This window comes from Pseudoalteromonas luteoviolacea (assembly GCF_021654285.1).
Lineage (GTDB): Bacteria > Pseudomonadota > Gammaproteobacteria > Enterobacterales > Alteromonadaceae > Pseudoalteromonas > Pseudoalteromonas luteoviolacea_J.
Genome location: NZ_JAKFZS010000001.1, coordinates 1 through 230,686 on the forward strand (window position 1 = coordinate 1; position 230,686 = coordinate 230,686).

Below are 230,686 nucleotides of genomic sequence, written 5' to 3' on the forward strand. Positions count from 1 at the left end.
GAAAATTTAATTTATTTTCAATTAAGCTTTCAGCTTGGCTTTAACCTTCACTTTGCTTCTTGCTTTTGTGCGTGTTGCTCCGTGTCAGTGGGTGCGCATTATAGGGACTTAAAATGTTTGGTCAAGCCTTTTTATAAAATTTTTTATACAAAGCAAAAGAGATAATTTGCGATTAAAAATGATTACGTCAACGTGGGTATATTATGAAGATATAAAGAGAGCTGATGTATATCAGTAGATAAACGAACGCAGGTGTCAGGCTGCGCGCACTATTCAGGAAACTTGCTATAAACAGCCATTATTATGGATTGCATTATCACTTAATGTCCAATCGCTGTGTCATAAAAGTAATGTTTACGTTTTAGTTTTAAGTCACCATTTGTGACGATCTCCATTGCTCCTTCATTATCTAAAGTAACATTGAAGTCTGTAATCCCTCTTTTAACATCTAGCTGCATTTCCAATTCAGCTGCTGACCACGACTGACCAAATCCAACTTGTAGGTCTTCTAAATGCTCAACCTCTTCAGACAGTCTATAAGCTGACCCTGGAAATATTTGCGTTAAAGTTAGCGCTAAAATTTGTTTTCCTTGGCACAAAAACGCAAACATTGGCGTTTTGGTTTTATTTATGAATGTAACTGTAACTTTTGCAGCCATAACGTTTCCCTCAAACTGAATAATCTATGTGCAACTATAGGGAGATTCAGATTAAATGCAATTACGGGGCATTACAGCTAGATAGTAATCACCTATTACGGGCTGTATTTTATCGAGTCACGAGTATTGTTTCGGTTTCAATGCAACACATCTTTCATTTCCCACGCGCCGTATTGATTTTTTATTAAATGGATATCTTCAACATCATCATCAATGATCAACTGCACAGAAGCCAGCATCCCCTCAATTGACATGACCCTTACATCCAGCATTGGCTTATTGTCTGTTTGCCCTGTGTCTCCATCTTTTTTATTCTCCTCGTTGTCGCCGCCCTCATCCTGCTCTTGCAAACTATTCGCAATTAAAGAACTAAAGTGGTTTCTTATGATTTGCTCGACTTGCAAGTGATCGTTAAATGAATTGGCTTTACTGACATTGCTGGCTAAAAGTGAACTCAGGAACATCACTCTCATTAATAACGCCATATTATTTCCTTTATTAGTCTGCCCAGCTATGCGCATAGGCGCAATTGTAATAAACTCGTCCCTGTTTACTTTGTACTCTACACTGACTTGCTTTTTGTACTTATGATTTTATGAAACTAGAACCAAGATATTCTTATAGAAAATAAAATTATAAAAATCAAAATCTTAAATTCAGTCATAATTCAATATATACACAAGTAGTGCATCACAGTGTGTTGCTTATTATGTTGCAATGAACGAGGAAATTAATGTCTACCGCGGTTTTACAAAACACTTCAAAGAATACAACGATCGTTTTAGCGCTTATCATGGCAATGCTCGTATGGGGTTCAAGTTGGATATCTGGAAAAATTATTGCAGATATGGCGCCCGCTGAAATCACAGTATTTTATCGTATCGCACTGGCTACCATTAGTATGGCACCTATTTTATTTCTAATGCATAAATCTCAGTTGCACAAACTTGCATTCTCTCGTAAAGCCCTATTATGGTCCATTCCGGCTGGTTTATTGATGGCCGCCTATAATCAATTCTTCTTTTTAGGATTGCATGACGGATTACCGGGCAAAGGAGGCATGCTTGTCACCACAACCAACCCTATATTTACCATTATTCTCAGCACATTGATTTTACGTAGCACACTGTCTAACACACAACTCACAGGTTGTATATTGGGAGTCGTTGGTGGACTCTTTATGATTGAAATTTGGCTTTTTGATGTCGCTCAAATACTGGCATCAGGAAACGCTTACTTTTTACTGGCCTCGTTAACATGGGCTTTTTTAACCCTCATCAGTAAACAAGGCACTAAATTTAGTGACTTTCTCACGTTCAGCACATTGATGTATTTTTGGGCAATGCTTTTGAGCTATCTATTCGCATATGACTTATCTCCAATCAGTAATATAGCAAACTATTCAAGTACCTACTGGTACCATATGCTGTATTTGTCAATTATTGTGGTTAGTATCGCCACCAGCATTTTCTTTTTTGCCACTCAGCAATTAGGACCGAGTCGTTCTAGCTCATTCATTTTCATTGTGCCGGTTACTGCTATGGGCATGTCTATTTGGTACTTCGACGAGCACCTAAGTTTAACCATGTTTTGTGGCGCATTATTGGCTCTAAGCGCCGTTTATTTGCTAAATAAGCCCACAAAACTTAAATCGTAATTTTTCGGGTGATGATATCTTTGAACATCACCCAATCTGCGAAAAAGCTGTAGAGTGGATATTGAAAAGTTGCTGGCTTGTTATGTTCATAAAAAAAATGCCCAAACCACGCAAATCCATAGCCACATATTGGCAACGCCAATAAGAGTGCCCAATATTGCGTGATTAACATAGCAATCAATATCGCTATAACCAGCGAAGAACCAACAAAATGCATTCTGCGGCAATGCGTGTTTTGATGCTCTTGCAAATAAAACTGATAAAACGCTTGGAAGCTCTCAAATTTTCTAGCCATTCTCATGCCCCATTAAAATATAAAGCTCACATAGTGAGCTTTATATTTAATCATCAATTATGTCTTTTCACTATCACTCAACCACTTTTGCCGTGAAAAAGTTGGGTAAAAGATTGGAATGATAATAAGCGTTAGGAGTGTTGAGCTCACCAATCCCCCAATTACAACTGCTGCAATTGGCTTTTGTAGCTCAGCCCCCACACCATGTGATAACAGCATAGGAATAAGGCCTAATGCTGAGGTAATAGCAGTCATCAACACTGGACGTATACGCACACTTGCACCACTTAACACCGCACCATAAATATCTTTATCACGTCCTTGTTTATTAATGCTCTCTACCATCACGACCCCATTTAAAATAGCCACACCAAACAAGGTAATAAATCCCACGGAACTAGCAACTGATAGATAGAGACCAGAAAAGTAAAGCGCACACACCCCACCGACAACGGCGAGCGGGATGGTGAGCAATATCAATAAAGCCTGCCTGACTGAACGAAAGATGCAAAACAGCATTAAGCTGATTAATATCAATGATAAAGGCACTATCATAAGTAATTTCTGTTGAGCACGCTGCTGACGCTCAAACTGTCCTCCAATCACGACTGAGTAACCAGCAGGAAGTGCTACTTGCTCTGCTACTTGCTCATAAATATCAGAGACAACACTGCCCATATCTCGACCCTCTATATTCGCCTCGATAACGACACGTCTTTGCACATCGTCTCGCCTAATTTGTGGTGTGCCTGTCGTTATTGCCACATGAGCCACATCACCAAGCCGCACCCATTCTCCACTCGGTGCAACTAATATTAAATTTGATATTGCTTGGGGGTTGTTACGAAATACTTTGTTTAAACGCAGGTATATGTCGTATCGTTCATTACCATTGACAATTTGGCCCACATGCTGGCCTCCGACACCTTCATTAACCACTGACATAATATCTGACACTGTCAAATTAAATCTCGCTAGCGCCAGACGGTCTGGGGTGATTAAAAGTTGCGCCTCACCATTAACTTGTTCCATCGCGACATCTACAGCCCCCTCGATTTGTCGAATAACGGCCTCCACTTCCGTTCCCTTTTGCGCCAGAACATCTAAATCAGGCCCCATTAATTTAATTGCCAATTGCGCTTTGACACCCGATAGCAGCTCATCAACCCGCGTTGCTATTGGCTGAGAGAAGTTAAGTTGTATGCCCGGAAACACCGCTAGCTTATGCTTCATGAGTGCTTGAAGTTCAGTGCGATTGGATGCACTTTGCCACTGATTAATTGGTTTAAGCCCAATATAAATTTCGATATTATTAACCGGTTCTGGGTCCCCGCCAATTTCCGCTCGGCCAATTCGACTAAGTGCATAAGTAACTTCAGGTATCTCTAGTAAGTACGCTTCAATTTTTGGCGCAACCTCAAGCGCCGTTTCTAAACTGGCCGATGATGCAAGCGTAACACGTAAATTAATCGTGCCTTCTTCTAACTCCGGCGCAAATTCAGTACCTAATTTAGTCGCTAAAAAAGCGCTTAGACATATCAAGCTAATTACAGCGACTATGAAAGCTTTACGCTTATCCATCGCTTTAACCAAACACGCTCGATACATAGCCTCTAATCGAGCCGCAGCTTTATTAGGTCGAATGGCTATGCCACTTCGATAAGCAATACAGGCAAGCGCTGGAACAAAGATCAAGGCAACGATAACAGCAAAAGCCACCGCTAACATGATGCTAATGGCCATAGGTTCGAACATCCGAGCTTCAACGCCCTCGAAACTGAACAATGGCATAAACACCAGCAAAATAATTAATGAAGCAAAGAAAATAGAATGTGTCACTTCTTTAGCTGCAAAGGATACGATAGATAACACACTATTATGTTTATCTTTAATATCATTACCATTCGCTTGAAGCTTTCGAACAATATTTTCAACCATCACTACCGAGCCATCTACTAACATACCAATGGCAATGGCTAACCCACCCAATGACATTAAATTGGCTGAGATCCCAAGCCACGTCATTGTCATTAGCGCCATACCTATCGACAAGGGAATGGATATCAGCACTAATAGCGCCGCTCTTAAATTGAATAAAAATAACGTCAGTACAAGACTGATAAATATAAATGCAAGACCCAATGCGCTAGCAACCGTTTCCACCGCCTTATCTACTAAGTCACTCTGATCGTAAAATGGCATAATTTTTACGCCTGTCGGTAAGGCTTGCTCTAAACGCGCTAATCTTTCATAGATAGCATCAATGGTTTCTTTACTATTGGCACCTGTACGCTTGAGTACAATCCCTGACACAACCTCACCCATCACCTCTACTTCACCAAGGTTATTTCGCCGAGTCATCGTCACCGCACCTTGTCGAATTTCGGCGCCGAACTGAACATCTGCAACGTCGCCGACATGTATCACTGTGCCCTCAATGACTTTAACTGGGACTTTACTAATTTGCTTTAGCCCTTTCTCACCACTGGCAAACCAACCAGCCCCTCGGATCACTAACTGTTCCTGCCCTCTCTCCATATACCAGCCACCAGCATTCACATTATTCTTTTCCAATGCGGTTTGAATATCTGACTGCCTGAGTTCGTAGGAAAGTAATTTTTGCGGGTTAAGGTTCACTTGGTACTGCTTCACCTCACCGCCAAATGACAATACATCGGTCACGCCATCAACTGGCATCAGTATCATTTTTACCAACCAGTCATTTAAACTTCTCAGTGCCATAGTGTCGTAACCAGAGTCAGGCTCCGATACGATTAAATATTGAAATATTTGACCAAGACCTGAGGTGTTTGGGCCTATCTCTGGTATGCCGATACCAACGGGGATCTGCGCTTTAGCCTCTTGCAACCGTTCAAAAACAAGCTGTCTAGCAAAATAAATATCAACCCCTTCTTTAAAAGCAACAGTCACGCCTGACAGCCCCGTTTTTGATGTAGAACGTACTTGGGCAACATCCGGTAAAGCATACATCACAGCTTCAATCGGGTAAGTGATCAACTGTTCAACTTCATCTGCACCTAGCCCGGGCGCTTCCGTATTTATAACTACCTGAGTGTTTGTTACATCTGGAAAAGCATCGAGAGATAGCTTTTGTGTCACAGTAATGCTTGCAAGCAGCAACGCGAGTACACCAACGAGTATCAAATAGCGGTTATTCACTGACCATGAAATCATATAATTCAACATATTCGAGCTCCCATCAGTGGTTATGCGGGTCAAAGTTACTTTTGGCTAGCTCTGAGGCAATAAAAAATGCACCTCTAACCGCTAATCGACTGGGGCTGTCTAAGCCATAAATCACACGTTGTTTTCCAACTTGAGCACCTAAACGTATCTGAACAGGTTTCAATGCACCATCGCTCTGTTCCACAAACACAACCCAATTTTGTGCTTGGTCTCTGACCACCGCAGACTCTGGCACCAGCATAGCTTGAGCTGTTGAGTGCATTGTTAACTGCACCTCAACAAACATACCTGCATGTAACACATCACCTTTGTTATCTACTGATAATCGGATCACCTTGGTACGAGTAATGGGGTCGATTGTATGAGTTTGTTGGATCACCTCGGCAGCGTACTTTCTGTCTTTAAACACCACTTCAGCTTGGTCTATATTGTGTGGCTCTATATCAGCCTGAACGGGTAACTTAGCCTCCACCCACAGTGTACTTTCATCCGCTAGCATCATCAGCGCATACCCTGCTTCAACTCGTTGCCCTTGTGAAAAGTCGTCATCGAGCACCACCCCAACTTGCTGCGCAATCAAGGTGTATTCACCCAAGGTCTCATTCGCTAAACTATGTAAGCTTTTAATCGCAGTACCACTTAACCCCAGAGCAATAAGCTGACCATAGGCTGCATCAAAGCGGGTTTTTCCTGCTAGCTTTTCACTTTCACTAACAGCGGTTCCTGTCAATTTCGCCATTCTCAACCACTCACTTCTCGCCAACCGATATTCAGCTTGCGCGCTGGCCACCTCTTGACTAAACAAAGTCACCAATTTTTGACCTTGTGATACTTTATCTCCCAATGTGACATGGCGATTTACCACAACAGAATCAGTTCTAGGAGAGACTATATAGCTGGTATAGCCGTTTGCTTTCACTTCAGCTGACGCAGATTGAGTTAATTGGTAGTTTGTTTTTTTAACTTCAGCAATTTCAATACCCACGATACGACGTTGTGCTTCATTGAGTACCGCATATTCATTTGTATGTTGATGAGTATTCCCTTTGCCTTGGTTTACATCGACGTGATGAGAATGCTCATCCTCTTGATGGCCATGATCATGACCTGCAGTTAATGCGCACGCAGAAAAACTAAAAAATCCGCTAAGAATTCCCACGACCAATACATATCTTATATTTAAAAAGTTCATAATTTAAACCTCCATCTATCCTCCAATACGCTCAACTCACTCTGGTATTGGATGATAAAAGCCACGCACCAGTTCGCTGCCTACCTACCAAACGGTATACATACTGATGTGAGGCATAACGCAATATGCTGATTGCGTTAAAACTATGTTTGTCATTTGTACACATGTCACAATGCTCAGCAAACATGTGCTATGAACAAACGCCTAATTAATGGCTCACTAAACACGCCCTAAATTCAAAGCGATTGAGTGAAAAAAAGGGGATTTAAGAATAGATTGGAGGTTTGTATTTCGATTCCGCCCTTCTGCGGATACGTGTATCAGGTGTATTCACCACAACCAGTGAAGTCATGACTGTGGCATCCTCTTGCCAGTGTCGGCTAAGCCAAGAGGTATGACTGCCAGAGCAATGACCACAGTGATGGCAATCCTGAATGGCATGACCATGCTCATCGAGCTCTACTGTATTGGTCACTTGCAGATCATGTTGATGAGAATGTGTAGACTGAAGGTGCTTTACATCAACTAAATGTACATCGGATAGAGATGCCACAAAAGACACCGACTGCAATGCAATCACGGTCACGAGCACCCAATAAGCCAATATCCGACAATTCAAATCTAGCACCTTAGCATGATAAATGAGCCGTCAATATAATCATTGGTGGAATTAAAGTCAATCAAGTCAAGACTAAAAAAACAAACCTAAGCCATTGTTATGTAATAACATTGTTGATTTTAATTGTGATTAACCGGACAATAATAACTGTTAAGAGTGGTTGTTCAAAGTTCGTTGTACCACACGAGCCCTTGATATGGCTTGGCTTTTAAACTACCAAGACGACTTTGCAATGACCCCACATGCAATTCCAACTTATGTCCATCTGGGTCAAGAATATAAAGCGACTCACCTTCGCTGCGATTCTCTTGCCAAGTCTTTATATTAAGCTATGACATTTTATGACGGAAGTTCGTTAGCTCAACTTGATCTACACTCAAAGCAATATGGGTATTGTCACCTTGAGTACTTAATGGGCTATGTTTGTCACACAAAGACAAACATAGCCACAAATCACCCTGTGATAAATAGGCACCATTTTCCCAACGCACATGGGCTTTAGCGCCGAGTAAACGATAGAATTCAATCGATGAAATAAGACCTGATACTGACAAAGTAATATGATTTACACCCGTTATCATACCGGCAAACTCAGTGATTTTTTCATCACAAGCACATGATAGCCCTTTGAATGTGTCTCAAACATTGGTTCAAAGCCCAATTGACGATATAAACCGCCATCTAATCGCTCTGTTTGCAAGTAGAGCGTGTTTATCTGCGCTAATTTCGCTTGCGACACCACATAAGACATCAGCATTTTACCAATCTGCATGCCTCTCATTTGCGCGTCCACATACACTCCACCAACCCAATGTTCATATTGTGGGTAGTCATCCATTTCACGAATTTTTAGCTCCGCAGCCGCCACCAACTGGCTACCCATCATCGCGATAACAACTTTGGGTAACGCGTTTCGATTTAATGAATTGTGTAGTTTTTCGGTTATCTGCGCTAATGTGTAGCGACCACTTTGCTCACACCACTCTGAGTAATACCAACGAGCTACTGTCGAGAGGTATTCAGGTTTATCTGCTAAATAATAAAACACTAATTCCTTGTTCAAGGTTTACTCCTTCTATTTTTATGCAAGCCACTTATACATGATGTAACTATCAACAAACCCCAATTGAGGGTGACGATAAGCGTTCGGAATAGTACCGATGATCTCATACCCCAACTTTTTCCAAAGCGAAACCGCAATTTCATTACTCGAAACAACTGAGTTAAATTGCATCGCCTTAAACCCAAGCGCCAAAGCTTGTACCTGTGAGTGCTCACATAATTTTCTTGCTAACCCCTTACCACGCGCTTTCGGTGAAACCATATAACCACAATTGCAAATATGGTCACTGGGGCCCATCGCATTGGACTTAATATAATACGTCCCTAATACTTGTTCATTTTCAACATACGCAAACGCTTTTAATGGCTGCGCACACCAAATTTGGTAAGCTTCTTCTTGTGACATATTAGGATGATATGCATAGGTTTCTTGTTGTAATATAACCTCTTTAAACACAGGCCAAAATGCCACAAAGTCTTGCTGTGTCATCTCTCTTATCATATTACTCTCCTTCGATAGACTATGTGCCCTTTATTGGTTGGACATCTTACTTTACAAAAAGTGAACCGAAGATCAATACAAGTATGGGGATTAAAGAGGGTGGATGGATGGATAAGAAGAGTAAGCCTGCATCATCAGCAGGCTATAAAGCGAATTTTACTGTGTTTTGTGTTGCTGCAGCCACCGGTCTAAACAATTTGCAAATTGCTGTTTCTCACTTTGGCTCAAAGGCGGCGGCCCACCGGTTTGAACACCACTACTTCTCATCGTATCCATAAAGTCACGTATATTTAAACGCGCACGAATATTTTCAGTGGTATACATTTCACCTCGAGTGCTTAGCGCAAGCCCGCCCTTTTCTATGACTTCTGCCGCGAGAGGGATATCACTGGTGATCACCAAGTCACCTGCGTTCATACGCTTTACGATTTCATTATCTGCAACGTCAAAACCCGCACTCACCTGCAGCTTGCAAATATAAGGAGACGGTGGCGTTTTCAAATATTGATTTGCCACCAAAGTGACCGTCACCTGAGTGCGCACCGCTGCACGAAACAAAATCTCTCGAATTACGACAGGGCACGCGTCTGCATCTACCCATATGGCCATGATTTGCTCCTACAATCACTGACTATTTCAACTGAGCAAAATCATACGTGCTTTTGCTTCAGCTGAAAACATCTCACCACACTATAAAGTAAATTTAGACAGGAGTACCTCTTGCTCATGTGATTGCTCAGCCAGCTCTTGGCTCGCTTCATATTGCTGACTAGAGAAATTATCAACCTCAACGCTAATATCATTGATATTCGCAGTGTTTTTATTTATCTCTTCAATGACAACGCTTTGCTCTTCAATCGCAGTCGCAATTTGAATATTACGATCCATGATGTCTTTTACCGACTCAGAAATTTCATTCAGCATTTGCGTCGCATGCTCTGTTTGCTCAACACATAACAAAGTTTTATCTCGACTTGCCCCCATGGCATTTTGCACCTGATTTGACGATACCTGTATTTGTTCAATCATGCTTTTAATTTCGGTTGTCGACTCTTGCGTTTTGGTGGCAAGCGAGCGTACTTCGTCGGCCACAACTGCAAATCCTCTGCCCTGCTCACCGGCTCTTGCAGCTTCAATCGCCGCGTTAAGCGCAAGCAAATTTGTTTGCTCAGCAATCCCATTTATGACCGATAGAATATTTTCTATACTATGGCTGTATTCAGCAAGTTGCGTACTCATCGCATGAGACTCATTTATCTCCTCAGATAACGCTGAAATCTCTTTTTTCGTTTCTAAAAATACTTGCTGTCCATCTCGGGTTTTGTCATTCACTGTTGTAATAGAGCTGGCTGCATTTTGCGCACTGCCCGCTATCTCGCCGGAAGTTGTACTCATTTCATGCATAGCAGTTGCCAAACTTTCCACGAGCCCAACCTGCTCTTGCAAACGCGAGCTTGATTGCGTTGCCAATTCTCGGGCTGCTTGACTGCTCGACACCACCATGTCTGTTCCATGTTTTATTTGTGAAACGAGCTGATGGAGTGACCCTAAGAATATATTAAACTGCTGCGCCACCTTGCCGCACTCATCATCATTTTGAATGGTTAAACGCTGAGTCAAGTCACCACTACCCGATGCGATGTTGGTAATGGCAGCTTCTAACTCTTTTAATGGTTTTAAAAGGTGTATAGCGAGCGTTCTGATTGTTAATGACCCTAACACAACGGCAATGATTGCCAAAACAATCGTATTCAATGTCATCTTGTTGAGCACTTGATAGACTTTGTCTTTATCAAGCATCACAGCCAAATACCATGCATTACCATATTGATCATCCAGCGGGTAGTAATACATGATTTTGTCTTCACCACCGACTTCCACTTCAATCACTGTTTTTGACTGAGCCAACGACAAGTTGGGCGAGATGTCACGTAATGTCTTACCGTTTAAATCTTTTTGCTGATGCGAAATGATTTCACCTTGCTTATCCACTAAGAATGCAAATCCAGTTTCGTCAAAATCAACCGCATTGATACTATTTGCAATGGTCGTCAGGCTCAGGTCTCCACCGATCACGCCCTTAAACTGGCCTTGATAATTAATAGGGGACACGACCGAAAGTAATAGTTCACCCGTCGCGGCATCCACATAAGGGCTGGTAAATACCGTTTTGCCTTTTTGTTTTGCCAATGAATACCAAGGTCGCTGGCGAAAGTCCACGCCAGGTGGATTCTGACGATTTGGATTGTTCGACCTAAGCCCAGTTTCCGTATCCACAGTACCAAACGCCAACAAAAATGAGGTGCTAAAGTAAGGCGTGTTTAACGCTTGCTGAAAATTTTCGACACTAAAATCAACATCTAACTGTGTCTTCACTAAATGTACTTGTGAGGCTTTTTTAGACAGCCAGTTATTAATGCTGATTGCCAGCAGCTGAGTTGTGTCTCCCACATACGCAGCCGTTTTTTGCTTCATTGAATCATTGATAAACCAGTAAGTAGAGCCGCTGAATACAATAATGATGATAAACACCACCAGCGCAGAAGCGACTGAAAACTTGGTTCTAATCTTCATAGTTACTCGCCAGAAAAAAAATCAGTCAACATCGCAAAGTGTTGTCTATAATTCGCTTTATCGCAACTAATTGGTTTAAAGACTATGAAAACAGCGAGCCGTTCTTTATTTGCTCTTTTGCTATCAACGTCATTTGCATATCCGGTGATTGCAAATGATAACCGTCCCGTCACCATGGATGACATTAAGGCACTTGAAGCCCAGCTTGCGGAACTCAAACGACGATTTACAGCGCAGCACCCAGAACCTGAAAAACCAGCAGACACCAGACAATCCACCGCCACTGCCAAGGCAACAACAAAGCCTGTACCTAAAGTGGCAGAAAAACCTGTTACGCACAAAATCGATGTCTATGCGACCATGCGACCAACCTATGGACGCATCGAAGACAATGGGGAAGATACATACGATGTGCGTGACGCATTATCCCACGCAGGGATCAAGGCCACCCACAGATTTAATGATGACTGGGCCGCAGAACTGCATGGGGAGTGGAGTATCGACATTCAAAATACAGGTGAGTTTGGCCGCTCTCGTCGCGCCTACACCGCCCTAGTAACACCGGTTGGGCGCTTTGGTATTGGTAAACAACGACCAGCGCAATACTTGTTCATTGCCGAATACGTCGACATTTTTAATCATGCTAATAGCCCTTATGCCTATGATAACGAAAGCCTATTTTTCGTTGATAACTTGTTGAGTTACCGCCTTGACAGTGGTCCTATTACTTTCGTAGCTGTTGCACAGTACGATGGAGCAAATAACGAAAACTATGCAGACTTGTTCAATGCTGGTGTCAGCTATGACAAAGATGGATTGCATGCTGCAATCACCTACCAAATGAATGATGTCTACGACCAGCAAGTCAGGCAAGGAGAAAACGCCATCTGGGCAGGCTCCTTAGCCTATGATTTTACAGACCGCTTTTACGCTGCAGTTGCCTATCAAGATAAAACATATGAAAGAAACAACATCGCAGACAGAGATGGCTCAACGCTTGATCTCTCCTTTGCGTATAAACTGACAAAATTTTATAAGCTAAAAGCGGGCTTTTTCGATTTTGACGACGGCTACAGCGATAATGACCCAGCCAATCAGAGCTACGATGGTTACAACGTCACTTTAGAATGGATGCCAACGCCACCGCTGCGCGTACACCTTGAGTACCTCACCAAATCGTATACAAACGACCAAGATTTTGACTCTTTGTCAGTTGGCTTCAGATATGACTTTAGAACGTCGATAAATTACTAGAACCCAAAGAGCCTCTGTTACTCACGATACAGAGGTTCTTTTATCTATTCATAGATCAAAAAAGTCACATAAACTATTGATAATCATATTTTACGCCCCATCATAATCAAATCATCAATACCAACTTAAATCATCAGCATGTTCCAATACGACGCACCCACAACACAAGAAGACGCATTGCAAATTCAAACATCTTTAGCCAATACCGTCATTATGACTGATCAATTCAATGAGATTGATACAATCGCAGGCGTGGATGTTGCCTATGATGAAGATAATAACCAAGTGGTTGGCGCTGTGGTGCTATTAGACGCAAAAACACTGCAAGTTATCGAGTCATGTAGTGTGGTAGAGACCATCAGCTTCCCTTACATTCCGGGGTTATTTTCTTTTCGTGAAATCCCCCCGTTAATCAATGCCATAAAAAAACTTTCGATGATGCCAGATTTAATCGTCTGTGATGGGCAAGGCATCGCGCATCCTAAGCGTTTTGGTATGGCAAGCCACCTAGGTGTGCTGTTAGATATTCCCACTATAGGGTGTGGTAAAACCAAGCTGATCGGTGAGTATGAAACACCGGGTTCATGCAAGGGCAACATGTCTGATTTAATGCATGATGAGACTCTTATCGGCAAGGTGCTGCGCACGCAAAAAGATATCAAACCGGTTTTTGTCTCGGTGGGGCATAAAATAAGTATTGAAACGGCTGTGCAATGGATTGAAAAACTCACTCCCAAATACCGCTTGCCTGAAACGACACGACAAGCAGATCAACTGGTTAATCGCAGCTTAAAAGCACTGAAGGCTTAAACGCCCATAAATTAGTACACTAGCGCTTTTGACTTTTTCGCCATGCCGCGGGCGTTTGGCCAATATATTTTTTAAACTGGCGAATAAAGTGGGTGGTATCACTCCACCCAAGTGTTTCTGCTAATTGACTGATAGGCTGCGAAGTATGCAGCAGTTGAGTACACGCCTGCGATAAGCGCTTTTGTGTGATCCATTGACCAACCGTATGCCCCGTTTCTTGTTTAAACAGTTGAGCAAGATAAGGAGGCGACACATGAACCGCCTCACTTACTTCATTGAGTCCAATCGAACGCAAATAGTTGGTTTGTATGAACGCGAGCGCCCTTTCAACTTTCTCATTATACTGAGGCGAATTTGCGCCACACGAGACAGCCAGACTGAGTTCACTCAACAACAAGACAACAAAGCTGCGCTGCACTTCAAGGCTCAATTTTTGTTGCTGAGCCGCAATCAACTCATAAAATAGAGTTGTAATGAAGGCATGCCGGTCCAGGCTCGCCGCTTTCACGGGCAACACGCCTTTTTTGACCAACTCAAAAGGCGCCAGTAAATCACTGTCGGCTAAACCCAAGCAATCAGGACAAAAACTCAGCCATAAAACCTGCAGATTTTCACCTGTTAACAGCGTATGAGGAACTCCCGGCGGTACAATATTAAATGAGCCAGGCTTAACGTGAAAAGGCAGGCGATGGGCAATGGTCATTTCACCAGATACGATAAAAGTCAGTACGCATTCCGCATGTGAGCCATGCTTTTGCTCTGTTAGCGTCTCAAAAAACACCTCGCCAGCGGCCAATGCATGCATACTGTTACTCCACTTTCTGAAAGCTTAAAAAAAGCCGATTTTTACTAAATTCTATCAATTATCGTCCAATACATTTAGCTCTAGAATAGCCCACATATTAAAACACGCATATTTAGAGGTATATTATGGTTGACTCTCCAATGACAATAAACTTTTCCATTGCTTTGATGGGACTGACATTACATATTCTGATCTGGGAAAAGCTGCCTGATTGGGGAACGTGGTTTAACACGCTCGTCGATAAACTCCCTAAACCACTTGCTTACCTTTATGAAGCATGGCATTGCCCATACTGTTTTGGTTTTTGGGTCGCCTTAGCGCTGCATGCACTCACTCAGCAAGCAACCTTACCCGCGCTGCAAAATATGCCTGACTTTTTAGGGGTAACAGCACTGCCTATAGCCTGGTTTTTGGATGCATTAGTGACCGCCCTATTCATTTACATAGGCAGCCTACTATTAAAAGCCCTCGCAGGTCCTGCACTCACAGGTCACCAAAAAATGTTGGCGTTTAAGCAATCTCAACAATAAGTGCATTAGAGTCAGAAAGTAACTAACCTTTATTAATAAACCAAGCTTGCGGCACTGATACTGCCGCTTTTGGGGAGCTAAACCGATGCCCTCTTTATTCACTACACAAAGACTCTGTATATATCATTGCCAATCTTTATTATCAAAACCAAATCATGCTCAGCAAATTACGCGCATACTCACCCCTGCTGTCACTGCATTTTTACCTAAAGAGTGGCAATCACCGCCGCTAGATGAGCACGCAGTGCAATGGCTCAGCGACAAGCTAAAAGAAGCAGATATATTCATTGCGATGGGCAAAGAAACCGCACTCAAAGACCGTCCTCTGCCAATTGGATTAGCCATAATGCACCGCTCTGGTGACACAGCACACATAGGGTATTTGATCGCTAAACAGGCTTGGGGACAGGGCTTTGGCAGCGAGCTTTTGTCTGGGCTAATGACGTATTTATCAGATACCTGTGCCATCAAAACAGTGTATGCTGGAGTAGACCCGCATAATAAAGGCTCTGTTCGTGCACTTGAGAAGTGCCAATTTCATCTCGATACGACAGCGAAAGACGGGCAAAATGCCTTTTATGTCTATCACTTTTAGTCCTTCATAAAGCTTGTGACATTGACGACCATTTGGTACTTTCCCTGCGTCAGTCTGTACGCTTAGGAATACTCTTGCACTCACTTAATCGCCCGCTCACTCTCACAACAGATAGCAATGTCATCATAGAGCGACTCTATCAAGACTATTTAGCACTTGATGAAGACTACCAAACACTGGTGCAAGTGCTTGCAGTGGTTTTTAAGTCGGCGTCTACCATAAAAATAAAGCAAATATTAAAGCGTTTAACAGAGCAAAAAGTCATCGCACAAGGTAGGCCTGTTTCTGCCCTCAGCTCAGAACTGACAACCCTATTAGAAACAAAGCGGCTGGCTATTGTTGAGCACCTCAATGTACGGATAAACCCACTTATCGCTAACCTTGCGACACAGCATGCACAAAAGCTTGGGCGATTGTTACCGATATTAAAATATGCAGAAGAGTTTATCCCTGTGCTCAATGCCTACGAGTGGGAGCGAGACCCAGAAGATGAAAATCGTCTCACTCGCGACTTTTTGTTACTTGGCCAGCTACCTAAAGCAAAAGCACGATTGGCTTTTCACAAAAACCCGCAAATAGTAAACATGCAAAACAACAGTGCACTGGTACAGTTTGTTTTTTTCCCATTCCAACTGGATACGTTTGCTGAGTTACCAGAAGACATGCAATACCAAGCATTTGCAACATTACTTGCGAACCAAAAACAGTTTGGTATCAATAACCATGTTGCGCTTGAGCTGCTTATTCAAGCGCAAAAGCACTGCCCAAATAATAGAAACTTGCGCTTTTTGCTCAGTGAAACCTTGTTACTCGATAACCACGTAGACCAAGCACAACAATTAATAAAGCCCAACGATATAACCAGTTATGCACTGCAGCTTAAAGCTAGCTTTTTACTGCTTAACAACCAAAGCGAGCATGCATGTCAGCAATTTAATAGTGCGCTTCAAGCACAGCAAAAATATTCCAAGAAGAAAGCACCCTATTTAGACGGTATTTTTGGCTGGCTCCACCTCATTGCCCTTTTAGCGTCAGCGTCAAGTAACAATGATCATACTCAGCAAGCCATGTCCCTTGCCAGTAATCAGCTATCCGACAAAAAAGGGAATAAAACGAATTACTATGTTGGCCAATTATTTGAGTGCTTGAGTGAGTCTTTATTGACTGCGGCCCCCTTCATTAGCCAGTTTGTAGAGCATGAACGGGACTTGCAAAATCGTCCTTTGGATTATTACGCTTGTCAGCTCTTCTCAATGTTGGCGCTGCACTGGTGTAAGCAATCGCTCAATGAGCAACATCTCGAAAGACTGCAAGCATGCCGCGCTTTTTTTAGTAACGCGACACTGGGCTTATTTACCGACATTACCGATCAGTTATACACCTCTGTGACGAATGAAGATAAAGAGAGTGGGCTGAGTCTTAACTTCGCAACGCTGATTCAACAGCAGTCTGAATGGGATCTCGCCCTAGATAGATTGCTCGCGCTTGCGCCAAAAGAAACCTTATCAGATGACGCTGACTCAACTGCCAATGAACGTTTGATTTGGCTACTTGATATCACCAATGGTAAAGCTTCGTTTCAAGCAAAAGTGCAAAAACGCCAACCTAATGGTTGGAGCAAAGGCAAAGCCATGCCGCTTGAGACGCTATATCAAAATCAACAAGATTTGACCTATTTAACGGCATCAGATTTGGCCGTTATCGATGCCATGTCCATCGACAAATACTGGCAAGACACCACCTATCACCTCAATAGCGTTGAAGCGCTTCGTGCGGCAGCACTCGCACCCAATGTATTTACTGCCAACGATTTGAACGAACCTCTGGACATCATCGAGTCTCCAGCACAACTCGCCATTACAGCATGTGGGGAGCAACTGTTGCTTAGCTTGACTGATTTACCCGAAGATTTTGCAAAGTACTCAACGGTTTATGCCATAAAGCACATTACATCGCATCAATATGCATTCACTTACTTTGATAAGCAACACCTTAAAATTGCGCACATCATTGGTGAAAATGGCTTGCTTATTCCAAAACACGCCAAGCCAAAATTGATTGCCAGCATCGCAGCTATTGCGCCGCTACTGAATATCGCCTCTCAAGTAAGCGACATAGAGATCGGGTTAGAAACGGTTGAGCCGCAAGCTCATCTCATCATTAATGTTAGCCCTTATCAACAAGGACTTGAGTTTCACTGCCTGAGTATGCCGTTTGGTGATTTGGGACCCGCATTCCATCCAGGTGTTGGCAATGCCAGTATCAGTGCTGAAATTGAAGGTAAGCGCATCGCCACGAAACGTAACTTAGCCCAAGAGCAAGATCTGCTCGACAGCTTAGATGCTCACTGTCCTGCCTTTTTAGCCATGGCTGATAACCGCTTGTGCATTGCTGATTTACAGGATGCTCTATGTGCCCTTGAACAGTTAGAGCTGGGCTTGCAAAGCTCGCCGCCCTTACAGGTTAAAATTCGTTGGCCCAAAGGGAAAAAGGTCAATTTATCGAAACCTTTGGAGTCACAACATTTACAATTGGCCATTTCTAAGAAAAACCAGTGGTTTGACTTAAATGGCGAGCTAAAAATTAATGACCAACAAGTCATCGAACTTAAAGAGCTGCTAAAACTGGTTGAGCAAAGCCATGGCCGATTTATTGAGCTCAGTGGACAGCAGGTCGTGGCACTGTCTCACGCCCTGCATGAAAAGTTAGTACAGCTCAATCAAAGTACCGAGCAAGGTCGCTTTCACCCGCTTGCCAGCCCTATCGTCTCTGAGGCTGTTACGGGTATGCGCATGAAAACCCTGCCAGCTTGGGAAGAACAATCACAAAAAATGCACCAGGCCAATACGCTTAAAGTAACCCCACCAGCTGACTTAAACGCAACCCTTCGCGATTATCAGCATACGGGTTTTGATTGGGCCATGCGCCTAGCACATTGGGGAGCAGGTGCGTGTCTTGCCGATGATATGGGTCTAGGTAAAACACTGCAATCTCTGGCTGTGCTACTCGCAAGGGCAAAAGAAGGGCCAAGCTTAATCATAGCCCCGACTTCGGTGTGCTTTAATTGGCAGCAAGAAGCAACGAAATTTGCCCCCACACTCAGTTTAAAAATACTGTCACAATATGGTGCCGGTGACGCCCGAGTAGCATTGTTTGCGCAACTCAAAGCACAGGATGTCGTGATCATCAGTTACGGATTATTGGTGCGCGACATTGAACTGCTCAAAAGTATTAATTGGTCTTGTATCGTGGCAGATGAGGCACAAGCCATCAAAAACCCGCTGTCACAGCGCGCCAAAGCAGCTTGTGCACTCAAAGGGCAGTTTAAAATGATCACCACAGGCACGCCTATTGAGAATAACTTGGTAGAGTTATGGTCATTATTTCGCTTTGTTAACCCTGGACTATTGGGTAATCTCAAGCGCTTCTCTGAACGATTCATCCAACCCATAGAGAGCAAAGAAGACAAACCAATTGCGGCGCGCTATGCACAGCAAAACTTAAAAACCTTGTTGCAACCGTTCATTTTAAGACGCATGAAACATCAGGTACTAACGGAGCTGCCACCACGCACCGAAATCAATGTCCCGATCCAACTTAGTGATGAAGAGCACACCCTCTACGAGGCACTGCGTCAAAACGCCATTGCCAATATCGCACAGGCCAATGAGCAACAAGATTCGGGCTCTCAACACCTTGCGATGTTAGCTGAGCTCACCAAACTGCGCCAAGTCTGCTGTAACCCCAATTTAGTAGCCCCTGAATTGGGGCTAAGCAGTGCCAAATTAAATAAATTAGATGAGCTGTTACAAGAGTTGAAAGAAAATGGCCACAAGGCTTTGATCTTCAGTCAGTTTGTAGGCCATTTACAGCTGCTAGCGCAACACTTGAAGACACGCGGCGTGAATTATCAATACCTAGATGGTTCGACGCCTGCGGCGCAGCGCCAAGCACGTGTTAATGCATTTCAACGCGGTGAAGGTGAGGTATTCTTAATTAGTCTCAAAGCCGGCGGTTCAGGGCTTAATCTCACGGCCGCGGATTATGTGATCCACATGGATCCTTGGTGGAATCCAGCGGTTGAAGCACAGGCATCAGATAGAGCACATCGTATTGGACAATCTCGACCTGTAACCATTTATCGCTTGATCGCACAGCAAACTATAGAGGAGAAGATCATTGCCATGCATGAGCAAAAGCGCGACTTAGCGCAGCAGCTATTGAGTGGCCAAGATACAACTTACAAACTCTCAGTAAAAGAAGTGCTAGAACTACTGAAAGATACCCTCTAAGACCCTTTCAGTATACGCTTTGATAGAGCAGGCTGTTGCCTGCTCTTATCTGACATTTATGGATATGTCACCGTCAATGGAGTAAGTTTTAAAGTGCCATTGAATGAATCATATATCCCGGTCATCGCAATGCTGCTCGCTTTGTTTTTCACTTGATACTGTGCTTCGGAGTAGCCATTATTCAGTGCGTCTTCAAGGCTGCCAAGCGGATTTCTTTGTATTGCGAAGTTATACAAAAGGTATGTATTGTAATCACGTACGAACGTACCATGACTTAGAAATTCACCATGCTCTACTGGGATATCCCATGCAATAGTCGACTTCATTTTGCCCGTGTCTGCGTCCACGCTATGGCTTAGCGTCATAAATTGTGACAAAAAAGCTTTACTATTTGGGTGTAATGCACCTAACTGAAATAGCTCAGACACACCTGCATTCCATAAGCCAATGTCTGTTGCCATCACCTTCATATCCGAGGTTATGTCTTCCTTATAAAGGATAGATGAAACATAGCCATCTAAAGTCAATTGACCTTTAAATGGCAGCGCAATACCCATTGTATCCCATCGTGCATCATCAGCCCTTGGGTGCTCATAAATAGAATAATCACAATTGTAATAACGACTATTAAGACAATACACAATGTCGTTTTCACCATGCTGCGTTTCCAAATCACTTGGGTGTGCGATAGTTAATTGATAAGGCAAAGTAGTGTCAGACTGATGATTAACTAGCTCTAATAAAGCTTGCTTATCATACGTTATTTCACTAATACGGTCTTCCTCTACACCATTAACGTTATGAAGGCTGATCAACCATATTGCGAGTTCCCCCACCTGATTTAATATCGCCGGTACTTCTGAGAGCGGTATGTTGATAGCCCATGCAAAATTATTTTGACGCTCTGAACCATATACTTGGCCACACATTAAAGTGTGATCACCCCAATACACGTCAGCATATGCATATGTCAGTCCGTCACCACCAGCAAAGCGGGCCGTCAGGTTTTTCCCGCCCCCGCTTTCGGTGATGTCAAAGCCCAAAAATCTTACACCCGATTTCTCACTAGACTGCGTGTTAGCAGTATTGGTTAACATACTGTCATGTCGAAATTGCTTTGACTCAGGCTGCATTGCCCCCCTTGGTCCACACATATTATCTACCTGTATGACCCTTGATTGTCCAAATGCCGAAAAGCAAAGAGCAAATAATAACAAAATACCCTGTAAATATTTCATGTTCAGATCCTTGTAAATATTACGATTAAATATATCTGCGCAATTATCACTCAACTCACGCTTATATAGCCTATCTCTTTAATTAAAACAAAACACCTAAAATTTACACAAAATACACATTTAAATTAATACTATTCTACTAAAACGCACTTTACCTAATGATTAAGTGTAATATTTTTGTAATAGACTTGATTGGGAATGTATAGATAATCAGCAAAACAACATTTACAAACGGCTAAATTGTGATCATGCATACCATAGGTATCATCGGAGGTGTTGGACCCAGCGACCCCAAAACAAGAACACGGTGGCCTTTATCATTGATTTAAGCCCTACCAATTGCCCGATTTAGCTCTGATTGTAAGATCTTCATACTTTTATTGTTGAAATTTGATTCACTTATTGAAACAATAAACAACAAAATAACAATGATTTTTATTTACATGAGCTTTCTCGCTATTATCCCCATATGGGCAGCTTCTATCCTGTTGTACCTGTCTAGCCCAAAACAGCGCTTAATGGCAAAGCCGCTGAATAAACCCGTCGGCTACCTGAGTGCGATAGCACTGTATGTAGTTGCAAATGGCCTTTTTGCAAATACCTTCCCACTTGTATCAGCACTTTTAGCGAGCATTGTGGTACTCATGTTGGGGCTGGTATCCGTCACAATTTTATCAGGTAAATCCAAACGTCTGTTTATGTCTGTATCGGTTTTACTCGTTGTACTTTGTACAACAGTGGGAGGAACGATTTATGTGGCCTAAAACCATTCTTGGCTTTTTTGCCGGGTTATTTATTTCAATTTCATTGGCCCTCAACACCAACTTGATTTTACCCTTTGCTGAAGATACCCGGCTACTCATAGGACTCATTTTAGGCTTTCCTATTTGGGCTGGAATTATGGTGTGGGTCTATGCATTTGATACCACACTCAAAGCTGCAAAACATGTGTTTTTAGTTCTGCTCCCATCTGCACTCCTTAACGTTATTTTACTGGTATAACACGATGAAAAACCAAACTTTAAAGACACTCACCAATGCACACGCTTGGATTGGTCTCATCATTTCATTTGTTTTGTTTATCGTATTTATTGCCGGATCAATTAGCCTGTTTAGAGCGAATATCGACACCTGGGAAAAAGTCTCTTTGATAGGTGAGCATGCGCCGCATAGTAAAGGTGTGTCCTATGATGCCGTGCTCGCTAAACTCGATGAGCAATATCACGTAGATACGCACCATGGCTTCTATTTATACGAGCCATCAGAGCGAAACCCATTCGTTCAAGTCTACTTTGCCGTTGAGCTTGATGAACCACACCCAGAAACCGGCGAAGATCACCAAGACATGTACTTATTGCTCGACCCAATAACAGGTGATGTGATTGCCGACGCCAATGACTTTCAATACGCCAATTTTGTATACCATTTACACTATGATTTAGGCCTCGGGCGCATTGGCTTATACTTTGTCGGTATTATTACCCTATTCTTTTTTGTCGCCCTGCTCAGCGGTGTCGTGATCCATTGGCGCAAATTGTTTAAAAACTTTTATCAATACCGCTTTGGCGCAAACAAAGATAAATGGCTTGATGCACATAACTTGATTGGCACCATGGGCTTGCCATTTCATATCATGTACGCATTCACAGGCCTGGTCTTCAACCTGGTGATCATCTACCAAATCTCGTACGCACTTATTTTGTATCAAGGTAGTCAAGAAAAAGTACTCCAGGCCGCTGGGTTTAATGAGCCTCACATTGAAGAAGCTGACAAACGCATGCCGATGCAAGGCATTGATGCACTATACCCCAGAGCCATGGAAGAAATGGGGGATGTTACGCTCAGGCTGATGATGATAGAGCATTTTGGTGATGAGAATGCTGTATTAGTGTTTATGGCCAAAAGCAATGACGAGTTCTCTAACGAAGTAGATGTACGTTATACCCTTAAAGATCAGCAGCAAATATATATCACCACTGACAACTACGACAATAACTTGCGTGGTGGTCTTGCAACGATTGCCAGCTTACATTTTGGCGACTTTGCTGGTTATGGGATGCGTATTGCCTTTTTCATTCTTGGGTTAGCAACCGCGTATGTGATCATTACTGGTAATCTCATGTGGATCAGCAAACGCGCCAAACAAAAGAAACAAAGCAAACGTAGTCTTAACTTTGTTACTCGCTTAACCTCGGGGGCATTTATCGGTTGCATGGCTGCTATTGCCTTAGGCGCTGTTGCAGCAAAAGTCATCCCACTTGACCTAGCAGGCCGTATGACCAGTATTCAAGCAATCGTGTATATTAGCTTTTTCATTAGTATCATTGCGTCGCTGTTCATCAAACAACAACCTATGTTCTGTCACTACACCTTGAAATTATCAGGACTGTTGTACGCCTTGGCTGCACTACTCAATATGCCAAATTACCTGCAATTTGGTAATGTGTTATCAAACATGGTATTGGTGGATCTTGTGATAGTTGATGTGATGTTAATCACGATTGCCAGCTTATGTTGGTATGGCGCGTTGAAGTTTGCGAAGAAAACGGAGCAAGCACAACAGGATATTAGCCAGCCTGACGCTGAGTTAAGTACTGCACCATAACCATGACCTACGCAAGGTAGCCCAGTTTAACAGCTGGGCTTTTTAATTAAGTGGGTCACTTTGATTACTCACATTTTTGATTCATGTTATCTGCGTTTAATTCTGCCAATAACTTCCATGAACTGGTGGTCACTAAGGCTAGTGTCCATATGACCAACCCCACAACCAAATATAACGCCTTCTCAATACCAAGAAATAACAGCACTGCAACAACGCCGAACATCAAGTAAGTTAACATCGAAAGTAAGTAGATTTTACTCGCACCAGAGACCTGTACGGCATAGTCACACTTGTCTTTCAGTTCGATCTGTAGGCCTCTTGTAGTAATAACAAATGCGTAGAGTGCAACTAAAAATAACGGTATGGTGGTGCCCAATAGACCCGCTTTAGGGATAATAAAAATGAGTGCAAATATCACCAGAAACAAAAAGGCTTTAAAGGTGTGCTGTGCCAGTCTTTTTACTCGAACAAACTCAGGATGATTTAGCAACTCATGACGCAAAGATAAACTCACGAAAAGCAAGCCTGCAAACGTTGCACTGACTTGTGACAAGACGGAGTAAAAGTCATGCCAAGTCTCTATAACGGAATTAAAATCTACCACACTACTTTCCTTAATAATTCAGGCTATTAATTGCTTATTTTTACACAATCCTAAAACAAAAAAGAGCAATAAAAAGCCAGTAGACGAAGTAATTCAGTGATTTATATAAATAGCAGGTGTACTCACACACCTGCTACAAGTTGTTTTTACAGTGCGTCTCCAGCACGATTTATGGCATCAAATTGATGGCCATCAGGTCCGCCATCTCGAAGCGGAATAAGCGCATTAATTTCATTACTACCAGACAAGGCATCCGGGTCAGTTAACGCGTGCAAAAATGCTGTAAGGTAACTGATTTGCGTCTCAGTAAAACCACGAATAATGGCATCGTCCCCCCGATCTGAGGCCGCACGATTTTGCGCATTCAATGCCAGAACATAATCTCCTGCCTCACCAACAACCTGTTCACATTGCTCAGCACTCAAGTGCTTAAACTGCGGTAAACCACAGGTTTCGTGCTCACCATAAAAACGCTCTAACGACCCTGTCACATCTGAGTAATGCTCAATAACACGCTCTAATGTGGCAAATACCCCTTTGTCTCCATACGGCGCGGTGATGCCCACATTTAATAAGCTTGGCATTCTAAATTGGTTTTTAAAGTTTCCATCTGCGACACCATGTACACCTATTTGCGGATACAACGGACCGCGAGTACGTTCAGGTGTAAACATCACACCATCATGACAATTTGCACAACCTGCTGCGGTATAAAAAAACAAGGCCCCTCGCTTTTGCCCTTCACTCAGTTTTTGCTTCTCGCCCTCGATATAGTCAAAAAATGGGTTATCTATGAACATAAATGACGCTTGGTAAGCGGCCATAGCACGCGCTATACGCAAGAAATTTATCTGTTCATCACCAAACGCCGCTACAAAGTGAGGCTTCCAATTATCGGATAGACGCTGTGCGATAAACTCCCGGTAAGCTTGTGGCGATTCAAAACCGCTGGGGTCACCCATTTCTGCTGCTGCGGTTATCGGAAAATGAGCCTGTGCCATCAACAAACGTAATGGATCTGAACTCTCTACCTCTTCATTCATCAAGCGTGTTACATCAAGTTCAGGTGTTTGTATATCTGCCGTTGAGACAGTACCCACCTCACTATCGCGGTTCGCTTCTCGTAACCGTACCCGTTGATCCCAAAACATACTGTCAACCCAAAGTGCAGAATTACATATTGGTGGTGAATTTCTGCCAACAGCAGGAACCGTCAGCCCATCACTGCGGCCCAGCCCCATGACATCAGCATCTTCAGCATTCACACCAATAGATAGCGATAAGCCATCACTGCCGCAACCTTGCGCAGGGTGATGACAGGAAGCACAGGAGGTATCAAAGTTCTGACTTAAGGCTTTACTAAAAAATAGGCGTTTACCAAGCTCTATCATTTGACTGTCTTCTTGTTGACGATAGCGCGCCACATATGCCTGCATATCTTCTAAGCCCGCTTTGAGCGTATAGTGCTCGATCAGCTTATCCATACAAGCATCCAGCTCCTGCGCTGGTATAGCATCCAGATCATTAGTGCCGCAGTGATCCACCAGCCTAGCAATCCCTACTCTGATCACCGAACCATTACGCATACCATCATTGGCAACATCGGTAAGTGTTTTTACACTATCGGTATTGGAACGTTGACTGATTTGTCTGCCCTGTGCTCTTGCCACAGCCACAACATGGTAAGTGTGCTCAAAATTAGGGTTCGCTGATGTATCAACATAAAAGGGCATTTTAGTACGACCAATGCGTTTACCATCACGAAATACGCGATAACCCGTAATGCCTTCAACACCAATAGGTGCCTGCCAACTCAGCCCAACTTCAGTTGTTGAGTGCACTTTAGCAATCAACTGAGTGGGCGCGGAAGACTCTATGGGTATGCTGGCATGAAGTGATGACGCCCATATTGTCAAAGGGATGAGTAAAAGTAGATTTATCGATTGACGGTAGCTTTTTCCAAACATTGCAGTTCCTCCATAATGACTACCTGGATTTGTTGGGGTTATGTCGGTAACCTACTTGGTTTTCCATATATCTATCCCGATAATAAAAACAAATGCATTAAAATCAGGTAATTAACAGGAACTAGGCCACCAGCACTGACTATGGAGATAAAATAAGGAAAAAATATGGATAATTTAAAAAACGACAACCATAAAGCATTAAATTTGACTTCAAAATATTAAATAGAGTCACTGAAAAGTATCAGTGATTTTGCTAGTGGTTATACCTTTAAGCTAGCCTGCAACTCCGAAATATGAAATAATTACCTCACTTGGAAACTAATATTTTATAGATTGTTAAATGGATTTAAACTATCCCATAGAGTCTACTTTCTTAGTCTTATCACTGTTATTTGCCATTACCCTAATACCCGCCAAAGTCACAATCCAGTTTATTGGTGCTGACTATGGCAATATTTTGCGCTGTGCACTCGCAGTATTCATTGCCACAATCACGACCTTATATGCAATAAGTGCCATTGATCATCTAATCGGAGTCATATTGTTATTCGCTTGGCTAGTCTTTATTTTTAATCGAATTTTAGGTATGTCTAAATCTTGGAGTAGTCTATTTACAATTTGGCTGGTACTCATGCAACTTGCTGTATTGCATGGACTTGGTGAATATGGTCTGAAATAAATCGTACACTAACCTAGCTCAACCTAGCTTACTTTTGGCACTTAGAAATGCAGCTTGGCTTCAGCCAAGCTACAATCCAAATTTTTAATTATTGATTTTGATATTTCTCAAAGAAATACACCGCCTGTACAAAAGATTTATACTCTTCACGGTCAAAATCAACAAATCGAGAAGATTGTCTAAACTCTCTATAATCTTTGAAGCCCTGTGGCGCATGAGGGTGGCCAAATATCGCAATTTCAAAACTTTGCATAGCAGAAAATTCTGCACTGTTAATGTCTAACAATTCACCAAATTGAAAGGCTGGTATAGTGCCCGATGTATCGCTCACTACATTCCAATTAACTGATTCGCCAGCAGAATCCGTAGGGTTTAAATACCACGACACTGCATGAAACCTATCATCCAAGTTGCTAAAGTCGTAATCAAAGCTAAAGCTGTTATTCATATTCCCAGATAAAAATCCAGCTTCAATACCTTTTGTATAATGGGTTGGCGGTTCAAATTCTAGTTGCCCTGTTTCTGTGATACTCGAACGAGAAGCATAATACCTGTCAACTGTATACTCGCCTACCGTTACCTCTTCATCCCAACGAGCTCGATACTGGTGCGCATCAGCTAAATCTGGAAAAATGAATTGCATAGCTGTTGTTGAAACAGAGAAAGTAACATCATATGGCTGATCGCTCTCTTGCGTTTTTTTATAAGATACGATGGATGCATTCCCAGCAAAGTCATCTTCTTCATTGTCAACAGGCACACCATCATAGATAAAGTCTTCTGCAACCAATTCAATTGTTAATGGCGTAATATAGTGTGAAGGTTCAACTTGTGCAGCTTTTGCAATCGAGCCATCTGGTGATACCAAGGCAAACCGGAAGACATCATCTCCAGTGCAATTTTCAATTTCTGATAGTCCCGGACCAGCAACCAAATGATCTGATATCGGTAAACCAAGGATATGGCCCCTTTGGGTAATGACTGAGTAGTTTGGGTACGTAGACTCAATTTCAGTATAGTCCACTCGCAGTGTGCGACAAGACGATACAGTTGGAGCAGTACAATTTTGATAAGCTTGAGGCGCTGAAACACTAATTGTTCCTAAATTTAGTCCATCTTCTATGTCCATATGGGTCACAACTTTGCTTCCATAAACCAAACGGTCTTTTACATCAAGATCGACAATAGAAATGTGTTTAGCATTGGTTGGAATACTTTCTTTAAATATACCATCTTCATTTGATGTGGCTTCCGCAACAACGGCTCCCTCTGCATCATGAAAAACAATGTTGACGTTTGGCTTTGGCTCTTCTCCAGCACAGCCATTAAACACGGTTTTTAATTCTATGCTTTTTAGGGCAGGCGGTGTCACAGGGTTTGGCTTTTCTGTTACTACAGGGTCAGTTCTATCTTTTGATGAAGAACCGCATCCAGCAAGACCCAATGCAGCAACGACAGGGAGAAGTACAAATAAACCACTTTTCATTTTTTTTCCTTTTTATTTTTATAAAAATCACTTTTTCTCATATATTTTAAAGCATTATAAAGGGGGACTACAACCTACTCAGGTCACTTTTCTTAAGATCAGCATATGTAAATAAATGACTGAAGATCAAATTAGATATATGCCCCTTGGTCATTTTTTGTCACGGCTACATAACTGACTTGCTGTCAATGTTTGTATTGAAGTACTGATTACAAGATCTATTGATGGTTTGTTTCACTTCAACACAACTTGTGATTCAGCAGGGGGTGAGATTAATAGGCCTTTGAGTGATATCAAACCTCATGCAGACGGCATTAATACCACTTTAATCAATAATTCAGCACATACAGTACTTAATCAATACGACCACTTTTATTTATGAATTTATAGTCAAATTGTATATAAGATTGGTTTTCAGCTTTTGAAAAATCGTCTTTGTCCTGGGTCGCTAAAAAGGTGCGGTAATCATTCAATGCCGCAGGGCCTTTTGGATATGCCGACAAACTGATTTGAAATGATGACAGCCCATTAAACTCAATATTGTCTACAGTGAACGCGTTACCAAATTGAAACTCTGGTATGTTACCCGCTGTACCACCGGCAATATGCCATTGATAGCTTTCGTCTTCGCTAGACGAAAACGAAAATTGCCAGTCAACTAGCTTTAATCTCTCATCCAATGCGCTAAAGTCATAGCTAAAACTGAAATTACTGCTGTCATGACTAGATAAAAATGCCTGCCCTAGACCATTATCTAATTCAACAAGCTCGGTAAAGTTCACTTCCCCCTCAGAGGAAATTGCAGATTCTGAGTAGCTTGTGCGTATCAGCTGGAAAATATCTAAATCGGTATCATCACTCACTTTTACGGTGTACTGCGAATAGTCAGCTAAATCAGGAAAAATGGCATTTGCTGTTATAACAGGCATATTAAACAATAATTTATAACTATCACCCTCTTGCTTTCCCTTTATATAGGAAGCAATAACTATGTCAGCGCCCTCATCCAGCTCAGGCTCCGTAACGGCTACGCCATCATAACTAAAGTCTTCAGCTAACAACTGAAACACGCCAGTATTAGCATCGGCATTCGGTTCAACATGAGCAAGTTTGACTATCTCTTTATCATCCGACACAGCCACAAATGGAATGAACTTTTCGCCTCTGCAAAGATGCGCATCTTTCAATAAATCGCCTAACGGTTTCTTGTACACGTAACTCAAAAAGGTTGAGTCGAAGCCTTTAGTCAATATCTTATAGTCGGGGTATGTTAGTGCAGCGTCTCCTACATCAACAAAGTAGGTATGACAAGGTATCGCCGTGATGACACTACACTCTTGCGGTGAATCAAATACCATGGTGCCCAGATTGACATCTCCTGATATATCCATGTGTGTGTATATTTTTCGAAGCGTACGACTATCTTCTCGGGCAATCGTATCTACAACAGAGATATGTTTAGCGTTTTCAGGAATATTTCCTTGATAAGCGCCATTTTCATCTGGGTTCCCCGTGGCAACAACCCCCCCGTTTTCATCATGAAAAATGATTTCAATATCAGTGCTGCTATCTGCCGTAGTACATCCACCGAACACCGCATTGAGTGTCACAGAGCCAAGTTCTGGGGCTGGCACTATTGGAGCAACTACAACTTTATCGTCGTCTGAAGAACCACAGCCTGATAACACCACAAGTACTGCACTGGTAACAAACGCATTTTTAAGGTTTAATTTCTTCATTTTATTTCCTTTTAAAACAACTGGGTAATTCCAATCAAAATCGGAACAAACCTTAGCACGAGGACTCCCCAATAAAAGTTAATAAATGTTACTCTATGCTATTGTTTGCAACTCAAACGCCTGTGACGCAATATCCATTGTCCTCCCGCCTCCTACTGAAAAATGAAAAATGAAAAATGAAAAAACAATAAATACAAAACTTTAAAAATTAGTACAGCTTGATATAGGAAAGATACAACATAGCTTCAAGGAGTCGAACATCATGCTCCCTAACACCTCTCAACACACGAAAAATCAACCAACAAAAAATGGCTGCTCTCATGCCATAGAGGCATTGAGCTCACTTGCACAGCAGCGCTCCCATCTAAAAGATTTTCTCTATGGTTACCAGCAGAAAGGCTGATATCCAACAAATAGCTCAAGGTGAAACGGTGACATCCATATTGGTAAGGGTAAAAATAGGTTTATCGATTAACACTTGTTTTACCAAACATTGTAGCTTCTTCATAACGCTTACCAAGACTTGTTGGGTTATGTCAGTTGCCTAATATGTTTTCAACAAATTCACCCCAATCATATAAAACATTATAAAATCATATTATTAAACAAATACAAGCCACCAGCCTGAATCGGCCCATGAACTAATAATCTAGTTTAGTAACTTATATTTTATAGAGCGTTCAATGGATTTAAACTATCCTACAGAGTCTGCTTTCTTAGTCTTGCCCTTTTATGAATACTCGGTAAAATCATGGGTCAATTTAAGGGTTAAAGGTAGTTTGGTATATCACCCAAACCACCTTTAAGACAATCACTTCCCTCAAAGCTTTCTGAAAGAATATATTGCTTGTACAAAAGACTTATACTCAGCTTTGTCAAAATCAGCATATTTGTGTTGTCGTATAAACTCTCTATACGCTTTAAAACCTTCAGGTCCATAAGGGTGAGACCAAAGCATAATTTCAAAATTTCCCATTGCAGCAAAATCAGCACTATGAATATCTAATAGTGTTCCAAATTGAAATTCAGGGATCGTGCCAGAGGTATCGCTCAAAATTCTCCACTGAAGTGATTCACCCGCAGCATTAGTGGGAAAGAAATTCCAACTCACCACTCGAAGTCGGTCATCTAGATTGCTAAAGTCATAATCAAAACTGAAACTATTGTTCACATTACCAAGTAAAAAATCAGCTTCAATACTATTTGTTAAGGAAATGGGAGCCTCAAAGTCAAACTGTCCAGATTCTGTAATAGTCGAACGTGAGGAGTGACGTCTACTAATCGCATATTCGCCAATTTCTATGTCTTCATCCAAATAGGCGCGGTACTGGTGATATTCAGCTAAATCTGGAAAGATAAATTGCATCGCCGTAGTCGATGCAGAAAAAATAGTTTTATATGGGTAAGCCCCTTCTAAATCTACCTCTTCTTTCAGATATGACGTAATGGATGATTCACCTTCAAATTCTGAATTAGCCGTGTCAACAGCCACACCTTCGTATATAAAATCTTCAGCAACTAATTTCACAGTCAATGGTGTAAGGTATTGCGAAGGTTTAACACTCGCAGCTTTTGCAACCGTACCATCTGGTGACACTAACGCAAACTGAAAGACATCATGTTCACCACAGCTCTGAATTTCCGTGAGGCCAGGCACAGTATCTAAATGGTCAGGGTTATGCAAACCAAGGATATTGCCCCTTTGGCTAACCACTGTGTGGTGAGGATATGCACTTTGTATCTCTGTGTAATCCACTCGCAATTCAATGCATGGTGATACTGCCGGTACGTCACACCCTTGATAGCTGTTAGGCACATTAAAACTCACTGTGCCTAAATTTAACCCATCTTCTATGTCCATGTGGGTCACGACTTCGCCATTAATTTGCAACCCATCTTTGATATCAGTATCGACAATAGAAATATGTTTGGCGTCTGCAGGGATATCCCCTTTAAATATCCCTTCTGAGTTTGATGCACCTTGTCCAACAATCGCGCCTAATGCGTCGTGAAACACAATATTGACATTCGATTTTGGTTCTTCGCCAGCACATCCCTCAAACACCGTTTTTAACTCTATGCTTTTTAGAGCTGGTGGTATAGCGGGCGTGGGAGTTTCAGTCACCACCGGGCTGGGTTCATCTTTTGATGAGGAACCACATCCCGTAAGACTCAATGCAGCAGCTACAGGCAGCAACACAAATATATTTTTTTTCATTCTTGTCCTTTTTTTCTAAGAAATGATTTTTTATTCACGAACTAGCATATGGATAAAGAATACCCAGCCACCTAATCAGCCCTATTACTATGAGAATAATGTTTGTAAATATACGATTGAGCTTCTACGTGAGTGTGATCCACATCCCCTTCTTTTGTCATATCGGCCACTCTGCTTCTGTACGTATTGAGGTCTGTGGAAATATCTGGGAACCCAGACAAAACAAGACTTATGTGCGAGAACTTTGACAGTTCTAGACTGTTCTGGTTTAACAACTGACCAAATTCAAAAGACGGTACACTCCCTGCCAAGTCCCCTGAGATCCGCCAGTTATATAGATCAGACGCTACATCAGTAAATTTGATTGTCCAAATCACCTCATTGACCCGCTCATCCATGTGTGTAAAGTCATAACTGTATTGTAAGCTATTGAAAGACATCAACATGTCCAAAGGGGTAGAATCAATTTCTATCGGCGCTTCAAGTTGGATCTGCCCAGTTTCGTCAATGCGAGACACAGAGCCACTGTAAATAAAATATCTTTCATTATTTACGGTAACATTACTTCTTCTCCCAGCATTATAAAATCTAAATGCTTCAAGCTCTGGAAAGATAAACGATATTTCGCTAGAGACGGGCTGCTCGACCCCTGAAGCCGCAAAAGCACGAATATCAAAGACGGGCTGCTCGAACCCTGGAGCCGCAAAAGTACTAATATCACTGTGGTGTAAGTTTTCCAACCCAGGATCACTCACCGCAACGCCAGAATAGACAAAATCGTCCGCTTGTAAATATACCTGTTCGTCAAGAGCCAGGTTTGACAGCTTAGCAGCCTGTGCAGAAGTACTGTCTGGAGAGATAAGCGCAACATGATAGTTATCCTGATCATCACAAACACTGAGTGTAATTGGGTAGGTACTTGAATCCGCTTGACCCAAAATACGAGTATCCCCTTCACCCGTGATCAGTGTATAACCTTCATAAGCAACATCCAGTTTAGATGTATCTAATGAAACTGAGCTACATCTGGGTACTACAAGTGAACATGAAGGTGCATTATCTGGACGGATAAACAAGATTGAACCTAAATTAACGTCTCCACCTATATCCATGAAAGTTCGAATCACTCTATTTTGCGGTTGCTCACTCCTTGGCTCTACCACAGACAAATGCACGGCCTGATCTGGAATTGCGCTCTTAAATTCACCATTCGCATCAGAAGTATGCGTTGACACAACGCCGCCACTTGCGTCATGAAAAACAATATCCACATTTGGATAACGTTCATCACCGTTACAGCCGTCATAAACGGTTTTTAATGCAACTTGATTTACCTCAGGTAAGGGAGGGGCAGGCGGCATAACTATATCTTGGTTATCTTTATCTGAAGAACCACACCCTGAAAGAGCAAGTAAAACTGCTGCACTGACTAGTGCGTATTTATTATTTATATTTATCATGTAAATTCCTTTAGAGCTCACTTAGATTTAAATCTAAACCGGTACAAATGTTAACATAAATAGACCTGCCAAACGTTAAGAAATATTAATCTCAATACTTATTTGGTCCTTGACTTTACATGTCATATTGCGTCCGTTGTCCGCCTTAATTTACTGTCCGCGTACTGTCCGGTGTCCGTCCGACTCCCAATTCACCCCATAACGAAAAACAAAAAACAACAATAAATACAATAAGTTAAAAGTTGGCACATAGCTTGATATAGGAATGAAAACGACATAGCTTCAAGGAGTCGGACATCATGATCCGCAATACATCTCAGCAGGACAAAGTAATTACAAAGAGATCGAATAACAAAAAATGGATGCTTTCAAGCATTGGGGCCATTGGACTTATTAGCGCAGTGGCGTTCTCGTATGAAAGCTTCTCTACACTCCTATCCGCAGAACAGGTGGTATCAACACAACAGCTAAAAACAGCTCAGGTGGTACGTGGCGATATGATCCAAGATATACGTGTTGAAGGTCGCACCCTTGCCGCCGTCAGCCCGTCACTGTATGCCATTGCTTCAGGTACTGTGACACTCCATGTCAAAGCTGGTGATACCATTACCAAAGGGCAAGTATTAGCGAGCTTAGATAGCCCAGAATTGCATAATCAGCTGCTTCAAGAAGAGGCCACGTTAAGACGCATTGAAATGGAAGTAAAGCGTCAACAGATCGCTATCAAACAACAGCAATTAGATAATACACAAGACATGGAACTCGCAAAAGTCGAACTAGAAGCCGCACAAAGTGAAATGGCCCGGGCCAATGCCAGTATTGAGAAGCAAATTATCTCCAAGTTAGAGCTAGAACAAACCATGGTCGAGCTCAAACGCGCGGAGCTCAATGAGCGTCACGCAATCGACAGCTTAAAACTTTCTCAAGAGCAGCTTAACTTTGAATTACAAAGCACCCAACTTGATTTAGATAGACAACGCCACCTGGTAGCTAACTTGCAAAGACAAGTTGATGCGCTCACGCTAATTTCGCCGCTTAGCGGTATTGTGGGCAATTTAAACGTCCAGCAAAAACAGCATGTACAAAGAGACAGCGAGTTGATGTCTTTAGTCGATTTAAGTGAACTTGAAGTGGAAGCTTATATTCCAGAAAACTTAGCGGATGAATTGGGCATTGGGTTAACTGCAAAAGTACAGATCAACAATCAATACTTCCCTGCAACACTGATGGCCATCTCTCCAGAGGTAGAAAATGGGCGTGTATCAGGTCGCATACGCTTTGATGAACAACCAAAAAGTTTAAGACAAAATCAACGTGTTAATGCACAAATCATTATCTCCCATAAGAAAAACATACTCAAAGTTGACCGTGGCGCATTTATTGAAACTGGGTCTGCCTCAACAGCCTATAAAATAAGCAACGGCAGTGCCCACCGAACTGATATTCAGCTAGGCGTAAAAAGCATCAGAGAAGTTGAAATCAAAAGCGGCTTGCAGGTCGGTGATACCATAGTAATATCTAGCCTCGCACCATTTCAACAAGCGCAACAAGTCATACTAAGTGAATAAAAATAAAAGGATAAACCCATGCTAAAAATGAATAACATCAGCAAAATTTACCGCACAGACTTAGTCGAGACACATGCACTGAGTGGTGTTAACCTCACCGTAGATGAAGGCGAGTTTATCGCTGTCACCGGTCCGTCAGGATCTGGTAAAACAACCTTTTTAAATATCACAGGTTTACTAGAGACGTTTGAGGAAGGTGAATATATCTTGGATGGTGAAGATGTCAGTCAGCTCTCAGACAAGCACCTATCAAGACTTAGAAATGAAAAAATTGGCTTTATTTTTCAGGGCTTCAATCTAATTGCTGACCTTAACCTCTACGATAATATTGAAGTCCCATTAATCTTCCGTGGTATCAATCAAAAAGAGCGAAAGCAACGCATTGAAGAAAGCCTTGAGTTGGTAGGTCTAGGTAGCCGTGCCAACCACTACCCCGCCCAGTTAAGTGGTGGCCAGCAGCAACGTGTCGCCATTGCAAGAGCACTTGCTGGTAAACCACGATTTTTACTCGCCGATGAACCAACAGGTAACTTGGATACCATGATGGCACGTCAAGTCATGGAGCTGTTGCAAGATATCAACCGTCAAGGCACCACACTTATCATGGTGACACATGACAATGAACTAGCACAGCGCGCGCACCGTAATATCCAGATCTTAGACGGTCAAGTCAGTGACATTGCTAAGAGCCAACTTACAGATTTAGCGGTATAGGTGAATATATGAAAGACGCTCTTCACCTTGCATGGCAAGGGTTTAAACAAAAATCCAAATTAACAACCTTGATGATAGTCAACCTCGTCATCGGCATTACCTTGTTGCTTACAATGAGTACCATCATAGATCAAAGTGGCCGCTCTGCGATGTCACATAAGCTAAACGAGCTTAATCATATCAGTCTTAACTATATGGACAGCGAATTCGACAGACGCCATGCATTAAGGACACCGCCGATGACTTACCGTGATGCGCAAGCACTATCGATGGCGTTTGAGAAAAAAGAAGTCTCATTAGCAAACCTGAGCTTTAATTACACCACGTCATTTATTTTGGATCTCAATGATAATAGTGCAAGACCTCTTAATGCCACGGGCTCCGCAGTAGATGAACACTTCTTTGCAATCATGGACGCACCATTTTTATTTGGCAACCCTTGGCCTAAAAATATGAATGACTCAGCAATTATAGTGCTCGAGAAAAAAGCCAATGACCATTTATTCGCAGGTCAAAACTCTGTCGGTAAATTCGTCGTGATCAATAATCAACAGCTAGAAGTTGTCGGTGTTATAGATTTATCGCATCACACTTTTCGTTTTCAAAATAATAGCTTTAGTAATAGAGAAAATGATCTTGCCTTCATTCCCTTAAACTATGCAATGGCAAATAACTTACCTCGAGTTGGCTATATGCCATGTATGACGAAAGAAGAGCCGCTACGCACCGAGTTCCGTCAGTCAAACATGACGGGGTTAAAAAGTGCGGAATGTGGTTTTCTGCATACTTGGGCACAAGTCAGCACTGATAACGCACAGCAACAAGTAGACGAATTAACACTATGGCTTAGGAATTATACCCAACAGCAAATGAGTCAAGGACGCTTCCCACACAATGAGCCTTATTATGTCCAATCTTTAAAACTATTACATGACACTATTTATAGCTTTATGGACTGGGAACGTGTCTATCTGAATTTTGCTTATCTGCTTTTTGCCATCACCTTGGTCAACACCGTTGGGATTTTACTGGCTAAAAACCAACATCGTGCAAAGTTAGTGTCTTTATACAGGGCGCTCGGTGCCAATCGAATGTACATCATCAAGCTGCAAGTCATTGAGCTATTAATCGGCGCAACCATTGCCATTACTTTAGGCTTAGTAGGCGCACAGTTAGGCTTATATGTCATGTACCTTTTGGCTATGTATTCGATGGATTACGTCGGTGTTGCAGAGCAAGTACAAAGGCTTTACAACATGGATATTTGGTTTGCTTTCAAAGCAGCTCTTAGCATTTATGCCACCATTTTGATTGCCGGCTTGTTCCCTATCATCACTGCCAGCCGCATTGCGCCTGCATCTCAATTAAGAGGATAAATTTATGGCGATTAAACATATTTTAAAACTCATTTTAAAGCATAAAAGTATCTCTTTGCTGATCACCTTGCAAATTGCCATCGCAGTGACCATTATCGGTAATACCAGCTTTATTAGTTACCGTACCTTGCAAAATTGGCTGATCCCCTCTCATATTGCAGAGCAGCAGATAGTCAATGTCTATACCCGCGTTTTCGATAAAAACCTTGATAAAGGCGCTCTCATTGAGCGAGATTTACAAACCCTACAGTCCATCGCTGGTGTTGAGAGCGTTAGCTATGCCGCAAACGAATTAGTGCTAGCAACAGTGAACGGGCGTAACTTTGCTCACGCGACACTGGATGAAGATAAGCAGGGTGAAAACGTTGCGCTTTTTGCACAAACACCAGGAGGGCTTGAAACGCTTGGTATTCAGGTGACTCGAGGTCGTAGTTTTTACGATACAGAGTATATATTCGGTCACGCTAGTGAAGGTCAAAGAGCAAGTGTTGTGATGATAAGTAATGCGCTTGCTACCGCTTTATTTCCTGAGCAAAGTGCACTTGGGCAAACCGTCTATCTTCATAACGACCGTCTTCCTTATCAAGTTATTGCGACTTATCAAGACATGATGTTAGGTGAAGCAGCGGCTTACACCAACAGTTGGTATCACTCAGCGATTATTCCAGAAGCTCACTTTAGCACTAACAGCCAAGTAAACTATTTGGTCAAGGTAGCGGAAAATACTGACGATGCAATCTTTGAAACCATTGAGAACACACTATTTGAAGAAGAAGGCCGCTTAGTTCAGCAAGTAGAATTTGCAGCGCGTGCCAAAAAACGACTATGGGATGGCCGTAGTACCTTTGCATTTATTATGATGGGGATCAGTGCCATCGCTATCCTCGTGACAGGTGTTGGGATCATCGCACTGGTTTCATTTTCCATCTCTGTTCGGAAAAAAGAAATTGGCGTACTTCGAGCTCTGGGCGCCTCTCAAGCCAGAGTAATGAGAACATTATTATTAGAAAATTCAATCTTAGCCATAGTGGGCATTGCCTTTGGTTTATTTGCAGCCATGTGGCTTAACCAATACTTTGTAACCAACCTGCGTATTCAAGGCTTAATAGTCCCATGGCTGGCTGCAGCAGTTGCCCTTTGTATTTGGGGACTAAGTGCCTCAGCTGTCTATATCCCAGCGCGAAAAGCAGCTAAAATATCTCCAGCACAGGTTACAAAAACCAGTTAAATAACAAGCCGGTACATGGTACCGGCAACAATAATGATAAGAATATGCAAAATAAAATACTTGTGATTGACGACAATCAGGACGTTATAAAAGCGCTTAAGCTATTATTTTTACTCAATGACATTGACTGTGACGGCGCAACAAGCCCAGAGCAAGGCCTCGATATGCTCAACAGCCAAGCTTATGACTTAGTCATCCAAGATATGAACTTTAGCCAAGACACCACTTCTGGCGCAGAAGGCCAGACGCTATATCAAGCGATCCGTTCATTGAACCCTGACTTACCCATTATCCTACTTACCGCCTGGGCAAATTTAGAAACCGCTGTCGCCCTAATTAAAGATGGAGCAGCAGATTATTTAGAAAAACCATGGCGAGAAGAAAAGCTACTCAAGTCAGTCAATCAATTACTCGAAATATACCGCCTAGAAAAAGCACAATTCCAACAGCAAACGCAAGCCAGAAATCGGGCAAATAAGCTGGCAGAACAATTTGATTTAGTCGGTCTTATCTATGCAGATCCGGCCATGCTTAACTTATTGGAAATCGCAACCCAAGTCGCGCACTCAGACGCACCAGTACTCATAACTGGACCCAATGGCGCCGGCAAAGAAAAAATCGCCGAGGTGATCGTCGCTAATAGCGCCTACCGCAGCAATGCTTTTATCAAAGTCAACGCGGGTGCGCTTCCCGCTGATTTAATCGAAGCAGAATTATTTGGTGTTGTCGGTGGCGCGTATACAGGGGCCACTAAAAGTCGGATCGGAAGATTTGAAGCAGCCGATGGTGGCACCCTATTTTTAGACGAAATTGGTAATCTGCCACTGTCTGGGCAACAAAAGCTATTGCGCGTGTTACAAACTGGCGAATTTGAACCTGTAGGCAGTAGCCAAACAAAAAAAGTAAATGTACGTGTACTGAGTGCGACCAACGCCAATTTATCAAACGCAATTGCGCAGGGCACATTCAGAGAGGATCTTTACTATCGATTAAACATGATCGAGTTAAAGTTACCCGCACTGATGGAGCGACCAGACGACATTATCCCACTCGCAAATCATTTTATCGAGGATAATAAACAGCTAAGTTCAGGTGCTGTCAATGCGCTAAAACGTCATACTTGGCCGGGTAATGTCAGAGAGCTACAAAATGTGATTGGCCGTGCACAGTTACTTGCAAAAAGTGACCTCATTGAAGCCTCTGATTTAGGACTGAAAACTAAGCCTGCTAATTCAGCAACCAATACAGAATTGTCAGCACAGGATATACAAAACGCATTGAGTAGCCATCAAGGCAATGTCACGCATGCAGCAAAAAGTTTAGGCCTCAGTCGCCAAGCTATGTATCGACGCATGGATAAATTTGGAATAGCACGCTGATGGACACAACTTTCACGTCTTTGGCTGGAAAAATGGCCGCATTTTGCACAGCCTTTATTGTACTTGCAGTGTCAATTCAAACTGCTTTTGTTTTCATAGGCGCACCTATCTTAGTTGCACTCCCTCTCTCATTATTGATCACGTTGCCTTTCCTATTTTTTTGTTGTGAGTATATATTTCAACAACACAAAATGATTATTGATACACTCACAAATGGCCTAAAAAGCCTTTATGACAATGATTTTTCTATCCGTATAGCCGAGCAAACACACTCGGAGTTAGGCACAGCTATTCACATGTATAATAAGCTCACCAAACAGTTAAAAAAGCAAAGGCAGACCCTCAATCAGCGAGAAATATTACTTGATAGTATTGTACAAGCTTCCCCCATGGGTATTGTATTGGTAGACCCCTACAAACACATTGTGTATTTTAATAACGAATCTACCCTATTATTACAATCCTCGAAACTTGACGGTATGACTTTGCATCAATGCTGTGAAAACCTCCCTCCACAACTGCAAAAGTCAATTATGCAGGCACAATCTGGATTGATAAGCTTTGAGCACAATGATGTAAAGCAAAGTTATTACCTAAGTTTTAAAACAGTCACCTTTAACCATCAACCACATCAATTAATGATCATCAAAAATGTCTCTGTAGAGTTAGGGCAAGAAGAGCTACATATGTGGAAAAATGCCATTAGATTGATTAGCCATGAGCTGAATAACTCATTGGCCCCCATTAGCTCGCTGACATCATCAGCTCAAAATATGCTCAACAACAATAAACATCTCGATTTACTCCCTGATATATTGCATACGGTAGACCAACGAGCACAAAATTTAAGTGAATTTATTGCGCAATATGCGCGTTTTGCGCGCTTACCTAAGCCAAATCAAGATTACCATGCAATTCAGCCGCTATTTGACCAAGTCAGTGCGCTGTATTCGTTTGAGCTGCTCGAACCATTACCCGTCGAACAAGCTTACTTTGATAGTACACAAATTGAGCAGGTATTGATTAACATCTTAAAAAATGCCCATCAGTCTGGCAGCGACCCCGAACAAATCGCCGTTAAAGTAGTAAAAGATTACAATCGCCTTCGCGTCGCCGTCGTCGATCGCGGCAAAGGGATCAATAACGGTAACCTGCATCAAGCACTCTTACCTTTTTATTCGACTAAACCTGACGGCAGTGGGATCGGTCTTAGCTTGTGCAACGACATCATTCATGCACATCAAGGACAACTCAAGCTAAAAAACCGAGTACAAGGCGGCTTGATGGTTGAATTTGATATCCCTTTAAGAGACACTCAGTATCTGTAAGGACAAAGCTAAACAATTAAAAAAAGTTAGCCTATACAAAGGACTTAATCATGTTATGTTATTCTCGGTTTTGGATCAGTATTGGTGCCTTGACTCTAGCAGCGTGCCAAACCACAAAAACCAGCGCCCCTCCTTCTCCTACCAAAGTTCCTTGCTGGTTACATAACCCGGTGTCATCACAACAAATCGGTTTTATTGGTACAGCCGCGCCATTCAGCGCTATCAAAGACGGCTCCATTATCGCTAGCAGACAAAGAGCGGTCTCACAGTACACTCAATACTATGGACTGCCTAGTGCTCATGAAGCGGTTAAAACACTACCTGCTACACAAAACAGCTTCACACTAAAAAATGGTCAAGTACTGTACTTTTCAGAGCCATATACAACCTCAGATACCTTATACACATATGTGAGCACCAGGCCAGCCCTCAACAGTAATCAATGTGAAGCGATCACATGCAACTTCAATTTATGTGAACCGAAATGGCTATGTAGTGGGGAGAATAATCACGTCATCGGCGCAAGTTATTATACAGCCTCTGCATATCAGCAACTCCCAATGACTGCAACTAATGCAAAAGCACTCGCTGGTTACCTTGCGCAAGCAAGCGTTAATATGCAAGAACGCTATGTTGAATCTTTTTCAGAACAGCAACATGCCTCTCAATTTTCCCGACAAGGCGAGGTAATAAGTAGCGATTATCAGCACCCCTTACTATTGACACAAAGTTGCCATTATGGTTCAACATTATTTTCGGCCTATCAAACCAATCTACCGTTAAATAAACAAATAACGCAGCAAACTTGGCGAGATATACAGCAATATCAAGGTAGAAGTGTTGTTATGGGTAACTTTGGTGAAGATGGCACCATCGCACCGGATAACTTAATCAGTAGCGCTATCAAATACGCCATTCGTGATGCATTGGTTGAGATTGCAAAAAGCAAAGGCGTTACTGTCTCAGCATCCAGCACTTTACTCAATCAAAATGGCAGCTACTATTTAAGTGATGCTCAATTTGATATTCAACAAACAGTCAGCGGTCAATTATTGGATTTACAGATCAACTACAAAGAAGGGTTTCCCGTCGTCTACGTATGGCTACTTGAGGTGAATTAATAACAGACAACCTCATGTAAGTAGGGGCGTCAAAACGCCCCAAAATATGTCTTAACCACCACAAGTTAAGCTGAGCCCTTTACAGCTATAAGTGGAGTTTTCATCTTCTAATCCAGAGAAATCCAAAATGCTGTATCCGCCATCGGTTGAGGTTGAGTTCGTTTGATTACTTGAATCACACTCCCCTTGTACTTGCCACATTTTTGTTGTCTGACTTGGCATTACACCTTTATTCCAATAATACGCACTATAAATCTTACCCTCATGAGTAACCTGCTCTCCACCATCGTAAGGTTTATTGTGATACCAACTCTGTGGGCACTCAGGCGTCTTTCCAGATTGCAGATAAGTCAGTGCCTGTGCAAAGTTTGGCAAGCCATGACCATATACACTATCTTTACCTGAATGACCTAAATCATGACTGGTAGCTTTAAGCGCATCAAGAATCTGCGTTCTGCTCCAATCAGGGTTTTGAGACCATAATCTCGCAATACCACCAGAGATAATTGCTGTTGCTTGAGAGGTACCCGCACCCACTACGTAGTCACTGTGATAGCTGCTAATTGAAACCGACATATTTGACTCATCGCTCATCGCTGGCCACTGATGTACTAATAAAGTTGGGAACTCCGTATAATAATCAACCCCTTTCAGACGTCCCTCTGGATGCTGTGGATAATTTATCATCAATACTTTACCACCAGCCGAGACACAGCTAGACTGTGCATTGCTCAACTGCTGACGAGTCTCATAAGACAAGGTGCGCTCTGTCATTTGCTGCTGCACATCATCAGCAGATAAAGTATGTACGCACTGCTCAGGTAGGGTTGTTTGCATTGACTGGCTGCTAACACCGACATCAATTTGTGTGTATTTCAGAACATCAGAAACAGATCCACTGTGCTGAATTACAACTTCTTGAACCGCATAGTGACTTCGATTGGCCGTGGAAATAATTTTACTCCCCGGTGCAACAAAATCTATATTCTGATTAGTTGGCGAAAAAGAGGCGATTGTTCCATCTGTTTCTAATGCGCCTATGGATAAAACATTATGATATGAGGCTGGATAATGTAAAACATCATCATGTCGACCTTGCTGTTTTTTCTCTGATGTCCCATGGTTACCAGCTGCTGCAACAAAAATCAGTCCTCGGTCATAAGCTAACCTGTCAATAACAGACATCGTCATTGGAGAAAACTGCTCCCCACTCAAAGACATATTTATTACTTTAGCACCTGAGTTAGCGCAAACTTCAATTGCTTCGATTAAATTACCACCCCATATCGCTGAGTTTTGACCATTGGCTGTTTTAATTAATTTGTGAACTTGAAGGCGAGCAACCCCATCACTTAAGGCGCCCTTTACACCAAAGCCATTGCTTTGAGCCGCAATGATACCGGCCATATGCGTACCGTGACTAAGCGCATCTTGATCCCAAAAGCCAGCATAAACGCTGTGATAGCCATGAATATTAATAGGTAAGTCAGGGTGATTGCTGTCTACGCCTGAATCGATAACACACACTGAAATATCATTCGTTGCAGATGGAAGCTTACTGATTGATGTTGCACGTAACCAATAGGGCTCAAGCTCACTATTTGCTAACACGTCTAGGCTATTAGTAGTAGCGTTATAGTAATCAAGTGAATTACTACTTAAGGAAAGACCATAATCAGCTTCAAAGGTAACGCCTTCAATATGACTTAACTCTTTGACTTGCAATGATGATAATACCCCTTGAGCAATCACTTTATCGCCACTTTGTCCTATCACCTTTAAAGAGCTCAGTATACTGTGAGATAGCTGTCCGTTCTTAAATTGTACTAGATAAGCACCGTCGTGACTTTGCTCCTGTGCAATTGCACTCATGCTCAAACTACCTAATACACTTAAAAAAACTGCATTTCTTTTAAAAAAACCCATACTAACTCCTAGCAAAGCTATGTTTATATTTTTATTTTATTTATCCTTAAACCCCTGTTTTCATGCATTTAACTATTAAACCTTCTCTGGATATCTACTTCCTTCAATACGATATTTATACCTATTTACAAAAAGTTTAGATTGATAACCTTACCTTCAAGAAGGTGACCACTCAAGATAATTGTTAAATTCAAGATAGACCTATTCAAGACTTTTTATAAAAACGGATAAGTTACGCGCAAAACATAGTCAAAATTAATCAATTGACGCACCTCTCCTTCACAATTCGAGACTCAAATCCTGAATAGAAAACAGGCTTTCAATAATTTAAAACGCCAACTTGATTAAAAAATAACAAGTTAAACTGTAAAAATTAAAAAAAAGTAGATTTATTAAAAAATTCATAGTAGGCAAGTTAGAGTAACAGATAGGATATTAACTTTTTCGAATAAGTCGAGAATGATATGCTAAAAAGTTTCATAAAAGTGAATAATATTCACTGGACCAGTACCTTTTTCTGGTGTATTAGTTTTTTTATCGTATTTGTTATTTTTTACACCAATTACACGTTTTAATAGACAGCAAGACTCACAATGCATGACATTTATGTACTTGCCTTGCGCAATGGGTTAAAAATAATATTTAAAAGCAGTGATGATCGTGAGACAGACGATTTACCAATAAGAGCAAAAAAAATGCACATTCTTTTATCTGATAAGCGCTACACATATAGTCCCAAATTCAGATTTATAAAACCTAAAGATCGCCAAAAGGTAAAAGTAAAATTTGCCAATGACTTAATACTTGCACTCGGCTACAAATTCAAAGAGCAACGCAACTATTTTGAAATGGCAGCTGAAGCTGCTTTTATGTCTCTCAACCCATTGGATAGGCAACAAAACCAGTTCTTTATTGAATTAGATTTGGTCACTAGCAACCAGCAAACAGTAAACTTGCAAGAAGATAGTACCAGTGTTGGATTAGGATATGCACTCAGTTGCGCACTTGCATATCGCGCTCATATACAAAAAACAGCCGAATTTACTAGCACCTGTTTCTCAACTGGAGAAGTCTCACCTAGCGGAAACGTCCATGCGATTGGCCATATAAACAACAAAATTGAAGGTGCGCTATATGCAATGACATACCGCCATAGTGGGCCGTTCATTATTTTCTATCCCCGTGCCAATCATGATGAGATCGATGAGAAACTCATCCATGACGTCGAGTTACTAGGTGGGCAATTATCGCCTGTGGAGCACATAAATGAGGCGCTGCAACTATTACTTGGTGAAGAGTATGATGGCACACAACAATCAGGCTCATTAACATTTAAAGGCTTAAGAAGCTTCGACCCCCATGATGCCTATTACTTTTTTGGTCGCGATAAGCTCACGTCGGATCTGTTGGCACTATTCAACGACAAGCCGTCACTTATCAAAGTACATGGTGTTTCTGGAAGCGGAAAATCAAGCTTAATTAAAGCAGGGCTATTGCCTGCGATCGCCCAACAAGGCGAAAATGTAAAGTGGCATATCGGGTTACCTAAAGATTTTGATAGCAGCGCATCGTTATTAAAACACTTTATTTGCTCCAATGAAGCTGGGTTTGAAGCAGTGCTAAAGGCCATGTCGGTCAGCTTAGAGCAGTTTGTTGAAGAGTTACTAAAGTTAAATACAACATTCCTAGATGAGCTAGCGCTTCATCTTACAGCTCATAAAACAACCTATTTTTGGTACATTGACCAATTCGAAGAGATTTTTGAGATTGAGCCAGATAATCGACTGCTACAAAGTTTGGCAAAACTGTCTGAATATACTCCCATATCTGTAATAGTCAGCATACGAAGTGAATACTTACATAACACAGATATGATAGGAAGAGACTTCTATGTGCCCCATAGTCTAACGGCCGAAGACTGGCTTAAAATTATAAATAATCAAGCTATCGCTCTGGGGATTACACTAGAAGAAGGGCTTGCTCAAACAATTCAAACAGAGGCATTAAAGCTGTCTCATGCTCTGCCTGCTGTAGAGTACTTGCTTGCACAGATGCATGCACTCGCAATTGACAGCGACCAACCAAAAACACTCACGTTCAGCCAATATAATCAACTTAATAAATTGACAGGCGTCATCTACAGGCAAGCTGAATATATTTTAGGCCAATTTGAGCCACTCACTGAACAGTTTTTTGAGCTGTTTATTGGCGTGAATATCAATGGTACTTGCTATTCAAAACATGTTGACTTTATTGCCCTTGAACAAGAAAACCCGCAGTTACTGGAACTTGTCAATGCGCTTATCGAGAAACAACTCGTTATCCGCCACCAAGCTCATAAACTGCCCCCTTATGTAAAATTGACTCACGATTGCCTAATTTCGATCGCTGAGGAACGTACACTTGATCAACAAATTTGGCCACGTTTTTTCATCTGGTTAAGTGCCAGAAAAGAGTACCTTCAGTGGTTTCATGGGATTGAAGCTAAATATAAGCAGTGGAAAAACTTTTCAACACAACCTGAAGAACAAAATAACTTCACTTTAGGTAAGCATGAGCTACAAGATGGCATAAAGTACCTTAGTCAGCCAGGCACTATCAGCCTACAATCGACAAAGAACTATATTCTTTCATCTCAAAGCTTTTATCAAACAGCGTTAGAACAGCAGAATAAGACGCAAAAAAGGCGTCTTCTGACAACCAGTGTGCTATTTTTATGTGCGTTAGGCACTGCTACTTTTGCATATCACCAAAAACAACTTGTGATTTCAGAACAAGAAAAAACAGCACAAGCGCTATCTCACCTTAAAGACAATGTACTGCTTAATGTAGATGCAATTGAACCAATATTGGCACAATACTTACCCACATTCCAACGCAAATACCTCAATAACCACATTACAAAGCTCGTTTCTAGTGTCGACAGCATACCGCTAGATGACACCGATAAGTTGAGGCTTTTGCTAATAAAGGTAAGGGTTTTAAGGCAAGATGACTCAACTCATATTGATGAAATACAAGACATACTTACAGCATTAGAAAGTAAGATTACGAAAGTTGGAAATGTTGATCCAAAAGGCTTGCAGCTGGCCATTTCGTTCAACTATGAGTTTGGTAGTTTATTGATAAAACAAGGGAGAAATGAAGAAGCTAAAACCTATTTAGCACGTGCATTAGCGCAGGTGAAAAATTTACCTTCAGATCCAACATCAGCGCTGATAGAAGCGAAACTTGTTTCCCAAATTGCTTTTATGGCACTTTGGGAAGGAGATCTAAATCTAGCTGCCACTAAATACAATGAAGCACTGCAATTACTCGACACTCAAGTGCCTTCAGACAGTCTTGAATCAGCCTATAATGTAGTAAGAGTAAATACGTATAGAAACCTAGCGAAAACAGCGCCTTCTGAACAGCAGGCCAGTGACTTTTTACTGCGAGCTAAGACGGCCCTAGAAAAGCAATTGATCACAGATCCAAACCATTTAATCTCCCAATACAATTTACTTAGAATCTATATTAACTTAGCTGAAAACAGTAGCAACAAAGTGGAAGCCGATAGGTTCTATAATCACGCTGATGAATTAGTGAAGCTCTATTCAATTAAAGATCCCGATAATATCCATATACAGGTCGCTCAATTGCTCTTGGCAAGTAGACTGGGTAGTAGCAAATTAACACAAGGCTACTTAGTCGAAGCCCAAACACACTTTTTAGAAGGTTTGGATATAACAAGAAAACTACGTATATTGAATGACAGCAACATAGATTGGCAAGGGCATAGTATAGAGTTATACATGGCCTATGCAGACTACCTTACCCAAACTAATCAAACTGAACAAAGTGCACAGTATTATGAAAAAGCACTCGAATCAGCTAAACAACTACATGATCAAGATACGCAGAACCTTGACTTCATAAGTCTTTTACAAGGTGCTTACTCAAAGATGGCGATCCACTTATATAACCAAGGCGAGAAGAAGTCTGCGCAATCACACCTTGAACAGGCCAAAGCATACGCATTGCACCTAACTGAAACGACACCAGACAACCAAGGCTATCAAGTTAGCTACCGTAAAAAACTATTTAATCTTGGTTATATTGCATCAGAAATCGGTGAAATTGACAGCGCCTGCGATTATTTTTTATCTGGGAAGACTCTTTCGGACAAATTCCTGCAGTCTCATACCAGTATTCAATGGCAAAAAGCAAAAAATAAATTTGAACACTATATAGAATTACTTAAGTGTAACTAAAATGGCAACAATCCTTGATAACATCCATTAGGAATAAAAACAATATGCTGAAACTTATAGAGAAGTTGTTATATCGCAAGCAGTTTTCAGGCTATTCCTATTAATGTAAAAGAAACGAATGATATAAGGGATACAGCAACAATCAAAGGGGGTATGGATGTGGTTTGATAACAAACAAGCCGTACAAGAAGCATATAAGTTTATAAAGTTTTTGCTTCGAAAAAAAGCGATTACTGATCATAGGATCGACACTGAAGCACTTATTCAAGAGACATTGTTAAAAGTGATAAAAGCGACTAAGCAAGAGGATAACGATAGCTCTTGTAGTAACAACGATAAACAAAAACTCAATACTCAAAAAGATTTTAACCATGTTTTAAAAGCTTATACATATCGCGCATTTGAAAGCGTCTATTTAGATATGGGCAGTAATGTCACATACCGTAGAAAGTCCGCTTCAGAGCAAGCTAAAGCGCCTGAGGAAGGACGTTCAGTGCAAATTGTTCACCTCTACGAAAGCAATAATAACGCAGATGGTTCAAGCAGTAATATTTATGAATTGATGCCAAGTGATCAGCCTTCCCCTGATCAAGTCGCTAAAATGGATAAAAATGCACGGTTATTTATCAATCTTTTATTGGAAACGATCGCACAGGAAGAAGACAAGAAAAAGCAAGCACTGTTTTATGACTTTTTTTCACTGTCTTTTAGACAAAATGCACTTACTCAAAAGCAACTGGGTGAGCGTCATGGCTTCAAAGGCAATGCCGCCATCACCTATATTTCAAGGTTTGTTAGTAAACTATCAAAACGAGTCGAAGAGTCTGGTTTAAGCCTAGAAATAGGCAACAGTCCGCAAGTGGACTTCGACATATACTTTCTCACTCACAGCAATAAAATAAATGAGACGATATCGGTATGAATAAGGTTAAGATCACAGACAAGGTATTAGAGTCGCTTGAAGATCACCTCATTGCAAAATCAATTACGGAGTATGAGCATGAAGAAGACCATGCCCTCACCCCTCAAGAGATCGCAATTATTGAGCGGATCTATAGTCAACAAAAGTCAACAGAGCAAACTTTTAAAGCATTGAACTTTGAAGTACCGTTACTGGCTGCAAGCTCTGAATTAAAGGCCTCAGATAAGCCATGGTGGGATTTTGACACCATCATCAACGATACCTTCCAACTGGCTGTCTTTAGTTCATATGAGCAGGAGCTAAGTGAAAATGTCGACTTTGAATTAAACCCTTTAAAAGGCAAAGAACGTGAATTTAATGACTACTTTGATACCTTTAGAGGAACCAAACAAGGCATTCGAATTTATTGGGCTAAGAACAGTAGGCAAGTCGTCATGGAGGGAGAACTTGTGCACTCATACGAAGGGGATTGTGTCAGTGGTCATGGAAAAATCATATCGAGCGAATACTTCGGTTCCGGACATTTCAAGCTGATGCTAGAGTTTTTCTCATTACCTAACTAAAAGGGACTGTTGGGTAACAATTTTAAATTATGCTGACTCAATTATAATTTAACAAATGATTTCTATTGGCTGTGAATTAACAAATCAACGGGTTATACCCGTTGATTATTCACGTATTTATACCGCACAATTTAGCCGCACAAAACCTAACTGTTAAACAGCAACACTGGGAATACTGATACTTAAGTTGCGTTAGATAAGTCACGTCTAGAAAATAAAACAGAAAAATATGCTTGAATAATAAATGGTGCCCGGGGCCGGACTTGAACCGGCACGCTGTTACCAGCGAGGGATTTTAAATCCCTTGTGTCTACCAATTCCACCACCCGGGCATCGGATGTCTACGCATGTAGAATTTGTGGAAGTAAATGGAGGCGGAACCCGGAGTCGAACCGAGGTAGACGGATTTGCAATCCGCTGCATGGCCACTCTGCCATTCCGCCAAACTCTTTAAGAGTTGGAGCGAGTAACGAGGTTCGAACTCGTGACCTCGACCTTGGCAAGGTCGCGCTCTACCAGCTGAGCTATACTCGCATATTCACTTATAAAAAGTGGTGCCCGGGGCCGGACTTGAACCGGCACGCTGTTACCAGCGAGGGATTTTAAATCCCTTGTGTCTACCAATTCCACCACCCGGGCATCGGGTTTTGCAAAAGCCAACCTTAAAATAAAGTTGGAGCGAGTAACGAGGTTCGAACTCGTGACCTCGACCTTGGCAAGGTCGCGCTCTACCAGCTGAGCTATACTCGCACAATAAATGGTGCCCGGGGCCGGACTTGAACCGGCACGCTGTTACCAGCGAGGGATTTTAAATCCCTTGTGTCTACCAATTCCACCACCCGGGCATCGGGCTGCTTTCGCATGTGGATTACATTGAGAAGATGGAGGCGGAACCCGGAGTCGAACCGAGGTAGACGGATTTGCAATCCGCTGCATGGCCACTCTGCCATTCCGCCGTCAATTCAGCATCAAAAATTGGAGCGAGTAACGAGGTTCGAACTCGTGACCTCGACCTTGGCAAGGTCGCGCTCTACCAGCTGAGCTATACTCGCAACATAAACACAAAGCAACATAAACTGCCTTGGTTACATTTCGTTTTGATGACTGTTGTCTCTCAACACGGACGCATTCTACAGAACTTCCTGATTGCGTCAATATAAAAAATGAATGTTTTTAACTGTTTGCTTATTTTTTATCTAAACCGACCTATAATTGCTCAATATCAATTAAGATTTGAGCAATTCACCTTTAGCAGCAATCAAATATTGCATCATAGAGACTATCGTTAATATGGTTGCTGTTGCCAACAACATATAACTGAGCATCAACATCCAAGATGAAAACTGCCAAATTAAGCCAATAATCGCTAGCATCTGGGCTGCCGTTTTAAACTTACCTAGCGAAGACACAGCCACACTAGCTCTTTTCCCAATACCAGCCATCCACTCACGAAGCGCGGATATAACGATTTCACGACTAATGATCACAACTGCGGCAAATGTGATCCATACATTTTGATAATGAGCGGCAATCATAACTAGTGCAACACTGACCATCACTTTATCAGCAACTGGATCTAAAAATGCCCCAAATGGTGTGGACTGATTTAATTTACGTGCCAGGTAACCATCTAAGATATCCGTGACAGACGCAAGCCAAAAAATAAATGCAGCTGCAAAGAATGCCCATGAATACGGCAAGTAAAAAACCACAGCGAACACTGGGATGAGAAACAACCTAAATGTTGTTAACGCGTTTGGAATATTCCACATAACTACTTAAAGAAATCTTTTTCTATATGTTCGCATGAAGTATCAAGCTTTGTCATGCAAATGGTTAAATATCTTTTCAGCCAACTGCGGACTGATCCCAGGCACTTGCCCTAATTGTTGTATATTTGCAGATTTTACGCCCTGTAACCCTCCTAAATACTTCAATAATGCCTGACGGCGCTTATTACCCACTCCACCTATTTCTTCTAACACAGACTGCGTACGCTGTTTTTGCCTTTTATTACGATGTCCGGCAATGGCAAAGCGATGCGACTCATCTCTAATATGCTGTATTAAGTGCAGAGCGGGAGAGTCACTGTCTAAATTAATTGTCTTACGGCCAGCATCAAACAATAATGTTTCCAGTCCAGGTTTGCGACTAGTGCCTTTAGCAACACCAATCAGCATCGGCATCTTTTCCAAGTGCCAGCACTCAAAAAATGCCTCGGCCCTAGCCAATTGACCTTTACCTCCATCAATAAAGATAATATCAGGTACTTTGGATTCATCTGTGACTTTCGAATAACGCTTATTCAATGCAAAGTCCATTGCAGCATAGTCATCTCCAGGCGTAATACCTGTGACATTATAGCGGCGATACTCTCTTGTATTGGGGCCTTGTGCATCAAATACAACACAAGAGGCAACGGTATTTTCTCCCATCGTATGGCTGATATCAAAACACTCCATGCGATTAATATCAGCTAACCCCACCGCTTCTTTCAATAACGCGTATCGTTTGCTAACGGCATCTTGAGTGCTTTGTTTAACCATAATGCTATTCATGGCATTTTTGGTGGCTAATGCCAAGTAATTTGCCCGTTCGGCCCTTACATTGGTTCGTACATGCACTTTACGCTGTGCAAGTTCCGTCAGCGCCTCTGTGATCGCTTTTTGCTCAGGTAACTCAAATGGCAACACAATGTCATTTGCAATTCGTGCATTAGAACCGTTAGACACGTAATACTGTCCAACAAATGAAGTTATGATTTCTTCCTCAGTAGAATCCTTTGGTACCTTCGGAAAATACGTTTTACTGCCTAATATTTTATGGTCACGGATCATCAACATATGGACTGCAGATAACCCATTTCGCTGCGCAAAGCCGACCACATCCATTTCAGCAAAATTACCAGCAACAGACTGCTGCTCCTGCATTTGTCTTAGCAGCGCTATTTGGTCTCGATACTTAGCAGCCGCCTCAAAATTGAGGGTCGTGCTCGCACTTTCCATTTTGCTCACCAAAGATTCTATAACTAGATGAGACTTACCACTTAAAAACTGCCTGACTAACTCAACTTGCTCGGCGTATTCGCCCTGCGACACTTTATCAACGCACGGCGCTGAGCAACGCTTTAATTGATACTGCAAGCACGGCCTGCTTCTTGCGCGATAGTAAGCGTCTTCACATTGACGAACAGGAAATATTTTCTGCATTAAACGCAAGCTTTCTGATACAGCAGCGCTACTTGGGAAAGGACCGAAATACTCACCTTTCTGTTTTCGTGCCCCCCGATGAAACGCAATACGTGGATGCTTATGATCGGTTAGCAGAATATAGGGATACGACTTATCGTCGCGAAGTAAAATATTATACCTAGGCTGGTATTTCTTTATTAAATTGTTTTCGAGTAGTAACGCTTCAGTTTCAGTATTCGTCAGCGTCACTTCAATATCAGCAATGTTACTCACTAATACACGTGTTTTACTATCTGGGATATTTACACGAAAGTAACTGCTTACTCGCTTTTTTAAATTTTTAGCCTTACCAACATAAATCACCTGGTGTTCTTTATCATACATACGATAAACACCAGGTTCAGTAGACAATGTTTTTAAGAATGATTTGTGGTCAAAATCTGCCATTCAAATGAATTTGATTATCGAGAACTATCAATATCAATCATTTTATGACGAATTGCTAAATGAGTCAGCTCTACATCACCACTGACGTCCAATTTTTCAAACATTCTATAACGGTAACTATTCACAGTTTTGGAGCTTAAGTTTAATCGCTCGGCAATATCTTGTGCTTTCTCACCTTTTGTGATCATTAACATGATTTGCAGTTCTCGATCAGACAACGACTGAAACGGGTTTTCATCTACTTTCCCACTGAACTGCGCCAATGCGATTTGCTGTGCTATCTCTGGGGCGATGTAACGCTGACCTGAGTTGACGGAGCGGATCGCATTGATCATTTCATCTGGGCCTGCACTTTTTGTTAAATAACCATGTGCGCCGATTTGCATTACTTTGCTTGGGAATGGATCTTCACAGTGCACAGTGAGCACTATTACCTTCACATCAGGGCAATAACGACAGATTTTTTTAGTCGCTTCTAAACCACCAATCCCCGGCATATTCATGTCCATTAATACGATATCAGGTTCATTCTGGCGGCAAAAAGTAACCGCTTCTTCCCCAGTTTTAGCCTCTCCGACCACCTTGAAACCGCGCACATCATCTAAGATACGCTTAATTCCAGTCCTTACAAGTTCATGATCATCAACTAAAAGTACGTTAATCAATGGAACATCCTCACGCTAGCCCTTGGTAAAAAATCTATTCGATATGCTTTGCGAGATTAACATATAATTTCACAAAGCATAATCTGTTACATTAAGCCAACCTATTAATATACGACTATATTACTAGATTTAATCTTGGCTACTCTGATTTTTCAGAGAATCGGTTCACCCACAATGCAATCACGCCATCACCCGTTACGTTACAGGCGGTACCGAAACTATCTTGCGCAAGATAAAGTGCAATCATTAATGCTATCGCACTTTCATCAAAACCAAGCATCGACGTTAACAAACCCAGTGCAGACATGACGGCTCCACCTGGTGCGCCAGGTGCCGCAATCATAACAACCCCAAGCATAAATATGAACGGTAGCATTTCCAGTAGTGATGGAATAGCCATCGTTGGTGATAAAAACATCACTGCCATAGCACATGTCACAATTGTTATCGTTGAACCGGATAAATGAATTGTAGCACATAAAGGAACGGAAAAGTTTGCAACTTCTTCCGAAACACCATTTGCCTTACTTGCTCTCAACGAAACCGGGATCGTTGCAGCACTGGACATAGTACCAATCGCTGTGAAATAAGCTGGCAACATATTTTTGACCAATTCCAACGGACTTCGCTTTAGCATGAGCCCAGTAACAATGAATAATATTGTAAGCCATAACCAGTGCATACCGACCGCTGCCACTAATACCACACCGAATGTACTGAGTGTATCAACAACCGTGCCAGCAACTGCCATTTCAGCAAATACACCCGCAATATAGAACGGTAGTGCCGGAATAATCACTTTAGCCAATAAAGCATCAATCACATCACGGCCTTGGTCGACCACACTTTTCAATTGATTTAAGTTCAACTGGCTAATGCCAATACCAAAAATAAACGCAGCTGCCAATGCAGTCATTACACTCATAAGTGGTGGAATTTCTAGCTGAATATATCCTTTGAGCTCAGCGCCTTTAGTCGCTTCATAGACGATGCTACCCTCAAAGAAACCAGTGGCAAATAATACAAGTAACACAGCAAGCGTGCCGGCTATTACCGTAGAACTATATGCAAATCCAACCGTCTTACCTAAAAGATGTCCAGATGTTTTAGGTAAACCGGCAATACCAGAAGCGATAAAAAATAGGATAATCAGAGGGATTGTAAAGCTAATTAGCTGGCCTATTATTACTTTTGCTGTATATAGCAGCTCAGTCAGACCCAAAGGCAAGTACAAACCTGCCAAGATACCGCCTAGGATACCGGCGATGAGTTTTATTATTAGAGACATAGTTTGCCCGATCTACATTTAAACCAAACCCCTTTTTACCAGCTTTTACCTCATAGGTATACAAATTCGATACTTTAAGTTCAGTGTGTTCACTTGATTTCACCTGATATTAACGCTGTTCAACGAGAATGAATTGTTGCTTTTATACTATTATTATTAAATTAACACCCTAAAGTTTCTGCGAAAAAATCACCTATCATGTTCAGAAGTACCACCCTAACATGCGCTTTACTGTTGTCATTTAATATTGCAGCAGCACCACAAGCCATTGAAATCCCGTTTATTGCGCAAGCAGCTTCTATTGATGGCAAAATCGATGAATCTGTTTGGCAATCAGCAAAAGAAATTACAATAAACAATGTCACTTGGCCTCATGACAACACACCAAGCCCAGTATCAACAACAGCATATGTATATGAAAATGGCGAAGCACTCTATATCGCCTTTATTGCCAAAGATGCAAAGCCGGAAGAAATTAGAGCCCATTACAGAGATAGAGATAAAATTTGGAACGACGATTTAGTTGGTATAAAAATAGACTCTTTAAATACTAGCCAAAATGCTTATCAGTTTTTTATTAATCCACTTGGCGTGCAGATGGACTCAATTGAAAATGAGCTAACCAAAAACGATAACGCGTCATGGCATGGTATCTGGTCAAGTAAAGGGGAAATTACAGAAGATGGTTATCGCGTAGAGGTCAAGATCCCGCTTAGAGTGCTCAACTTCAATGATTCACCGGGCAGTAAAAAAATGGCGATGGAGTTTTTACGCTTTTTACCGAGGAGTGAGCGCCTGAGAATTTCCAATATGCAGCTAGATCACAATAATAGCTGTTGGATATGCCAAATGCCTACGGTAAGCGGGTTTGCGTCTGCCAAGCAAAGTAGCAACCTCACTATTACACCTGCGCTCGCTGTCACACACGCTCAAACTCGCGATATTGATGGTGCAAGTGTCCCAGACTTTGAAAGTGAAACAAGTTACGACCCAGGTTTAGATGTAAAATGGGCAGTCACCCCCGACACCACGTTAAATTTAACGCTCAACCCAGACTTTTCCCAGGTCGAAGCAGATACAGGGCAACTGAGCGTTAATAATAGTTTTAGTTTATTCTTCCCAGAAAAACGTGCGTTTTTCTTAGAAAACAGTGACTATTTCTCGTCTCATCTCAACTTAGTCCATACACGTAACGTATCTGCACCAGACTATGGTGTAAAGGCGACTAGTAGCCAAAGCGGACATACGTTTGCTGGGTTTATTGCTAATGATGATGCGACACATGTGTTAATCCCAGGCAACCTTGGCTCAAGCATCGTGTCTCTTGAGCAAAAGAGTGAAAACGCTGCTTTTAGATATCGCTATGATAAGGGAGATGGACTCTCTGTCGGTGCCACCAGCACATTAAGACAAAGTGAAGACTACCATAATCACCTTATAAGTATTGACGCAAAATACCGCCCTACCAAACACGATACAATTAAACTGCAGGCCATCGGCACTGACACGCAATATGACCAACACTTTATAAATGAGTTATGTGATGGCGACCCAATCGAGTCATGTGATATTGACGAAAGTATTTTGCGTGTCCAAAACCAAGATGAGCAAAGAGGTACTGGTTATTACGCCAGCTATGAACACAATCGTAAACACTGGCGAGCATTTGGCTCCTACCGCAACTACGACAGCGCAATGCGCGCTGACTTAGGCTTTGTTTCTCAAGTCGACTTTAATAAATTCGTGACTGGATTTGAATATCGCTGGTATGGAGACGAGGGTAATTGGTGGAACCGAGCAAATTGGTATAGTGATTGGGATATCACGCATAATGTAGATGGCGAACTGTTAGAAAAAGAAGTGCAGTCTAATTTCAAAGTGCAAGGTCCACTGCAAAGTACCATTCAATTTGGTTTTGACCACAGGAAACGTACTGGCCAGCGCCATGACGAATCACTGCTCAATATCGATGGTAATACCGATATGTTTACTGAAAACTTTCAGTGGATGTATTTGGAAATGAAGCCCAAAGCGGGTGTATTTGCAGGCCTGACACTTAACACAGGCAATAAGTTAGATATTGCGAATAATCGGTTAGGTCAGCGATATATTGTCAAACCTACACTCGATTTCAATTTAGGCCGTCATTTTGAAGTTAAGCTGCGCCACACTTACGAGCGATTAGAGCATGAAGGCGACGATGTCTACACAGCGAATTTATCAGATGCAAGATTTACTTATCAATTTGGCATCAATAGTTATGTGAGATTAGCCTTGATCAATCTAGATATAGAGCGCAATCAACAAAAGTATATCGACGATGTTGATAGCCAATACAAAAAGCTAAGCACGCAATTATTGTATGCCTACAAGCTCAATCCAGAAACCGTACTCTTTGTTGGCTACTCTGATAGCAGCTACAAAGATGATGACCTGAGTAATATCACCAAAGACAGTAAAACCTTCTTTGCCAAATTCAGCTATGCGTGGCTACGTTAAATTGCCAAACTCTTAATTCCTCATGGTAATTAAGAGTTTGTTTTTTATTCATTATAGCTATAAGCTTTTTTAATATATCTTATAGCCATTCTTTACTTCTTGTTTTGTTATATGACCAGTAAAGTGTGGCTATATTAAATATTACGAATAGTCCTAAGCTCATTTCAAGGGAACATTATGTCAAAAGTATTTTCAGATAACAGCCTAGCAATAGGCCAAACACCAATCGTTAAACTTAACCGTGTTACTGGTGGTAACGTGTACGCAAAAGTTGAGTCACGCAACCCAAGCTTCAGCGTTAAGTGCCGTATCGGCGCTTCTATGATTTGGGAAGCTGAAAAACAAGGTTTACTTGGTGAAGGTAAAGAACTAATTGAGCCGACTTCTGGCAACACAGGTATTGCGCTGGCTTTTGTTGCTGCATCTCGCGGTTACAAACTTACATTAACTATGCCAAATACGATGAGCCTTGAGCGTCGTAAGCTATTAAAAGCATTAGGCGCAAATTTAGTACTGACTGAAGGTGCTAAAGGCATGAAAGGCGCAATCGAAAAAGCGAACGAAATTTTAGCAAGCGATCCTGAGAAGTACGTACTTTTACAACAGTTTGAAAACCCAGCTAACCCGAAAATCCACTTCGAAACAACAGGTCCTGAAATCTTCGATGCACTAGAAGGCAATATCGATTATTTCGTAGCAGGTGTTGGTACTGGTGGTACTATTTCAGGTGTGAGCCGTTATCTAAAAACTGAAAAAGGTCTTGATGTTAAATCAATCGCTGTTGAGCCAAGTGACTCTCCAGTAATTTCTCAAACACTTGCTGGCGAAGAAGTAAAACCAGGTCCTCACAAGATCCAAGGTATCGGTGCAGGCTTTATCCCAGGTAACCTAGATTTAGAGTTAATTGATGGCGCAGAGCTAGTATCTAATGAAGATGCAATCGCGATGGCACACCAATTAATGAAAGACGAAGGTATTCTAGTAGGTATTTCTTCTGGTGCCGCTGTGGTTGCTGCAAAACGTATTGCAGAAAGACCTGAAAATGCTGACAAAAACATCGTCGTCATTCTACCAAGTGCGACTGAACGTTATTTATCTAGCCCAATGTTTGCTGACGAATTCAGCGAGCAAGAGCTTGTTCAGTAAGTCACTGATAAATCTCAAGGCCAGCAACTCGCTGGCCTTTTAATCTGATTACATTCTCTTTCACCTTTCTCAAGATCCTGACTAGACTAAGTAAATAAACAATACACCTGTCATCACAGCTAATCGTTGTCTATGTTTTTACTGTGAAAATTAAAACACTTATATCAATGGCGTCATGAAATCTGTTTATATTATGCAGTTGTCGACTTATCGCCTAATCGGCACTGATATGTAGAACAGAAAAAGTAGTATTTAAATAGGATTTAGTCACATGAAGTTTGTAATGAGCCTAATTTTTGGCTTTTCTATTCTGTTTTCAGCACTTGTGAATGCAAATTTACAAGTCGGCTTTTTCAAATCTGGGCAATATCAAATGATTGCTGGTGAGTCATATAAAAATGGCTATTTATTTAGTAAAACCCCAAGCAAAGAGCAGCTTCATCTCGTTACCCTAGACTGGCCGCCCTATATCGGCGATCAATTATGCAATAAAGGCTGGGTGTTTCAGTTTACTATCGCGTTGCTGGTTGATCAAGGTTACCCAGTTTATGTCGAGTTTTTACCATGGGCCAGAGCGGTCAAGGCTGTAGAGTCTGGCCAAGCTGATATTTTGTTCCCCGAATATTTCATCGAAGATGCTTCCCCCTCTGATAATTTTCCAAATAAGACCAGAAGAGAGCTACTGGCATTATCGAATGCATACCCAGGTGGAGAAATTGGTTTTATTAAGCGCCGTGGCGAGCGCGACAAGTTTAAAGGAAATCTCAATGATCTAAAAGGCACTACCATAGGTGTGGTACGAGGTTATCAAAATACACCTGAGTTTGACGCTATGATGGACAATGGTGAATTTGTGATAGTCAAAGCCGTGGATGACTTGCAACTGGTTAAGCTATTGGTAGGCAAGCGGGTTGATCTGATCATTGGGGACCCAAAAGTGTTGCGCTTTACTGTAAGTTACTCAAACCTTTCTAAATCAGAAAAGGTCACCCTGCTACGTGCACTTGAAGATGTTGAGCCTGCACTGCGCTATAACAACCTATTCTTTGCCCTGAGCAAAAAGAAAGACGATTGGCGCAAAGTGCTCAACGATATTAATAAAGGCTTATATATTTTTAATAACAGCGGAGAAACGGAACGAATAATCGAGATGGGAAGCTCTGAATGCTATTAAGCAAAAAAGCGGTATATCACCGCTTTTAAATACACTCTGAGCACCAGCTTTGTCCGATGTATGGTCGTTAGTTGATCCCGATATACTTGTGCACTTGAATTGATAAGCGCCAGTTTTTCTTAACACACGTGTCTATGGCCAATTTAGTTGCTTTGGCCTTTTGACTTATCGGCTGCAAGTAAATCAGTTTAGGCCTTACCCCTGTTTGCTCAAACAAAGTTTCTAGCTCATCAATGTGCTTTTGCATCGCGACTGGGTGCTTTATCTCATCTGCTCTTTGCATCGCGGAAGTCAGTACGTCATATCCGCCACGCATATTAATCTTTGGCGACACGGTTACCCAAGTTTCTTTCGGTACCAAAACCTCAAACGTACCACTGGTCTCAACCTGTGTGGTGTATCCTGCGTCATGCAGTGAATTACACAGTTCATGCAAGTCGTACATGCAAGGCTCTCCGCCGGTGATCACGATATGCTTTGCAGTATAGCCACGCGCTTCAAATTGAGTAATTATCTCCTGTGGTGTGGCATTCGCCCACCACTCTGAGTCTGCTTTTTTCTCAACCGTTTTCTCCAAGCTCACCAGATACGTTGGATTCACATCCCAGGTTTGCTTTGTGTCACACCAAGCACATCCTACAGGACAACCTTGTAAGCGAACAAAAATAGAAGGGGTGCCCGTAAAGCTTGCTTCACCTTGGATGGTTTCAAAAACTTCATTAATCTTGTACAAAACAGCTCCAAACTACTCAATATATTTTGCGAAAATAACCTGCTAAAATTGTCATTTTTTCAGCGGCCGTGTAGTATATCGCGCCCTGAAGCAAACCTCTATTAAAATCGAGGCAAAACCTGAGGCATTTATCCGAGGTATCTCTTATGAGCGAAAAAGTCGTTGTTATCTATTCTGGTGGCATGGATTCTTACACCGTGCTAAACAAAGCCCTCCAAGAGGGTCATGAAGTCTATGCGCTGTCTTTCAATTACGGACAACGACATGTCAAAGAGTTAGAAGTCGCTAAAAATGTCTGTGACAGTTTAAACGTAGCACATAAAATTGTTGATATATCTGCAATCAACCAGCTTCTTGCAGGATCATCGCTAACCGATGACATCGAAGTGCCTGAGGGCCACTACGAAGAAGAAAGTATGAAGAGCACAATAGTGCCAAATCGTAATATGATCTTACTGTCTCTGGCTGTGGGCTATGCGGTGTCTTTAAAGGCCAATAAAGTTTTTTATGGTGCTCACTCTGGTGATCACGCTATCTATCCAGATTGTAGACCTGAATTTGTCAAAAAGATGGATGATGTATGCCGTATTGCTAACTACGATGAAGTAGAAATCGTCTGCCCATATTTAAACAATACTAAAATCGATATCTTAACCGATGGCTTAAACATGGGATTAGACTACAGCCATACATGGACCTGTTATAATGGTCGTGAAAAGGCGTGTGGTAAATGTGGCGCATGCCAAGAACGCTTAGAAGCATTTGAACTCAATAACGCCACAGATCCACTCTCTTACGAGTAAAGCATACTGACTTTGCTATACCCTAAATACGCGGGGTATAGCAAAGCTCACCCATTCCCCTTAATTCAATCTTTCACTTTCTCTTACATTTAATCTGACACTTGTCACTATACTCAACACAAATATCGGCTATGATTAAGACAATTCAAGTTAAGGAGATTGGGCTTATGTCTGGTACAACTATGGTGTTTTTAATCGTACTTGTCAGTGTCGGCTTTGGCGTGATAAGCGATCTATATGGCAAGTACTTACAAGCTAAAAAACAAAGCGGGATTAATAAACAAGAAAGCGATCAGCTCAAAACTGAGCTCGCACATTTAAAAGACCGTGTTGCAGTCCTTGAGAGGATCGTAACGGACGAGGGCTACCAAGTAGATAAAAAAATCAAAAGCCTGTGAATTTACATATCGCCAGCAATGTCGCTGGCGATATGTAAATCTAATTGGATAGGCTCGGCAAACCAAAAAGTATTTTAACTGGACCGGAGCGCTTTATTATTTCATATCCCACATAGCACCCCATCACAGTGAATAAAACAATCAATATTCCTTCCCCAATGATTGATATACCATAGGGCTTAAGCCAAGCAGCAGCAATCATAATCAGCGTTTGATGTAGTATATACCAAGGCAAAATAGCCCCAGTTGCATACGCCAGCTTATTACTAGGCTTATCCAAATACCTTGCACCATAGCCAATCAACATCAATATCCATGCCCAGTGATTGATACTGAGTATCACCCCATACAAGCTTTTTACCCATATGCTCGTATCGAAGAGCTGCGCGAGTCCATATAAAACCCCGTGTTTATCCATAATAATAAAGCTATACCCCAATAAGGCGAGTATCAATAAGATGTGACGATGCGCAATCACGCTCGCTTTAAACCGTGGCAATAACGCAAAGCAATATCCAGAAAAGAAGACGAAAAAATACTTGCCATGATTATACCAGTCATCAATCAATGCATGTGTAGAAGGGTACTTAGCTCGCAAACAGAACCAGACACAAAAAATAAAGCTGACCACAAGCACAAATGCAAATGCTGGCGATAATCGCGTCAGACATGAATGAAAGAAATGGTGAACGGGAAGCAGTTTAAAGATCAGCAACAAACAGACGCAATATGTCCACAAATAAGCTAAAAACCAAAGGTGATTCCAAGTTAATAACCCGATGATAGATTGATATTCAGGTAACAGCACCGTATTAGGGTTGATATAAGAGAACCAAAATTCAATGAATGTCATATCTATCAGCCCCTTGCCAGACGCTTCTAGATACAATTGCGGCGCAACCACGATATACATGGAAAATATCAGCGGTATAAACAAGCGGATAAATTTCGCCTTAAACAAAGTCCATGTCGACATCTTCCGTTCGCAGTAAGCAAAGACAATGCCCGAAATAAAAAACAGTAAAGACATACGCCAAGGGTTAGTTAACAACATCAAATCTTGTAATAGCACAGAAGTGTTCGCACTTTTAATATGAAACGCCCACCCTTCTACATAGTACATCCCGACATGATATAAAATAAGTATTGCAAACGCCCACACTCTTACCCAGTCTAGATACCACTGCCGAGAAAAGTTCGACTCAATCATATTTCCTCCGATTACATTAAGCTGTTTATATGTTTAAATAACGACCCAAGTAAATCACCTAGCTTATTGAAATGCATAGATATAGTGATGAGCGGTGGAAATTAGGGATAAGTTGAGATGTGGATAACAAAAATCATAAAGCAACATACAACTTGGTGTGGCTACGCTGCCATTGTGCTCTACGTTTTGATGAATAACACCATCAATGCGTTTTCAAATTGGACAGAGCACAATAGGAGTGGAACAGCAACAATCCAGCTCTGGGAACCCTTTGTATGGCACTATTCGAGCGCCCTATCATTATTCTTGTTACTGCCAGCATTATTTATTTTTTTTAAGCGACTTCCGCCTCGTGCAAATGGGCTGTTGAAGCAGCTCATTGCTCACATCAGTATCTCTTTTTTATTTTCGCTGTGTCATGTGCTGCTTATGGTCTTATGCCGACATGGCGTATACATATTGCTTGGAAGAGACTATGACTTTGGAAATTACTTCAATGAATTTATTTACGAGTACCGTAAGGATGTACTTACTTACATCAGTATTTTTGTCTGCTACCACTGTGCAAAGTGGATAATTAGCACGCAACTCAACGCGCTTGAACAGCGAGAAGTCACCGCGCCAATCACGCAATTTGTCGTTAAAAAACAAGGTAGCGAATACCAAGTCAAAGTAGCCGATATTCAGTGGTATGAAGCATGTGGTAACTACGTTAATTTACATAGCCGAGGCCGAGTTTACCCATTGAGACACACACTAAACCGCCTATGCGCTGAATTAGAACATAGTCATGTGACGCGTGTTCATCGCAGTTTTGCTATCAATGACCAAGCCATAAAGTCAGTGCGCTATACATCTAGTGGCGATGGCGTGATCACCTTAATTTCAGGGGATGAAATTAATTTATCAAGGCGATATAAAGAAGACTTTAGAAAAATATACAAAGCATCTCTGTAGAGAAAATAATACGGTATTCCAAATATCAACAACATTACAAATGTTAAAATTAACCAAGCAACACACAAAATCATTTAATTTTATTAATTATTTGAAACCAAGTGGTAGCACTATCTTTCTAATTAAATAGCCAAAAGTTAGAAGTTATAAAGTATAACAAAAATGAATTTAACGACGCATAAATTACTCTTTAGTATCCCCTCCTCTATAAAAAATTAGTCTCATTCATTGAGCTTCTAAGAATACCGAAATCAACTCGCTAGGATATACAATGTTAAAACCAAGCTTCTTGGCAGCGTCAGTCAGCCTGATATTAGCTTCTGCACCTGCTTTCACATTTAAGGCACACGCATCATCAAGCCAGTCTCCTGAGCTAAAGCCAGAAGTCATCGAAGTCACGGGTACCAGACGAAGCTTACGCAGCATAGCTGAAAGCACGGTACCTGTAGATATCATCAGCTTAGATGAAATTAACAGCTCTGGTCAGCTTGAGTTAAGCCAAGTATTGACCACCCTAATTCCTAGTTTTAACTTCCCTAATTCACAACTAGCTGATGGTACAGATCATGCCCGCCCAGCTGTTTTAAGAGGGTTAGCACCAGATCATACCCTCGTACTGGTTAATGGTAAACGTCGTCACTCAAGTGCCCTTTTGAATCTAAATGGTACCGTCGGCCGTGGCTCCTCTGCTGTCGATTTAAATATGATCCCAACTGCGGCGATTAAAAGAATTGAAGTACTGAGAGATGGCGCAGCAGCACAATATGGCTCAGATGCCATTGCTGGTGTCATTAATATAGTCTTAAAAGATGCTGACGAAGGCGGTTCACTCAACTTTACCTATGGTAAATATGACACTCAAATGGCTGGGGCAAAACAGTTAGAGCGCGTATATCAAGGTGATGATGGCGACCTAGCATTTGATCTTGGTGAAGATCGCCGCATCAGCGACGGTAATACAGGCACCTTAAGTGGCAATATCGGCCTACCTCTTGGTGAGAATGGATTTGTCCATTTAAGTGCTGAGATGCGTAACAAAGCGCCTTCTAATCGCTCTGGATTTGACCCACGAGCACAATATGCCAAAGACGATGCGGGTAGCTTTGACCCAAGAGAATTTGATGCCGAGCGATATAACCACAGGTTTGGTAAGGCGGATATAGAAGATGTCGCTTTCTTTTACAACGCAGGATATGACCTAAGCGATACATTATCCCTATACTCTTTTGGTAGCTACTCGGAGCGTGAAGGTAATTCTGGTGGCTTCTTCCGTCGCCCACAAGATGGCAGAAACGTCGTTGAAATATACCCTAATGGATTTTTACCACAGATCACCACGCAAGTAGACGACTTTGCAGTTGCAGCGGGTATCACATCCCATACCGCAGGTTGGGACTTGGATAGCAGTATTAACTACGGCCGTAACCAATTTAGCTTTGGTGTCACCAATAGCTTAAATACATCAATGGGTGCGCAAAGCCCAACAGACTTTGACAATGGTGACTTAGTCTATGATCAATTGACGCTGAACTTTGATGCTAAAAACAGTATTGATTTAGGTTTATATGAGGAAGTATTTATCACTGTCGGTGCTGAATATCGTAATGAATCATATCAAATTAAAGCCGGTGAAGAGGCCTCTTACCTCACTGTTTTAGATGCGCAAGGTATCCCTGTTGCCGCAGGTGGCGCACAAGTTATGGCGGGCTTTTCACCAGCCAGTGCGGTCGATGAATCTCGTCACAACATTGCTTTATTCACAGAGCTGGATACCTATTTAACGGCTAAATGGAACCTTGTTGTTGCAGCACGCTTTGAAGATTATAGCGATTTTGGCTCTACATTGACTGGTAAACTTGCCACGCGTTATGAGTTTAATGACGCCTTATCATTTAGAGGTGCGATTAGCACAGGGTTTAGAGCCCCATCACTTGCGCAATCAACATATAAGTCAGTCAGTACTGTGTTCGAAAATGGCATACCTAATGAAGTGGGCCTATTTCCAGTAGACACACCAGCGGCACAAGCACTGGGTGCAAAAACACTCGATGCAGAAGAGTCAATCAATATAACTGCTGGTTTTATTTATACTCATGATGCTTTCAGCTTTACTGTCGATGCATATCGAATTGATATTGACGACCGCATCGTATTATCAGAGAACTTAAGTGGTGATGCTGTTGAGGACATTTTGAAAAGTGCGGGTGAGCATAATGTGCAGCGTGTAAGATACTTCACCAATGCCATTGACTCTCGCACACAAGGTGTTGATATTGTAGCAACTTATAGCTTTGACTTAAGCGCTTTAGGTGAGCTGAGCTTAAGTGCGGCTTTGAATCTTAATGATACAGAAGTGACGCATGTCAAAGACAACCCTGCTGAGCTTGCTGCACTGGGCGATGAGTACCAGTATTTCGCTCGCAGAGAAATTGCACGCTTCGAAGATGGTACGCCAAAAGATAAGCTCAATCTCGTAGCCACGTGGCAATACCAAGATTGGACAGCTATATTAAAAGCAACACGTTATGGTGAAACCACAGATTCATCAAGCACGATAGAAAAAGATGAAGTGCTAGATGCAAAATGGATAACTGATTTAGAAGTCGCTTATCAAATGACCCAGCAATGGCGTGTTGCTATTGGCGCGAATAACTTATTTGACCAATACCCGCAAGATACTGTTGGCAACATTGGTTTTAGTAACTTCAACCAAATCTTCCCATATTCAGCGTTTTCTGCGTACAACACAGATGGTCGATTTGTATACGCAAAAGCATCATTTAATTTTTAATGTGTTTTTGTCGCCAGTATCACCTGCTGGCGACAACCCCTATTACTCCCGTCTACTGTTCCAAACCTTCCCGCGCGTGTTTTGTCTAAAAATCATACTTGATTTCGTTGTAACAAATATGCTATCAAAATATTGGGGTAAGTATTTACCAATGGGAGTTCGCATTATATCCCGCGATAAACCCTAAAATAATTTAAATGAATAGAAGGAAGCTAGTATGAACTTAAAATTAAATAAAAAACGTATTAAAAAACTCAGCTCAGACATTAATACACTGCCAAATGCTGCAACACCTCAAATAGGTGGAGGTACTATCCAACCAACTGACATCTGTAATTCAAATGGTGTTTGCTGGACCCAAAGAGGTCCAGGCAGACCCTGTGAAATCTTTCCTGAATAAAAGCGCACTTTAGCTGTATACTGAATAAGTGCGCAGTGCAAAATCAAAAAACCGCGATTATCGCGGTTTTATCAATTACCAGTAATGAATCATTTGATGCCTGTAGTTCATAAATTTATTTCGATATTTACATGAGCCGATGGCTTTATATTCAACACCATAAAACCCTGGCGCGCTGTGCGTTCTAGTTACCTGCCAACTACAATTATCAGTAAAGCTTGGGTCATTGGAAGTCCAAGCCAGCGCTTGACCTGAAGCGACTAATAATCCTGCCAATACAGTGCTTTTTAATACCTTATACATGTTTTCTCCTTAAGATGAATGTTGGTTATAAGTAATATGGTTATATCTATAGCTGATAAATTTACTTGAATATAAATACCAGCTCATTGGCTCTTACCTATCATTTTCTAATGTCGTTATTTCGAACTAGACAAGTTAAATCCCTTCATAGTTCTTGCTATATAAACAGTAAAATGATCTGAATCGGGGTCTCGTTCAATCATCACAGGCAACGCGCCGCGCCCTTGAGACTGCATATCCAAGACTGAATTTAAATCTTCAGATAATGCATGTATCTCATCATCGCTTTGCAAAAATACTTTTGTTGCACACTGATTACTGCGACATTCGGTATTCTCAAATGGGTAAATACTTAACGTATCCTCATTGAACAACTCACCATATTCTTGCTCTTGTAATTGAGCCCATTGATGGTCTACCGGCTCATCAGAAAAACGCTCAGCTGCACTGGCTAGCTTGCCATTTTGATTTTGTAAGGCTTGCATATATAGCTCAAAGTCCTTTATTGCTAGTTCTGCCTCCAACTGCGTTATTGTCACCTGCTCTGGCGCATCCGAACTTAGGGTCATCTGCTGATAAGGATGTTGATTTTCTACATCTATTAAATTGGTTGGCGTGAAAACATCTACGGTGTCCACAACGGCTGTAAACTCTTCCGAGGCTTTTTTATCAGTGTCTAAAATATGCTCGTCGATAGAGTTATTGAGAACATGACCATAAGGAAGCTCATTTGGAGGTACGGGGCTAACCCTGTCGCTTTTAATCGAAAAGTCGGCAAGGTATAAACCTAATAATAGAGCTAACACATATTTGATAGAAATTTTTGCCTCTAATAAAGCTGCGACTGTCTTCATTGTTATGTAATTAAATGTATTATCTAGTTCACTTTTACCGTCTGCGAGTTCAAAAAACAACCAACTAGCTTGCGTTTGTTAGAATAATATTGAAATTAGCTTGATATCGCATTGTTCAACTATGCTAAAGCTGTCTGTTACAGCTTAATGATTGCATTTCGCTTTAATTTTAATCACACAAGTATTTAAATTGAATTCAGTGAAATAACTTGTCTCGACCGAGAGATTATTTGAAGCGTGTTTTACCTCAGTAAGCTCAGAAGTAAAGGGCCTGACTTCTGAAGTTAAACTTGATATAGGCTAACCTAGACCCTATAAATTTAGCCATTTTATATTTTAAATGAAGAGATAAGATTAGGGTTCCAACTCTTTAATAAAAGTGCTCGGTTCACTAGGGGACATGATATAAGCTTGGCGTTTTGCACGGGTTAAAGCCACATAAAACAAGCGACGCTCTTCAGCATTTGGGTAGGCCTCAAGGGGGGGAAGAAATGCATCAATAATTCGGTCGTTTTGGCGCAATGCTGGCACAGAGTTTTTATCTAATCCTGTTAGAATTGTAAAGTCAGCTTCTTTGCCCTTTGCCGCATGAAATGTCATGGCAGTAATATCCAGTTGCATATACTGATCATTTAACAGCATTAACTCTTCTTTAGAAGGAAGCTGCTTATGGTAACGCGCAAGGATCATCACTGATGTATGCCCTGAATTGCGCGTTGCTATTTGCTTGATCACAGAGGTGTAAGCATTCACCGACATTTCTGGCGTGATCACAATAGAAGGCGCATCGGGCACGCTCTGCGCGCGGACTTGTTTGACAATTTGCTGCGGATTTTGGCACACAAAATGACTGGCCAAATCGAGCAAATCTTGACCATACCGGAACGTTTTATCCAGTTGCATGACTGTAGAGGCACCAAAATGATGCGTAAAATTTGTCGTAAGCCCAAGATCTGCACCATTGAAACGATAAATCGACTGCCAATCGTCTCCCACGGCAAATAAATAGCTGCGTGTATGCTGTGCTAACAATTCCTTGACCAATTCAGCCCTGACTAAAGATATATCCTGAAATTCATCGACCAATATATGCAACCAAGGACTCTTGAAACGTCCCTCTTTGACATATTTGGTTGCACGATTAATCATGTCATCATAATCAATCGTCTGTTCATTATTAAGATACAGTTGATATTCCGTGATAACAGGGCGAAATACACTGAGCAGATCTTCAAATTCTGTTTCTAAATTTTGTAAACTGCCAAGGCTAGAAGCCTGTTTATACAAACTTATAAGATCACTAAACTGCTTAACCAATCGCGCCACAGCACTTGCAGAAAAATCCAGTTCTCTCTCCTGTGGGTTATATCCAAAATGCACCATCAATAATTGCAGTAATCGTTGCTTGTAAGCGCCGTCTTGGCAAAGAGACACCAATGCATCGTGGATAAATTGCTGCTTCTTTTTATCGTGATGACACAACGAAGACAGAGTCGGCGGCTTCCCTTCCACTTGACCTAAAATATACGTCCCTAGACTGTGAAAAGTGCGGCAAGTGGCATCAAAATTAGCATTTTTAAGCCTATGTTGCATTTCATCTGCAGCCTCTTTGCCATAAGCAAGCATTAAAATTTGCTCGCTGTTTGCCAGTTTTGCGTTCAGTAAATAACCCACTTTTGCGATCATCACACTGGTTTTTCCCGTGCCAGCGCCCGCGAGCAACAATTGCCTCTCATCAACAACCACACACGCTCTGCGCTGTGCTATGGTCAATGGCTTGGAAGCAACTGAATCAAAGTAGGCTTCATAATCATGCAGCTGCTTTTTAATATAGGCTTCTCTAAACTCATCGATATCTTGCTGCTGCCATGTGTGTACTTCTTCTAAAGTGAAGCGAGTTTGAGCGAGATGCCTTTCAAAACGTTTGTCTAGCGACCAATTCAACCAATAACCCGCCAACTCTGAGGTCATTTTTTGCGCTGTAAGCAATAAGCTGTGAGACAGATAACGTTTTTCCAATAACGACTCAAGTTTAGCGATACTTTGCGTCAACTTATTAACGTGAGAGCTTAACCAGAGTTTTTGCAATTCAAATTGTGCTGCCTCTAAATCACATCCTTGGATCCGTACTTTAAAACTAGACTCTGGCGTAAAAACCTGAATTTTAGGTGTAATTTTACCGTTTAAAATAACTGGAGGCTGAGATTGAATTTGCCAAGTGTACAGTTTTTTTACCGATTTAGTCTCAATCACGATGCCTTTAGTCGAAATTGACATGGCACTGATCCCATCCATGAGTCGCGATAATGTATGAACTGTAAACTGCATTAAATCTACTGAAGAAACTGAATATAAGTCAGAGTTTAGGGGAATCTAAGAGGACTGTCATTGATTATTCAATGCCATTGAACAAATAAAGAGTAACACGGCACTTTTGCCCAAACAGCAAAAGGCCAGCAGAAGCTGGCCTTTTATGAGTTGCTTAATCTAGCCAAAAGTCTTTTCTAAATTTAAGGCCAAACTCACTGCGGTCATTGCTGCGCATGACGCCAACAAAACCAGCTTGTTGTAAACGACCAACATCATATACTTCGTTGAATACGTTTTCACCGTATAAGGTAACTTCTGTATCGCCTTCGCTATTGGTATATGAGATATTAAAACCAAACAGCTCGCGAGACTCAATGAATTCATTTGGATTATTCACTGATTGACCTTGCATGTCTGAGCGATAAGAGTAACTAGCGTTAACAGCCACGGTTGCACCTGAATCTAAGTCCATAAAATAAGACGGTGCAACCATAACAGTCCAACGCGGTGTCAATGCAGGTGCGTTACCCACTGTGATACCTTGAACACCATCATCAACATGCGTAATTTCTGAGTCAAGATAACCAACTGAGCTGCGGATACTGAAATCATCTGTTACTGCAACAGTTGTCTCTAGCTCAATACCTTGCGCGCGTGACTCCCCGGCATTTTCAATATAGGTATTGAACCCATTTGACGGATCATTAAATGGCAATGCCAAGTCTGTGTAATCAGTAACAAACAGAGCAACCATCATAGACACACGGTCGTGCACTTGGCCTTTAAAACCAACCTCGTAGTTAAGTGCCTTAGTCTCATCAAATGACACAAAGGCTTCAGCACCACCAAATGGACGCGGCGGGAAGCCACCGCTTTGGTAACCTTTTTGAATTTGTGCGTAGACATTCATATCACGATTTAATTGATACGCCGCATTCACGTCCCAAGTTACTTCATCAAATTCTGCTTCTGCATTTTTTGCAAAGTACGTAAAGTCAGCCTTTGCCTCTTTAGAATCCTCTGAATATCTTAAACCACCACCTAAGCTTAATCGCTCAGTAATATCAAAGCTTGCATTAAAATAAGCGGCATAAGAATCCGTTTCTTGCTCGATACGGAAAGCACCTGGTGCTGAAGGTGTATTGAACGGGCTATATACATAAGGTGCCGATGCTGTGAAGCCATCTTCGTTAAAGTAGTACAAACCCGATACAAAGTCCCAAGAGTCGAATGTGCCATTTAACTGAAACTCAACTGAGAACTGATCAGCACCGCCTTCTTCTGGGAATTCAGATAAATGCAGTGGAGTGCCGTCATCGTCAAGCCCACCTGTGTAATCTGAGCTGCGCTTGCTGGTGATAAATTTAACCGCATATTCGTCATCGACTTGCCAATCAGCAATAACTGAAGCGCCCCAACCTGAGTAATCTGTGCTTTCAATACCTGCTACCGTTGAACCTAAGTCATCTGGATTTTCAGGTAACATGCTTTCCTTTAGCAAAGGAAAATCACCATTATTCGGGTCATTAGGATCAAGGCCACCTGTTACTTCAATCGTATAAGGTGATTGGCCAGACTCATTGTCTACCGCATCAAGCGCAACATTCAGACTAAAGTCACTGCTTGGCTGCCACTTAACCGCTAAACGGCCACTCACTTCTTGCTCTTCACCGATTTCTTTTTCTGGATTCGCTAGATTAACGGCATGGCCAACGCCATCACGCTCTTTGTAAGATGCATTAGCTGCAAAGCTCCACTCATCATTAATCGTTTGGTTGGTATAAATATCACCACCAAGTCTGCCACGAGAGCCCACTTTTGACTCAACGCGCACAATGTCTTCACTACCGGGCTTTTTCGTAATGATATTAACCGCGCCGCCCAGCGTATTACGACCATACAAAGTACCTTGAGGTCCACGTAATACTTCAACACGTTCAATATTAGGTAAAGATAAGTTCGACCCCATTTGACGGCCCAAGTAAACACCGTCAACATATACACCCACACCTGGATCTGTCGTAATTACATGATCTTGAAGACCTATACCGCGGATAAATACTGATGCATGAGCAGCGTTACCCACACCGTAACGGGTAATATTTAAGTTAGGAACAAATTTACCAATATCATCTAGATTGCTCATATTGCCTTTTTCAATGGCATCCGAGCCGATCGATGTGATCGCTGTTGGTGTTTCAAACAGACTTTCAGTACGCTTACGTGCTGTTACCTCAATTTTTTCAAAGGTTGTGTTTTTAGCCTGAGTTTCTTCAGCTGCAAAGGAAGGTAAGCTCACTGCTGTTAAAATTGCAGCGCTTAGCGCAGATAAACCAACGCGTGGTAAAACTGTTGTCATAAAATCTCCAAAGGAATCGCCGTGTGTGTTCAGCCTGAGGCTGGCTGTTAGCTTATGCTGTGTGAAAAACAGACATAAAAAAAGATGCGTAAAACGCACCTCTTTCCTCTGGAAGGTTATTATACCCATTTATCGAATGATAAAAAATAAAAATTTTCACTTTTTTATTTTTGTAGCATAAATGAAGCGGCATATAACGAATTTAAACGCCATTGACCAGCGCTCAAAAAACATTCATTTATTACGCACTGCCAATTAATAAGTTATTTGCTATCAAATAATTAGACTGTCAATTTAGACCGATTACTTTCCTCATATACAAGCGTTTCTGTCGCACCATTAGAAGTATTTATGACTCCATTAGTTTGGCTGCATGATGTTTTCACTAGCCTAACCCATACACCCGAATAAGTATGACTAAAACTGAATGCTCCCCATACAGGATAACTCGCAATTAGACTCGTACTTGCTTTAGAGAAAACCTTATCAGGCTGACAGTAGGCTTGAATAAAATATCCTTCAGACCGACAAGCAAGCGCTACTGTATTTTGCCATTTTGCTTTTTCGGTGTACTTACCGACAGTCACATCCTTGCCTTGGGCACCAACACCCGGCTTAATAACGAATTGGTTTTTATGATTATTTAATAGACTTTTCAACTCGACAATCTCCCCCCCCCATTCAACTTCAGTACTCGTCGCACAAGCTCCCCAAGTAATAAAGTTATGAATTTGCGCCTGCTCCTCTTTATTGAACAAATGACTATCACGCATATTCCAAAGTAGGCCTAAATTGCGCTTATCATTGATCAAGAGACTAAATGGATTCTCAGGTAAGGCAACATTACCAGCATAAAAGCTCTCCATAATTTGAGACTCAGCCTCCAATCTACCTAGCTCCCAACTGCCAAACGGATTGATAAAACAGTGTACTTTTTCTTTACCTAACCACACCTCATTATTGTTAAAAGTCAAACGCTCTATTGAATCAATAAAGTGCGGCACTACTTGTACATTTGACGTTCGACAGACTTTGATAAATTCAAATTGTAAAAAGCCCAACATTTGTCTAGAAACAATATTCATGTCGCACAAAAATACAATATTACAATCGCCATCTGGCGATATGCGTTTACTTTCTACCATGCTACATGTGATGTTTTTAATCATTTCTGAGAGGGGATCTCGACAAAAAACATTCCCCCGCTCCTGTACAAAATCACTGAAAGTGCCAGCACCTCTATAAAGAGAATCAAAAAAGCGTACTTCCCACCCACCTAGATTTGAGCCGACATTTAATTCAAGTACTTTAAAAGTACCATTTGAGTATGTTAAATCTGCTCGACACAATAATACTTCTAACGGATTTGCGTGTATTGCCTTGCGAATTATCTCTTCATTTACCTGATAAAATTTTGCAAATTCATTTGGCTCTCTTTCAAACCAGTCGATAAGCATTTTAGCAACCAGTTTCGGAATAGACTCAACACAATCCGAGAGTTGTCCCTTAATATTTTGATTAATAATTAGCGGTAAAGCATTTATTTCATATGGCATCAATTCTTTTAATATTGAGCCTTCTTTGCTCCCGAGATTTAATCTGTCAAAACGTGCTTTACTGGCATTAACATAAGCACATAGCTCTCTATTTTTTTTCGATAACTTGTCCAGAGTATCCAACACATCTGTGTGGCTTTCTAAATCAATAAGACTTGTCATTTTAAAGCTCCTACTTTATTTTCTCGCTTAAAAATACAGTTTGTTGTCGCTGATAAAGCTCTTTAAAGTCGCAATAAAGACAAGACTTCATCATTTTTAAGCCAGATCCCGACTTCACAAAATGTATTCCTTTTCAGCTTCGCCATATTGGTGGGTAAAAGTTGCAAAGCAACTTTTATAATCTTTTCCTCAACAGCTTAAACAGCGCATATATAAGGGTAGGCAGGTGTCGTTAAATGCAGCCTTAGCTCATTAATTTCATATTGAGATAACGAGAGATTTAACTCAGCCAGTATCTGTGCAATTGTTTTATCGCCTTTACATTTCATAAAGACCTTAGCCGCGACTTTATCTTGAGGGAACTTCGGATGAGGTTTACTTTTTGGGGTCTCCTCAGCAATGAATTCATTGTCATCCTGAATAACAAAATGCTGGTACTCACACGACATTTTAGTGAATCGCGTACTTAAAAATTCCTCACATATTTTTTTAATCGGCTTGGCGGCATAAGATGAGTCTTTGCGTTGAACATAAAACCATATATGAGGGGACTGCTCCAATTTGAGTAGGTTTCCAATTTTCCAACGCTCTACGTCTGGTAACGTATGGTATTGCTGCTGTACTTTTTCATCTCCAAATTTAACATCCCAAGATAATCTTCCCTCGGCTTTGTCCCATGAGTTTAAACACGGAGCGACAATCTCTAAATTACACTGCTGAACAAGATCATCAAAGCTTTCAACCGTATAACTATATTCCACAGGTTGGAGAATGGCGTCGGCCATCGCGCTTTCATTCCAATTTCTCATCGTATTTATGAACGCACTCATAAAATCACTGTAGTTTGCACTGTCATCATTGATCATACGTTCAGATATCGAATGCTCTAATTCAGTATTTGGATTGTCCGTTGTTGAACACAGCATTCTAATCGCTTTTTGAAGAGACGTTGTTGTAATTCTGTGGTAGTAGTTATATACGAATAACTCAAGGATCCCATCTTGCTTTAATGCTTTAGTTAGGGCCCTCAGAGGCATGGAAGGGTCATAATTATGATGTATCACACCTGTACAAATAATAAGGTCAAATTCTTCTTCATAGCATACCTCATTTAAACTTCTCTCTTCTAATCTCAAGTTTGTAACATTTAGCTGCTCTGCTAAGGAGCGTGCCGCAGCCAGTGATTCTTTAGATAAATCTGTACCTAAGACTTCAGATTCAGGATACTTAAGTGCTGTGATCACTGCTTGGTTAGTACCACAACCTGCAACCCAAATTTTAGGCTGATTGACAACCCTACTATTATCAAAATAACCCAATTCCTGATTTAAAGCTGTAAGCCAAAGCGCTTGCGAGCTGTACTTCTCTAAAAATGAAGGGTACCAAGGAAAATTATATCGGCCGTAAAACTTTTTATTTATTCTATCGACATCTTCTGTCGATATGGCCACTGAAGTATTAAATTGATGTTGATTATTTAGCATTATTTTTATCCTTATTTGCTATTAAATTAAACAGCAGATGTTCCATGCACAAAGAGGCTGAAAGCCCGAGTGAACGCGTGTTTGATACTAAAGAAAAAGCGCGAGCACTTTCATGCTCGCGGCATAGACATGATGAATTTCTCAGACCTGATAGAGTTGAACGCTTTTCTTCAAGCCTTCAAGCAAAGCATCATAGTTTTCTTCATCTAGGAAGTTTTCATGGTTCCCATCTACGTTAAATTCGATCAAGCTTTTTTTATTTAACGCCTGCCATGCTCGTGAAAGCTCTGCTTTATGTGGGTTATCATTCGCCGAAAAGTGAATGATGTCGCCACACCATGACATTGGCAAAGCCCGCTTTTCAGACAGTAAGTAATTGACCATAAAATCGATGAAATATACAGGGTCAATATCCTTAAACAGCTGGCTAACACTTGAATCGCGTAAATGAGTTAAAAGCCGTTGTTTTTGCATATCCAGTGAAAGCGTGTCCACGTCATTACATAGTTGTTCATATCCGTGTTGGTCTAGTACCAACTCAGCCACTCTTGGCACAACCTCTGCCTGAGACACTTCTAGAGCGCTATTGAACCCTAAAGGCCAACTATCAAATGACATTAAAACCGCCTGCTCATTTGACTGATTTGCGAGTTCGCATAGATGCATTGCAATCGCACCACCCGAGGAAACACCACCAAAATAATAGGGGCCTTTTGGTTTATAACGTCGAATTTCTTGCCAATAATACGCTGCTAATTGACCGAGAGAATCAAACTCAACTTGTTGATTAGTTAAGAAGGGCGCCTGAATGCCAGTGACTCGACAGACCTTCTTCATGGCTCTAGCCACTGCTTGAACAGTGTTTAATGTGCCTAATAAAGGGTGTACAACGAATAGCTCCACCGGCTCTATCGGACCATCGTTTAATTTGAGGATCACAGGAGAACCTTGCTGCTTGTCTCCTTCGTCAATTAAGCAAGCGATTTCCTCAATGGTTTGATACTCCATTAATTGATTGATTGAGATTGCATATCCAGCCTCTTGCAGCTTAGTCGTCAGCGTTACAAGCCTTAATGAATCCCCACCCGCTTCAAAGAAATTTTCATCAATTGAGCATTGTACTCGCTGTAAAACACCTTCCCATATCCTTGCTATATCTTGCTCTAATCGCGACTGTGGTCGCTTAACCTCTCTCTTATCTCCTATTTGGAAATCAACCTTGAGAAGCTGCTTTTTATCAACTTTACCATTACTATTTAGGGGAAATTGAGCAACTTCAATGAACCGTGCAGGAACCATATAATCTGGTAACTTTCGCCTCAGCGAATGTCTCAGCTTACTCTCTGATTTTTGCGTATCCTCATTTGCATCAGCCGCATATACGATAAAGGCAATCAGCTGATTGCTGATCTCACCTTCAATCACGACAGCCGCAACATCGTTGATACATGACTCTTTTCGAATATTATACTCGACATCAGCAAGCTCGATTCGATGTCCGCTTACTTTCACTTGGTCATCAAACCTACCGATAAATTCAAGGCTGAGATCATGATGCCACCTTACACGGTCACCAGTTAGATATACCCGCTGTTCATTCGAGCCTAGCAAGCTAAGGTTTACAAACTTATCGTCAGTTAATGATGACTTGCCCCAATAACCCGCAGCTAAACTCGCTCCAGCAATTGCCAATTGCCCTTCTTGACCAGGACTAACGCAAGCCATATTGTCATCGAGTACAAAATGGCTATACCCTCCAAGCGACTGAGATAACCGTACCTTATCTGCTTGTGTATCACCCTGTACAATCTTAGTGACATTGGACCATACAGTCGCTTCTGTCGGCCCGTAACAGTTCCACACATTTTCTGTCGCACAAAAAAGTGTTTTTTGCAGCTCTGCCGTAAGTGGCTCTCCGCCACATAATAACGTGCAATACGGGGGGATTTTCCACCCTGCCGCTATTAACTGCTTATAGCGTGAAGGGGTTGCTTGGATCAAGTCCGGCTCTAATTCCGACAATAAGTTCGCCAACGCAAACACATCCTTGCTTTCCTGAGACTCTATAATGCGACATGCATTGCCAGTCAGGATACTGCCAAACCATTCAAATAATGCAATATCAAAGGAAATAGGCGTTAAGAGTACCCATTGCTTATCTGCACTCGGCGTAAGCCGATCCAACATGGCCGACATAAAATTCATAACCGCATTATGCGCAACAGCGACCCCTTTAGGCTTGCCTGTTGTACCTGACGTATAAATCACATAAGCAATTGAATCGGGTTGCGTCTCAGGCAGTGGCAATTGAGCTTGGCTCAATGGCGTTTCCAACAATGCTTTTAAATCCCATAGACTCAACTGTAGCTCTTGTAAACGCTCATCGTGCTTTTGCTCAACAAGAATACCTGCCATCTCCGCATCACTTACAATATCAATGATGCGAGCTTGAGGTAATGTATTACTCAAAGGTACATAAGCCGCGCCAGATTTAAGTACGCCCAGCATAGCCACAATCATAAAAACTGAAGGCTGGACAGCAATGCCCACACGATCTCCCTCTGTCACGCCCAGCGCCCGAAGGTGGTGGGCAAGATGTGTGGACTGCTCATCTAATTCGGCATAGGTCAATCTTGCACTTGAAGTGGTAAGTGCAACTTCTTGACCTAGCTTAGTGCATTGTTCAGCCAATGCAGCCGTTATGGTATTAGGTGCTATCCATGTGCCTTTTTGTTTAGATAAGTGCTGATAACATACCTGCAATTGCGAATAGGGCATAAGCGTTAATTGAGATAGTTTTGTCTCAGCCTGAGTCGTCATTTGCTCAATCAAATAGCCAAACGATTGTTCTAACTGAACTATATGATCCGCAGCAAACAACGCAGTGCAATACTCTAAAGAACATACTATCTGGTTGGGTGACTCGCTGATATTTAACGTCAGATCATGTTTGGTTGCAATGGGGCTATGCAGCTCTTGAATAAGCTCTATATCCTGGGTAGATCTTCGTGCAACATTCACCATAATCTGAAAAATCGGTGAATATGCTCTAGAACGCTCGGGGTTCAATTTTTCCACAATCAGTTCAAATGGAATATCCTGATGTTTTAATGCCTCTAAATTAACTTGTCTTATATACGACCAAAACGCATCAATAGTAGTATCTTCGATATGAAAACCCAATAAACCAGTATTCAAAAAAGGCCCTACTACTCCCCGTAATTGCGCGTTATTTCGGGTATCTACGGGAAAACCAAACACCACTTGAGGCGAATTACTCACCTTCGACACCAACAGTGCAAAGATACCGTTAAGTAGCATAAACGTCGTTAGACCTTTGTCTCGACAAAGTCTTCTCACGGCTTCTAGCCGTTTTCCCCTCAATTCAAAGCTATGTATCGCGCCTGCAAAACTCTGCTGTTCTGGACGCGTTTTTTGCAACGGTAACTGATGCAAAGTCGGGAAGCTTGACAGTGTTTCAACCCAACTATCACAGCGGCGAATAAACTCTTGATTTTGCAAAAGTGTACTTTGCTGCTGAGCATATTGACCGTAGCCTAAAGTAGGCGCAGGTAAATTGATTTGCTTGCCAGAGATACAACCAACATATAGTTGCATAAACTCATCCACAAGAATACCGAGTGTTGATTGGTCTGCAATAATATGATGCAGTGTCACTATCAAGTATGGCTGTCCTGCTTTAGGCTCAATGTAAAGCAATCGAAGTAACGGGCCAGTGCTCAAATCAAATGGGCTTTCTTTGTGCATAAGAAGTCGCTGCTCTAATGCCTGCTCCTCCCCTTCAGAGTGTATAAAACACTCGAATGGGATCTCAGTTGTGGGCATGACACGCTGAACAACCTGCCCATTTTGTTGTTCAAAGCAAGTGCGCAAAGCACCATGCCTAGCCACTAGCATGTTAAGTGCCTGCTTCGCAGGCCCCATACTTAACTTTTGAGGTAATGGATAGTCTGTAGATACGTAATACTGAGACCCTGAATCTACCAGTTTATCCATCAGCCAAAATCTTTTCTGACTGAAAGAAACTGGAAATACAGCGCCATCCTCATGAGCAATAGAAGATGTGGCTGACTCCTCCACTACCTTGCTTATCAAAGATGTCTTATGCACCCTGAGCTGCTGGATCAGCTCAGGTGTCAGGGCAGACTTGTTTCCATTGACTTTGAGCTGTCCATGCTCGCTAACCTCCAGCTGAATTGATTTTCGTTCCAATTCAGCTAACAGTGTCATCAAGGTCATAGTAACAATTCCACCTGCTCGTCTTCTACACACTCAGTACACGACGTGTCCACTGCAGATTTTGTTTTGCTCATAGTTAACCCAAAGAATGCGACAAAACTGCTGTATTCAAATATGTCGGCTGGCTGGATATGACAACCAAATGCGTCATTGACGCGCGCTATCAACTGGTTAGCTATCAAGGAATGTCCACCAAGCTCGAAGAAATCTCCCCATGCACCAGGCTCATGTGGAGACAGGTCGAGCACATCGCACCATGCATTAGCTACCAACCTCAATTTTTGCTTGTCCGATCCTGTTAGCTGCTCTCGCACAAAACAACAGAGCTCGCCAAGTTGCGCATTATCAAACACATCCACAGGCTTAATTTGCGTCATGAGTGTGTTATTCAAATTTGTCACGAGTTCATTAGCAAGTAAAGAATGACCACCTAAAGCGAAAAAGTCAGCTTCTTGGTCAATTTCAGTGCTATCCAAATCTAATAGTGTCTGCCAATACTGACCTATCACTTGATTTAAAAATTGACTTTCTACGGCGCTGATACGCTGTAATAAATCTAATTGCTTTCCAAACTCTGCATTGTCAAAGATATCTACAGGTTGTAATTCTACACCCGTTTGTTCACTGATCTGTTGGACCAGCTGATTTGCTAGCAATGAGTGCCCACCCAGCTCAAAAAAGTCTGCACTTGGCGTAATTTCGTCACTATCAAGCTCGAGTAAATCCATCCACAGCGCTGTTAAAACTTGCGAGTACGGTGACACAGTTACCATCGACTCTACTTTTTCGCATAATGCGCTCAAGGTTGGATGTTCAAAAATATCAACCGGCTCAAGTTTCACATCGAATGAAGATTGGATCTCTGCCACCAGCTGATTGGCTAATAAGGAATGCCCTCCGAGTTCAAAAAAGTCTGACTCTGTATTTAATTCAACAGCGTCCACCTCAAGAATTGTACTCCAAAGCTTAATTAATTCTGACGCGACATCTTGTTGTTCAGGGAGTTGCTTATTTACCAAATCGATTAATGCCTGCAAAGTTGGGTGCTCGAAAATCTCTACAGGGGTCACTTCTACAGAAAATACTTTTTCAATACTGTTAACTAAATCATTGGCTAGCAATGAGTGGCCACCCACTTCAAAAAAGTCTGAATCCAAGCTCAAGCTATCAATTTCAATATCTAGCAGCTGGCTCCAGAGCGTTTTTAATTCTGTTTCTAGGGTCTTTTTCGTGTCTTTAATTTCTTGTTGGCCACTGGCCTCCGAAATAGACTTAAGAAGCTGACCCCTATCAAGTTTTCCATTCACAGTGAGCGGCATTTGTTCCACCATAAACAGCCCCGAAGGCACTAGATAAGGCGGCAACTTCGCTTGAAGCGCCAGTTTAATCGCATCGGTCGCAGCTTCTCCACGAGCTAAAGTCTCAGTATCACACTTGATATACGCATATAGTCTGCTATCACCAGAAGCGGTCTCATGCAAGATAACAGCGGCTTCATGTACCTCAGGCAGGCTCTGTAATGTTGATTCAATATGAGCAGGCTCAATTCGATAACCACGCATTTTAACCTGTTCGTCAATTCTACCAACAAACTCCAGCGCGCCATTTTCAAGGAACCTGACCAGATCGCCTGTACGATAAAGCCTTTCACCGTCTTGCGAGAACGGATCTGCGATAAACTTCTGGCTATTTAAGTCATCTCGATTTATATAGCCCTTGGCTAATCCCTGACCACCTGTACATAATTCACCAACAGCCCCAAAAGGAACCAATTTTTGATGCCTGTCCAAAATATAGAAATAAGTGCCTGGAATGCCATATCCAATTGGAATCGAATGGCTTCTATCAAAATCGCGAGGTATTGGATAACAACAAGTGAAAGTCGTATTTTCAGTTGGGCCATAGCCATTAATGACTTCAATGTTTTCAAAGTTATCGTATACGCGAGCAACCGCGTCAGGGCTAACAACATCGCCACCCGCAATCACTTTTTCCAAGTGTTCTCCAGATACCTCCGATAGTCTTTCAGACCATTGGCTAAATAGGGCCGCAGTCAGCCACATTCCATTGACTTGCTGTTCATTGAGTAATCGGTTTAAAGCCTGAATATCCAGTACTGCTGGCTCAAATATCACCAAGCGATTACCTTTGGCCAAAGTACCCCATATTTCTAATGTAGCAGCATCAAAAGAGATAGATGATGCATGTAAAAATGCCGCTTGCTTATCACCAAATTCTAACTGTGGTAGCTCACATAATCTTAAAACCCCTTGGTGAGTTACCTCAACACCTTTGGGTCTACCAGTTGTACCAGATGTATAATTCACATAAGCTGTACTCGATAGATCTACATGTATATCAGATAACCTTTCATGTGCATTACAAACGGCTGGCTTCCATTGTTCTGAATCTAATGAGATACAATTAGCCACACCAGCAGCCATCAACAACGTTCTGCTAGGCCCTTTTGCAATGCCGGTCGTAACACCAGCGTCCTCGAGCATAAACTGCATATATTCTTGAGGATACGCGGGGTTTACTGGGACGTATGCGCCGCCAATTTTTAGGATCGCTAGCATCGACAAAACAGACTCGTAGCTTCGCTCCATGCAAATGGCCACTCGCTCACCGGTGCCAACACCTTGATCCAACAATGCTTGCGCTAACAAGTTTGCTTCGCTGTTTAATTCAGCGAACGTTACCTCTTTGCCAGAGAGTGAAATGGCGGTACGTTCAGGCGTCTCTCTCGCCCACTTCTCAATCACTTCAGCAAGATTACTATCTTTCAGTGCAACTTTTTTAGGAGACTGTTTGTGCATTAACAAATCTCTATCCATTGCAGGTAACAGCGAATCGTGGTCAACATAGTTATCGGTATTTCGCACAATATCGGAAAGAATATTGAACATCAGACGATTAATGTGTTCGATATGCTTATCTGAGATTAAATCAGTGTGTAAACGAAGCTCATAAACCAATGCGTTATATTCTTTAGCATGTCTGAAATTAGAGATAAACTGATAATTTACATCAGCATCATGCTCTAAGCTTAAATAAGGTTGTTCCTGTTCGCCATCTCGATGTTCCTGACTCACCATGCCATTAAACATGTGAAAGTGAAGGTAGTTAAATAAAGCACCTGAGAAATCGGTTCTCGTATTTCGTTGGATTTCAGCGACTGGATAATACTGGTGTACTTTTTGTTGGTGAAGTTGTTGATCAACCTCCTCAACCATTTGTCGCCAAGTTTTTTCTTCTACGCCCAATACAACTGGCGCTGTATTCAGAAATAGGCCCAACGTGTTCTCTCCACCTTCTTGAGTACTGCGGCCATGAGAAACCACTGAACTTAAAATGCTGTCACTGCCGTTGAGCATAGAAAGTAACTTTAAATGTGCAGTAAGAAAAACAGAAGTGACAGGCACACCCATACTGGCCGCCACTTGAACCAAACGGCCCTCAAGCTCAGACAAACTATACCTACTTAGGCGCAATTTATTTAGCTTAGTGCCTGTCCACCAAGGAAGCGGAGCATCTTGCACTATGTCTTTCCAATACTGCTCGGTCTCTGCATTGTTGAGCGCTTTCAGCTCATTCGCAACATACAGGTTATACTTTACTTTTGGTCCAAAATCCGCTTCTGTTACCACTGATTGTGCTAAGGCTTTTTCATAACTTTTTGCCAAATTCACAAGTAATGTTGCGATGCTCCAACCGTCCAATATTGCGTGGTGGCATGTAAACGTGATTTCAGTAATATTGTCCTCTAAACGGTAAGCATTAAGTCGCCAGAGAACCTCACCATTAACAAAACGGCATCGCCTATCGTCCAGGCGCTGTTTTTCCAGTTCACGTTGCTGTTCATCACCTTGCAAATGACGCAAATCAATCGCGGCAACAGGCACATTCAACTCTCGCCTTACCAATTGAACAGGATCACCCTGAATACTGTTAAACTCCGTCCTTAACATTTCGTGATGATCTGCTAACTGCTGTACCACTTGAGTAAATAATTCAATATTCCAACTCTGGCGCATCCGAACTTTGACCTGATCTTGATATCGAATCGCAGCTTCATCGTTATCGTTGAGGAATAGCATGCCCTGCTGCAACTTGGTCAAAGGGTAAGCATCTTCATAGACATCTTGGTTTATGGCATCCAAAGTTTGCTGAGAAAGTAGCTCAAAAGGTTCAACATTGATAACAATAGAGCTATCACCTGTCGTTTCAGACTCAATCGCGCTGGAGAGCTTCTCTACTGTCGGGAAGTTGAATAAATCTTTCAACGACAACGTATAACCAGCTTTATTAACTTGTGCCACAACTTTAATAGCTTGAATTGAGTCACCGCCAATTGAGAAATAATTGTCTTTTATCCCCGCTTTTTCGACGCTACTAAACTGAGCGAAACAGTCACAAAGTAGGCGTTGCAAATCCGTTTGTGGCTCAACGAACTCACTTGTCGCATTGAATGTAAAATCAGGTAGCGCCTTGCGGTCAACCTTGCCATTATCTGATAGTGGCAATTGGTCCAAAAACGCAAATTGGTCAGGTACCATGTAATCAGGTAAGCTTTTCAACAACTTTTCCTGAATTGTGTTGACCAATTGAGTTTGCTCCTGGTCGCCGGATTTAACAACATACGCAACCAAGTGTTGGCTCTGGTTTTTGTCACTCTTCACAATCACGGCTGATGCATCAACTTCAGCTAATTTAGCCAATTGATGCTCTATCTCACCAAGCTCAATTCGAAAACCCCTGATTTTCACCTGTTGGTCGGTTCTGCCTTGATAAAGTAAATTATCTTTATGATCATAACGTACTAAGTCACCTGTTTTATAAAGCTTCTCCCCCGACACAAAAGGATGAGGAATAAACTTCTCTTGCGTTAACTCAGGCTTATTCAGATAACCTTCGGCCAAGCCAACCCCTCCGATATAAAGCTCTCCAGAAGTGCCCTTTGGTACAGGGTTTAACGATTCATCAAGCACAAATAGTTGAAGGTTATTAATTGGCTTACCAATTGGCACAACATCTAGCTTTTGGTCAGCGGTGCACACAAAGTAACTGACATCAATCGCCGCTTCTGTTGGCCCATATAGATTGTAAATATCAACTTCAAGGCGTTCGAAGTGCTCTGCTACAATATCCGTCGTCAACGCCTCACCACTACAAATCACCCTTTGTACAGAACGACAAGTATGCCATTTATCACTGTCGATCATCGCTCTTAGCATAGAAGGAACAAAGTGCAGTGTTGTGACTTTTTTCTCTCTGATCACGGTAGCTAAGTAATGAGGGTCTTTATGTCCTTCAGGGCGAGCTAATACCAAAACAGCACCCGACATCAATGGCAACATAAATTCCCAAACGGATACATCGAAAGTAAACGGTGTTTTTTGTAAGACCTTATCATCATGTCCAAGGTTAATGGTTTTTTGCATCCAGTCTATGCGGTTGACCAAAGCTCGATGAGAAACAGCAACCCCTTTAGGTTGACCAGTTGTACCTGATGTATAAATAACATATGCAACATGCTCTGGCGTGACTTTATTTGTTGGTAAAGCCCCCTCATGCGTATTCCGTAGTTGGTTTTCAAGTTCTGTATCCACCACCATTACATCCAATGACGTATTGTCCTGTAATCGATGCTGATATCCTAACTGACACAACACAAGCTCAGCCTTACTGTCAGCAAGCATATATTTCAAACGCTCAGGTGGACTTTGCGGGTCAATGGGTAAGTATGCACAACCAGATTTAAGAATAGCCAACATGCTCACAACCATTTCAACAGAACGCTCAAAGAGCAACCCGATCACCTTATGTTCAGTGGCTCCTTGCTCCTGAATGTGCACGCTCAACTGATTAACTCTGGCATTAAGTTCAGCATAACTGATAGCCTGATCTTCAAACTCTAATGCAATATCATGCGGGTTTGCAGCAGAGTTTCTCTCTATCAAATCCACCATAGTTAAAGTTGCAGGGTAATCCGCTTCTGTTTGGTTTAGCTCGAATAACAGATGATTACGACTTGCGGTATTTAAGACACTAAGATCAGATAACTTTTGCTCAAGGCCTTGCAGTAACTGCTCAATCAAGAGAGAGAACCCTTGCGCCATTGACTCGATAGTACACTCAGAAAACAACGACTTATTGTATTCAAAATTACATGATAACCCTTCATCGTGATGCTGAATGCTAAGCTGCAATTCATATTTTGCAGAGACATTGTCTGTCTCTAAACTCGTTAACTGTAGTGCACCAGTTTGCGCTGTTTGCACTTTGTCTTTTGAGTAATTAAACATTAGCTGAAACAAAGGGCTATGGCTTAAGCTTCGCTCTGGTGAAAGCAACTCAATCAAATCCGCAAAAGAGACTGTGTCATTTGCCATAGCATCTAAATTAACTTGCTTGACCACTGATAAATATTCATCAAGATTAAGGTTCGATTGACAATTCACACGAAGCAAACGCGTATCGATGAACATCCCGACCAACCTCTCTAGTTGAGGTAAGTGTCGATTAGCGATTGGCGTACCGACCACCACATCTTTATTGTTTGAGAATTTAGAAACCAGTAGTGAAAACATACCCTGCAATAACATAAACAATGTCATCTGCTTTGCGTTAGCCACTGCTGTCAATTCATTGAGCCGAGCAGATTCAATCTCGAATTTATAATTAGCCCCCTCATGAGATAAGGTTGCAGGCCTTGATTGGCTGAGGGGCAAATCATGTACACTTGGCAAAGTGTTCAATTGCTGTTTCCAATACTCTATTTGCTGCTGCTTTTGTGAGGCCGAGCTACCATTTTCACGCCATGCGAGATAATCAGTATACTGAATATCTAAGCTAGGAAGTGAAGGCGTTGTGCCTTGACTCAGAGATTGATAGATATGTCCAAATTCCTCCATCAACACCTTCATTGACCAGCCATCGGTTGCGATGTGATGAATATTCAAAACTAAAATACCCAGCTGCTCATTCAATCTCAAAAAGCTACCCCGGATCATCAAGTCTTGAGATAAATCAAAAGTACGAATGCTATCTTGATTAATAAAATGCTGGACATGCTTTCTCTGAGATGCAAGGTCTTGTTCAAAGTCAAGGTCAATCACATTTAGCGTAAAGTCAAACGATGTCAAAATGCGTTGATAAAGCTCACCGTTTTTATTTTCAAACAGTTGCGTACGCAATGTTTCATGCCTGTTAATTAATAAACGGAGTGCTTCTTCAGCTATCTGAGCATTAAATTCTCCATTCAGCTCGTAGGCAAATGGCATATTATATTGAGCACTGCCCCCTTCCAATTGGTCAATGAACCAGAGGCGCTTTTGTGATGATGATGCCAATAAGGGTTGGGATTTATCGCAGCGAGGGATCCGCTCAGCGTCGGCTGAATCAACATGCACCTGCTGCTGAAACCATTCAATAATATCTTGTTTGTGGGCTTTTATTGCTGCTACTTCATCTGCAGTCAAAGTGTCTATATCACCAAGTAGTGTGACTTCATCACCTTTAACATCAATTTTGACTTTTTTATTGATTAAAGTGTCAAGTAAAGAAGTAATTTCAGTGTGTTCTGTTAACATTTTTATATTCCTAGATATTATTTTTTTAAATCGCAAAAGTTGTAGTTGTGTTTTTGCTTTTGCGATTTCACTATCCAATATGTGTTATAAGGTCATTTTCTTTGCGTTTTCGGATGCATCAGAAGCAACCAATTGACTGTAGCGTTGACTGTTTCCTTGATCTGACATTGCCTGCTCAATACTCAGCGCCATTAGCTCAATGGTGGCGTTATCAAATAACTCCCGTTCATTCAACACCACGTTAAACGTTCGGTTCACATCCATAGCGAGCTTAATCACCAGCAGCGAATGGCCGCCAAGTACAAAAAAGTTATCCGCGCGACCTATTTGATCTGGCTCTACTTCCAGCAATCTTGCCCAAGTTGCCACCAAGACAGTTTCAACTTCACCTTTTGGTGGTTCATAGTCATTTGACGAAGAGAAAGTATCTGGTTTTGGTAATGACAATTTGTCTACTTTCCCATTTGGCGTCAAAGGAAAAGCCTCAAGCACAATAATATTTGTGGGCACCATATAATCCGGTACATATGCCTTTAAAAACATCTGTAATTCACGTTGCAACGTTTCTGGGCGAAGCGGTTTCTCCCCGTCCGTTGTCACATAAGCGACCAACTGCTTATTTGAAGAGCTATTGCCAACAATAGTCACAATGCACTTTTTCACTTTCGCATGTGAAGATAGATGAGATTCAATTTCCCCTAACTCAATACGGTAGCCTCGCAATTTAATTTGCTCATCACTGCGACCAATAAAGTCTAAACTGCCATCGCGACGCCAGCGCACAAAATCTCCGGTGCGATACAGTGCAGGTAAATGAGATGTTCCCGACAAAAATTTATGATTTGTCAGCTCTTCTCGATTCAAATACCCCTGTGCCAACCCATGACCACCAATATAAAGTTCACCCGCGACACCTTCAGGACATAAACGTTGTTGACTATCGAGCACATAACAACAAGTATTTGCCAAAGGTACGCCTATCTCAGGCGTTCTTCTAATTGGCGAAGTAAACTCAGCCCAAGTTGAATAAGTGGTTGCTTCAGTCGGGCCATACAAATTAACCACTTTGCTGTCAATACAGGTTTCCAACATCCCATTCACTAATGACGCACTCAAAGGCTCCCCAGCCACATTAAAGACCCGTGTCGATGAAGGTATACGATTTAATTCAAGTAAAGTTTCAATACCTGAGGGGACCGTATTAATTAGCGTAGGCCGTATTTGATCGTCTTTTGCCAGAGATAAAATATCATCTACCAGTAAAATCGTCGTCCCACTGGTTAAAGGAAGAAAGAGTTCGAAAATCGACAAATCAAAGTTGATTGACGTACTCGCCAGTACCCGAGATAACTCCTCTGATGAATAAAAGTCTCTTGCCCAATCCAACATAGACGATGCGTTAGCATGGGTTAGAGGAACGCCTTTAGGCTGTCCAGTAGATCCGGATGTATAAATTAAATACCCTGTATGTTCTGGCTTCACTCTGTCTTGCGCGACATTGTGAATAGGCTGTTTATCAAACCATGATGGCGTATTCAGCTCGAATACCTGCAATGTTGCATCAAGTGTCAAACCTGCTGATTTTTCTCTCACAATCAAGGCCGATGCATTGGCATCTTGCATCATAAAGTGTAGTCTTTGCGGAGGATAGGCAGGGTCCAGAGGCAAATACGCAGCCCCAACTTTCAATACTGCCAATATGGACGCAACCATATCAATATTTCTGGGCAGTGAAATCCCGACAATATCGCCAGGTCCAACACCTTGTGCGACTAATCCATGGGCCAATTGATTAGCGCGATTATTTAAAGCTTCATAACTTGCCAAATTATCGCCGTGTATAACCGCAACTTGCTTCGGTTCAATAAGTGCAAATCGCTCAAATGCTGTATGCAGACATTCTGGCTGAGCAGACGCAATTTTGCTGTGATTTCCCCAGCTTAACAGTGACTTTTCTGCAGCCTCTGATAGCAAAGAAATATCATCGATTTTAACATGATTGTTTACCAAAACTGCTTGTAAAAGCTGCTGGAAGTAATGATCATAGCGCTCAATCGTCGAACCACTGAAAAGATCTTTTGCGTACTCCCAATTAAGTGTTATGTCACTTCCCGAGCAGCCCACGGTAAGTGTCAGGTCATACTTAGCAATAACCTCTTGCGTACTTATGCCCGAGGCATCGAGTGCTGTTATTGCGGAGGTCTCACCGCTAGTAACTTCAGCATTCATTAATACTTGAAACAACGGCGTATGGCTGGCGGAACGAGGCGGGTTAAGCTTATCCACTAGTAACTCAAAAGGCACTTGCTGATGCTTGTAAGCATCGAGCAAATAATCTTTGCACTGGGTTAGATGCGACAGGAATGATACGTCGCCATTTACCTGCGCTCTGATCACCAGGTTATTGATAAAGCACCCAACCATGTTTTTAAGCTGTTCATTATCGCGGTTGGCGACAGGGCAACCTATAACTACATCAGACTCTCCAGACATACGATAAAGCAGCGCCGAAAACGCAGCTTGCAAAAACATAAACTCTGTCATGCCTTGGGCAGTTGCAAATGCTTTAATCTTTTTAGACGTATCCGCGCTAAGCGTTGACGTAACCACACCGCCTCGGTAACTCGGTTGCGCAGGTCTACTTGTGTCAAGCGGCAAATTATGGGTCACGGGGATACCTGCTAGCCTCGCTTGCCAAAAAGACACACTGTCAGCCAAACTACTTTGTGTGATCTCTTGCCTTTGCCAAAAAGAAAAATCTCGATAAGTAACTTCAGATGCGGTGGAATCGAGCTCACACTCACTATCTAAATACAGTTGTACCAGCTCTTTTGATAGTATGTTCATTGACCAACCATCTGCAGCTATATGATGCAAGGTCATAATCACAACTGTTTGATCATTATCGCAACTTGCCACAAGGACGCGAATAGGCAAGTCTTCTGTCAGGTTAAATGGTGTATGCAGTTCTTGCTGATATAACGCATCTATCTGTGCTTGAGGATCATGTCCTCCGATTTGAATATAGGAAATCGGTACTTGTGCCTGCTTCAGTATATGCTGAGTTACATCTCCTTTATCATCTTTTTTATAGATGGTTCTTAAAATGCTATGGCGCTGTGAAATCATCTGTACAGCACTTTCCAGCCTTACTGTATCCACTCTATTAGATAAACACATCGCATACGGCATATTGTACTGGGTATTCTGCGGATCAAGATGATTGATAAGCCATAACCTTTGCTGACTGTATGACAAAGGAGCGGCGATCTGCTCATCTACCGTGGTTATCAATGTGCTCTTGTCGTTGTCCAGTTCATCAATCCGTACAGCGATTTTTCGGATCGTCTGATATTCAAAAAGATCACTCACCGATAACTGAACAGAAAAAGCCTGATTCATTTTCATGATTAAGCTAATGGCTTTTAGTGAATGCCCACCGTTTTCGAAGAAGCTATCATCAATACCAAAATGCTTTTGGCCCAATGCTTCAGCCCATAATTCAAATAACAACTCTTCTTGTGCATTTCTAGGTTGCTCAATTACAACCTGTTCCTGTGAACTACGATGCTCAATAGATAATAATGCGCGGCGATTCACCTTACCACTGTAGGTCAATGGTATATCGTCGATCAGGTTCAGCATATCTGGTCGCATATAGTCGGGTAAATGTTGGCTCAGTGTCTTGCGCAACTCTGACAAGAGCTCAGGCTGAGCTGCAGCAACAACAAATGCGCTGATTGATTGCTGTTGCTCATCAGCAACCACAACGGCTTTATCAACCGAAGGGTGTGACATTAAAACATTTTCAATCGCCCCCAGTTCTATGCGTAACCCCCGAACTTTAACCTGATGATCAATTCGACCTAAAAACTCAATTTCACCATTTTTACGGCGGCGAACAAGATCTCCAGTCTTATAAAGACGCTCACTACTGCTTTCGCTGATCGGGTTTTTAATAAATCGCTCTGCAGTTAGTTCAGGCTGATTACAATAACCATGGGCGAGCCCCACACCGCCAATATATAGCTCGCCGGCGACCCCCAAAGGCACCAGTTCTAAGTTTGAATTTAGAATGTGTAGTTCCGTATTATCAATTGGATACCCAATAGGCACCGAGGACAAATCGGTTTCATTCTCACAATACCAGTAGCTCACATCTATGCTTGCTTCGGTTGGGCCGTACAAATTGTGCAGTTTTGCACGAGTGCCTGTACCTTGGAATCTATGCATTGTACTTAGCGACAACGCTTCACCACTGCAAATGACATGCTTTACACTGTCACAACTTTGCCAATTTTGACTTTGCAACAAATGCTCTAGCATCGAGGGCACAAAATGCAACACTGTCACTTTGTGACTCTTTATTGCACCAACAACGTAAGCGGGATCTTTATGCCCATTTGGTTTTGCCATGACCAGCTTGGCACCAGTGACCAAAGGCCAGAAGAACTCCCATACTGACACATCAAAATTAAAAGGGGTCTTTTGTAAAATGACATCACTGTGTGTCAAATTGAAGGTCTCTTGCATCCAGTGAACGCGATTGACTAGCCCCTGATGACCACATACAACGCCCTTAGGTTTCCCTGTGGAACCTGACGTGTAAATTACGTATGCAGGGCTGAGGTGAGATGTACCGCGAGACGCATTGTTGTCTTGGCTCTTCTGTAAGATGTCGTGCGAACATACATCAACAAAATGCTGTGGCGCGTGCTTATTTGATTCTACAATCGCAGTCGTTGACAGGATAAGCTCCAGCTGCGTGTCACTCACTATGTAAGTCATTTGCGCTTCGGGCAACTGCGGGTCAAGCGGTACATATGCTGCCCCAGCTTTCATACAAGCTAAAATGCTCACAACCATCTCAACACAGCGATCCATCATGATCCCAATACACCTGCCATCATGACTACCCAAAGATTGAATATGTGTCGCCAGCCCATTTGCTCTGGCGTTCAACTGCTGGTATGTCAGAGCTGACTCTTCAGACACCACGGCCATCGCTTCAGGAGTCAGCGCAACTTGCTTTTCAAACCAATCAATGATGGTGATATTGTCTGGATAGGGCTGCGTCGTATCATTACATTCTTTAAGTAGATACTGACGTTCCTGCTCAGATAAAAATGAAATATCTGAGACCAATTGCTGTGGATTGCGAGCAAATGCGCTCAGTACTGTTTCGAAGTGCTCAGAGAATCGCTCAATTGTTGCTGTTTCAAATAAATCTTCTGCGAAACACCAAGTAAGCACAGCCCCTTCAGCCTGCTCTGCAAAAATCAAGTTTAGGTCAAACAAAGCTGCTGGTGCATCTTGCTCTACAGGCAATATTTGCATGTCACCCAAAGATAAATCTCCGGCTGCATAATTTTGCATCACTAACATAACTTGAAACAGCGGACTATGACTTAAACTCCGCTGCGGTTGAAGTTCATCAACTAAACGCTCAAATGGCAGTTGCTGGTGCTCATATGCCCCCAAAAGTCTTCGTTTGCTTTGTTGTACAAGCTCAGCACATGTTGGATTGTCAGACAAATCTGAACGCAGCACTAAGGTATTGACAAAACACCCGATCAATTGCTCGAGTTCAGACTGCTCTCGATTCGACACCGGCGTGCCAATCACAATGTCTTTATCACCTGAATAAATACTAATGAAAGCCGAAAAAGCAGCGTGCAGTGCCATAAATAGAGTCGCGTCTTCTCGATTGGCAAGTTGCTTCAATTGGCCAAGTAACTCAGAGTCGATAGAGGTCATTACTCTGCCGCCATTGTAAGTAGGCTGAGTCGGCCTTGGAAAATCGGTAGGCAAATTATGAAGTTGAGGCATACCAGCTAACTCAGCTTTCCAATAATTCAGCAGATGTTCCAATGAGCTCCCTGATAATATCTTTCTTTGCCAACATGCAAAGTCACCATACTGCACAGGTAAAGCTTCCAATTGTCCTTGTTCGCCTCGCGCAAGTGCACCGTATAATGCGGTCAATTCGTTGGTAAGGATGCCCATAGACCAACCGTCAGAAGCAATATGATGCATGGTCACAATCAACACATGCATTTGCTCATGAAGCTTAATCAACTCTGCACGTAACATCAGGTCATTTGCGAGCGAAAAAGGTTTTTGTGACTGATACGCAATGCGTTCAGCCACGCGTGTACTCTGCTCTGACTCTGTTAAATTAACTAGATCCGTCAATGATAAAGTTAACTCAACGTCCTGCTTAACACACTGAAGCGGCTCACCATTATTACCAAGCGTATAATGAGTACGAATGATCTCGTGACGCTCAACAATCATACTCAAAGCTTTGTGTAATATCTCCTGATCCAGCTCACCGACAAGTTTTAGCGCATTTGGAATGTTGTACTTATATGTGCCTGGCTCTATTTGATCTATTAGCCACATTCGCTGTTGAGCAAACGAGCAAGGCAGCTCATCACGCGCACCTGATAGGGCAACCAACGCCTCACCTTCATCATTATTAAGCAGTAGAGAGATGATTTCAGGCTTAAATCGCACTATCTCATTTCTTAAATCGCTATCAAGCGCTGTTTTAGTCGCTTTGAATGCCAGCTGGCCATCCTTTAAATAAAGATGGACCCCCGACTCTTTAGCTCTTAGCAATGTCGCAACTGCACTCACAGTAACCCCTCCTCAACAACTTCGCCTTCAACTTCTTCTCTGCTCTCACGCAACTCAACTAAGTGGTGAATAGTGGCTGCAATGCCTGCAACAGTGGCGTTGTCATAAGCGGTTTTAATCGGGATCTTGATCTGCCAATATTGATTGATCTCACTTAATAATTTCACCAATAACAACGAGTCCCCACCCATTTCGAAAAAGTTATCATGGATACCAATATCATTCAGGCCAATAAGTCGCTGACAGATCCCCACCACCTGTGCCTGTACATCACCCATAACCTCTACAGGGGCAATGCTCGGCGCAGCCGATTCTAATTCACTTTCAATATTCGACTCTGTATACACAACCTGCTCCGGTTGCAAACGCTCTAAACTAACCACCGTTTGTATAGCTGGTCGATTGAGTAAGCGATTGAAAATATCTATCCCTTCAGCATTACTCAGCGACGAGCGCAATTGTTGTGCAGCAATTTCTTCTCCATGCTCTTGCGAAAATGCTCGCCACGCCATCCCTTGTTCCGCCCATGCATACCAATCGATAGACATAACTCGCATTGAAGACTGCTCGACACAAGCAAATGCAAGCGCATCTTGATAGGCATTTGCTGCACAGTAATCATATTGTCCCGCTGTCGTTTTAATCGCAGATAAGGAAGAACAGAATAACAAGAATGCTGGCACACTAGGTTGCTGATTCAGCATCTTAACCAGTAATTGAGAGCCCTGTACTTTTGCACGTATTACCGTATCAAGATCCTCTTTGTTCTTTAATGCCAACATCCCACCGCCAGCTACTCCCGCAGCATGCACAACACCATTCATGGTGACACCTTGCGCCTCTAACTTTGCAAACAAGGATGACATCTGGGCCTCGCAAGCCACATCAGTCTGAAACACTTTTACCGTTGCGCCCGCTTGTTCCATCTTAAGGATGGCCTGTACTTGCTGGCTGGTCTCATCATCCGCACCAAATTGCATGATCCATCTGTGCCAATGCGGTCTAGCAATGAGCTCTTTTCGTGACAATAATATAATTGTTCCTTGAGTTTGCTCCGCTAAAGATTGTGCAATCTGTAATCCAACCCCACCTAATCCACCAGTAACTAAATACGTACCACCTTGGACCAATATTGACGGCGTATCTTGCGGTGACGGCATATCTACATTTTGGTAGCTTCTCGTCCAGACACAACTGTCAGACAAGATGCAAGGGCCTGAAAGCTCTGGCACACTGATCTGCTCAATCAGTTGACTCATTTCAGCCTTGCTGTAACTGAATCGCTGACCTAAATCCAGATGACGACATGTGATAAAATCAAACTCCTGCTCAACAACCTCGCCCAAAGCCGTGAGCATTGTTCTTTCAGGGTAAACGCTATCACCCGCTCTTAGATAATGTGCTTGTTGTGAGACCAATATTAATTTTAGCGGTTGATTTAAGTGCACTTCATCCAAAGCTTGCGCTAAATACATCAAGCTATATAAATTATCATTAAGTCTTGTAGGATCATCCTCTGATTCTCCTGTGCTACTGAGGTTCAGCGCATGAATGATATAAGCAGGCATCACCCCTTTTGCAATTAATTCTTCAAGTGCAGCCTGATAAGAATGTTTGTCTTCAGAAGAGAAGGTTAATGTATCTGCACAAGACTCCCCACCTTCTTTCATCACTATGATATCGGTGCGATCTGCTAAACAATTGGCAAATCGATTACCTTCCTCATCATTTTTAACAATAACAAGGCAACACTCATTCCCCTGCAACTCGAGTGTGGCTTTTTCAACCTCAAATGCAGCCTGAGCCATTTCACTTTGTGCGTGCCAAACTGGTTGATACAACCAGCTATCTACAATCCTTCTGGCATTTGTCACACCTGACGCATCTGCGGCCGCTACCACTTGATTCACTTGTCCCAACCAATGGCGATTGCGCTCAAAAGGCTGTGCAGGGACGCTGTGTTTTTGCAGTTTGCGATGCGCCTGTAATGACTGCCAGTCTATTGCCACGCCGTGTTGCCATAGAGACGCAAGCGCATTAAGCCAAACCTTAGAACTCTTAGGCTCATTCCTTCCGCCTAAGCAACTAATAACTCGATGACGGTCAATACCGCTTTGCACTAACATGTTACTTAAAGTGCGCCCAGGACCTACTTCGATAAATAACCTTTGCGGTATCTCAGACAGGGCTTGAATACCATTGGCGAATTCAACCGTATCACGAAGATGATTTACCCAGTAATCTGCGGTTGTCACTCTTTCATCTGCCAGTTTACCATCTAAATTAGAATAAAACGCACGCGTGGGTACACGCAGATCTACCTTAGAAACTACCGCTTTAAATGCGTCGAGCGCAGGGGTCATCATTGATGAGTGAAATGCATGTGATGTCCGCAATATAACCGTGCTTATTGATTGCGTTTCCAATATCGAATTTAGCTTAGCAATATGCTGTGACGATCCTGACGCCACACATTGTTGCGGCGAATTCACCGCGGCAAGATCACAGTGGTTTTGTGCAATCAAATCACGGACCTCTTCCACTGGTGCACTGATAGATAACATGCCACCAGACGCCATAGATTGCATTAGTCGCCCTCGCTCACTCACTAAGTGCAGCGCTTCTTCCAGTGTAAATACACCTGACAAGCATGCACAAACGTACTCGCCTATACTATGTCCAATCATTGCATCAGGTTCAACGCCTAGTTCTATCAATGATTTAGCCAATGCATATTCAAAAGAGAATAATAACGGTTGAGTCAATGAGGTCTCTGATAATGAAGCTGCATCTTCTCCCTCTGCAAGGGCTGTTAGAATATTGATAGATTTCTTTTCTTCTAGCCAGTCAGCACATTGCTGGAAATGCATTTTAAAACTGGGGACTGTTTCATAAAGCGCAGCACCCATACCTTGATATTGGCTACCTTGGCCTGGGAACATAAATACCAATGGCGGCAGTGATACCCCATCATCGACTTCATGAACACCACTAGAGAGAAGCTGTGGATCCAGAGCATCCCAGTCTGACGCCACCAAACTACTGCGATAACGGCCATGTTTTCTGCCAGTTTGCAGTACATTAGCAAGCTCCGCTAATGACACATCAGGTTTTTCTGCGGCCATGTTTGCTATCAACTGTTTATAGCCTTTTAATGACTCAGCTGAATTGGCTGAAACTAATAGCAACTCATTGTCATGCTTATCTTTACTGCTTTCATTTAAGGGAGCTTCCTCTAGTACAACATGAACATTTGTTCCACCGATACCGAATGAGCTAACACCGGCACGACGTTTTTCTTGTTCATCTGACCAAGGTTTTCTATCTTGATTCACATAAAATGGCCCATCTGCAAAATTTACATTCGGATTAGGCGCATTGAAGTGCAGCATGGGTAATAATGTCTTATGGCGCAGCATCAACGTAGTTTTGATCAGTCCAGCAACGCCTGCGGCAGCATCCAAGTGACCAATATTAGGTTTTAATGCGCCTACTGCACAACTGTCTCCCTTATCGACATCAGAAAATGCGCGATTTAAAGCAGAAATTTCAACTGAATCACCTAGGCTGGTTCCCGTGCCATGCGTTTCGATGTAACCAATGCTGTCTGCTGACACCTGTGCATCCGCAAGCGCCGCTCGGATCACTTTTGCCTGCCCTTTAACACTTGGTGCTGTGAATCCAACTTTATCATTGCCATCGTTGTTTATTGCAGAGCCTTTAATAACGGCATAAATTTGATCACAGTCTGCCTTTGCATCCTCCAATCGTTTAAGCACAACAATACCTGCACCACTGCCGGCTCTTGTGCCATTGGCTGACTCATCAAAAGTACGGCACCGACCATCCAAGGAGCGTATTCCGCCTTCCTCATGCATTAAACCTTCCGGACCATACAAAGCAATAGAAGAGCCACCTGCTAATGCTATTTGGCTATCCCCCTCACGTAGGCTGCGACATGCCATATGAACAGAAGTAAGCGATGAAGAGCATGCCGTATTGATACTCAATGCCGGGCCTTGCAGATTGAGCTTATGGGCAATTCGAGTCGCGGCATAGTCTTTACTGTTTGCTAACTGTAAAGCCATTTCACCAACCTCTTCTAATAAATGAGGGTTGCTGATAAGTCGTTCTATTAAATAACGGCTCTCACTCACACTCGCAAATAAACCAATTTTGTTAGCCTGCGCAGGCTGACCATAACCGGCATCATCAAGCGCTCGCTGAACACACTCAAACAGCAATCGTTGCTGTGGATCGAGCAACTGTGCTTCTTTGGGTGTAAATCCAAAGAAGGCAGCGTCAAACATATCGACATCATCTAATAATACGCCTGACTTTACATAATTCGGATCTTTTAATACCTGCTCACTGATACCCGCAGCTTTAAGCTGCTCATCTGTAAAATCTATTATCGATTCATGACCTTTTAACAAATTGGTCCAAAACTCTTCGGGACTATTCGCATCTGGAAAACGACATGCCATGCCAATAATAGCGATATCATGTGCTGCACTGTCTTTAGCGACCAACACTTCATCCTCAACTGGCACCTGCTGTTTCGACAAATAACTTGCCAAATCTCTAATCGTTGGATAACCAAACAAATCTGCAATATTTATTTCTATCTCAAGCTCTGTGGCTAATTGGGATTGTATCCTCATCATATCGATTGAAGTACCGCCGATATCGAAGAAATGTTCATTAATACCAATATCGGCAACTCCAATGACATCTCGCCAAATCTGACATATCTTTGCTTCCAACTCAAAGCGAGGAGGCATTTTTTGTGTATGACCGCCAGTGCTATTATTAAATAACGCCAGCAGCGCACTTCTGTCTCTCTTACCATTATTTGAGATTGGCAACGAGTCTACTTCAACAAACTGGCTCGGGCACATGTAATCAGGCAGTTGCTGCTTTACAAAATGACGCAGAGCACTCAATTCCAACGATGATTTTGTTTTCAGCAAACAAAATAGCCTTTGTTGTTCAACAAACACGGCAACATCATCAACATCGGGGTATTCCCTAATCACCCCTTCCACCTCAAGTAAATTAACTCGGTTTCCTCGAACTTTAACTTGGTCGTCAACCCTGCCAGTATAAATTAGCTGACCATCACTAGACCAATACGCTAAATCTCCAGATTTGTACATCACCTGACATGAAGATAATCTTTCAGGCGTACTAACAAAAGCAGCTCCTGTCAGCGCCTCATTATTCAAATATCCTCTGGCTAAGTAATCTGATGCAATGTAAAGCTCCCCTGGCACACCAATGGCTGTAGGGTTCATGTTTTGATCTAAAACCAATAAATGTGCAAAGCCAGGTGATCGCCCGATAGGCGTATAGGCGTGATCAGAAGGGGCCGTTATCTCATAAACACTTGACCAAACCGTTGCTTCAGTTGGGCCGTATTCATTATAAAGTCGACTCTGTTGCCCCTGCAATGAGAAATGCAAGTTAACAACATCATTAGCCACCGCCTCTCCCGCTAGAATAACCGTTTGCAAAGACGATGTACGCTGTTTGCTCCAGTTACGCGCTGATAGCATCTCTTTATACAATGTGGGTACACATAATATCGCTTGCGTTTGGCTCTGAGAGAGAATATCTAAGAGTTTGACTGGATCCTGAACTTGTTCGACAGTCGGCAAAACCAAGCAGCCGCCTGTTGTTAATGTTCCCCAAATGCCTGCCATAGAGCTATCAAACGAGAATGGGCTAACCATCATGAATCGACGTGGTTTATCTCCATAATATTGCTCACGAGCATAGGTAGACATCGCCAACGCTCTATGTTCGACCATAACACCTTTAGGTTTGCCTGATGAGCCTGATGTATAAATGACATAGGCGAGCTGAGTAGCTGTTGCGCAATCAGCCACTTGACCAATAGTACTGTCAAAATCAATTTCTCTTAAATCAATCCTTGGCGTATCTTTGGATAAGCCATCAACATTAATATTTTGGTTAGTTACAATCACATTCGGCTGACAGTCAGTTAGCAACTGTGCGATCCGAGTGCTGGGTAATGTTGGTTCAATGACCACAAAGGCTGCACCGGCTTTGAGCACACCGAGCATGGCGGGTAACATGTTCGCTGTTCTATCCATGAGCAGAGCCACAATATCATCATTTCTGAGAGCGTGCTGCTGTAAATTTGATGCAATCGTGTTTGCGGAGCGTGCAAGTTCACCATACGTCAACGTTTGCTCTTCAAATACAACTGCTGGGGCATCAGGTTTCGCCTGTGCTAAACGTTCAAACTTATGATGTACCAACTCTATTTCATCAGCATCTAACATAGGTGTTTGCCAATCTTGGAGTATTTGCTTTGCTTCTCTGTCAGCAATAAAAGAAGTATTTGCCAGTGGCGACTCAGTATCCTCGATTACATTGTCTATCAGGGCTAATAGAGATGAGTGCGCTTGCTTAATAAAGTCATTATGAAGCGGTAAAAAGCTGACATTGAGATAAAAACAAAGTTGCTTCGTTTTAGGCTGACGAGAAAAAGTTAAGCTAACTTGATAGTTAGTTCGCTCAAAACCTGATTCACTTTCAATATCAGGGTTAATTTCGTCATAAACATGAAAATCAACATAGTTGAAAATAGAGGCTGAATAATCACTCCCTGTTAAACGCTGAATTTCACTAAGTGGATAATATCGATGCGATGATAAGGTCACCAACGCGTCATCTACCCGTTTGATGATAGAACCCCAACTTTCTCCTAATTTATCCACTCTCAATGGCTGAGAGTTCAGGAAAAGCCCTAGGGTTTGCTCACTGCCTTCGGCTTCAGGTCGACCATTGGACACCACTGAGGTTACCACGTCATTCTGGCCACTCAGCAAACCTAATAGCACGATGTGCATACTAAGTAACACACTCTTCTCTTGAACGCCTAATTGCTTGGCAACGCGAGCTAAGCCAGCTGTTTGCGACGCACTGAGCGTTGCGCCGACTTGCTCAGTATCCCGACGTGGCTGAGATAGCCACCAAGGCTGAGGGGCATCTTGAAGCTGTGAAAGCCAATAATCTTTCGCCGTGGATGACGTCAACGCCGCTTGCTCCAAAGCAATAAACTGCTCATAACCCAAAGGCGCTGGCAACTTCGGCAAAGCTTCTGATGCCAAAGCGTGTCGGTAAAGCTTAAACAATTCCGTATTTAACGTCGCCACACTCCATCCATCCCATAGCGCATGATGGAAGCTTAAATGAAAATAAAACTGCTCATCTGTCAGGCGTTGAATGTGGATCAACCACGCTGGCTCTGTAAGATCAAACGCCCGCTCTCGCTCTGTTTCTTCCCACTCTGTGACTCTCGCTGTACGCGCTGCTTCATCTTGTGCGCGTAAATCTTCCACACTCAGCGGTAAACTCGATAGCTGCGCAAACTCCAGTTGTAATGGGCGCGCACCCTCCATTTGCAAAATGCTCCGCATTGTTCCATGACGCGCAACCAAGGCTTCAAGCGCTTCGCTAAATGCGTCCTCATCCCAAGGCATCGCCAATTGAAAGCTAAATACATCGTGATAAGTCCCCGCTTGCTCTTCCAACATATTATGGAACAGCATACCTTGTTGTAGATGTGACTGTGGGTATGCATTCACCAGCCCTGGCATGTCTGCCAAAGCTGCCCGTTCAGATGTCGTCAACAGTGAAAATGGCGCCACCTCTGTAATATCTTGGCTGCTCGTCTGCTGCTGCGAAATCGCATTGGCCAATGCACTTATACGCTGATATTGGAATAAGTCTTTGACACTATACTCTGCCCCTTTTGCACGACTGCGAGATACCGCTGTTATCGCCTTCATTGAATCGCCACCTAGGTTGAAGAAATTATCTTCACGCCCTACACGCTCAATGTCTAACACCGATGACCATACCTCAGCCAGTAACGACTCAAGTTCTGTTTGTGGTGCAACATAACGCGCTTGGTGCGCTGTCATGTCTACCTCTGGTAACGCTTTGCGATCAACCTTACCATGAGCCGTCAAAGGCAACGCCGCCAGCAATACAAATGCCGACGGGATCATGTGCTCCGGCAATAAATCACGTAATGCCCCTTGCAGCACCCCAATATCCGTATTATCCGACTCGGGCACCACATAAGCTACAAGGGATTTAGGCTCCCCTAGCGCCTGTACAAACGCCTGTTTTACACCCGCCACTTGTAAAAGCGCCGCACTCACTTCGCCCGGCTCAATACGGAAACCCCGTATCTTCACCTGCTCATCACAGCGACCTAAATATTCCAACTCACCCGACCCCAGATAACGTGCCACATCACCCGTACGATATAAACGCTCTCCAGCGACCAAAGGATTGTCAATAAATCGAGTTGCTGTCAGCTCTGGCTTGTTCAAATAGCCCTTCGCCAGACCTTCTCCCCCAATATACAACTCGCCTGCAACCCCTATCGGTGCTAAGCGTTGTGATGGGGTCAATACATACGCGGTCAAATCCGACAGTGGACGACCAATCAAACTTTGCTGGCCTGATTGTGCAATGTCTGATTGCAAAATACGTCGGTGTGTGACATGCACGGTCGTTTCAGTGATACCATACATATTCACTAATTCAGGGCTGCTGTCACCACGTCGAGCAACCCAAGGTGCCAACGCCGCTAAGTTCAGCGCCTCACCACCGAAGACCACATAACGTAAAGCCAATGCGCTTTGTTCGCGGCTGTCGACCTCCATCAAGCGATAAAATGCTCCAGGGGTTTGAGACAATACTGTGACCTGATGCTGTTGCAACAACTGGTAGAAATCTTCCGGTGAGCGCGCTACCCAAGATGGCACCACTACCGCACTGCCACCATGCAGTAAAGCACCCCATAGCTCCCACACCGAGAAGTCAAAAGAAAATGAATGGAACAAGGTCCATACATCACGGCTTGTAATATCAAATTCTGTTGCCGCAGAGAATAAACGGCACACATTATGATGGCTTATCTCTACCCCTTTAGGCTGTCCTGTTGATCCTGATGTATAAATCACATAAGCCAGCGCCTCTGAGCTTAATTCCACCTCAGGATCTGTCGTAGGGAAGTGTGCCAAGGCATCAAAACATAGTGGTATATTGGGTACTGATACCGCCTCAAGTGATGCTTTACCTTCCTCTGAGTATACTAAGCCATCCAGCTGCGCGTCCGTTAAAATATAGTTTAAACGAGATGCAGGATAATCTGGGTCAAGTGGCACATATGCCGCTCCGCTTTTTAAGATACCCAATAAGCCGATGACTTGCTCAACACCTCGTCCACAGCTCAAACCAACACGCATGCCTTGTGAAATACCTTGCGATAAGAGCCCGTGAGCAACTTGGTTCGCTTTTTCGTTTAATGCCGTATAACTCCATGCTTGCTCATCATATATCGCAATAGCATCTGGCGCCTTGTGGACATGCTGCTCAAAACGATGATGTAAAGGAGCCGTCTCACTTTTCTTACGTTGCTTTTTATTCCAGACTTTGGTCAGAAGCGCTTCATCTTTTTTACTCACTGAAGAAATATCAGCCAAGGTTTTTGCTGTGAGCAAACTCTTAATAATTGTGTTTAAAGAAGCTGATAACCTTTCAATATCTTCATGGGCGTACTGGTTCGCATTATAATTAATTTCAAACTCTAATGATTCACCAGTAACGACCACTAGAGCCAGACCAAAGTGAGTCGCTTCGTCTGTTTCAATATTGCTAATGGTCAAATCCGAAATGCGTTCAGCACTTTTTTGCACTTCAGACATGGGGTAATTTTCAAACACCAATAGGTGATCAAACAACGGAGTGTTAACCGGTAAACGACTTTTAGATTTGATACTTGATAGAGGAACATGCCCAAATTCTTGCCTATCAAAGCTATCTAAATGCAACTCTTTCAACCAATCCTTTACCAACTTGTCAGGTTGGATGCTCAATACCACAGGTAGGCTGTTAATAAACAGCCCAATGATTTCATCTGCTTGTGGCATCGATTCTGGTCGACCAGAAATAGTTTCCCCAAAAACAATGTCATCGCTTCCACTGTAGGCACTCAGTAAAAGTGCCCAACCAGCCTGAACCAGTGTATTTAAAGTGACTAAGTTTGCTTTTGCAAATGAGCGAAGCTTCGAGCTTTGTACAGGTGGCAAAGTAAAGCTAACTGATTGCTCTTTACGCTGTATTAGCCCTGGCTTTGCACCTGTCAGCTGCAGTGTCGTACTTTGCTCTAAGTCTTTAACCTTGTCGTGCCAAAAATCATCCGCTACCTGTTGATCTTGTGCTTGTAACCATGACATGTAGCTATCAAAGTCTGGCCCTGATTGCGCAGCGGGCTCTCGTCCACTTAAAAAGTCTTGGTAAGCTTGCACAACTTGCTTAATAACCAGTTGTGTTGACCATCCATCTATAATTGCGTGATGGATAGTCCACAGTAAACTAAAGCGAGTCTCACTCAGCTTAATCACTGTCAATCGCATCAAGGACGTTTCTTCAATATTTATAGTTTGTTCTTTATCCTGAGCAACTAATTGTTTAAGCGCGTCTTCGGGAGCTTTTACATTTACTAAATCTACCTCAACCCAATTGACTCTGGCTTCACGATTAACCACTTGAACTAAGTCTTCGCCAATAAATGACGTTCTTAAAATACAGTTACAGTCAATCACATGCTGCCAAGCCGATTTAAAGTGAGTTAAATCCAACTCACCCTCTAAGTCGATCCGCAGCTGAGTTAAGTAGGCTGATTCTTCTAACTGATTGTGAAAAATCAACCCTTTTTGCATTGCTGACGAAGGGTAAATACCAACTATATTATCCGAGCGACTATTAACCATTGCCTGATCTTCAGCGGAGAAGTTAAAAGTACCTAAAATATCTAACGACATTTAAAAATCCTGTTTGATTACACAGTTAAGGATCGATTCCAAAGAATCATGTGTCCTTTTTACTAATTCAGTTATCGCCAACGGTTGAATTACATCCGGGTTAAAGTCGAGCTGTATACGTAAACACCCATCCACGACACTGCCAACAAAACCCAGCGCATATTCTCGTTGCCTTTGCAGTGATACATCACTCCCAGTATCGATAGCAAGAGGCTCAAACTGACTAATTTGATTTGTAGTTTGATCAAACTGGCCAAGGTAATTGAACAATACTGACTGCTTTTGTAACTCATCAGCATGTTTAAAATCAGCTGTTTCACTGAGATGCTGCAAGACACCAAAACCTATTCCATTTTGTGGAACCCGCTGTAATTGAGACTGAATGTGTGACAGCACATTTTGGTAGTCTTTAGACATACCCGCTGATAAGTCAACTGGATAAAGTGACGTAAACCAACCGACTGTTTCGCTGAAATCATAACCATCAACGAGCGGTTCTCGCCCATGCCCTTCCAGGAAAACTCTCACACTCTTTTTATCTGCCCATTCACTCAACGCGAACACAATTGCGCCTAATAAGAGCTCATTAATTTGCACACCGTAATATTGTAAGCACTCTTGCAGTAGTACCTTTGTTTGTTCTTTTGTTAGTACTACTTCATCCAGTGCAGTATTGCCCTGTGTATTATTAATCTCGTCAGGAATACTTTCTATAATACTCGACGCGTTGTCATTGAGTTGTGTTAACCAATAACTCTTTTGACTCAATACCTCTTCTTGTTTAGACCAATCATGTAAGAACCTACCCCAAGCTTGGTAACTTGTGGTTTCAGGAATAGCTTCGATCGTATCGCTCACATCAAGTTGACTAAGCCAATCTGACATATCTTTAAGGATAACCCGCCAAGATACGCCATCAACTATCATATGATGCGCAAGTAGCAATACAACTTGGCCATATTTCTCGTGTCGAAATAAAACAACTTTAAATAAGCCATCGTCTTCGAGACGATAAGCAGATTTTACCTTAGCACTGGCTTGCTTTATGTCACAATACCATGCTTCTTTTGAGTTTGCATCACTTTGTAAAAATTCGAGTTTATCATACGCATTGACTTTATCAACTGGAAGGTAACTGCTTTCCCACACTCCAGAAGCTAAACGTGTAAATGATAATCTAAGTGCACTGTGTCGTTCATACAGTGCTCCAATGAGTTGTACGATACCATCTTTAGTCAATTCACTGGTCACGGTAAAGCATAAAGATTGTAAGAAATGGTCTTTATGATCGCTGTTTAAAAGCCCTTGTTGGATAGGCAGTAAGTGATGTGACCCACTGACCTCCAGCTTGCCACCCTTTGCAATACGTTCAACTTTTGGCGTTAAAGAGGCGATAGTAGGATTTGCTATCATCGTTTTAATTGCAATACTTAGCCCTTCCTTCCGTGCTGCCGACATTACCTGAAGCATCAGTATCGAATCACCACCTAAAGCAAAAAAGTTATCGTGGATCCCAACCTTTTCGATTCTCAGCAGTTTTTGCCAAATACTGCACAACGTCTTTTGCACTGCCGTCTCAGGTCCCTGATAAGAAACCTCTGACTGAGTAGATAGTGCCTGTGATAATAGCGTTTGTTTATCCAGCTTACCGTTAATAGTCAACGGGATCTCTGTGACTTCAGTGAGACTAGCGGGCATCATATAGTCAGGCAATGTAACCGAGAGCGTTGATTTGATGAGGTCAATTGAGCATTCACCATCCGCAATGATAAAGGCGCGAACTTTTTGGCTTTGAGCATCAAATAACACCTCAGCACGGCTGACATGCTCCATAGCTTCTAACTCAAATTGAATCTCACCTAATTCAATTCGATATCCGTTTAATTTTTGTTGTTCATCCTGTCGACCAATGAAGGTCATTACACCATTTTCTGATAGTTGAACCAGATCGCCCGTTTCATACATGCGGCTATCTGGGCTGTCTGAAAACGGGTTAGCTATAAATTTGGTTGCTGTAAGTTCCGTGTTATTTAGATAACCGCTCGCCAAACCGTGCCCCGAGATATACAACTGCCCCACCGCACCTTTAGGTGAAAGACGCAGTTGTGAGTCCAGCACATAAAGTTGTGTGCCTAGAATTGGTTTTCCGATAGGTAGTGCTTCTCCCAGCATAGATAAATCTGATGCTCGGTCAAATACAGCGGTAGTACAACCAACCGTTGCCTCTGTAGGACCGTATTCATTGATATAAATGCCGTTAGGTAAAACCTGCTCAAGACACTGCTTTAAAAGTGCCACTTCAAACTGCTCACCGCCAACGACAATCCGGTGCTGAAGTTCAGATAGAGGCATATCCGCGACTGCAACTAACCCCTTTAAATGCGATGGTGTAACTTTAAAGACTAAGGGCTCATCAGCACTTTGCATCACTAGCTGTAACTGTTCAATCAAATCAGACTCAGTACTTAGTAACTGACAAGGTTTCCCACAATATAACGGTGCTATCAAACTCGTTACCGTTGCATCAAACGCAAATGCCGTGCTTACCACACCCCCTTCGGTATGCTCAAAGTAGTCTGATTGAGCATGATATAGATAGTTATTCAAACTACTATGCGGCACTGCCACACCTTTTGGCTTTCCTGTCGTGCCTGATGTATAAATAACATAAGCATCTGAGAACTCCTCTAGAGGCATATTCAGATTCTCCTCACTGTACTCTGGTAAGCCTGCATCCTCTTCCCAAAGATCATCTGCAAGGAATATATCAATCTGCTCCATAGGTAAAGTATCAAGGCTTTCAGATGTCACAATCACCAATGAAATTTCAGCATCATCAATAAAGTATTGCAGCCTAGCTTCTGGGTGCTTTGGCTCCATAGGTACGTAGGTTGCCCCCACTTTTAGAGCTGCAACCATAGCAACGACTAATGAAGCACAAGGTTCCATGCAGATCCCAACAGCATCACCAATACCCACTTCAGCATCCTGCAAATAACGTGCTAATCGGTTTGCGTTTTCATTTAGTGCAGAAAACGACAGTTCAGCTTCATCGGTGATCACAGCAATGGCATCAGGTGACGTCACAGCCCAATGCTCTACTTGCTTATGTACATGCTGGTATAATTGTGTATCTCCAATTTCATTGTAATCAATTGAAAGTAACTCTCCGACTTCGCTTTGAGAGAGGATATTTTCCACTTTTACCGGTTGGTCATACTCAGCACAAACCAAATCTATGAGCTTTATAAAGTAGCGTTCAATACGCCCAAGAAACTCTGAGCTAATTCCATGACTGCTTGATTTTAATGTAAGTGATAAAAGGCCACTTTGAGGCTCTTTTGCAAAAAAGGTCTCAAATAGATAGTTAATTTTTTCGAATCCAATTCCACCTTCTACATTGGTCTCATCTTTAATTTCGTCATAAACATGAAAATCAACATAGTTAAAAATAGAGGCTGAATAATCGCTCCCTGTTAAGCGTTGGATCTCGTTCAGCGGATAATATCGATGCGATGATAAGGTCACCAACGCGTCATCTACCCGTTTGATGATAGAACCCCAACTTTCTCCTAATTTATCCACTCTCAATGGCTGAGAGTTTAGGAATAGCCCTAGAGTCTGCTCACTGCCTTCGGCCTCAGGTCGACCATTGGACACCACTGAGGTTACCACGTCATCCTGCCCACTGATCAAGCTCAACAGCACGGCATGCATACTAAGTAAAACACTTTTCTCTTGCACGGCAAGGCGTTGTGCAACGGACTGAATACCTGCCGTCTGTGCTTCTGTGAGCGCCGTCACTTTTTTCTCAGTATCCCGACGTGGCTGAGATAGCCACCAAGGCTGAGGGGCATCTTGAAGCTGTGAAAGCCAGTAATCTTTCGCCGTGGATGACGTCAACGCCGCTTGCTCCAAAGCAATAAACTGCTCATAACCCAAAGGCGCTGGCAACTTCGGCAAAGCTTCTGATGCCAAAGCGTGTCGGTAAAGCTTAAACAATTCCGTATTTAACGTCGCCACACTCCATCCATCCCATAGCGCATGATGGAAGCTTAAATGAAAATAAAACTGCTCATCTGTCAGGCGTTGAATGTGGATCAACCACGCTGGCTCTGTAAGATCAAACGCCCGCTCTCGCTCTGTTTCTTCCCACTCTGTGACTCTCGCTGTACGCGCTGCTTCATCTTGTGCGCGTAAATCTTCCACACTCAGCGGTAAACTCGATAGCTGCGCAAACTCCAGTTGTAATGGGCGCGCACCCTCCATTTGCAAAATGCTCCGCATTGTTCCATGACGCGCAACCAAGGCTTCAAGCGCTTCGCTAAATGCGTCCTCATCCCAAGGCATCGCCAATTGAAAGCTAAATACATCGTGATAAGTCCCCGCTTGCTCTTCCAACATATTATGGAACAGCATACCTTGTTGTAGATGTGACTGTGGGTATGCATTCACCAGCCCTGGCATGTCTGCCAAAGCTGCCCGTTCAGATGTCGTCAACAGTGAAAATGGCGCCACCTCTGTAATATCTTGGCTGCTCGTCTGCTGCTGCGAAATCGCATTGGCCAATGCACTTATACGCTGATATTGGAATAAGTCTTTGACACTATACTCTGCCCCTTTTGCACGACTGCGAGATACCGCTGTTATCGCCTTCATTGAATCGCCACCTAGGTTGAAGAAATTATCTTCACGCCCTACACGCTCAATGTCTAACACCGATGACCATACCTCAGCCAGTAACGACTCAAGTTCTGTTTGTGGTGCAACATAACGCGCTTGGTGCGCTGTCATGTCTACCTCTGGTAACGCTTTGCGATCAACCTTACCATGAGCCGTCAAAGGCAACGCCGCCAGCAATACAAATGCCGACGGGATCATGTGCTCCGGCAATAAATCACGTAATGCCCCTTGCAGCACCCCAATATCCGTATTATCCGACTCGGGCACCACATAAGCTACAAGGGATTTAGGCTCCCCTAGCGCCTGTACAAACGCCTGTTTTACACCCGCCACTTGTAAAAGCGCCGCACTCACTTCGCCCGGCTCAATACGGAAACCCCGTATCTTCACCTGCTCATCACAGCGACCTAAATATTCCAACTCACCCGACCCCAGATAACGTGCCACATCACCCGTACGATATAAACGCTCTCCAGCGACCAAAGGATTGTCAATAAATCGAGTTGCTGTCAGCTCTGGCTTGTTCAAATAGCCCTTCGCCAGACCTTCTCCCCCAATATACAACTCGCCTGCAACCCCTATCGGTGCTAAGCGTTGTGATGGGGTCAATACATACGCGGTCAAATCCGACAGTGGACGACCAATCAAACTTTGCTGGCCTGATTGTGCAATGTCTGATTGCAAAATACGTCGGTGTGTGACATGCACGGTCGTTTCAGTGATACCATACATATTCACTAATTCAGGGCTGCTGTCACCACGTCGAGCAACCCAAGGTGCCAACGCCGCTAAGTTCAGCGCCTCACCACCGAAGACCACATAACGTAAAGCCAATGCGCTTTGTTCGCGGCTGTCGACCTCCATCAAGCGATAAAATGCTCCAGGGGTTTGAGACAATACTGTGACCTGATGCTGTTGCAACAACTGGTAGAAATCTTCCGGTGAGCGCGCTACCCAAGATGGCACCACTACCGCACTGCCACCATGCAGTAAAGCACCCCATAGCTCCCACACCGAGAAGTCAAAAGAAAATGAATGGAACAAGGTCCATACATCACGGCTTGTAATATCAAATTCTGTTGCCGCAGAGAATAAACGGCACACATTATGATGGCTTATCTCTACCCCTTTAGGCTGTCCTGTTGATCCTGATGTATAAATCACATAAGCCAGCGCCTCTGAGCTTAATTCCACCTCAGGATCTGTCGTAGGGAAGTGCGCCAAGGCATCAAAACATAGTGGTATATTGGGTACTGATACCGCCTCAAGTGATGCTTTACCTTCCTCTGAGTATACTAAGCCATCCAGCTGCGCGTCCGTTAAAATATAGTTTAAACGAGATGCAGGGTAATCTGGGTCAAGTGGCACATACGCCGCTCCGCTTTTTAAGATACCCAATAAGCCGATGACTTGCTCAACACCTCGTCCACAGCTCAAACCAACACGCATGCCTTGTGAAATACCTTGCGATAAGAGCCCGTGAGCAACTTGGTTCGCTTTTTCGTTTAATGCCGTATAACTCCATGCTTGCTCATCATATATCGCAATGGCATCTGGCGCCTTGTGGACATGCTGCTCAAAACGATGATGTAAAGGAGCCGTCTCACCACAAGATTTAACTTGTCCACGCAGCAACTCTAGCCGCTTCAAGTCAGCACCTGGATCACTAATTTCAACATCGCAAAGCCGCTTTTGCGGGCTATTACTAAATTCATTTAAAATGCATTGCAAGCTATCTGCAAAGCGTTCTATTGTCTCAGGTTTAAATAGCCCTCTATCGTATTCAAAACAAAGGGCTATATGACTATCCATTTCATCAGCTTGCAAGGTCAAATCAAACTTGGTAAATAACTCTTCACTGACCCAAGGCTCAAGAGACAGCTCTGCGATATCACCCTGATTAGCGATTGTCGAATTCAACGATAGAGCAATTTGAAATAATGGTGAAATGGCGGCACTTCGGATCGGGTTTATTACCTCAACCAAGTGTTCAAAAGGAACGGCCTGATTGTCTTGTGCGTCCAAGTTTATTTTTCGAATATACTCAAAAAACTCTAGCACTGTTTGTTCATCGTCCTCAACCGTAGAGCGTAACACTAAGGTATTGGCAAAAAAGCCAACGATTGATTCTGTCTCACGTGTGAGACGATTTGCTACGGGTGTCCCTATTAATACTTCATTGTCTCCGGAATAACGCGCAACTAAGAGGCTTAATGCACCATGAAGCAGCATAAACAAGGTTACGCCTTGATCCACTGATACTCGTTTTAATTGCTGCGTTACTTGCTGTGACAGGTTAAAAGAGTGACGAGCTCCCTCTCGGCGTGGTTCAGCGGGTCTGATATAGTCTAATGGTAGATTATGTAATGAAGGCGCGCCTTGCAAATGATCCGTCCAATAGCTCAATTGTGCTTTTGCATCCTCGCTTTGCATCCACTCTCTTTGCCAATGGATGTAATCAAAGTAATCATGCTCTAAAGCCGGCAATGGCTGCGAAGTAGCGTCGCATAAAGACATATAAATTGAGCAAAAATCACTGATCAGTAATTGCATCGACCAAGCATCAGAAATAATATGATGTAACGTAAACGACAGAACATGCCAATGCTTATCCATCACGATTACATTCGCTCTGAAGAGCCCTCCACGTTCTAAATTAAAGGGCTGTGTTGCCCAACGACCAATCAAAGCATGAGCTTGTTCAAATTTACTTTCTTCTTCTGCAGATGAAAGATCCGTCAGCCCTAATTGAACTGGCTTGGCAGCACCGACTTTTTGCCACGCTACATCAGCCTCTTGCTCAAAGTGCACACGCAATTGAGTATGTCTATTCACCAATTCTGTTAAAGCTTGTTCAGCAAGCTGAGGACTAAACTCGCCTTTTATGCTCACAGCACCTGGAATGTTGTACTGTGCATTTTCACCTACTAATTGCTCTGTGATCCACAGGCGATTTTGAGAGTATGACAGCAAGCTTTTGCTGCGCTCTTCAGCAGCATTTAACATCGCATAACGAGGCGCTTCATTTTTACTTTGCTCAATATGCTTAGCCAAACTCGCTAAACCAGTATGTGTAAAAATGCCTTTTACGCCGACATTGATACCAACAGCATCATAAATTTTACTAGTCATTCTCACAGCTAATAACGAATGACCACCAAGCTCAAAAAAGTTCGACGATTTACCTATGACTGACTCAGGTATATCAAGCAGTTCAGCCCAAATATTGACAAGTAATAATTCAGTGACGGTCTCAGCAATTTCATAAGAGTCAGACTTTTCAATTTCAAAACTATGTTGTAATTGCGCCTTGTCAACTTTACCACTCACCGTTAAAGGAAGCTGATCTACCACCACAAACTGACTGGGAAGCATATACTGTGGCAGTATCTCTTCAAATTCACTTCTTATGAATGTGCCTGTTAAGGTTTCTGCATTAGACACGCCCTCAGCAGGTGTTAAATAAGCCACTAAAATCTGATTTTCGCCGCTTTGCTTTAAAATAACTGCAGCTTGATTGACTGACTCATGCGCACTAAGCTGGTGCTCGATTTCTCCTAGTTCGATACGATGACCGCGTAATTTAATTTGCTCGTCTTTCCTACCTAAACATGCGATATTGCCCTTTTCATCGAGCCTTGCTAAATCTCCTGATAGATAAAGTGTCCCTAGCTGATCAGCCCAACCGCTCCCTTTGATAAACTTTTCTGCCATCAGCTCAGGTCGATTGTGATAACCCAGTGAGACGCCAGCGCCACCAATACACAACTCACCAACAGCCCCCGGCGGCAAGAGCTCTAAATTGGGACCAACAATATAATGTTGATAGCCTCCAAGGCTCTTACCGATTGTATATTGCGATACCTCTTGGGCATCTGCGGATAACTTTTGAACTGCTGACCAAACCGTGGCCTCTGTTGGCCCATAACAGTTATAGACTGACACATTAGGTACCGACGCCAAAGCAATTACTTGATCTGAAATACGTTCACCACCACTACAAATGACCATCTGTCTCGATGGGGTCCATCCTGAATCCAATAATTGTGACCAGCGACTTGGTGTACTTTGCATCAAGTCAATTTCGTGATTATCAATCAAATTCGCCAATGCAAATGCATCATGCTGCACGCTACTTTCAGCAATAATACAACTGCCTCCAGTGGCTAGTGCCCCCATCCATTCGAATAAAGCAATATCAAAGCTAATACTGGTCAATAGCAACCAAGTCTTTGGTTGCTCTTCAATGGCTGCCAACATGGCGTGAATAAAGTGACTTGCATTGCCATGAGACACAACAACGCCTTTAGGCATACCTGTTGAGCCTGATGTATAAATAACATAAGCAGGCCAATGAGGCTCTACTTTTGGCCATTGCACATCGCCGATGTTCATTTCTGTATCAAGCGATATTAAGTTTTTAATATTTAATGCTTTAACTTCTAATTCTTTAACTGGAAACTCTGTTTCTTGTGTCGTTAATACAAGCTTTAACCCGCAATCAGTAACGATATGCTGCAACCTTTTATTTGGTGTACTACGGTCTAGCGGAACGTAAACTAGACCGGCTTTCAAAATTGCTAACAACGAAATGACTAATTGGCAAGAAGGTTCGATATACACACCTACCTTTGCCTGAGCACTGAGTTCCATTTCAAGCAGTGACTTAGCGAGACGATTCACAGCACTATCTAGCTGCTGATATGAGTAATGTTCATCACCACAGATTAACGCGTTACCATGTGCATTTTGGGCTGCAACTTTTCCAACAAGCTCATGAATTATATCACTATTATACACTTCATCCTTAGCAGGGTTTGGCGCTTCGACAAGCCAAGTTGACTCTGCCTCAGAAAGCATGTTTAAGCGGCTTATGCTGATATTCGGTTGCTTACTGCACAGCTCAACGAGTCGATTAAAATGCGAAGACATTTGCTTAATTTGCGCTTCACTAAATAGCTCGGTCGCATAGATCCACTCAATGAGCAGCATGCCATTATATTCAGTGAAATTAAGCGTTAAGTCATATTGTGCAACCGGTTGAGCAGGCGTACCAGAAGTTAATTTTAAATCTGGGAGCTCAAGTGCAGCGTCTTCATTATTATGCATAACCAGCATAATCTGAAATATAGGGCTGCGGTCAGAGCGCCTTTCAGGCTTGAGCTCTTTTACGATAATTTCAAACGGCACTTGTTGACGTTCATATGCTTCGAGCATGGTGGCCTTGGTATTGATCACAAGCGCCTCAAAGTCTTGCTGAGCATCAAGCTGATTTCTCACCACCATATTGTTGACAAAAAAGCCCAATAAATTAGCTAACTCTGCTTGCTCCCGGTTCGCAACAGGAGTGCCTATAACAGTATCAACTGCGCCTGAATAACGATAATTCCAAGCCGTATAAATGGCATTAAGTAACATAAACAGAGTAGCATCATGTTTAGCTGCAAGCGTGTTAAGGCGATCGACCACTGTAGGTGCGATCTCATCAACATAACTCGCTCCTTCAAAGCTGCGGGTTTGAGGTCGGGTGAAGCTAAGTGGTAAACTATGGCAGGCAGGTAAATCTGATAACTTATTTTTCCAATAATCTAGCTGTGATTGCATAGCATCACTGTTCATCCACTCCCTTTGCCATACCGCATAATCAGCATACTGTATTGGCAATTCAGGTAAGTTTGCTGGCTGTCCAGCTTTTAGTTCATGGTACAAAGCAGATATTTCTTTTACCAGAATACCAAATGACCATCCATCAGAAACTAAATGATGTTGAGCTAGTACCAAAACATGCTCTTTATCAGAAAGTTTGACCAACGTTGATCTCAACATCAAATCAGTTTCAAGGGCAAAAGGTTGATTTGCTTGTTCGGATAAAAGTAATTCTAAGGCGTGTGATTGTTCATGTTTACTTAAGTGCGAAAACTCACGTCGAGATAATGTAAAAGTAATATCTCCGCATACTTTTTGGACGGGTTGCCCCTCTACTAACACCATGTTACTGCGTAATACTTCATGGCGTTCAATAACCCCTTGAATTGCCTGCTCTAAAAACTGTGCGTTCAAAGCTCCCTGCAGATTCAAAGTGTATATGATATTGAAGTTGCCTGTTTCTTGCTCTAATTGCTCTGTCAACCATATTCCCTGTTGGGCGTAGGATAAAGGTAGCTGTTGCTCTCTTGATACCGGTTCTATTTCAACAAGTTGATGCTCTTCTTTGGTTTTTTCAATATCAGACAATAATTGAATAATTTGACTTTTTGATGCTCTGATCTCTGCAAGCAACTCTTTGGTCAGAGATTCTCGCTGTCCCTTTACTTTAAGCTCGCCGTTTTCAAGATATATATGGATGCCAAGTGCATTGGCTTTTTTAATTATATTTATACCCATTTTTTAAATTCCTTAAGGACTTAAGCACTTTCTCCGAAAGTGCTTTTTTACCTATATAGTTTCTACCACCAAGTCTGTATCTTCTGAAAATTCTGCGTCTTTCAGTAAGTAACCATCTATTAACTCTGCTTGTTGGCGAATTGTGTTCCGCTCAAAAACAACACGAATAGGCAGTGATAAATCATATTTTTCGTTTAAGCATGTTTGAAGCTTCGCCAGCAATAACGAATGTCCTCCTTGCTCAAAGAAGCTGGTCGTTACACCGACTTGCTCTACTTTCAGTAGCTCACACCATATGGTTGCAATTGCCTGCTCCGTGTCTGACTCAGGAAGTACCAATTGTTGAGTAAAGCTTATTGAAAAGTTTAAAGTCAGTGCTTTGCGATCTTTCTTACCACTGGTCGTCATTGGTATAGCATCTACTCTGACATATGCGGTAGGCAACATATAATCAGGTAGCTTTGATTGTAAACAGCGCTTTATTTCCTCTTCTAGGTCTTGTGATTCAGCTGTCGAGGTATAAAAAGCAACCAGTCTATGTTCATCTGCTTTTTCGCCAACAAGCGCTGTGGCGCACTGTTCAACGTGTCGGACAGACTCAATCTGACTATCTATTTCCGCTAACTCAATACGGAACCCTCGAAGCTTTATTTGATCATCCAAACGACCTAAGAAACAAAGCTCGCCATTTTGATCTAACTTCACCAAATCACCGGTTAAGTATGCTTTGCCAGAGGTGGAATAAGGATCATCAATAAAGCGACTTTGCTGCAGGGCAAGATTACCCTCATACCCATCTGATACACATGGACCAGCAATCATCAACTCCCCTTTTGCTCCCCAAGGGACAAGCTTCCTTTGAGCATCAACAATATAGCTTTTGGCATGCGTAAGCACTTTTCCGATGGTGATATTTGTTTCCTCTTTCACTTCACCATGTGTCACCCATACGGTAGTTTCAGTTGGGCCATACATATTAAACAGCTGAGCATCGCTGAGCGAATGCAATTGCGCAGCCAGCTCTTGAGTAAGTACTTCACCACCGACAAATATTTGCTCCAATGTGCTCAATTTCGATTTGATTTTTGGATCTGCAAGCAACAATGTCGCCATACTTGGTGTGCACTGTACATGCGAAACCTGCCTGTCTTCAAGTAGCTCAGCCAAAGAGCTCTCAGCTTGCTGTTCAAATTTCGCCTTGAGTTTCGTCAGCTGCTTTAACCCTTCAAGGGCGTCAGGTGTCTCAACACCAAAATCAATTAAGCAGCCGAATTCATCCACACCAGCCTGAATAAGCTTTTGCACCATTGGCGCACAACTTTCTACGGTACCAAACAAGGCGGCTGTGCTCGCATAACGTTCAAACGCCATGTCTAACAATGCATCATCATCAATATCCTCTACAGCCTGAGCCTCAAACACTTCATTTTTTACCTGTTCGATCAGTGCCAAAGAACTGGATAAATAAGCTTTAAATGGTTCTTTCACCGTCTGCATGACCCGCTCATACTCTTGACCAATAAAAGTGTGTACCATGACTGTGACTTTACCTTTACCCGCATGACCAGCCTGCTGCCAAGCCTGATGGTAAATCGCAATTTTCTCTTCAAGTTCACTGATTGTTTGTCCAAGCAGGTGAGTAAGTACATTCGTACCCAAGCGGCCTGCATCTTCGAATGTCTTTGGACTGCCAGCTGCTGTTAACCATATTGGTAATTGCTTTTGGACAGGCTTAGGATACACCTGCACATCGATCATAGTGCCAGCAGGATCTCGTCTTTGTATGCTTTGACCTTGCCAGAGCTGCTTGAATGTATCAATTGATTCATACATGACTTGGTGTCGGTTTTCAAAATGAGTTGGATTTAAAACAAAATCAGCAGGGTGCCAACCAGATGCGAATGAAACACCAGCTCGTCCATTAGATAGATTATCTATAACAGCCCAATCTTCTGCTATTCTCAATGTATCATTGAGCGGTAAAACACAGCTGCCAGCTCTCACTTCAATGTGCTTGGTTCTTGCAGCAATAGCTGCACAAGTTACTGAAGGGTTAGGGAATAACCCACCAAACTCTCCAAAGTGTCTTTCTGGTGTCCAAATCGCTTTATAGCCATTTTTATCTGCGTAATCTGCAGAAGATAACATCAAGTCATAGATATTTTCTTGACGTTGCTGTGCAGCGCAGCCAAAGAAAAATAAACTAAACTCAGCTGTTTCAGTATAACTTTCCTCACTTAACCTTTGATCTGGAGCAATCATCAATGGGATCCCAAATGATAAAGCCCCAAACATTTCTAACACAGAGATATCAAAAGCTAAAGGCGTTGTAGATAGCCACAGTCCATCATGCGTTACTGATTTAGATATCACAGGTTCCATTGCCTGTAAGAAACTACACACATTCTTATGTGTGACACGCGTTCCTTTTGGTTTCCCAGTTGTACCGGAAGTATAAATGATATAGGCCAAGTCCTGAGCATTAACTTGCGGCCAACTGATATCATTAAGGTCAATCTCAGTTATTGCAGGACCCACCGTTAATTTAGTTGCTCCTTCAATATCATCAAATGAACCATCTTCTAAAATAAAGTCGACCTTTGCATCTTCAATGATGTAACTAATACGCTCAACGGGCATACTTTTATCAAGAGGCACATAGCACCCTCCGACTTTTAAAACCGCTATCACCCAACACAGCATATCAGTGGAACGCTCCAGCGCAATAGCGACTCGACTCCCTGCAGATACCCCGTGCTCGGCCAAATAATATGCATTTTGCTCGACTTTGTGGATCAACTGCTGGGCGCTTAACGTAGAGTGCGCCCCAATTAAGACCGGCTTTTCAGGATGAGATCTTAGTGCACTGAACAACAACTCGGGTACCGTCACATTATCTGACTCTTGCACATCATGAACGCCAGAGCAAGATGTTAGAAATGCTAACTCTTGTTCACTCATAACTGAATGCTGTGCGATGGGGGCCGTCGGTGCACAAAGCGCTTGGCGTAAAAACTCAACGTAATTATTTGCAAAACGTTCGATCGTTGTACTAGCAAATAAATCTTTGCTGAATTCAAAGTTTAAAGTGATACCGGAAGCTGACTCTGTAGCTGCTAACGTCAAATCGTATCGTATAGGCTTATCCTGAATGTCTACAGGCTTAAAGCTTAACCCCTCAATACCAGCATCGATCTCTTCTACCGTATTCATTGTGAAGAAAATTTGAAACAGCGGGCTAAATGCGGTACTGCGCTGTGGATTGAGGTTTTCAACCAATATTTCAAATGGCACATCGCTATGCTCCTCAGCATCAACCACCATTTTCTTTACTTCTTCAAGTAAATTAACGAGTGATTGCTCAGGCTGTAGATTGCATCGCAAAACCATATTATTAACAAAAAGCCCAATCAGAGGCTCTAATTCTGGCCGGATCCGATTGGCAAAAGGTGTCCCTATCACCACGTCGGTTTGATTGGCATATTTCCCTTGTAACACGGCATATGCTGAAAACAAAACCATGAACGTACTGAGTTTATACTCTCTACATATGCGTTGTATTTGAGTAACAGTTTCTTTCGGCAGCTCAATATTGACTACCCCGCCTTCAAAGCTTGGGCGAGGAGGTCTTTCGAAATCAGTGGGTATACTATGAATAACAGGCAAATTATCTAGGGTTTGTTCCCAATATGCCATTTGTTGTCCAAATAGCCCGCTCTCGAACCCTTCTCTTTGCCAGATAGCATAATCAGCATACTGTACAACTGGCAAATCAGCTATTTGCTCTTTGTTATCGACACTGTTGCGATATTGTTCTACAAACTCACTTAATAAAATATTTAAAGAGATCCCATCCGCTGCGATGTGGTGCACCACAAACATTAGTAGACCTGATTGTGGCCCTGTTTTGATAATTCGGGTACGTAAAGGGTGTGACAAAGAAATATCTGTTTCTTCGTAGATAAACTGATTAATGCTTTTGGCAATATCAGCGCTTTCTTTGACTTCTTCAATTTCCAAAGTTACATCAACTTCCGCCATGATATGCTGAACAGGCTCACCAAACGCGTCTTTTTTATATATTGTTCTAAGTATTTCATGACGCTGTGTGATTGCTTGTAAGGTTAGCTTAACCAGTTTTTCATCGATCTCACCTTCAAACTCAAAAATAGCTGGCATAGCAAATTGCGCACTCTTTTGTTCAAGCTCTTCAACAAACCAAATCCTTCTTTGTGAAAATGAAAGCGGATGTGAATCTGTACTTTCGGAGCGAGGAACAACTGGCATCATTTTCATGCTCTGCTGTAACCGAGACTGTTTTTGCGTTAAGAATTCAATGAGTGCAGGCTTATTATCTCTTATCAGTTGAACCAACTCATCTGAAGGATACTCATCAAAAAAAAGCTCCAATTCACCGTCATTTACTTCAAGCGCAATTTCCTGATGTGCGCACATCGTCAAAATATTGTTTAAATCCATGGCGTGTATCCTTAAATTTTTATTAGTTTTCTTTTAGGTTTTTCATCGAATACGATGAACTCAACGGCGCCACAAGCAGAGTTAATTACACCATCAGTATTGGCACTCACTTCCTTTCCTCTAACAAATGCGCCACCATAGGCATTTCCAAAATCAAAAACACCCCATATCATTTGAAAAGGTTTTACGGTGCCATACTGATCTGTCGCAGATGTCACACTGGGCTCGCAATATTCTTGTACTAGCCACCCTTCATGGTTTTTCACTCTATCGATTTGCAATTGCCAGTCGCTTTGTGACATTTGTCGCCCGATAAATACATCTCTTCCCATGAAAGATTTTGCTTTTTTGATGACTAAATTATCTTTTTCAGCCAATAAGATCTGCTCTAATGGTTGCACTTCAGTGTGTCTTATCACCGTAGGGCTAGCTAATCTCGCCGTCCAAGGAATATATTGAGTAATAAATGCTTGAAACTCTTTGCCTAAGGCTTCCCAAGCTTTAGGTTCATATAACACAGCAAATAGCATTTTGTTCCCGAGTAAACTTAATACAGGGTTATCTGGTAAGACAAGCTTTCCCTCCATCGCACAAGTACATAACTGCATCATTAAATGGCTAGGTACAGTGACCCCTTCAGGCAGAGCCAAGTGCAGCGCATCAATTCTATGATTATCATAAAATACCTGCTTCGTATTTTGATCAACACGCAACCGCGAAAAGTCATTGAAGAACAGAACTCGTCCAGCCGTTTGAGGATTGGCCTTTTTATGACAAGTTTTAATAAAATCCATCGCAGAGCGTGTTTCTTGCGAGTCAAGATCCCCCATTATATAAAATAGAATATCTCCTTTACCGCTCGATAACGTCTTTCTAGAAATGGCTTTTTGCATAGCAAGCATTTGCTGTTCAAAAACAGGTTTCCTGACTACCTGTCCACTTACATGAGGTGCAACGTCTTGAAAAGATGACTCGTACAAAGAAGCAAAGCTGTCATGTTGCCACCCCCCCAAACTGCAGCCTGAATTCACCTCTATTACTTTAACTTCGTGTTGATTGACCACAACATCATAACGACACAGCCTCTCAAACTCAGGGATTGCATTGCGGTGAAGCATAGACAATAGCCATTCTGGCTCTTCTAGATACTGTGCAAATAGTGCTTCATCATGGCCAAAAAATGATTTTATACTTTGACACATAATTGGCACTAGCCCTTTGGCTAGCTGAGTAAACTCATGGACATTTTGCCCAGATATTACCAATGGACATGCTGCCATTGGGTAAGAGTAAGACTGCAGAAAAAAGTCAACCTCAGGGACTTGCAAGTCCAACTGAGGCCATTTAATTGAAGTTGTTTCAAGTTGAGATGCTATCAACTCTTTATATATATTCGACATACCTACTGGTATGTCGAGATTAGTGTTGCATGTTGATTCGGACATATTAAATAACTAATTTTTTTGTTGTTTTTCTTTGTTCACATACCAAAAAGCATAAAGCGTCATTTGCGCCATTTATTGCTCCGTCCGACATTTCTGCCTCGACGGCTCGAATTATATTTCCTCGGTAGCGGCCCCCAAAATCAAATGATCCCCAAACCGGTTTATAATCTAATACCTCACTGTCATTGTTTACAGCTGTGATAGGATCAGCACTCACAAACTGCTGAGCAATCCAATCATTACTGCCCAATAAGCCATCAATCAGTGTCTCCCACTCTGCTGGGCTACTACTTGAGCCAACATGGACATGCTCTCCTTGAAAAGAGTTAGATTTCTTAACGACCAATTCAGTTCTTTTTTGCATCAGCAACTTTCTAAGTTGCCAAGATTCTTGATTAAACATGACCTCTTCACGATTCAGCTTAACCGTCCAAGGTACATGTTCAATAACAAACTGCCTTTGCTTTTCATTCAACTGTGATAATACCTTTTCTTCATGAAGCAATGCCAACATCACTTTATGACCCAATAAGGTACATACAGGTGAATCAAAAAAGATAATATTCCCAGCCAATTGGCTTTTTAATATTTGCAGCACAAAGTCACTGCGTTTTTGCATTTCAGGCCAAAAAATTACATCAATTTTATTCTTTCCAGAATAGATAAAGCCATCTTGCTCACGCAATTGTGCTGGCGAATCACAGAACAATAACTTAAAAGTACCATTTAACCCGCAGCTATGCACTTGCTGATTAAGCCACATTTGTTGTAGCCGATTATCTGTAAACTCTGGGGCGATGAAAAGAATATTTGCACAGCCACTCAGCCCATTCTTTTCTTCCAGCACACGTTCAGTATGTCTGAAAAGGGACTGAATGACATAAGGGTAACTGAGACGAATTGATTTGTCGAATGAATGTGCATTGGCTATCACCTCATCCGCCACGATATCAAACTCCCAACCACCTAAGTTAGTACCAGCGTTGACTTCAAGAATTTTGCCCTTACCATCTTGCATGATAATGTCATATCTAGCGATGACTTGTGATGTATCAAACTGATTATCCTGCAGAAATTCATAAGTAATCGCCGGCACCTCAAAATAGTCAGCAAAAGCTTGTGCATCTGACTCAAAATACAAACTCAATGCGTTATAAAACACATCGTGTACACCTTCAATAATGTCAGAAAAGCCCCGTTGCAATGACGGTGAAACAACAAATGGCCAGCAAGAATATCGATAATCAATAATGTTCGAAAATTCACTTTCTAGACTGCTACCCAACGGTGGTTTAACTGCCTGCCCTGCTAAATGACACGCTAGCAATTTTTGATGTGCAGGTGCATGTTGGTAGTTTATATGTTCATTCATAAAGTTTTATCTTAAATTGTCATAGATTTCTTCTTTGCAGGTGACTTTTTCAACTGTTTCATCAGCAATAAATTGTCGATCAATTCACCTAAGGTTCGAATAGTTTCAGCACCAACTAAGTCTTGATACTGCAACTCAATACCGTAGGTATCTCGAATTCTTCCCAGCATTTTAATTAACAATAGGGAGTGACCCCCAAGCTCGAAGAAGCCATCGGATATACCTATATTTTTTCGCCCAAAAATTTCCTGCCATATCGTGAGCAGAGCATATTCAGTTTGGGAAGTGGGCTTCTCCTCACGTCCTTTAAATGTCCAATCAAGCGTTTTTAGCTGGGCGCGGTCTATCTTGTCAGAGTGTGTTCTTGGCAACCTCTCAACAAAACGAATTTGCGCTGGCACCATATAGTCAGGTAGCACACGTTTTAATGACGACAGTGTTTTCTGCTCTTCAGGTATCATACCCGAATATTCAGCTGCAACGCATATTTGACGAATGTTACCTTGCTCAACGACAACTACAGCGGCATCTTTAACGTCAGGTAAAGATCGGACTTCCCCCTCAATTTCAGCGACTTCTATACGAATGCCATTGAACTTGATTTGACCATCACGACGACCAAGAAAACGGATATTACCATCAGGCATCCGTATCCCATAATCCCCTGTTCGCAGACCTCTTCGCCCACCTTTTTCAAAAAACGTCTCATTCGTGAGACAAGTTTGATTTTTATAACCTCGTGCAATAGCATCTAGCCAAAGTACTATCTCCCCTGGTTCAAAAATACTACACGGGGCACCTTGCGCATTACTCAATGAAACTGCATCACTCTCAATTTCACGTCCAAGGCACGGTAAGGTTCGTTCATCTAGAGCATGCGCATCTGGACGCCACTGAAGAGCCATAGTCGATTCAGTTAAGCCATAGCCCACAACAAACTCACATTGCGCTATAAAACTCGCTTTAAACAAAGCAATATCATTCGTATCAACTGGTTCACCGCCCAATACTACCAGTCTTATCTGTTCAAATCGAGTTGGATATTGAGAACAAAGTAACCTAAATACGGTCGGAGTACAATGTAAAACTGTGGTTTGTAGATGATCTAATGTCTTGGCCAGTGCTGTTTCCTTCTCCACATCCACCAACTGTAACTGCGCACCACTTAACAGAGCACCAAACATATCCATCACAGCGGAGTCGAAAGTAAATGAGGATAATTGGACTACTTTATCACCGATATTAAGATGACTTTTATCGATATACATATCCGCATAGTAAGCCAAGCCCTTCCTAGACTGCATCACGCCTTTCGGCTGACCCGTAGAACCAGATGTATATAGTATGTAAGCAAGTTCATTTTCATCTATCGTCGGTGTTGGGAGCTGATTAGAGGTATCATTAAGTTCTACTTCACGTTTGTGGTCCAGCACAATGACAGGCACCGTGAGATCATCCATAGTTAGCCCTGACATGCTTTCATCATTAGTCAAAAGCACATCTATCTCAGCATCTTGCAATAAAAAGTTGATGCGACTATTAGGGTAAGACGCGGAGATTGGCACGTAAGTAATGCCTAATTTCAAAGCAGCCAATATCATAGCCACCATATCTGGGTTATGTCCCAACATTAAGCCTACACATTTAGCCTTTTGTGACGATAATAAAAGCGCTAACTGCTCTGCATAATTTAAGAGGCCTGCATAAGACCAACTTTCACTGGTCGTAACCACCGCACTCTTACTAGGTTGGTTAAGCGCAATTTGAGTAAATCGTTCATACACGCTGGCTTTGTTCGACATAGCCCTTGTTGCGCTCTGCAATATACCATCTAACTGGCCCTCCAATGGTAGACTTTCTGATAAAAATAAAGGCAGTTTAGATATCTGATTGCCTTTATTTTCAACCAACTGTTCCAGAAATTGGTTAAACTGACCTGCAACATAGTCAATCGTTTGAGCCTCGAATAGATTCGATGCATAACACCATTGGATATTCAGTCCATCATTGGTTTGTGTAATATAGACACTAATTTCATACTTAACCGGATTGGGCTGACTAATGATATTCGTTTCTAGCTCAGGAAAACACACCTCTCTTTGTTCATTGTTTTGCATCACAAACCAAATTTGAAATAATGGAGTGTGATCATTGTTCCTTTTTGGATTCAGTTTTTCCACCAGCAACTCAAATGGACAAGACTGATGTTCAAAAGCTTCTGATACTACTCTCTTACTACTTCCCAGAACATCAAGAAAGGTGTCTTTATCGCTCACTTGATTGCGCAACACAACGGTGTTTATGAAAAAACCGAGTAACTTCTCCAGCTCCGCACTATTGCGACCGGCTACCGGTGTGCCAACTACCACATCCTCATTATTACTCCACTTTGCTACCAGGCAATTAAACGCTGCGTACAGTAACATAAATAATGATACTTGTTGGGCCTGAGCAAAGTCAGCCAATACTTTACTGGTATCTTTACTCAATGTGGTATCACACACCTCATAACGAGTCTCTCGAAGGCTCTGCCTGCGTAAATCAGTTGGGATCGAATGCAATGTAGGCAAATCTTTAAGCTGCTGCAACCAATAGTCTAGCTCACGTTGAGAAGCTTTAGAGTCAAACATTTTACGCTGCCAGATTGCAAAGTCTGTATATTGAATAGGAAGCGGAGCAAGATTAAAATCTCGCTCCATGACATAGTCAGAATAAAACTTCACGATTTCATCGACCAGTAATGATTGGGACCACCCATCAAAAGCAATATGATGGATCACCAAACTCATAATATGCTCTTGCCCCGAGCATTTTATTACTAATAGTCTTATCGGCTCAGCTTCTTCCAAGTCAAACACACGTTCGGCATGCTCTGCTAAAGTACGATCTATTTGACTAGCCACATCTGATTCGATGTCTTCATAAGTGATATATTCAATTGCAAGAGGACTCGGTTCTGCTACCGTTTGAAAAAATTGGTCATCCTTACAGCTGTAACGGGTCCTCAAAATTTCATGTCGCTGTATTACTTGATTAAAACTATATTCAAGTGCACTTAAATTCAAATCACCCGTCAACTTCATTGCGATAGGCATATGATATATGGCACTTTTAGCTTCAATGGTGCTACTTAGATAAATCCGCTGCTGATTAAATGAAAGCGGTACATTCGACTTCACATTCTGTGGTACTAGTTCAACGACATTTGACGCCTGTAAAATCTCAATTAGCGCGGCTTTGTTATTCTTTAATTGCAATAGTAAATCAGCATGGCGCTCACGATCTGCGCCATTTACACGTAACTTTCCTTGACCGGCAGAAAGCCTAATGCCTGCTTGGTGGCAGGCTTCTAACAGTGATGATAATTTCATATTTCAATTGTATCTTCATTTAATTCAACGTTACTCAGTACGGCATCCCGCAATCGCTGTATTTGTCTTTGTTCATCTATCTGTATCGCTATTTGCGCGATAGTGCACTGCTCGACAACAGATTTAACCGATAAATCAACTGACAAGGCTTTATTAACCTGATTGACCATTCTCGTCAGCAATAAAGAATTCCCGCCCAGCCTAAAAAACTCAGCATTGGCATCCAAAGATGATTCTGCAAGGTTTAATAAACTAGCCCACTCTTTCGCAACCTGACGCTCTGATTCAGATTTGACAGGCCTAGTTATTTGGTCAGCTGATAAAACGATTTCAGGCAACTTACTTTGATCTATTTTACCATTTTGCGTTAGCGGCCATTGAGTAACTGGCACGACTACACTAGGTACCATATAGATTGGCAACTGATTTGCTAGCTTTTTAATCACTTGCACCTGCCAAGTATTATCAGCCTTCACATTAGGTGCAGCCTGAATATAAGCGGCTAGCAAAGGTTCATCATTACATATTTTTAGGCAGACGTAGCAACTTGTTATATCCGCATTTTTACGCAAAGCAGACTCAACGTCTCCCGCCTCTATTCGATAACCACGCAATTTAAACTGATTATCTTGTCGACCCAAGTAATGCAAATTGCCATCGCCACGCAGCTGCACTAAGTCACCAGTACAATAAAATCGCTCTTGCACAGATTCCTCATTTTGAATATAAACAAACTTCTCTTCGGTCAATTCTGGTCTATTTAAATACCCCTGGGCCAAACAGGGGCCACCTATGTGCAAGATCCCTCGCCCACCAAAAGGCACTTGTTGCTTGTGCTCATCCAATATGACCGCTTTAATATTACCAAGCACCTTGCCTATGGGTGGAAATTCTTGCCATTCGCTTACATTATCCGGCATTGCATAAGCGGTAACCACATGCGTTTCGGAAGGCCCGTAATGGTTAATCAGTGCAGCCTGAGTATTGCTAAAAAATGATTTCACTGCACTTGTAATTTTTAATTGCTCAGCTGAGCTCAACACACACTCTAAGCTATTTAGCGCAATCTGATTGTCAACTGCATATTCACACAATGTGTGCATAACTGAGTAAGGTAAATTCACTACTGAAATATGGTATTTTTGAATGAGATGGCATATTTGAGGAATATCATACTTCTGAGTTTCTTCCAACAAAACAAGTGTGCCTCCACACTGTAATGATAAGAAAATATCCGAGAAGCTCATATCAAAGCCAATGGACGAGTATTGCAACACAGTTTGCTCACGTCCTAAGCATGGCGCATCCAATACCGTTGCATTAATCAAATTAACCAAGGCACTGTGAGGCATACCAATTGACTTTGGCTTACCCGTCGACCCTGAGGTATACAAGGTGTAAGCCAATAATTGATCTGCTGCCATAGTTAAATGTACATGCGTATCTGGCCCAGCAGCAATGTCTTGCTTTATCGCCTCTGTTAATACAATAACAGAACCTGAGTGGTTAGCCACTTTATCAACACAGTGCTCATTCGTAACCATGAGCGCGTTATTCAAATCTGAACAAATCGAGTCTATACGTTCTGCTGGAAGAGAGGCATCAATGGGGACATAGGTTGCTCCCGCTTTTAATATCCCAATTAACACCGTTACCATATCTAAAGATCTGGGGAGCAACATAGCAACAGAGTCACCCTCTGTTACCCCATTGCGACGGAGATAATGAGCAAAGTGGTTAGTCTTTTTCTCCAATTGGGCATAACTAACTGTTTGACCATCCCACATTAATGCAGCTTTGTCAGGGAACGTTTTGGCGCTTTCACTTAAAAAATCTTGTACTAATGATACCGATGAATCATGGTTGGCTGGACCAATCATCCATGGACTATGATCACCCTCAGCTTTGCCGTGTGCAACAACAGGTAATCGAGACACCGCCAACTCTGGGGTGTCGACAATATGCGTCAACAAACCCACATACGCCTGCATAAAAGAAGTAATCGTTGAAGCACTATATAGCTCGGTTGAATAATACATAGACAGCGCCAAGCCTGATGCTTCTGGCGTGATATGTAGCTCTAAGTCAAACCGCGTCGTGCCACCGTCAAATTTTTTATCCGTGACATTGATATGCGGCATTTCAAGCTCTGCCACCTGATTATTTTGAAATGCGAATAAAATTTGAAATACAGGGTTATGACTCGCAAGCCTCTCCAACTTTAATCCATCAACGATAGCATCAAATGGCACCTCACCTAACTCAAATGCTTGGTTTAGGGCCTCGTTGTTATTTTTAAGAAAGGCTGTGAAAGAGTCTGACCAGTCAACTTCGCTACGCACAGGTAATGTATTGACGAAAAAGCCGATTAGCTCTTCAAGTTCGATATTATCTCTCGATGCCGTGGGCACGCCAATCACCACATCTCTTTCACCACTTAATTTCGCTACCAGTAACGCAAAAGCTGATTGCAGTACTCCAAATAGCGTCACTTTATTATGCCGCGCTAATGCTTGAAGTCGATCTGTTAAATGTGCGCTAATAAAGCCATCAGATCTTTTCCCTCTAAAACTAGACAGTGCTGGCCTTGAATAATCCGTTGGCAAACTATGCTCTCTCGGCGCTCCTGATAAATTTTCTAACCAAGTTGAAAGCTTAGACTGGTACTTTCCATCTTCCCAACGCTTATTTTGCCATAATGCAAAATCCGCATATTGGATTGGCAATGGTGTGTTATGTGATTCAATTTTCTCAATTGCTAGCGTGTAGCTATCGCTTATCTCTTTAGCCACAAGTGCTAATGACCAACCATCTGAAGCAATGTGGTGTGTCACAAATAACATTAAATGTAAATCACGCTCAAGAGGGACTAAAAGTACTCTCAGCATATAATCACGAGTCAAGTCAAAAGGCTTACGTATCTCTTCTTGTAGCATGCTATCCAAAGATTCTACGGATAATAACGGCGATGCTATTCGGACAATATCTGAGCCCCTCACTTGTTCCTCTGGCCTAATAAATTGCAGTGGCCCAGACTCCCCGTCTAAAAATACTGTACGAAGAGATTCATGACGTTTCACCACATCAGCAAATGCGCTAGTCAGTGCATCCACTTGCAAGTCACCTTCAAGTTGCAATACTGCGTACGTATTATAATGACTGCTATTGCCCGTAAACTTATCAAGTAACCAGAGTCTTTGCTGTGCAAATGAAAGCGGATTACCTTTTGTCAACGATCGACTTGATGCTATTGTCTCTTGCGCTGCACCCAGTTCGGTAATCTGGCTTATATACGCTTTGACTTCTTCCTTACGGCTGATCAGCTCTTTTTTCAATTCATTTGGTATCGCGTCTTTGGGCATTTCACAGATAAACTTACCTTTTTCACTCCTAAAGCGCACATTAAATTTACGTAATGTCGCAACAAACTGCCCAACGCTCATCATAGCTCAAATTCCTCAACTTCAGCCTGTGCATCATCGCCCTGCTGTGTCGTCAACCAACGTTGATTCTCAATAAGCTCAGATAATGCTTCGATGGTAGGGCTATTTAATAACTCTTTCATCGGGATACTCAACGCAAACGTTTTTCTAAGTCGAACAGCAAGAGACGCGGCCATAAGCGAGTTACCACCCATTTCAAAAAAGTCATCTCGGATCCCCACAGGTTGATATCCAAGTACATCTTCCCACTGGGAGACGAGAGATTTCTGCACATCAGTGTTCGGTGCAACATACTCTGTCGACGTATAAGGACGTGAGTTCGCATTGCTGATGCGCTTTGAACTAGGCACATCATCTTGTTCACTGTGACTTACATCTTCACTAAATCTAACAGCAACCCCATGGCTCTCAACATCATATTCACTGCCAAACAATGCATCTATTTCAGCGCGCGCTTTTTGCTGTATGTTTAACAACGCGCTTAGCTTTTCGGCTGACAGTGTTTGCCCATCAACTGCGTTGACTGTGATTGACAGCTGCGATGCAGCAACCCCACCTTCCACTTTTTCAACTTGTTCTGTCGAAGAAATAAGTGCGTCAAGTTCAAAGCCTGCATGCTTTGCTTTAGCAGCTGGGATCCAATATCTTTGCCTTTCAAACGGGTAAGTCGGCAGTTCAATACGCTGCGGTAAGTATGGATGGTGAACTTTTTTCCAGTCCACAGATACACCATGAGCCCAAAGCTTACCAAGTGCCATTGCCAGTGTCAGGTCAGCATCTTGAGCCTGTTTAGGATGAGGCAGTGTCTGTATTTGTAATTTTGAAGCTGTGCTTTGCGCTTGTGCAAAATGGCATAAACTATGTCCGGGACCGACTTCAAGGAGCACAAGTTCCGGATTTTCCTGTAACAGCGTAGCAAGACCATCGCCAAATCGAACCGTACTCAATAGATGCTCTACCCAATACTGCTTATTGTTCGCTCGCTCACCAGACCATTTCCCATCGACATTTGAAATAAATGGAATTGTCCCCCTAGATAAGGTCACCGTCTCTAAAACTTGTTCGAACTGCTCAGCAGCCTTGTTCATCATACCTGAATGAAAAGCGTGAGACGTATGTAACTTAACGCAACTGACACCTTGCTGCTCTAACTGTATTTGCAATTCATCGATATCCTGGCATTCTCCACCAATGATATTGGCTTGCTCGCCATTTTGAACACAATGCCATAATTTTTCATTTAATAACGGCTTAATTTCTGCATCTGTCATATTCACTGAAAGCATGCTGCCGCGCGGCATCATCTGCATTAACTTACCACGATGAACAACAAGTTTAATGGCATCATTGAGACTAAAGACCCCGGATAAACAAGCAGCTACATATTCACCGATACTGTGGCCAATAAAACTTGAGGGGGTAACTCCCACTGCCATTAATGTTTTAGCCAAAGCATACTCAATGCAAAAAAGGGTTGGTTGAGCAATGTCTGTTTGCATTAAATGCTGACTTGCAGTTTCACTATCTTGTTCAGCTGAATACAGCATTGACACAATATCGAGCTCACAGAGCTCTGAAAGTATGCTCTGGCATTGTGTGATATATTCTCTAAAGACAGCATTGTTTTGATATAACGCTTTACCCATACCAAGATGCTGGCTACCCTGTCCAGGAAACATAAAGCAAGCGTCTCTTTTTGCTTGGATCGCCCTCACATCTTCAATCATAGGATAATTTGATTGCAAAGCAGCCTGTAGTTGAGCTACATCACGACAACTTATCACTGTCTTATGCTCAAACTCTTTGCGGCCGACTTGCAGTGTATAGCTCAGATCTGAAAGAGAGATATCACCTTCATTATCCGTTAAAAATGTTAAAAGCTGATCTTTTTGCTTTGCTAAAGCTGAAGGTGTCCTTGCTGACAGAACGACTGTACTCGCTTGCCCAACTGGCGATTCTTTTTTAGGAATAGCAGGCGCTTCTTCGAGGACCACATGCGCATTCGTTCCGCCGATCCCAAATGAGCTCACACCCGCTCTCAACACATCACCACCTGTCGGTTTCCACTCTTGGCTCTGATCTACAACATAAAATGGAGAGCTGGCAAAGTCGATATTTGGATTGGGCGCATTAAAGTTCAGGTTAGCTGGGATTTTCCTATTGCGCATTGCCAGCACAGTTTTAATCATACTTGCAACGCCACCAGCAGCAACCAGATGCCCAATATTCGTCTTCACAGAGCCAATTCCACAATATTGTGTTTTACTCGTTTTCATACGATATGCTCTGGTTAACCCTGCAACTTCAATTGGATCTCCGAGGTTAGTGCCTGTGCCATGTGCTTCAACGTAGCTGATAGTTTCAGGATCAACATCACCGACATCCATAGCCTCAACGATTGCTCGGGCTTGTCCATTCGGACTTGGGGCAGTATAACTTGCCTTATCAGAACCGTCGTTATTAATAGCTGAGCCTTTGATAATAGCCAAAATTTGATCGTTATCACGAATAGCATCTTCGCACCGTTTCAACGCCACCATGGCAATACCATTCCCAGCCACTGTCCCTGCTGCACTCTCATCAAAGGCCCTGCAATGTCCATCAAATGCACCGATCCCTCCCTCTTGATAAAATAGCGCATCTTCACGTGAACAAGATATTGTTACCCCGCCAGCAATAGCCATATCACATTGATAAGCTAAGAGTGCCTCTCTGGCATAGTGAACGGCAACTAATGACGATGAACACAAAGTATTGACGTTGATACTTGGCCCCGTAAAGCCCATTTTATAACTCGCCCGTGTCGCCACAAAGTCTTGACCCGTAGCTAATGATGTTTTAAAGGTACCTACGTCTGCAATAAACTCTGGGTGCGTCATCAAATTTCTTGACAAGTATGAGCTTGCACCAGCACCACAGTAAACACCAACAGGCCCAGCTTCTTTCTCACTGCGATAGCCCGCTTTTTCCATAAGTTCCCAAGCGACCTCCAAAAATAAGCGATGTTGGGGGTCTAGCAGTTCCGCTTCACGCGGCGAAATATTAAAAAATTCTGCATCAAAATTTTCAACATTATCCAGCATGCCTTCTGCAGCAACAAACTTCTCATTTTCCAGTAGCGCTGGATTTACACCTTGTTTTAGTAGTGCGTCCGTATCAAAGTAGGTGATGGACTCAACACCATTCTCTAAATTTTCCCAAAACTTTTCTATTGTATTTGCGCCAGGAAACCGACCATTCATAGCGATGATCGCAATATCATCCTGGTAATCTTCTAAGTTTATATTGTTGTTATTTTCCATGGGATTCTTCCTCTAATAAACGAAGTGCTGCACTGCGCTTTGTTCTGCGTCTTCGTTGTACTTCTTTTTGTTTTGTGGAGCGCTCTTCAACGTCATTTAGGAGCTCAGAGGCAACATCTGTATGATTTTGGTCAATACGATCTGCAAGTAAGGCGATAGTGGGGTAGTCATATAGCTCAACTACACTGATCTCTTTTGAATAGTTTGCTTGTACATGCTTATGGATTTGCATGAGTACCAGTGAATTTCCACCTAATTCAAAAAAGTCGTCATTGACACCAACAGACTCTAAACCGAGCATCTGAGCCCAAATCTCGGAGATTTGTTTTTGAGTTTCAGTAATTGCAGGCATGAATTCAGTCGCAATATTCGGTCTGGGCTGCAATTTGCCTGTATTTACAGAAAGCTGGCTTTGATCCATCCAATCTGCATAGTCATTTTTGACAAACCGTTCTGAAAATGAAGGTAAGGCCACAATCACGTGCTGTGTTCCTGCTGCCAAAACTTCTTTAACTGCCTCTATTGCAGCCTCTGGCTCTAAGCCATGAGCTATCTCTTCATACTTACTGACATAAGATGGGGCTTGCTTACTTTGATGCTCAGAATGCTTATCTGCAAGACTATGTATTCTTTGCATAACAAAGTTCTTAACGTAAGCTAGTAATTTACCGCTGTCGTCATATAGCCCAATATTAAAACTAATCACATCTGATTGTTGCCCTGTCATAGGGATCAGTTCAGCATGAGAATAAAGGACATTTGGAAGCGCGTCATACACATCAAGTTCACCGACACTCACAGGAATAAATAAGCCTGATTCCACAAATGGCCTGAAAAATGACAAGGCGCAGTCCAACATAGATGGGTGTAACTTAAAACGCGCTAAATCATCTATAAACTTGTCAGCTAGTGTCAGTTTGGCCACCGCACGATTCTCATTTAACCAGACATCATTAAATAAGTCCCAACGCTGTCCATACTTCATTAAACGCTCCCTTTCACTTTGCTCTAGGGCATCAGCCATGGCAAGCTCACCTAAATGGCTCGCACCTTGTATGTCTGTCAAATGTCGTAAATACGCGGTAGGTTCGGGAGATACTTGTGTCCTTTGCGCTTTTTCTTGACGCCCAATTTGACCTTGGGCATGAACACGCCACACCTGCTCTTGTAGGTGGTAGCTTCCCACTTCAAATGTATATGCGCCATTATCACCTGGTTTAAAAACAGTATAAACATCTGCTTGCTCACCGGCATTTAATGCCAATGGCATCAAAAAGTATACATTTTGAATTGTCGCTTGCTGTTTCCCACTGAGAATCTCATAGCCTGCGCGCGCCATATCAAGATAACTGGTACCTGGCACTGTTGGTTGCTCTATGACTTCATGTTCATGGAGCACCCATAACGACTCAGCCGCAAAGCACTTCTTAAAACACTTTATTTGGGGCTGATCTATAACCTGATCTCCCAACAGTGGATGCACATCATGTTGAATTAACTTTTGACCACCATTGTGGGCATTGTAAGCCATACCAGAGCTTTTCCAAGCATCCCAATCTATGGCAAAGACATTTGCGATACCTCGCGATTCCGCTTCTTTGGCTAATAAGCTTAAATAAGCATTCGCCGAGGTATATTCACATTGCCCCGGACCGCCGAGCACCCCAGTAACAGATGAAAAGAAGATGACAAAATCCAATTGCTGTTGTTGCGCGTATGAGACCATCTTTTGAGCTGTTGCGATTTTAACCTTGACGACATCAGATAACTCATTGCTGGGCATTCTATGAATTAACGTTTCCCCTGGTAAACCAGCGGTATGTAATACCCCATCAACATGACCAAAGCGCTCGGTTGCTTTGAGATAAACCTGATCAAAACTAGTAGAAATCGTGAAATCAGCCTCAACAGTCAGCACTTCTCCGCCTTTGTCCCTGATTTTATCAACTAACGGATCACGTGACCTGTTCCATCTTGAACATAAAACTAATTTAGCAGAAAAGTGTTCAGCCAAGAATGTAGCAAGGTGTGCACCTACCCCACCAAAGCCGCCGGTTATAATATACACGCCGTTTTGCTTTATTTGTCTCATAGGAGGTGCAAACTCCGAGATACGTTCTTCTTGGTAATCTTGCTCCCAAATATATCGACCCCGTAGTGCAGTCACAAAGGGTAATGTGGGATTCAAGCATGCCTCAACAATGGTATTAACTTGCGCAGTCAATTCCTTACTATCTATATCAATAAGATGACACTTAACACGCTCTACTTCCTGCTGCAGTACTCTTAATGGACCAAACAGTAAGCCCGAATTGGCATCCAAAACCTCAGTGCCATTGGCTTGAGCCAATCCTTGCGTTAAACAGATCAAAGACAAGGTTTTATCGAATTCAAACTCAGATATTGCTTGTCCAAATGACACTAGATTTAAGTGATCTTTGTACGCATTGCTCGCGCCAAAATATTCGGGGATATACAAAATAACATCAGGTAACTGTTTTACTTTAGAGAGCGCGCCCAGCATGTCGTTAAAATCAGATGCAATATCCTTCCCTAAAACAAAGTGCTCACTAGAATCTTGCTGATATGTTTCCCCTAATTCAGCGCAAACGCATTGACCAGTCAACTCACTGAAAAGATCAATAAATGGCGACATATCTTGAGCACGAGATGCGATTAATAGCATGTTGGGCTTACTGTCACGATCTAATGAAGTGCGTAATTCGCGTTTATCTTTTCGAGTCCAAGCTTCTGTAAAATACATTTGATCACTATCGTTTGACGTCGCTCCCTGCAACGAAGGAGATGGCAACAAATTTCGCTCAAATGGGTGAGGAGGTATCCAGATTGCCTTACCTGTAACAGGTTGCAGCATATGCCACTGAATATCCACGCCCGATACAAATAAGTTTGCTATTGCCACGGCAAACCCATGACTAACTTTCGGCCGCTTTTCTGAATTAGCAATAGATAATACTGTCGAGTTACTCCCATTCACATTTCGCTCAACGAGCTTTTGTAAAACACTTTGCGGCCCTATCTCAAGTAACGTTGCAGGCCCTTCTGCCAGAATACAATTAATGCCTTTATGAAAATTAACTGTGTTACGTAAGTGTGATACCCAATATTCAGGATCGACAACTTGTTCTGGTCGGATCCAATCACCAGTCAAATTTGAAACAATGGGAATGCGATTCGGTTGAAGGTCAAAATCCGCCAGCACTGCTTTAAACTGAGCCAGTATGGGATCCATTAAGCTTGAGTGGAAAGCACCGGATGTTGTGATAGGGAAAAATCCAATGTCGTCGTTCTCAAGTCGCTGGCACAATAAACTTATTTGTGTTTCAGAGCCCGAAATCACATAATTATCGTTGCCATTATGTGCAGCAATTGCAGCCCCTTCTGGTAGCCTACTTTTTAACGCAGCTTCTTCGAGCATAACAGCAATCATGCAACCTTTTTCTGTCGCCTGCATTAAACGACCTCGCTCGGCGATCAGCCTGATCCCTTGCTCCACCGTAAATACATCAGCTAAACAAGCTGCCACATATTCTCCGAGACTATGCCCAATCATACTGCTGGGCGTCACACCTGTGTGCATCAATAAGCGTGCTGCCGCATACTCATAAATAAATAAACACAGTTGAGCAACATCCGTGCGGTCTATATCTGCATTTTGGACTTTGTCAGGTGCAATTAATAGGTCTTTGATTGGTGCATCCGAAAACTGTGCTGCGATAACCACACACTTATCAATAATCCCCCTAAAATAAGGATATTGTTGATACAAATTCTGGGCCATACCCACATGCTGACTACCTTGACCTGTAAACATGAAATGGACTGAGCTTGTTTGCGTATTCAAAGGAGAAACGGACACCAACTCTTGCTTATCTTCATTTAAGACGAGTGCGCCTCGGACTTCATATTGGGCTCTTTTGCGCAGCAATGTATAGTAGGCATCTGCGATTGTTGCATCACTTTGCATTAGATATTCTGATAGCTCTTCGAGCTTTCTTGACACTGCGCCCGCATCCCGAGCAGAAACAGGTATCACAATAGGGTGAGCTTTATTTAACACCTGCTCGCCATTACATGCTTCATCCATATCATCCATATGCATTTGGTTGAGTATCAGGTGCGCATTGGTACCACCGATCCCAAAAGAGCTAACGGCTGCATTTAACCCATGGTCATGGTGCCATGACATCACCTCAGTAATCGGCTTTATCGTGTCGCCTAATGCCGCACATTTTGAATTAGGCGTGGTAAAGTGCAGTGTAGGAGGCAACGTTTTATGAAAAATAGATAAGGCGACTTTCAATAGACCCGCCATGCCAGCAGCGGTATCGAGATGACCAAGATTACTTTTAACTGAACCAACCAGCAATGGCTGTTTTTGGCTGGGTGAATAAGACTGCTCAAGCGCTGTAATTTCAATCGGATCACCAAGATTAGTCCCAGTGCCGTGAGCTTCAATATAGCTAACATGCGCTGGGTCAATATCAGCAATACTTAAAGCCGCTTCGATAACTTCCTGCTGCCCCTGCACACTCGGTGCTGTGTAACCGACTTTATCATCTCCATCATTATTGATTGCCGATCCTTTGATGACACAATAAACTCTATCGCCGTCACGGACAGCATCCTCTAGCCTTTTCAATACCACAAACCCTGCACCATCGCTCAGTACAGTGCCTTTAGCCTTATCATCAAACGGGCGACAATGACCATCTGGTGACAAAATCATCCCCTCTTGGTAAACATAACCTTGTTTATCCGGCTCCGATTGCTCTGGGTTCGTTGACATCGACACACTGCCAGCTAATGCCATATCACAATCACCAGATAATAGCCCTTGTATCGCGTGGTGAACCGAAACCAACCCAGTCGAACATGCAGTTTGCAAAGTGACCGCAGGCCCTTTTAAACCAAGCAAATAAGCCAAACGAGAGTTAAAAAAGTCCCGATTGATCAGATTAATAGTTTCATACGCAGCAACGCCACCTTGCGTAGCATGATCCTTAAATTGAGATGCCCATAAAGTATTTAGTGAGGCTCCACCATAGATACCAGTCAATGAACCTTTAACCGAGTCTGCATATCCAGCATCCTCTAGTGCATGCCACGCACACTCATGATAAATCCTAAGTTGAGGATCCATCAAAATCGCTTCTCGTTCACTATATCCAAAAAATGCAGCATCAAAGCTTGTTGCATCATCAATAATACCTTTAGCACGCACATAGTCAGGGTTATTTATTAAGGATTCGCTCACACCTGCATCAACTAACTCTTGCTCTGAAAAGTGTCTTATCGACTCTCTTGCTGCCAGCAAATTTTGCCAATATTGGTTAATATTCTGCGCGTCAGGAAAGCGGCAAGACATACCGATAATCGCGATTTCCGAACCATTAATACTGTGCATATTACTCATTGATATTTTTCCTTCTTTGTCGACGCTTATCCAGGTCCGGCCTGCGTCTTTTTGATGCTCGAGGTGACGACTCTTGCTCGCTCGTTTGGCTAGCTAAAAATGTAGAGAGCTTGGTTACTGTTGGATACTGAAATAGGTCTACGACATCGATGTTCACTGATAACGTCTGATTTACCATCGTACGTATGGCGAGCATGTCATTGGATGAGGCTCCAACATCAAAGAAATTGTCGTCGTAGGAGAACGCAGAGTGAGCAATTGTTTGCGACACAATGGCAAATATTGATTGCTGTGTTTTATTGCCCTCAGTCTGTAAACTCCCCCCAGTCGAAGCCGCCGTATTTAACATCAGTTTTGGTAACATGCCAATGTCCGTTTTTCCACTGGGTGTCAATGGCATCTCTGTCAAGTGTTGCACATAAGCCGGTACCATATAACTCGGTAATACTGCACTTAGATGCGCTTTTACTGCGGCAACAGATAATGACTCATCTCCAGTATAATACGCGACCAATACAGCTTCTTCATGGCCAATAATGGACGTCGTCACAACTGCATCATCAACTCCTGAGAATGTTTTCAATACTGTAGATATTTCTTCCGGCTCTATGCGGTATCCGTTTACTTTTACTTGTCGATCAGAGCGACCAGCAAACTCAAGCTTACCCTCTGTTGTCCATCTAGCTATGTCACCCGTTTTATAATATTTCCCTTGGACATCAATAAAGGCCGAGTCACTTTTAGCATCATCATGCAAATACCCTTCAGATAAACCAACGCCAGATAAATATAAGTCTCCAAAGCTGCCAACGGGTAAAGTTTGAAGATGTCTGTCCAATACATGAGCCTGCATATTCGCCAATGGCTGTCCAATACAGTTATAATCGAAGGAGTGGCTCACATTGGCCATCGTAGCCCATATCGTCGCTTCGGTAGGACCGTACATGTTCCAAAGCACCGCAACCTTTTTCCCAAGATTATCAGCAAGATCTCGAGATAAGGCTTCTCCACCAACATAAGCTATTAATTCAGGGTTTCCCTGCCAACCTCCCGCTAAAAGCAATTTCCAACTACTCGGCGTTAATTGCGCTCGAGTGATTGATGAGGCATTCAATAATGTAATGACTTCACCAATGCCATCTCTCAAAGGTTTCTCAAAAATGGTAACACGCGCACCACTCGTCAAAGGCCACAATAGCTCCATAATTGATATATCGAAGCTCATGGGCGTGACGGCTAAAAAGTTGTCTTTATTGTCAAGCGGGCTCGTTTGACTCATTGCATGACAAAAATTAATCAGTGCTCTGTGACTAACTTTAACGCCTTTAGGTTTGCCTGTTGAGCCTGAGGTATATATGACATAAGCCAACCCTGTGAATGCAGAAAAGTCTTCATTGAGAGGGCGTAATCCAGCGCACTCAACTAAACTTGTTATAACTTGATGATAGTCAACAATCGTTAGAGTTTGCTGTTGACTCTGCCATGCACTTGAATTTTCAGAAATAACTACGCTAAGTCCTGAGTGTGCAACCATATACTCAAGCCTGCCAGCTGGGTAACTTGGGTCGAGAGGAACAAACGCAGCCCCTGTTAATAATATGGCTAGCTGCGAAATGACAATGCCTGTACCTCGTTCAAGGTGAATACCAATTAAATCCCCAGGTTTAACTCCTTGAATTTGTAAATGCTCAGCTAAAGCGTGCGCGCGGTTTATTAACTGGCGATATGTCACTTGCTGACCGTGACTTTCCAAAGCCACACGTTCCGGATACTTTTGAGCTTCAGCAAACACTAACTCAGCAAAATGACAATACTGGTTATCTTGCAGTTCCGTACTATTCCAGCTTTCTAAAAGAGCGCATTCATGCTGGGTCGTAATGGAATAGGCTTCAATCTTTTTCCTCGGGTTTTCACTTATTTGTTTAAGCAAATCAGTAAATCTAGATTTCAACAAATACATTTCAGCTTCACTGAAATAATCCAAATTGTAATCAAACTGCAGCTGAGTATCTTCGCCTTTGACTCTCCATACCGTCAGGTTCAATGGCAATGTTTGTGAAAAGTTCGTTTCGTACTCATATTTGGCTTCATGATCACCAAAGAGGATCCCACCATCCACCTCAAGGTAGCTAAAACCCAGAGAATAAGGTGCACTTTTTCCTTTACTCACTGCTCGTGTGACTTGTCCAACGGGAAAGAGTCGATGCTTCAACGCGGCGCTCATATGCTGTTTTACCTGAGTAAGCACTTCAAAGAATGAATCTTCAGCGTTAATGTCTATCGCAAGTAAATTCACATTAATAAACAAGGCCAATGCAGATTTTTCTTTAGCACCTCGTCTGTTATGAGTTGGCACACCCACCACGATTGACTGCTGGCCAGTAAACAAAGCAAAATACACGGCTAACGCTGCTAAAAAGTAACCGTGGGGCGCATCTTGAAAGGCATCATTTGCTTCGAGTAACGCAGCACATTCTTGGCTATTAAGCTCTACAACCAAGCGACCACTTTTAGGAGCACTTTGTTTTTTTGCAACGTCAGGAAATAAAGGACTCACCTTTTTTTCCAACTTATCTTGCCAAAACAGTTTATCCGCCGTGTAGCGTTTTGAGGAGCGATAAGATAAGTCTTTAGTTACTAAATCATTCCAATCGTCAACGTTCTCACTGGACGCTGTCTGACCATTGTAAAATTTAGCGAGACTCTTTACCCAGTTAGAGAAACCAAACCCATCGTTTACAACATGATGGGCAATCCCAACATACCAAAATTCACCATCGCCAAGTGCAAGTAAATATGCACGCCATAGCGACCCCTCCGTCAAGGAGAAAGGTTTTTGGAATTGTACATTGATCCAATGCTGTGCACTTTCTTTGGGGGAAAGCTGGTGGCTAAAGTCAACCATTGGCAATGCTTGCGAAACATCATTATCAAATGATTGCTGTAGCATGTCTCCGTTCATATGTAAGCACAGTTGAAACATAGGATGCTGACTCACCAGTAATGCATGTGCCTCTCTCACACGAGGTACATCTATATGTTTCAACCAAATTTTACCGCCGATGTTATAGAGCGCTGAATCTCCATAATGTAATTGATCATATAAAATATCTTCCTGCCCCTGAGTCAATGGCAGTTTTTCGTCATTTTTTGTTATTGTTACCATTGTTTTATCACTTCTAATCTAAACTCTGGGTTTTGCCCTTATCCAACCCATAAATGCATACTTGAAGAACGGCTTGCTAGTGCACTCGAAGCTGAATTATCACAACCAAGCACGTCTACTATGCGTAAGCAAAAATCGCATCATGAATACTAAATTCCATGAAATATCTGATGCTATCGCTATTTTTTTACCACGCTATCCCACATTCTCTAATTTATAAGTAGACTCTGATACAACCTTGCCCTTATCCATGCGAATGAGTCTATCCGCTTGATCAAAGTACTGATCATCGTGCGTTATCACGATCACCAATTTTCCTCTGCTTTTTAAGTCAGTAAGCAATTGAGTATAAAAAATTTCTCTAAATTCAGGGTCTTGGTCTGCTGCCCACTCATCAAACAAATACATATCTTTGTCCTCTAAGTAAGCATTTAATAAAGCCAGTCGCTTGCGTTGACCATCGGATAATTTCAACGTAGAAAAACGCCCATTAGAAAACGTTACCTTGTCAGCCAAATCCAACTTGACTAAATAGTCATTCACAAGAAGTTGCAACTCTTCACCTTGTGCGTAAGAGTCCAGTACCGTTTCAAACAGATGAAAATCCGAATAGATAGCAGATATCATTTGTCGATAGCTATTAGCATTACCAACATCCACAGGCACTGAGTCAAAAAGAACTTGTCCTCCGGCAGGTTGATAATGCAAAGTAATCAACTTACTTAAAGTAGATTTACCAGAGCCATTTCCACCGACGATATAAGTCACTTCACCTTTTTTAAAAGTCAGATCCACTGGCCCGACAGAAAATTGTCTATCATTGTCACCAGAGTCATAATTATATAAGACACCTGTAAGTGAAAAAGTTGACCATGCAGGCACCTCTGAAACTTTATCGTGGTAACCTTCGTCCTCTAACTCCACTAACAAAGTTTGCATTTTCTGATAAGAGATATTCGCCATCATCAAGCTAGGTAGGCCATTCAGAATACTGCCAATTGGACCAGTCACATAGAGTAATACCATGAATACTGCTATCAGCGTTTGTTGGTCAATCTGGTGGTAGTTAACAAATACGAAAGCCACAATACCCAACACAAAAAGCGCTATCATATTTCCAAAATTGAGCGCAGCTGTAATGATGGTTAAACCTAACTTTTGGTTTTCAATTATTAAGTCTTCATTCTCAAGTAGCTCTGTCTCAACAAAGTTGTCTTTCTTATTTTTATTTAGTTTTAACTCTTTTATACCTGAACTCAGTGAGCGAATACCGTCATGTAAATTATCTACATGTTTTCGAGATTTAAAAAATGCTTTATTTCCAAAAAACATAGGTACTTGATAAAGGATCACTCCTAAAAATATACATTGAATAACAAAAACAAATACTTCTACTTGTAAATATAATAAAAATATCAACATACCTAAGAGCGTAAACAAGCTAACAATAATATCAGGGACCGCTTTTGCCCCACCCACAATCGTTTGTACATCAGACGTCAATGACGCCATCAAGCGACTGGAGCCAACCTGCTCTGTCGATGACATCTTTGCTCGTAACACTTTTTTATATATTTCAATGCGCAAATTACGCGTTACGTCACTTGATATTAATGCCAACATCACCTGTGACACGGTTTGGCAAATTAAAATACAGACAATGGCTAGGAAAAAGAGCAATGCCATATTTTCATTATCCACCTGTACTCCCCAAAACTGTGCTTTGCTCCCCTCTTCTTGATAAGACAAGTTGTGAGGTTGCTGCAAGCTATTGGTAACTATGGGGATCAACATCGCATAGCTGATACCTGCTATCACGCCTAACACCATAGATACAAACAGCCTATTTGGGGAAAAATGGCTTAGTTCATCAAAGAATTTCAAAAACTTCTCTCCTGTAAAGAAACATCTCTGTGCATGTATACGTTAGTGGGATAACAACTCACCGCGCAGATAAACTTGGTACAAATCGTCATAATGTTTGTCCATAGGATTGGCAGTTTGCCCTCCAGCAATCGTATAGTGCCAACCTAGTTTTGGAGTTAACTCATACACTTGCCTGAACGAAGCGCCAAAAGCACTTTCATAACCACCAAACTTGTCAAACCTATACCCCGCTACATTTATCGTGTCGTAGCTACCTATCTTATCTCCCTTCAAATTGTATAGGTCTTCAAAAAAAGGAACTCGATTGAACATCAAATGAGGTATGAGACGGTTGCTTATATTCACCCAGCGCCAGTCTTCACTATTTTCCCCTGTTAAATCTGACAACTCTGCGCTGGCAGAGTCAAAGCTGCTCATCAATATATCAAGACAAGTTTCCGTTTTTGGCGTATTGATGTTGTTGCAGTAAGGGTCATTTGCGATCAGCAGTTGATAAATATTTGCCGATGTCTGGCGATTAATGTAACCAGCTAACAGCCCTGAAGAATTAGAAAAACGTAGCATTTCGTCAGAGAATATTGCCAGCTTGAGATTACGCATCCAGCTAATATAAAGTGCAGGGATAGGAGAGTCAGCCATCATATCACCATCCCAGGACTCAAAATCAACCGCCAGATGTTGTGGTATTTTCGATAACGCCCCTAGCTGACGGAGAACTTCTGTAAACTGTTTACCATTTAAATCAACTGTATCCAGCTGCATAATCCTAGCATCATTTACATCCATTTTTTTACCGGTAGAAATATAAAACTCCAGTAACTCTTTAATACGCATTGCCCTTGATGGATCGGCCCACTCGTTTGACAAATAATGACCTTGAGGGCTAACGACCTCGTCATTCGCGCTCACGATATACCCAGATGGTGGATTATAACTGCTTGGTAGCTCTGTAAAAGGAATATAGCCCTGCCACTCACTACCACTTTGCCAGCCAGCTAGTGGCAAACCTTCAACAGGGCTGTCACGTAAAGGGATGGCGCCTGCAGCTTGATAACCAATATTTCCTAATTTATCAGCGTAAAGAAAGTTTAGTGCTGGGGCTTTATAAGTGCTTAATGCTTCACGAAACGCTTCCCAGTTGGATGCATAATTGAGCTTATATAAAGATTGATACGACAAGTCTGCCCCCTGTAAACTTGTCCAACGCATCGCTACTGGCGCATCAAAGACAGCAATTGAATCACTGATAATAGGGCCGTTATGCGTTTTTCGAATTTTTAGTTTAATAGGCTCAAAAGGCTTATTCAACCCTGCTGGAAAGTCCGCATTGACTCTAATTTCAGCTTCAATAGAATCAAAATATGCCCAGCCATCTGCTGTCTGGTATTGCTTTGGAGAAGCTGGATGAACTTGCTCAACCACCAAGTCCTGTGTATCAGCCAACATATTTGTACCACCCCATGCCACATACTCGTTGGCACCAAAGACAACAATAGGCAAGCCGATTATAGACATCCCCTTAATATGACTCTTGGCATGTTGCTGCTCAATTGCAAACCACATTGAAGGTACTGTCATAGCTAAGTGTGGATCGTTAGCAAGTAAAGGCGCTCCGCTGGCAGTATGCTTCCCAGATACAACCCAAGCGTTGCTTCCTACCCCAAACTCTCCTAACCCAGTCGACTCTGTAAAATTTTGCTGCATCTCTAATAATTGGCTAAATGCAAGCTTAGTTTCAACGCTATTATTATGGAGGTGATTTGACGAACTCACTCGCTCATCAGAGCGCGTACTCTCCAATATCAAGTTCTCCATTTCAGAGACGTAATTGACACTTAGGTTTAATGCAAATAATTTTTGCGTGAGTAATGAATCCTCTATTTGCCAAGGTTGAAACTCCTTGGCCACCAATAACAACTCTTGAGATACACCATTGAGTTCAACCCAAGCATTAATGCCATCAGCATAAGCCTGAAGTGAACGTTTTGCCTCAGCGTCCATGCTTTGCGCATCTAAAGAGGCACTATCGACTAATCTCAGCCGTCGCATCCAGATATCGCTCTGTAGATGCCCTCGACCGAGTATTTCAGATAAGTTTCCCCTTGCAAGTGCTCTTTGCATTACAAGCTGCCCTAATCGCTCCTTAGCATGTAAAAAGCCTGTCGTAAAATATACGTCATGCTCAGAGTCTGCGGAGATTGTAGGTACACCGGCACTATTTTCACTCAGACTGACATGAACACCGAGTTCGGCAAGCTGCTTTGAGTCTTGATCTATGGATGTTCGGTAACCAAACTGAATTAATAACACAGCTAATCCAATAAGGATCAGCAAAAATAATATCAAAAACCGACTAATTACTGGGTATTTTTTTAACACGTTCACTCGCTCTACCACTTTTTGCTCACTGTATATTTGCGGCCTAACTAAAGGCCGCAATACCTTTACTCACTGCGTAAAGCTGCAGTCGGTTTAACACTACATGCTCGGTAGGAGAGTATCGCCACAGTCAACCAAATAATGACACATGTCACGAAGGTTGCCGCCACAAAAATACCCACACTTAAATCTATTTGGCGCGTGAATACTTCCAACCATGATTGAGCAAGATAGTAGGCAATAGGCCATGCAATTACACTGGCTATCGCCCCCAGTACTAAGAACTCGTTGCACAGCATATTAACGAGGTTAAATCGACGTGCGCCTATCACTTTACGAATCGCTAACTCTTTTTGTCTTCTCTCAGTCGAGAAAGCAGACAAACCGATTAAGCCCAAACAAGTGATGAAAATGATCATTGCAGCAAATCGCATTAGTAAATCTTTTTCTCTTTCTTCTTCTTTGTAAAGCAAGCTATATTCTTGCGAGAGTAAACGCGTATCAAAATAATTGAGTCCGTAAATTTCGTTTAACTTTGACTCCACGACTTGGATCACTGCTGAAGTGTCTTCACCAGTCGTTTTTACTATGATTGTTTCAGGCAGCGCAAAATATCCCAAACCCATAAAGAAAGAAGAAGTGACATGTTTATCTGATAAAAATTGGACATCTTTTACCACGCCCACGACTCGCCCTTTAAACTGTCTCCAATTCCAAGTTTTACCAATCGCTTCATTGGCATCATTCCAACCTGCCGCTTTTGCAGCAGTCTGGTTAATGATAACCCCAATTTCATATTGATCATTACCGATGCTCTTCACCCAATCACCGGCAAACTCTTGCGTGAACCCTCTACCTGCTACTATTTCCATTCCCATTGTTTCAATCAGATCATAGTTGGCGCCAATGCCTGGCGTTCGAGCAAGTGCTTCAACCGCTCTGCCATCCGCCGTGATAGTTTCGACACTGGTAAAGTTCATTGTTGGTATATGATCCGCAGTGGATATAGACAATATTCTCGGGTCACTCTCTGGTAAATTTGCGATCGGTTCAAAATTATTACGCAATAAACCAGTAGGTAAGCCGCGGACAATTATCACATCATCTTTCTCATACCCCATGTCCAAACCAATACTGTGGTTGATTTGCATATACACCACAGTCGACAAAACTAACATAATTACGGTGATCGTGGTTTGAAATATGACTAGCACTTTACGGAATCTTGCAGATGCCTTACCCCTTGTGAGATTGCCACTGAGAACCTGTAGTGTGTTGTAAGAGGACATATAAAAAGCGGGATACATACCTGCGAGCATACCTACGGCAAGGATCAGTAAACTCAGTGCAGGAACAAAAGTCAGCCACTCTAAGCCTATCGTTTTACCGGTGAATTCATTCAGGGTCGGTAGAGCAAGTATAACCAATATAACGGCTACAATTGTCGCTAACGCCACCAATATCACTGACTCTGCCAAAAACTGAATCACAATATCTTTTCTCTTGGCACCCAAGATTTTTCTGATACCTATTTCCTTAGCACGCAAACCGGCACGCGCCGTCGACATATTAATAAAGTTAAAGCAAGCAACCAATAATAGGAATAACGCCAATGCCGCTGTCAGGTAGACCGTTTCTATGCTGCCGTTAGCTTTCAATTCCCACATGAGGTCCGAATTCAGATAAATATCAGCTAAAGGCTGTAATACCACGTTAATGGCAAATGCTTCATTACGCTCAGACCAAATTTGATTTATTTGATCACGAAAATCTTGAGGTTGCACACTATCTTTTAAATTGACATAAGTGTAAAACTCAATGTTAGTCCAGCTTTCAAATAGGTCAGGGTTGATCTGTTTATAAGTAGGCAATGAAGCCAAGACGGTTAAATCTAAATGCGTATTTCCTGGCAGATCTTCAAATACACCGCCGATTTCCATCACTCGATCTTGACCTAATTTGAGCGTTTCGCCTACTACATCTGTTTTTCCATACAGCATTTGGGCCGTTGTTCTTGAGATGATAAGCTTGTTCGGCTGCCTTAGTGACTCCTGGCCCAGCCCTTCAATCATTGGAATACTAAATACTTCAAATAAGTGTTCATCAGCCCACTGGAGCTTCAATTGCGGCAGCAGCTCTGTATCTTTGCGCAATACATACCAACCTGTAGGAAAGCCGATTTGAGTCACCGCATTCACTTGCTCTGAAAACTGGCTTTTCAATAAGCTCGGTAAGACCGGTGTGACGATCGTACCACCGGGTTTTCCCAACCCCATATCAGGGTACTCTGAAGCAATCCGGTAGGTATTCTGGTAATCAGGGTGGTAACGATCAAAAGTCAGTTCATCAGATACGAATAAGTACATCAATAAAAATGCACTAAGCCCTATCGTCATCCCGACGACATTAAGTAAAATGTGAGACTTTTGCCTTTTGAACGCACGTATTGTTGTTAGAAAGTAGTTTTGTAACATGCTTGTTCTCTTTTATTCAAAACATATCGATAATGGAAGCCGACAATGTAGTATTAAACCGGCATTCCAATGAAGAAGCCCATTAAGATGCTAACTTCGCTGCATTGTCTTCGAACTTGATAATTTCACCGTCTTTTACTGACAAAATTTTCTTCGCATAGCTGGCATGCTCTAACGAGTGAGTAACCATTACCACGGTCGTGCCTTCACTATTAAGCTCAGTCAATAACTCCATCACTTCAGCGCCATTGGTAGAGTCCAAATTACCTGTTGGCTCATCCGCAAGAATCAGTTTCGGCTTTATGATCAGTGCTCTTGCAACTGCAACTCTTTGCTGTTGACCACCAGATAACTGCTGCGGTAAATGATTTGCTCTGTGCGCAATGTTGAGCCGCTCAAGTACCTCATCACTGCGCTTTTTACGCTCACTCGCTGAGACTTTCTGATACATTAATGGCAATTCCACATTTTCACGTACCGTTAATTCATCAATCAAATTGAAACTTTGGAAAATAAATCCAATATTTTGATGCCTCACATCCGTTAATTGCGACTCAGATAAATTGGTTACATCACGGCCGTCAAATATATACTCTCCATCACTTGGACTATCAATCATTCCAACAATATTAAGCAGCGTAGACTTACCGCTTCCTGATGGCCCCATCACTGCCACAAAGTCTCCCTTCTCAACCTTAAAGTTCAGCTCATTTAATGCTGTTGTTTCAATTGTGTCGGTCGTGAAAACTTTACTTAGTTTCTTAAATTCAATCACATCTGCTCCCCTAGTATCTGTCTTAATTTATTATTAATTGGTCAATATCTTGAAGATTGTCATAATTTGAAATCACGACCTTATCATTTTCAGCTAGCCCATCTATGACTTCAAAAAACTTCGGATTTCTACGTCCAAGTTTAATTGAGCGCTTCACAGCTTGAGTACCATCTTCATTGAGTACGAAAACCCACTCACCGCCACTTGTGGCAAAAAAGCCACCTCGGCTCAACAACAAGCGTTTTTCACTCTCGCCTAAAAAGACTTTTAATTGCAAGCCTTGTCCACGCCTAATATTTTCAGGCACTTTATCTGTGAACAAAAAATCCACCTCAAATTGACCATCTGCAACTTGTGGATAGACTTTATCTATTGTTAGTGAGTAATCCCGACCATTTTGCGTGTATGTTGCAACCAACCCCATACTGATCCTAGTGACATAAAATTCATCAATTCTCGCCCTCACTTTAAATTGATTCGTAGAATCTACCTGACCTAGCCTAACACCAGGAGAAACATACTCACCGATCTCAACATTCAATGATGTCAGATAACCATCGACTGGCGCTTTAATTTCTAAGTTATCTATATTTTTTTTTGCTAAAGTCAGGTTTTTATTCAAGTGAGTAGAACTTTCCTGCAATTGCTGCAACTGCGACTCATACAAAACCGCATTTTTTTCTTGTCTTTCTAATGCTAGCGCTAATCGGCCCGTATAATATTCATGTTCATAGTAAAGAGAATCAAATTCTTCTTCCGAAACAAGCTTTTGTGTTTTGAGGCTATCAAACTTGTCTAGCTGTCGTTTAAGGTTTTTAATTCTATACCGAATATCAAGCACTTCTCTTTTTAAGTTCAGCTTATCTTGCTCAAGTGATAAACGTGTATTTCGCAAATTGTTCAACTGTTCGGACACCTGAGCTTCTCTTGAGATGATATCAAGCTCAATCGCCGCATTTCTTAACTTGAGTAGCGGCTTGCCTCTCGAAACCACTTCACCCTCTTCAGCATAAACCTGCTCTACTTGCCCACCAATAATAGTATCGAGAAAAACGGTTTGCTTTGGTTCCACAATTCCTCGAACCGGGATGTAGTCATCAAAGCTTTGGTTGACAACCGTTGCTATTTTTAAAGACTCTCTTTCAACTCTGTACTTCGCTCCCGAATCTTGAGCGCCCAAAAAATATAATCCAGCGACTACAACGAATGCTGCAATCATACCCCAAATTATGAATTGGTTTTTTTTTGATTTTTTAACTATTACCTTATCCATTTATACCTCTATTAACGAAAACTTGTTTCCAAAGGCTTGGCCATACCAACCAATACCTTGCGAACACCGTTAAAGGGTTCCCTGCCATGACTGAAACGTAAATTATCTAAAAGTAAAAGATCATTACGCTGCCAATCAAACTTAATTTGTAATCTACGATAAGTGTTTCTTATCAGCTCTAATACTTCATGATCGATTTTGCTACCGTCACCAAAAAAAGCATTTCTAGGCAATTGCTCTTCATTGTAATTAGTTAACATCGCTTCCCGGAGCTGTTCATCCAGTGCTGAATAATGGAATAGATGAGCTTGATTAAACCAGACTTTCTTACCCGTTACAGGGTGCACTTGAACAGCAGGCAGCGTCTGCGTCGTCCTCAAGCCGTTGTCATCATACCATTTATAATCGATACCATTTTCTCTACAGAACTGCTCTACATCATCTTTATTAGTGCTACCAAAGACTTCAGACCAGGGCAAATCGATGTCATTGTAGTTACGTACATAAGTGACACCTTTTGCTTCAAATTCAGCTCGGATCTCGCTAGGCAATGTCTCATAAACAAGCTGGCTATCCGTAATGGGCGTTTGTCCACCTTCTTTAGACGGGACCATGCAATAAAAACCGATAACTTGAGGAAAACGGTTACTGTAAGCATTTTCATTATGCTGCTCAATAATAGACGCTGAGTTATACTCTGTAGCAGTGTAAACATTGTGTTTTAGCTCACTACGAGGGGTAGAACGATAGCGATAAGGGAGCAATTCAGCTTGCCAAATATTCTCTAGCACACTCGCTAATAAAGTCGGACTATGCAACCTTGCCCCTCGGATCAACACCCCCCCATATTGCGCATGTAGTGTATTGATATTCTCTAAATTTCCACTTAACCAATCTGGAAACTTAACCTTGGACTCAGATGCATTCAAAACAGGTAAGATGTCTTTCACGCTACCGATTAAACTCGACTCAGACATTATCAATAGCCCCCGACTAACTATTGTAAAATGAGGACAGCAAGCAAGGTGTTTGTTCAAGAATTTTATCTTGAATCAACAAAGACAACTTGTATAACTCTTTACTGTCTTTTTTATTGTCTGCCATTACGTTTTTAATTACTTTCTCCATGAAATAATGCATAGAAGGCTGAGATAGTAAAACTCTTTCTGGTTCAAACCACCAGTTCAAGGACAAGTTAAAATCTCCCAAGCTTTCAACGGCATGAAACCAAAATACAGGAATAAATAACATATCTCCTGGATTAAGCACTATCTCATAAAGCTTCGCATTCTTTAATAGAGGAAAACGAGCATAGTCAATATCAAATATGTCTACCTCGCAGTAATATGGGTGATGCATATTGTAATAAACATTAGATGCGTCTTCAGGTGCAGCCATAATGATTCTTTTTTGACCTTGTACCTGCACATACAGATTTTCAAATTGATCTTGATGCATCCACGACTGAGTTCCTTTGGCTTGCATCCACATTAAACCAAGCTCTAATCTTGCTTTATCAATCAAATCTGGGGTCTCGAAATCGTTCTGATATTGTGCCAAATCAATGTGCTTGTTATATGGCCTGCGCGGCCCATGAGAAAATATAATTCGATTAAGTGACAAAAAAGAAGGTTCGTCCTGAGATAGGGTCGTTACTCTGTCGATGTAAGATTTAAAACTTGTCGGTTCAGGGATTGGTATTTCTCCCATACTTAGTTCACTAAAATCCGGATATTGATGAGATTTTGAAGCGAGACACAGCATTTCTTTGTCGCCGTAATTATCCGACCAAAATTGTGGCCCCCAGCTACTTACTGCTCGCCAAGAATCAGCAAAACCCTCTATAATAACAGGCTTATTTTGACTCAGGAAATCTCGTTGAAACACTTCTTTAGTGAGACTTTTCACTCTAGGTATATTTTCACTCATTCTACTCTACTCATTTAGGCTTGTGTTTTGCGCATATCCCTATGGCAAGTAAACATTATCACTCAATTCAAAATTAAAAGGCTTCCCCGTAAGGTGAAGCCTTTATTGAGTCTATAAATTACACGTAATTATTTACCAAACACAGGGAAAGCCTTACCAAGATTATTGGTGTCTCTCAAGGTATTGTGTTTATAGCGATCTTCTCCCGATACAAGTACTGCACCATAGTTGTCCAGTTCCATATTTGCACCATGAGAAAAGAACGAACTTTGCCCAGGATAAACGCGCATAAACGTTGGCACATAACGAGAAGCAATTGCCATTCGAGTATTACGTTTCGTGATATTTGGATGAGAAGCATGGCAACACTTTGCAGTAAAAATAACACATTCACCCGGTTGCATAACCATGGAAACTGTTTTTTCTTTTTCTGGATCCCATCTTTCATCGACTCTGAAGTCCTGAAAGTTGTAACCATAAAACTGTGTATCAGCTTCTACTGCAACATATTCTTCGTTTCTTCCAGACTGAGTTGTTTTTGATTCATCATACAGCTTCTTTTTATGTGAACCTGGCATGAATCTCAAACATCCATTTTCTACCGTTGCCTCTGTAAAGGTTGTCCACACTGTGATGTCCATTGGCAAATCTGGATGATTCTCAATTGGAGAGATCTGAGGTGTACCTGATGCATAACTGTAATCCGCTACCTGATGCCACTCAGTCCCAGGCGTGCCAGGAAACTTAGGGAAAAACTCCGAACGCCAGCAAAGGATGTCATGTCCCATAATGGCTCTCAACTTCTCCACGATACGCGGGTGGCCGATGTGATTTGTTAACTCCGGTATATCATAATGTCTATCGTAATTGAGGTCATTATCAAAAAGTATGTTATCTCGGTTAAAGTTTTGCTTGCGTACGCTAGCAATCATTTGTTTGGCTTCTTCTGGTTCATATACTTTAAATGGACCAATGAACCCATTGTCTTGGAATTCTTTTCTCCACTGACTTTCCATGGCAAATCCTTCACAACTTTGGTGATATTATTATTTTTATGCATGCCAGCATTCATGGTATTGGTTATGCCATACTACTGACATACGGTGATTTTTGAATCAAAGCAAAACTAACCCAATAAAGTTTTCATGTCAAGCGAACATCTCACTACTCTTGCTGCAAGAACCGACACTATTTACCCATCGGTATAAAAGCAACACAATGTATTAAAAAACAATAAGCCACTGTTTTATATGACATTTAAATTTCATATAAAATAATTATAAGATAATATAAACCAATACCCAAATAGCCCCAGCTTTGATAATGCTGCTAATTTTTAAATACTGTACACGACAAAAAAGTACTCTGTAGTAACGGTCACCTCAACTCACGCGTGAGACATCTAGAATTAACCACCATTTTTTACCCTGTTTTCTAAAAAGTCCATAACAGATTTTGTGACCTCGTTGACTGCCACTGTATCACTCCAATCTAGTTTAGACCAATCAATCCCCGTATCTAAACTGAATACATTCTCGGAAAATAAAAATTTAACTACTTTAGCGGAAGTAACCTGACCTATTTGGATTGATGACCCATTTGGAAAGTTATGACAAATATTATCCAATTTTTTCGCTATTAACTGTTCAACTTTTGACCTAAAACTAGAACTACCGATCACAATATCAAAGTGAGCACTTACAAACATCTCGTAATCAACAATTATTGTGTATACAGACTCAAGAGGCTTTTTAAGCCCTGCTTGATATGCTTCAAATATACAGGGGTATTTAAATAGTTTTATATAAAAATCATATACTTGATTTGGTATAGCCATAACTTTTAGCATGGTTTGATAAGATAAAGAAGCTCGCCCTATCTGATGCAAAACTAAAGACACAGTATCGAGTTCATCTTTGGCTGATTTAAAAGCCAGTAATTTATCTAACGCTGAGATATCATCTCTGAAGATATGATCAGATAGTTGCTTAGCATGATTTAATAATGGCTTATTCTGATATACTTTAAACTGACTTATACCTTCTAGGCCATGAACATAGACAGAAGCAAGATATCGATATTGCCCTGTAACTATTTGATACTTCCCGTCTTCTAACGGAAAAACAGAGGGTATTTGAGAAATTGCTACTAGCTTAATTTTATCTGACAGTGTAATGATTGATCTTACGCTTTGTAACGCACCTTGCCATTTTTTAGTACCATTTTGCATACAAATAATAATGCAATCTTTCCCCACTATCACTTTGTCATGTGCCGAGTATTTGGTAATCAATTGATTCTTTGAAATACGACGAGCGACAAACAAAGATGCATCTAAGTCACTAATTTTCACAACTGGAATATAATAAGGACTGTTGAGATCTGGGCAAACCTCATTTAGAAGTAACGTTTTATATGTAAAAGGTTCATCATTTATAATGTCCTCATCTTGGTTATTGCTCAATAGAGCTAACAAAGCTTGTTCGAGATTTAATTTAGACACGAGAATAGAAATAAAATAAAACAATCTATATACAATATCTCTTTATTAGAAACAAATCACCCTGTTAATTTAACATAAACAAAAAAGGTACATACTTCACAAAAAATAAACAGCCATATTTAATGAAAGCAAGCAAAATAGGCAATCATAGGAGTGATAAGTAAAACAAATACGACCATATTATTCCTGGTATCGTTTATCAGCTATTCGGCTATTAAAATGAATAAAGCCAACATTTTTAGATCTTTATCAGTAAATGGTTTGGCACATCTAATCTTGATGAATAGACTCCGCAGTTTCACCAACATCGTCAAGGTAACGAGTCTAGAGCAACGTCAACAAACGCTAAGTTCATTACTTAGTATACAAAAATAATTTTATAAGAATAAAGAGTTTCAGCTAGTATTGGATAAAGTATCAAACTCTGCCGAAATACCATATGGAAAATAATGAGGCATCATAACTTATCAATTCATAAACTAGCATCTCACAAGCATGTACAGCTGAAAAGTGTCATTTAAGTATTCTAAATTTTCAGAAATAGACGCTTGATGCATCAGTGCCAAATAAAACTTAGTATGGCACAAGTTTATTTATATAGTTGCCTGGCCAACTCTTTATGTTCGCTGGAACATTTTCTCAGAAAAATAAAAACCAGTTGTGAACTGAAATGAGTTTCAAGAGCGAAGCAATTATAATAGACACAACAATTAAGTAACTTAGGAGATGAAGGGCAACTTATCTTGCAGTGGCAAATGCGCCAAATTGGGTTTAATTGAGCTCTTTTTAAACAGGGAGATACTCACAGCCAATCGCAAAAAATAGTGCACTGCGATATAAGGAACACCAATATAACAGTTGGCCAAACGCCCTAGTGATCATAACAATAATAACGCATCTATCGAAAAAGCATCATGGGCAACAGAAACGTGGCAGGCAAAAGGGGCTGTACCAACTGCCATAAATTTTATAAAGAGCCTATTTAACCAGTAGCGCTAAATTATGTATGCTCTGTATTAGAACATCGATTTCGTTTAGTAATAAATTATTACACAACTTCAAAACTCAGTTTGCCTGATATGCCTCAATATAAGGTTATCAATTTCATTACTCACGCCGTTAATACTGCTGTTTGTCAAAATGACATATCCCAAGTTTTGTTCAGGGATCAGACGCATCAAAGATATCCATCCCCGATTAAATCCCGAAAAGCCTAAACTTTCATTCTCACTATCAATAATATAACTCATGCTCCAACGACCTTTTGTATGAGGTACTGGCGTAATCATTTGCTCTATTAATTCACTCGAGAGTAAATGTGCACCATTATACTGGCCTTTTGAATCCTTCAGCGTTGCTAAACCAAAACGAGCCAAATCGAGTGCGGTTGTTTGCAAACCTGCTGCTGCTTGCTCTGCAAAGTAAAGCATGGAAGTTTGTTTTCCCGTTTCATCATATGGGATTGCTGACTTCTTGATCACATTATTTGTAACGTCAAAAGTGGAGCTGATCATGCCAAGTGGTTTGAATACTTTTTTTTGCATATAATCTTCAAACCCCATCCCTGAAACATCTTCTATCAACAATTGAACAATTGAATACCCCCCACCAGAGTACGAAAATCGAGAACCTGGTTTATATATTAGTTTAAGCGTTCCGGCACCATTATTATGCCCTTTAAGTGATTCAACGATAGTGGGAACTTGTTTACTTGTATTCCAACCAACATACGGGCCCAATGATAAACCTGATGTGTGAGATAAAACATTTCTCAATGTCACCGCATTTGTATTGAAGTGAGATCTTGGGAGCTTCCAACGTTTGAGATATTGATTAATTGGTTTATCTAAATCCACTTGACCATTTTGAACTAGCTGCATCACACCCCATGTAGTTACAACTTTTGAGATAGATCCCACATTGAACATGGTATCTTTGGTTATAACAGCGCTAGTTTTAATGTCCGCAGCACCATACGACAAAAACCCTAGGATTTTATCGCCTTGGATAAACGCTATCGCCACTCCTGGAGCTCCATGAGCTTGCAAAACATAAGCAGCCTTTTTATCAAGCTCATGTTTTATCTTAGAAAACTGAAAACTTTCAGTCGCCTCAATCGGATTAAAATAAATAAAAATGGCAAAAAGCAAAAACCTATACATATTTTTCCTTAAAGTGCAAATTAAGCCCAATAACCAGCTGATATTATGGCGATGATAAAGCCACAATAATGTTGTAACATAGTGGTATAGTTATTACTAGACAATGGACTTGAACAAGCTTCCCTGAAACTAGTAACGCTTTTGTAATGGCCCTAATTTCAGATGAGATTGCGGCATTCATAAAAAGGTATGAATGAGGAAGCCAACACCCAAAGTTGAAACGCTTTTCCCCGCGAACGAAACAAGCAGCACTTCTATGAGTTATCAGCAGTTGAGTGAAAGGAAAAGAGTAACTAATTTCGATCCTTTCGGAATTTCTTTAAAATTGCCAAAGAGTGAAGTCCCATAACGATATATCGAGAATTAAAAAGAAACCAAACGCACGGGCAGTAATGCTCCCAGAATTCTTTGCACAGATGTAAAGCACTAGAGATATCGAATGCCAGCTAAAGGAGCTAAGTTAGTGTACTAATTGCTCAGTATCGACTAGCGTCCTGGTCAAATACCCAATGTACTAACAAGCGTAGAAGTATGTATCAATCGAGTAGATTTATCGCTATGTTGTTCCGTTTAACTGCCAATGAGGTAAGCAGTTTTATAAATTCTGCATGATAAATCACCAAAAATTAAAAAATGAAATCAACTGGTGAACGCCCAGCAATTTTGATAGTCGAGCACACTTTGAAGATTGGATAAATAGTCACTATATTAGGCCTGCATAGTGCAAGCGCTATAGACATATTATATTGCGAAAACGTCCGTTTTATTCAGTTCAAAAATACCACTACAATCAGCAGATACAGTAACAAACGCGACAATGAAAATACTAATACCATTGAAAGGCTGCGCGTACACCATCACCGCAAGAAATTCGCAAAACACAAATAGATTAGCACTGCGCTGAATGCTGAAATGTATTTCTCCATCTATGTAATGATTGCAGCAAGGTATCAATGAAAACGCCGACGATCTGTAAAGGTTAGGTGTGCAGGAAGTTACGGACTAGAAATGTAACAGACGAGGGGATTCAGTATGCAAAATGAAGGGGTCAAAACCGTCCTATAAAGTGTTTTGAGTTCAAGTAACCTGTCGTCATTGGCAAAAGCTGCTTAATATTAGGGAGCCTCGCATTTCTATGATGAATATAGGGATAAGTCCATTTAATCAGTTGATAATCGGTAGTTTTGAGAGGAGCGTTCACAGTACTACCTTAGTCGCTTTTATAGTTATTTAACCATCTGAGTCTGCGGCCCTCTACTTCCACACGTCAAAAAACAAAATTGCTTCAGCTTAGAGTGATACTCATTACCTTCCAAAGTTGAAGAGTCAAAAAGACAGGCGGGAGGAAAATACATAACTATGAAATCAGTACTTAAGGCACTTAAAAGTAGATTAGAAGCTTTAACTGGCTAAACAACATAAAGATCTATATAAGAACATTGCAAATTTAACAGAGCTATCGAACCTGACAATTAACTAATATATTTACCTTTTGAGAAAATTGGCTAACCACCTAATACTTTACATGGTTTTTAGCTCTGATACTAAGATATGGTTTTAAATGCTTTTATCATTACAATAGGTAGCTCAAATACAATATCAGAGTGATGCTTAGAGTAACTATCGTTTAGTATTTCAAAACAAAAAAACCTGATGAATAATATTCATCAGGTTTCTTGAAATAACTAAGCATAACCTAGTTATTTTATTTGGTGCGAATGGGGGGACTTGAACCCCCACGAGCATAGCTCACCACCCCCTCAAGATGGCGTGTCTACCAATTCCACCACATTCGCAAAACTTTTTTAGTTTGGTACGTCAGAGTCTTCGTTAGAAGCTGGTACGTCCGTTGCTGCTGGAGCAGTTACTGCCGCAGGAGCTTCTAGGTTTTCCCACTGATCAGTTTGCTTTATCTGACCTGCAGTAAGGTTACCTAGAGCAATACTTAACACGAAAAACACGGTTGCAAGTACTGTCGTTGTTTTTGTCATAAAGTTGCCTGCACCAGACGAACCGAAAACGGTTGCTGAAGCACCTGCTCCAAAAGAAGAGCCCATGTCGGCACCTTTACCTTGTTGAATCAAGATCATTCCAACTAACGCTAAAGCAACGACTAAGTAGACAACCAAAAGAATTTCGTACATTTACTTATCCTTTTGCACTCTCGCAGATAGATGTAAATGAATCAGGCTTAAGGCTTGCACCGCCTATTAAACCACCATCAATATCTGCTTGTGCGAACAATAATTCACTATTACTTTCATTAACACTGCCACCATACAGTATTTGCAGTGTTTGTGAAACTTCAGTGTCATATTTTGACACTAAATCTCTTATAAACTTGTGCACTGATTGAGCTTGTTCTGGGGTTGCTGTTTTACCAGTCCCTATAGCCCAAACAGGTTCGTATGCTATCACAGACTTAGCCAATGATGCTATACCTAATTTGTCTATTACAGCAATTATTTGAGCTGCAACGACTTCTTCAGTCTGCTCTTGCTCTCTTTGGCTTTCTGTTTCACCAACACACAATATTGGTGTTACACCGTGAGCCTGAGCTTGAGCAAACTTATTGGCTACATCTTCATTAGACTCACCAAAAATACTTCTTCTTTCAGAGTGACCAACTAGCGTGTACTTCGCGCCTAGTGACTTAATTAAGGAAGCTTGAACTTCACCAGTATAAGCACCTTTATCATGCTCTGAAATAGTCTGCACACCGGCAACTACGCCTGAAGCAACCACGTTACTTAATAATGCAGTAGGTGGAATGACAACAATTTCAACATCTTGGTTATTGACGTTTTTAACTGCGCTTGCAATTGACTGAACCAGTTCAATAGAACCATTCATTTTCCAATTACCTGCCACCATAGGCTTTCTTTTCAACATCCGATACTCCGCGTCAGAAAGCGGGTGAGATACTAACGCTACTCACCCAAAGTTACAAGAAAAATTTTGATTTTGCTGTTTAATTGCTTACAGATTCAACAACTTCTGCAATTTGTTGAGAGAAGTCCATCACTTGCTTCTCTTGCTCAGCCTCAACCATGACACGCACTACCGGTTCTGTACCCGACTTTCTAAGTAGTACTCTTCCCTTTCCATCAAGTTTAGCTTCAACATCTTTTACAGCAGCTTGTACTGCTTCATTACTGACAGGATCAGTTCCCTTTGCATAACGCACGTTGATCATGTTCATTGGATACTTAGTAAAACCAGCCCCCAAATCTTTGAGCGTTTTATTTTGTGCAACCATGGCCGCTAGCACTTGTAAGCTAGATATAATTCCATCACCAGTAGCGATTAAATCCAGGTTTAAAACATGCCCTGAGCTTTCGCCACCAATATTCCAACCTTCTTGAGTCAGTAATTCAAGCACATAACGGTCACCAACCTTACTACGTAAGAAAGGAATATCCTGAGCTTTGAGCGCATTTTCTAGACCCATGTTAGACATGACAGTCCCGACAACGCCGCCCTTAAGTGTGTCGTTAAATTTGGCTTGCAGTGCAGCAATGTAAACAATGTCGTCGCCATCAAAAACACGACCATTATGATCAACCATCATCACACGGTCGCCATCACCATCATATGCAATACCCACATCAGCTTTATGTTCAAGTACCTGACGTTTAAGCGCATCAACGTGTGTTGCACCACACTGCGCATTAATATTTGTACCGTCAGGTTCACACGCTGTCGCAATAACTTCCGCTCCGAGTTCTTGCATGACTGAAGGGGCTATATGATAGGTTGCACCATTAGCACAATCTAAAACAATTTTTAAGCCTTCTAGAGAGTACTCCTTAGGGAACTGACTTTTACAAAACTCAATATATCTGCCGCTTGCACTATCTAAACGGCGCGCCTTTCCAAGCTGTTCAGATGGAACACACGTCATCGGCTCATCAAGCATTGCTTCTATTTCAAGCTCTACGGCGTCATCTAACTTTTTGCCATTACCACCGAAAAATTTGATCCCGTTGTCATGATAAGGGTTATGAGATGCACTTATCACAATACCAGCCTCAGCTCTGAATGTTTGCGTTAAGTACGCAACAGCGGGGGTTGGCATCGGACCAAGTAAAACTACATCAATACCAGCAGCAATTAAGCCTGCTTCAAGAGAGGTTTCTAGTAAATAGCCAGATATTCTCGTGTCTTTACCGATGATCACTTTTTTCGTGCCTGACTTGGATAAAACTTTACCTGCTGCCCAGCCTAACTTTAAAGCAAACTCTGGTGTAATTGGGAACTCACCAACGAGCCCTCTAACACCATCAGTGCCAAAATATTTTCTTGTTGTCATTTAGTTACTCCATGCTTTGCTGCAGACCACACCCGCAGCACATCATTGGTTTCTTTTACATCGTGAACGCGAAGGATATGCGCACCTTGCTGTGCACATAATAGGGCACCAGCTAAACTCGCTGGCAAACGCTCACTTGTATCCCGATTTAGTAAATTTCCGAACATTGACTTACGCGACAATCCCGCCAATACAGGCAAATTAAAATCTGCAAATTGATGAAACTTGCCCAGTAACTCAAAGTTATGCTCTAGCGATTTTCCGAAGCCAAAACCTGGATCGAGTATTAGTCTAGAACGCTCGATCCCAACCTCTGCACACGCCTTAATACGTGCTTGGAAAAAATCGTTGATATCATTTACAAGGTGCTCATATTGTGGCGCTTGTTGCATCGTTCTCGGCTGCCCTTGCATATGCATTAAGCAAATTGGCACGTCGGGAAATTGCGCCGCAACAGATAGACATCCCTCTTCTCGTAAAGCTCGTACATCATTGATAATGTCCGCACCAGCTAACAGTGCTTGGCGCATCACTTCTGCCTTACTTGTATCTACAGAAATAACGCAGTCAGACTTTGCCCTAATACGTTCGATAACAGGGATAACGCGCTTGAGCTCTTCATCTAATGCAACATCAGATGCGCCTGGTCTGGTGGACTCTCCACCAATATCAAGAATCGTCGCACCGTCGTCAAGCATCGAAAATGAATTTATGACAGCGCTATCATTTTTATAGTTCTTGCCGCCGTCAGAAAATGAATCTGGAGTTGTATTTACGATTCCCATTATATGTGGGCTAGAAAGGTCTAAAACGCGACCTCGGGGTAATGAAAGTTGAAACATGTGTTACCTTCCTGCTACTTGTATCTAAGTATACTTTAGCTGCCCCTTCCAGATTATTGATTAGATTCACTAAAAATAAAGTTAGCCAGAGAAAAAGCAAGTGTAAAGTAAATAAAAGATACAAAAAGGCCCCGAGATAGCTCGAGGCCTGAATTCCTACAGTGCTATTTTACCTTTGATTAAGGCTTATCATCAAGCTCTGTGTTCGATTGAGGTGGAATTTCTGAGTTAGACTCTTCTGGTTGAGTCGTTGAAGCACCACCATTTAAACCACTATCTTTGTCAGATTTACGGTCATGCGCATCTCTTGGTGGACGTACTTCTTTTCGTTCCATCAAGTCATCAATTTGACCCGCATCAATCGTTTCATACTTCATCAACGCATCTTTCATTGCATGAAGTATGTCCATATTATCTTTTAAGATTTGCTCAGCTCTATCGTAGTTATTGGTAACAAACTTTTTGATTTCAGCATCGATCAACTTGGCTGTCTCATCCGACACACCTGCTAAGCGTGAGCTGCCACCGCCCATATACATTTCGCCTTGCTCTTCCATGTACATCTGCGGACCTAGTACAGGGCTCAGACCCCATTGTGTTACCATTTTGCGAGCAATATCCGTTGCACGTTCGATATCGTTACTTGCGCCGGTTGTTACTTTGTCATCACCATAGATAATCGCTTCTGCAATTCGACCACCATACAAGCTAGATAGCATCGATTCTAAATGCTCTTTAGAATGACTAACCCTATCCTGCTCAGGTAGATACATCGTCACACCTAAAGCTCGACCACGAGGGATAATAGAAACCTTATAAACTGGATCATGCTCAGGGACTAATCTACCAACAATTGCATGGCCAGCCTCATGATATGCAGTCATCTCTTTTTCTTTCTCGGACATGACCATTGACTTACGCTCTGCACCCATCATGATCTTGTCTTTAGCTGCATCAAATTCTGCCATACTGACTTTGCGCTTATTACCTCGAGCAGCAAATAACGCGGCTTCATTTACTAAGTTAGCTAAATCAGCACCTGAAAAACCTGGTGTACCACGCGCAATCAAAGACGCCTCAACATTTGAATCAAGTGGTACTTTACGCATGTGTACATTTAGGATTTGTTCACGGCCTCTCACATCAGGAAGTCCTACAACAACTTGACGGTCAAAACGTCCAGGTCTCAATAGCGCTGGGTCTAAAACGTCAGGTCTGTTTGTCGCAGCAATTACGATGATACCTTCATTGCCTTCAAAGCCATCCATCTCAACGAGCATTTGGTTAAGAGTCTGCTCACGTTCATCATGACCCCCGCCCATACCTGCGCCACGCTTACGACCGACTGCGTCGATTTCGTCGATGAAGATAATACATGGTGCTGCTTTCTTAGCCTGCTCAAACATATCTCGAACACGCGATGCACCCACACCAACAAACATCTCTACAAAATCTGAACCAGAAATTGTAAAAAACGGTACTTTTGCTTCACCAGCAACAGCTTTAGCAAGTAACGTTTTACCTGTACCAGGAGGACCTACCATCAATACCCCTTTAGGGATATTACCGCCAAGCTTTTGGAACTTTGACGGATCACGCAAGAAGTCAACAAGCTCTGTTACGTCTTCTTTTGCTTCATCACAACCTGCTACGTCGGCAAACGTCGTTTTGACTTGGTCTTCACTCATCAAACGAGCTTTACTTTTACCAAACGACATTGCGCCTTTGCCGCCACCGCCTTGCATCTGACGCATGAAGAAAATCCATACACCGATTAACAGCAACATTGGGAACCATGAGATGAACACATTCGCCAAGAACGATTGCTCTTCTGGTGCAACGCCTTTCACGTTTACATCATTTTTTAGCAAATCATTAATTAGGTCTTCATCATATAACGGCATGATCGTTTGAAAACGTTCGCCATTGCTTTTAATCCCTGAAATAGTGCCAGCTGTACGATCTATATTTGCTTCTCTAATCGCACCACTACGCACTTCTTTTACAAACTGAGTGTAACTTGTTTGACGATCAATTTGCTCGCCACCATTGAAACTCTGAAACACAGTCATAAGCACTACTGCAATGACTAGCCAGAGAATTAAGTTCTTCGCCATATCGCTCAAGGGGTTAACCTCTTGTATCCAATTTATTTAAAATCATCTTTAATGCACCACAACTGTACTACAGTTTGTATCCTGTCGCCACTATATATACTTCACGTGACCTTGGTCGAGACGCTTTTGGTTTACGGATCTTTACAACTTTAAATGCATTACGCACTTCCTGTACAAATTGATCAAATCCTTCGCCTTGGAAAACTTTGACTGCAAAAGCACCATTAGATTTAAGTACTTGGTGGCACATATCCAATGCTAACTCAACCAAATACATGCTTCCAGCTTGGTCTATCACATTGTTTCCACTCATGTTTGGTGCCATGTCTGAAAAAACAACATCAATATTTTTTCCACCAATGCGGTCTAACAACGCCTCAAGTACGCTCTCTTCACGGAAGTCACCTTGTAAGAATGCGACGCCCGGTAACGAATCCATAGGGAGAATATCACATGCAATAACTTCTCCTTTATCACCAACTTGCTCAGCCAAATACTGCGACCAACTTCCTGGTGCAGCTCCCAAATCCACAACATGCATGCCTGGACGAATTAATTTGTCTCGTTGTTGTATCTCTTCAAGCTTAAATACAGCCCGTGAGCGATAACCACGCTTTTGTGCTTCATGAACAAAAGGGTCATCTACATGCTCTTTTAACCAGCGCTTAGAGCTCGCTGAATGTTTTTTATTTGCCATATTCACTGTAACTCATTAGTAATCTTCTTTAGATGGCGTTAGAATAACGAGAATTCAAGCCTTAATTTAGTAAATTGTACCAATATGACTTTATCAAATAAACAAAAGCAGCACCTTAAAGGGTTAGCTCACCCTCTTAAACCTGTCGTTCTACTCGGTGGTAACGGCTTAACAGAGGGCGTATTGTTAGAAATTGAACAATGTTTAGAAATCCATGAATTGATCAAAGTTAAAGTCCCTACTAATGACCGTGACACCAAGCAACTTATTTTTGATGCCATTATTCGCGAAACTGGCGCGCATAAAGTGCAATCAATCGGTCACATTTTAGTACTTTATCGTCAAAGTGAAGAGAAGAAGATTATTCTTCCTCGTAACTAAACATCATTTACAGAGCCGCTAACGCGGCTCCTCTCCTCTTACGACAGCAATTGCATCGCGAATAAAGTTAGTAGTCAACTGATTAATTACCCCACTCTCTGCATTAAGTAATAAACTAAATCCAATACCTAAATACGGGATCACGACCACATCTGTTCTGTAACCTTGTACCCAGCCGCTGTGATAATATAAAGTCTCACCTTCAAAATCATAAATTCGCCACCCCAATCCGTAATATGCATGATCGACATACTTGCGCCACACCCTGCGTTTCAGTTCACGCTTGGTCCGAGTAAAGGGACGAGATTGAATCGTCAAAGCATCCAATGACAAAACACTCGGGTAAGCGCCTAGTTGTGCTTTTAACCACGTGACCATATCTTCAGCACTCGCATTAACACCAGCTGCCGGTGCAACTTTATAATAATGCTTTTTTAGTCTTGCTGTATGCCAGTTTTTGCGCCCTTTCACGTGCGGTAATGCGTAATTGTCGTTGCTCGTCATATGATCAAAGCCAAGGCCCGCGTCTTTCATACCCAACGGCTTAAACATAAATTCATTCAACCAAGTTTCGTAGCTTAACCCCGTCGCTTGTTCGATAACATTACCCACTAAGCTAAACATCACATTTTGATAGCCATAACAAATGCCTGGTCGGCAGAGGCTTTCAACTTTGAGCAATCTGGGGTATATATCTTGGTAAGACATACGTGACTCAATCAAGTTGTCATAGGCATTGGGCACTAAACCACTCGAGTGACTTAATAAATGATAAACTCGTAATGATGAATATTGGCTATCTAAGAAAATTGGAAGGTAATCAGCAACATACTTATCCAAATCTACACGATCTTCAGCAGCTAATTTAGCCGTCAATGATCCAGCAAATGTTTTTGAAACAGACGCTAATCGAAAACGCGTTTTACCGTTAACCTTCTTTCCATTCTTAACTTTAGTTCGACCGTAGCCTTTCGCTAAGTCTCCAAACTCCATGTGGGTAATACTCAAAGCAGCACCAGGTACCGATTTTTCTTTTAGTTTTCGCTGTACTTGCTTAGAATAGTCGCTGACAAAATGCTCCCACGCTTTGGCTCTGTCTATCTCATTACTTTTTACAGGCTGAGATAAAACCATCAACATCAGGCATTTTGAAAATATAAATAGTGACTTCATAATGACTCAGTTCATTAACACGCGATGTTATGGTATCACGTAAGTTGCTGTCTCACGACATACATTAATTTAAAGCGCTAATCTTTTTGTAGAATAAAGTTAAATTATATAACGAGTTACAATCTTGAACATTTTTAGACTGTATCTGACCAATGATTACAAGATAGAATTTAGCACATTGACTTTACATGATAATAAAGAAAAGTAATTTGAGGTATTTAATAATGCGAGTAATCATAGGCGCTATTGCTTTAACAGGGCTTACTGGTTGTATGCTATCACAACCACTTGCACCAAAGTTGAGTACACCTCCTAAACCACTATTACAAAAGTCTGTATTCCAAATAAGCTACAGTAGCGAACTTGAGTCTGCCCGCATTAAGTCTGTTCAATTACCCGCCCATGCCGTCAAAAAGCTTGACTCCGTGTACATCGATACAAGTAAAGTCACAATCACAGATGGCCTTCACAGCGCTTTGGTGGATATTCTGAGTGAAAAAGGCTTAATTGTTGATGACCATCAAAACACAGATTATCGATTGATCATTCAGCAAATCGACCTTGCATACGGCAAAGACAAAATCTATGTTTTCAACAAACCCACCTTTGACCATCCATATATCGCGAAAATATCGCAGACTATGCCAACAAAACAGTGCAGCAATATCACCGCTTCTTTAAGTATGCGATTAACTCATAATCAATCCTCGGATGTTGTTTGGTTTGCCAAATCTTCAGTTGATAGTGCCGGGTTTCAAGGCATACCTATGCAGTATACGTTTACCGAAACACAGCGTATCACTAATGAGCAAGAGGTCATGGAATTTATTGCAGAACAAAATACGGATGAAGCTAGGCAGCAACGATATCAATCAGCAGTTGATATCCCAAAATACATTGTGGAACCGACACAAACACCTCTTATCAAGGTTGCAGGGGCATGTGAAGAAGAAGAAGTACGCGCACTCACACCAAAAATGCTGTTAAAGTTAACAAAAGGCCTGGTTGATAAGTTAAACGTGCAATAATCAACAAACTCATACACTTCATTACATTTTTTAAGCCAACAATAAATATAATTGGCGCAATAAAAATAAAAAGTTAGTATGGTTTTATCAAAAAGATTTGCCTCATTTACATGGGCATTTATATGATTTAAAGGAGCTTGTTTATGGAGCAATACGGGACTATTTTACTGGTAGAAGATGATGAGTCACTTGCACAATGGGTTGCGGATTATTTAAATAACCAAGGCTATGATACGAAGTGCTGTCATCGTGGTGATGAAGTTGTAGCCATGGTAAAGCAACTCAACCCGGACTTAGTACTACTCGACATCATGCTACCCGGTCAAGATGGAATAAGCGTATGTAGGGAGCTGAGACAATTTTACAATAAGCCAATCATCATGCTAACAGCAAAAGATGAAGAAATGGATGAAGTCATTGGTCTAGAAGTTGGAGCGAGCGACTACGTAATTAAGCCAGTAAGACCAAGAGCGCTCCTAGCTAGAATAAAAGCCAATGCCCGAGCCGCGCAGGAATCAAGCAACAAAGAACAAAAAAATAGCGCGCTTTTGGCTGTGGGTAATCTCAAAATTGACACACAATCGCGAAAAGTATTGGTGGCGGAAAAAGAAGTGGTTATCTCCAGTGCAGAATACTTACTGCTTCATTTTTTGGCCTCTAACGCTGGGGAAGTCGTTTCAAGAGATGCAGTCTTTAAAGCGACCAAAGGTCGCGAGTATGACGGCTTGGATCGCAGCGTGGATGTCCTAATTTCAGCGTTGCGTAAAAAGTTTGATGATGACCCACAGAACCCTGAAAAAATTAAAACCATCTGGGGGAAAGGGTATTTATTGGTACCATCAGCTTGGTAGTATTACGTAGCTTAGGATCCTAACTAGGCTACAACATACCTTGATTACTTTATATCTCTGTTTTAAACAGCTCTACGTTACTCTCATTGGGGCTTAAGAATGAGAAAGCTATACCTTTCGCTACTTACCGGTGTCATCATCTCTATTATTCTTTTAGGATGGCTAATCGATACGTTCAGTGAGCAAACTGCTCCAGACGAAGACAATTTTTTTTGGCAAGCTAAATTGCTTGTTGGTATTGCGAACCAAGCTGGCAATACGCCCATTTCAGCGCGTACAGACTTTATTAAGCAGGCAGGTGAAGACTTTGATCTTAAGATCGAGTATCACTCCGGAGCCTCTCTTGCTCTGCCTTTTGAGCTCACAGAGCAAATGCACCGACCTCAAGGCCTACTGATAGATTCAGATGAAGGCTTTTTTTACTTACTTAAATCCACACCTGCAATAAAACCTGATTACATAGAACTGCAATTAGAAAAACCACCGGAAGGTAATAGCTATGATGTGCTACTCACCTTGGCTTTTTATTCCGGTGTTTGTGCGTTTATGTGGTTTGTTTTAGCGCCACTCGCAAAAAGACTGTCAGTACTCACTCACGCAGCAAAGCAGTTTGCAAGCGGAAACTTAGACACAAGAATCGAAGTCAATCATTTTACTTACATCAAAGATGTGGAACTCACGTTTAACCGTATGGCCAATCAAATTGAAAAGTTGCTTGCCGAGAACAAACTCATGGCCTCTAGCCTGTCACATGATATAAGGACACCAGTTGCCTGTTTGAGGTTTGGGTTTGATGCTGCACTTGATGAAGATGATATAGATGAGGTACATCATTTACTCGAACGTATGGAAAAAGATTTAGATCAAATGGAAGATATGCTCTCCAGCTACCTATCGTTCGCTACATTGGAACAAAAGTCCCACCTGTTAAAGTTTGAGCCCATCACACTTAAAGGTTACATATCTGATATTATCACCCAAATGCACCCTAAAATGTCAAAAAATGGACTTACTGCAAATATCTCAATACAACCAGAGCTTATCATGGAAGCTGATCTGCACTGGCTCGCTCGTGCGATTTCAAACCTGCTCAGCAATGCCTGTGATTTTGCTCAAATGCAGCTATTTATTAGTGCAAAGTTACTCGACCACGAAATCGAAATAACCGTAGAAGACGATGGTCCGGGTATCGAGCCTGAAAACTGGAGTAAAGTATTTAACCCATTTTTTCAGGAACAAGGGCACCGTAATAGAGCCGGTAAAAGCTATGGGTTAGGGCTTGCGATTGTTTCTAAAGTTGTCGACTGGCATCACGGCCAAGCCTCTGTAAGTCGATCAGAATTGTTGGGGGGCGCTAAATTTACATTGACTTTACCCTGTAAAGCAGTCTCTCAAACTGTACAGAGCGACTGACATTCGTTAATGGATAAGTAAAAATAGTTATTTTAAAACAGTGAGTTGAACAGTTTTTTAATGAAAAATTCTGGATACTGTTCTCCACGCTGTTTTTTCCATCAAAAACTTGTGCTAGATCAGTGCAGATAAACCTTTTTATTTCGCCTCAATTACAGTAGATTGTTGCGGCCGTCTTCAAAAAAAAGAGAAATATAAAAACATGAGCAGTATTCGAGGAGAGTTTAGTTCTCGGTTTGGATTTATAATGGCTGCGGCAGGCTCTGCAGTAGGTCTAGGCAATATTTGGGGGTTCCCTACACAAACAGCAAGTAATGGTGGTGCTGCGTTTGTACTAGCCTATTTAGTGTTGGCCTTTTGTCTTGCATATCCGGCTTTGATGGCTGAGCTAGTGATAGGACGCCATGGTCAAGCAAATGCAGTGACCTCTTTGCAAAAGCTTGCGAATAACTCAATACAAAAACGTTTTGCATTTATCGTGGGTTTCGGCGGTATTATTTGTTCTGGCTTAATTTTAAGTTTTTATGCGATTGTCGCAGGTTGGATGTTCAGTGCCACTTTGGAACCTATCGCAGTGATCAGTGGTAGCGAGTCGGCCACTTCTTGGCTTGGCGAGCAATCTCTATCAAGAAACCTGATATTTACAGCTGCATTTATCCTTCTTACTGTCGCCATCATCAGTAAAGGTGTTGAAAACGGTATCGAGAAGTGGTCTAAACGCCTTATGCCAGCACTGCTGTTTATACTCTTCGCTTTAATCGCCTATGTCTTAACACAAGACGGTGCAATGGAAGGCGTTAAGGCCTATTTGGTCCCTGACTTTGGTTCAATTTTAGACCCTAATTTATTGGTCAGTGCGCTTGGACAAGCATTTTTCTCATTATCACTTGGTACCAGCGTGATGATCATTTATGGCTCTTACATCAGTAAACAAGAAAATTTAGTGTCTCTTGGCGCTTACGTTACGCTTATTGATGTATTTATTGCATTTGTTGCAGGCATGCTGATCATACCTGCCATGTACGTTGCACAGGCACAAGGTGTCGAAATCTTCTCACAGACAGGTGAGTTGCTTTCTGAAGATACACTTGTTTTCCAAGTGCTTCCTGCTTTGTTTGACAGTATGGGCGGCATCGGTATTTTTATTGGCTTTGCTTTTTTCGCACTGATGAGCATTGCAGCACTTACCAGCTCTATCTCAATGTTAGAAGCACCGGTTTCCTATGCTGTTGAAAAGTTTGCTTTAGCGCGAGTTCATGCGACGAGATTAATTGGTGTGATTGTCAGTGTGGTAAGTGTCACTATTATACTGAATTTCAATAGCTTATTTGGCTTCGTAGTACAGTTGACTACACAATTTGCCCAACCGCTAATTGGCATGTTGTGCTGTGTCTTCGCTGGTTGGATTTGGCACAGAGGCAAGCTGCTTAACGCCATCAAAGAAGGCAATGAGTCTGTAGAAAACAGCTTCTTTTGGAAGATTTGGCCTTGGTATATTAAATTTGTCTGTCCGCTGGCAATCGCTTTAGTTTTCATTAATTCACTATAAAAAAAGGCGCATATGCGCCTTTTTTATTCATAATTACTAAGGTGAATTACTGAATGTATTGCATATCAATATGCTCAATCCCATCCTCTAAATAAGCTTCACCAATACTTTTAAACCCAAGTTTTTGATAAAACGTTTGTAAATAGGTCTGTGCAGAGATCTCAATCTGTTTACCAGCGTAACGAGATTGACAGGACTCAATCGCCTTCTCCATCAATGTATATGCAATACCCCCGCCCCTCGCTGCTGGTGAGATGAGTACACGCCCTATCGCAGCTGTATCATTGCTTTTCAGATAACAGCGAGCATACGCTTTCACTACTGCATCATCAGATAACACAATATGCAGCGTCGAGGAGGCGCGATCTACTTCATCGATTTCAGGATAAGGACACTGCTGCTCAACAACAAAAATATCAACGCGTAGTTTAAATACTTGAAAGAGCTCATCATGACTGAGCTCATAAAATGATTTGATTTTAAACTTTGTCATTGGCGACACAGTGCTCAACATTAAGCAAACAGTCGTTCCAACTGATCACAAATGCGCGACAAGTTGACTTGATCATGTTCAATCGTTAAATCTACATAACCATCACTTCGAAAAGCACGGTCCAGTTCAATTAGCACATGCGTTTTGTGCGCCTCAGGTACAAAAGACAGTTCAACTTCTTGTAAACCAAACACAGAGCGACTGCTTGGACGATATTCAATTTCTTGGTAGCAACCAGAAATTGACTGGAAGCTCGATGCTCGCAAATAGCCTTTTTCAACATCTGCTTTAACCAATTGAAAGCCCAGCTTATCCATGGCACTCAACACTGCTTTAACTGCTTCATTAGGGTAAATATGCAAAGCATCTTTATCTGATGGGTCAAGCGCAAGGTCTATATCTAAGCCCGTTTCAAGCCACACATGGCAATGATTGTAAGGGGCGTTAATTTGCGTTATTGGTGTTTCTGAGTGTAAACGTGCTTCAAAAGGGATCACCTTTTGTTCACCTGGAGAAATCGTAAACTCTTCAGGAATACGCCACTTTTCAATGACATGGTTTGTAAAGTACTCGCCATCATCATTCTCCACTTTTACTTTGGTCATTAAAGCGAGCTCTAAACCTGAGATTTCTTGTTCTACATCACCGCCCATCACGATAATTTGAGCTTGAAACTTCTGACCAGGGTGTAAATGTTCCGTTTCTAATACAGTATCTACTTTTGCTGCACCTACTCCGACAGATGCTAAGAGTTTTTTAAACATCATTACTCCTCTCGAGGATGTTCCGTTAAGGCATCTTAAACACATTTATTACAGCTTGTCAGTGAAAATCTGCCTATTTTTGATAAATATAGCTTTGTTTGAACACAACATGCACCATACTTTTGTCCAGAAGAGATTTATAAACTAGCTCGATTTGATAGAATCGATGCACCAAACACTACCAGCGTAACTTATGGAACTACTTTATTTTGCAATTGCTTTCGCGTGTGGTTTTTCAATTTATCAATTAAAGCTACCACCTTTGATAGGATTCTTAATGGCTGGGTTTATTCTCAACCTGATGGGACAACAAACAACACCTCTGCTCTCTCAATTAGCCGATCTAGGTGTCACAATACTGTTATTCAGTATCGGATTAAAATTGCGAGTGAAAAACTTGGTAAAGCCACAAGTTTGCGCTCCCGCAACGTTGCATATTGTTTTAAGTAGTGCTTTTTTTGCCTCTCTGTTACTGCTTTTATGTGTCTTCAATTTACCCCTATTTAACGAACTCGACTGGCAAAGTGCATTACTAGTCGGCTTTGCATTTAGTTTCTCCAGTACCGTTTTTGCTGTAAAAGTACTTGAAGAACGTGGTGAAATGGCCAGCTTACACGGAAAAATTGCCATCGGTATTTTAGTCATGCAGGACATCTTTGCCGTCGTATTTTTAGCGATCAGTACCGGGAAAATGCCAAATATTTGGGCATTAGGTTTAATCGCTGGTTTATTTATATTTAGAAAAGTAATGTTCTGGGTACTTAGTCGCTCAAAACATGGCGAGCTACTTCCTCTATTTGGCTTTTTCTTCGCGCTGGTTGTCGGCTATCATGCCTTTGAATTTGCAGGCTTAAAAGGCGATCTAGGCGCATTAATTATCGGCATGATATTCGCACCACATAAGAAAGCCAGTGAGCTTGCTAAATCCTTACTGAACCTTAAGAACGTGTTGCTTGTCGGGTTTTTCTTAAATATCGGTTTAAACGCCAGTATTTCTTTAAACGCATTCCTCATTGGCTTGCTGCTCGTATTGGTATTGCCTGTTAAAGTCATGCTCTACTACGTATTGACGAATATGTTCAGACTGCGCGCACGTACTTCACTGCTCAGCGCCTTTACACTCTCAAATTACAGTGAATTTGGCCTTATCGTCTGCGCAGTGGCTGCAAGCTCTGGGTTGATTGCACCTGATTGGCTTGCTGTCGTCGCCATCGCAGTATCAATCACGTTTATTCTGGCCTCACCGTTGAATAAACGCGCCAACGAAATATACGTTAAGTTTGAGCATTTACTACAAAAGTTTGAAAGCCCGAAGCGCTTAGAGGAAGAGCTACCCGTTAATTTGACCGACACGCGGATCGTCATTTTTGGTATGGGCAGAATTGGTACTGGTGCGTATGAAACGATCCACTGCTCTCATCCAAACTCGGTTGCAGGGATAGACATTAAACCGGAAGTCGTCGACAAACATATTAAGCGAGGCCGAAGAGTGTTGCTTGCTGACGCAACCGATCCAGACTTTTGGCAACGTGTAAATCACTCGAGCGTCGAAATGGTTATGCTGGCCATGCCAAAACACATGCAAAATATTTACGCATTAGAGCAGCTTCAAGCGTCAGGATATACGGGACAAGTAACAGCCATTGCCAACTATCCGGACCAACAAAAGGAACTGGAAGACATGGGCGTGCATTCAACTTATAACTTCTATCTTGAAGCTGGTAGTGGTTTCGCGGAGCACGTAAAAGAAAAATTATTCTAAATCCTCTAAATAGTTCTTAGAACCCCTAAAAGGTACTAAGAACTATTTTTATTTCCCTGTCATATAGTTACATCTAGACGTCCAAAATCATCATCGTTTTTTAGCGCTTTTTGTAATAGTGCGATTTACAAAACTTTACATCGAAGTTAGTAATTAGACATCGAAACAGAGTACACTGGCTGTGTCAGTTAGAGAGAACTTCTCTAATTTTTTGTACTTAAATCTGATACTTAGTATCCTCTTTTGGGAACACTTGAGGATCCGAGTAAGAATATTTATGAGGGTTTGCATGAGCAAGAATAAGTTAAATTCGCACTTTCCAGCAGCAGTTGACGACGTCAATGCAGGCCCGTTTGCCGATATACAAAAACGCTTAGATGATATCCAAGATTCCGGTATGACAGCGCTGGCAATTCGTAATATTTTATTTCAGAAAATGTTGGATTTACATGCTGTCCCTGACGACCACTATTTACGTAGTGAATCAACGCCTGAGCGTTTGGACGACCCAAGCCTAATTGCAAAGCTAAATGATCTTGGGTTTTATCGCGCTTCTTCACGTGTGATGCACTAAAAACCGATTTTTGGAGAGCCTACTCTCTCCTAAAATAGGCTGGCCATGCCCGTCGCCAGCCTACCTTCTTTCCTACTGATTATCTTGTTTTTTCCTAATAAGTACGTTAGGCATTAGTGCTTTTACTGCACCAACCACAGGCTTGTAATAAATTGCCCATAGTGAGTCATGACCCGCGTCGTATTTTCCTACCCCAATAGAAATACCTTTCGCCTCTGAAGCACGTATCAAGCTGCCAGCCATACGGTCCCATATAGCCAGTGCCGAGCCGATATTTGTATCAAAGTGCTTTGGATTGTCACTGTGGTGAATTTGATGCTGTGCTGGACTTATCACCCACCCTTCTAGTTTATCACCCCAGCTAAACCAGATATGGGAGTGACGTAGATTCGATCCACAAATGTTAAACACAAAAACAAACACATTTGCACCTAAAATATCAAACATACTCAGCGCTGAACCAAAAAAGAAATAGCCAAGCCCCACCACAATCCCCTGCGTAAGCGCCATACGACAGGCATAAAAATAGCTTTCTATCGGATGCGAACGATAAATGGTAAATGGGGTAAGTACCTTAGCCGAATGGTGCACTTTGTGAATTTCCCACAAGCAAGGGATTTTATGTAATGCCAAATGAAGTAAATAACGCGTCAAATCATCAATAAGAAATAGCATCAATGTAAACACACCAACCACAATAAACGGAGGCCACTGTAAATGGAGGGACGGGCCAAATAATGCTTCTAGCGCATCTGAAATACCAATGGCTACTGGTACCATGGTTAAGACGATAGGCGTGAAGGTCAGCGCCTTTATGATGCGATTAATAACAAACAGTCCGTAGTCTTGCTTGGCACTATCGTGAAGCCAAACAGACCGAGGAAACAAAAAGTGCCAAAACCCTTTAACAGAGCGCGATTGGTTAGTTGCATAGTAAATGAAAGACGCCATCACCACAGCCGATGCTAAGTACAACCAAAAAATACGCTTATTGGCATCAACTAAATATCCTGGCAAGGTAGATATACTTTGCCAAATCGTCTCTATCATTAAATTTACTCACTCCAATTTTATTCAAAAAAGGCCACATAATGCGGCCTTATAGTGTTAAAACTGTCTTCATAAATATCTGTTAAAACTGATATTTGTACCCTACAGTCAGCTGCCTAGGCTTTCCAGGGCGCGCACCGTATGGTCTGCGGCTAACAATTTTATCTTCATCAAGTAGGTTGTCTACTTTTAAATATACTTGGCCATAGTTATCGAAGTCATAGCTTGCTGATAAATCAACCGTAGTCGAAGACGGTACTTCCTGACCTTCTAGGTATAAAGTAAACTCTTGCGTCCCTTCAGTCCAACTTCGACCCGCAGCTTCTGGCATAGCGCCAATGTACTTAACCGCCAAAGACGTGCGCCATTTCTCCGCACTCAAACCAATGTTAAAGCTTACTTGATGCTCTGGCAAATATGGTAGTGGGTCGCCATTTCTTACTTCACCCCATTGGGCAAAGGATGTACGGCGATCATTTTTGAACTCACCTTTGGTATAGGTGTACACCAAACTGTAAGGTATATCCAATTGTAAATTCAGAGGATAACGCTGAGAGAACTGTGCTTCAAGACCATATACGTGAGCAGCGCCACCATTAAACTCTGCATCTTGTTGCGTGCTATCACCACAGTTCGACTGACCACAGCTTTCTTTTAAATTACTATAGTCGTTGAAAAAGCTCACCACTTCAAACTCAGTTACACCATCATTAAAACGGCCACCAAATTCATAGTTGGTACTTTTTTCAATTTCAATTTCTGACGATTGCGCTGGCGATGCTGGTGAAAAACCACGGTGAATACCAAACAATAAGCCAGCATCTTCACTCAGTTGATAGAAACCACTCAAACCTGGTAGCCAGATCCGAGTTGTTTTATCCTGCCAATCGTCTGGGTTGTTATTATTTTGGTAATGCATGTCCATAAGCTCACCACGCACACCCACACCTAAAGTTAAGGCGTCAAATTTCACTTTGTCTTCAATATATACAGACAAGGCTTCAGTATGCTCAGTGTTAAGTGTTGTAAAGCGCTTACTGTTTTCAACCAAGGTCGAGACACCTGATTTCATCTCATAGCTTTCTTCAAAATGCTTACGCTCGATTTCATCTTCATGCAGTCTCAAACCAAACGACAGCTCATGATCAAAATCAAGAAACTTAAAAGTAAAGTCACCATCGATTTGTAAGCCTTGAGAATAGTATTCCCTATCGTTTGTGCCCATTGTCAAAAAGTTGGCTGCACCCGGTACGACTGAGTCTTGTTCACCTTTAAGAATCTCAAACAAGCGTTGATTATCATCCGCATCTGGATTTAATAAAATCTCTTGTGGCGATTTACCCTCAATACTATTTAACTTCAACCACGCACGTTCATAGTCGTTGCGATACAAGCGTGTTGTTAAACTCAAGTTGTCACTGCTCATACTGTGAGTAAACATCACTTGCTGATGCTCAGTGTCCATTTCAGCTGGTGCAGTCGCCGCATATCGACGATAAGGATTTTCAGCAAAATCCGCTTCTGTTAGGCCAAGGTAAGTCTCATCAGATATCTCATCTGCGTAACTTAATTTCAAGCCAAAGTTATGCTCAAAGTCACCTTGCTGTAATCTGTAGTTAAACTTAGCTAAAAAGTCATTTTTATCAAAACCGGTATCGCCACCGCCATCAAGCTCTTTAAAACCATCAGCCTGCACATTTACAGCTTCAAATAAAAAGCCAACATTGTTCACTACTGAGCCAAAATAGCCATGGGCTTTAGTATACCCATCGCCGCCAGCAGCGATATCAATTGCACCCTCGGTAAATTCAGGTACAGAGCGTGTAACCAAATTAAGTGCACCCGCGATGGTTTGTGGGCCATGCTTGATAGCTGCAGGTCCTTTAAACACTTCAACCGCTGTCATACGGGTTGTTTGTGGGAAGTAATAAGCAGCTGGCGCAGAGTAAGGCGCAGGGCCTATTAGAACGCCATCTTCCATGATCGTAATTTTTTTACTACGCTCTGGCGTCACACCACGAAAACCAATATTAGGACGAAGCCCATATCCATCTTCTTCACGAATATTCACACCGGGTACAGACGAAAGTACACGATGTATATCATCATACTCATACTCGCCCAGCTGTTCTTCGGTCAGCAAAGTCGCAGAGCCAGCTTCTGTTCTTAGTTTGTCATAATGGCTAATAATTTGGATATGTTCTATATCGTCTTTCGCGGTTTCATCAGCGAAAGCACTTGGTAATGCAACAGCAACCGCTACTGCAAGCAATGATTTATTCATACGTTTGTACTTAGTCATTATCACCTGCCGATGTTTGAGGTAGTTCTAAAGCTAGCTTGTTGATGAAGTCATTTTTAAGTTCATCTGTCACATCTTTGACCTTATCATGCACATTTGTTACAGAAGCTGTATTGTTTTCAACAGCATCTTTCAAAGACCCATCAATTGCCAATAGAGCAGTTTCTGCTTCATCTAACCCTGTTAACATGCGCTGCTTCACATCAGAGCCTTGCTCTGCATCTAAAAAGTCGTCAAAGCCTAAAGTATTATCTGTATTACTGCCTTCACCAGTAAAAATCTGCCTAAATGCGCGGATATTAGCAAGTAAGTTTTCTTTTGAGAATTCGGCGATTTCAGACTCAACGTCTTGTGCACAAATATTCGAACCACAGCTGTTCGTGAATAGACCTAAAGGTTCACCCAGCTTTTTATCTTTAAGTTCTTTAGTCATGTAAAAGAGTGCTGTTGATATTTCATTCAACGCAAGGTGCGGCGTTTCAAACTGTGAACCTGACTTACCCGCATTGATAAGTTGATTCGCAAAGCCATTATCGCCCTGCCAACGCGATAAAATTACGACACTAGTATCAACAATATCGCTGGCTGCTGTATGAGCAAACTCACAACGAGCCGTCTTACGCTCATTCACTGTCCTAGCATTCCATGGCGCAAGCGCGGCATTTGCAAAACTACAGTTATGATCATAATTGGTGTTAAATAATGCGTGTTCTATGGCCATTAAACCTTTACGATCTGATGTACGCGCTTTGATATCATATGGTTTACTGGTGTCACCATTGATGAAGCCATCTTCATGATAAACAATATCTTGGTCGATGCTACACAAAGCACCACCGGCTGGCCATGAATAAATATTGTTTTTTAACTGCTTACCATTTTCTAATAGTGGACCTACTTGCATAAGCTCAACGAATTGCCAACTGGCCATCGTTGCACGCCAGCTAACCTTAGCTTGCTCGTGAAGATCTGATGCATTATCACTCTGTGCTTTCTCTGCCGCACAGTACTCAGCAATTTCTGACTGTTGTACTTTTGCAAATCTATCAAATTGCGTCAGTGCTGGTGTCAATACATTATTTACTAAATTAGCGACCAGTGTAGCCTCATCAAATGATGTTGGAGTCGTTGGAGACGTCGGCGACGTTGGTGACGTTGGTGACGTTGGTGACGTCGGCGTAGTCGGATTAGTCATGCCATTACCGCCGGCAAACTCAGAGCCTGTTGTGCTTGAACTACTCTCTCCGCAGCCAGTTAATAGCAAAGTGACAGCCACAGCAACTGCACTCAGTGGGGTTAACACTCTCATTGTGTCTCTCTTTTTTGATACCTATAAATAAAACAAAAGGTTAGCTACTTAAGTAGCTAACCTTTACGTTATAAATAATAAAACAGATTACCAGTTAACAACATTATCTGCATCAAACTTATATGCATCAGCAATGATGTCTCGTGCTTTTTCTAAGTCAGCAATATAAGCATCAACATCAGCAACATTAAGCTTAGGCGCATCACCCATTAGCCTGTGAATTTCTTTGAAGTTTTCATCAGTAATTGGTGAGTGTGGATTGAACTGTGAATTCAATGCAAAGCCTTTCATTTCAGACCAATGCTTAGCAACTGCATAGAACTGATCTGCATTGTATTTACCTTCTGCGATATCTTTCAGATCACCATCGTCGTGGCTGATTGTGTCATTGATATAATGTATAACAGTTGCAGCGATTGATTTTTCCCAGTAAAGAAGCGCTTGGTCACGGTACTTTTTAAGCTCAGCTGTGTCTTCAGGTGACCACTGGTCGATATTGGTGCCTACGTTTTTATTGATGATTGCACGACCATTAATAAATGCGATTTGCGCTGCTGCACTGAAATCAGTTGGGTTTGCATTGCTTTTTGTACCACGGTCACGCTTCGCTGCATTTCCTGAGTTACCAAAGTTGTACTCTGATTTCAGATCTATGCCATTTTGACCATCAAAGTCGTTGTAACTACCTTTAAATGCATCACGGCCACTCTTACCTGCAATCTCATCATCTGAGTACTCAAGGTAGTTGATTGCTGCGCCAAAGTAGCCATAAGCTTCATCCCACTTATGCTCCATGTCTGTGTAGTTTTTGTCAGCATCAACTTCTGCGTTCTGCGCTGGAGAGATCTCTGTGTTGCCATTTGGATTGTTGAATAACAACTCATCCATATAATCGTCCGCACCTTGAGACAGAGATACAGCACCATTTAAGTGCTTTTGAATAAGCTGTGCAAGGTCTAAACCTTCAGGCGTTACATATAGCTTTGTAATTTCAATGCTGCCGTCGTTATGAGCAGCAAAGATTTTAGTACCACCATTAGCTGTTTCTACTTGCTGTTTAATTAGATCGAAGTAGTACTCAACTAGGCCATTTGGTGTTTTTTCAAATGTGCCAAAATCAGTCCAACCAACGAATGATTCACCATCATTCCATGTTTTGTTCATTGGAGACGCATCACTACCAGCAATCTTACCGCCAGCACCCGCTACAGTTTTCTTACTGCTGATTTCGCCCAAGTTGCTTTGCGCTACACCCTTACCTTCGGTAAACGTGAAATCAGAACCATGGAAACTCTCATCTTGCGCTAAAATGAAACCTTCAGCTTTTGCAAATATAGTATTACGGTCCTCAACACTAGCATCTGTGGTTAATTTACCAAGAAGAGACTTTGACTCAGCCATCGCTGCGTGGCGAGACGTTTGACCCGAATAAGAGACACTTGAGGTACCCTCATTTACGAATGCATATAGGTTTTTACCTGCTGTAGGTTCCATATCTGTAATTGCAACTTCGATTGCCTGCTCTACTTTTTCGCCAGCAGAATCAGTTGCAGTTACCGTTAATGCTACTTTTTGATCAGCTTCTTGCTCGAAGTTTAGCGCGTTAAACGCTTTAAGCTTTAACTTACCTTCAACAACCTCAAAACGTCCATCACTCACTGTATAATTCAGCTCAGCGACTTCATCGCTATCATCTGCAAACGTGACACCTGTAATTTCAGCGCCCAAAGTGTCTTCCATTACACTTGCACTTTCAACAGTAATAGTTGGTGCTTTGTTTGAAGGAGTCGTTGGGGTAGTCGGAGTCGTTGGTGTTTCTGGAGTATTTACTGTGTTGTTATCGCTACTAGAGCCACCACAACCTGTTAAACCAACTGTAGCTGCTAAAATTGCAGTTGCAAGCAGAGACTTTCTTAATGCCATTAGACGTCTTCCTATGAAAATTATTTGTATTTGCATTCTCTTAACGGGCAAAAGTATACACCCACCTAAATAGGAATCAATATTGTTTGCGTTGCTAAGAGCATACTGATTAATAGGTGGAGGTAAGACTAACTATAGAAGAGATAATGAGAGTCACTAACATTAAAACTGAAATATTTTGTAACAACCTGTTTTGGAAGAACTTTAATATTTTAAATACAAATTATAGAATATTTTGTTATATATTTTTCACAGAGTTTAGTTGATTTATAGTTCGAAAAATTCGAACTATAAATTTATTTACCATGCTTCTTTGACAAACAGATATCCCTGACGCCACACAGTTTTTATCTTTTGCGGGCTCGTTGCATTGTCACCTAGCTTTTTACGAAGACAAGATACCCGTACATCTATGGTGCGGCTATTGATTTGGTAACCTTGCCCAATAATTTTTTCATAAATTTCTTCGCGGCTGACCACTTTTGGCGCTTGGGATGCTAACAACCAAATTAGATCAAATTCGTGCGTTGTCAAACTCACTCGTTGATTTTCATGCATCACTGTGCGCTCATCTCCTTTAATCGTTAGCGCACCAAAAGAGAGCTCTTTATTATTTGTACTATTGTTTAGAGATTTAACAGATTGGCATTTGCGAAACATCGCATCAAGGCGCGCTCGCCACAACCGGGGCTTAGCATGAGTTGCAATCACATCATCTGCACCTAACTCAAGTAGCAGGCTTTGAATGTCATCGTTATTATCTTCTACAGACACAAAAACAGGTACTTGATAGTAACTTTTTAACGTATTAATGGTATCGAATTTTGCACTGGTTGCAATTGCTTGGTCAATCACAATACTACTTACTATTCCTTTACTACTTTTTTGATTCACATGATCTAAACTTTCTAAAACCATTGTTTGCACATCAAATCCTTGATCTTTAAGTGCAGCTTGTGGCACAGCCAGACTGTTACTTTTACTCTCTGCGATCAGTACGGTACGCACTACCTACCTCTGTTCAATACACCAATTTTTTTGCGAGTCTACTCCTCTTACCTGAACACCAGCTTTACGAATTAAATATTCCCAAAGATACCGAAAACAATTTATTTATTACCGGATCTTGAAGGCGTTTTTTCTTTGTTACCAAGCCGATATCAATTTCTTCGGACTGTAAATTTAGCTGCTGAACTTGGTTTTTAAATGGGCTTTGTGACAACACAATCTCCGGAATATAGGCTACACCGAAACCTAAGCTTGCCATGGCAACCATGGCTTCATGACCGGATATGTGTGCATAGACTTGAGGCTGGATCGACATGCGTTTAAAGAAATTGTCAATTCTTTCCTTAAGTACGCCCTGCTCAGGGACTATAAAAGGCAACTCCCCCCACGGCAAATCACTTTTATTGTGCTTATCCAACAACTCAGTTAATGGGCAAGCCATTGTTGGCGCAATAAATACCAGCCTAGAACGACCAATTGACTGATACTCAATACCTTGAGGTAGTGAAGCGGGTTTGACAGCCACAGCCACATCCGCCAAATCACCTTGTATCTGGGAAAGAGAAAAAGCGGGATCGCCCGTCATCAAATTTAGTTCTACCTGAGGAAACTCTTTGCGATAGCGCGCAAACAGATCATAAATGAAGCTATATGATGCTGTTACAGAGCAGTATAAACTGAGCTCGCCAGTTAATGGCTGGGACTCATCTTGGCATTCACTTTTAAATTGACGCCAGCTTGCCAAGGTCGCTTGCGCATATTGAACAAATGCCTTGCCTTGTGGTGTCAAAGACACACTGCGATTGTCTCTGATAAAAAGTGGTGCACCTACCTCATTTTCTAATTGTTTAATTTGGCGACTTAATGTCGGTGGGCTGATATAACAGCGTTCACTTGCTCTAGTGAAATGCAAAGTATCTGCCAAAGCTAAAAAGTAGTTCAGTTGCTTATGATCCATCTAGGCACCCTATCTTTCAAAATATGAAATACAATAGTTTAAATATATCATTTTACGCAAGTACAAGATCTCACTATCTTAGTTTTAACACAAACAAATCACATTAAGACGACAAAGCAGGATCTGACATGGCGAATTATTTCAACTCTTTACCATTACGTGAGCAACTGGCTCAATTGGCACAATGTAAGTTTATGGACCCCTCAGAGTTCAATGACGGTGTAGAAGCATTAAAAGGCAAAAAGTTGGTGATTGTTGGTTGTGGCGCACAAGGGCTAAACCAAGGTCTTAACCTGAGAGATTCTGGGTTGGATGTATCATATGCACTTAGGCAATCTGCAATTGATGAAAAAAGACAATCATTCCTCAATGCCAGTGATAATGGCTTTGTTGTCGGTAACTATGAAGAGCTCATTCCAACAGCGGATTTAGTGCTCAACTTAACGCCAGACAAACAACACTCAGCCGTTGTCACAGCAGTGATGCCGATGATGAAGCAAGGCGCTACACTGGCCTATTCACACGGCTTCAATATCGTTGAAGAAGGCATGCAAGTACGTGAAGACATTACGGTCATCATGGTTGCACCAAAATGTCCAGGTACTGAAGTAAGAGAAGAGTATAAACGTGGCTTTGGTGTACCAACGCTTATTGCTATTCACCCAGAGAACGATCCTGAAGGGAAAGGCTTAGCACAAGCAAAAGCATATGCAGCAGGTACAGGTGGACACAGAGCTGGTGTCCTTCACTCATCGTTTATCGCCGAAGTGAAGTCTGATTTAATGGGCGAGCAAACTATTTTGTGCGGCATGCTACAAACCGGCTCACTACTTTGCTTTGACAAAATGATAGAGCAAGGCATCGCCCCAGACTATGCATCCAAATTAATTCAATATGGCTGGGAAGTCATCACTGAAGCACTCAAACATGGCGGTATTACCAACATGATGGATAGGCTCTCTAACCCTGCAAAAATCAAAGCATTTGAACTCAGTGAAGAGCTTAAAACGATTATGGCGCCGCTCTATAACAAACATATGGATGACATCATCAGTGGTGAATTTTCTAGTGGCATGATGGCTGACTGGGCAGAGGATGATGCAAAGCTACTTGCATGGCGTGCTGAAACCGCTGAAACCGCTTTCGAAAAACAAGCAAATACTGAACAGCATATATCAGAGCAGACGTTTTTCGATAAAGGCATCTTGATGGTTGCTATGGTCAAAGCGGGTGTTGAGCTAGCTTTTGAAACTATGACCGCTGCAGGAGTCATCGAAGAGTCAGCTTATTATGAGTCTTTACACGAAACGCCACTTATTGCTAACACAATTGCACGTAAAAAGCTTTTCGAGATGAATAGAACCATCTCAGATACTGCCGAATACGGGTGCTACTTGTACAACCATGCTTGCCTACCACTGCTGAAGCCATTTATGGAGAAAGTTAGCAGTGACGTAATAGGTGCAGGTTTAAGCAATACTGACAACTATGTTGATAATCAAAAACTTATAGCTGTAAACAGCGCAGTTAGAAACCACCCTGTTGAGGTTGTTGGAACAGAATTGCGAGGCTATATGTCTGCCATGAAACGAATTGTATAAACCAGTTCGCTTGTTAGAACCAAGGCCCAACAGTGAAAACTTTGGGCTTTTTTTCATACATTTAAATGAGGAATATAATAAACTACTCATAAATTTATACGGCATAACGAATAAATCTATATGTGTTAATTATTGACCATGTTAGAATTATCACCACGCGGTAATCAGTTTCTGTAGGTTAAATGAGTAACACCAGCTTTACAATCACTCAAAAAATCACCATCCTAGGTAGTGCAACAGCAATATTAGTTGCTAGTTTAATTGGCTTTATTTCGATTTATCAATCCAAATCTATGGTTGAATCTAGAATGCTCGGTTCTGAGCTACCAAGCAAAGTCGAAAGTATCACTAAGTCTCTTGAGCAAGAAATTGTCGTATTAAAAAATGCGGCAGAGCAACTCTCTAGTAACCGATTCATACTTGAATCAGCTAAAAATGGTCAGTTAAACGAAGATCTTTTACTTAGCGAACTAAAAAGACTACAGCAACAATATGGTTTGGCTACAGCCTCTTGGGCAAATAGACAAAACAACAAATATTGGAATCAAGACGGCTTCTTACGTGTGCTGAATATGCAACAAGATAGTTGGTTTTTTGCTTTTACCCAAAGCAGAAATACCTATTCGATTAGTATTTTTCAAGAGTCACCTGGTGATGTGAAAATGTTTGTCAATCACCAGCAAACCAATGGGATTGGCCTTGCAGGTCTTGCTAAAAGCATTGACGACATGCAGCAAAAGCTTGCCAACATGCGTATTGAGCAAACTGGGTTTGTCTTTGTAGTTAATCAAGAAGGCCAAGTACAACTACACCCTGATGCCAGCTTGGTCGCAAAATCAACGCTTGCTGACTTTTATGGCGCGCGCTCGGCAAGCGAACTTCTAAATAACTCACGATTAAATATTTTAGAGTTAACGGCTAATGAGCAAGCGGTGCTCGTTGCTGCGCACCGTATTCCAGATACAGACTTGTATGTCATTGCTCAGGTGCCTCAGCAAGAAGTATTTGCTCAAGTCACTGAGCTGCAATGGCAGATAGTAACTTTTGCACTCATTATAGCTTTCGTTGCGAGCATTTTTAGCGTATTGCTAGCACGTACTTTAAGCGCACCATTATTAAGAATGGCAGACGTATTTAAGCAATTGGGTAGTGGAGATGCCAATTTAAACTATCGCGTACCGCGCTCTGAGCAGCCTGAGTTGGCAGCACTTGGTGACGGTTTTAACCAATTTATTGGTAAAATAGACACAGCAATAAGTAAGGTAGCAACAGAAAGCAGGGACATTCGCGCAGCCAGTGAATTAGTTTTTGAGCAAACGCAACGTAACTCTCAGTCTCTTGATGAGCAAAAAAATCAAACTATTTCGGTCGCAGCTGCTATAAATGAAATGGCAGCGACAGTACAAGAAATTGCAGGCAGTGCGAATAATACTGCCAAGCTAACGCTGGCCAGTAAAGAAAGCTCACTTGAGAGCCACAGCTGCGTACAAACCAGCCAAGAAACCTTGATGGAACTGGCCACGGATATTCAAAATATGGCAACCCAAGTTGAAACCCTTGCAAGCAAAACGCAGTCCATTGCTAATATTCTAGATGTGATCAGAGGTATATCTGAACAAACAAACCTATTAGCATTGAATGCCGCCATCGAGTCTGCAAGAGCCGGTGAACATGGAAGAGGGTTTGCTGTCGTTGCAGATGAAGTACGCGCACTGGCCAGTCGTACATCTCAATCAACTGACGAGATCCAGGCGACAATAACCGAGCTCACCGCAGCATCTGATTCAATCGTTGAACAGATTGCACTGTCATCACAACAAGCTGAACACAGTGTATCTCAAATGCAAACGTCGGTTGAACTAATGGATAGCATCACAGAAACTGCAAATCAAATCAATGATATGACAACACTCATTGCAACTGCGACAGAAGAGCAAAGCAATGTAGTTGTCGATGTCGGCAGGAGCATAGAGCAGATCAGTGTAATAAGTGATGAAGTCATGAATGATCAGCTCAGTACTGAGCAAGCCATTCAGCAATTGGCTGACTCAGCAAAGGAATTAGACAAATTAGCTGCCAGCTTTTAGAATAAAAGCTCAATAATCAAGCAACGCTTTGTAACAATTTTTTCTGTATTTACTCTCAAGGTTCGCTAGTCTAGTAATAAAAGGCTGTGGGAGTAAATAACATGAAAATCAGTTTTCAAAGCGTCGCTTTAACTCTTTCTTTCGTCATATCAAGTCTTGCACTGAGTGGTTGTCAAACAACGAGAACGGTCGACCCAAATAACTTAACCCTACTGAACCAGGCACCATTCGAAATACTGAAGGTCGAATCTCAGGAAGAGATATTCGTTTTAGACAAGCAAATAATAAGTTCTCTGCAAAAATTATTTAGACAAAATGATCAACCAGAGATAAAGCAAGCACAACTCGTTATGCAGTTTTTACTAGAAAATGGAGATGAATCACTATTGTATATGAGTGATGCTAATCTTACAGCATCACAGACTTACCAAAACCTTAACGCCAACTGTTTATCTTTATCAATTTTAGCTTACAGTTTGTCAGATTTTTTAAATCTTCAAGCCGAATTTCAAAAAGTACATGTTCCAGAATATTGGGCTACCAGCCGAGGCTATAACTTTCTAAGTGGTCACATCAATCTAAAAATTCATGAAGACAGAACACGTTATTATACTAAACAAGTACTCCATACGACTCCAAGAACATTAACCATCGACTTCGATCCCAATAGTCGACAACAAGCTTTTAGAACGACTCCCATCACTAAAGACCGTGTCACAGCTATGTTCTATAACAATAAGGGCGCGATCAATATGGTCGAAGGTAACCATGACCTTGCCTTTAGTTATTTCAAATCTGCTATCGAGTTAGACCCTAACTACACCAGTGCTTGGGCTAATCTCGCAATACTGTATCGGATAGCAGGCGAGTTCGATACCGCCGAGGTTTTTTATAACCAAGCAATATCTTTAGATCCTAATAACAACACTGCAAAAGGGAATTTAGCCGTGCTATATGATCTAACTAATCGCACCAAGCAAGCGGAAGAAATTAGATCTGCCCTGCACAACTACAGAAAAAATAACCCATATTATATCTTAACGCTTGGCAATCAAGCGATGGAAGAAGGCAAGATCAATAAAGCAATTAGGCACTACAGAAGTGCGCTTAAGATTAACAGTCAATTACATGAGGGGTATTTTGCGCTTGCCAAAGCCTACTTCGCAAAAGGCGATTTAGTACAAACAAAGCACCATATAAAACGCGCACTAAATCATGCTGAGTTCGAACATAACCAAAAACAATATAGGGGTAAACTGGAGTGGCTAGATGCAGTGGCTAAAAATTAGACTGCTTATTATATTATTGTGTTGCTGCGAAGCATATGCACTTGAACGGGATATGCGGGTATTAACCAGCCCCGAATTCGAAGGAAGGCCATCTGGGGCAGATAAACCACATCGCAGCGCACATTATATTACTCGGCAATTCGAAAAGTATGGCCTTGATGTTCACTTTCAGCATTTTGAGTTTGAATATGGCTTTTTCGACTCTGCATCAGGCCATAATGTGGTTGCAACCCAAGCATGTCAGCGTGCGCAGTGCCATCACCCAATCGTAATTACTGCCCACTACGATCACTTGGGTACTCGCGGCAGTAGACATTACCCAGGTGCAAATGACAATGCCTCTGGGGTTGCCGTCATGATAGATATCGCTAGGCAATTACAAGGAGTAAATATTGCTAGAGACATCATCTATGTGGCAACGGATGCTGAAGAAAAAGGTCTGCATGGTGCAAAAGCGTTTGTAAAAGAGCTGGGTGAGCAACAAGTTTATATAAATATCAATCTTGATATGCTCGATTTACAGAAAAAAAATCGTTTATACGCACTTGCCTCGCGCACCCTAAAACCTTTTGAAGCACAAATTGAAGAAACCTTTATGGCGACCCCTGTTAAATTTAGGCTGTTTTTCTCAGCTAAAATCATGGCCCGAAGGTTAGCTGCACCTCAGGTTGACTGGCTAAGAGCTAGTGATCATTACCCCTTTCATAGAGCGGACATTCCATTTATATACTTCGGTGCAGGCATGGATAAAAACCATCATTCAGTTAATGACTCATTGGATAAAATCAATTTTGAAAAGCTCACACAGGTCTCAAATGCGATCACTAAGTTTGTGCTTACATTAGTATCTGAGCCTGATAACGCCTCCACAACCAGTTGACGCTTTTGTACTTTTGAGAGTTGCTTTATTCGCCACTCAAGCTTTGCAGCTTCCACTTTTGTCAGGCCTGATACTGCCATGATCAATGAGATAGGGCCTTTACCACGTAGACTTTTAGCGCCAGTCCCCTTGTTATGTTGATTAACCCTCCGCTCTAAATCGTTAGTTATCCCTGTATACCAATGGCCTAGTTTATTCTCCACGATATACACATACCAAGTGTTGATAGTGTGTTTATTTTCATTCAAATTTAAATTCTCAATTTTAGAAACTTTTTATAAATTCAACAGTCGAAATGCACAATCTACTTTACCTTCTTAGTGCAATCTGTATCATTCGTAATAACCTAAAATAAGGATACACATACATGCAGTACAATAAACCCCTTATGACTTGGCTAGTCGCCGCCATAATGACTATATTTTTGTCCGGTTGTTCAAGCTGGGTTTATAGGATAAACGTGCCTCAAGGCAACTTTTTGGAGCAGTCTGATGTAGACAAACTCCGAATCAATATGACCAAAGAGCAAGTTATGTTCGTTTTAGGCACACCTGTTGCTAAAGACGCATTTGACTCATCAAAGTGGCACTATAAATACGTGTTTAACATAGATAGAGAGTCTGAAATTCGCAAAAGTTTAGTGGTGCACTTTAAAAATAATAAATTAGCTAAACTCACTGGTGACTTCGAAATCCCAGCTGAGTTTAATACACCATTAGATAGTTAAGCACATCAAGCATAAATGGCAGGTAATCACCTGCCATTCAATCAACTCAATACCAAACATCCAACTAAATAGTTACTACCGCCAAACACATAACCACCGTAAAAATAGCTTGAATAAATAAGCTAACCCAGCTCAATGCCCCCAAGAAACGTAAACTTAATGGCAGTTTAGTTGTCGGAAAAAGGCGGCGATTTTTTAGTAGTCGCGCGAGTGCAAAAATAAATAACGTACAACTTGAGAGCAGTAGCACCATGGATAATTTGTTATCGCGGTCCACATCTAAAAAAAGTACTAACTGTAGAGGTAAAATCAAAACAGTAAACGCTTTCAAGATGTAAACTCTTAAAATTCTCTGGTATTTAGCTTCTTCACTTAGCTCAATAATACCGCGTTTTTCTAAATACTTTTTCGAATTTACAGATTGATGTTCTGTTGCTAGTCGATATGGCGTGCAACCAGCTGCATCCGCAAGTCTTGGATCAACTCCCATGTCTTCAACCAGCTCAAGCATAGGACGAGAATTTGATAACACGGCATAGTGCATTAGGTTTCTCCCTAAATCATCCAAAGATATTCCACCATGGAACTCTTTAAGCGCTTGCGCTGCACTAACAAACCCTTTCTCAACAATCCACATCATTGCAGATTTACCTGCGCTATCAGCGCCATGCCCTCTTGCCCCCTTTTCAATCAATGACAACATACTTGACTGCTTTGCAGCACCAGACATCACCTGTTCTAAAAGCGCATTATCAAGTATTTGCAGACGCTCTTCCTCATTGCATAATAAGGTTAACAGACCTTCACAGTCATAACCGTTATTAAGACTTTGAACTGCCTCAGCTTGGGTAAGTGCCATATTTTCTAATACTTCTTTATAACAAGCGGTCAAACAATCACGACTATGTTGGCCACCGTGAATCCATAATTCACATGTCTGTGCGGGAGAAAGTACAAACCCCTTAGGCAGTAGCCAACATAAAGTTTTAAATTGCTTATACTTTAATAACAAATCTATAAAAGAAATTTTGTTTTGAATTTTCGCCTGTGATGCAATACTAGAGTACTGAGATAAACAACCTAGTAGCTTAACCGTTAGCTCATCTCGACTTACGCCTGCTTGTTCAATATGATTGAGTAGTTGTGCCACGTAGTAGTGTTGTTCTTCGTCATAGTCGTCGATATGTTGAAAAAAGCAAGACTCAAATGGATCTAAAGGCTTTAGCCATGCCACATAAAAAATGGGCGGCAATACTTGAAAAATAACGCCTTGCTCATCTTTCACCACTTCACATTCAGGCCAAGCTTCTAACGCATCGAGAATAAACGCGCCATTATCTTCCACGAGACCTTTTAGCAAAAGCGGAAACTGAGAAGGCCAAATTAAAACTTGCTCCATGGGCGCACAAACCATTTAATTAGTAATATCAAAATAACATATCTCAAAGGCCACATTTACCACAGCCTCAGACTGCAGAATGATACCAAGTGTAAACGTAAAAAGCTGCGAATATCGCATACTATTTACAATAGTTTCTCTTACTACCAGTAGCCACGGTATAAACTCGTACAATAGCGATGATTTTAGTAGACTAGGATGTAATCAGTAAACAGATACGTGTTAGCCTATGGATATCAGATTTATCTACGCTGAACACGACAAATGGAGCCATTTTGGAAAAGCTAGAAACCTGGAAAGTCATTTTGATCATTGTTGCCGTTCTAGGCTATATCATCGGTAACATTATGTTGCTCAAATATGCCAATAAATTTGATGTGAAGGGCAAAATCGACAAGCAACTCAAATCAAATGAACAAGAAGGTAATAAAAAAGGCCAAACCGAAGATAGAGATGAATCGAAGTAAGCAGTGAGTACCCAAACGCACTCACTGCCAATAGCCTACTAACCTACAAGCCAATGTGCCATCAATGCAATGACAGGTAAAGTCACCAAAGTTCTCAAGATGAATACCGCAAAAAGCTCAAAGATGTTAACTGGGATTTTGCTGCCCAGTAGCAATGCGCCTACTTCAGACATATAAATCAATTGCGTTACGCTAAGTGCGGCAATGATAAAGCGAGTTACATCGCTTTCAATATTGCTCGCTGCTAATATTGATGGAATAAACATATCAGCAAAGCCAACCACTATGGTTTCTGCCGCTTTTGCAGCTTCAGGCACTTGCAGCAACTCTAAATATGGAATAAATGGTTGACCTAAAAACTGAAAGATTGGCGTTTCTTCAGCAATGATCAATGCAAATGTGCCTACAGCCATGACCACTGGTAACACGGCAAATAACATATCCAAGGCATTTGATATACCTTCTTTAACCGTCCCTTTTACACCCGGTGCATTATGTGCTTTTTGCAAAGCAACATCTAACGCATGTCCAAATAGAGTCTTGCCTTCTGGGACCGCCTCAGAATCTTGGTTGTGTGATGAGCCATCAACGTAGATATCTTTCTTAAAACTCAGCGGTGGAAGCCTTGGCACAATAATCGCCGCCACCACACCAGCCGCACACACTGTTAAGTAAAACGGTGCAAATAAATGCTCTAACTTAACCTGGCCAATCACGACCAAGCAAAAAGTAATAGACACTGCAGAAAACGTGGTACCGATAATAGCCGCTTCACGCTGTGTATAGTGTTTGTCTTCATACTGACGTGAAGTCATTAAAATACCGACACTGCCATCACCCAGCCATGAAGCTACACAATTAACAGCGCTGCGCCCCGGGACACCAAATAGTGGCCTCATTACCTTTGTGAGCAAAGTACCGACTAATTCTAGTAGTCCAAAGTTAAGCAATAAAGGTAATAGGAGACCAGCAAACACGAAGACAGAAAATAAGACAGGTAATAAATCGTTTAAAACCAATGCCCCTGTACCACTAGAGTGAATTAGCTCAGGTCCCACTTTAAAGAATGTCATTAAGATAAATAACATACCGAACAATCTGGTGATAACCCAAATCCAGCTCACATCGAACAGGTGTCTGATAAGGTCATTCTTTAATAAAATTGTTGGCTTAAATAACTTAACTACGACGCTGAGAACCCCAGTTATACATACGATACCAACTATCAATGCATGTATAAAAGGACTCGTTAAGCTTTGCAACTCTTTTGCTAACACAGCAATAGGAATTGTCATCGCATCGCCTATTGCGACAGGAGTCATAAACAGGAACACACCCACAAGTGACGGTACTATAAAAGCAAACCAAGTTCGCCAATTTACCGAAGATGTTTGCGTTGTATCTGACATCATTTCTAAATCCCAAAAAAAGAAAAGAGCTGTCGCTCTTTTCTGAACTACTTTGCGGTTTGTAATTATATACTTAGTCCGCGACTTCTTAGCGCTTCTACTAGCCCTTGCTGGAGCGCTTCCATTGTTGTGGCATCCAGAACATTGCCTTGCGCATCAAGCCACGTTAGTGAAGTTTGCTCATCATCCGTCACACCTACTTTGATAGTATAATCACCATCTTCGAGTGTCAGTGTTGTCTCTTCTTCGCCCCAAATAGAATCCCACACACTATTTTCAGGCGCTTGGTATCTCACTAACACTTCATTTGAATCTTCTTCGATACGAATAACAGTAAAGTTTACTCTTTCAAGGAAATTTGATAAACGCTCCATTACAGACACTCTATCAGCAAGTGTGATCAGGGCTGCGTTTCCTTCGTTATCAAAGCCTAAGTCAAGAGACAATACACCTTGCTGTTTACGTAACTCAACTTCTAATAAGCGGTATCTATAATCAAACTCAGCAACCACTGCATTTAACGCGCGCACTTCTAGTTGCTGTTGTAATAAAGGATCCAATGCGACTTTGTCACTTTGATAGTCTAATAACCTTGCCTCAAGAGATGCTGTGCGCTGATGCTCTTCTTGCGATAAAGTAAACTCAAAGCGCTGTCTTGATACTTCAGTAATGGTCTCCCAGAACCAGCCTTCTTCTGCCTTAATAATTGAATACCAACCAGTCACAACTCTATCATTGGCGCGATCATCTTCGCTTATCGTGGTTTGGTTGTTTTTAAGTACTCCCTCAACAGCCTCCCAGATAAAAGCATCTAAGGCTTCGATACCATCATTTTTATCAAAATAAATACGTGCTATATCTTCTTTATCTTCAGCCCAGCTGCCTTTGGCAAGAGTTAATACCTGCTGAGGAGGACGATAACTGAGCGGTTCAGCATCGTTTTCATAAACAGCTACATTCATTTGAAATTCTTTATCTTGAAAAGGTTGCTCGAGATCTGCTGGAACTTGCACAGCCTCGTGGACACGATAGTTTTTCTTATGATGCGTGTCACTGGTGAAAACACTACAACCTGATAAACCGAGTATAACGCCGAACGTTAGCGCTTTAGGGACCCAATACTGCACTAATAAAACTCCTTAGCAAACCCACAATATAATTATTCTTTCACTTAAGATTAAGGAATGCTGAAATGGTTCACTGCCAGCCACACTAATTTTTCTAGAGAGCAGGCAATTAAATTTCAAAAAATCTGCACTATGTTACTTGGCAAATTCAGCAAACACAAGAAACACGCGCTCGAATTGTCTGATCCTTAAAACAGTACAAACGTAGTGACAAGTAGGACTGGCTTTTAATCTATGATAGTATGCGCCGCTATATAGTTTTAATACAGCCTCTATGACTCACTTTGGCGCAAGCTAACTAGGACGTCGGTATGACTACTTTTACTTCACATCAACTTGTTTTAACTGCTATAGGGGAAGATAGATCTGGCATTGTCAGTGAACTTACTCAGCTAGTCAGCGAGTGCAACTGTAACATCATTGACAGCCGTATCGCCATTTTAGGCAATGAATTTACATTTACTATGCTGCTCTCTGGGGATATAGCTGCGATCAGTCGAGTTGAGCACACCCTGCCATCTAAAAGCATGGAGCTAGGCTTACTCACAATGATGAAGCGTACCTCTAGCCACACAGAAAACGACTTCAGTGCGGGCTATACGTTGGAATATACTGGCATTGATACGCAAGGTACATTGAGCAGAGTAACGCGCTTTTTTGCCGAGCAAAACATCAGTATCTGCTCGCTCAAATCAGATACCTTCGAGGAAGACGAAGAGCTACGCATGCGCTGCGAGCTGGAGTTTAACACCCCCTCTGAATTAAATTTTGAACAATTTAAAGTAAAGTTTGAAGAACTATCTAGTATTTCAAACGTACATTATGTTTTCAGACGCATTCGCTAAGGATCATTAATGAATACATTACAAGCAGGTGATAATGCACCTAGTTTTACATTAGAAAACCAAAATGGTGAAACAGTTGCGTTAAATACGTTACTAGAGACCACTCAAGTTTTAGTCTACTTTTACCCAAAAGCACTCACTCCAGGTTGTACGGTCCAAGCAGAACAGCTTCGAGACCACAAAGCGCAACTCGCTGAGCTTAATACTGTTGCAGTTGGTATCAGCCCAGATCCGGTTAAAAAACTTAAAAATTTTGAGACTAAAAAAGAATTAAACTTTGACCTTTTATCAGACGAAGACCACGCCATCGCAGATGCATTTGGTGTTTGGGGCCTGAAAAAGTTTATGGGTAAAGAATATGATGGTATTCACCGTATTAGTTTCTTAATTGGACAAGACGGTGTAATCAAACACGTATTTAATAAGTTCAAAACAAAAGAGCACCACCAAGTGGTTATTGATCACCTGTCTGCTCAATAATTAAAAAACCCAGCTTAGAGCTGGGTTTTTTATCGCTATCGCTTTGTGACAAGTTAAGCTTGTCTCGCCTCAAGCATAATGCGCTTCATATCTCTTACAGCTTTTTCTAAGCCATCTATGGCTGCACGCGCAATAATTGCGTGGCCAATATTTAGTTCATATATTTCAGGCATCTGAGCAATTGGTTTTACGTTATGATAGTGAAGACCATGCCCTGCATTGACGATAATGCCAATAGAGTCTGCATATTGCACACCTTCGCGAATACGCTCAAGTTCCGCACTCTGCTCATTATCTGATTCAGCATCAGCGTAAGCGCCCGTGTGAATTTCAATATAAGGTGCTTTTGTCGCTTTAGCAGCATCAATTTGTGCTTTATCAGCGTCGATGAATAAAGAAACTTTAATACCCGCTGCGCTTAGCTTTTCAACTGCATCACTGACTTTTTCGAAATTTCCAACGACATCCAAGCCACCTTCAGTGGTCAACTCTTCACGTTTTTCTGGAACAAGGCAGACATATTCAGGCTTTACTTCGCACGCAATATCGAGCATTTCATCTGTGACGGCGATTTCAAGATTCATTCGTGTTTGAATCGTCTTTGCCATAACATATACGTCACGGTCTTGAATATGGCGACGATCTTCTCTTAAATGAATGGTGATGCCATCTGCACCGGCATGCTCTGCGACAGCCGCTGCATGTGCTGGATCAGGGTAACTTGTACCACGAGCTTGTCTTAACGTCGCAATATGGTCGACATTTACACCTAATAAAATATCTTTCATTACTCTACCTTGGTTGAAAAAGTTCTCTGCTTTTAAGTGGCTTATTACCAAGCAAAGGTTTTAATAAATAACGGCTTAATGCCTTAGCCTGCCGCCGCGATACTAAGGAGCTATATTCTCCATGGGCAATAGCAAGCAGGGTTTGTCCAGAAAAGCTGCGCTGAATATCATCACTGGGGCAAAAGCCAACTTCCCTGACAAATTGATAATAGCTAGCTTCCTCAATAGGGGCACCAAACGCATCGAAATCGAATTCAATGCCAACCCCGAGTTCATGTAACAGCTGAAACTCATAACTACGCAATATTCCCTCAATTTGTTCACTATTTTCAGCTTTTTTTAGCTGCTGTTCATGCGAAACAATTGCCATAGTATTACCGATATCATAGAGCTGCTTAAGATGCTCTTGATACAAGCAAAATACATGTTCAAGGGGTTCATTTACAGGGATAATGCGATGGGATAATTCGTTAAGATAAAAAGCACAGTATAAATCTGTGCCTTTAAACATCATAGGGGGAGACTGGATCTCAAAATCATTTAAATACTTTAAATCATACTTGCCTGCGTAGCGTACCAGCAAACAAGTAAAAGGCTGCAAAGACGCATTTTGACGTAATGCACGTTTACCTTTGATCCTCGCCAACATAGACAGTTGGCCGACGCCTTCAACGAGCATATTTAGCATCACTTGCGAATCTCTATAAGGTCGCCGGTGGAGCAAATATGCCTGCCGAAAGTCACTATCCAATCAGTCTTCTCCGTAGCCTAAGCTGCGAAGCGCACGTTCGTCATCAGCCCAGCCAGATTTAACTTTTACCCAAAGTTCTAAAAATACTTTATTATCAAGCATGTCTTCTAAATCACGACGCGCTTCGCGACCGATAACTTTAAGCTTCTCGCCTTTATTACCAATCACCATGCGCTTTTGAGATTCTCGCTCAACCAAAATCAACGCATTGATCTGCCAAACACCGTTGTCTTGCCATTTGAACTGCTCAATTTCGACGGTTACTGAGTACGGAAGCTCGTCGCCCATAAAGCGCATTAACTTTTCACGGACAATTTCCGCAGCCAAAAAGCGCATAGAACGATCTGTAACATAGTCATCTGGAAAATAGAACTCACACTCAGGAAGGCGATTTCTAACCTCTTCCTTAACCATATCGATGTTTTTACCAATCTTCGCTGAAACTGGCACAATACCGATAAATTCATGCTGTTCGCTGAGCCACTGCATATGATGCAATATCTCTTCTTTTTCTTTAACTTGGTCACTTTTATTCATCACGACCAAAACAGGGCGGCCGCTGTCTTTTACCTTTTTAAGAACCATTTCATCATCTTGGTTCCAAAGGGTGCCTTCTACCACAAAGATGATTAGCTCAACGTCGCCAATCGAACTACTCGCTGCGCGGTTCATTAAACGGTTAATGGCTCGCTTTTCATCAATGTGTAGACCTGGTGTATCCACGTAGACAGCTTGATAGTTGTCTTCAGTATGAATACCCATAATTCTATGTCGTGTCGTTTGCGGTTTGCGAGACGTGATACTGACCTTTTGCTCAACAATTTTGTTGAGCAAAGTGGATTTACCTACATTTGGGCGGCCAACAATCGCAATCATGCCGCAATGGGTGTTAGGATTCATCTTTTAAAATCTTCAATGCTTGTTCTGCAGCTTTCTGTTCCGCTTTACGGCGTGAACTACCCACAGAAATAATACTATCCATACCCTGTACAGTACACTCAACCGTGAATGTCTGATTGTGTGCTTGCCCTTTTGTATCAATTACCTGATAAGCAGGTAAAGGTAGCTTTCTCGCTTGCAAATACTCTTGCAAGAGTGTTTTAGGGTCTTTCTGGTTATGGCCTGGAGAGATAGCCTCCAAACGGCTTTGATACCACTTAAGTACAAGCGTCTTACAGGTCTCGATGTCTGAATCTAGAAACACCGCGCCAATAATCGCTTCTACCGCATCAGCCAAAGTCGACTCTCTGCGATAGCCACCACTTTTAAGCTCACCTGGGCCAAGCCTTAGATAATCCCCTAAACCAAACTCAACGCCAAACTCTGCAAGTGTTTGACCACGAACTAAAGTCGAGCGCATACGGCTTAGGTCGCCTTCGCGAGCCTTTGGAAACTTATGGTATAAAGCATCTGCAATAACAAAGCTTAAAATAGAATCGCCTAGAAATTCTAGGCGTTCGTTATGCTGACCTTTGTGGCTACGATGCGTCATTGCCTGTTCAAGCAATGCTTGCTCTGCAAAATCGTAGCCAATCTTTTTATATAATTCTGTGACGTTCTTTTTCATTGTTACTGAATGTTACCTAGGCGTTCAAAACGAACCCCTGTTGGAACCCAGCCTGGCAATAAGCTATCTGGACCGTTTTCAAAATCAAAACTCATCCAGATGAATACAGCTTTTCCAACTAAGTTTTCTTTAGGAACAAAGCCCCATACGCGGCTGTCCTGACTATTGTTACGGTTATCGCCGACAGCAAAGTAGCTGTCTTCTGGAACGACCCACTCATCTCGGCGAGTACCAGGTTGCTGGTAATAACGCTCTGACAGTTCCAGTGCTTTCGGGTTAATTAAAATATCATGTTCAACATTAGGTAAAGATTCTGTCAAACGTACTAGTGGCATAGAGCCTTGCTTGAATTCATCGCGATTGACAATTTCAACGTCAATCTTATTGAACTCTCCACACGCTAGTCCATTTCGGCTTTGCTCGCCCTCTTCACACTTTGGATGAATGAAAAGCTGACGATTACGATAAACAATACGATCGCCAGGCAAACCGACAATACGCTTGATAAAGTCAATACGCTCGTCCAACGGGAATTTGAATACAGCAATATCACCACGCTCAGGGTCACCAACATCAACGAGTTGAGAACGCCAAACCGGGTCTTTAATGCCGTACGCATATTTTTGTACCAAAATAAAGTCTCCATCCAACAATGTTGGCATCATTGAACCTGACGGAATTTGAAAAGGTTCAAAAATAAATGATCGAAACACTGTAATTGCCGCAATCATTGGAAAGATAGACTTTGCACTATCAGTTATGGCAGGCACAGGTGCTATCTGGTCAATCACCTCTTGATCAAGAGGCTGCTCCGATGCGCCTTGAGCAAGCGCAATACGTTCCTTACGTTTTGGTGCATACACTAAATGATCTATCAACCAGATCAGGCCCGATCCCAAAGTTAACAGCACGAGAAAGACCGAAAAATAACCTGCCATAAATAATAATTCCTGTTACTTACCTACTTTTAATATTGCAAGGAACGCATCTTGCGGTACTTCAACATTACCTAATTGCTTCATGCGTTTCTTACCTTCTTTTTGCTTTTGTAATAGCTTCTTCTTACGACTCACGTCACCACCGTAACACTTCGCGATTACGTTTTTACGTAACTGCTTAACAGTAGTACGGGCGATAACATGGTTACCAATTGCAGCCTGAATCGCAATATCAAACATCTGCCTTGGAATAAGCTCTCTCAATGCATCAGCAAGTTGACGGCCTCGGCTTTGTGCGTTGTCGCGGTGTACAATGATCGCAAGCGCATCCACTCTATCACCATTAATCAAAATATCACAGCGAACCATGTCAGATACTTGGAAACGCTTGAAATTGTAATCTAATGATGCAAAACCACGGCTAGTCGATTTCAATTTATCAAAGAAATCCATGACTACTTCAGCCATAGGTAATTCGTAAGTTACTGCAACCTGATTACCATGGTAACTCATCTTGGTTTGTACACCACGTTTCTCAATACACAAGGTAATCACATTACCTAAGTACTCTTGTGGTACCAAGATATTGGCTTCTACAATCGGCTCTCTGATTTCTAATATGTCATTAACCGGTGGTAAATCAGACGGGTTATCGATTTGAATAACACCATCTTTGGTTTCAACTTCATAGACCACGGTAGGCGCAGTGGTGATAAGGTCCATGTCATATTCACGCTCTAGGCGCTCTTGGATGATTTCCATGTGTAGCATACCTAAGAAGCCACAGCGGAAACCGAAACCCAGTGCCGTAGAGTTTTCAGGCTCGAAGAACAAAGATGCGTCATTCAAGCTCAATTTATTCAGTGCATCACGGAAGTTTTCATAATCATCTGAAGAAATTGGGAACATACCTGCATAAACCTGCGGCTTCACTTTCTGGAAGCCCGGCAGTGTCTCTTCTGCTGGCGTTTTTGCAAGGGTTATCGTATCACCAACCGGTGCACCATGGATGTCTTTAATACCAGCGATGATAAAGCCAACTTCACCACTCGTTAGTGCACCTGTCTCAGTTTGCTTTGGCGTGAAAATACCAATTTTATCTACGATATGAACTTGATCCGTAGACATAATTTTGATTTTTTCACCTTTACGCAGTTGGCCATGCTTAATACGTACAAGTGATACAACCCCTTGGTAAGGGTCAAACCATGAGTCGATGATCAATGCTTGTAATGGCTTATTCACATCACCCTCAGGTGGTGGGATTTCCTTTACAATCTCTTCTAGAACAGCATCGATACCAATACCGGTCTTTGCACTACACTGCACAGCTTCTAGCGCATCAATACCTACGATCTCTTCGATTTCTTCTGCAACGCGCAGAGGATCGGCCTGTGGTAAGTCAATCTTATTCAGAATTGGAACGACTTCTAAGTCCATTTCAATTGCTGTGTAACAGTTGGCAAGCGTCTGTGCCTCTACACCTTGACCTGCATCGACAACTAATAACGCACCTTCACAGGCAGCCAAAGAACGTGACACCTCGTAGGTGAAGTCAACGTGTCCTGGTGTGTCGATAAAGTTTAACTGGTAGGTTTCGCCATCTTGTGCTGTATAGTTCAAGGTAACACTTTGCGCTTTAATCGTAATACCGCGCTCACGCTCGAGTTCCATTGAATCCAGTACTTGCTGCTGCATTTCGCGGTCTGACAAGCCACCGCATACCTGGATTAAGCGGTCCGAAAGTGTCGATTTTCCATGATCTATATGGGCTATAATTGAAAAGTTACGGATATGCTTCATATACTGGATTCTAAACTTCTGTTATTCACAAATAGAGATTAATCGTCGATTTTACAATTTATTTGACTTAATCACCATCTATTTGCGTGATTGGAAGGCTAATTGGATAAATTTTTATCACTTTTACCTCATGTTTTAGGGTTTGTCCCTTAATCTTCGCTATCCAAAACCCAAAAATTGCAAAACTAGCTGCAAACCCAATCTGACCGAGTTCTGAAAGTGAAAATATAAGTAGCGCACTAAACATACCAAAAAATGCCATGATCAATGGCAACAGATAAACCCAAAGCGCATGCTGGACAACTTTACTATCATCAAGTGCAAGTTTTACTTTCTGGCCAACACTTAATTTTTGCGAAATGGAAATTGGAAATGCTTTTTTGTGGGTACCAAAAAGCTTACTAAAGACTTGAGAGCCGCACTTACCATTGCAGCCCTCGCATGCGGGTTTTTGTTCCGATACGAGCCAAGCTGTATTCCCTTTAAGCTCAGACACGGTAAGTGTTTGCTCAATCATAGGGAACGCTTTACTGATTCTGCGATAGACTTGGCAGTTTCTACAGGCACTTTACCAACAACAGAGACATCAAATGCACCTGCGTTGTGAACATATACCGTTGTTGCACCTGAAGTCAGTGCCCCACTTGCACGTTGACCGGTTAGTGGTCGCTGTACAAACACAGACACTTCCACTAACCCATCAGAATACAAAAAGTAGTCCGCCAGCTCATTGTTCAAGTTTAATTTATGCCTGTCTGACTTTAGTAGCTTAAAGCCACTCGGTAACCAGCCAATTTGCCAGTTATTCTGAAGTTTAGCCTGCGCGTCATCAGCTATCACTGAGACAGGGACAGGTAAGGATTTATTTTTCAATTCTAGTAACTGACCAGCAGGTTTTTCAGTCACTGAAATATGTGTCAATTGCAACTGTTCAAGTACTTCTGCGCGTTGATTTACATAAGCTGCTTTGAGTAGCAAGGCCGATTGTAAATCAACCCATAACCAGTAATTATATTTACTCTCATCTTTTGCGACTAACCTTACAAGTTGAGCAGGCCGGCCCGCAATACGCTCTTTGCCACCGAGCACAAACTCATAACTAGAGTCAAGTGCACCGATGTCACGTAACAATGCTTCAGGGATAGGCCCATCAATCACATCTGTACTTAGAGAATAAGGTTCAGTTTGTGGTTCAAAATAAGTTACCACATCATCAACTCTGACAACCTCAAGCCCTGCGCCATTTAGCAAAGTCAAAATTTCTAAGTCGGTTTGTTCTACCTGACCATGTAACCATCTATATGGTTCCATAGCTTTGCCTTTGACAACAACAAACGATGCATCAAAGTTTCGCTCTTGTACAGCCAACGACATATCTTTAAGCAATTGCCTTGGGCTTATATTTTCATTGGCGTATACCTGAGTAGTCACAAACATACTCAGTACAACCGAGAGCCATTTAATCAAGGTTTAATTTTCCTCTTGTTTATCCTTTTCAGCTTGATTGGTATTTTTTGACAACGCATGCGCCATTCTTGATTGACGTTGATGCTCTAATACCAAAGCGCCTATGCGCTGCTTTTGAAGCTCTCTCACGCCTCGTTCAGCAGACTGCATTGCAGGCTCAGATGACAAGCTTACTGGTGCAACAGTGCCCGTTAGTGGAATAGATTGTAACACAGGCACCTGCGCATCAACGCTATTTTGTGGCATAAAATTATTCACCCCAACTACGGTACATAAAGCAACACTCGCCGCGATAGCAACTTGGGACAACGGGCGACGCCAAAACGACATCTGTATGACATTACTCTCTTTTTCTTGCTGCTGTGAAACCGTATTTTCTTCAGTCATATTGTAAACAGGTTCGTCAGCAATGGCAGCAGCAACACTTGCTGTAATATCTATGCAAGGCGCAGCTTGTTCTTTTTGTCTCATTACATCACCGATCAGTGCGTAACGAGCAAACTTTTCTGCGTCTAATTGAGCTTGGTTCCCTATATTAAGTTCACGTTCTGCATCTAATATTTCAGACGTCAATTGCTCATTGTTTACATCAAACTTTGACTGCGTCATTTAATCTTTACCTATGAGTGGGTTAATATTTTTATCAATGGCTTCACGTGCCCTAAAAATCCGAGACCTGACAGTACCAACAGGACACTCCATTACCACAGCAATCTCTTCATAACTCATTCCTTCAATTTCTCTGAGAGTAATCGCTGTTTTTAAGTCATCGGGCAACTCTTCTATTGTGTTAAAGATAACCGCTTTGATTTCATCACTTAAAAGCAAACTTTCTGGAGAAGCATTCGATCTTAGTTGATCAGCGCCATCATAAGTTTCAGCTTCCTCGGCATCTATATCACTGGCAGGAGCTTTTCTCCCCTGCGATACTAAATAATTTTTAGAGCAGTTCACTGCAATTCTGTATAACCAAGTATAAAACGCACTATCACCGCGAAAATTAGGCAGAGCCCTATACGCTTTGATAAACGCCTCTTGAGCCACGTCGGCTACATCACCTGAGTTAGATACATACCGAGATATCAACGCCGCCACCTTATTTTGATACTTGGCAACCAGAAGGTTAAAGGCGTTTTTATCTCCTTGCTGAACTTTTCTAACTAATTCTAAATCCAAATCCTGCTCGTTCATTCGAGCCGGTACTCCTCTTTGTTATTACTTATATTCGCGCAGTGTTGCCATCATTTTACAGCTAGTCTGACTCTACCATGAATAAAAAGTTCTGTTTTTTTAATATTTTTTTTAAAATACTTCGTATTACTTCGTCTCAGACGTGACACAGCTACAATTTATATTTCGCACCAGTGCCCTGTATTGATATATGATAGACGCTATCTTTGTAGTTGTAACATAACTTTAAAAGCTAAGAACCACTAACATGAAGAAAAAAATGCAGCATCAGACAGATGTGATTATTGTCGGTAGCGGCGCCGCTGGACTCAGCCTTGCCCTTTCTTTGGCAAATCATTGCCAAGTTACTGTCATTAGTAAAGGGGACTTAAAGGAAGGCTCAACATTATATGCCCAAGGCGGTATCGCAGCGGTATTCGATAAAAAGAACGACAGCATTGAGTCTCATGTAGAAGATACACTCAAAGCAGGCGGTGGCTTATGTGACAGAGAAGCTGTTCATTACACTGCATCAAATGCCAAAAAATGTCTGAAATGGCTAATAGAGCAAGGCGTGCCATTTGATATGGAGTTTGATAGTAAGGGAAAAGAGCGCTACCACCTGACTCGAGAGGGAGGGCATAGTCACAGACGTATTTTGCATGCAGCCGATGCCACAGGCAAAGCAGTACAAACCACGTTAGTCGAACGTGTACTTGAACACAACAATATAACTGTATTAGAGCAATACAACGCCATTGACCTCATCACCGATAAGACAAATGATGATAAACATGTAAACGGTCTATACGTCTATAATCGAAAGCATAACTGTGTTGAGTCTATCGCAGCCAAATATGTTGCCTTGGCAACTGGCGGTGCGAGTAAGGTCTACCTTTATACTTCAAACCCAGATGTTTCAAGTGGTGACGGTATCGCCATGGCTTGGCGTGCTGGCTGTAAAGTGGCCAATATGGAATTTAATCAATTTCACCCTACCAGTTTATACCACCCTGAATTGCAAAACTTTCTCATCACCGAGGCCATGCGTGGTGAAGGCGCACATTTAAAACGCCCTGATGGCACACGTTTTATGCCTGATTTCGATGAGCGAGAAGAGCTGGCTCCCAGAGATGTCGTCGCTCGTGCAATTGATTATGAAATGAAACGCCTAGGTGCGAATTGCGTTTACTTAGATATTTCTCATAAAAACAAAGATTTCATAATCGAGCATTTCCCAACCATTTACGCCAAATGTCTGAGCGTCGGCTTGGATATTACCAAAGAACCGATCCCTGTCGTACCCGCAGCACATTACACCTGCGGAGGCGTCATGACAGACTTCAATGGCAAAACAGATATTGGAAATTTATATGCAATTGGTGAGGTTGCTTACACCGGTTTACATGGTGCAAACCGCATGGCCAGTAACTCTTTACTTGAGTGTATTGTATTTGCTCACGCCGCAGCACAAGACATTCTTGCAAATATAGACTCGCAGCCTGAGGTTAAACCTTTGTCCCCTTGGGATGAGAGCCAAGTAAGTGATTCTGACGAAGAAGTCGTTATTACCCATAACTGGCATGAACTCAGACTGTTTATGTGGGACTATGTCGGTATCGTGCGCTCAACAAAAAGGCTGGAGCGTGCACTAAGGCGCGTAGAGCTACTACAGCAAGAAATTGACGAGTATTACGCTAATTTCCGTGTCAGCAATAACCTGCTGGAGCTGCGTAATCTCGTGCAAGTTGCAGAGCTAATTATTCGTAGCGCACTTGCTCGAACAGAAAGTCGCGGTCTTCATTATACTTTGGACTTCCCTGAACAGCATGATAAACCAGAGCCAACAATCTTAAAGCCCTAGTTTATCGCGCTTGCAATGCAATGCGACTTAAGTGACACCAACTGTCAGGGTCCATTGCATTGTCAATAAACATCAGCCTGCACTTTTCCCCGCAATCACTATAGAGCTCAAAAGTAATTATCGACGCATATTTTTGCGTGTGCCTTATTACCCCTTCAAAAATGACCTCTTTGTCTGAAAGCTGTACCCAAGCATCCTGTTCAATTAACACCAAATCACCCGAGACAGGCATGATTTTAGCGGTGTGCTTTAATGCAAATAGATACCCAGCGTAGCAAAGCGCACTGATAGACCACCATATTGAGGGAAAGATAAGAGAAAGAGTGAAAGCCAATGAAATGAAGCAGACCACAATGATCTTGTGGTCCAGAATATTGTTTTGAAAAGAGATACTAAACGCGGACTCTATCAAGGATAAATTTCACCATATTTTCTAAGTCAGGGTGAGGACACTTTTCATGGCCCATAAACCATGCAAACAAATCTGGGTCTTCGACCTCTAATAAGCGTTGAAAGACAAGTTTGTCCGCATCACTTAACTGATCATAAGCTTCGTCAACAAACGGCTCAAGCAATACATCTAACTCTAACATGCCACGGCGACAAGCCCACTTAATGCGGGGTTTCGGATACAATTGCTCCATATTGCTCAACTACCTCTTATTTTGCACATAAACATCTCGAGAGGCAGTATAACCGATACTCACCAATCAGGAAAATGAGTTCGTACTTCTATTGCGTCAGCGCAAAATCAACTGCACTGTACAACCCATAATCATTATTAAGAATTATTGTCATTTGATCTTGCTTTTGCCTATCTCAGAACCCATTTATCAGGTAACATTATCTAAACTATTTACTCAGGATCAGCTTGATGGCCACTGTATACAAACTCCCTCTTCGCTTACTCTCAGTATCCGGACAAGACAAACTTAGTTACCTACATGGACAGGTTACCCAAGATATTAACCTAGTCCAAGAAAATAATTTTTTATGGACAGGTCACTGCAGCCCGAAGGGTAAGTTATGGGCAGCACTGCGCGTCTTTCGTCTTGACGATGCTTTTTGCTTACTAGGCTCAGAACCTGAAGCCGAGGTAGCCTGCCGTGAGCTAGGTAAGTATGGTGTATTTGCCAAAGTGGATATCAAGTTAACTGAACATCTGTGCTTCGGTGTACTAGCAGATGCGTATGATGAAGTATCTCAGGCCCTTAACTTACAGTTCGAAGCAGATAACAACGCATGTCAATTTGCGTCAGGCAAAGCGCTAAAGCTAGATGATAGTAGCCTTATTTTAATTTTTGATAAAATTGAATCTGTACCGGAGTTGTTCAACATAGAGCAAGATGCAAGTACCTTTCAAATTCGTGATATTTTGGCAGGAGAGCCACAATTAGGCGAGCGTGGTATCGATGAGTTCGTTCCACAGATGGTCAACCTGCAAGCTTTAAATGGTATCAGCTTTAAGAAGGGCTGCTATACTGGTCAAGAGACAGTAGCGCGAATGCGTTATCTGGGCAAAAATAAACGTGCTATGTTCATTGTTCAAGGTCAATCTGACGCGCAACTTGACGCCACAGATCTTGAAATGCAATTAGAGGAAAATAACTGGCGTAGAGCAGGTAAAGTCATTCATCAAGCATATGACTCAAAAACTAAAACATATTATGCACTCGCAGTCTTACCAAACGATTTAGAAGATTCAGCAGTATTGAGACCTAAAGACAACGACTCAGTATCGCTAAACATCAAGGCATTGCCTTACTCTATAGAAGATAATTAACGGAAATACTATGAAAATTGCTCAAAATGCAGTGGTAAAAATGCATTATGCTGTTTTGGATGATGACCAAAACACCATTGACAATACGTTTGACGAAGAGCCTCTTGAATTTATCATTGGCACAGGCTTTTTGATTGAGGGCTTAGAAAATGCACTCATCGATAAGCAAGCTGGTGACAAAATTAGTGTGACTGTGAAACCTGAAGAAGGTTACGGTGAGCGCAACGACAATTTAACTCAAGCAGTTCCTAAAAGTATGTTTGAAGGAATTGATGTTGAAGTTGGCATGCAATTTCGTGCAACAACAGATGAAGGTGAGCAGGCGGTTATCGTCATAGGTGTTGAAGACGATGAAGTCATCGTCGATGGTAACCACCCACTTTCAGGCCTTACACTGCATTTTGACGTAGAAATACTAGATGTACGTGAAGCTACAGCCGATGAGCTAGCACATGGTCATGTGCACGGTACTGGCGGTTGTGGACACGACCATTAAAAAAAAGCGCCTATTCGGCGCTTTCTTCTTGTTTTACTTTATCTTTCATTGCAGCCAGTAAACCAGCTTGATCTGACGTCCCCAATCGGTATTTGGTGCCATCCGTCATACTCACCTCTATCGCTTTAAAGCCTGACACACTATAAACCCAGCCATCATGGGAAATACGTATTCCAATTCCATGTCTAAAAGAGTTAGTCACCGCACGCACTTCATCAATATCATCAAATGAAATTGTTTTTTTCGCGACTTTTGGCCCAAACCACCAGCTCAATTGTTGATTTTGAGCATCAACTTTAATAGTTAAGCCATAAAATGCGACAGCCACGAGCAATAGGATCACGCCAAATGCGATAACGCCAACATTTGCGCCGAGCAAAACTAACCCAATTACAACAAAAATACCTAGCCAAGCTAAAATACCCCAAATTGCCCATGCGAGCTGTGTTTTTTGATACATATTGCCTCAATCAAAACCGTATACAAAGGTCACCCCAAACTCGGTGTCCACTTTACTTTTATCTTCTTCAGGGTCTGAATTATACCGATATGTATAAGAAACCTTAAGTGACAACCCTTCAATCACTTGGCTAATTAAGGACGTTTCAGAAAAACTTCTATGGCCTAAACCAGAAACTGATCGTTCGTAACTAAAATCTTGATTAAAACGAGTTCGCTTCGAAATGTTTCTCTCCCACTGCAAAGAAGCACGTAAAAGATACCCTTTTTCAGTCCTTTTTTCGTGAGGCATTAACTCTGTTTCATCATCAACTCTATACACAAGAACCCCTGGCCCTAAGTGAAAGTCGACCGTATTTTTGCGGCCTTCAAACAAGCGATTACCATAACCTACGACGAAAGTACTGGTATATTCCCTACCATTAAATTTATCAGCTTCATAATCACCGTAAACAAAAAATGACTCATTATCTGCGCCAAATTTATAACTTGTTTTTGCTGATACAAAATAACGTGACGCAGTTTCGTCTTCAATGCCCGTCTCAGTATCTGTTTCATCAGCGTAATGCCCGTCAACTTTAAATTGATTTCGCCAATGTTTAAAATCTTGATAAAGGTTACCATTTAACTTGAATGAAGAATTTTTTGTATTACCACTGTTAGCAATAAACCCAAATTCTACATCTCCATACAAAAACTCACCTTGGTGTAGTTCATGGATCTCTTCTTCGGATAGCTCACCATATTCATGGAAGTCTTCGAACGGATCAACTGCAAATGCCTGCAAACTGTAAAGAGCAAACATCAATAAAAGTAACTTCACTTTTTTCACTAAACTACGAACTCTTTATGATTGCTTCCAGATAACATGACAAAATGGCGCATCTAGATCTCTGCTTATCAGCACTTTAGCGAACACTTCATCGCCATCCTCAAATTCTATTCCTATTGTGACTTGAACAAAGTGTGCTTTCTCTGCCTCTTGCTCAAATGCAACAACCGTTTGCCAACTATCGTCAACATCAGCCTCTTCGATAAAGCCAAACTCTTCTCTATGCTCGTTGAATACATCAATGTCTTCTTGAGATAAGTTATCCGGCGCTAATTCAAGAAAAATATCGTATGCCTGGTGTGTTACTTCTTCTATACTACTCAGTCTTGCACTCATATCCTCACCCCTAACTAAAATAAGCCAATTTATAATACCAAAGTCATCTATTTTTTTTCTACACAGATAGGGTGTAATGAATAAATTTAACGCCAAATAACAGCGTGTACGAGCACAATCTCAACTTAAAGACATTCATACCATATTGCTCTTCTTACTTGTGCCCAAAAAAAGCGCTTTTGCTGGCAATGTTAGTTCTTTTACTCTAGCCTTAACTTAAAAGAAAAATAATAAATATCGGAGCTTATATGGTGCAATTTAAAATAGCTAATGACATTGCTTGGGTCACATTACAGCGTCCACAAAAACAAAACGCGCTGTCTTTTGATATGTTTAAGCAACTCGATAAAATCATAAAAATAATTCGCTCAAACCATAGCATTAGAGCGGTTGTTCTTCAGGGTGAAGGTGAGCACTTTTGTGCTGGGCTCGATGTCAAAAGTGTGACTAAGCACCCTAGTCAAATCATAAAGCTTTTAGCCAAAATACTCCCAGGCAACCAAAACTTAGTACAGCGTGTTGTGCTTGGCTGGCGAACATTGCCTATTCCAGTATATGCAACTTTACAAGGAAATTGTTTAGGAGGAGGACTACATATCGCACTCGGCGCTGACTTTAGAATAGCTACATCAAATACCCAAGTTGCCATTATGGAATCAAGGTGGGGGCTTTGCCCAGATATGGGCACAAGTGTCATTCTCCCATCCTACATACGTCAAGATCATGCTTTGCTCCTTGCTATGAACGCTGAACGTATAAATGCACAACGTGCACAAGAACTAGGTCTGATCACAACTATCACAGATGAACCGAAAAAGTATGTTGAGCAACAAGTCGATTCTCTACGCCAACACTCTCCCGACGCGCTCGCAGCAATCAAACTGCTTTACAACCGAGCCTATCAGCAACCCTCACGTAAATTATTATGGCTAGAAACCTGGTACCAAATTAAATTATTATGTTCAAAAAACACTCGTATCGCCATGAGAAATGGTGTAGAAGAGAGTGATACTCTACCTTATCAGAAGCGCATGAGATGGAAGTAACCTCAGCATTCTCATTAACTTGTCAATAAAACGCCGTGCAACTATTTAACGCTTTTTTCTCTTTGCTCTGTATCGTAGTTTGCCTATACAGTGCCAAACTGCTCGTCGCACTCACGGCTCTGAATATTCCAGCGCCTCTAGTGGGGTTAGTAATGCTCTTTATTTTGCTGCATTGGCGTATTATCAAGCCACAGAGGCTCGCTAATACCAGCCAATTTTTAATTAAATACTTGCCACTATTTTTTATTCCCGTGGGTGTTGGATTTATCAGTGATTTAAACACAATAACGGACAACTTACTTTTAATAGGCCTACTGCTCACGCTATTACCCTGTTTAGTATTGATCCTTGTTGGTAAGCTCGCCTCAAAAGGAAGATACCGTGATTAGTATACTTGTTTGTTCATTTACAATTTTACTTTTCATGGTGGCGAGAAAAATACATCTTACTTGGCCCAGCCCACTATTAAACCCGGTATTGATCTGTATTGCATTGATTAGTGTGTTACTGCTCATTTCTGGGGTCAGCTACGACAATTACTTTCAAGCGAGTATGCCAATTGACTGGTTATTAGAACCCGCGGTCGTCGCGCTTGCCTTTCCGCTCTATCAGCAATATGCCTATATTAAACCCGTTTTCATGCTGTTACTCGTGTGTACCTTCGCGGGGATTTCGTGTTCAACGATCATCGCGTATACGCTGTGTGCTCTTTTTAATGCAAACGACGTATTGATGAGCACCATGATGGCACTGTCAGTAACCACTCCTATCACACTCCTTATTACGGAATCTTTAGGTGGGATGCCAAGTGTCGCTGCAGCCATGGTCATTTTGATCGGTGTATTTGGTGGTGTATTTGGCATGTATATCTTAACACTGCTCAAAATCTCTCAGCCACAGGCTAAAGGTATTGCATTGGGTGTAAGCTGCCACGCCATTGGGACAGCCGCCGCTATGGAACATCACCCTTTAGCTGGGGCGTTTGCATCAGCAGCCATGATTTTAAGCGCGCTTATCAGTGCGTTTTGGGTTCCTGTATTATTTACTATACTCAATCACTTAAACATTTAGTTAACTCACACTATAGATCAAGGAGCAACGCTTGATAGAGCAAGAAATCGCCCAGTTTGAAAAGTACTACGATATGATCCGCACTTACTTGCTCACCTACAGTATGCAATTACTTGCGGCTATTATGATATTAATTTTTGGTTTATGGCTTGCCAAAAAGTTGGCCGGTGCAACACATACGTTGATGGCGCGACATGATATCGACATCACCTTAACAAACTTTGTCGCTAACGTCGTCAAGGTCATTGTGGTGACCATGTTCATCATCATTGCCTTAGGTAAAATTGGCATCAGCGTCACGCCATTTGTTGCTGCAATAGGTGCAGCTTCACTTGGTGCAGGATTAGCAGTACAAGGCATGTTATCAAATTATGGCGCTGGACTTGCGCTCATAGCAACACGCCCCTTTGTTGTGGGAGATACAATCTCAATTAAGGGCGTCAGCGGGCAAGTCAAATCGATTGAGCTTGGTCATACTATTTTAATCAATGAACAGAAAGTCGAAATCACCGTACCAAATAAACATATTATTGGTGAAGTGCTGCACAATTCATTCAACTATTCACATGTCGAAGGTCAAATTGGTATCGCTTATAGCGCCTCAGCCGACGCCGCCATTTCGGTGATCGAGAATATCCTCAGCAATTACGAGGGAGTGGCAACAGATCCCGCGCCACAAGTAGGCATTGAAGGCTTTGCTGACAGCGCTGTTACCATCAGCTATCGCTATTGGACACCAACAATTTCTCTGATTGAAAACAAGCTCCACGTTAATTTAGCAATTTACCGAGATATCAAGGATGCACAAATCGAAATCCCATTTCCTCAGCGTGTTGTCACTATTAAATCAAGCGCAGCAAAGTTCGACTGAGCTTGAAGACATCGCCAAAATAAAAAAGCCATTGATTAACCCTTAACATAGCTCTATGCTGGATACGTTTTGTTCACAAAACATACAACATGTAAGGAGAAAAACAATGAGAAAAAGCAATATGAGCTATTTGCTCGGTAGTAGCGTTCTGCTGCTATCTAGCATGCAAACCCTAGCTGCAAATTGTACTGGTTTAGCCACTTGGCAAGCGTCTGAAGTCTATCGTGCTGGAGATCAGATCAAACACTTAAATAGCGCTTTTGAAGCAAGATGGTATAGCCAAAATGAAGATCCTCAACAAAATTCAGGGGACTATCGAGTTTGGAAAAATTTAGGGGCTTGCGGTGGCAACCAAAACCCAGAAGTAACGCTATTAACCCCTGCTCAAGGAAGTGTTTTTGCACAAAATGACAGCGTTGTCTTGTCGGCAAATGCATCCGATGCTGATGGCGCGGTTGGCCAAGTCGAATTTTTTATCGATGACGTTTCAGTGGGCTTTGACAATCAAGCCCCCTATCAAATTAACTGGGTAGCACAGTTAGGTCCGCATGTGGTATCTGCTGTTGCAACCGATGATCAAGGTGCGATTAGCCAAGCAAGCTCTGTCAATATAGAAGTCAAAGATACGAGCAATAATACGCCGCCAGTCATTGAACTGAGCTCACCTAATAATAATGATCAGTTTACGCTGGGTGATGTTGTGCGTATCACAGCCACGGCAACCGATACCGATGGCTCGATTGCTAGCGCATCAATTTCAGTCAATAGTACTGAGGTTGCTACATTTGCCAATGGCAATATCGCTTATGACTGGGTTAGTGACACATCAGGTCAAGTGCAAATTAACATCTCAGCCACCGACAACAGCAATGCAACCAGTGATACCAAGGTTAACGTTAAGATCGCTTCTGCCTCGCAAGGCGGGTGTGCAGGTCTCAAGTCCTATCAAGCAGGGCAAGCCTATCAAAATGGTGAACTTGTCTCTCATAACAATAGAAAATATCGTTGTGACGTCAGTGGCTGGTGTAGCTCAAATGCTCAATGGGCATACGAGCCTGGTGTCGGACAACATTGGTCTGATGCGTGGAGTGATTTAGGCATTTGCGCCATCGCACCTGAAATACGCTTCATTTCCCCACAGCCAAATAGCACTTTATTGCAAGGGCAAGCCACAGAAGTATCAGTGACAGCAAGTGATGCAGATGGCTCCGTAGCACAATTAGATGTCTACGCCGGTCAAACCTTATTAGGTAGCTTTACAAGCGGTACAGCCACGGTCAATTGGCAGCCTTCGACACTGGGGGCCGCCACGTTATCTGCTAATGCCACCGATAATGAAGGTAATATCGCTACCCAGCAGATACAAGTAAACGTTACAGACAAACCTGTTGTTATTGACTTAACCTCACCCACTGCGGGCACCCAATATGTGATTGGCGATACAATAAATATGAGTGCCCAAGCGCAAGCCCTCACCGGCACCATTAGCAGTGTAGATTTTTACGCCAATGGTACGCTGCTCGGTAGCGACACGACCTCTCCTTACACTTGGACCTATACAGCCTCAGTCCTCGGTAATCAAACTCTGACAGCCGTTGCCAAAGATAGTGCTGGCAATCAAGCTACTAGCTCAGGGACAAGCATCTCTATCATTGACAAGCCAATAGGTAAAACACATAAGCTCATTGGTTATTGGCATAACTTTGTCAATCCAGCTGGTTGCCCCATCCCATTGGCACAAATGTCGCCTGCATGGGACATCATTGATATCGCTTTTGCAGAAAATGACCGTAATTCAGATGGTACGGTACACTTCAAGCCATTTGAAAAAGACATACGTTCAAACTGTCCACCAATTGATCCTGTGCAATTCAAAGCTGATATGAAGGCACTGCAAGCTCAAGGCAAGGTGTTTGTTTTAAGCTTAGGTGGCGCAGAGGGTACAATCACGCTCAACACTGATGCTGACGAAGCAAAGTTCGTTTCAAGCCTCACCAACATCATTCAAGAGTGGGGATTTGACGGACTAGATATTGACTTGGAGAGTGGCTCGAATTTAGTACATGGTTCACAGATACAAGCGCGCTTACCTAGAGCACTCAAGCAAATTGAGCAAAACATGGGCGGGAATATGGTCCTCACCATGGCCCCTGAACACCCTTATGTTCATGGCGGAATGATTGCTTACACCGGCATTTGGGGTGCCTATATCCCTCTAATTGACGCACTCAGAGATACGTTAGATTTACTCCATGTCCAGCTTTACAATAACGGTGGACTACCTAATCCGTATGAGCCAGGTAGTGCACCTGAAGGCTCTGTGAATATGATGGTTGCTCACGCTAAAATGCTTATTGAAGGGTTTGATTTAGCCGATGGTACGCGTTTCGCACCACTGAGAGACGACCAAGTTGCGATTGGTTTACCATCAGGTCCAAAATCAGCAAACTCAGGACAAGCGCCAACCGCAAATATCATTGCTGCGTTAGATTGTGTAACAAAAGGCTTAAGTTGCGGCACGATTAAACCGGCATTTAATTATCCTAAGTTCGGTGGTGTAATGACCTGGTCTATCAATTGGGACAAGTATGATGGTTATAACTTCTCTAAACCAATTGGTGATAAATTAACGCAAATGAATCAAGGTAATTAATTACACTGAATCATTTGCCTCTTTTATAATGACACCAAACGCCTGATAGTATTTATCAGGCGTTTTATGTTTTAAAACCCACTACAGTTACTTGAGCATACAAGACTTATTAACCACTCACCTTGCCTTTAAACTGGCTTTTTTTTCATCTATAAAAATATTTTCTGTTCCTTTGAACTATTCTTTGTCTTAATAAGGTCTCTATCACGTGATTCAATAACAAAGACTTAAATTATGACAGGACTCAGATCACTATGTAGCCCCGCCATTTCATTCATGGCACAACTTAAGTACAAAACTAAAATTAGCCTTGTATTTGGTATCTTACTTTTACCACTGGCATTAAGTCTGTTTTTTCTAAACTCCACGCTCACTCATTCAATTAAAGTGAGTCAGCAGCAGCAAGAAGGACTTAACTTATATCCCAAGCTGCTAGAAAACATCATTAATGACAGACAAAAAGACAACCAGAGGCTACTCGCTCAAAGCGGGTTTTCAGTCAACACCCAAGCCTCTAATACCCCATTAGAGCAGGTGTCCATCGCATCAAAGCTGGCCATTGATAACGATTTAAGTCGCTCTTACTTAAACCGCTCATTGGTCGAGTCATTACCCAAAGTGGTCTATCAAATCAATGATATTGCCGAGCAAGCAAATGGCATTATCAACCGTGGCAGATTTACGCCAGACTCCTTTATTGCGCTGTCTAACCTCAATAAAGCGCTCCCCATTGTCAAATCACAGCTCCTCGATAAACTTGAAGTTGCAGCTATAGAAAGCCCATTTGTAAAACAGCAGCTATCGACCCAAATTAGTGCGCTCAACTCAGCGCTCGACAGCTACCAAAGAGCGATTAAAACCAAGTTACTCGACCCTGATGACATTGAGTTAACCGCCAGTGCTTTTTCAACGGCCCACCGTGATGTTCAGCGAAAAACGCAAAACTTAGTGGAAGCTGCCCTGCCCACGCTTAAAACGATGCTGCAAGAAAAGCTTGAACGCGAACAAACAATTCGCAATTTAGTCGCAGCCGCTTCTATTCTCAGCTTGGCGGTTGCGCTTTACCTGATGCTAGGTTTTTATTTTGCGGTTGTTGATACGATCTCAGAGTTTTCACACTCTGCGCAAAAAGCCGCACAAGGTGATTTGCGCTCTCGCGCTATGTCACAAGGAAATGATGAGCTTAATGATATTGTGGCGCAATATAACCGAGTTTTAGATGCATTCACTGAATTGCTAGGAGATGTGCACAATACCACCAGCGATTTACATCATGCCACGGACAAACTCAGCCACATTAGCCAGGATACTCGCCATGATGTCGCTCAACAACAAATTAAGATTTCTGGGATCCACACTGCATTATCAGACATGGCTAACGCCGCTGACTCGGTTGAAACCTCAGCGCAACACGCTACAGAACTCGCCAGCGCCGCGGCAGACCAAGTTAAACAAGGTAGCTTAAATACCACTGAATTAGCACAGCATATGACTGTGTTACAAAACGAGTTTGAAGAAAGTAGACAGGCACTCGATAAACTAGCGCAAGACAGCCAAAATATCAGTAAAGTCAGTTTAGGGATCAGCGAAATTGCAGAGCAGACCAACTTGTTAGCGCTCAATGCAGCCATTGAAGCTGCGCGAGCTGGTGAGCAAGGACGGGGATTTGCCGTTGTAGCAGATGAAGTGCGTACCCTTGCTAAGCGGACTCAGCAGCAAACAGAAGAGATCCATACAATCATAAAGTCACTACAAAACGCATCCAACGACACCCAACAAAAAATGCTCAGTAGCGTTGAAAAGATGGAGCGAGGCGTCACTGCTGCCAATGAGACCAATCAAATTCTCAGTGCTGCGGAGCAAAGTATGAGTGACATAGATCAACAGGGGCATGTGATCCGAGAGCTTGTACAACAGCAAACGCAAGCGACGCAACAAGCACTTTCAGAATCCAGTGAAATTAGTGACCTCGCGGAACATACATTAGGTTCTGCCGAGGCCACACAAGATGATGCGCATCAGTTAAGTAGCATGGCGGCTAACTTAAAATCTGCGATGAGTCAGTTTAAAACTTAACGGTCACTGACAGCTTGGTTTTGGGTTAAACAGCTCTGCGCGCAGCGGCAGTTGAATAGTCGGGCCACAATGTGGCGCAGCTTGCTCCCCTGTTTTCTTATTTACAAATGCCCATTTCACTCCCGCAGGTCGTTCATCTGCAATGGCCTGCGGGTTTAAGGGTTTTAGATAGCGGATATAGAGTTCAAGCGCCCCAGTACCGCCTGTTAACTTCGTTGGTTTGTTGTCGTCACGGCCAACCCAAGCAACGGTTACCGTATTGTGATCAAACCCTGTAAACCAACTGTCTCTCATATTGTTGCTTGTTCCTGTTTTACCAGCCAACTGGACAGATGGGAAGTGTTTGTTTAAACGTTTACCTGTGCCACTTTTAGTTACCCTTTTTAAACCATACTTGGTCATGTAAACTGAGGCAGGATCAAACCTGTTTTCTCTTTTTGGCTGATGTTTATAAAGCGTTTTACCACTGGCGTTAGTGATAGCAGAGATACTGGTTAATTCGCTGTATTTGCCGTTAGCAGCTAACGTAGTGTACATCTGAGCGACATCAAAACTGGATAACTCCACAGCACCTAGTAACATCGATGGATACGTGGGGATATCACTCTTAACACCCAGCTCAGACATTGTGTCCGCAACTTGATGTACACCCACATCTAGCCCTAAATTGACCGCTGGGATATTTAAGCTTTTACTAAACGCTTCATATAGCGGAACAGGGCCTCTAAATTGATGGTCGAAGTTTTCTGGCGACCAAGTCTTACCTGACGAGTCTGTCACCTGTAACGGCGAATCATCTAGCAATGTCCCCAAAGTGAAGTCTTGCTGCAATGCAGTCAAATATATGGCTGGTTTGACTAATGAGCCAACACTGCGTTTAGTATCTAGTACTCGATTAAACCCCGAAAAACGCATTTGCCTGCCAGAGACCAACGCAGATACACCTGCTTTCTCCGTATTCACAGAAACCATCGCAACTTCTAAGCCTGAAATACCAAAACGACGCTCCAAGTATGGAAGACCTGAAGTAATGGCCTCTTCCATCGCACTTTGCTTTTGCAACTCAAAGTAAGTAAAGATACGCACCCCAGCATGGATCACATCCTCATTTGGCACCAAGTCCTTCAGCTCACGATTCACCAATTCCAAATAACCAGGGTAGGATTGCAATAAACTTTCTTTCAAAGGCTGAATATCAATTTTTCGCTCTAACGATTGCCGGTATTCAGTTGTCGTAATGATGCCGTTTTCTGCCATTAACCTCAGAACCAAGTCACGGCGCTCCATTGTTCTTTCTGGATATCTACGCGGATTATAAAATGACGGACCTTTTACCATAGCAACCAATAACGCAACCTGATCGAACTCTAGCTCATCTACTGGTTTTGCAAAATAGAACTCTGACGCCAATCCCAGTCCATGCACGCCTTGATTGTATGCCTGACCTAAATACACTTCATTAAGGTAAGCCTCTAATATCTCATCTTTGCTGTAACGATAATCCAAAATGAGCGCAATAAAAGCCTCATTGATTTTTCGAACCAAAGAGCGCTCTCGCGTAAGGTAAAAGTTTTTAGCAAGTTGCTGAGTCAATGTGCTGCCACCTTGCACCGTTCTACCTGCACGAATATTACTATAAAGTGCACGCATAATTGACCACACAGAGACACCATAGTGTTCATAGAAGTTGCGATCTTCAACAACTAACAGTGCTTGCTTTAATACATTCGGAAACTTTTCAAGAGGAACAAACTCACGATCTTGATTTGTCTCATTACCAATTCGCGCAATTTGTACCGGTTCCAATCGTTCGCCAACGATGCGGCGACCGCCTTTATCGACAATATTAGCGAGCTTTTTACCTGCAAAATTAAGTGTAAATACTCTGGATGACTCGGCACCCTCGTAAAACTCAAATGCACGACGGAAAACTGTTATTGTGCGTCCTTGTACTAAATATTGACCTGTCCTATTAATTCTATTCACTCTCGAGTAATTAAGCCTCTCCAGTTCCCAAATCACCTCTTTCTCAGACAAGTACTGATCTGGATAAAAGGTCATAGCACGCGCATAAACCTGAACTGGTAGCTGCCATTTGTTGCCTTCAAACTGCTTACTTACTTTTGCATCTAGGTACACAACATACATGGCAACCGCGCAGCAAACAGCAAGGCCGCCTTTCCAAATTAGCGACCAAAGCGTTTGTAGTATTCGAGACTTTAAAATACCTACACGTTGCTTGAACGAGACCTTTTTTGAGTTAGGTGATTTTTTTTTCGTGGTGCGTTTTGGTTTTGATTTATTTGCAGGCGTGCGTTTTTTCTCTGACATTTACCGGAGCAATATTTACCATAATTACAATGATGCTAGAGTAACTTAGATTAACAGTCACTGAAACCAAAAAAGCAGGCTAACGCCTGCTTTTTTAACTGCTTAAGTATTAATGGTTTCGTATTGTGACAAATTCTGGGTAGGCATCTACGCCACAGTCATGCTGATCCATACCACTGAGTTCTTCCTCTTCTGTCACACGTATCCCCATGGTCGTTTTTAAAAGCGCCCATACCAAATAAGATGTGATAAAAACAAACCCAAGAATTGAAACAAGGCCAATCAACTGTGAGACGAAGTTTGCATCGCCATTTGAAAACGGCACCATCATCACACCCAGACAACCACATACGCCATGCACAGAGATGGCACCTACAGGGTCATCAATTTTAAGTTTATCAAGCGCCACAATGCTAAATACCACCAAGCTTCCACCTAACGACCCGATAATACACGCAAGTAGTGGCGTCGGTGAAGCCGGCTCCGCCGTAATAGTGACAAGCCCAGCCAATGCACCGTTTAAAATCATCGTCAAATCCGCTTTTTTCCACATAATTTTACATACGAGCAAAGCTGATATCGCACCTGCGGCGGCAGCGGCATTGGTATTTAACATGATTTGACTCACTGCAATGGCATTTTCTTTATCAGCTAAGAACAACTGCGAGCCGCCATTAAAGCCAAACCAACCCATCCACAAAATAAAAGTACCCAGTGTCGCTAAAGGTAAGTTAGAACCGGGAATAGGATAAATCTCCCCATGTTTACCATACTTGCCCTTTCTTGCACCCAGCAGCAAGACCCCGGCTAATGCGGCAGCGGCACCCGCACCATGAACGATCGCAGAGCCTGCAAAATCAACAAAACCCAACTCAGATAAGAATCCAGCTCCCCAACTCCAATAGCCCTGGATGGGATAAATAAGCCCAGTCAGCACCACAGTAAACAATAAGAATGCCCACAATTTCATACGCTCAGCCACTGCGCCAGAAACAATTGACATGGCTGTTGCAACAAAAACTACTTGAAAGAAAAAGTCAGACTCAAGCGCATGGTCGGCATCAGCTGACGCATCACCAATCAGCGCTCCAAAACTTGGCACAAATCCGCCTTCAGAGTTGCCGACATACATAATGTTGTAACCAATCAGCAAATACATAGTGCAGGCGATTGCGTACAGTGCAATATTTTTAGTTAAGATCTCAGTCGTATTTTTAGATCTCACTAACCCTGCCTCTAGCATGGCAAACCCTGCCGCCATCCACATCACTAACACGCCAGATATGAGGAAGTAGAAAGTATTGAGTGAAAATTGTAATTCTATAATTGTATTTTCCATCAGATTGCACCTCAGATTGCTTCTTCGTCTAATTCACCGGTGCGGATCCGCACGATTTGCTCTAGGTCATAAACAAAAATTTTGCCATCACCAATTTTTCCGGTATTTGCAGCTTGTGTTAATGTATCCACTACCCGCTGGCAGTTTTCACTGTGCGTTGCAATCTCAAGCTTAATTTTTGGTATAAAATCGACTTGATATTCAGCTCCTCTATACAATTCTGTGTGACCACGCTGACGACCAAATCCTTTCACGTCAACGACCGTCATGCCTTCTATACCGAGTTCAGCGAGTGCTTCTCGGACTTCATCCAATTTAAAAGGCTTAATTATCGCACTTATCATTTTCATTGTTGGCCTCCAAAGGAGTGTGATTCCTGTTGATGATGGAATACACAATCCAACCTTTATGCCAAAAAGATTAGTGCTTATTTATCAATGAGGTATGAAAAATATAGAAAGGTATTTAGCGAAAAGTGCACTTAGCTGGTGCACTCTTCTAAGATTTGATTTGATTTGGTGCAAGCTGTCACTGCACTATTACGGCCTTGCGCTTTGGCCTTATATAACGCTTTATCAGCATGTCGCATCACTTCACTCAATGTAGCAAACTCACATTTTGCAATACCAATACTCAGGGTGCAATGTAAGCGGTGGTCATCGACTTGGAAAATGTTCTCTGCAAATTTGAGACGAAAAACATCAAATTTGGCTTTTGCTTTTTGTACATCACTTTCAGCGAGTAAAACAGCAAACTCCTCACCTCCTACTCGAGATACTAAACTACCCGAGAATGACTCATTGAGTAAATGAGCAACCTGAGTGAGTATGCTATCGCCACCCAAATGGCCATATTTATCGTTTATTTCTTTAAATAAGTCTAAATCTAACAGAGCTAAGCAACTATCTTCTAGCCCAGATTTAAGTAACCTATCCATTTGTTGGCAAAAATAACGACGATTATATAAACCCGTCAAATAATCACGATGTGCATAATCTTTAATCTCTGCAATTAGATTTAATTGCTCCATCGTTTGCATTACACGGCAGTGGAACTCCTCGTTCATAAATGGCTTCATTAAGAAATCATTTGCACCATATTTAATGAACTTTGCGGACAGACCATGTGTTCCAGCACCAGATAACCCAACTATCGCCAAATCATCGCGACCACGGAAATTGCGCACTGCTTTAACCAACTCAAACCCATCCATCGTTGGCATAGCATAGTCAGTCAATAAAAGTTTAATCTCATAATCAGCCTTTAGCATAGTAAGTGCTTGCTCACCATCTTGAGCTTCAAAAACAGTGAATAACTGCTTCTCTAACATTTGTCTCATCACAGCACGACTGATCATAGAGTCATCGGCAATCAGTGCTTTACAGCCTTGGTTACGCAGCAAACGGCTGACCAATTTAATGGCATACAAGTAAGAATCGCGATTATCTTTAATCACATAATCGACGACCCCCATTTCAAGCATCTGTTGTCGGCTATACTCATCAATCTTAGAAGTCAAAACAACCGTGGGGACATTGTGACTCAAAGTTAACTGGACGACTTCTGCATCCATTGCATCAGGCAATGTTAAATCTACCAAGGCCAGTGTGTAGCTATTGCTCGCAAGTAACGCTTTACTTTCCTTGAGAGACCAAGCAAAGTCTATATCGACACTTAAATGTTGTGATGCCAAATGGCGTAAGATCTGTTGGACAACCTTACTATCTTCAACAATCAATACTTTTTGCATGGAAACTTTCTCTAGTGACTGCAATGAGAAATGTAGCTATACAAGTATTTAACAGACTCAAATACTTTAATACTACAGACATAAGGGTGAAATATACGCGATTTTTGTGACAAAAAAAACCTGCACCGCCCCTAATTGGTAAACAAATTGTAATGGGCTGCAAATATTGCGAGTTAGTCTCATTGACTTTGAAATCAACGTTAAAAAAGATTTAAATGTAGGCGATAAGTGAAAACACGAGGAACCCCATGGCAGCAGTACCTAAAATAGTATCTAGCTTACTACTACTTTGTGTCAGCACATTCAGTGCTGCTAATAGTAGCCAACAAGGCACATTAAGCTTTGATATAGATCATCAAGTCACCACAAAACACCAAGCCACAATTAATGGCTCAAAAATAAATTATACCGTATCGACTGGCACTCAACCTTTGTGGGATGACGAGGGGCACCCAATTGCATCTTTACACTACACTTATTACAAAAAAGACAAAGTAAAAGATAATGCAAAACGCCCGTTACTCATTTCATTCAATGGTGGTCCGGGCTCCGCTTCTGTGTGGATGCACATAGCTTATACTGGTCCTCGTGTCCTAAAAATAGACGATGAAGGATACCCGCTTCAACCTTATGGACTCAAAGATAACCCATATTCTGTTTTGGATACCACAGACATAGTTTTTGTAAACCCAGTGAACACCGGCTATTCGCGAGTATTACCTGATAAACAAGGCAAAATGCCGAGTAAAGACGTTCAAAAAAAGCGCTTTTTTGGTGTTAACGCCGATGTTAAATACCTCGCAGCTTGGCTAAATACCTTTATTAACCGCCATGACAGAGCGTTATCACCTAAGTTTTTAATAGGTGAAAGCTACGGTACAACGCGTGTTGCTGGGCTTGCACACGAACTACAAAACCAGCAGTGGATGTACTTAAATGGTGTGATCCTAGTTTCACCAACAGACATCGGCATTAAACGTGACGGTCCAGTGAAGGCCGCTAACAGACTGCCTTATTTTGCGGCGACTGCTTGGTATCACAAAGCACTCAGCAATGAGCTACAAAATAAAGACTTACTTGAAGTATTAGAAGAAGTTGAAGCCTATACATTGAGCACATATCTACCTGCGCTTGCCAAAGGCGCAATGATCAGTGATAAAGAAAAACAAGCTGTTACTGCTCAAGTTGCCAAATATTCAGGATTATCAGAAAAATTTGTCGCACAAAATAACTTGGATATTCCAAATGCTGCATTTTGGAAGGAGCTGCTTCGAGATAGAGAAATGACAGTTGGCCGACTGGACTCAAGATATTTAGGTATAGATAAACGCGTCGCGGGTGACATACCGGATTATTGGCCTGAACTCACGTCATGGTTGCATTCATTCACACCGGCAATTAATCACTACTTCCGCCAAGAGCTGAACTACAAAACAGACATAAAATACAACATGTTTGGCCCCGTTCGCCCATGGGATAGAACAAAAAATACCGTGGGTGAGCGTCTAAGATTAGCAATGGCGCAAAACCCATACTTACATGTCATGGTTCAATCTGGCTATTACGATGGTGCTACCAACTATTTTGATGGTAAATATAATTTATGGCATTTAGACCCAAGTGGTAAAATGAAAGACCGTTTAAGCTTTAAAGGCTACCGCTCTGGTCATATGATGTATCTGCGCTATGAAGATCTTAGGCTCTCTAATGAAGATTTAAGAGATTTCATCATCCAAGCATTACCTAAAACAGGTGAAGCTGCTAAATACTAACTTTTGCTGTGATGTGGAAGTACGCTTCCACATCTCGACAATTACGTAACAGCTTATTTTATACCGTCATTATGCCCCAACCGATAACGAACTCTTCAGTACGGCAAAATCCATCTAGTCAAAAAAGCTTTATATCCTTGAATAGATTAATTCAATGCTTCCGATTACTTTTTGGGTATACTCTTCATATTAGAATAAAATGAGATTGTCTATGAGTGATCAGTTTAGGGTTGTCTTTGTTGGGTTTAACGCCGACACAGATAGCCACAATGCCATGGAAAGCCTAGCCACCAAACTGGGCGTATCAAAGCAAAAAGTTGTTGCATTTACTCAAGGAAAGCCCCTATTTGGCGCCGCTGAAAAAAATAAATGCTTAAAACAAGCTAAACTCCTAGCGATTTATGGGTTCCAAAGCAAGGTGCAAGCCGTGCAAAGCAGCATGACAAACGCCCCTCAAGTTAACAATGCTGCAAATGAACGTGTATTTGAAGCGCTTGATTACATCACCAGTAGCCTAATCAGAATCGAAGAAAAGTTAGAAGAACTTGAACAGCGTATCGATGGACAAAACAAAAGTAGCGAAGAAAAAGAAGATGACGAATGGCAAAATGACGAGTTATTCGATGAACTTGACCTAGATGCAGAGCCCAAGCCAAGGTCCAAAAAGCTTTTATATACACTGTTAGCCGTGTTATTCATTTTACTTATTGTACTCGGATTTAGTTTGGCTTTCCCTGAAATGGTTCAATTATAATGAAAGAAAATTCATGTTCAAACACAAAAAACGCAGAAACACGCAAACAAATTCGAAGTTCAATAAGATCAAAACGAAACGCTCTTGATGAAAATTTTCAAACTTCTGCTGAAATCGACTTAAGTATTAATTTTTTTCAACACGAAAACCCTACCAAAAACGCCGCAATCGGGGTCTACTTACACAACGATGGCGAACTCAGAACTAACCTTTTAATTCAATCACTTTGGGATAGAAACATTCAAGTATACTTGCCCGTTATCCACCCCTTCAGCGGCACCAGTTTACTGTTCCAAAAGTATGAAAAAAACTCAACCATGATTCAAAACCGCTATGCTATCTTAGAACCTAAATTGAATTGTTATGAAATTTGCCCAATTGAACAATTGGATTACTTGTTGATGCCTTTAGTCGCTTTCGACGAGCATGGTAACCGATTAGGCATGGGTGGCGGCTATTACGACAGGACGCTAGCTAACTACTATTCACAAAGGTGGGTAAAGCCCAAATTGATAGGGTTAGCACATGACTGCCAAAAAGTCAGTGAATTGCCAATTGAAGCATGGGATGTACCTTTGCCTGCAATACTAACGCCTACCCAATATTATCAGTGGCGCAAGTAAAAGCCACTACCAAAAAATCTGCGCTTAAGAGTGCAATTTATTGTCATACAATTCGAGTGTTTAAGCGTATAATCTCAACTTAATTAAAGACAACAAAGTGATTACGTTATGACACAAGATGAAATGAAAAAAGCTGCAGCATGGGCAGCGCTTGAACATGTAAAAGAAAACACCATTGTTGGTGTCGGAACAGGTTCCACAGTCAATCATTTTATCGATGCACTCGGTAGCATCAAAGATGATATTAGAGGTGCGGTTTCGAGCTCAGAAGCATCAACAGAAAAACTAAAAGCACTCGGTATTGAAGTCTTTGAGCTTAATGATGTTGCACAATTAGATGTGTATGTTGATGGTGCAGATGAAATTAACGAACATGGACACATGATCAAAGGCGGTGGTGCTGCATTGACCCGTGAAAAAATCGTTGCCGCAGTTGCTGACAAGTTTGTTTGTATTGTCGATGAGAGTAAACATGTTGACACGCTGGGCAGCTTCCCACTGCCGGTGGAAGTTATACCAATGGCACGTAGCTATGTTGCTAGAGAGCTTTTAAAGCTTGGAGGCGACCCCGTATATCGCCACGGCGTCGTCACTGACAATGGCAATGTCATTTTAGATGTACACGGATTAAGTATCACGGATCCAAAAGCGCTGGAAGAAAAAATAAACCAAATCGTCGGTGTTGTAACCAATGGGCTATTTGCTCACCGTGGTGCAAATACCGTAATTACAGGGACACCAAAAGGTCCACAAACTAGGTAATAGGAATGAGTCATGAGTAAGGTATCTTTGTCTAAAGATAAGATTAAAATATTATTGTTAGAAGGCGTGCACCAAAGTGCAGTCGAAACATTAAAGCGTAATGGGTACAGTAATATTGAGTATCTCAAGACATCGCTACCTGAAAATGAATTGATTGAGCGTATCAAACATGTTCACTTTGTCGGTATACGCTCACGCACCCACCTCACCGAAACGGTCTTAAATGCGGCGGAAAAACTCGTTGCTGTTGGTTGTTTTTGTATTGGTACAAACCAAGTGGATTTAGATGCCGCAAAACGTCGTGGTATTGCCGTATTTAACGCGCCATTCTCAAACACACGTTCGGTTGCAGAGTTAGTACTCGGTGAAATCTTGTTACTACTTCGCGGTATTCCGAAGCGAAACGCCATGGCACATCGCGGCCAATGGCTTAAATCTGCTATTGGTTCTTTTGAAGCTCGCGGAAAAACCCTAGGCATCATTGGCTACGGTCACATCGGCACACAGCTTGGCATCATGGCTGAAAATATCGGTATGAAAGTCGAGTTTTATGACATAGAAGACAAGCTTACTCTTGGTAATGCACAGCAAGTGCAAAACCTGACACAGCTGCTGCAACGTGCAGATGTGATCAGCCTACATGTACCAGAAACACCGCAAACTAAGAACCTGATTGGTATGGCTGAAATTGAAGTCATGAAACAGGGTGCGATCCTCATCAATGCATCACGCGGAACCGTTGTAGATATTGACGCCCTTGCAGAAGCGCTACAACATGAAAAACTTGCCGGTGCTGCCATTGATGTTTTCCCGGTTGAGCCGAAATCAAATGATGAGGAGTTTGTGTCTCCACTGAGAGAGTTTGACAATGTCATTTTAACGCCGCATGTGGGTGGCTCTACACAAGAAGCACAAGAAAATATCGGTATTGAAGTGGCGGGTAAATTAACCAAGTACTCAGACAATGGCTCCACTGTCACAGCTGTAAATTTCCCTGAAGTATCACTGCCAGAGCTGTCTAACCGCAGCCGTTTATTACACGTACACGAGAATAGACCGGGTGTGCTAACGCAAATCAACCAAGCATTTGCTCAACATGGGATTAATATCGCTGCTCAGTATCTGCAAACAGACGATTGCATTGGTTACGTAGTTATTGATGTAGACAGTGACCACTCAGAAGTTGCGTTAAAAGAACTAAGCGCTGTTGAGGGTACGATCAGAGCACGTATTTTACACTAAATGTTTAATACATGAGTTGACAAAAGAGCCGGCAAACTGCTGGCTTTTTAATAACAGATTAAACTGTTAATCAAAATAAAAAAAGCTGCTTTAGAAGCAGCTTTTTATCAGGGTCATTTCTCGGCATTAAGCCATGAAATCAACACCTTCTTTAATGTCTTTTTCAAGCGTCGCTAACATGTCGTCTTTTGCTTTTTGTTCAAAAGCGCTTAGCTCGCCGTATGGTAATAGCTCTTCAACGCCATTTTTACCAAGACGGATAGGCTGTGCAAAGAACTCTGCATCGCCAGTGTTACCTTCAACGTACGCGTACTCAAATACGTTTTCTTCACC

At 41.9% G+C, this 230,686-nt stretch carries 150 protein-coding genes, 9 tRNA genes and 2 pseudogenes (1 of these 161 cut by a window edge); 58 read left to right on the plus strand and 103 right to left on the minus strand.

Annotated elements, in window-relative coordinates; translation table 11 throughout:
- Window positions 1-320: 320 nt before the first annotated feature.
- Window positions 321-659 (minus strand): hypothetical protein, encoded by a 339-nt coding sequence (locus L1077_RS00005; RefSeq protein ID WP_237135056.1) that lies wholly within the window; start codon window positions 657-659, stop codon window positions 321-323.
- Window positions 660-796: 137 nt separating this feature from the next.
- Window positions 797-1,144, minus strand: a complete 348-nt coding sequence (locus L1077_RS00010; RefSeq protein ID WP_237135057.1) for a hypothetical protein — start codon at window positions 1,142-1,144, stop codon at window positions 797-799.
- Between the two features lie 248 nt (window positions 1,145-1,392).
- On the opposite strand from L1077_RS00010, the gene L1077_RS00015 reads away from it, so the two are divergent.
- Window positions 1,393-2,316, plus strand: a complete 924-nt coding sequence (locus L1077_RS00015; protein ID WP_237135058.1) for a DMT family transporter — start codon at window positions 1,393-1,395, stop codon at window positions 2,314-2,316.
- Here the strand turns inward: L1077_RS00015 and L1077_RS00020 are convergent.
- From L1077_RS00020 to L1077_RS00060, 9 genes and pseudogenes are all read right to left on the minus strand, one after another.
- On the minus strand, window positions 2,306-2,611 hold the full coding sequence (locus L1077_RS00020; protein ID WP_237135059.1) for a DUF962 domain-containing protein: 306 nt from the start codon (window positions 2,609-2,611) through the stop codon (window positions 2,306-2,308). The two genes, L1077_RS00015 and L1077_RS00020, sit on opposite strands and share 11 nt — an antisense overlap.
- A gap of 57 nt (window positions 2,612-2,668) precedes the next feature.
- Window positions 2,669-5,818, minus strand: a complete 3,150-nt coding sequence (locus tag L1077_RS00025) for an efflux RND transporter permease subunit (protein WP_237135060.1) — start codon at window positions 5,816-5,818, stop codon at window positions 2,669-2,671.
- 13 nt (window positions 5,819-5,831) lie between these two features.
- Window positions 5,832-7,010, minus strand: coding sequence for an efflux RND transporter periplasmic adaptor subunit (locus L1077_RS00030; RefSeq protein ID WP_237135061.1), 1,179 nt, complete (start codon window positions 7,008-7,010; stop codon window positions 5,832-5,834).
- 265 nt (window positions 7,011-7,275) lie between these two features.
- Window positions 7,276-7,629: a hypothetical protein gene (locus L1077_RS00035; RefSeq protein WP_237135062.1), complete on the minus strand. Its 354-nt coding sequence runs from the start codon at window positions 7,627-7,629 to the stop codon at window positions 7,276-7,278.
- 164 nt (window positions 7,630-7,793) lie between these two features.
- A pseudogene (locus tag L1077_RS00040) lies at window positions 7,794-8,210 on the minus strand (VOC family protein).
- Complete coding sequence (locus tag L1077_RS00045; protein ID WP_063360604.1) at window positions 8,207-8,692, minus strand: GNAT family N-acetyltransferase; 486 nt, start codon at window positions 8,690-8,692, stop codon at window positions 8,207-8,209. Before L1077_RS00045 ends, L1077_RS00040 begins: the two are co-directional and overlap by 4 nt.
- A gap of 18 nt (window positions 8,693-8,710) precedes the next feature.
- Complete coding sequence (locus L1077_RS00050) at window positions 8,711-9,193, minus strand: GNAT family N-acetyltransferase (RefSeq protein ID WP_063360605.1); 483 nt, start codon at window positions 9,191-9,193, stop codon at window positions 8,711-8,713.
- A 156-nt stretch (window positions 9,194-9,349) separates the two neighbouring features.
- Window positions 9,350-9,802 carry a YaiI/YqxD family protein gene (locus L1077_RS00055; RefSeq protein ID WP_063360606.1) on the minus strand — a complete coding sequence of 151 codons (453 nt, stop codon included), beginning with the start codon at window positions 9,800-9,802 and terminating at the stop codon, window positions 9,350-9,352.
- 81 nt (window positions 9,803-9,883) lie between these two features.
- On the minus strand, window positions 9,884-11,767 hold the full coding sequence (locus L1077_RS00060; RefSeq protein WP_063360607.1) for a methyl-accepting chemotaxis protein: 1,884 nt from the start codon (window positions 11,765-11,767) through the stop codon (window positions 9,884-9,886).
- Window positions 11,768-11,851: 84 nt separating this feature from the next.
- On the opposite strand from L1077_RS00060, the gene L1077_RS00065 reads away from it, so the two are divergent.
- Both L1077_RS00065 and nfi read left to right on the plus strand, forming a co-directional pair.
- Window positions 11,852-13,021: a porin gene (locus tag L1077_RS00065; RefSeq protein ID WP_237135063.1), complete on the plus strand. Its 1,170-nt coding sequence runs from the start codon at window positions 11,852-11,854 to the stop codon at window positions 13,019-13,021.
- 138 nt (window positions 13,022-13,159) lie between these two features.
- On the plus strand, window positions 13,160-13,831 hold the full coding sequence (nfi, locus tag L1077_RS00070) for a deoxyribonuclease V (RefSeq protein ID WP_237135064.1): 672 nt from the start codon (window positions 13,160-13,162) through the stop codon (window positions 13,829-13,831).
- Between the two features lie 19 nt (window positions 13,832-13,850).
- Here nfi and L1077_RS00075 read toward each other — a convergent pair whose 3' ends face one another.
- On the minus strand, window positions 13,851-14,636 hold the full coding sequence (locus L1077_RS00075) for an AraC family transcriptional regulator (RefSeq protein ID WP_237135065.1): 786 nt from the start codon (window positions 14,634-14,636) through the stop codon (window positions 13,851-13,853).
- A gap of 125 nt (window positions 14,637-14,761) precedes the next feature.
- On the opposite strand from L1077_RS00075, the gene L1077_RS00080 reads away from it, so the two are divergent.
- The 3 genes from L1077_RS00080 (at window position 14,762) to L1077_RS00090 (ending at window position 20,053) form a co-directional block, all read left to right on the plus strand.
- Complete coding sequence (locus L1077_RS00080; RefSeq protein ID WP_237135066.1) at window positions 14,762-15,166, plus strand: hypothetical protein; 405 nt, start codon at window positions 14,762-14,764, stop codon at window positions 15,164-15,166.
- 85 nt (window positions 15,167-15,251) lie between these two features.
- Window positions 15,252-15,761 carry a GNAT family N-acetyltransferase gene (locus L1077_RS00085; protein WP_237135067.1) on the plus strand — a complete coding sequence of 170 codons (510 nt, stop codon included), beginning with the start codon at window positions 15,252-15,254 and terminating at the stop codon, window positions 15,759-15,761.
- A gap of 74 nt (window positions 15,762-15,835) precedes the next feature.
- Complete coding sequence (locus tag L1077_RS00090; RefSeq protein WP_237135068.1) at window positions 15,836-20,053, plus strand: DEAD/DEAH box helicase; 4,218 nt, start codon at window positions 15,836-15,838, stop codon at window positions 20,051-20,053.
- A 56-nt stretch (window positions 20,054-20,109) separates the two neighbouring features.
- Here L1077_RS00090 and L1077_RS00095 read toward each other — a convergent pair whose 3' ends face one another.
- The gene (locus L1077_RS00095) at window positions 20,110-21,291 is read right to left on the minus strand and encodes a hypothetical protein (protein ID WP_237135069.1); all 1,182 of its coding nucleotides are present in this window, start codon (window positions 21,289-21,291) and stop codon (window positions 20,110-20,112) included.
- A 443-nt stretch (window positions 21,292-21,734) separates the two neighbouring features.
- On the opposite strand from L1077_RS00095, the gene L1077_RS00100 reads away from it, so the two are divergent.
- The 3 genes from L1077_RS00100 to L1077_RS00110 are packed head-to-tail and all read left to right on the plus strand — an operon-like array spanning window position 21,735 to window position 23,896.
- Window positions 21,735-22,055: a hypothetical protein gene (locus L1077_RS00100; protein ID WP_063360614.1), complete on the plus strand. Its 321-nt coding sequence runs from the start codon at window positions 21,735-21,737 to the stop codon at window positions 22,053-22,055.
- Complete coding sequence (locus tag L1077_RS00105) at window positions 22,045-22,293, plus strand: hypothetical protein (protein WP_237135070.1); 249 nt, start codon at window positions 22,045-22,047, stop codon at window positions 22,291-22,293. The genes L1077_RS00100 and L1077_RS00105 overlap by 11 nt, the downstream gene beginning before the upstream one ends.
- Before the next feature lie 4 nt (window positions 22,294-22,297).
- Window positions 22,298-23,896 (plus strand): PepSY-associated TM helix domain-containing protein, encoded by a 1,599-nt coding sequence (locus tag L1077_RS00110; protein ID WP_237135071.1) that lies wholly within the window; start codon window positions 22,298-22,300, stop codon window positions 23,894-23,896.
- Between the two features lie 64 nt (window positions 23,897-23,960).
- Here the strand turns inward: L1077_RS00110 and L1077_RS00115 are convergent, their stop codons facing one another.
- Both L1077_RS00115 and L1077_RS00120 read right to left on the minus strand, forming a co-directional pair.
- Window positions 23,961-24,500, minus strand: coding sequence for a hypothetical protein (locus L1077_RS00115; protein ID WP_063360617.1), 540 nt, complete (start codon window positions 24,498-24,500; stop codon window positions 23,961-23,963).
- Between the two features lie 146 nt (window positions 24,501-24,646).
- Complete coding sequence (locus tag L1077_RS00120; RefSeq protein ID WP_237135072.1) at window positions 24,647-26,467, minus strand: cytochrome c peroxidase; 1,821 nt, start codon at window positions 26,465-26,467, stop codon at window positions 24,647-24,649.
- 340 nt (window positions 26,468-26,807) lie between these two features.
- Here L1077_RS00120 and L1077_RS00125 point away from each other — a divergent pair, with 340 nt between their 5' ends.
- A complete protein-coding gene (locus tag L1077_RS00125) occupies window positions 26,808-27,146 on the plus strand; it encodes a hypothetical protein (RefSeq protein ID WP_237135073.1) in 339 nt (112 codons plus the stop codon).
- An 88-nt stretch (window positions 27,147-27,234) separates the two neighbouring features.
- On the opposite strand, the gene L1077_RS00130 is transcribed toward L1077_RS00125, so the two are convergent.
- Together L1077_RS00130 and L1077_RS00135 are read right to left on the minus strand one after the other, a co-directional pair.
- Window positions 27,235-28,632 (minus strand): hypothetical protein, encoded by a 1,398-nt coding sequence (locus L1077_RS00130; RefSeq protein WP_237135074.1) that lies wholly within the window; start codon window positions 28,630-28,632, stop codon window positions 27,235-27,237.
- Between the two features lie 353 nt (window positions 28,633-28,985).
- Entirely contained in the window at window positions 28,986-30,371 is a 1,386-nt protein-coding gene (locus L1077_RS00135) for a hypothetical protein (RefSeq protein WP_237135075.1), read from the minus strand.
- Window positions 30,372-30,633: 262 nt separating this feature from the next.
- Here L1077_RS00135 and L1077_RS00140 point away from each other — a divergent pair, with 262 nt between their 5' ends.
- Complete coding sequence (locus L1077_RS00140; RefSeq protein ID WP_237135076.1) at window positions 30,634-30,774, plus strand: hypothetical protein; 141 nt, start codon at window positions 30,634-30,636, stop codon at window positions 30,772-30,774.
- 417 nt (window positions 30,775-31,191) lie between these two features.
- Here the strand turns inward: L1077_RS00140 and L1077_RS00145 are convergent, their stop codons facing one another.
- Complete coding sequence (locus L1077_RS00145) at window positions 31,192-32,589, minus strand: hypothetical protein (protein ID WP_237135077.1); 1,398 nt, start codon at window positions 32,587-32,589, stop codon at window positions 31,192-31,194.
- A gap of 71 nt (window positions 32,590-32,660) precedes the next feature.
- Window positions 32,661-34,049: a hypothetical protein gene (locus L1077_RS00150; RefSeq protein WP_237135078.1), complete on the minus strand. Its 1,389-nt coding sequence runs from the start codon at window positions 34,047-34,049 to the stop codon at window positions 32,661-32,663.
- A gap of 299 nt (window positions 34,050-34,348) precedes the next feature.
- On the opposite strand from L1077_RS00150, the gene L1077_RS00155 reads away from it, so the two are divergent.
- The 7 genes from L1077_RS00155 to L1077_RS00185 are packed head-to-tail and all read left to right on the plus strand — an operon-like array spanning window position 34,349 to window position 42,763.
- Window positions 34,349-35,617, plus strand: coding sequence for an efflux RND transporter periplasmic adaptor subunit (locus tag L1077_RS00155; RefSeq protein ID WP_237135079.1), 1,269 nt, complete (start codon window positions 34,349-34,351; stop codon window positions 35,615-35,617).
- An 18-nt stretch (window positions 35,618-35,635) separates the two neighbouring features.
- Entirely contained in the window at window positions 35,636-36,331 is a 696-nt protein-coding gene (locus L1077_RS00160) for an ABC transporter ATP-binding protein (RefSeq protein ID WP_039608773.1), read from the plus strand.
- A gap of 8 nt (window positions 36,332-36,339) precedes the next feature.
- Window positions 36,340-37,707 (plus strand): ABC transporter permease, encoded by a 1,368-nt coding sequence (locus L1077_RS00165; protein ID WP_237135080.1) that lies wholly within the window; start codon window positions 36,340-36,342, stop codon window positions 37,705-37,707.
- Between the two features lie 4 nt (window positions 37,708-37,711).
- A complete protein-coding gene (locus L1077_RS00170) occupies window positions 37,712-38,935 on the plus strand; it encodes an ABC transporter permease (protein ID WP_237135081.1) in 1,224 nt (407 codons plus the stop codon).
- 44 nt (window positions 38,936-38,979) lie between these two features.
- Window positions 38,980-40,314, plus strand: coding sequence for a sigma-54-dependent transcriptional regulator (locus tag L1077_RS00175; protein WP_237135082.1), 1,335 nt, complete (start codon window positions 38,980-38,982; stop codon window positions 40,312-40,314).
- The gene (locus L1077_RS00180; RefSeq protein ID WP_237135083.1) at window positions 40,314-41,642 is read left to right on the plus strand and encodes a sensor histidine kinase; all 1,329 of its coding nucleotides are present in this window, start codon (window positions 40,314-40,316) and stop codon (window positions 41,640-41,642) included. The genes L1077_RS00175 and L1077_RS00180 overlap by 1 nt, the downstream gene beginning before the upstream one ends.
- A gap of 50 nt (window positions 41,643-41,692) precedes the next feature.
- The gene (locus tag L1077_RS00185; protein ID WP_237135084.1) at window positions 41,693-42,763 is read left to right on the plus strand and encodes a hypothetical protein; all 1,071 of its coding nucleotides are present in this window, start codon (window positions 41,693-41,695) and stop codon (window positions 42,761-42,763) included.
- A 51-nt stretch (window positions 42,764-42,814) separates the two neighbouring features.
- Here the strand turns inward: L1077_RS00185 and L1077_RS00190 are convergent, their stop codons facing one another.
- Window positions 42,815-44,689 (minus strand): S8 family peptidase, encoded by a 1,875-nt coding sequence (locus L1077_RS00190; RefSeq protein WP_237135085.1) that lies wholly within the window; start codon window positions 44,687-44,689, stop codon window positions 42,815-42,817.
- A 695-nt stretch (window positions 44,690-45,384) separates the two neighbouring features.
- Between L1077_RS00190 and L1077_RS00195 the strand changes: the two genes are divergently transcribed.
- The 3 genes from L1077_RS00195 (at window position 45,385) to L1077_RS00205 (ending at window position 50,427) form a co-directional block, all read left to right on the plus strand.
- Window positions 45,385-48,942 carry an ATP-binding protein gene (locus tag L1077_RS00195; RefSeq protein ID WP_237135086.1) on the plus strand — a complete coding sequence of 1,186 codons (3,558 nt, stop codon included), beginning with the start codon at window positions 45,385-45,387 and terminating at the stop codon, window positions 48,940-48,942.
- Between the two features lie 157 nt (window positions 48,943-49,099).
- The gene (locus L1077_RS00200; RefSeq protein WP_237135087.1) at window positions 49,100-49,864 is read left to right on the plus strand and encodes a hypothetical protein; all 765 of its coding nucleotides are present in this window, start codon (window positions 49,100-49,102) and stop codon (window positions 49,862-49,864) included.
- Window positions 49,861-50,427, plus strand: a complete 567-nt coding sequence (locus L1077_RS00205) for a hypothetical protein (RefSeq protein WP_237135088.1) — start codon at window positions 49,861-49,863, stop codon at window positions 50,425-50,427. Before L1077_RS00200 ends, L1077_RS00205 begins: the two co-directional genes overlap by 4 nt.
- A gap of 245 nt (window positions 50,428-50,672) precedes the next feature.
- Here L1077_RS00205 and L1077_RS00210 read toward each other — a convergent pair.
- From L1077_RS00210 to L1077_RS00265, 12 genes are all read right to left on the minus strand, one after another.
- Window positions 50,673-50,759, minus strand: a tRNA-Leu gene (locus L1077_RS00210).
- A 37-nt stretch (window positions 50,760-50,796) separates the two neighbouring features.
- Window positions 50,797-50,870: transfer RNA gene (locus tag L1077_RS00215), tRNA-Cys, on the minus strand.
- Between the two features lie 15 nt (window positions 50,871-50,885).
- Window positions 50,886-50,961: transfer RNA gene (locus L1077_RS00220), tRNA-Gly, on the minus strand.
- An 18-nt stretch (window positions 50,962-50,979) separates the two neighbouring features.
- Window positions 50,980-51,066 (minus strand) — tRNA-Leu (locus L1077_RS00225).
- Window positions 51,067-51,101: 35 nt separating this feature from the next.
- Window positions 51,102-51,177: transfer RNA gene (locus tag L1077_RS00230), tRNA-Gly, on the minus strand.
- Window positions 51,178-51,185: 8 nt separating this feature from the next.
- Window positions 51,186-51,272 (minus strand) — tRNA-Leu (locus tag L1077_RS00235).
- Window positions 51,273-51,309: 37 nt separating this feature from the next.
- Window positions 51,310-51,383 (minus strand) — tRNA-Cys (locus L1077_RS00240).
- Between the two features lie 20 nt (window positions 51,384-51,403).
- Window positions 51,404-51,479, minus strand: a tRNA-Gly gene (locus tag L1077_RS00245).
- A gap of 174 nt (window positions 51,480-51,653) precedes the next feature.
- Window positions 51,654-52,199 carry a CDP-diacylglycerol--glycerol-3-phosphate 3-phosphatidyltransferase gene (gene pgsA, locus L1077_RS00250; protein ID WP_237135089.1) on the minus strand — a complete coding sequence of 182 codons (546 nt, stop codon included), beginning with the start codon at window positions 52,197-52,199 and terminating at the stop codon, window positions 51,654-51,656.
- Window positions 52,200-52,241: 42 nt separating this feature from the next.
- On the minus strand, window positions 52,242-54,065 hold the full coding sequence (gene uvrC, locus L1077_RS00255; protein WP_237135090.1) for an excinuclease ABC subunit UvrC: 1,824 nt from the start codon (window positions 54,063-54,065) through the stop codon (window positions 52,242-52,244).
- 14 nt (window positions 54,066-54,079) lie between these two features.
- Window positions 54,080-54,730 (minus strand): UvrY/SirA/GacA family response regulator transcription factor, encoded by a 651-nt coding sequence (uvrY, locus tag L1077_RS00260; protein ID WP_023398753.1) that lies wholly within the window; start codon window positions 54,728-54,730, stop codon window positions 54,080-54,082.
- A 139-nt stretch (window positions 54,731-54,869) separates the two neighbouring features.
- Window positions 54,870-56,018, minus strand: a complete 1,149-nt coding sequence (locus L1077_RS00265) for a dicarboxylate/amino acid:cation symporter (protein ID WP_237135091.1) — start codon at window positions 56,016-56,018, stop codon at window positions 54,870-54,872.
- 198 nt (window positions 56,019-56,216) lie between these two features.
- Between L1077_RS00265 and L1077_RS00270 the strand changes: the two genes are divergently transcribed.
- The 3 genes from L1077_RS00270 (at window position 56,217) to L1077_RS00280 (ending at window position 60,837) form a co-directional block, all read left to right on the plus strand.
- Window positions 56,217-58,517 (plus strand): carbohydrate binding family 9 domain-containing protein, encoded by a 2,301-nt coding sequence (locus tag L1077_RS00270; protein WP_237135092.1) that lies wholly within the window; start codon window positions 56,217-56,219, stop codon window positions 58,515-58,517.
- Window positions 58,518-58,694: 177 nt separating this feature from the next.
- Window positions 58,695-59,663 carry a cysteine synthase A gene (cysK, locus tag L1077_RS00275; protein WP_237135093.1) on the plus strand — a complete coding sequence of 323 codons (969 nt, stop codon included), beginning with the start codon at window positions 58,695-58,697 and terminating at the stop codon, window positions 59,661-59,663.
- 283 nt (window positions 59,664-59,946) lie between these two features.
- Window positions 59,947-60,837: a substrate-binding periplasmic protein gene (locus L1077_RS00280; protein ID WP_237135260.1), complete on the plus strand. Its 891-nt coding sequence runs from the start codon at window positions 59,947-59,949 to the stop codon at window positions 60,835-60,837.
- A 67-nt stretch (window positions 60,838-60,904) separates the two neighbouring features.
- Here the strand turns inward: L1077_RS00280 and queE are convergent, their stop codons facing one another.
- Window positions 60,905-61,570 (minus strand): 7-carboxy-7-deazaguanine synthase QueE, encoded by a 666-nt coding sequence (gene queE, locus L1077_RS00285; RefSeq protein ID WP_237135094.1) that lies wholly within the window; start codon window positions 61,568-61,570, stop codon window positions 60,905-60,907.
- Window positions 61,571-61,716: 146 nt separating this feature from the next.
- On the opposite strand from queE, the gene queC reads away from it, so the two are divergent.
- Window positions 61,717-62,373 carry a 7-cyano-7-deazaguanine synthase QueC gene (queC, locus tag L1077_RS00290; RefSeq protein ID WP_237135095.1) on the plus strand — a complete coding sequence of 219 codons (657 nt, stop codon included), beginning with the start codon at window positions 61,717-61,719 and terminating at the stop codon, window positions 62,371-62,373.
- 167 nt (window positions 62,374-62,540) lie between these two features.
- Entirely contained in the window at window positions 62,541-62,771 is a 231-nt protein-coding gene (locus L1077_RS00295) for a hypothetical protein (protein ID WP_063360638.1), read from the plus strand.
- Between the two features lie 40 nt (window positions 62,772-62,811).
- On the opposite strand, the gene L1077_RS00300 is transcribed toward L1077_RS00295, so the two are convergent.
- Window positions 62,812-63,981, minus strand: coding sequence for an acyltransferase family protein (locus L1077_RS00300; RefSeq protein ID WP_237135096.1), 1,170 nt, complete (start codon window positions 63,979-63,981; stop codon window positions 62,812-62,814).
- Window positions 63,982-64,098: 117 nt separating this feature from the next.
- On the opposite strand from L1077_RS00300, the gene L1077_RS00305 reads away from it, so the two are divergent.
- The 3 genes from L1077_RS00305 to L1077_RS00315 all read left to right on the plus strand — a co-directional run bounded on the left by L1077_RS00305 (window position 64,099) and on the right by L1077_RS00315 (window position 68,129).
- The gene (locus L1077_RS00305; RefSeq protein WP_237135097.1) at window positions 64,099-64,938 is read left to right on the plus strand and encodes a LytTR family transcriptional regulator DNA-binding domain-containing protein; all 840 of its coding nucleotides are present in this window, start codon (window positions 64,099-64,101) and stop codon (window positions 64,936-64,938) included.
- A gap of 271 nt (window positions 64,939-65,209) precedes the next feature.
- Window positions 65,210-67,729: a TonB-dependent receptor plug domain-containing protein gene (locus tag L1077_RS00310; protein WP_237135098.1), complete on the plus strand. Its 2,520-nt coding sequence runs from the start codon at window positions 65,210-65,212 to the stop codon at window positions 67,727-67,729.
- 217 nt (window positions 67,730-67,946) lie between these two features.
- Complete coding sequence (locus tag L1077_RS00315; protein ID WP_237135099.1) at window positions 67,947-68,129, plus strand: hypothetical protein; 183 nt, start codon at window positions 67,947-67,949, stop codon at window positions 68,127-68,129.
- Window positions 68,130-68,204: 75 nt separating this feature from the next.
- Here L1077_RS00315 and L1077_RS00320 read toward each other — a convergent pair whose 3' ends face one another.
- The 36 genes from L1077_RS00320 to rlmE all read right to left on the minus strand — a co-directional run bounded on the left by L1077_RS00320 (window position 68,205) and on the right by rlmE (window position 166,960).
- Window positions 68,205-68,432, minus strand: coding sequence for a hypothetical protein (locus tag L1077_RS00320; RefSeq protein WP_237135100.1), 228 nt, complete (start codon window positions 68,430-68,432; stop codon window positions 68,205-68,207).
- 116 nt (window positions 68,433-68,548) lie between these two features.
- Window positions 68,549-69,346: a hypothetical protein gene (locus L1077_RS00325; protein ID WP_237135101.1), complete on the minus strand. Its 798-nt coding sequence runs from the start codon at window positions 69,344-69,346 to the stop codon at window positions 68,549-68,551.
- Between the two features lie 294 nt (window positions 69,347-69,640).
- Complete coding sequence (locus L1077_RS00330) at window positions 69,641-71,614, minus strand: UvrD-helicase domain-containing protein (protein WP_237135102.1); 1,974 nt, start codon at window positions 71,612-71,614, stop codon at window positions 69,641-69,643.
- Window positions 71,615-71,768: 154 nt separating this feature from the next.
- Entirely contained in the window at window positions 71,769-73,955 is a 2,187-nt protein-coding gene (locus tag L1077_RS00335; RefSeq protein WP_237135103.1) for a TonB-dependent receptor, read from the minus strand.
- 281 nt (window positions 73,956-74,236) lie between these two features.
- Window positions 74,237-75,673, minus strand: coding sequence for a hypothetical protein (locus L1077_RS00340; protein ID WP_237135104.1), 1,437 nt, complete (start codon window positions 75,671-75,673; stop codon window positions 74,237-74,239).
- A gap of 197 nt (window positions 75,674-75,870) precedes the next feature.
- Window positions 75,871-77,157, minus strand: a complete 1,287-nt coding sequence (locus L1077_RS00345; protein ID WP_237135105.1) for a class I SAM-dependent methyltransferase — start codon at window positions 77,155-77,157, stop codon at window positions 75,871-75,873.
- Window positions 77,158-77,298: 141 nt separating this feature from the next.
- Window positions 77,299-81,417, minus strand: coding sequence for an amino acid adenylation domain-containing protein (locus L1077_RS00350; protein WP_237135106.1), 4,119 nt, complete (start codon window positions 81,415-81,417; stop codon window positions 77,299-77,301).
- The gene (locus L1077_RS00355) at window positions 81,414-89,012 is read right to left on the minus strand and encodes a non-ribosomal peptide synthetase (protein ID WP_237135107.1); all 7,599 of its coding nucleotides are present in this window, start codon (window positions 89,010-89,012) and stop codon (window positions 81,414-81,416) included. Before L1077_RS00355 ends, L1077_RS00350 begins: the two co-directional genes overlap by 4 nt.
- A gap of 84 nt (window positions 89,013-89,096) precedes the next feature.
- Window positions 89,097-95,654, minus strand: coding sequence for a non-ribosomal peptide synthetase (locus L1077_RS00360; protein ID WP_237135108.1), 6,558 nt, complete (start codon window positions 95,652-95,654; stop codon window positions 89,097-89,099).
- Window positions 95,651-106,528, minus strand: coding sequence for a non-ribosomal peptide synthetase/type I polyketide synthase (locus L1077_RS00365; RefSeq protein WP_237135109.1), 10,878 nt, complete (start codon window positions 106,526-106,528; stop codon window positions 95,651-95,653). The genes L1077_RS00360 and L1077_RS00365 overlap by 4 nt, the downstream gene beginning before the upstream one ends.
- Window positions 106,529-117,595, minus strand: coding sequence for a non-ribosomal peptide synthetase (locus L1077_RS00370; protein WP_237135110.1), 11,067 nt, complete (start codon window positions 117,593-117,595; stop codon window positions 106,529-106,531).
- A gap of 51 nt (window positions 117,596-117,646) precedes the next feature.
- Window positions 117,647-122,074 carry a MupA/Atu3671 family FMN-dependent luciferase-like monooxygenase gene (locus L1077_RS00375; protein WP_237135111.1) on the minus strand — a complete coding sequence of 1,476 codons (4,428 nt, stop codon included), beginning with the start codon at window positions 122,072-122,074 and terminating at the stop codon, window positions 117,647-117,649.
- A gap of 11 nt (window positions 122,075-122,085) precedes the next feature.
- Window positions 122,086-123,474: a hypothetical protein gene (locus L1077_RS00380; RefSeq protein ID WP_237135112.1), complete on the minus strand. Its 1,389-nt coding sequence runs from the start codon at window positions 123,472-123,474 to the stop codon at window positions 122,086-122,088.
- Window positions 123,475-123,520: 46 nt separating this feature from the next.
- Window positions 123,521-124,891 (minus strand): hypothetical protein, encoded by a 1,371-nt coding sequence (locus tag L1077_RS00385; RefSeq protein WP_237135113.1) that lies wholly within the window; start codon window positions 124,889-124,891, stop codon window positions 123,521-123,523.
- 11 nt (window positions 124,892-124,902) lie between these two features.
- Window positions 124,903-128,262: a non-ribosomal peptide synthetase gene (locus L1077_RS00390; RefSeq protein ID WP_237135114.1), complete on the minus strand. Its 3,360-nt coding sequence runs from the start codon at window positions 128,260-128,262 to the stop codon at window positions 124,903-124,905.
- Window positions 128,259-131,708 carry a non-ribosomal peptide synthetase gene (locus L1077_RS00395; RefSeq protein WP_237135115.1) on the minus strand — a complete coding sequence of 1,150 codons (3,450 nt, stop codon included), beginning with the start codon at window positions 131,706-131,708 and terminating at the stop codon, window positions 128,259-128,261. Before L1077_RS00395 ends, L1077_RS00390 begins: the two co-directional genes overlap by 4 nt.
- Window positions 131,705-135,007, minus strand: a complete 3,303-nt coding sequence (locus L1077_RS00400) for a type I polyketide synthase (protein ID WP_237135116.1) — start codon at window positions 135,005-135,007, stop codon at window positions 131,705-131,707. The genes L1077_RS00395 and L1077_RS00400 overlap by 4 nt, the downstream gene beginning before the upstream one ends.
- On the minus strand, window positions 134,997-140,444 hold the full coding sequence (locus L1077_RS00405; RefSeq protein ID WP_237135117.1) for a type I polyketide synthase: 5,448 nt from the start codon (window positions 140,442-140,444) through the stop codon (window positions 134,997-134,999). The genes L1077_RS00400 and L1077_RS00405 overlap by 11 nt, the downstream gene beginning before the upstream one ends.
- A complete protein-coding gene (locus L1077_RS00410; RefSeq protein WP_237135118.1) occupies window positions 140,437-143,610 on the minus strand; it encodes a non-ribosomal peptide synthetase in 3,174 nt (1,057 codons plus the stop codon). Before L1077_RS00410 ends, L1077_RS00405 begins: the two co-directional genes overlap by 8 nt.
- Before the next feature lie 195 nt (window positions 143,611-143,805).
- Window positions 143,806-145,494 carry a cyclic peptide export ABC transporter gene (locus tag L1077_RS00415; protein ID WP_237135119.1) on the minus strand — a complete coding sequence of 563 codons (1,689 nt, stop codon included), beginning with the start codon at window positions 145,492-145,494 and terminating at the stop codon, window positions 143,806-143,808.
- A 42-nt stretch (window positions 145,495-145,536) separates the two neighbouring features.
- Window positions 145,537-147,807, minus strand: coding sequence for a penicillin acylase family protein (locus L1077_RS00420; RefSeq protein ID WP_237135120.1), 2,271 nt, complete (start codon window positions 147,805-147,807; stop codon window positions 145,537-145,539).
- 134 nt (window positions 147,808-147,941) lie between these two features.
- Window positions 147,942-150,350: an ABC transporter permease gene (locus L1077_RS00425; protein ID WP_237135121.1), complete on the minus strand. Its 2,409-nt coding sequence runs from the start codon at window positions 150,348-150,350 to the stop codon at window positions 147,942-147,944.
- An 82-nt stretch (window positions 150,351-150,432) separates the two neighbouring features.
- Window positions 150,433-151,125 carry an ABC transporter ATP-binding protein gene (locus L1077_RS00430; RefSeq protein WP_237135122.1) on the minus strand — a complete coding sequence of 231 codons (693 nt, stop codon included), beginning with the start codon at window positions 151,123-151,125 and terminating at the stop codon, window positions 150,433-150,435.
- Window positions 151,126-151,147: 22 nt separating this feature from the next.
- Window positions 151,148-152,398, minus strand: a complete 1,251-nt coding sequence (locus L1077_RS00435; protein ID WP_237135123.1) for an efflux RND transporter periplasmic adaptor subunit — start codon at window positions 152,396-152,398, stop codon at window positions 151,148-151,150.
- 11 nt (window positions 152,399-152,409) lie between these two features.
- Complete coding sequence (locus tag L1077_RS00440) at window positions 152,410-153,375, minus strand: TauD/TfdA family dioxygenase (protein ID WP_237135124.1); 966 nt, start codon at window positions 153,373-153,375, stop codon at window positions 152,410-152,412.
- A 16-nt stretch (window positions 153,376-153,391) separates the two neighbouring features.
- The gene (locus tag L1077_RS00445; protein WP_237135125.1) at window positions 153,392-154,327 is read right to left on the minus strand and encodes a cupin-like domain-containing protein; all 936 of its coding nucleotides are present in this window, start codon (window positions 154,325-154,327) and stop codon (window positions 153,392-153,394) included.
- A gap of 128 nt (window positions 154,328-154,455) precedes the next feature.
- Entirely contained in the window at window positions 154,456-155,343 is an 888-nt protein-coding gene (locus L1077_RS00450) for a chlorinating enzyme (protein WP_237135126.1), read from the minus strand.
- Window positions 155,344-155,735: 392 nt separating this feature from the next.
- A complete protein-coding gene (locus tag L1077_RS00455; RefSeq protein WP_237135127.1) occupies window positions 155,736-156,830 on the minus strand; it encodes a ParB/Srx family N-terminal domain-containing protein in 1,095 nt (364 codons plus the stop codon).
- Between the two features lie 1,058 nt (window positions 156,831-157,888).
- Window positions 157,889-158,980 (minus strand): serine hydrolase domain-containing protein, encoded by a 1,092-nt coding sequence (locus L1077_RS00460; protein ID WP_237135128.1) that lies wholly within the window; start codon window positions 158,978-158,980, stop codon window positions 157,889-157,891.
- 1,722 nt (window positions 158,981-160,702) lie between these two features.
- Window positions 160,703-160,788 (minus strand) — tRNA-Leu (locus tag L1077_RS00465).
- A 9-nt stretch (window positions 160,789-160,797) separates the two neighbouring features.
- A complete protein-coding gene (secG, locus tag L1077_RS00470; RefSeq protein ID WP_237135129.1) occupies window positions 160,798-161,136 on the minus strand; it encodes a preprotein translocase subunit SecG in 339 nt (112 codons plus the stop codon).
- 4 nt (window positions 161,137-161,140) lie between these two features.
- Window positions 161,141-161,884: a triose-phosphate isomerase gene (gene tpiA, locus L1077_RS00475; RefSeq protein ID WP_237135130.1), complete on the minus strand. Its 744-nt coding sequence runs from the start codon at window positions 161,882-161,884 to the stop codon at window positions 161,141-161,143.
- Between the two features lie 79 nt (window positions 161,885-161,963).
- Window positions 161,964-163,304: a phosphoglucosamine mutase gene (glmM, locus tag L1077_RS00480; RefSeq protein ID WP_237135131.1), complete on the minus strand. Its 1,341-nt coding sequence runs from the start codon at window positions 163,302-163,304 to the stop codon at window positions 161,964-161,966.
- On the minus strand, window positions 163,301-164,146 hold the full coding sequence (gene folP, locus L1077_RS00485; RefSeq protein ID WP_237135132.1) for a dihydropteroate synthase: 846 nt from the start codon (window positions 164,144-164,146) through the stop codon (window positions 163,301-163,303). The genes glmM and folP overlap by 4 nt, the downstream gene beginning before the upstream one ends.
- A gap of 179 nt (window positions 164,147-164,325) precedes the next feature.
- On the minus strand, window positions 164,326-166,263 hold the full coding sequence (ftsH, locus tag L1077_RS00490) for an ATP-dependent zinc metalloprotease FtsH (RefSeq protein WP_237135133.1): 1,938 nt from the start codon (window positions 166,261-166,263) through the stop codon (window positions 164,326-164,328).
- A 67-nt stretch (window positions 166,264-166,330) separates the two neighbouring features.
- Window positions 166,331-166,960 (minus strand): 23S rRNA (uridine(2552)-2'-O)-methyltransferase RlmE, encoded by a 630-nt coding sequence (rlmE, locus tag L1077_RS00495; protein WP_063360652.1) that lies wholly within the window; start codon window positions 166,958-166,960, stop codon window positions 166,331-166,333.
- Between the two features lie 84 nt (window positions 166,961-167,044).
- Between rlmE and yhbY the strand changes: the two genes are divergently transcribed.
- Window positions 167,045-167,341, plus strand: a complete 297-nt coding sequence (yhbY, locus tag L1077_RS00500; RefSeq protein WP_237135134.1) for a ribosome assembly RNA-binding protein YhbY — start codon at window positions 167,045-167,047, stop codon at window positions 167,339-167,341.
- 18 nt (window positions 167,342-167,359) lie between these two features.
- On the opposite strand, the gene L1077_RS00505 is transcribed toward yhbY, so the two are convergent.
- Window positions 167,360-168,514, minus strand: a complete 1,155-nt coding sequence (locus tag L1077_RS00505; protein ID WP_440589526.1) for a serine hydrolase domain-containing protein — start codon at window positions 168,512-168,514, stop codon at window positions 167,360-167,362.
- A gap of 224 nt (window positions 168,515-168,738) precedes the next feature.
- On the opposite strand from L1077_RS00505, the gene L1077_RS00510 reads away from it, so the two are divergent.
- From L1077_RS00510 to L1077_RS00525, 4 genes are all read left to right on the plus strand, one after another.
- Window positions 168,739-169,542, plus strand: coding sequence for a hypothetical protein (locus L1077_RS00510; protein ID WP_237135135.1), 804 nt, complete (start codon window positions 168,739-168,741; stop codon window positions 169,540-169,542).
- Between the two features lie 143 nt (window positions 169,543-169,685).
- Window positions 169,686-170,393 (plus strand): response regulator transcription factor, encoded by a 708-nt coding sequence (locus L1077_RS00515; protein ID WP_237135136.1) that lies wholly within the window; start codon window positions 169,686-169,688, stop codon window positions 170,391-170,393.
- Window positions 170,394-170,492: 99 nt separating this feature from the next.
- Window positions 170,493-171,806 carry a sensor histidine kinase gene (locus L1077_RS00520; protein ID WP_237135137.1) on the plus strand — a complete coding sequence of 438 codons (1,314 nt, stop codon included), beginning with the start codon at window positions 170,493-170,495 and terminating at the stop codon, window positions 171,804-171,806.
- A 202-nt stretch (window positions 171,807-172,008) separates the two neighbouring features.
- Window positions 172,009-173,355 (plus strand): sodium-dependent transporter, encoded by a 1,347-nt coding sequence (locus L1077_RS00525; protein ID WP_237135138.1) that lies wholly within the window; start codon window positions 172,009-172,011, stop codon window positions 173,353-173,355.
- Between the two features lie 46 nt (window positions 173,356-173,401).
- Here L1077_RS00525 and L1077_RS00530 read toward each other — a convergent pair whose 3' ends face one another.
- Together L1077_RS00530 and L1077_RS00535 are read right to left on the minus strand one after the other, a co-directional pair.
- Window positions 173,402-173,848 carry a GNAT family N-acetyltransferase gene (locus L1077_RS00530; RefSeq protein ID WP_237135139.1) on the minus strand — a complete coding sequence of 149 codons (447 nt, stop codon included), beginning with the start codon at window positions 173,846-173,848 and terminating at the stop codon, window positions 173,402-173,404.
- Between the two features lie 20 nt (window positions 173,849-173,868).
- The gene (locus tag L1077_RS00535; RefSeq protein ID WP_237135140.1) at window positions 173,869-174,612 is read right to left on the minus strand and encodes a sporulation protein; all 744 of its coding nucleotides are present in this window, start codon (window positions 174,610-174,612) and stop codon (window positions 173,869-173,871) included.
- A gap of 193 nt (window positions 174,613-174,805) precedes the next feature.
- Between L1077_RS00535 and L1077_RS00540 the strand changes: the two genes are divergently transcribed.
- Both L1077_RS00540 and L1077_RS00545 read left to right on the plus strand, forming a co-directional pair.
- Window positions 174,806-176,374 carry a cation:proton antiporter family protein gene (locus tag L1077_RS00540; RefSeq protein WP_237135141.1) on the plus strand — a complete coding sequence of 523 codons (1,569 nt, stop codon included), beginning with the start codon at window positions 174,806-174,808 and terminating at the stop codon, window positions 176,372-176,374.
- 289 nt (window positions 176,375-176,663) lie between these two features.
- Window positions 176,664-176,948, plus strand: a complete 285-nt coding sequence (locus L1077_RS00545) for a hypothetical protein (RefSeq protein ID WP_237135142.1) — start codon at window positions 176,664-176,666, stop codon at window positions 176,946-176,948.
- Between the two features lie 72 nt (window positions 176,949-177,020).
- On the opposite strand, the gene L1077_RS00550 is transcribed toward L1077_RS00545, so the two are convergent.
- From L1077_RS00550 to ilvY, 6 genes are all read right to left on the minus strand, one after another.
- Window positions 177,021-177,998 carry a sterol desaturase family protein gene (locus tag L1077_RS00550; RefSeq protein ID WP_237135143.1) on the minus strand — a complete coding sequence of 326 codons (978 nt, stop codon included), beginning with the start codon at window positions 177,996-177,998 and terminating at the stop codon, window positions 177,021-177,023.
- 82 nt (window positions 177,999-178,080) lie between these two features.
- Window positions 178,081-180,300 (minus strand): TonB-dependent receptor family protein, encoded by a 2,220-nt coding sequence (locus L1077_RS00555; protein ID WP_237135144.1) that lies wholly within the window; start codon window positions 180,298-180,300, stop codon window positions 178,081-178,083.
- Complete coding sequence (locus L1077_RS00560) at window positions 180,293-181,609, minus strand: imelysin family protein (protein ID WP_237135145.1); 1,317 nt, start codon at window positions 181,607-181,609, stop codon at window positions 180,293-180,295. The genes L1077_RS00555 and L1077_RS00560 overlap by 8 nt, the downstream gene beginning before the upstream one ends.
- Before the next feature lie 87 nt (window positions 181,610-181,696).
- Entirely contained in the window at window positions 181,697-183,532 is a 1,836-nt protein-coding gene (locus L1077_RS00565; RefSeq protein ID WP_237135146.1) for a DUF4856 domain-containing protein, read from the minus strand.
- A gap of 300 nt (window positions 183,533-183,832) precedes the next feature.
- Complete coding sequence (locus L1077_RS27530) at window positions 183,833-184,540, minus strand: winged helix-turn-helix domain-containing protein (RefSeq protein WP_237135147.1); 708 nt, start codon at window positions 184,538-184,540, stop codon at window positions 183,833-183,835.
- A gap of 64 nt (window positions 184,541-184,604) precedes the next feature.
- The gene (ilvY, locus tag L1077_RS00575; RefSeq protein WP_237135148.1) at window positions 184,605-185,498 is read right to left on the minus strand and encodes an HTH-type transcriptional activator IlvY; all 894 of its coding nucleotides are present in this window, start codon (window positions 185,496-185,498) and stop codon (window positions 184,605-184,607) included.
- Between the two features lie 128 nt (window positions 185,499-185,626).
- Between ilvY and ilvC the strand changes: the two genes are divergently transcribed.
- The 4 genes from ilvC to L1077_RS00595 all read left to right on the plus strand — a co-directional run bounded on the left by ilvC (window position 185,627) and on the right by L1077_RS00595 (window position 191,355).
- Window positions 185,627-187,099 carry a ketol-acid reductoisomerase gene (gene ilvC, locus L1077_RS00580; protein ID WP_237135149.1) on the plus strand — a complete coding sequence of 491 codons (1,473 nt, stop codon included), beginning with the start codon at window positions 185,627-185,629 and terminating at the stop codon, window positions 187,097-187,099.
- Window positions 187,100-187,281: 182 nt separating this feature from the next.
- The gene (locus L1077_RS00585) at window positions 187,282-189,186 is read left to right on the plus strand and encodes a methyl-accepting chemotaxis protein (RefSeq protein WP_237135150.1); all 1,905 of its coding nucleotides are present in this window, start codon (window positions 187,282-187,284) and stop codon (window positions 189,184-189,186) included.
- Between the two features lie 101 nt (window positions 189,187-189,287).
- Window positions 189,288-190,475: a tetratricopeptide repeat protein gene (locus L1077_RS00590; RefSeq protein ID WP_237135151.1), complete on the plus strand. Its 1,188-nt coding sequence runs from the start codon at window positions 189,288-189,290 to the stop codon at window positions 190,473-190,475.
- Window positions 190,456-191,355, plus strand: a complete 900-nt coding sequence (locus tag L1077_RS00595; RefSeq protein WP_237135152.1) for a M20/M25/M40 family metallo-hydrolase — start codon at window positions 190,456-190,458, stop codon at window positions 191,353-191,355. Before L1077_RS00590 ends, L1077_RS00595 begins: the two co-directional genes overlap by 20 nt.
- Before the next feature lie 14 nt (window positions 191,356-191,369).
- Here the strand turns inward: L1077_RS00595 and L1077_RS00600 are convergent.
- Window positions 191,370-191,567, minus strand: a pseudogene (locus tag L1077_RS00600) (GIY-YIG nuclease family protein); the annotation flags it as partial.
- A gap of 155 nt (window positions 191,568-191,722) precedes the next feature.
- Here L1077_RS00600 and L1077_RS00605 point away from each other — a divergent pair.
- Window positions 191,723-192,082, plus strand: a complete 360-nt coding sequence (locus tag L1077_RS00605) for an outer membrane protein assembly factor BamE (protein ID WP_237135153.1) — start codon at window positions 191,723-191,725, stop codon at window positions 192,080-192,082.
- A 64-nt stretch (window positions 192,083-192,146) separates the two neighbouring features.
- On the opposite strand, the gene L1077_RS00610 is transcribed toward L1077_RS00605, so the two are convergent.
- Window positions 192,147-193,481: an ankyrin repeat domain-containing protein gene (locus L1077_RS00610; RefSeq protein WP_237135154.1), complete on the minus strand. Its 1,335-nt coding sequence runs from the start codon at window positions 193,479-193,481 to the stop codon at window positions 192,147-192,149.
- Between the two features lie 275 nt (window positions 193,482-193,756).
- On the opposite strand from L1077_RS00610, the gene L1077_RS00615 reads away from it, so the two are divergent.
- Window positions 193,757-193,948: a DUF2897 family protein gene (locus tag L1077_RS00615; protein WP_237135155.1), complete on the plus strand. Its 192-nt coding sequence runs from the start codon at window positions 193,757-193,759 to the stop codon at window positions 193,946-193,948.
- Between the two features lie 38 nt (window positions 193,949-193,986).
- Here the strand turns inward: L1077_RS00615 and L1077_RS00620 are convergent, their stop codons facing one another.
- A complete protein-coding gene (locus L1077_RS00620) occupies window positions 193,987-195,357 on the minus strand; it encodes a YjiH family protein (protein ID WP_237135262.1) in 1,371 nt (456 codons plus the stop codon).
- A gap of 65 nt (window positions 195,358-195,422) precedes the next feature.
- The gene (gene bamC / locus L1077_RS00625) at window positions 195,423-196,484 is read right to left on the minus strand and encodes an outer membrane protein assembly factor BamC (RefSeq protein ID WP_237135156.1); all 1,062 of its coding nucleotides are present in this window, start codon (window positions 196,482-196,484) and stop codon (window positions 195,423-195,425) included.
- A 311-nt stretch (window positions 196,485-196,795) separates the two neighbouring features.
- Between bamC and L1077_RS00630 the strand changes: the two genes are divergently transcribed.
- Both L1077_RS00630 and bcp read left to right on the plus strand, forming a co-directional pair.
- Complete coding sequence (locus L1077_RS00630) at window positions 196,796-197,329, plus strand: glycine cleavage system protein R (RefSeq protein WP_237135157.1); 534 nt, start codon at window positions 196,796-196,798, stop codon at window positions 197,327-197,329.
- A gap of 9 nt (window positions 197,330-197,338) precedes the next feature.
- On the plus strand, window positions 197,339-197,809 hold the full coding sequence (gene bcp / locus L1077_RS00635; protein WP_237135158.1) for a thioredoxin-dependent thiol peroxidase: 471 nt from the start codon (window positions 197,339-197,341) through the stop codon (window positions 197,807-197,809).
- A gap of 53 nt (window positions 197,810-197,862) precedes the next feature.
- On the opposite strand, the gene pdxJ is transcribed toward bcp, so the two are convergent.
- The 10 genes from pdxJ to rpoE all read right to left on the minus strand — a co-directional run bounded on the left by pdxJ (window position 197,863) and on the right by rpoE (window position 206,314).
- Window positions 197,863-198,597: a pyridoxine 5'-phosphate synthase gene (pdxJ, locus tag L1077_RS00640; protein ID WP_237135159.1), complete on the minus strand. Its 735-nt coding sequence runs from the start codon at window positions 198,595-198,597 to the stop codon at window positions 197,863-197,865.
- Between the two features lie 4 nt (window positions 198,598-198,601).
- Window positions 198,602-199,348, minus strand: coding sequence for a DNA repair protein RecO (gene recO / locus L1077_RS00645; protein WP_237135160.1), 747 nt, complete (start codon window positions 199,346-199,348; stop codon window positions 198,602-198,604).
- Window positions 199,349-200,248: a GTPase Era gene (gene era, locus L1077_RS00650; protein WP_063360679.1), complete on the minus strand. Its 900-nt coding sequence runs from the start codon at window positions 200,246-200,248 to the stop codon at window positions 199,349-199,351.
- Window positions 200,238-200,915, minus strand: coding sequence for a ribonuclease III (gene rnc, locus L1077_RS00655; RefSeq protein ID WP_063360680.1), 678 nt, complete (start codon window positions 200,913-200,915; stop codon window positions 200,238-200,240). The genes era and rnc overlap by 11 nt, the downstream gene beginning before the upstream one ends.
- A 2-nt stretch (window positions 200,916-200,917) precedes the next feature.
- The gene (gene lepB, locus L1077_RS00660; protein ID WP_063360681.1) at window positions 200,918-201,853 is read right to left on the minus strand and encodes a signal peptidase I; all 936 of its coding nucleotides are present in this window, start codon (window positions 201,851-201,853) and stop codon (window positions 200,918-200,920) included.
- Window positions 201,854-201,868: 15 nt separating this feature from the next.
- Window positions 201,869-203,656 carry a translation elongation factor 4 gene (lepA, locus tag L1077_RS00665; protein ID WP_237135161.1) on the minus strand — a complete coding sequence of 596 codons (1,788 nt, stop codon included), beginning with the start codon at window positions 203,654-203,656 and terminating at the stop codon, window positions 201,869-201,871.
- Window positions 203,657-203,723: 67 nt separating this feature from the next.
- Window positions 203,724-204,173 (minus strand): SoxR reducing system RseC family protein, encoded by a 450-nt coding sequence (locus tag L1077_RS00670; RefSeq protein WP_237135162.1) that lies wholly within the window; start codon window positions 204,171-204,173, stop codon window positions 203,724-203,726.
- Window positions 204,170-205,120: a MucB/RseB C-terminal domain-containing protein gene (locus L1077_RS00675; protein WP_237135263.1), complete on the minus strand. Its 951-nt coding sequence runs from the start codon at window positions 205,118-205,120 to the stop codon at window positions 204,170-204,172. The genes L1077_RS00670 and L1077_RS00675 overlap by 4 nt, the downstream gene beginning before the upstream one ends.
- 6 nt (window positions 205,121-205,126) lie before the next feature.
- Window positions 205,127-205,732: a sigma-E factor negative regulatory protein gene (locus L1077_RS00680; protein WP_237135163.1), complete on the minus strand. Its 606-nt coding sequence runs from the start codon at window positions 205,730-205,732 to the stop codon at window positions 205,127-205,129.
- Window positions 205,733-206,314, minus strand: coding sequence for an RNA polymerase sigma factor RpoE (gene rpoE, locus L1077_RS00685; RefSeq protein WP_237135164.1), 582 nt, complete (start codon window positions 206,312-206,314; stop codon window positions 205,733-205,735).
- 247 nt (window positions 206,315-206,561) lie between these two features.
- On the opposite strand from rpoE, the gene nadB reads away from it, so the two are divergent.
- Entirely contained in the window at window positions 206,562-208,157 is a 1,596-nt protein-coding gene (gene nadB / locus L1077_RS00690; RefSeq protein WP_237135165.1) for an L-aspartate oxidase, read from the plus strand.
- A 1-nt stretch (window position 208,158) separates the two neighbouring features.
- Here the strand turns inward: nadB and L1077_RS00695 are convergent, their stop codons facing one another.
- Window positions 208,159-208,569, minus strand: a complete 411-nt coding sequence (locus L1077_RS00695) for a hypothetical protein (RefSeq protein ID WP_237135166.1) — start codon at window positions 208,567-208,569, stop codon at window positions 208,159-208,161.
- Complete coding sequence (locus L1077_RS00700) at window positions 208,550-208,801, minus strand: FAD assembly factor SdhE (protein WP_063360688.1); 252 nt, start codon at window positions 208,799-208,801, stop codon at window positions 208,550-208,552. Before L1077_RS00700 ends, L1077_RS00695 begins: the two co-directional genes overlap by 20 nt.
- Window positions 208,802-209,031: 230 nt before the next feature.
- On the opposite strand from L1077_RS00700, the gene ygfZ reads away from it, so the two are divergent.
- Together ygfZ and L1077_RS00710 are read left to right on the plus strand one after the other, a co-directional pair.
- Window positions 209,032-209,940, plus strand: a complete 909-nt coding sequence (gene ygfZ, locus L1077_RS00705) for a CAF17-like 4Fe-4S cluster assembly/insertion protein YgfZ (RefSeq protein WP_237135167.1) — start codon at window positions 209,032-209,034, stop codon at window positions 209,938-209,940.
- 10 nt (window positions 209,941-209,950) lie between these two features.
- Window positions 209,951-210,436, plus strand: coding sequence for an FKBP-type peptidyl-prolyl cis-trans isomerase (locus tag L1077_RS00710; RefSeq protein ID WP_237135168.1), 486 nt, complete (start codon window positions 209,951-209,953; stop codon window positions 210,434-210,436).
- A gap of 10 nt (window positions 210,437-210,446) precedes the next feature.
- Here L1077_RS00710 and L1077_RS00715 read toward each other — a convergent pair whose 3' ends face one another.
- Genes L1077_RS00715 through L1077_RS00725 form a run of 3 tightly spaced genes read right to left on the minus strand, consistent with a single transcriptional unit; the run spans window position 210,447 to window position 212,063 of the window.
- Window positions 210,447-210,896, minus strand: coding sequence for a hypothetical protein (locus tag L1077_RS00715; RefSeq protein ID WP_237135169.1), 450 nt, complete (start codon window positions 210,894-210,896; stop codon window positions 210,447-210,449).
- Between the two features lie 6 nt (window positions 210,897-210,902).
- Window positions 210,903-211,700: a DUF481 domain-containing protein gene (locus L1077_RS00720; protein WP_237135264.1), complete on the minus strand. Its 798-nt coding sequence runs from the start codon at window positions 211,698-211,700 to the stop codon at window positions 210,903-210,905.
- A gap of 42 nt (window positions 211,701-211,742) precedes the next feature.
- Window positions 211,743-212,063 (minus strand): DUF440 family protein, encoded by a 321-nt coding sequence (locus L1077_RS00725; protein WP_237135170.1) that lies wholly within the window; start codon window positions 212,061-212,063, stop codon window positions 211,743-211,745.
- A 248-nt stretch (window positions 212,064-212,311) separates the two neighbouring features.
- On the opposite strand from L1077_RS00725, the gene L1077_RS00730 reads away from it, so the two are divergent.
- The 6 genes from L1077_RS00730 (at window position 212,312) to L1077_RS00755 (ending at window position 219,780) form a co-directional block, all read left to right on the plus strand.
- Window positions 212,312-213,109: a crotonase/enoyl-CoA hydratase family protein gene (locus L1077_RS00730; RefSeq protein WP_237135171.1), complete on the plus strand. Its 798-nt coding sequence runs from the start codon at window positions 212,312-212,314 to the stop codon at window positions 213,107-213,109.
- Window positions 213,110-213,144: 35 nt separating this feature from the next.
- On the plus strand, window positions 213,145-213,498 hold the full coding sequence (locus L1077_RS00735) for a CidA/LrgA family protein (protein WP_237135172.1): 354 nt from the start codon (window positions 213,145-213,147) through the stop codon (window positions 213,496-213,498).
- Complete coding sequence (locus L1077_RS00740) at window positions 213,491-214,180, plus strand: LrgB family protein (RefSeq protein WP_237135173.1); 690 nt, start codon at window positions 213,491-213,493, stop codon at window positions 214,178-214,180. The genes L1077_RS00735 and L1077_RS00740 overlap by 8 nt, the downstream gene beginning before the upstream one ends.
- A 31-nt stretch (window positions 214,181-214,211) precedes the next feature.
- A complete protein-coding gene (locus L1077_RS00745; RefSeq protein WP_237135174.1) occupies window positions 214,212-215,051 on the plus strand; it encodes a mechanosensitive ion channel family protein in 840 nt (279 codons plus the stop codon).
- 106 nt (window positions 215,052-215,157) lie between these two features.
- Window positions 215,158-217,704: an Ig-like domain-containing protein gene (locus L1077_RS00750; RefSeq protein ID WP_237135175.1), complete on the plus strand. Its 2,547-nt coding sequence runs from the start codon at window positions 215,158-215,160 to the stop codon at window positions 217,702-217,704.
- 234 nt (window positions 217,705-217,938) lie between these two features.
- Window positions 217,939-219,780 (plus strand): methyl-accepting chemotaxis protein, encoded by a 1,842-nt coding sequence (locus L1077_RS00755; RefSeq protein ID WP_237135176.1) that lies wholly within the window; start codon window positions 217,939-217,941, stop codon window positions 219,778-219,780.
- Between the two features lie 3 nt (window positions 219,781-219,783).
- On the opposite strand, the gene mrcB is transcribed toward L1077_RS00755, so the two are convergent.
- The 4 genes from mrcB to L1077_RS00775 all read right to left on the minus strand — a co-directional run bounded on the left by mrcB (window position 219,784) and on the right by L1077_RS00775 (window position 225,200).
- Window positions 219,784-222,111, minus strand: coding sequence for a penicillin-binding protein 1B (gene mrcB, locus L1077_RS00760; RefSeq protein WP_237135177.1), 2,328 nt, complete (start codon window positions 222,109-222,111; stop codon window positions 219,784-219,786).
- A 109-nt stretch (window positions 222,112-222,220) separates the two neighbouring features.
- Window positions 222,221-223,450, minus strand: a complete 1,230-nt coding sequence (locus tag L1077_RS00765) for an ammonium transporter (RefSeq protein WP_237135178.1) — start codon at window positions 223,448-223,450, stop codon at window positions 222,221-222,223.
- Between the two features lie 11 nt (window positions 223,451-223,461).
- Window positions 223,462-223,800: a P-II family nitrogen regulator gene (locus tag L1077_RS00770; RefSeq protein ID WP_023399545.1), complete on the minus strand. Its 339-nt coding sequence runs from the start codon at window positions 223,798-223,800 to the stop codon at window positions 223,462-223,464.
- Between the two features lie 131 nt (window positions 223,801-223,931).
- Entirely contained in the window at window positions 223,932-225,200 is a 1,269-nt protein-coding gene (locus L1077_RS00775) for a GGDEF domain-containing response regulator (RefSeq protein ID WP_237135179.1), read from the minus strand.
- A gap of 248 nt (window positions 225,201-225,448) precedes the next feature.
- On the opposite strand from L1077_RS00775, the gene L1077_RS00780 reads away from it, so the two are divergent.
- From L1077_RS00780 to serA, 5 genes are all read left to right on the plus strand, one after another.
- Window positions 225,449-226,972 (plus strand): S10 family peptidase, encoded by a 1,524-nt coding sequence (locus L1077_RS00780; RefSeq protein ID WP_237135180.1) that lies wholly within the window; start codon window positions 225,449-225,451, stop codon window positions 226,970-226,972.
- A gap of 211 nt (window positions 226,973-227,183) precedes the next feature.
- Window positions 227,184-227,726, plus strand: coding sequence for a hypothetical protein (locus L1077_RS00785; protein ID WP_237135181.1), 543 nt, complete (start codon window positions 227,184-227,186; stop codon window positions 227,724-227,726).
- Complete coding sequence (locus tag L1077_RS00790; RefSeq protein ID WP_237135182.1) at window positions 227,726-228,349, plus strand: 5-formyltetrahydrofolate cyclo-ligase; 624 nt, start codon at window positions 227,726-227,728, stop codon at window positions 228,347-228,349. Before L1077_RS00785 ends, L1077_RS00790 begins: the two co-directional genes overlap by 1 nt.
- Before the next feature lie 108 nt (window positions 228,350-228,457).
- Window positions 228,458-229,111 carry a ribose-5-phosphate isomerase RpiA gene (gene rpiA / locus L1077_RS00795; RefSeq protein ID WP_237135183.1) on the plus strand — a complete coding sequence of 218 codons (654 nt, stop codon included), beginning with the start codon at window positions 228,458-228,460 and terminating at the stop codon, window positions 229,109-229,111.
- 12 nt (window positions 229,112-229,123) lie between these two features.
- Window positions 229,124-230,353, plus strand: a complete 1,230-nt coding sequence (gene serA, locus L1077_RS00800) for a phosphoglycerate dehydrogenase (protein ID WP_063360706.1) — start codon at window positions 229,124-229,126, stop codon at window positions 230,351-230,353.
- A gap of 126 nt (window positions 230,354-230,479) precedes the next feature.
- On the opposite strand, the gene mdh is transcribed toward serA, so the two are convergent.
- A protein-coding gene (mdh, locus tag L1077_RS00805; protein ID WP_237135184.1) for a malate dehydrogenase crosses the window boundary here: on the minus strand, window positions 230,480-230,686 show its final stretch. The gene runs 729 nt beyond the window's last position; the window shows 207 of its 936 coding nt (coding positions 730-936); its start codon lies off the right edge, out of view; its stop codon occupies window positions 230,480-230,482.

Coding starts and splice junctions, on each gene's coding strand:
- L1077_RS00140 (WP_237135076.1), top strand. CDS start 30,634: ATGCTCCCTAACACCTCTCAACACACGAAAAATCAACCAACAAAAAAT.
- L1077_RS00170 (WP_237135081.1), top strand. CDS start 37,712: ATGGCGATTAAACATATTTTAAAACTCATTTTAAAGCATAAAAGTATC.
- L1077_RS00445 (WP_237135125.1), bottom strand. CDS start 154,327: ATGAGTGAAAATATACCTAGAGTGAAAAGTCTCACTAAAGAAGTGTTT.
- L1077_RS00355 (WP_237135107.1), bottom strand. CDS start 89,012: ATGTTAACAGAACACACTGAAATTACTTCTTTACTTGACACTTTAATC.
- folP (WP_237135132.1), bottom strand. CDS start 164,146: ATGTTTCAACTTTCATTACCCCGAGGTCGCGTTTTAGACCTTTCTAGC.
- L1077_RS00450 (WP_237135126.1), bottom strand. CDS start 155,343: ATGGAAAGTCAGTGGAGAAAAGAATTCCAAGACAATGGGTTCATTGGT.
- L1077_RS00550 (WP_237135143.1), bottom strand. CDS start 177,998: ATGATAGAGACGATTTGGCAAAGTATATCTACCTTGCCAGGATATTTA.
- L1077_RS00435 (WP_237135123.1), bottom strand. CDS start 152,398: ATGGATAAGGTAATAGTTAAAAAATCAAAAAAAAACCAATTCATAATT.
- L1077_RS00595 (WP_237135152.1), top strand. CDS start 190,456: ATGCAGTGGCTAAAAATTAGACTGCTTATTATATTATTGTGTTGCTGC.
- L1077_RS00320 (WP_237135100.1), bottom strand. CDS start 68,432: ATGTATAAGGTATTAAAAAGCACTGTATTGGCAGGATTATTAGTCGCT.
- L1077_RS00305 (WP_237135097.1), top strand. CDS start 64,099: ATGTGGATAACAAAAATCATAAAGCAACATACAACTTGGTGTGGCTAC.
- L1077_RS00330 (WP_237135102.1), bottom strand. CDS start 71,614: ATGCAGTTTACAGTTCATACATTATCGCGACTCATGGATGGGATCAGT.
- L1077_RS00510 (WP_237135135.1), top strand. CDS start 168,739: ATGCGAGTAATCATAGGCGCTATTGCTTTAACAGGGCTTACTGGTTGT.
- L1077_RS00010 (WP_237135057.1), bottom strand. CDS start 1,144: ATGGCGTTATTAATGAGAGTGATGTTCCTGAGTTCACTTTTAGCCAGC.
- L1077_RS00410 (WP_237135118.1), bottom strand. CDS start 143,610: ATGGTAACAATAACAAAAAATGACGAAAAACTGCCATTGACTCAGGGG.
- L1077_RS00765 (WP_237135178.1), bottom strand. CDS start 223,450: ATGGAAAATACAATTATAGAATTACAATTTTCACTCAATACTTTCTAC.
- L1077_RS00125 (WP_237135073.1), top strand. CDS start 26,808: ATGGATTTAAACTATCCCATAGAGTCTACTTTCTTAGTCTTATCACTG.
- L1077_RS00195 (WP_237135086.1), top strand. CDS start 45,385: ATGCACATTCTTTTATCTGATAAGCGCTACACATATAGTCCCAAATTC.
- lepB (WP_063360681.1), bottom strand. CDS start 201,853: ATGGCAGGTTATTTTTCGGTCTTTCTCGTGCTGTTAACTTTGGGATCG.
- L1077_RS00370 (WP_237135110.1), bottom strand. CDS start 117,595: ATGGGTATAAATATAATTAAAAAAGCCAATGCACTTGGCATCCATATA.
- L1077_RS00085 (WP_237135067.1), top strand. CDS start 15,252: ATGCCCTCTTTATTCACTACACAAAGACTCTGTATATATCATTGCCAA.
- uvrC (WP_237135090.1), bottom strand. CDS start 54,065: ATGGCAGATTTTGACCACAAATCATTCTTAAAAACATTGTCTACTGAA.
- L1077_RS00055 (WP_063360606.1), bottom strand. CDS start 9,802: ATGGCCATATGGGTAGATGCAGACGCGTGCCCTGTCGTAATTCGAGAG.
- tpiA (WP_237135130.1), bottom strand. CDS start 161,884: ATGTTGAAAAGAAAGCCTATGGTGGCAGGTAATTGGAAAATGAATGGT.
- L1077_RS00560 (WP_237135145.1), bottom strand. CDS start 181,609: ATGAGAGTGTTAACCCCACTGAGTGCAGTTGCTGTGGCTGTCACTTTG.
- serA (WP_063360706.1), top strand. CDS start 229,124: ATGAGTAAGGTATCTTTGTCTAAAGATAAGATTAAAATATTATTGTTA.
- L1077_RS00180 (WP_237135083.1), top strand. CDS start 40,314: ATGGACACAACTTTCACGTCTTTGGCTGGAAAAATGGCCGCATTTTGC.
- L1077_RS00150 (WP_237135078.1), bottom strand. CDS start 34,049: ATGATAAATATAAATAATAAATACGCACTAGTCAGTGCAGCAGTTTTA.
- L1077_RS00770 (WP_023399545.1), bottom strand. CDS start 223,800: ATGAAAATGATAAGTGCGATAATTAAGCCTTTTAAATTGGATGAAGTC.
- L1077_RS00100 (WP_063360614.1), top strand. CDS start 21,735: ATGAGCTTTCTCGCTATTATCCCCATATGGGCAGCTTCTATCCTGTTG.
- L1077_RS00310 (WP_237135098.1), top strand. CDS start 65,210: ATGTTAAAACCAAGCTTCTTGGCAGCGTCAGTCAGCCTGATATTAGCT.
- pdxJ (WP_237135159.1), bottom strand. CDS start 198,597: ATGAAAGATATTTTATTAGGTGTAAATGTCGACCATATTGCGACGTTA.
- L1077_RS00160 (WP_039608773.1), top strand. CDS start 35,636: ATGCTAAAAATGAATAACATCAGCAAAATTTACCGCACAGACTTAGTC.
- L1077_RS00725 (WP_237135170.1), bottom strand. CDS start 212,063: ATGAGTGCAAGACTGAGTAGTATAGAAGAAGTAACACACCAGGCATAC.
- L1077_RS00120 (WP_237135072.1), bottom strand. CDS start 26,467: ATGTTTGGAAAAAGCTACCGTCAATCGATAAATCTACTTTTACTCATC.
- L1077_RS00075 (WP_237135065.1), bottom strand. CDS start 14,636: ATGCATGCATTGGCCGCTGGCGAGGTGTTTTTTGAGACGCTAACAGAG.
- L1077_RS00110 (WP_237135071.1), top strand. CDS start 22,298: ATGAAAAACCAAACTTTAAAGACACTCACCAATGCACACGCTTGGATT.
- L1077_RS00175 (WP_237135082.1), top strand. CDS start 38,980: ATGCAAAATAAAATACTTGTGATTGACGACAATCAGGACGTTATAAAA.
- L1077_RS00540 (WP_237135141.1), top strand. CDS start 174,806: ATGGAACTACTTTATTTTGCAATTGCTTTCGCGTGTGGTTTTTCAATT.
- L1077_RS00535 (WP_237135140.1), bottom strand. CDS start 174,612: ATGTTTAAAAAACTCTTAGCATCTGTCGGAGTAGGTGCAGCAAAAGTA.
- L1077_RS00190 (WP_237135085.1), bottom strand. CDS start 44,689: ATGGGTTTTTTTAAAAGAAATGCAGTTTTTTTAAGTGTATTAGGTAGT.
- L1077_RS00610 (WP_237135154.1), bottom strand. CDS start 193,481: ATGGAGCAAGTTTTAATTTGGCCTTCTCAGTTTCCGCTTTTGCTAAAA.
- L1077_RS00715 (WP_237135169.1), bottom strand. CDS start 210,896: ATGTATCAAAAAACACAGCTCGCATGGGCAATTTGGGGTATTTTAGCT.
- L1077_RS00165 (WP_237135080.1), top strand. CDS start 36,340: ATGAAAGACGCTCTTCACCTTGCATGGCAAGGGTTTAAACAAAAATCC.
- L1077_RS00375 (WP_237135111.1), bottom strand. CDS start 122,074: ATGGATTTAAACAATATTTTGACGATGTGCGCACATCAGGAAATTGCG.
- L1077_RS00750 (WP_237135175.1), top strand. CDS start 215,158: ATGAGAAAAAGCAATATGAGCTATTTGCTCGGTAGTAGCGTTCTGCTG.
- nfi (WP_237135064.1), top strand. CDS start 13,160: ATGTTCCAATACGACGCACCCACAACACAAGAAGACGCATTGCAAATT.
- L1077_RS00785 (WP_237135181.1), top strand. CDS start 227,184: ATGAGTGATCAGTTTAGGGTTGTCTTTGTTGGGTTTAACGCCGACACA.
- L1077_RS00060 (WP_063360607.1), bottom strand. CDS start 11,767: ATGAAGATTAGAACCAAGTTTTCAGTCGCTTCTGCGCTGGTGGTGTTT.
- L1077_RS00380 (WP_237135112.1), bottom strand. CDS start 123,474: ATGTCGAATATATATAAAGAGTTGATAGCATCTCAACTTGAAACAACT.
- yhbY (WP_237135134.1), top strand. CDS start 167,045: ATGACTTTATCAAATAAACAAAAGCAGCACCTTAAAGGGTTAGCTCAC.
- L1077_RS00205 (WP_237135088.1), top strand. CDS start 49,861: ATGAATAAGGTTAAGATCACAGACAAGGTATTAGAGTCGCTTGAAGAT.
- lepA (WP_237135161.1), bottom strand. CDS start 203,656: ATGAAGCATATCCGTAACTTTTCAATTATAGCCCATATAGATCATGGA.
- L1077_RS00185 (WP_237135084.1), top strand. CDS start 41,693: ATGTTATGTTATTCTCGGTTTTGGATCAGTATTGGTGCCTTGACTCTA.
- L1077_RS00005 (WP_237135056.1), bottom strand. CDS start 659: ATGGCTGCAAAAGTTACAGTTACATTCATAAATAAAACCAAAACGCCA.
- L1077_RS00365 (WP_237135109.1), bottom strand. CDS start 106,528: ATGTCGTTAGATATTTTAGGTACTTTTAACTTCTCCGCTGAAGATCAG.
- L1077_RS00145 (WP_237135077.1), bottom strand. CDS start 32,589: ATGAAAAAAAATATATTTGTGTTGCTGCCTGTAGCTGCTGCATTGAGT.
- L1077_RS00520 (WP_237135137.1), top strand. CDS start 170,493: ATGAGAAAGCTATACCTTTCGCTACTTACCGGTGTCATCATCTCTATT.
- L1077_RS00335 (WP_237135103.1), bottom strand. CDS start 73,955: ATGACAACAGTTTTACCACGCGTTGGTTTATCTGCGCTAAGCGCTGCA.
- L1077_RS00390 (WP_237135114.1), bottom strand. CDS start 128,262: ATGAAATTATCATCACTGTTAGAAGCCTGCCACCAAGCAGGCATTAGG.
- L1077_RS00025 (WP_237135060.1), bottom strand. CDS start 5,818: ATGTTGAATTATATGATTTCATGGTCAGTGAATAACCGCTATTTGATA.
- L1077_RS00350 (WP_237135106.1), bottom strand. CDS start 81,417: ATGACCTTGATGACACTGTTAGCTGAATTGGAACGAAAATCAATTCAG.
- ilvY (WP_237135148.1), bottom strand. CDS start 185,498: ATGGATCATAAGCAACTGAACTACTTTTTAGCTTTGGCAGATACTTTG.
- L1077_RS00555 (WP_237135144.1), bottom strand. CDS start 180,300: ATGACTAAGTACAAACGTATGAATAAATCATTGCTTGCAGTAGCGGTT.
- L1077_RS00670 (WP_237135162.1), bottom strand. CDS start 204,173: ATGATTGAGCAAACACTTACCGTGTCTGAGCTTAAAGGGAATACAGCT.
- nadB (WP_237135165.1), top strand. CDS start 206,562: ATGAAGAAAAAAATGCAGCATCAGACAGATGTGATTATTGTCGGTAGC.
- L1077_RS00065 (WP_237135063.1), top strand. CDS start 11,852: ATGAAAACAGCGAGCCGTTCTTTATTTGCTCTTTTGCTATCAACGTCA.
- L1077_RS00345 (WP_237135105.1), bottom strand. CDS start 77,157: ATGCTAAATAATCAACATCAATTTAATACTTCAGTGGCCATATCGACA.
- ilvC (WP_237135149.1), top strand. CDS start 185,627: ATGGCGAATTATTTCAACTCTTTACCATTACGTGAGCAACTGGCTCAA.
- glmM (WP_237135131.1), bottom strand. CDS start 163,304: ATGACAACAAGAAAATATTTTGGCACTGATGGTGTTAGAGGGCTCGTT.
- L1077_RS00585 (WP_237135150.1), top strand. CDS start 187,282: ATGAGTAACACCAGCTTTACAATCACTCAAAAAATCACCATCCTAGGT.
- L1077_RS00630 (WP_237135157.1), top strand. CDS start 196,796: ATGACTACTTTTACTTCACATCAACTTGTTTTAACTGCTATAGGGGAA.
- L1077_RS00775 (WP_237135179.1), bottom strand. CDS start 225,200: ATGCAAAAAGTATTGATTGTTGAAGATAGTAAGGTTGTCCAACAGATC.
- L1077_RS00385 (WP_237135113.1), bottom strand. CDS start 124,891: ATGAATGAACATATAAACTACCAACATGCACCTGCACATCAAAAATTG.
- L1077_RS00295 (WP_063360638.1), top strand. CDS start 62,541: ATGTCTGGTACAACTATGGTGTTTTTAATCGTACTTGTCAGTGTCGGC.
- L1077_RS00135 (WP_237135075.1), bottom strand. CDS start 30,371: ATGAAGAAATTAAACCTTAAAAATGCGTTTGTTACCAGTGCAGTACTT.
- L1077_RS00730 (WP_237135171.1), top strand. CDS start 212,312: ATGGTGCAATTTAAAATAGCTAATGACATTGCTTGGGTCACATTACAG.
- L1077_RS00340 (WP_237135104.1), bottom strand. CDS start 75,673: ATGACAAGTCTTATTGATTTAGAAAGCCACACAGATGTGTTGGATACT.
- pgsA (WP_237135089.1), bottom strand. CDS start 52,199: ATGTGGAATATTCCAAACGCGTTAACAACATTTAGGTTGTTTCTCATC.
- L1077_RS00050 (WP_063360605.1), bottom strand. CDS start 9,193: ATGATAAGAGAGATGACACAGCAAGACTTTGTGGCATTTTGGCCTGTG.
- L1077_RS00525 (WP_237135138.1), top strand. CDS start 172,009: ATGAGCAGTATTCGAGGAGAGTTTAGTTCTCGGTTTGGATTTATAATG.
- L1077_RS00425 (WP_237135121.1), bottom strand. CDS start 150,350: ATGTTACAAAACTACTTTCTAACAACAATACGTGCGTTCAAAAGGCAA.
- L1077_RS00515 (WP_237135136.1), top strand. CDS start 169,686: ATGGAGCAATACGGGACTATTTTACTGGTAGAAGATGATGAGTCACTT.
- L1077_RS00155 (WP_237135079.1), top strand. CDS start 34,349: ATGATCCGCAATACATCTCAGCAGGACAAAGTAATTACAAAGAGATCG.
- L1077_RS00620 (WP_237135262.1), bottom strand. CDS start 195,357: ATGTCAGATACAACGCAAACATCTTCGGTAAATTGGCGAACTTGGTTT.
- L1077_RS00080 (WP_237135066.1), top strand. CDS start 14,762: ATGGTTGACTCTCCAATGACAATAAACTTTTCCATTGCTTTGATGGGA.
- queC (WP_237135095.1), top strand. CDS start 61,717: ATGAGCGAAAAAGTCGTTGTTATCTATTCTGGTGGCATGGATTCTTAC.
- L1077_RS00790 (WP_237135182.1), top strand. CDS start 227,726: ATGAAAGAAAATTCATGTTCAAACACAAAAAACGCAGAAACACGCAAA.
- L1077_RS00700 (WP_063360688.1), bottom strand. CDS start 208,801: ATGGAGCAATTGTATCCGAAACCCCGCATTAAGTGGGCTTGTCGCCGT.
- L1077_RS00315 (WP_237135099.1), top strand. CDS start 67,947: ATGAACTTAAAATTAAATAAAAAACGTATTAAAAAACTCAGCTCAGAC.
- L1077_RS00020 (WP_237135059.1), bottom strand. CDS start 2,611: ATGGCTAGAAAATTTGAGAGCTTCCAAGCGTTTTATCAGTTTTATTTG.
- L1077_RS00440 (WP_237135124.1), bottom strand. CDS start 153,375: ATGTCTGAGTCGAGTTTAATCGGTAGCGTGAAAGACATCTTACCTGTT.
- L1077_RS00130 (WP_237135074.1), bottom strand. CDS start 28,632: ATGAAAAGTGGTTTATTTGTACTTCTCCCTGTCGTTGCTGCATTGGGT.
- L1077_RS00565 (WP_237135146.1), bottom strand. CDS start 183,532: ATGGCATTAAGAAAGTCTCTGCTTGCAACTGCAATTTTAGCAGCTACA.
- L1077_RS00780 (WP_237135180.1), top strand. CDS start 225,449: ATGGCAGCAGTACCTAAAATAGTATCTAGCTTACTACTACTTTGTGTC.
- ygfZ (WP_237135167.1), top strand. CDS start 209,032: ATGGCCACTGTATACAAACTCCCTCTTCGCTTACTCTCAGTATCCGGA.
- L1077_RS00095 (WP_237135069.1), bottom strand. CDS start 21,291: ATGAAATATTTACAGGGTATTTTGTTATTATTTGCTCTTTGCTTTTCG.
- rnc (WP_063360680.1), bottom strand. CDS start 200,915: ATGAAAAAGAACGTCACAGAATTATATAAAAAGATTGGCTACGATTTT.
- L1077_RS00270 (WP_237135092.1), top strand. CDS start 56,217: ATGTTCAGAAGTACCACCCTAACATGCGCTTTACTGTTGTCATTTAAT.
- mrcB (WP_237135177.1), bottom strand. CDS start 222,111: ATGTCAGAGAAAAAACGCACGCCTGCAAATAAATCAAAACCAAAACGC.
- L1077_RS00605 (WP_237135153.1), top strand. CDS start 191,723: ATGCAGTACAATAAACCCCTTATGACTTGGCTAGTCGCCGCCATAATG.
- L1077_RS00505 (WP_440589526.1), bottom strand. CDS start 168,514: ATGAAGTCACTATTTATATTTTCAAAATGCCTGATGTTGATGGTTTTA.
- L1077_RS00590 (WP_237135151.1), top strand. CDS start 189,288: ATGAAAATCAGTTTTCAAAGCGTCGCTTTAACTCTTTCTTTCGTCATA.
- L1077_RS00530 (WP_237135139.1), bottom strand. CDS start 173,848: ATGACAAAGTTTAAAATCAAATCATTTTATGAGCTCAGTCATGATGAG.
- era (WP_063360679.1), bottom strand. CDS start 200,248: ATGAATCCTAACACCCATTGCGGCATGATTGCGATTGTTGGCCGCCCA.
- secG (WP_237135129.1), bottom strand. CDS start 161,136: ATGTACGAAATTCTTTTGGTTGTCTACTTAGTCGTTGCTTTAGCGTTA.
- L1077_RS00710 (WP_237135168.1), top strand. CDS start 209,951: ATGAAAATTGCTCAAAATGCAGTGGTAAAAATGCATTATGCTGTTTTG.
- bcp (WP_237135158.1), top strand. CDS start 197,339: ATGAATACATTACAAGCAGGTGATAATGCACCTAGTTTTACATTAGAA.
- L1077_RS00300 (WP_237135096.1), bottom strand. CDS start 63,981: ATGATTGAGTCGAACTTTTCTCGGCAGTGGTATCTAGACTGGGTAAGA.
- rlmE (WP_063360652.1), bottom strand. CDS start 166,960: ATGGCAAATAAAAAACATTCAGCGAGCTCTAAGCGCTGGTTAAAAGAG.
- L1077_RS00265 (WP_237135091.1), bottom strand. CDS start 56,018: ATGTCTCTAATAATAAAACTCATCGCCGGTATCCTAGGCGGTATCTTG.
- L1077_RS00200 (WP_237135087.1), top strand. CDS start 49,100: ATGTGGTTTGATAACAAACAAGCCGTACAAGAAGCATATAAGTTTATA.
- rpiA (WP_237135183.1), top strand. CDS start 228,458: ATGACACAAGATGAAATGAAAAAAGCTGCAGCATGGGCAGCGCTTGAA.
- L1077_RS00680 (WP_237135163.1), bottom strand. CDS start 205,732: ATGACGCAGTCAAAGTTTGATGTAAACAATGAGCAATTGACGTCTGAA.
- L1077_RS00755 (WP_237135176.1), top strand. CDS start 217,939: ATGACAGGACTCAGATCACTATGTAGCCCCGCCATTTCATTCATGGCA.
- L1077_RS00280 (WP_237135260.1), top strand. CDS start 59,947: ATGAGCCTAATTTTTGGCTTTTCTATTCTGTTTTCAGCACTTGTGAAT.
- L1077_RS00545 (WP_237135142.1), top strand. CDS start 176,664: ATGAGCAAGAATAAGTTAAATTCGCACTTTCCAGCAGCAGTTGACGAC.
- L1077_RS00030 (WP_237135061.1), bottom strand. CDS start 7,010: ATGAACTTTTTAAATATAAGATATGTATTGGTCGTGGGAATTCTTAGC.
- L1077_RS00015 (WP_237135058.1), top strand. CDS start 1,393: ATGTCTACCGCGGTTTTACAAAACACTTCAAAGAATACAACGATCGTT.
- L1077_RS00400 (WP_237135116.1), bottom strand. CDS start 135,007: ATGGAAAATAACAACAATATAAACTTAGAAGATTACCAGGATGATATT.
- rpoE (WP_237135164.1), bottom strand. CDS start 206,314: ATGAACGAGCAGGATTTGGATTTAGAATTAGTTAGAAAAGTTCAGCAA.
- cysK (WP_237135093.1), top strand. CDS start 58,695: ATGTCAAAAGTATTTTCAGATAACAGCCTAGCAATAGGCCAAACACCA.
- L1077_RS00105 (WP_237135070.1), top strand. CDS start 22,045: ATGTGGCCTAAAACCATTCTTGGCTTTTTTGCCGGGTTATTTATTTCA.
- L1077_RS00720 (WP_237135264.1), bottom strand. CDS start 211,700: ATGTTTGCTCTTTACAGTTTGCAGGCATTTGCAGTTGATCCGTTCGAA.
- ftsH (WP_237135133.1), bottom strand. CDS start 166,263: ATGGCGAAGAACTTAATTCTCTGGCTAGTCATTGCAGTAGTGCTTATG.
- L1077_RS00405 (WP_237135117.1), bottom strand. CDS start 140,444: ATGAGTAATATGCACAGTATTAATGGTTCGGAAATCGCGATTATCGGT.
- L1077_RS00395 (WP_237135115.1), bottom strand. CDS start 131,708: ATGATGAGCGTTGGGCAGTTTGTTGCGACATTACGTAAATTTAATGTG.